The 222,321-nt window shown below is 64.6% G+C and carries 219 protein-coding genes, 4 tRNA genes and 2 riboswitches (1 of these 225 only partly in view); of the genes, 106 read left to right on the top strand and 117 right to left on the bottom strand.

Annotated features, from left to right (window positions below):
• The 4 genes from OE747_RS10280 to pedF all read right to left on the bottom strand — a co-directional run.
• Window positions 1-415 (bottom strand): (2Fe-2S)-binding protein (locus OE747_RS10280; protein ID WP_263828514.1); only part of this gene is annotated, 415 nt, incomplete at its 3' end.
• A gap of 32 nt (window positions 416-447) precedes the next feature.
• On the bottom strand, window positions 448-975 hold the full coding sequence (locus tag OE747_RS10285) for a CoxG family protein (protein ID WP_263828515.1): 528 nt from the start codon (window positions 973-975) through the stop codon (window positions 448-450).
• An 85-nt stretch (window positions 976-1,060) separates the two neighbouring features.
• Window positions 1,061-1,960 (bottom strand): transporter substrate-binding domain-containing protein, encoded by a 900-nt coding sequence (locus tag OE747_RS10290; RefSeq protein WP_263828516.1) that lies wholly within the window; start codon window positions 1,958-1,960, stop codon window positions 1,061-1,063.
• A 17-nt stretch (window positions 1,961-1,977) separates the two neighbouring features.
• On the bottom strand, window positions 1,978-2,652 hold the full coding sequence (pedF, locus tag OE747_RS10295) for a cytochrome c-550 PedF (protein ID WP_263828517.1): 675 nt from the start codon (window positions 2,650-2,652) through the stop codon (window positions 1,978-1,980).
• A 159-nt stretch (window positions 2,653-2,811) separates the two neighbouring features.
• Here pedF and OE747_RS10300 point away from each other — a divergent pair, with 159 nt between their 5' ends.
• From OE747_RS10300 to pqqE, 15 genes are all read left to right on the top strand, one after another.
• Window positions 2,812-3,984: an ABC transporter substrate-binding protein gene (locus OE747_RS10300; RefSeq protein WP_404818309.1), complete on the top strand. Its 1,173-nt coding sequence runs from the start codon at window positions 2,812-2,814 to the stop codon at window positions 3,982-3,984.
• Window positions 3,985-3,987: 3 nt separating this feature from the next.
• Entirely contained in the window at window positions 3,988-4,944 is a 957-nt protein-coding gene (locus tag OE747_RS10305) for a YVTN family beta-propeller repeat protein (RefSeq protein WP_263828518.1), read from the top strand.
• Window positions 4,945-4,958: 14 nt separating this feature from the next.
• Window positions 4,959-5,399, top strand: a complete 441-nt coding sequence (locus OE747_RS10310) for a cupredoxin domain-containing protein (protein WP_263828519.1) — start codon at window positions 4,959-4,961, stop codon at window positions 5,397-5,399.
• On the top strand, window positions 5,396-6,115 hold the full coding sequence (locus OE747_RS10315; RefSeq protein WP_263828520.1) for an ABC transporter ATP-binding protein: 720 nt from the start codon (window positions 5,396-5,398) through the stop codon (window positions 6,113-6,115). Before OE747_RS10310 ends, OE747_RS10315 begins: the two co-directional genes overlap by 4 nt.
• Window positions 6,112-6,903 carry an ABC transporter permease gene (locus tag OE747_RS10320; RefSeq protein ID WP_263828521.1) on the top strand — a complete coding sequence of 264 codons (792 nt, stop codon included), beginning with the start codon at window positions 6,112-6,114 and terminating at the stop codon, window positions 6,901-6,903. The genes OE747_RS10315 and OE747_RS10320 overlap by 4 nt, the downstream gene beginning before the upstream one ends.
• A gap of 113 nt (window positions 6,904-7,016) precedes the next feature.
• Window positions 7,017-7,424, top strand: a complete 408-nt coding sequence (locus OE747_RS10325; RefSeq protein WP_263828522.1) for a c-type cytochrome — start codon at window positions 7,017-7,019, stop codon at window positions 7,422-7,424.
• Between the two features lie 290 nt (window positions 7,425-7,714).
• Window positions 7,715-9,493 (top strand): PQQ-dependent methanol/ethanol family dehydrogenase, encoded by a 1,779-nt coding sequence (locus OE747_RS10330; RefSeq protein WP_263828523.1) that lies wholly within the window; start codon window positions 7,715-7,717, stop codon window positions 9,491-9,493.
• 150 nt (window positions 9,494-9,643) lie between these two features.
• Window positions 9,644-10,333 (top strand): response regulator, encoded by a 690-nt coding sequence (locus tag OE747_RS10335; RefSeq protein WP_263828524.1) that lies wholly within the window; start codon window positions 9,644-9,646, stop codon window positions 10,331-10,333.
• A gap of 45 nt (window positions 10,334-10,378) precedes the next feature.
• The gene (locus OE747_RS10340; RefSeq protein WP_263828525.1) at window positions 10,379-11,548 is read left to right on the top strand and encodes an FIST N-terminal domain-containing protein; all 1,170 of its coding nucleotides are present in this window, start codon (window positions 10,379-10,381) and stop codon (window positions 11,546-11,548) included.
• 6 nt (window positions 11,549-11,554) lie between these two features.
• Window positions 11,555-13,768 (top strand): PAS-domain containing protein, encoded by a 2,214-nt coding sequence (locus OE747_RS10345; RefSeq protein ID WP_263828526.1) that lies wholly within the window; start codon window positions 11,555-11,557, stop codon window positions 13,766-13,768.
• A gap of 86 nt (window positions 13,769-13,854) precedes the next feature.
• Complete coding sequence (pqqA, locus tag OE747_RS10350) at window positions 13,855-13,962, top strand: pyrroloquinoline quinone precursor peptide PqqA (protein WP_263828527.1); 108 nt, start codon at window positions 13,855-13,857, stop codon at window positions 13,960-13,962.
• A gap of 27 nt (window positions 13,963-13,989) precedes the next feature.
• Entirely contained in the window at window positions 13,990-14,877 is an 888-nt protein-coding gene (pqqB, locus tag OE747_RS10355) for a pyrroloquinoline quinone biosynthesis protein PqqB (RefSeq protein WP_263828528.1), read from the top strand.
• Window positions 14,874-15,599 carry a pyrroloquinoline-quinone synthase PqqC gene (gene pqqC / locus OE747_RS10360; RefSeq protein WP_263828529.1) on the top strand — a complete coding sequence of 242 codons (726 nt, stop codon included), beginning with the start codon at window positions 14,874-14,876 and terminating at the stop codon, window positions 15,597-15,599. Before pqqB ends, pqqC begins: the two co-directional genes overlap by 4 nt.
• Window positions 15,596-15,883, top strand: coding sequence for a pyrroloquinoline quinone biosynthesis peptide chaperone PqqD (gene pqqD / locus OE747_RS10365; protein WP_263828530.1), 288 nt, complete (start codon window positions 15,596-15,598; stop codon window positions 15,881-15,883). The genes pqqC and pqqD overlap by 4 nt, the downstream gene beginning before the upstream one ends.
• A complete protein-coding gene (gene pqqE, locus OE747_RS10370; RefSeq protein ID WP_263828531.1) occupies window positions 15,880-16,968 on the top strand; it encodes a pyrroloquinoline quinone biosynthesis protein PqqE in 1,089 nt (362 codons plus the stop codon). Before pqqD ends, pqqE begins: the two co-directional genes overlap by 4 nt.
• On the opposite strand, the gene OE747_RS10375 is transcribed toward pqqE, so the two are convergent.
• Together OE747_RS10375 and OE747_RS10380 are read right to left on the bottom strand one after the other, a co-directional pair.
• Window positions 16,947-18,245 (bottom strand): NAD(P)H-dependent oxidoreductase, encoded by a 1,299-nt coding sequence (locus tag OE747_RS10375; protein ID WP_263828532.1) that lies wholly within the window; start codon window positions 18,243-18,245, stop codon window positions 16,947-16,949. The two genes, pqqE and OE747_RS10375, sit on opposite strands and share 22 nt — an antisense overlap.
• A gap of 23 nt (window positions 18,246-18,268) precedes the next feature.
• Window positions 18,269-19,162, bottom strand: coding sequence for an alpha/beta fold hydrolase (locus tag OE747_RS10380; RefSeq protein ID WP_263828533.1), 894 nt, complete (start codon window positions 19,160-19,162; stop codon window positions 18,269-18,271).
• 240 nt (window positions 19,163-19,402) lie between these two features.
• On the opposite strand from OE747_RS10380, the gene OE747_RS10385 reads away from it, so the two are divergent.
• Window positions 19,403-20,911: a fumarate hydratase gene (locus tag OE747_RS10385; RefSeq protein WP_263828534.1), complete on the top strand. Its 1,509-nt coding sequence runs from the start codon at window positions 19,403-19,405 to the stop codon at window positions 20,909-20,911.
• Window positions 20,912-20,950: 39 nt separating this feature from the next.
• On the opposite strand, the gene OE747_RS10390 is transcribed toward OE747_RS10385, so the two are convergent.
• From OE747_RS10390 to OE747_RS10415, 6 genes are all read right to left on the bottom strand, one after another.
• A complete protein-coding gene (locus tag OE747_RS10390) occupies window positions 20,951-22,201 on the bottom strand; it encodes an efflux RND transporter periplasmic adaptor subunit (protein WP_263828535.1) in 1,251 nt (416 codons plus the stop codon).
• Window positions 22,201-24,558, bottom strand: coding sequence for an ABC transporter permease (locus tag OE747_RS10395; protein WP_263828536.1), 2,358 nt, complete (start codon window positions 24,556-24,558; stop codon window positions 22,201-22,203). The genes OE747_RS10390 and OE747_RS10395 overlap by 1 nt, the downstream gene beginning before the upstream one ends.
• 7 nt (window positions 24,559-24,565) lie before the next feature.
• On the bottom strand, window positions 24,566-25,303 hold the full coding sequence (locus tag OE747_RS10400; protein ID WP_263828537.1) for an ABC transporter ATP-binding protein: 738 nt from the start codon (window positions 25,301-25,303) through the stop codon (window positions 24,566-24,568).
• 274 nt (window positions 25,304-25,577) lie between these two features.
• The gene (leuD, locus tag OE747_RS10405) at window positions 25,578-26,189 is read right to left on the bottom strand and encodes a 3-isopropylmalate dehydratase small subunit (RefSeq protein WP_263828538.1); all 612 of its coding nucleotides are present in this window, start codon (window positions 26,187-26,189) and stop codon (window positions 25,578-25,580) included.
• Window positions 26,189-27,595: a 3-isopropylmalate dehydratase large subunit gene (leuC, locus tag OE747_RS10410; RefSeq protein WP_263828539.1), complete on the bottom strand. Its 1,407-nt coding sequence runs from the start codon at window positions 27,593-27,595 to the stop codon at window positions 26,189-26,191. The genes leuD and leuC overlap by 1 nt, the downstream gene beginning before the upstream one ends.
• Window positions 27,592-28,410, bottom strand: a complete 819-nt coding sequence (locus OE747_RS10415; RefSeq protein ID WP_263828540.1) for a GntR family transcriptional regulator — start codon at window positions 28,408-28,410, stop codon at window positions 27,592-27,594. Before OE747_RS10415 ends, leuC begins: the two co-directional genes overlap by 4 nt.
• Window positions 28,411-28,503: 93 nt before the next feature.
• Here OE747_RS10415 and OE747_RS10420 point away from each other — a divergent pair, with 93 nt between their 5' ends.
• The 7 genes from OE747_RS10420 to OE747_RS10450 are packed head-to-tail and all read left to right on the top strand — an operon-like array spanning window position 28,504 to window position 36,812.
• Window positions 28,504-29,070 (top strand): 4-oxalocrotonate tautomerase family protein, encoded by a 567-nt coding sequence (locus OE747_RS10420; RefSeq protein ID WP_263828541.1) that lies wholly within the window; start codon window positions 28,504-28,506, stop codon window positions 29,068-29,070.
• Complete coding sequence (locus tag OE747_RS10425) at window positions 29,067-30,761, top strand: hydantoinase B/oxoprolinase family protein (protein ID WP_263828542.1); 1,695 nt, start codon at window positions 29,067-29,069, stop codon at window positions 30,759-30,761. Before OE747_RS10420 ends, OE747_RS10425 begins: the two co-directional genes overlap by 4 nt.
• Complete coding sequence (locus OE747_RS10430) at window positions 30,758-32,824, top strand: hydantoinase/oxoprolinase family protein (RefSeq protein WP_263828543.1); 2,067 nt, start codon at window positions 30,758-30,760, stop codon at window positions 32,822-32,824. The genes OE747_RS10425 and OE747_RS10430 overlap by 4 nt, the downstream gene beginning before the upstream one ends.
• Window positions 32,821-33,441 carry a cysteine hydrolase family protein gene (locus tag OE747_RS10435; RefSeq protein ID WP_263828544.1) on the top strand — a complete coding sequence of 207 codons (621 nt, stop codon included), beginning with the start codon at window positions 32,821-32,823 and terminating at the stop codon, window positions 33,439-33,441. The genes OE747_RS10430 and OE747_RS10435 overlap by 4 nt, the downstream gene beginning before the upstream one ends.
• Entirely contained in the window at window positions 33,438-34,301 is an 864-nt protein-coding gene (locus OE747_RS10440) for an isocitrate lyase/PEP mutase family protein (protein ID WP_263828545.1), read from the top strand. The genes OE747_RS10435 and OE747_RS10440 overlap by 4 nt, the downstream gene beginning before the upstream one ends.
• Window positions 34,285-35,673 (top strand): FAD-dependent oxidoreductase, encoded by a 1,389-nt coding sequence (locus OE747_RS10445; protein ID WP_263828546.1) that lies wholly within the window; start codon window positions 34,285-34,287, stop codon window positions 35,671-35,673. Before OE747_RS10440 ends, OE747_RS10445 begins: the two co-directional genes overlap by 17 nt.
• Before the next feature lie 23 nt (window positions 35,674-35,696).
• The gene (locus OE747_RS10450) at window positions 35,697-36,812 is read left to right on the top strand and encodes a pyridoxal phosphate-dependent aminotransferase (RefSeq protein WP_263828547.1); all 1,116 of its coding nucleotides are present in this window, start codon (window positions 35,697-35,699) and stop codon (window positions 36,810-36,812) included.
• 86 nt (window positions 36,813-36,898) lie between these two features.
• On the opposite strand, the gene OE747_RS10455 is transcribed toward OE747_RS10450, so the two are convergent.
• A complete protein-coding gene (locus OE747_RS10455) occupies window positions 36,899-37,882 on the bottom strand; it encodes a 3-hydroxybutyryl-CoA dehydrogenase (RefSeq protein WP_263828548.1) in 984 nt (327 codons plus the stop codon).
• A 1-nt stretch (window position 37,883) separates the two neighbouring features.
• Window positions 37,884-38,963 carry an NAD/NADP-dependent octopine/nopaline dehydrogenase family protein gene (locus OE747_RS10460; RefSeq protein ID WP_263828549.1) on the bottom strand — a complete coding sequence of 360 codons (1,080 nt, stop codon included), beginning with the start codon at window positions 38,961-38,963 and terminating at the stop codon, window positions 37,884-37,886.
• Window positions 38,964-39,169: 206 nt separating this feature from the next.
• Between OE747_RS10460 and dctP the strand changes: the two genes are divergently transcribed.
• From dctP to OE747_RS10480, 4 genes are all read left to right on the top strand, one after another.
• Window positions 39,170-40,198, top strand: a complete 1,029-nt coding sequence (dctP, locus tag OE747_RS10465; RefSeq protein WP_263828550.1) for a TRAP transporter substrate-binding protein DctP — start codon at window positions 39,170-39,172, stop codon at window positions 40,196-40,198.
• A 66-nt stretch (window positions 40,199-40,264) separates the two neighbouring features.
• Entirely contained in the window at window positions 40,265-40,765 is a 501-nt protein-coding gene (locus tag OE747_RS10470; protein ID WP_263828551.1) for a TRAP transporter small permease, read from the top strand.
• A gap of 27 nt (window positions 40,766-40,792) precedes the next feature.
• Window positions 40,793-42,130: a TRAP transporter large permease gene (locus OE747_RS10475; protein WP_263828552.1), complete on the top strand. Its 1,338-nt coding sequence runs from the start codon at window positions 40,793-40,795 to the stop codon at window positions 42,128-42,130.
• A 328-nt stretch (window positions 42,131-42,458) separates the two neighbouring features.
• A complete protein-coding gene (locus OE747_RS10480; protein WP_263828553.1) occupies window positions 42,459-42,845 on the top strand; it encodes a hypothetical protein in 387 nt (128 codons plus the stop codon).
• A gap of 170 nt (window positions 42,846-43,015) precedes the next feature.
• Here the strand turns inward: OE747_RS10480 and OE747_RS10485 are convergent, their stop codons facing one another.
• The 4 genes from OE747_RS10485 to OE747_RS10500 form a co-directional block, all read right to left on the bottom strand.
• On the bottom strand, window positions 43,016-43,789 hold the full coding sequence (locus OE747_RS10485; RefSeq protein ID WP_263828554.1) for an aspartate/glutamate racemase family protein: 774 nt from the start codon (window positions 43,787-43,789) through the stop codon (window positions 43,016-43,018).
• 100 nt (window positions 43,790-43,889) lie between these two features.
• Window positions 43,890-45,434, bottom strand: a complete 1,545-nt coding sequence (locus OE747_RS10490) for an indolepyruvate oxidoreductase subunit beta family protein (protein WP_263828555.1) — start codon at window positions 45,432-45,434, stop codon at window positions 43,890-43,892.
• Window positions 45,431-47,578, bottom strand: a complete 2,148-nt coding sequence (locus tag OE747_RS10495; RefSeq protein ID WP_263828556.1) for an indolepyruvate ferredoxin oxidoreductase subunit alpha — start codon at window positions 47,576-47,578, stop codon at window positions 45,431-45,433. Before OE747_RS10495 ends, OE747_RS10490 begins: the two co-directional genes overlap by 4 nt.
• A gap of 6 nt (window positions 47,579-47,584) precedes the next feature.
• Entirely contained in the window at window positions 47,585-48,064 is a 480-nt protein-coding gene (locus OE747_RS10500; protein ID WP_263828557.1) for a MarR family winged helix-turn-helix transcriptional regulator, read from the bottom strand.
• 178 nt (window positions 48,065-48,242) lie between these two features.
• On the opposite strand from OE747_RS10500, the gene OE747_RS10505 reads away from it, so the two are divergent.
• On the top strand, window positions 48,243-48,674 hold the full coding sequence (locus tag OE747_RS10505; protein WP_263828558.1) for an acyl-CoA thioesterase: 432 nt from the start codon (window positions 48,243-48,245) through the stop codon (window positions 48,672-48,674).
• 3 nt (window positions 48,675-48,677) lie between these two features.
• Here the strand turns inward: OE747_RS10505 and OE747_RS10510 are convergent, their stop codons facing one another.
• The 4 genes from OE747_RS10510 to OE747_RS10525 form a co-directional block, all read right to left on the bottom strand.
• Window positions 48,678-49,991: a TRAP transporter large permease gene (locus tag OE747_RS10510; protein ID WP_263828559.1), complete on the bottom strand. Its 1,314-nt coding sequence runs from the start codon at window positions 49,989-49,991 to the stop codon at window positions 48,678-48,680.
• Window positions 49,988-50,479 (bottom strand): TRAP transporter small permease, encoded by a 492-nt coding sequence (locus OE747_RS10515; RefSeq protein WP_318527305.1) that lies wholly within the window; start codon window positions 50,477-50,479, stop codon window positions 49,988-49,990. Before OE747_RS10515 ends, OE747_RS10510 begins: the two co-directional genes overlap by 4 nt.
• Before the next feature lie 56 nt (window positions 50,480-50,535).
• Window positions 50,536-51,552 carry a TRAP transporter substrate-binding protein gene (locus OE747_RS10520; protein ID WP_263828561.1) on the bottom strand — a complete coding sequence of 339 codons (1,017 nt, stop codon included), beginning with the start codon at window positions 51,550-51,552 and terminating at the stop codon, window positions 50,536-50,538.
• A gap of 115 nt (window positions 51,553-51,667) precedes the next feature.
• Entirely contained in the window at window positions 51,668-52,123 is a 456-nt protein-coding gene (locus OE747_RS10525) for a MarR family winged helix-turn-helix transcriptional regulator (RefSeq protein ID WP_263828562.1), read from the bottom strand.
• Window positions 52,124-52,188: 65 nt separating this feature from the next.
• Between OE747_RS10525 and OE747_RS10530 the strand changes: the two genes are divergently transcribed.
• Genes OE747_RS10530 through OE747_RS10565 form a run of 8 tightly spaced genes read left to right on the top strand, consistent with a single transcriptional unit; the run spans window position 52,189 to window position 60,476 of the window.
• Window positions 52,189-53,115 carry a PDR/VanB family oxidoreductase gene (locus tag OE747_RS10530; protein ID WP_263828563.1) on the top strand — a complete coding sequence of 309 codons (927 nt, stop codon included), beginning with the start codon at window positions 52,189-52,191 and terminating at the stop codon, window positions 53,113-53,115.
• Window positions 53,116-53,126: 11 nt separating this feature from the next.
• Entirely contained in the window at window positions 53,127-54,452 is a 1,326-nt protein-coding gene (locus OE747_RS10535; protein WP_263828564.1) for a Rieske 2Fe-2S domain-containing protein, read from the top strand.
• 17 nt (window positions 54,453-54,469) lie between these two features.
• Complete coding sequence (locus OE747_RS10540; RefSeq protein ID WP_263828565.1) at window positions 54,470-54,946, top strand: aromatic-ring-hydroxylating dioxygenase subunit beta; 477 nt, start codon at window positions 54,470-54,472, stop codon at window positions 54,944-54,946.
• Window positions 54,943-56,556 (top strand): AMP-binding protein, encoded by a 1,614-nt coding sequence (locus OE747_RS10545; protein WP_263828566.1) that lies wholly within the window; start codon window positions 54,943-54,945, stop codon window positions 56,554-56,556. Before OE747_RS10540 ends, OE747_RS10545 begins: the two co-directional genes overlap by 4 nt.
• A complete protein-coding gene (locus tag OE747_RS10550; RefSeq protein WP_263828567.1) occupies window positions 56,556-57,731 on the top strand; it encodes a thiolase family protein in 1,176 nt (391 codons plus the stop codon). The genes OE747_RS10545 and OE747_RS10550 overlap by 1 nt, the downstream gene beginning before the upstream one ends.
• Window positions 57,728-58,984 carry an SDR family oxidoreductase gene (locus OE747_RS10555; RefSeq protein ID WP_263828568.1) on the top strand — a complete coding sequence of 419 codons (1,257 nt, stop codon included), beginning with the start codon at window positions 57,728-57,730 and terminating at the stop codon, window positions 58,982-58,984. Before OE747_RS10550 ends, OE747_RS10555 begins: the two co-directional genes overlap by 4 nt.
• Window positions 58,981-59,757 (top strand): cyclase family protein, encoded by a 777-nt coding sequence (locus OE747_RS10560; protein WP_263828569.1) that lies wholly within the window; start codon window positions 58,981-58,983, stop codon window positions 59,755-59,757. The genes OE747_RS10555 and OE747_RS10560 overlap by 4 nt, the downstream gene beginning before the upstream one ends.
• Window positions 59,754-60,476 (top strand): SDR family NAD(P)-dependent oxidoreductase, encoded by a 723-nt coding sequence (locus OE747_RS10565; protein ID WP_263828570.1) that lies wholly within the window; start codon window positions 59,754-59,756, stop codon window positions 60,474-60,476. Before OE747_RS10560 ends, OE747_RS10565 begins: the two co-directional genes overlap by 4 nt.
• A 17-nt stretch (window positions 60,477-60,493) precedes the next feature.
• On the opposite strand, the gene OE747_RS10570 is transcribed toward OE747_RS10565, so the two are convergent.
• From OE747_RS10570 to OE747_RS10590, 5 genes are all read right to left on the bottom strand, one after another.
• Window positions 60,494-63,952, bottom strand: coding sequence for an indolepyruvate ferredoxin oxidoreductase family protein (locus OE747_RS10570; RefSeq protein WP_263828571.1), 3,459 nt, complete (start codon window positions 63,950-63,952; stop codon window positions 60,494-60,496).
• Between the two features lie 184 nt (window positions 63,953-64,136).
• Window positions 64,137-64,781 (bottom strand): 3-oxo-tetronate 4-phosphate decarboxylase, encoded by a 645-nt coding sequence (gene otnC, locus OE747_RS10575; protein ID WP_263828572.1) that lies wholly within the window; start codon window positions 64,779-64,781, stop codon window positions 64,137-64,139.
• Window positions 64,778-66,007 carry a 3-oxo-tetronate kinase gene (gene otnK / locus OE747_RS10580; RefSeq protein ID WP_263828573.1) on the bottom strand — a complete coding sequence of 410 codons (1,230 nt, stop codon included), beginning with the start codon at window positions 66,005-66,007 and terminating at the stop codon, window positions 64,778-64,780. The genes otnC and otnK overlap by 4 nt, the downstream gene beginning before the upstream one ends.
• Window positions 66,004-66,801, bottom strand: coding sequence for an N-acyl homoserine lactonase family protein (locus OE747_RS10585; RefSeq protein WP_263828574.1), 798 nt, complete (start codon window positions 66,799-66,801; stop codon window positions 66,004-66,006). The genes otnK and OE747_RS10585 overlap by 4 nt, the downstream gene beginning before the upstream one ends.
• Window positions 66,798-67,136: a putative quinol monooxygenase gene (locus tag OE747_RS10590; protein WP_318527306.1), complete on the bottom strand. Its 339-nt coding sequence runs from the start codon at window positions 67,134-67,136 to the stop codon at window positions 66,798-66,800. The genes OE747_RS10585 and OE747_RS10590 overlap by 4 nt, the downstream gene beginning before the upstream one ends.
• A 102-nt stretch (window positions 67,137-67,238) precedes the next feature.
• Between OE747_RS10590 and OE747_RS10595 the strand changes: the two genes are divergently transcribed.
• From OE747_RS10595 to OE747_RS10605, 3 genes are read left to right on the top strand one after another with little or no spacing between them, the layout of a single operon-like run.
• Window positions 67,239-68,330, top strand: coding sequence for an isocitrate/isopropylmalate dehydrogenase family protein (locus tag OE747_RS10595; RefSeq protein WP_263828576.1), 1,092 nt, complete (start codon window positions 67,239-67,241; stop codon window positions 68,328-68,330).
• A complete protein-coding gene (locus OE747_RS10600) occupies window positions 68,327-69,349 on the top strand; it encodes a Gfo/Idh/MocA family protein (protein ID WP_263828577.1) in 1,023 nt (340 codons plus the stop codon). Before OE747_RS10595 ends, OE747_RS10600 begins: the two co-directional genes overlap by 4 nt.
• Window positions 69,346-70,023: a GntR family transcriptional regulator gene (locus tag OE747_RS10605; RefSeq protein WP_263828578.1), complete on the top strand. Its 678-nt coding sequence runs from the start codon at window positions 69,346-69,348 to the stop codon at window positions 70,021-70,023. Before OE747_RS10600 ends, OE747_RS10605 begins: the two co-directional genes overlap by 4 nt.
• A gap of 48 nt (window positions 70,024-70,071) precedes the next feature.
• On the opposite strand, the gene OE747_RS10610 is transcribed toward OE747_RS10605, so the two are convergent.
• From OE747_RS10610 to gstA, 23 genes are all read right to left on the bottom strand, one after another.
• Window positions 70,072-72,657 (bottom strand): ATP-binding protein, encoded by a 2,586-nt coding sequence (locus OE747_RS10610; RefSeq protein ID WP_263828579.1) that lies wholly within the window; start codon window positions 72,655-72,657, stop codon window positions 70,072-70,074.
• Window positions 72,658-72,744: 87 nt separating this feature from the next.
• A complete protein-coding gene (locus tag OE747_RS10615; protein ID WP_263828580.1) occupies window positions 72,745-73,263 on the bottom strand; it encodes a molybdopterin-dependent oxidoreductase in 519 nt (172 codons plus the stop codon).
• 180 nt (window positions 73,264-73,443) lie between these two features.
• Window positions 73,444-74,055 carry a response regulator transcription factor gene (locus OE747_RS10620; RefSeq protein ID WP_263828581.1) on the bottom strand — a complete coding sequence of 204 codons (612 nt, stop codon included), beginning with the start codon at window positions 74,053-74,055 and terminating at the stop codon, window positions 73,444-73,446.
• Window positions 74,056-74,192: 137 nt separating this feature from the next.
• Window positions 74,193-75,878, bottom strand: coding sequence for a chloride channel protein (locus OE747_RS10625; protein WP_263828582.1), 1,686 nt, complete (start codon window positions 75,876-75,878; stop codon window positions 74,193-74,195).
• A 104-nt stretch (window positions 75,879-75,982) separates the two neighbouring features.
• Window positions 75,983-77,632, bottom strand: coding sequence for a DNA repair protein RecN (gene recN / locus OE747_RS10630; protein ID WP_263828583.1), 1,650 nt, complete (start codon window positions 77,630-77,632; stop codon window positions 75,983-75,985).
• Window positions 77,633-77,671: 39 nt separating this feature from the next.
• A complete protein-coding gene (locus OE747_RS10635) occupies window positions 77,672-78,526 on the bottom strand; it encodes an outer membrane protein assembly factor BamD (RefSeq protein ID WP_263828584.1) in 855 nt (284 codons plus the stop codon).
• A 159-nt stretch (window positions 78,527-78,685) separates the two neighbouring features.
• On the bottom strand, window positions 78,686-79,606 hold the full coding sequence (gene lpxC, locus OE747_RS10640; RefSeq protein ID WP_263828585.1) for a UDP-3-O-acyl-N-acetylglucosamine deacetylase: 921 nt from the start codon (window positions 79,604-79,606) through the stop codon (window positions 78,686-78,688).
• Between the two features lie 212 nt (window positions 79,607-79,818).
• The gene (gene ftsZ / locus OE747_RS10645; RefSeq protein WP_263828586.1) at window positions 79,819-81,450 is read right to left on the bottom strand and encodes a cell division protein FtsZ; all 1,632 of its coding nucleotides are present in this window, start codon (window positions 81,448-81,450) and stop codon (window positions 79,819-79,821) included.
• A 367-nt stretch (window positions 81,451-81,817) separates the two neighbouring features.
• Entirely contained in the window at window positions 81,818-83,152 is a 1,335-nt protein-coding gene (ftsA, locus tag OE747_RS10650; RefSeq protein ID WP_263828587.1) for a cell division protein FtsA, read from the bottom strand.
• An 8-nt stretch (window positions 83,153-83,160) separates the two neighbouring features.
• Window positions 83,161-84,165, bottom strand: coding sequence for a cell division protein FtsQ/DivIB (locus tag OE747_RS10655; RefSeq protein WP_263828588.1), 1,005 nt, complete (start codon window positions 84,163-84,165; stop codon window positions 83,161-83,163).
• A complete protein-coding gene (locus tag OE747_RS10660; protein WP_263828589.1) occupies window positions 84,153-85,073 on the bottom strand; it encodes a D-alanine--D-alanine ligase in 921 nt (306 codons plus the stop codon). The genes OE747_RS10655 and OE747_RS10660 overlap by 13 nt, the downstream gene beginning before the upstream one ends.
• A 105-nt stretch (window positions 85,074-85,178) precedes the next feature.
• Complete coding sequence (murB, locus tag OE747_RS10665) at window positions 85,179-86,105, bottom strand: UDP-N-acetylmuramate dehydrogenase (RefSeq protein WP_263828590.1); 927 nt, start codon at window positions 86,103-86,105, stop codon at window positions 85,179-85,181.
• 68 nt (window positions 86,106-86,173) lie between these two features.
• Window positions 86,174-86,452 (bottom strand): hypothetical protein, encoded by a 279-nt coding sequence (locus OE747_RS10670; protein WP_263828591.1) that lies wholly within the window; start codon window positions 86,450-86,452, stop codon window positions 86,174-86,176.
• On the bottom strand, window positions 86,445-86,711 hold the full coding sequence (locus OE747_RS10675; protein WP_263828592.1) for a hypothetical protein: 267 nt from the start codon (window positions 86,709-86,711) through the stop codon (window positions 86,445-86,447). The genes OE747_RS10670 and OE747_RS10675 overlap by 8 nt, the downstream gene beginning before the upstream one ends.
• A gap of 3 nt (window positions 86,712-86,714) precedes the next feature.
• Window positions 86,715-86,960 carry a DUF2484 family protein gene (locus OE747_RS10680; protein ID WP_263828593.1) on the bottom strand — a complete coding sequence of 82 codons (246 nt, stop codon included), beginning with the start codon at window positions 86,958-86,960 and terminating at the stop codon, window positions 86,715-86,717.
• Entirely contained in the window at window positions 86,957-87,211 is a 255-nt protein-coding gene (locus OE747_RS10685) for a DUF2484 family protein (RefSeq protein ID WP_263828594.1), read from the bottom strand. The genes OE747_RS10680 and OE747_RS10685 overlap by 4 nt, the downstream gene beginning before the upstream one ends.
• Window positions 87,208-88,398 (bottom strand): APC family permease, encoded by a 1,191-nt coding sequence (locus tag OE747_RS10690; protein ID WP_263828595.1) that lies wholly within the window; start codon window positions 88,396-88,398, stop codon window positions 87,208-87,210. Before OE747_RS10690 ends, OE747_RS10685 begins: the two co-directional genes overlap by 4 nt.
• A gap of 5 nt (window positions 88,399-88,403) precedes the next feature.
• Window positions 88,404-89,801 (bottom strand): UDP-N-acetylmuramate--L-alanine ligase, encoded by a 1,398-nt coding sequence (murC, locus tag OE747_RS10695; RefSeq protein WP_263828596.1) that lies wholly within the window; start codon window positions 89,799-89,801, stop codon window positions 88,404-88,406.
• The gene (murG, locus tag OE747_RS10700) at window positions 89,801-90,895 is read right to left on the bottom strand and encodes an undecaprenyldiphospho-muramoylpentapeptide beta-N-acetylglucosaminyltransferase (RefSeq protein WP_263828597.1); all 1,095 of its coding nucleotides are present in this window, start codon (window positions 90,893-90,895) and stop codon (window positions 89,801-89,803) included. The genes murC and murG overlap by 1 nt, the downstream gene beginning before the upstream one ends.
• A 13-nt stretch (window positions 90,896-90,908) precedes the next feature.
• Window positions 90,909-92,072, bottom strand: coding sequence for a putative lipid II flippase FtsW (ftsW, locus tag OE747_RS10705; protein ID WP_263828598.1), 1,164 nt, complete (start codon window positions 92,070-92,072; stop codon window positions 90,909-90,911).
• Between the two features lie 166 nt (window positions 92,073-92,238).
• Complete coding sequence (locus OE747_RS10710; RefSeq protein WP_263828599.1) at window positions 92,239-92,445, bottom strand: tautomerase family protein; 207 nt, start codon at window positions 92,443-92,445, stop codon at window positions 92,239-92,241.
• Window positions 92,446-92,510: 65 nt separating this feature from the next.
• Window positions 92,511-92,900 (bottom strand): nuclear transport factor 2 family protein, encoded by a 390-nt coding sequence (locus OE747_RS10715; protein ID WP_263828600.1) that lies wholly within the window; start codon window positions 92,898-92,900, stop codon window positions 92,511-92,513.
• Window positions 92,897-93,511, bottom strand: a complete 615-nt coding sequence (gene gstA / locus OE747_RS10720; protein ID WP_263828601.1) for a glutathione transferase GstA — start codon at window positions 93,509-93,511, stop codon at window positions 92,897-92,899. The genes OE747_RS10715 and gstA overlap by 4 nt, the downstream gene beginning before the upstream one ends.
• 124 nt (window positions 93,512-93,635) lie before the next feature.
• Between gstA and OE747_RS10725 the strand changes: the two genes are divergently transcribed.
• The 3 genes from OE747_RS10725 to OE747_RS10735 all read left to right on the top strand — a co-directional run bounded on the left by OE747_RS10725 (window position 93,636) and on the right by OE747_RS10735 (window position 96,214).
• Window positions 93,636-93,992: a winged helix-turn-helix transcriptional regulator gene (locus tag OE747_RS10725; protein ID WP_263828602.1), complete on the top strand. Its 357-nt coding sequence runs from the start codon at window positions 93,636-93,638 to the stop codon at window positions 93,990-93,992.
• A 99-nt stretch (window positions 93,993-94,091) separates the two neighbouring features.
• Window positions 94,092-94,976, top strand: a complete 885-nt coding sequence (locus OE747_RS10730; protein ID WP_263828603.1) for a DMT family transporter — start codon at window positions 94,092-94,094, stop codon at window positions 94,974-94,976.
• A gap of 53 nt (window positions 94,977-95,029) precedes the next feature.
• Window positions 95,030-96,214 carry a BaiN/RdsA family NAD(P)/FAD-dependent oxidoreductase gene (locus OE747_RS10735; RefSeq protein WP_263828604.1) on the top strand — a complete coding sequence of 395 codons (1,185 nt, stop codon included), beginning with the start codon at window positions 95,030-95,032 and terminating at the stop codon, window positions 96,212-96,214.
• Between the two features lie 133 nt (window positions 96,215-96,347).
• Here the strand turns inward: OE747_RS10735 and murD are convergent, their stop codons facing one another.
• The gene (gene murD / locus OE747_RS10740) at window positions 96,348-97,748 is read right to left on the bottom strand and encodes a UDP-N-acetylmuramoyl-L-alanine--D-glutamate ligase (RefSeq protein ID WP_263828605.1); all 1,401 of its coding nucleotides are present in this window, start codon (window positions 97,746-97,748) and stop codon (window positions 96,348-96,350) included.
• 322 nt (window positions 97,749-98,070) lie between these two features.
• Between murD and OE747_RS10745 the strand changes: the two genes are divergently transcribed.
• A complete protein-coding gene (locus OE747_RS10745; protein WP_263828606.1) occupies window positions 98,071-98,688 on the top strand; it encodes a hypothetical protein in 618 nt (205 codons plus the stop codon).
• Window positions 98,689-99,099: 411 nt separating this feature from the next.
• Here the strand turns inward: OE747_RS10745 and mraY are convergent, their stop codons facing one another.
• Genes mraY through mraZ form a run of 7 tightly spaced genes read right to left on the bottom strand, consistent with a single transcriptional unit; the run spans window position 99,100 to window position 106,740 of the window.
• A complete protein-coding gene (gene mraY / locus OE747_RS10750; protein ID WP_263828607.1) occupies window positions 99,100-100,182 on the bottom strand; it encodes a phospho-N-acetylmuramoyl-pentapeptide-transferase in 1,083 nt (360 codons plus the stop codon).
• A 15-nt stretch (window positions 100,183-100,197) separates the two neighbouring features.
• Entirely contained in the window at window positions 100,198-101,592 is a 1,395-nt protein-coding gene (locus tag OE747_RS10755; protein ID WP_263828608.1) for a UDP-N-acetylmuramoyl-tripeptide--D-alanyl-D-alanine ligase, read from the bottom strand.
• Window positions 101,589-103,070: a UDP-N-acetylmuramoyl-L-alanyl-D-glutamate--2,6-diaminopimelate ligase gene (locus OE747_RS10760; RefSeq protein WP_263828609.1), complete on the bottom strand. Its 1,482-nt coding sequence runs from the start codon at window positions 103,068-103,070 to the stop codon at window positions 101,589-101,591. The genes OE747_RS10755 and OE747_RS10760 overlap by 4 nt, the downstream gene beginning before the upstream one ends.
• A gap of 17 nt (window positions 103,071-103,087) precedes the next feature.
• Window positions 103,088-104,875 (bottom strand): peptidoglycan D,D-transpeptidase FtsI family protein, encoded by a 1,788-nt coding sequence (locus tag OE747_RS10765; protein WP_263828610.1) that lies wholly within the window; start codon window positions 104,873-104,875, stop codon window positions 103,088-103,090.
• A complete protein-coding gene (gene ftsL, locus OE747_RS10770; RefSeq protein WP_263828611.1) occupies window positions 104,872-105,240 on the bottom strand; it encodes a cell division protein FtsL in 369 nt (122 codons plus the stop codon). The genes OE747_RS10765 and ftsL overlap by 4 nt, the downstream gene beginning before the upstream one ends.
• A complete protein-coding gene (gene rsmH, locus OE747_RS10775; RefSeq protein ID WP_263828612.1) occupies window positions 105,237-106,232 on the bottom strand; it encodes a 16S rRNA (cytosine(1402)-N(4))-methyltransferase RsmH in 996 nt (331 codons plus the stop codon). The genes ftsL and rsmH overlap by 4 nt, the downstream gene beginning before the upstream one ends.
• A 4-nt stretch (window positions 106,233-106,236) precedes the next feature.
• Window positions 106,237-106,740, bottom strand: a complete 504-nt coding sequence (gene mraZ / locus OE747_RS10780) for a division/cell wall cluster transcriptional repressor MraZ (protein WP_263828613.1) — start codon at window positions 106,738-106,740, stop codon at window positions 106,237-106,239.
• A 981-nt stretch (window positions 106,741-107,721) separates the two neighbouring features.
• Here mraZ and OE747_RS10785 point away from each other — a divergent pair.
• Both OE747_RS10785 and OE747_RS10790 read left to right on the top strand, forming a co-directional pair.
• Window positions 107,722-107,946, top strand: coding sequence for a DUF1127 domain-containing protein (locus OE747_RS10785; RefSeq protein WP_263828614.1), 225 nt, complete (start codon window positions 107,722-107,724; stop codon window positions 107,944-107,946).
• Window positions 107,947-108,311: 365 nt separating this feature from the next.
• On the top strand, window positions 108,312-108,602 hold the full coding sequence (locus OE747_RS10790; RefSeq protein ID WP_263828615.1) for a DUF1330 domain-containing protein: 291 nt from the start codon (window positions 108,312-108,314) through the stop codon (window positions 108,600-108,602).
• Here OE747_RS10790 and OE747_RS10795 read toward each other — a convergent pair.
• Window positions 108,599-110,995: an ATP-dependent helicase gene (locus OE747_RS10795; RefSeq protein WP_263828616.1), complete on the bottom strand. Its 2,397-nt coding sequence runs from the start codon at window positions 110,993-110,995 to the stop codon at window positions 108,599-108,601. The two genes, OE747_RS10790 and OE747_RS10795, sit on opposite strands and share 4 nt — an antisense overlap.
• 162 nt (window positions 110,996-111,157) lie before the next feature.
• On the opposite strand from OE747_RS10795, the gene OE747_RS10800 reads away from it, so the two are divergent.
• The 4 genes from OE747_RS10800 to OE747_RS10815 all read left to right on the top strand — a co-directional run bounded on the left by OE747_RS10800 (window position 111,158) and on the right by OE747_RS10815 (window position 116,245).
• Entirely contained in the window at window positions 111,158-112,321 is a 1,164-nt protein-coding gene (locus OE747_RS10800; protein ID WP_263828743.1) for an alpha-hydroxy acid oxidase, read from the top strand.
• A gap of 129 nt (window positions 112,322-112,450) precedes the next feature.
• Complete coding sequence (locus tag OE747_RS10805; RefSeq protein ID WP_263828617.1) at window positions 112,451-115,888, top strand: pyruvate carboxylase; 3,438 nt, start codon at window positions 112,451-112,453, stop codon at window positions 115,886-115,888.
• A 174-nt stretch (window positions 115,889-116,062) separates the two neighbouring features.
• Window positions 116,063-116,137, top strand: a tRNA-Gly gene (locus OE747_RS10810).
• 33 nt (window positions 116,138-116,170) lie between these two features.
• Window positions 116,171-116,245: transfer RNA gene (locus OE747_RS10815), tRNA-Gly, on the top strand.
• Between the two features lie 60 nt (window positions 116,246-116,305).
• Here the strand turns inward: OE747_RS10815 and OE747_RS10820 are convergent.
• Complete coding sequence (locus OE747_RS10820; protein ID WP_263828618.1) at window positions 116,306-116,794, bottom strand: hypothetical protein; 489 nt, start codon at window positions 116,792-116,794, stop codon at window positions 116,306-116,308.
• A gap of 164 nt (window positions 116,795-116,958) precedes the next feature.
• Here OE747_RS10820 and OE747_RS10825 point away from each other — a divergent pair.
• The 3 genes from OE747_RS10825 (at window position 116,959) to OE747_RS10835 (ending at window position 119,376) form a co-directional block, all read left to right on the top strand.
• Window positions 116,959-117,033: transfer RNA gene (locus OE747_RS10825), tRNA-Gly, on the top strand.
• Between the two features lie 162 nt (window positions 117,034-117,195).
• On the top strand, window positions 117,196-118,548 hold the full coding sequence (locus OE747_RS10830; protein WP_263828619.1) for an aminotransferase: 1,353 nt from the start codon (window positions 117,196-117,198) through the stop codon (window positions 118,546-118,548).
• A 54-nt stretch (window positions 118,549-118,602) separates the two neighbouring features.
• Window positions 118,603-119,376, top strand: coding sequence for a vWA domain-containing protein (locus OE747_RS10835; protein WP_263828620.1), 774 nt, complete (start codon window positions 118,603-118,605; stop codon window positions 119,374-119,376).
• Here OE747_RS10835 and OE747_RS10840 read toward each other — a convergent pair.
• Entirely contained in the window at window positions 119,363-119,602 is a 240-nt protein-coding gene (locus OE747_RS10840) for an Lrp/AsnC ligand binding domain-containing protein (protein WP_044029069.1), read from the bottom strand. The two genes, OE747_RS10835 and OE747_RS10840, sit on opposite strands and share 14 nt — an antisense overlap.
• Window positions 119,603-119,762: 160 nt before the next feature.
• On the opposite strand from OE747_RS10840, the gene hisB reads away from it, so the two are divergent.
• Window positions 119,763-120,350, top strand: a complete 588-nt coding sequence (hisB, locus tag OE747_RS10845) for an imidazoleglycerol-phosphate dehydratase HisB (protein WP_263828621.1) — start codon at window positions 119,763-119,765, stop codon at window positions 120,348-120,350.
• A 10-nt stretch (window positions 120,351-120,360) separates the two neighbouring features.
• Here hisB and OE747_RS10850 read toward each other — a convergent pair whose 3' ends face one another.
• Window positions 120,361-120,996, bottom strand: coding sequence for a DUF2306 domain-containing protein (locus OE747_RS10850; RefSeq protein ID WP_263828622.1), 636 nt, complete (start codon window positions 120,994-120,996; stop codon window positions 120,361-120,363).
• A 79-nt stretch (window positions 120,997-121,075) separates the two neighbouring features.
• Here OE747_RS10850 and OE747_RS10855 point away from each other — a divergent pair, with 79 nt between their 5' ends.
• Complete coding sequence (locus OE747_RS10855) at window positions 121,076-121,690, top strand: TetR/AcrR family transcriptional regulator (protein ID WP_263828623.1); 615 nt, start codon at window positions 121,076-121,078, stop codon at window positions 121,688-121,690.
• A 56-nt stretch (window positions 121,691-121,746) separates the two neighbouring features.
• Complete coding sequence (gene hisH / locus OE747_RS10860) at window positions 121,747-122,385, top strand: imidazole glycerol phosphate synthase subunit HisH (RefSeq protein WP_263828624.1); 639 nt, start codon at window positions 121,747-121,749, stop codon at window positions 122,383-122,385.
• Window positions 122,386-122,411: 26 nt separating this feature from the next.
• Here the strand turns inward: hisH and OE747_RS10865 are convergent, their stop codons facing one another.
• Window positions 122,412-123,128 carry a helix-turn-helix transcriptional regulator gene (locus OE747_RS10865; RefSeq protein ID WP_263828625.1) on the bottom strand — a complete coding sequence of 239 codons (717 nt, stop codon included), beginning with the start codon at window positions 123,126-123,128 and terminating at the stop codon, window positions 122,412-122,414.
• Between the two features lie 93 nt (window positions 123,129-123,221).
• Here OE747_RS10865 and OE747_RS10870 point away from each other — a divergent pair, with 93 nt between their 5' ends.
• Window positions 123,222-123,761 carry a peroxiredoxin-like family protein gene (locus OE747_RS10870; protein WP_263828626.1) on the top strand — a complete coding sequence of 180 codons (540 nt, stop codon included), beginning with the start codon at window positions 123,222-123,224 and terminating at the stop codon, window positions 123,759-123,761.
• A 43-nt stretch (window positions 123,762-123,804) separates the two neighbouring features.
• Here the strand turns inward: OE747_RS10870 and OE747_RS10875 are convergent, their stop codons facing one another.
• Window positions 123,805-124,203 (bottom strand): DUF2147 domain-containing protein, encoded by a 399-nt coding sequence (locus OE747_RS10875; protein WP_263828627.1) that lies wholly within the window; start codon window positions 124,201-124,203, stop codon window positions 123,805-123,807.
• Between the two features lie 133 nt (window positions 124,204-124,336).
• Between OE747_RS10875 and hisA the strand changes: the two genes are divergently transcribed.
• The 5 genes from hisA to OE747_RS10900 all read left to right on the top strand — a co-directional run bounded on the left by hisA (window position 124,337) and on the right by OE747_RS10900 (window position 127,361).
• On the top strand, window positions 124,337-125,059 hold the full coding sequence (gene hisA / locus OE747_RS10880; protein ID WP_263828628.1) for a 1-(5-phosphoribosyl)-5-[(5-phosphoribosylamino)methylideneamino]imidazole-4-carboxamide isomerase: 723 nt from the start codon (window positions 124,337-124,339) through the stop codon (window positions 125,057-125,059).
• 76 nt (window positions 125,060-125,135) lie between these two features.
• On the top strand, window positions 125,136-125,630 hold the full coding sequence (locus OE747_RS10885; RefSeq protein WP_263828629.1) for a DUF2867 domain-containing protein: 495 nt from the start codon (window positions 125,136-125,138) through the stop codon (window positions 125,628-125,630).
• Window positions 125,631-125,663: 33 nt separating this feature from the next.
• The gene (gene hisF / locus OE747_RS10890) at window positions 125,664-126,425 is read left to right on the top strand and encodes an imidazole glycerol phosphate synthase subunit HisF (protein WP_011046902.1); all 762 of its coding nucleotides are present in this window, start codon (window positions 125,664-125,666) and stop codon (window positions 126,423-126,425) included.
• Window positions 126,422-126,739 (top strand): phosphoribosyl-ATP diphosphatase, encoded by a 318-nt coding sequence (locus OE747_RS10895; RefSeq protein WP_263828630.1) that lies wholly within the window; start codon window positions 126,422-126,424, stop codon window positions 126,737-126,739. The genes hisF and OE747_RS10895 overlap by 4 nt, the downstream gene beginning before the upstream one ends.
• A gap of 61 nt (window positions 126,740-126,800) precedes the next feature.
• Window positions 126,801-127,361, top strand: a complete 561-nt coding sequence (locus OE747_RS10900) for a hypothetical protein (protein WP_263828631.1) — start codon at window positions 126,801-126,803, stop codon at window positions 127,359-127,361.
• Window positions 127,362-127,364: 3 nt separating this feature from the next.
• On the opposite strand, the gene OE747_RS10905 is transcribed toward OE747_RS10900, so the two are convergent.
• From OE747_RS10905 to rlmB, 4 genes are all read right to left on the bottom strand, one after another.
• Entirely contained in the window at window positions 127,365-127,835 is a 471-nt protein-coding gene (locus OE747_RS10905) for a CoA-binding protein (protein ID WP_263828632.1), read from the bottom strand.
• A gap of 248 nt (window positions 127,836-128,083) precedes the next feature.
• Window positions 128,084-128,455: a YHS domain-containing (seleno)protein gene (locus tag OE747_RS10910; RefSeq protein WP_263828633.1), complete on the bottom strand. Its 372-nt coding sequence runs from the start codon at window positions 128,453-128,455 to the stop codon at window positions 128,084-128,086.
• Window positions 128,456-128,651: 196 nt separating this feature from the next.
• Window positions 128,652-128,894 (bottom strand): hypothetical protein, encoded by a 243-nt coding sequence (locus OE747_RS10915; protein ID WP_263828634.1) that lies wholly within the window; start codon window positions 128,892-128,894, stop codon window positions 128,652-128,654.
• A gap of 60 nt (window positions 128,895-128,954) precedes the next feature.
• Window positions 128,955-129,728 carry a 23S rRNA (guanosine(2251)-2'-O)-methyltransferase RlmB gene (gene rlmB, locus OE747_RS10920; RefSeq protein ID WP_263828635.1) on the bottom strand — a complete coding sequence of 258 codons (774 nt, stop codon included), beginning with the start codon at window positions 129,726-129,728 and terminating at the stop codon, window positions 128,955-128,957.
• A gap of 115 nt (window positions 129,729-129,843) precedes the next feature.
• Between rlmB and OE747_RS10925 the strand changes: the two genes are divergently transcribed.
• A tRNA-Tyr gene (locus OE747_RS10925) sits at window positions 129,844-129,927 on the top strand.
• Between the two features lie 141 nt (window positions 129,928-130,068).
• Here OE747_RS10925 and OE747_RS10930 read toward each other — a convergent pair.
• The 5 genes from OE747_RS10930 to OE747_RS10950 form a co-directional block, all read right to left on the bottom strand.
• Complete coding sequence (locus OE747_RS10930; RefSeq protein WP_263828636.1) at window positions 130,069-130,590, bottom strand: DUF2478 domain-containing protein; 522 nt, start codon at window positions 130,588-130,590, stop codon at window positions 130,069-130,071.
• Between the two features lie 63 nt (window positions 130,591-130,653).
• On the bottom strand, window positions 130,654-131,319 hold the full coding sequence (locus OE747_RS10935; protein WP_263828637.1) for an NnrU family protein: 666 nt from the start codon (window positions 131,317-131,319) through the stop codon (window positions 130,654-130,656).
• Window positions 131,320-131,406: 87 nt separating this feature from the next.
• Entirely contained in the window at window positions 131,407-133,473 is a 2,067-nt protein-coding gene (locus OE747_RS10940; RefSeq protein WP_263828638.1) for an ABC transporter permease, read from the bottom strand.
• Window positions 133,470-134,522: a quaternary amine ABC transporter ATP-binding protein gene (locus OE747_RS10945; protein WP_263828639.1), complete on the bottom strand. Its 1,053-nt coding sequence runs from the start codon at window positions 134,520-134,522 to the stop codon at window positions 133,470-133,472. Before OE747_RS10945 ends, OE747_RS10940 begins: the two co-directional genes overlap by 4 nt.
• A gap of 9 nt (window positions 134,523-134,531) precedes the next feature.
• Window positions 134,532-135,482 (bottom strand): ABC transporter substrate-binding protein, encoded by a 951-nt coding sequence (locus tag OE747_RS10950; protein WP_263828640.1) that lies wholly within the window; start codon window positions 135,480-135,482, stop codon window positions 134,532-134,534.
• Between the two features lie 255 nt (window positions 135,483-135,737).
• On the opposite strand from OE747_RS10950, the gene OE747_RS10955 reads away from it, so the two are divergent.
• Both OE747_RS10955 and OE747_RS10960 read left to right on the top strand, forming a co-directional pair.
• On the top strand, window positions 135,738-136,145 hold the full coding sequence (locus tag OE747_RS10955; RefSeq protein ID WP_263828641.1) for a PaaI family thioesterase: 408 nt from the start codon (window positions 135,738-135,740) through the stop codon (window positions 136,143-136,145).
• A gap of 52 nt (window positions 136,146-136,197) precedes the next feature.
• On the top strand, window positions 136,198-136,860 hold the full coding sequence (locus OE747_RS10960) for a DNA-3-methyladenine glycosylase I (RefSeq protein ID WP_263828642.1): 663 nt from the start codon (window positions 136,198-136,200) through the stop codon (window positions 136,858-136,860).
• Between the two features lie 56 nt (window positions 136,861-136,916).
• On the opposite strand, the gene OE747_RS10965 is transcribed toward OE747_RS10960, so the two are convergent.
• Window positions 136,917-138,569: an arylsulfatase gene (locus OE747_RS10965; RefSeq protein WP_263828643.1), complete on the bottom strand. Its 1,653-nt coding sequence runs from the start codon at window positions 138,567-138,569 to the stop codon at window positions 136,917-136,919.
• Window positions 138,570-138,745: 176 nt separating this feature from the next.
• Here OE747_RS10965 and OE747_RS10970 point away from each other — a divergent pair, with 176 nt between their 5' ends.
• Window positions 138,746-139,426 carry a hypothetical protein gene (locus tag OE747_RS10970; protein ID WP_263828744.1) on the top strand — a complete coding sequence of 227 codons (681 nt, stop codon included), beginning with the start codon at window positions 138,746-138,748 and terminating at the stop codon, window positions 139,424-139,426.
• Window positions 139,427-139,478: 52 nt separating this feature from the next.
• On the opposite strand, the gene OE747_RS10975 is transcribed toward OE747_RS10970, so the two are convergent.
• The 3 genes from OE747_RS10975 to OE747_RS10985 are packed head-to-tail and all read right to left on the bottom strand — an operon-like array spanning window position 139,479 to window position 140,705.
• Window positions 139,479-139,886 carry a cytochrome c gene (locus tag OE747_RS10975; RefSeq protein WP_263828644.1) on the bottom strand — a complete coding sequence of 136 codons (408 nt, stop codon included), beginning with the start codon at window positions 139,884-139,886 and terminating at the stop codon, window positions 139,479-139,481.
• 11 nt (window positions 139,887-139,897) lie between these two features.
• Window positions 139,898-140,293 (bottom strand): cytochrome c, encoded by a 396-nt coding sequence (locus tag OE747_RS10980; RefSeq protein ID WP_263828645.1) that lies wholly within the window; start codon window positions 140,291-140,293, stop codon window positions 139,898-139,900.
• Between the two features lie 25 nt (window positions 140,294-140,318).
• Complete coding sequence (locus tag OE747_RS10985) at window positions 140,319-140,705, bottom strand: c-type cytochrome (RefSeq protein ID WP_263828646.1); 387 nt, start codon at window positions 140,703-140,705, stop codon at window positions 140,319-140,321.
• A 99-nt stretch (window positions 140,706-140,804) separates the two neighbouring features.
• Here OE747_RS10985 and OE747_RS10990 point away from each other — a divergent pair, with 99 nt between their 5' ends.
• The gene (locus OE747_RS10990) at window positions 140,805-141,242 is read left to right on the top strand and encodes a DMT family transporter (RefSeq protein WP_263828647.1); all 438 of its coding nucleotides are present in this window, start codon (window positions 140,805-140,807) and stop codon (window positions 141,240-141,242) included.
• On the opposite strand, the gene OE747_RS10995 is transcribed toward OE747_RS10990, so the two are convergent.
• From OE747_RS10995 to OE747_RS11005, 3 genes are all read right to left on the bottom strand, one after another.
• Window positions 141,226-141,912 carry an ABC transporter ATP-binding protein gene (locus OE747_RS10995; protein ID WP_263828648.1) on the bottom strand — a complete coding sequence of 229 codons (687 nt, stop codon included), beginning with the start codon at window positions 141,910-141,912 and terminating at the stop codon, window positions 141,226-141,228. The two genes, OE747_RS10990 and OE747_RS10995, sit on opposite strands and share 17 nt — an antisense overlap.
• The gene (locus OE747_RS11000; protein WP_263828649.1) at window positions 141,905-143,191 is read right to left on the bottom strand and encodes a lipoprotein-releasing ABC transporter permease subunit; all 1,287 of its coding nucleotides are present in this window, start codon (window positions 143,189-143,191) and stop codon (window positions 141,905-141,907) included. Before OE747_RS11000 ends, OE747_RS10995 begins: the two co-directional genes overlap by 8 nt.
• A gap of 120 nt (window positions 143,192-143,311) precedes the next feature.
• On the bottom strand, window positions 143,312-143,707 hold the full coding sequence (locus tag OE747_RS11005; RefSeq protein WP_263828650.1) for a MerR family transcriptional regulator: 396 nt from the start codon (window positions 143,705-143,707) through the stop codon (window positions 143,312-143,314).
• A 79-nt stretch (window positions 143,708-143,786) separates the two neighbouring features.
• On the opposite strand from OE747_RS11005, the gene OE747_RS11010 reads away from it, so the two are divergent.
• Window positions 143,787-144,191: a hypothetical protein gene (locus OE747_RS11010; protein WP_263828651.1), complete on the top strand. Its 405-nt coding sequence runs from the start codon at window positions 143,787-143,789 to the stop codon at window positions 144,189-144,191.
• Between the two features lie 184 nt (window positions 144,192-144,375).
• Window positions 144,376-144,729, top strand: coding sequence for a hypothetical protein (locus OE747_RS11015; RefSeq protein WP_263828652.1), 354 nt, complete (start codon window positions 144,376-144,378; stop codon window positions 144,727-144,729).
• A 42-nt stretch (window positions 144,730-144,771) separates the two neighbouring features.
• Here the strand turns inward: OE747_RS11015 and proS are convergent, their stop codons facing one another.
• Together proS and OE747_RS11025 are read right to left on the bottom strand one after the other, a co-directional pair.
• On the bottom strand, window positions 144,772-146,166 hold the full coding sequence (proS, locus tag OE747_RS11020) for a proline--tRNA ligase (protein WP_263828653.1): 1,395 nt from the start codon (window positions 146,164-146,166) through the stop codon (window positions 144,772-144,774).
• A gap of 312 nt (window positions 146,167-146,478) precedes the next feature.
• On the bottom strand, window positions 146,479-147,291 hold the full coding sequence (locus OE747_RS11025) for a helix-turn-helix transcriptional regulator (RefSeq protein WP_263828654.1): 813 nt from the start codon (window positions 147,289-147,291) through the stop codon (window positions 146,479-146,481).
• 134 nt (window positions 147,292-147,425) lie between these two features.
• Between OE747_RS11025 and OE747_RS11030 the strand changes: the two genes are divergently transcribed.
• The 4 genes from OE747_RS11030 to OE747_RS11045 all read left to right on the top strand — a co-directional run bounded on the left by OE747_RS11030 (window position 147,426) and on the right by OE747_RS11045 (window position 151,654).
• A complete protein-coding gene (locus tag OE747_RS11030) occupies window positions 147,426-148,493 on the top strand; it encodes an AI-2E family transporter (RefSeq protein WP_263828655.1) in 1,068 nt (355 codons plus the stop codon).
• Complete coding sequence (locus OE747_RS11035; protein ID WP_263828656.1) at window positions 148,494-149,177, top strand: P-loop NTPase family protein; 684 nt, start codon at window positions 148,494-148,496, stop codon at window positions 149,175-149,177.
• Between the two features lie 49 nt (window positions 149,178-149,226).
• The gene (locus tag OE747_RS11040) at window positions 149,227-150,771 is read left to right on the top strand and encodes a Ppx/GppA family phosphatase (RefSeq protein ID WP_263828657.1); all 1,545 of its coding nucleotides are present in this window, start codon (window positions 149,227-149,229) and stop codon (window positions 150,769-150,771) included.
• A gap of 187 nt (window positions 150,772-150,958) precedes the next feature.
• On the top strand, window positions 150,959-151,654 hold the full coding sequence (locus tag OE747_RS11045) for a hypothetical protein (protein WP_263828658.1): 696 nt from the start codon (window positions 150,959-150,961) through the stop codon (window positions 151,652-151,654).
• Between the two features lie 451 nt (window positions 151,655-152,105).
• Here the strand turns inward: OE747_RS11045 and OE747_RS11050 are convergent, their stop codons facing one another.
• The 10 genes from OE747_RS11050 to OE747_RS11095 form a co-directional block, all read right to left on the bottom strand.
• Window positions 152,106-152,636, bottom strand: coding sequence for a hypothetical protein (locus OE747_RS11050; protein WP_263828659.1), 531 nt, complete (start codon window positions 152,634-152,636; stop codon window positions 152,106-152,108).
• 427 nt (window positions 152,637-153,063) lie between these two features.
• On the bottom strand, window positions 153,064-153,936 hold the full coding sequence (locus OE747_RS11055) for a homocysteine S-methyltransferase family protein (protein WP_263828660.1): 873 nt from the start codon (window positions 153,934-153,936) through the stop codon (window positions 153,064-153,066).
• A 237-nt stretch (window positions 153,937-154,173) separates the two neighbouring features.
• A complete protein-coding gene (locus tag OE747_RS11060) occupies window positions 154,174-154,563 on the bottom strand; it encodes a hypothetical protein (protein ID WP_263828661.1) in 390 nt (129 codons plus the stop codon).
• Between the two features lie 38 nt (window positions 154,564-154,601).
• The gene (locus tag OE747_RS11065) at window positions 154,602-155,615 is read right to left on the bottom strand and encodes an endonuclease/exonuclease/phosphatase family protein (RefSeq protein WP_263828662.1); all 1,014 of its coding nucleotides are present in this window, start codon (window positions 155,613-155,615) and stop codon (window positions 154,602-154,604) included.
• A gap of 4 nt (window positions 155,616-155,619) precedes the next feature.
• Window positions 155,620-156,300 (bottom strand): molecular chaperone DjiA, encoded by a 681-nt coding sequence (locus tag OE747_RS11070; RefSeq protein ID WP_263828663.1) that lies wholly within the window; start codon window positions 156,298-156,300, stop codon window positions 155,620-155,622.
• A 9-nt stretch (window positions 156,301-156,309) separates the two neighbouring features.
• Window positions 156,310-156,834 carry a GNAT family N-acetyltransferase gene (locus tag OE747_RS11075; RefSeq protein WP_263828664.1) on the bottom strand — a complete coding sequence of 175 codons (525 nt, stop codon included), beginning with the start codon at window positions 156,832-156,834 and terminating at the stop codon, window positions 156,310-156,312.
• Window positions 156,831-157,433, bottom strand: a complete 603-nt coding sequence (locus tag OE747_RS11080; protein WP_263828665.1) for a VOC family protein — start codon at window positions 157,431-157,433, stop codon at window positions 156,831-156,833. The genes OE747_RS11075 and OE747_RS11080 overlap by 4 nt, the downstream gene beginning before the upstream one ends.
• A 153-nt stretch (window positions 157,434-157,586) precedes the next feature.
• On the bottom strand, window positions 157,587-158,042 hold the full coding sequence (locus tag OE747_RS11085; RefSeq protein ID WP_263828666.1) for an MAPEG family protein: 456 nt from the start codon (window positions 158,040-158,042) through the stop codon (window positions 157,587-157,589).
• A gap of 720 nt (window positions 158,043-158,762) precedes the next feature.
• Window positions 158,763-160,880 (bottom strand): methylmalonyl-CoA mutase, encoded by a 2,118-nt coding sequence (scpA, locus tag OE747_RS11090; protein WP_263828667.1) that lies wholly within the window; start codon window positions 160,878-160,880, stop codon window positions 158,763-158,765.
• Window positions 160,846-161,841 (bottom strand): hypothetical protein, encoded by a 996-nt coding sequence (locus OE747_RS11095; RefSeq protein WP_263828668.1) that lies wholly within the window; start codon window positions 161,839-161,841, stop codon window positions 160,846-160,848. Before OE747_RS11095 ends, scpA begins: the two co-directional genes overlap by 35 nt.
• Before the next feature lie 108 nt (window positions 161,842-161,949).
• On the opposite strand from OE747_RS11095, the gene OE747_RS11100 reads away from it, so the two are divergent.
• A complete protein-coding gene (locus OE747_RS11100; protein ID WP_263828669.1) occupies window positions 161,950-162,396 on the top strand; it encodes a DUF4174 domain-containing protein in 447 nt (148 codons plus the stop codon).
• A 16-nt stretch (window positions 162,397-162,412) separates the two neighbouring features.
• Here OE747_RS11100 and OE747_RS11105 read toward each other — a convergent pair whose 3' ends face one another.
• From OE747_RS11105 to OE747_RS11115, 3 genes are all read right to left on the bottom strand, one after another.
• Window positions 162,413-162,934 carry a hypothetical protein gene (locus OE747_RS11105; RefSeq protein ID WP_263828670.1) on the bottom strand — a complete coding sequence of 174 codons (522 nt, stop codon included), beginning with the start codon at window positions 162,932-162,934 and terminating at the stop codon, window positions 162,413-162,415.
• 4 nt (window positions 162,935-162,938) lie between these two features.
• Window positions 162,939-164,984, bottom strand: a complete 2,046-nt coding sequence (locus OE747_RS11110; protein ID WP_263828671.1) for an acetyl-CoA carboxylase biotin carboxylase subunit — start codon at window positions 164,982-164,984, stop codon at window positions 162,939-162,941.
• A gap of 120 nt (window positions 164,985-165,104) precedes the next feature.
• Complete coding sequence (locus OE747_RS11115; RefSeq protein ID WP_263828672.1) at window positions 165,105-165,308, bottom strand: hypothetical protein; 204 nt, start codon at window positions 165,306-165,308, stop codon at window positions 165,105-165,107.
• 659 nt (window positions 165,309-165,967) lie between these two features.
• Here OE747_RS11115 and OE747_RS11120 point away from each other — a divergent pair.
• Window positions 165,968-167,107 carry a DcaP family trimeric outer membrane transporter gene (locus tag OE747_RS11120; RefSeq protein ID WP_263828673.1) on the top strand — a complete coding sequence of 380 codons (1,140 nt, stop codon included), beginning with the start codon at window positions 165,968-165,970 and terminating at the stop codon, window positions 167,105-167,107.
• A gap of 83 nt (window positions 167,108-167,190) precedes the next feature.
• On the opposite strand, the gene OE747_RS11125 is transcribed toward OE747_RS11120, so the two are convergent.
• The 6 genes from OE747_RS11125 to OE747_RS11150 all read right to left on the bottom strand — a co-directional run bounded on the left by OE747_RS11125 (window position 167,191) and on the right by OE747_RS11150 (window position 171,031).
• Window positions 167,191-167,544 carry a hypothetical protein gene (locus OE747_RS11125; protein ID WP_263828674.1) on the bottom strand — a complete coding sequence of 118 codons (354 nt, stop codon included), beginning with the start codon at window positions 167,542-167,544 and terminating at the stop codon, window positions 167,191-167,193.
• A 69-nt stretch (window positions 167,545-167,613) separates the two neighbouring features.
• A complete protein-coding gene (locus tag OE747_RS11130; protein WP_263828675.1) occupies window positions 167,614-167,751 on the bottom strand; it encodes a hypothetical protein in 138 nt (45 codons plus the stop codon).
• A gap of 214 nt (window positions 167,752-167,965) precedes the next feature.
• Window positions 167,966-168,448 carry a DUF6497 family protein gene (locus OE747_RS11135; RefSeq protein WP_263828676.1) on the bottom strand — a complete coding sequence of 161 codons (483 nt, stop codon included), beginning with the start codon at window positions 168,446-168,448 and terminating at the stop codon, window positions 167,966-167,968.
• A complete protein-coding gene (locus OE747_RS11140; RefSeq protein WP_263828677.1) occupies window positions 168,445-168,843 on the bottom strand; it encodes a cupin domain-containing protein in 399 nt (132 codons plus the stop codon). Before OE747_RS11140 ends, OE747_RS11135 begins: the two co-directional genes overlap by 4 nt.
• Entirely contained in the window at window positions 168,840-169,328 is a 489-nt protein-coding gene (locus tag OE747_RS11145) for a GFA family protein (protein ID WP_263828678.1), read from the bottom strand. The genes OE747_RS11140 and OE747_RS11145 overlap by 4 nt, the downstream gene beginning before the upstream one ends.
• A 170-nt stretch (window positions 169,329-169,498) precedes the next feature.
• Entirely contained in the window at window positions 169,499-171,031 is a 1,533-nt protein-coding gene (locus OE747_RS11150) for an acyl-CoA carboxylase subunit beta (RefSeq protein WP_263828679.1), read from the bottom strand.
• 183 nt (window positions 171,032-171,214) lie between these two features.
• Between OE747_RS11150 and OE747_RS11155 the strand changes: the two genes are divergently transcribed.
• Window positions 171,215-172,420 carry a multidrug effflux MFS transporter gene (locus OE747_RS11155; RefSeq protein ID WP_263828680.1) on the top strand — a complete coding sequence of 402 codons (1,206 nt, stop codon included), beginning with the start codon at window positions 171,215-171,217 and terminating at the stop codon, window positions 172,418-172,420.
• On the opposite strand, the gene OE747_RS11160 is transcribed toward OE747_RS11155, so the two are convergent.
• Window positions 172,364-173,266, bottom strand: coding sequence for a LysR family transcriptional regulator (locus OE747_RS11160; protein ID WP_263828681.1), 903 nt, complete (start codon window positions 173,264-173,266; stop codon window positions 172,364-172,366). The two genes, OE747_RS11155 and OE747_RS11160, sit on opposite strands and share 57 nt — an antisense overlap.
• A gap of 97 nt (window positions 173,267-173,363) precedes the next feature.
• Between OE747_RS11160 and OE747_RS11165 the strand changes: the two genes are divergently transcribed.
• Both OE747_RS11165 and OE747_RS11170 read left to right on the top strand, forming a co-directional pair.
• Window positions 173,364-173,651: a YciI family protein gene (locus OE747_RS11165; RefSeq protein ID WP_263828682.1), complete on the top strand. Its 288-nt coding sequence runs from the start codon at window positions 173,364-173,366 to the stop codon at window positions 173,649-173,651.
• Between the two features lie 66 nt (window positions 173,652-173,717).
• Window positions 173,718-175,115, top strand: coding sequence for a helix-turn-helix domain-containing protein (locus OE747_RS11170; RefSeq protein ID WP_263828683.1), 1,398 nt, complete (start codon window positions 173,718-173,720; stop codon window positions 175,113-175,115).
• A gap of 72 nt (window positions 175,116-175,187) precedes the next feature.
• Here OE747_RS11170 and OE747_RS11175 read toward each other — a convergent pair whose 3' ends face one another.
• From OE747_RS11175 to OE747_RS11185, 3 genes are all read right to left on the bottom strand, one after another.
• Window positions 175,188-175,427 carry a YdcH family protein gene (locus OE747_RS11175; protein ID WP_234137578.1) on the bottom strand — a complete coding sequence of 80 codons (240 nt, stop codon included), beginning with the start codon at window positions 175,425-175,427 and terminating at the stop codon, window positions 175,188-175,190.
• 121 nt (window positions 175,428-175,548) lie between these two features.
• Window positions 175,549-177,207: a choline dehydrogenase gene (gene betA / locus OE747_RS11180; RefSeq protein ID WP_263828684.1), complete on the bottom strand. Its 1,659-nt coding sequence runs from the start codon at window positions 177,205-177,207 to the stop codon at window positions 175,549-175,551.
• A gap of 82 nt (window positions 177,208-177,289) precedes the next feature.
• Window positions 177,290-178,486: a BCCT family transporter gene (locus OE747_RS11185; RefSeq protein ID WP_263828745.1), complete on the bottom strand. Its 1,197-nt coding sequence runs from the start codon at window positions 178,484-178,486 to the stop codon at window positions 177,290-177,292.
• Window positions 178,487-178,660: 174 nt separating this feature from the next.
• Between OE747_RS11185 and betI (OE747_RS11190) the strand changes: the two genes are divergently transcribed.
• Complete coding sequence (gene betI, locus OE747_RS11190) at window positions 178,661-179,260, top strand: choline-binding transcriptional repressor BetI (RefSeq protein ID WP_263828685.1); 600 nt, start codon at window positions 178,661-178,663, stop codon at window positions 179,258-179,260.
• Window positions 179,261-179,268: 8 nt separating this feature from the next.
• Here betI (OE747_RS11190) and OE747_RS11195 read toward each other — a convergent pair whose 3' ends face one another.
• Window positions 179,269-180,042, bottom strand: coding sequence for a methyltransferase domain-containing protein (locus OE747_RS11195; protein WP_263828686.1), 774 nt, complete (start codon window positions 180,040-180,042; stop codon window positions 179,269-179,271).
• Between the two features lie 244 nt (window positions 180,043-180,286).
• Between OE747_RS11195 and OE747_RS11200 the strand changes: the two genes are divergently transcribed.
• Complete coding sequence (locus OE747_RS11200) at window positions 180,287-181,093, top strand: isocitrate lyase/PEP mutase family protein (RefSeq protein ID WP_263828687.1); 807 nt, start codon at window positions 180,287-180,289, stop codon at window positions 181,091-181,093.
• Window positions 181,094-181,113: 20 nt separating this feature from the next.
• Here OE747_RS11200 and OE747_RS11205 read toward each other — a convergent pair whose 3' ends face one another.
• From OE747_RS11205 to OE747_RS11220, 4 genes are all read right to left on the bottom strand, one after another.
• Window positions 181,114-181,473 (bottom strand): nuclear transport factor 2 family protein, encoded by a 360-nt coding sequence (locus OE747_RS11205; protein ID WP_263828688.1) that lies wholly within the window; start codon window positions 181,471-181,473, stop codon window positions 181,114-181,116.
• 156 nt (window positions 181,474-181,629) lie between these two features.
• Entirely contained in the window at window positions 181,630-183,138 is a 1,509-nt protein-coding gene (betC, locus tag OE747_RS11210; RefSeq protein ID WP_263828689.1) for a choline-sulfatase, read from the bottom strand.
• Window positions 183,135-183,707 (bottom strand): transcriptional regulator BetI, encoded by a 573-nt coding sequence (gene betI / locus OE747_RS11215; RefSeq protein ID WP_263828690.1) that lies wholly within the window; start codon window positions 183,705-183,707, stop codon window positions 183,135-183,137. The genes betC and betI (OE747_RS11215) overlap by 4 nt, the downstream gene beginning before the upstream one ends.
• Window positions 183,708-183,842: 135 nt before the next feature.
• Window positions 183,843-184,808 (bottom strand): NAD(P)-dependent oxidoreductase, encoded by a 966-nt coding sequence (locus tag OE747_RS11220; RefSeq protein ID WP_263828691.1) that lies wholly within the window; start codon window positions 184,806-184,808, stop codon window positions 183,843-183,845.
• A 220-nt stretch (window positions 184,809-185,028) separates the two neighbouring features.
• Between OE747_RS11220 and OE747_RS11225 the strand changes: the two genes are divergently transcribed.
• From OE747_RS11225 to cobJ, 8 genes are all read left to right on the top strand, one after another.
• The gene (locus OE747_RS11225) at window positions 185,029-185,913 is read left to right on the top strand and encodes a LysR substrate-binding domain-containing protein (protein ID WP_263828692.1); all 885 of its coding nucleotides are present in this window, start codon (window positions 185,029-185,031) and stop codon (window positions 185,911-185,913) included.
• A gap of 72 nt (window positions 185,914-185,985) precedes the next feature.
• Window positions 185,986-186,201, top strand: a riboswitch (cobalamin riboswitch).
• 91 nt (window positions 186,202-186,292) lie between these two features.
• A complete protein-coding gene (locus OE747_RS11230) occupies window positions 186,293-186,667 on the top strand; it encodes a DUF1636 domain-containing protein (RefSeq protein ID WP_263828693.1) in 375 nt (124 codons plus the stop codon).
• Window positions 186,668-186,670: 3 nt separating this feature from the next.
• Window positions 186,671-187,726, top strand: a complete 1,056-nt coding sequence (gene cobW, locus OE747_RS11235; protein WP_263828694.1) for a cobalamin biosynthesis protein CobW — start codon at window positions 186,671-186,673, stop codon at window positions 187,724-187,726.
• A 9-nt stretch (window positions 187,727-187,735) separates the two neighbouring features.
• Complete coding sequence (gene cobN / locus OE747_RS11240; protein WP_263828695.1) at window positions 187,736-191,029, top strand: cobaltochelatase subunit CobN; 3,294 nt, start codon at window positions 187,736-187,738, stop codon at window positions 191,027-191,029.
• A complete protein-coding gene (locus OE747_RS11245) occupies window positions 191,026-192,153 on the top strand; it encodes a cobalamin biosynthesis protein CobG (protein ID WP_263828696.1) in 1,128 nt (375 codons plus the stop codon). Before cobN ends, OE747_RS11245 begins: the two co-directional genes overlap by 4 nt.
• Entirely contained in the window at window positions 192,153-192,782 is a 630-nt protein-coding gene (locus OE747_RS11250; protein WP_263828697.1) for a precorrin-8X methylmutase, read from the top strand. Before OE747_RS11245 ends, OE747_RS11250 begins: the two co-directional genes overlap by 1 nt.
• On the top strand, window positions 192,779-193,507 hold the full coding sequence (locus OE747_RS11255; protein ID WP_263828698.1) for a precorrin-2 C(20)-methyltransferase: 729 nt from the start codon (window positions 192,779-192,781) through the stop codon (window positions 193,505-193,507). The genes OE747_RS11250 and OE747_RS11255 overlap by 4 nt, the downstream gene beginning before the upstream one ends.
• Window positions 193,504-194,256 carry a precorrin-3B C(17)-methyltransferase gene (gene cobJ, locus OE747_RS11260; protein WP_263828699.1) on the top strand — a complete coding sequence of 251 codons (753 nt, stop codon included), beginning with the start codon at window positions 193,504-193,506 and terminating at the stop codon, window positions 194,254-194,256. Before OE747_RS11255 ends, cobJ begins: the two co-directional genes overlap by 4 nt.
• Here cobJ and OE747_RS11265 read toward each other — a convergent pair.
• Window positions 194,229-194,981, bottom strand: a complete 753-nt coding sequence (locus OE747_RS11265; protein ID WP_263828700.1) for a cobalt-precorrin-6A reductase — start codon at window positions 194,979-194,981, stop codon at window positions 194,229-194,231. The genes cobJ and OE747_RS11265 overlap by 28 nt on opposite strands.
• Here OE747_RS11265 and cbiE point away from each other — a divergent pair.
• The 9 genes from cbiE to OE747_RS11310 all read left to right on the top strand — a co-directional run bounded on the left by cbiE (window position 194,980) and on the right by OE747_RS11310 (window position 201,835).
• A complete protein-coding gene (gene cbiE, locus OE747_RS11270; RefSeq protein WP_263828701.1) occupies window positions 194,980-196,179 on the top strand; it encodes a precorrin-6y C5,15-methyltransferase (decarboxylating) subunit CbiE in 1,200 nt (399 codons plus the stop codon). The two genes, OE747_RS11265 and cbiE, sit on opposite strands and share 2 nt — an antisense overlap.
• Complete coding sequence (locus tag OE747_RS11275; RefSeq protein WP_263828746.1) at window positions 196,176-196,544, top strand: cobalamin biosynthesis protein; 369 nt, start codon at window positions 196,176-196,178, stop codon at window positions 196,542-196,544. The genes cbiE and OE747_RS11275 overlap by 4 nt, the downstream gene beginning before the upstream one ends.
• Window positions 196,541-197,335, top strand: coding sequence for a precorrin-4 C(11)-methyltransferase (gene cobM, locus OE747_RS11280; RefSeq protein WP_263828702.1), 795 nt, complete (start codon window positions 196,541-196,543; stop codon window positions 197,333-197,335). The genes OE747_RS11275 and cobM overlap by 4 nt, the downstream gene beginning before the upstream one ends.
• Window positions 197,328-198,647 carry a cobyrinate a,c-diamide synthase gene (locus tag OE747_RS11285; protein ID WP_263828703.1) on the top strand — a complete coding sequence of 440 codons (1,320 nt, stop codon included), beginning with the start codon at window positions 197,328-197,330 and terminating at the stop codon, window positions 198,645-198,647. Before cobM ends, OE747_RS11285 begins: the two co-directional genes overlap by 8 nt.
• Window positions 198,644-199,372 (top strand): uroporphyrinogen-III C-methyltransferase, encoded by a 729-nt coding sequence (cobA, locus tag OE747_RS11290; RefSeq protein WP_263828704.1) that lies wholly within the window; start codon window positions 198,644-198,646, stop codon window positions 199,370-199,372. The genes OE747_RS11285 and cobA overlap by 4 nt, the downstream gene beginning before the upstream one ends.
• A complete protein-coding gene (cobF, locus tag OE747_RS11295; protein ID WP_263828705.1) occupies window positions 199,365-200,108 on the top strand; it encodes a precorrin-6A synthase (deacetylating) in 744 nt (247 codons plus the stop codon). The genes cobA and cobF overlap by 8 nt, the downstream gene beginning before the upstream one ends.
• A 43-nt stretch (window positions 200,109-200,151) precedes the next feature.
• Window positions 200,152-200,361, top strand: a riboswitch (cobalamin riboswitch).
• A gap of 35 nt (window positions 200,362-200,396) precedes the next feature.
• The gene (locus OE747_RS11300; RefSeq protein WP_263828706.1) at window positions 200,397-200,567 is read left to right on the top strand and encodes a CbtB domain-containing protein; all 171 of its coding nucleotides are present in this window, start codon (window positions 200,397-200,399) and stop codon (window positions 200,565-200,567) included.
• A 4-nt stretch (window positions 200,568-200,571) separates the two neighbouring features.
• Window positions 200,572-201,270: a CbtA family protein gene (locus OE747_RS11305; protein WP_263828707.1), complete on the top strand. Its 699-nt coding sequence runs from the start codon at window positions 200,572-200,574 to the stop codon at window positions 201,268-201,270.
• 70 nt (window positions 201,271-201,340) lie between these two features.
• Complete coding sequence (locus tag OE747_RS11310) at window positions 201,341-201,835, top strand: hypothetical protein (RefSeq protein WP_263828708.1); 495 nt, start codon at window positions 201,341-201,343, stop codon at window positions 201,833-201,835.
• A 23-nt stretch (window positions 201,836-201,858) separates the two neighbouring features.
• On the opposite strand, the gene OE747_RS11315 is transcribed toward OE747_RS11310, so the two are convergent.
• The 3 genes from OE747_RS11315 to OE747_RS11325 are packed head-to-tail and all read right to left on the bottom strand — an operon-like array spanning window position 201,859 to window position 204,038.
• Complete coding sequence (locus tag OE747_RS11315) at window positions 201,859-202,209, bottom strand: DUF1636 domain-containing protein (RefSeq protein WP_263828709.1); 351 nt, start codon at window positions 202,207-202,209, stop codon at window positions 201,859-201,861.
• Window positions 202,210-202,265: 56 nt separating this feature from the next.
• A complete protein-coding gene (locus tag OE747_RS11320; RefSeq protein ID WP_263828710.1) occupies window positions 202,266-203,216 on the bottom strand; it encodes a LysR family transcriptional regulator in 951 nt (316 codons plus the stop codon).
• A gap of 39 nt (window positions 203,217-203,255) precedes the next feature.
• On the bottom strand, window positions 203,256-204,038 hold the full coding sequence (locus OE747_RS11325) for an aspartate dehydrogenase (protein ID WP_263828711.1): 783 nt from the start codon (window positions 204,036-204,038) through the stop codon (window positions 203,256-203,258).
• Between the two features lie 187 nt (window positions 204,039-204,225).
• On the opposite strand from OE747_RS11325, the gene OE747_RS11330 reads away from it, so the two are divergent.
• On the top strand, window positions 204,226-206,292 hold the full coding sequence (locus OE747_RS11330) for a xanthine dehydrogenase family protein molybdopterin-binding subunit (RefSeq protein ID WP_263828712.1): 2,067 nt from the start codon (window positions 204,226-204,228) through the stop codon (window positions 206,290-206,292).
• Window positions 206,289-207,242, top strand: coding sequence for a dihydrodipicolinate synthase family protein (locus tag OE747_RS11335; protein ID WP_263828713.1), 954 nt, complete (start codon window positions 206,289-206,291; stop codon window positions 207,240-207,242). The genes OE747_RS11330 and OE747_RS11335 overlap by 4 nt, the downstream gene beginning before the upstream one ends.
• A gap of 75 nt (window positions 207,243-207,317) precedes the next feature.
• Here OE747_RS11335 and OE747_RS11340 read toward each other — a convergent pair whose 3' ends face one another.
• Window positions 207,318-208,868, bottom strand: coding sequence for an acetolactate synthase large subunit (locus tag OE747_RS11340; RefSeq protein WP_263828714.1), 1,551 nt, complete (start codon window positions 208,866-208,868; stop codon window positions 207,318-207,320).
• A 127-nt stretch (window positions 208,869-208,995) separates the two neighbouring features.
• Here OE747_RS11340 and OE747_RS11345 point away from each other — a divergent pair, with 127 nt between their 5' ends.
• The 7 genes from OE747_RS11345 to mdoH all read left to right on the top strand — a co-directional run bounded on the left by OE747_RS11345 (window position 208,996) and on the right by mdoH (window position 218,500).
• Window positions 208,996-209,469 carry a DUF302 domain-containing protein gene (locus OE747_RS11345; protein ID WP_263828715.1) on the top strand — a complete coding sequence of 158 codons (474 nt, stop codon included), beginning with the start codon at window positions 208,996-208,998 and terminating at the stop codon, window positions 209,467-209,469.
• A 73-nt stretch (window positions 209,470-209,542) separates the two neighbouring features.
• Window positions 209,543-211,162 (top strand): thiamine pyrophosphate-binding protein, encoded by a 1,620-nt coding sequence (locus OE747_RS11350; protein WP_263828716.1) that lies wholly within the window; start codon window positions 209,543-209,545, stop codon window positions 211,160-211,162.
• Complete coding sequence (locus tag OE747_RS11355) at window positions 211,149-212,342, top strand: CaiB/BaiF CoA transferase family protein (protein WP_263828717.1); 1,194 nt, start codon at window positions 211,149-211,151, stop codon at window positions 212,340-212,342. The genes OE747_RS11350 and OE747_RS11355 overlap by 14 nt, the downstream gene beginning before the upstream one ends.
• A 177-nt stretch (window positions 212,343-212,519) precedes the next feature.
• The gene (locus OE747_RS11360; protein ID WP_263828718.1) at window positions 212,520-213,890 is read left to right on the top strand and encodes a tetratricopeptide repeat protein; all 1,371 of its coding nucleotides are present in this window, start codon (window positions 212,520-212,522) and stop codon (window positions 213,888-213,890) included.
• A 25-nt stretch (window positions 213,891-213,915) separates the two neighbouring features.
• Entirely contained in the window at window positions 213,916-215,133 is a 1,218-nt protein-coding gene (locus OE747_RS11365; protein ID WP_263828719.1) for an OpgC family protein, read from the top strand.
• The gene (locus OE747_RS11370) at window positions 215,130-216,629 is read left to right on the top strand and encodes a glucan biosynthesis protein (RefSeq protein ID WP_263828720.1); all 1,500 of its coding nucleotides are present in this window, start codon (window positions 215,130-215,132) and stop codon (window positions 216,627-216,629) included. The genes OE747_RS11365 and OE747_RS11370 overlap by 4 nt, the downstream gene beginning before the upstream one ends.
• Complete coding sequence (gene mdoH, locus OE747_RS11375) at window positions 216,629-218,500, top strand: glucans biosynthesis glucosyltransferase MdoH (RefSeq protein ID WP_263828721.1); 1,872 nt, start codon at window positions 216,629-216,631, stop codon at window positions 218,498-218,500. The genes OE747_RS11370 and mdoH overlap by 1 nt, the downstream gene beginning before the upstream one ends.
• Before the next feature lie 16 nt (window positions 218,501-218,516).
• Here the strand turns inward: mdoH and OE747_RS11380 are convergent, their stop codons facing one another.
• Window positions 218,517-219,341: an alpha/beta hydrolase family esterase gene (locus OE747_RS11380; RefSeq protein ID WP_263828722.1), complete on the bottom strand. Its 825-nt coding sequence runs from the start codon at window positions 219,339-219,341 to the stop codon at window positions 218,517-218,519.
• A complete protein-coding gene (locus OE747_RS11385) occupies window positions 219,341-219,802 on the bottom strand; it encodes a rhodanese-like domain-containing protein (RefSeq protein WP_263828723.1) in 462 nt (153 codons plus the stop codon). Before OE747_RS11385 ends, OE747_RS11380 begins: the two co-directional genes overlap by 1 nt.
• A gap of 239 nt (window positions 219,803-220,041) precedes the next feature.
• Between OE747_RS11385 and OE747_RS11390 the strand changes: the two genes are divergently transcribed.
• A protein-coding gene (locus OE747_RS11390) for a monovalent cation/H+ antiporter subunit A (RefSeq protein ID WP_263828724.1) crosses the window boundary here: on the top strand, window positions 220,042-222,321 show its 5' portion. It continues 609 nt past the right edge of the window; only the first 2,280 of its 2,889 coding nucleotides appear in the window; it begins with the start codon at window positions 220,042-220,044; the stop codon falls past the right edge of the window.

Raw genomic sequence — 222,321 nt, forward strand, 5'->3', positions numbered from 1 at the left:
CGGTGCAGCGGCACAGGTTCCCCTCAAGATGCGCCCTCACCTCGGCCTCGCTGGGCGTCGGGTTCTCCTTGAGCAGCACCGCCGCAGACATCACCATCCCCGGCGTGCAGAACCCGCACTGAAGCCCGTGATGATCCTGAAACGCCTGCTGCAACGCGTTCAGCGTCCCGTCCGGCGCCGCCTGACCCTCGATCGTCGCGACCGAACAGCCATCCGCCTCCGCCGCCAGCATGTTGCACGACTTCACCGCAACACCATCCACATGCACAACACAGGCCCCGCACTGACCCGTGTCACACCCAACATGCGTCCCCGTCAACGACAGATGATCCCGCAAAAAACCACTCAACAACTCACGACCCTCAACCGTACCTACTACAGCACGACCGTTCACAGTCATTGAAATTGAAGCCATTCCTTCCTCCCTTCGAGATGCCTTTGCCCGGCTCAACCGCCAATCACGCGTTTGAACCAGCCTTTCTTCTTTTCACCATCCGGCGCCGTGTCCGGCACATCGCCCTCGGGCGCGCCCGGCCCCTCAACCACCTCCTGAAAGCGGGTGAAGAATTGATCCGCCATCTTGCGGGCGAAGCCGTCGATGATGCGGCTGCCCAGCTGCGCCAGCTTGCCGCCGACCTTGGCCTCGACCACATAATGCAGCGTGGTGCTGCCATCGGCGTTTTCATCCAGCCGCACATTTGCGGCGCCCTTGGCAAATCCGGCGGCGCCGCCCTTGCCCTCGCCCGAGAGCGTCAGGCTTTCGGGTTCCACCATATCCGACAGGACAACCGCGCCCTTGAAGGTCGCCTTTACCGGACCGACCTTTTGCATCACGGTGGCCTCGAACCCGTCCGCGGCATTGCCGGACATCTCTTGGCAGCCCGGCACGCAGTCCTTCAGCACTTCGGGGGACAGCAATGCGGCCCAAACCGTGGCACGATCGGCCGCGATCACCTTGGAGTCGCTCAGTTCCATGTCGTTCCGTCTCCGTCTGTTATGGCCTACGCTATGCGGCGCGGCCTGATTGTTCCATTCGACCTTGGGTGTAGATGCGCCTGATCTAGCGCAGCTCGGGGGCCGAGAAAGTCAGCCCGTGGGCCTGAAAGATCTGGGCGATCCGCCCGTCCTGAATTCCGGTCAGGATCGCGTCGTCCACCGCATAGGCCAGCGGGCGATAGGCGAAATGCACGGCGACCCCGACCGTCCAGCTGCCGACGCCAAAGCCGGGCAGTGGCGGCGTGTGCACCCCGATCCCCTGGGCGGTGCCGAATTCGAGCTGGGCCAGCGGACCCATGGCGGCCTTGGTCTCTCCCGCTGCCAGTCCCGTCATCGCCGCCGCCATGTCGGGATAGCGGTGGATGTTGCCGCCCAGCTGCCCACCAGGAAAGGAGGTCAGGTAGAAATCGGAGATCGAGTCGTTTTCGACCGCCACCGTGTCAAAGCGGAAATAGGCCGGAACCGGCTTTTCCTCGGGATAGGCATCGGTCCGATAGGCAATTGCCACCCTTTCGACATGGTACTGGCCGGTGAACACGACCTGTTCGACCCGGCAGGCATAGGCGCTGTCATAAGGGACATGCAGCATCACGTTTGCCACCCGACCGCCGACAACCGGCCCCTTCCAGACCCAGTTGCGAAGATCGGCATCGAGGTTCTCTCCGGCAGCGACCAGGTTGAAGCGCGCTTCGACCCCAAGGCTTTCGGCGATCAGGCGGCCGATCTCGATATCGACACCCCGGGGCTTGCCGTTTTCATCCCAACTCCAGGGCGGGAAATCCTCGTAGACCGCGAACTCGATCCAGCCGCGCTCCTGAATCTGGTCGAGGTCGGCGCCGACGATATCCCGGGCGGTGTTCTGTGGCCGGGCCTGCGGTACCACGTCCGAACAGCGCGTTTCAGCCAGGGCCGGGCCCGCAAGCCCGATCAGCAGCAAACTCAGAAAGACGCGCCGTCCGATCATCCGCAACCGCCCGCCCGTCAATGCGCGGCCGACAGGCCGATGGTCAGCGCCTCGGCCGCGCCGGTGAAATCCGGGCTGGCGCCCGAGATCAGTTCCGCCGCGCGCGAGGCCGCGCTGTCAGCGACCGGGGCGCCTGAGGCGGTCTCGACCTTGCCAGCGATCTGCCACAGCTCTTCGGAGAGGGTCGCCGTATCGCCGCCCCCGTCGGCAAGGATGTCACGGATTTCCTTGAGACGCGGCGTGTATTCGTCGAGCGCGCCGTCATCGGGCCGGGTCTCGATATAGGTACGGATCGCCCAGGCCGCCTTTTGCCCGAGAAGCTCGCCAAAGGCGGGCATCTTGGTGATGCCGTTCTGGGTATAGCCGTCACGGAACCGTTCCACGAACCATTCATCGCCATATTCGGCAGCCTCGAGATAGCGCAGGTCCGGCGCCAAACCGCCGGAGACGACGCCCAGCCCATGGCAGCGCGCGCAGTTCTGGTTGTAGCCCGAGTCTCCGATTGTGATCGCAGCCCGCCAGACCTCTTCTCCTGCGGTCTCTGCCCGATAAGGGTTTTCGATCAGCCACTCCTCGCCCACATCCGGCAGGGCGTCTGTGTTGACGGGCTGCGGCGCGACGTCGCCATGCGCCCAGGCCATCCCCGCCCCCAGCACCATCGCGATCGTGCTGACCTTGATTGCGTCAAGCATCTTGGTTCCTCCAGTATCCTCACTCGGGGCCGGTGATAGCGCCTGAATTCCAATGCCGGTATTCGACCTTGGTTTGATCCGTCGGGGAATTGGGACTTTGGTCGAATAGGCGCGGGGCGCGCCGGGGGAATAGCTTTCCTTCGGGAGAGGACAGGACCGATGAAACAGCTTGCGAGATGCGCCGCCGGTTTGGTGTTTAGCCTGATGTCCGGTGCGGCTCAGGCCGAGATGACTTTGTCTGTCGGTTATCTGAAACAGGGGATCGAGGAGCCTGCGGTCCTGTCGAACCTCGATCCGGTGCCGGAGACACAAGGCGTGGACGGTGCGCAACTGGGCCTGTCCGACAACCAGAGCAGCGGCCGGTTTCTGGGTCATGCCTATGCGTTGGAGGTTGCCGAGATCGCCCCCGGCGGCGACCTGCTGGCAGCGGCGCGGGACATGCTGGCCGCGTCCCCGTTCCTGCTGCTTGATGCCCCCGCCGACGATATCCTGCGGGTGGCCGATCTGCCCGAGGCGGCGGGCGCGATGATCTTCAACGTCTCCGCGCCGGACACGCGGTTGCGGGATGCCAATTGCCGGGCGAACCTGTTCCATACCCTGCCCTCCGAGGCGATGCGGGCGGATGCGCTGATGCAGGTGCTTCTTCGCAAGCGTTTTGCCAGGCTTGCGCTGGTCACGGGCGAACATGCGGTGGACCACGCCTTTGCCGATGCCCTGCGACGCTCGGCACAGAAATTCGGGCTGAAGCTGGTGGGGGAACGCGAGTGGCGTTTTGATGCCGACATGCGGCGCAATGCCAGCCAGGAGGTGCCGCTGTTCACTCAGGACCTGCCCGAGCATGACGTGCTGCTGGTGGCCGATGAGACCGGGGATTTCGGCCGCTACATCGCCTATAACACCTGGCTGCCGCGCCCCGTCGCCGGGTCCGAGGGGCTGGTGCCCGTAGCCTGGTCGCGGGTGGTTGAACAATGGGGCGCGGCGCAGTTGCAATCGCGGTTCCAAAAACTCACCCGGCGCGACATGCGGGACCGCGACTATGCCGCCTGGGCCGCCATGCGGGTGTTGGGCGAGGCGGTGACCCGCACCAACAGCGCCGATCCCGCAACCTTGCGCGCCTATATCCTGTCCGATGCCTTTGAACTCGCCGGGTTCAAGGGCCGCCCGATGAGCTTTCGCACCTGGAATGGCCAGTTGCGCCAGCCCATCCCGCTGGTCACCAACCGCGCGATGGTGATGCAGGCGCCGGTCGAAGGCTTCCTGCACCAGCGCAACGAACTCGACACATTGGGCCTCGATGCGCCCGAATCCCGCTGCACGGCCTTTCAGGAGTGAACCATGAGGCTTGCCCCCTTGCTCTTGCCGCTGTCCCTTGCCGCCCCCCTGGGCGCCGAAGAAATCTGGGTGACCAATGAAAAGGACGACACGATCAGCGTGATCGATGTCGCCACCCTGGAGGTGACGCGCACCATTCCCACCGGAGAGCGGCCGCGCGGGATCACCTTTTCCCGCGATTTCAGCCGGGTCTACATCTGTGCGTCCGACAGTGACACGGTGCAGGTGATGGACCCCGAGACCGGGCAGATCCTGTTTGACCTGCCTTCGGGCGAGGACCCGGAACAGTTCGTGCTGCACCCCGACGACCGCCATCTGTGGATCGCCAACGAGGATGACGCGGTGACAACCGTGGTCGATACCCAGAGCCGCACGGTTGTGGCCCAAATCGACGTCGGCATCGAGCCCGAGGGCATGGCGGTCAGCCCGGACGGGCGGATCGTGATCACCACATCCGAGACCACCAATATGGCGCATTGGATCGACACCGAGACCCATGCGCTGTTCGCCAATACGCTGGTCGATGCCCGCCCGCGCCATGCCGAGTTCCTGCATGACGGGGCCGAGTTGTGGGTCAGCTCGGAAATCGGTGGCACGGTGACCGTGTTCGACGTCGCCAGCCAGACCGAGAAGGTCAAGATCGCCTTTGACATCCGTGGCGTACACCCGGACCGGGTGCAACCGGTCGGATTCGAGGTAACGGCGGACGAGAATACCGCCTTTGTCGCGCTGGGGCCGTCGAACCATGTCGCGGTGGTGGATACCGCCACCTATGAGGTCGAAGAATACATTCTTGTGGGCCGCCGGGTCTGGCATATGGCGTTCAACAGCGACAAGTCGCTGTTGTTCACCACCAATGGCGTCTCGGGGGATGTGACCGTGATTGATGTCGCCCGGCGTACGCCCGTCAAGACGATCAAGGTCGGGCGGTTCCCCTGGGGCGCCGCTTTGCGCCCATGAAGAAAGGACAGCCGATGATCAGAAGCTTGCTTTGCAGTCTTGCCTGCACCCTTGCCGTTCCGGCCATAGCGGATGGTGAAGACCGCGGCTATGGTCTGGCCGGTATACTGTCGGCCTCGAACAAGGAGGACCTGCCGCCGATCATTCTCTCGGCTGGGGAGCCATTGGCCCAGGCGCAATGGGAGTTGCGCTCGGGCACATATTACGAGTTCGAGATCCAGGGTGACGGCAGTCAGGAACTGGCGCTGGTCGGGCCCGAGTTCTTTCGCGCCATCTGGATCGACGAGATCGTGGTTGAGGGGTTGGAAATCCGCCCGCTTGGGCTCGATTCCATCGAGTTTGACGAGGCGGGTGTGATGGAGATCGGGTTTGTCGCGATCAAGCCGGGACAATACCATCTGAAAGTGCCGGGCAGCACCGGCGACACCCAGAGGCTGGAGATCACCATCAAGTGACAGGATTGACGGTCCGCGACCTGAGTTACAGCTACGGGCCCCGGCGGGCGCTGGACGAGGTGAGTTTCGACGTCCCGAAAGGCCGGTTCGCGGCGCTCCTGGGGCCGAACGGGGCTGGCAAATCGACCTTGTTTTCCCTTCTGACGCGGCTTTTCACGGCGCGCGACGGAGGCATCGAGATTGCCGGTCACGACCTTGCGCGCGCGCCGCGCGCGGCGCTGGCCCGGATCGGCGTCGTGTTTCAACAGCCGACGCTGGACCTCGACCTGACGGTGCGGCGCAATCTGAGCTATTTCGCCGCCCTGCATGGGTTATCCGGGCGCGAAGCGGGCAGCCGCATCGACGCGGCGCTGGAACGGTTGGGCATGGCCGAGCGCGCGCAGGAGCGCGCACGCGACCTGAACGGTGGCCACAGGCGCCGAACCGAGATCGCGCGCTGCCTGATCCACGCGCCCTCGGTTTTATTGCTGGACGAGCCGACGGTGGGACTGGATGCGGCCAGCCGCAAGGCGATCACCGATCATGTACACGACCTGTCGCGCGATAGCGGCCTGACCGTGCTCTGGGCCACGCATCTGACCGACGAGATCGAAGACAGCGACCACCTGCTGATCCTGCATCACGGACGGCTGTTGCAGGAGGGTTTGGCCGGTGAACTGCGCGGCTCGCAGGGGTTGCGGGATCATTTCCTGAAACAGACGGCAGGCCCGCCATGAGGCATGCTTTTGTCGCACTCAACGCCATCGTCCTGCGCGAGGCGCAGCGGTTCGTCCGGCAGCGCGGTAGGTTCGTGGCGGCGCTGGTGCGGCCGCTGATCTGGCTTCTGGTTTTTGCTGCGGGGTTCCGGGCGGCCCTGGGCCTGTCGATCGCGCCGCCCTATCAGACCTATATCACCTACGAGGTTTACATCTTACCGGGCCTCTGTGGCATGATCCTGCTGTTCAACGGCATGCAATCCAGCCTGAGCCTGGTCTATGACCGCGAGATGGGCTCGATGCGGCTGTTGCTGACCGCACCGCTGCCGCGTTGGTGGCTGCTGTTCTGCCGGTTGGTGGCGTCGACGGCAATCTCGATCCTGCAAGTCTATACGTTTCTGGCCGTGGCGGCGGCGTTTGGCATCCGCATGCCCCTGATCGGGTATCTGGCGGTGCTGCCCGCGCTGGCAGTGGCGGGCATCATGCTGGGCGCGCTGGGGCTGGCGCTGTCCTCGCTGATCAAGCAGTTGGAGAATTTCGCCGGGGTGATGAACTTTGTGATCTTCCCAATGTTCTTTCTGTCCACCGCGCTCTACCCGCTGTGGAAGATGGCCGAAAGCTCGATGGTGTTGCGGGATATCTGCGCCGTGAACCCGTTTACCCACGCGGTCGAGTTCATCCGGTTCGCGCTCTATGGCCAGTTCAACGGCCCGGCGCTTGGCTGGACCGTTCTGGCCGGGGCGATCTTCTTTGTCCTGGCGGTCTGGGGCTATGACCCGGCGCGTGGCCTGCTGCGGCGCAAGGGCTGAGTGCCGGGCTACGACCAAAGATCAAAGGAAAGTTCCGGCCCCTGTTGCTATGGGTCGGGACGGAAACGCGCGACACGGACCGCCTTGGCGGAGACTTCATTCAGGAGAGTCAGATGAAATCCGTTCCTTTCGCGCTTGCCGCCTTGCTGCTGGCAACTCCCGGCTTTGCCGATACCAAGTTCGACCAGATCAAGATCGGCGCCGGTGCCGCCCTGTTCGATGCCGAATGCCGCCGCTGCCATGCCTCGGACATCACTCATGACAGCTATGGCCCGCCGCTGGAAAACGTAGTCGGGCGCGGTGCGGGCACCTATCCCGACTACGACTATTCCATTGCGCTCGAAGCTTCGGGCATCGTCTGGACTCCGGCCGCGCTGCGCGCCTGGATGGAAGACAAAACCGGCTTTATGCCCGGCACCAAGATGCGCCACGTCGAGATCGAAGACCGCACGGTGCAGGATTTTATCCTGGCCTATCTGGGCAGTATCTCGCAACGCGATCCAAAGAAGATCTCGGACTGACATGCACGAAACGGCCGGCGCCAAAAGGCGCCGGCGCAATTTATTTATCATCTTTATATCAAATCACTAAAAGTCATACTTTACTCGCCACTTGAACTTTCGAGAGCGCACCCGACGACCGAAACACGCACATCGGCCGTGCCTTTTCACCCGCCGAGTAACCGCCCCAAGTTGACCCTACGACCTTTGTTCAATTTCCCGCGAGCCCGTTCGTTCCAATAATGCCGGACAGCCAAACGCCCGGTCTCTCGGGGTGATCCGGCTAGGAGAGGATACAAGGGAGGATAATGATGAATCGTTTTGTCATGGCCGCAGCCTCAGGGCTGATCGCGGCCGCTGGCTGGCAGTCCGGCGCGATGGCCGCCGGTGTCACCGAAGAGGACCTGGCCAACGACCAGGCAAACACCGCCAGCGTGCTGACCAACGGGATGGGGCGCAACCTGCAACGCTACAGCCCGCTCGACACGCTCAACAAGAGCAACGTCAAGAACCTGATGCCCGCCTGGGCCTTCAGCCTGGGCGGCGAGAAACAGCGCGGGCAGGAAACCCAGCCGCTGATCCATGACGGGGTGATGTATATCACCGGCTCGTACAGCCGGATGTATGCCATCGACGTCAACACCGGCGAAGAGCTCTGGCAGTATGACGCCCGCCTGCCCGAGGGAATCCTGCCCTGCTGCGACGTGATCAACCGGGGCGGCGCCATCTATGGCGACAAGATCTATTTCGGCACGCTCGACGCCCGCATCGTGGCGCTGGATCTGAAAACCGGCGACGTAGTCTGGAACAAGAAGATCGCCGATTACAAGGCGGGCTACTCCTATACCGCCGCGCCGCTGATCGTGAAGGGGCTGGTGATCACCGGCAATTCGGGTGGTGAGTTCGGCATCGTGGGCGAAGTGCAGGCGCGCGACGCCGAGACCGGCGAGATTGTCTGGACCCGTCCGGTGATCGAGGGCCATATGGGCACCTTCAAGGGCCAGGAAAGCACCATGACGGGCACGCTGAACGCCAGCTGGCCGGGCGACATGTGGAAGACCGGCGGCGGCGCCACCTGGCTGGGCGGTTCTTATGACGCCGAGACCGATACGCTGGTCTTTGGCGCGGGCAACCCCGCCCCCTGGAACAGCTGGCTGCGCAATGCGGGTCAGAACAACGATGGTTCGGGCGACAACCTCTATGCCGCCAGCCGCATCGGCATCAATCCCGACAATGGCGAGATCAAGTGGCACTTCCAGACCACCCCGCGCGAAGGCTGGGACTATGACGGTGTGAACGAGGTCGTGGCCTATACCGACCGCGACGGCAACAAGCGCTGGGCCACCGCCGACCGCAACGGGTTCTTCTATGTGCTCAACCGCGAGGATGGCAAATTCGTGCGCGGCGTGCCCTTTGTGAAGGATATCACCTGGGCCTCGGGGCTGGATGAGAACGGCCGCCCGATCTTCAACGAGGACAACCGTCCGGGCGACCCGGCGGCAGCGGCCGATGGCGCCAAGGGCGAAGTGATCTTTGCCTCGCCCTCGTTCCTGGGCGGCAAGAACTGGATGCCGATGGCCTTCAGCCAGAAGACCGGCAATTTCTACGTGCCCTCGAACGAATGGGGCATGGATATCTGGAACGAGCCGATCACCTACAAGAAGGGTGCGGCCTATCTGGGTGCGGGCTTTACCATCAAGCCGAACTATGAGGACCATATCGGCAGCCTCAAGGCGATCGACCCCGATACCGGCGAGCTGAAGTGGGAGTTCAAGAACGACGCCCCGCTCTGGGCCGGCGTGATGACCACCGCCGGAGGGCTGGTGTTCACCGGTACACCCGAGGGCAAGTTCATCGCCTTTGACGACGAGACAGGCGAGATCCTGTGGTCGTTCCAGACCGGCTCGGGCATTGTCGGCCAGCCGGTCACCTGGGAGATGGACGGCGAGCAATATGTCTCGGTCATTTCCGGCTGGGGCGGCGCGGTGCCGCTCTGGGGGGGCGAGGTCGCCAAGAAGGTGAACTATCTCAACCAGGGCGGCACGCTCTGGACCTTCAAGCTGCCCAAGCAGCTGGCCGCCGCAAACTGAGCACGACAGCAGACAAGCACAGGAACGCGCGCCGACCGAGGCGCGCGTTTCCTTTTGTCCACAGGCGATCCGAACATTCGACCTTTGGCCAATGGTCATTCCGGTTCGCCTTGGTACACTTGGGTCATGAACAGAGCGATGGCCCGTCACATGCAGATCCCAGCTTCGGCCGCAACGGCGCAAACATTCACCTCGGCACTGATCGTCGACGATCATCCGCTGTTCTGCGATGCGCTGTCGATGACGCTGCAAGCGGTCTCGGGCATTCGCAAAGTGGATACGGAATCGCGGCTTGAAGACGCGCTGGAGTTTCTGGTCAGCAAGGGCAAGCCGGATCTCATCATTCTCGACCTCAACCTGCCGGACGTGGACGGGTTGGAGGGCGTGGTGAGGATGCGCACTGCGGCAAAGGCGCCGGTGATCGTGGTGTCGTCGCTGACCGACAGCCGGGTGATATCCGGGGTTGTCAGTGCGGGCGCCTCTGGTTTTGTTCCCAAACATTCCCAGCGCGATGTGTTCCGCATCGCCGTCGAAACGGTGGCAAAGGGCGAGGTCTTTGTCCCCGATGGATATCAGAAAGTTACCCGAGAGGATGCCGAAGCCCCCGCCGTCGAGGACGCGATCGAGCGGCTTTCGGCGCTGACCAATCAGCAGGCGCGGATCTTGCAGCTTGTATGTGAGGGCAAGTTGAACAAGCAGATCGCCTATGACCTGTCGATTGCCGAGACGACGGTCAAGGCGCATGTGACCGCGATCATGCGCAAACTGGGCGTTCAAAGCCGCACGCAGGCGGTGCTTATCGCGAAGAAAACCAGTTTTTCGAGTTTCTTGTCAGAGTGAAGGAAACACGAGTAACCTGAAGGACAGGTTACCAGGGAGGAGCCATTGGACCTAACGCAGGGTCCTGAACCGGGGGCACGGGCCGGGCGGGTGGTGTTGCGCACCGCTTCGGTTCGGCATGACGTGACCAATCCGGTTCATGTACTGGCCGACAGGATGGGTAAGGATGGCCTGGAACTGGTCATCCTGTTTGTCAGCCCCGAGGCCGATGCCGGTCGGGTGCTGAAGGATGCGTCCGACGCCCTGCCCGGAACACGGGTCGTCGGTTGCACAACCGCGGGCGAAATTTCGGCCCAAGGCTATACCGAGGGCGAAATCGTCGCCATCGGCTTTCCCCAGGAGAACTTTCGGATCGAAACCGGGCTGGTTCCCAACCTGTCCGATTATGACGTCCAGTCGACGGTCGACCGGATGATCCGGACACGCAACGATCTGGCGGTCGCGCGCCCGGACTGGCGGTACGAATTCAACTTTCTTCTGGTCGATGGTCTGTCGACCCTCGAAGACAAGCTGGCTTCCGATCTTGCCATAGGCCTGGGTCCGGTCCAGATGTTCGGTGGCTCCGCCGGGGACGGCGAGACCTTTCGGAGGACACTGGTGTTCTACGACTGTCAGGCGCACAGCAATGCGGCAGTGCTGATGCAGGTGCGCACCCGCTGCCCGATCCAGGTGTTCAAGACCGATCACCTGATCCCGTCCGAGCAGCGCATGGTGGTGACCGGCGCCGACCCGGTGCGCCGCACCGTGCACGAGATCAACGCTGAACCCGCCGCGCGTGAATACGCGCGCATTCTGGGCAAGGACCCCGAGCAACTGACCACCTTTACCTTCGCGGCGCATCCCGTTGTGGTGCGCATCGGTGGCCAGCATCACGTCCGGTCGATCCAGAGAGTGGCCGAGGACGGCGATCTGGTGTTCTTTTCGGCAATCGACGAAGGGCTGGTGCTAACGCTGGCCGATGCCCGCGACATGCCCGGGCATCTGCGCGAGGAAATGGCCCGATTGTCGAGGGATGGCGCCCCCGCCGTTATTCTGGGCTGCGACTGTCTGTTGCGTCGGCTGGAGGCCCAGGAGAACCAGGTGATCAACAAGCTTTCGGAAATCCTGCGCGAAAACAAGGTCATCGGCTTTTCGACCTATGGCGAACAGTTCAATTCCATGCATGTCAACCAGACGCTGACCGGAGTTGCGATCTATCCGCCCGAAGAGGTTTGAACCGGTATGACCGCGTCCCTGATCAATCCCAACGACACGCCGGAACGGCAGATCGAGAAACTGGCCAAGATCAATGCCGCGCTGATGCGACGGGTCGAACAGGCGGTGGACGACTCCGGCGCCGCCTATGCGCAGTTCGAACGCGCCGCGCTGCTGGAGGAAGAGGTCCGCAACCGGACCCGGGACCTGGAGCGGGCGCTGGACCTGCTCAACGATTCAAACGCCCGTCTTGCCGAGGCAAACCGCGCCACCGAAGAGGCCCGCTCGAACCTGGCCAACGCGATCGAGACGGTGCAGGAGGGGTTTGCGCTGTTCGATCCGGACGAGCGGCTGGTGATGTGCAACTCGCGCTTTGGCCTGCACATGCCCGATATCCGCGACGGGTTTCGCCCGGGCATCTCGTTCCGCCAGTATGTCGATCTTGTCAGTGGCTCTCGCTACCTGTCGCTGCCCGAGAACATGACCTCGGCACAATGGGCCGACGGCCGGATGCGCCGCCACCAGGACGACCACGTCATTTTCAACGTGCGGATGGTGGGCAGCCGCTGGGTTCAGGTCAGCGAGCACCGGACCCCCGACGGCGGAACCGTGATCCTGCAAACCGACGTCAGCGACATCATGCGGCTGGAGCGGCTGGAACGCGAACGGATGCTGGACGACCAAGCGCGGCTGATCCGCGCCACGCTGGAGCATCTCGATCAGGGTGTCTGCATCTTCAACAACCAGGCGCGCCTGGCCGGCTGGAATCAACGCGTGGGCGAGATGCTGTCGATCCCGGCGCGCAAGTTCTCGATGGGGATGGGGTTCTTTTCACTGTTCGAGGGGTTCGCAGAGATGTCGTCTTATTCCAGCGGCATCACCCATGACGACATCCGCGACTGGGTGACATCGATCGAGACGCGCCCCGCGATCAGTTTCGAGATCCGGCAGGGGCAGAACAAGACCCTCTCGGTTCATGCTCAGGAAATGCCGGACAAAGGGTTCGTGATCTCCTTCAGCGATGTGTCGGCGGAACGGGCGGCTGTGCGCGCGATCCAGCAGGCCAACGAGATGCTTGAAGCCCGCGTCGCGGAGCGCACCCTTGAACTCGCCGATGCCCTGTCCGAGGCGGAACGAGCGAATGCATCGAAATCGCGGTTCGTTGCGGCGGCCAGCCATGACCTGTTGCAGCCGCTTTCAGCGGCCAAGCTCTATATCGCGTCCATCGAGCCGGGCCAGAACCCGGACCAGCCCCATCTGATCGCCGAAAAAGCCCGCCGTTCGCTGGACAGCGTCGAAACGATACTCGAGGCGCTGCTGGATATCTCGACGCTGGATTCGGGCAAGGCCGCGGTCAGCCGCGCGCCGGTCTCGCTGGGCCATATCCTTGCCCAGCTGGCAGAGGAGCTGGGGCCGATCGCCCGGGCCAAGGGGCTGGATCTGCGGGTGGTGCCGACAGAGGCGATAGTTCTGTCGGATTTCACCTATCTGCGGCGCATCGCCCAGAACCTGCTTGTCAACGCGATCCGCTATACCGCGCGCGGCAAGATCCTGGTCGGCGTACGGCACCGGGCGCATTCGGTGCGGCTGGAAATCTGGGACACCGGCCCCGGCATCGCCCCCGAGCAGCGCGACATCATTTTTCGCGAGTTTCAGCGTCTGGATTCCGCCGCCTCGGCCGCCGAGGGCATGGGGCTGGGACTGGCGATCGTCGAGCGGGCCTGCGCCCTGCTCGGCCACCCGCTGGATCTTGTTTCCACCGTCGATCGCGGGTCGGGGTTTCTGGTTGAGCTTGCGACCTCACACGCGCCAGATTTCAGCGGCCTAGTGTCGAACCGCAACGGAAGAGGGAACGAAACCGGCCTGGGTGGGCTGATCGTGCTGCTGATCGAAAACGACGGCGAGCTGCGCAATGCCATGACGGTCGCGATGGAAGCCTGGGACGTGTGTGTCCTCCCCGTTGCGGACGGAGACCAGGCGATGGACCTGATCGGGACCGAAGGCATCCTGCCGGATGCGATCATCGCGGACTGGCAACTCGACAACGGTGCCTTGGGAACCGATGTCCTGGCCCGGATAGAGGAGCAAATCGGCCCGGTCCCGTCCTGTGTCATCACGGCGTCGCGCACACCCGTGATCATCGAGACCTGCGCAAGGCATGACTGGCTGCTGTTTCACAAACCGGTGGCGGTCGAAGCCTTGCGATCCTTCCTGTCATCGGTATCACCGGCCATCCGCTGAACCCCTCCCTAAGACCAAAGGAGAATATGCCCGAGCGGCAGGCTGGGTTAGTCTGAGATCAGACAACCAGCCAGTGGAGGTGGAAAATGGCCTGGACAACGCCCAAGATTCGCGAAGTGAACTGCGGCATGGAAATCAACATGTACGCCCCGGCAGAGGACGAAGGCGGCCGCGGCGCCGACCCGCTGTTCTGATCATTCCAACCGCGGAGGCCCGGGCAGATGCATATCATCGTACTGGGTGCCGCGGCCGGAGGTGGCCTGCCGCAATGGAATTGCGGCTGTGCCAATTGCAACGATGCACGCGCCGGACGGCTCAGGCCGTCCGGCCAATCGTCTTTGGCGGTCTCCGCCGACGGTGAACACTGGTCTATTCTGAACGCCTCGCCCGATATCCGACAACAGATGCTTGCGACCCCTGCCCTGCATCCAAAGGGCCTCAGAGGGTCTCCGGTGTTCTCGGTTCTGCTCACCAATGGCGACATCGACCATATCGCGGGCCTGCTGTCCTTGCGCGAACAGACGCCGTTTAGCCTGTTCGCCACCGGCGAGATCCACGCGATCCTGGACGAGAACCGCATCTTTGACGCGGTCTCGCATGACAAGGTTACGCGCCAGACCGTGTCCCTCAATACGTCGTTTTCCCTTCATAAGGGGCTGGAGGCGACGCTGTTCGCGGTCCCGGGCAAGGTTCCGCTGTTCCTGGAGGGCGAGAGCGTCGATACCGACCTGATCGGCGAACAGACGGTCGGGCTGCGCCTGTCCGACGAGCGATCCGTCGCCTATTACATCCCCGGCTGCGCCTATGTACCTGACGACCTGCTGACCCGGCTGGCGGATGCGGATCATCTGCTGTTCGACGGCACGCTCTGGCACGATGACGAGATGATCCGCAGCGGCACCGGGATCAAGACCGGGCGCCGGATGGGCCATATCTCGATCTCCGGCGCCGAAGGCTCGATTGCCCGGCTGGCACCGCTCTCGGCGCGCAAGATCTTTGTGCATATCAACAACACCAACCCAGTCTGGCGCCCCGGCAGCGACGAACGGGCCCATGTCGAACGTCACGGCTGGCAGGTTGCACAGGACGGAATGGAGATTCTGACATGAGCCGCGAAAGCCTTGAAACCCGCCTGCGCGCCATCGGCGCCGAACGCTACCACGACAGGCATCCGTTTCATCACCGGTTGCATGGCGGCCAATGTACACCTGACCAAGTACGCGCCTGGGTGATCAACCGCTGGGCCTATCAGGCGGCGATCCCGATGAAGGATGCGGCCTTCATGTCGCGCTGCACCGATCCCGATATTCGCCGCGAATGGCGCTCGCGGATCGAGGATCACGATGGCGGTATCACCGAGGGCGGCGGCCTCAGGCGCTGGTTGAAACTGGCCGAGGCGGTCGGGCTCGACCCGGACTATGTGGCCTCGGGTGCGGGCATCCTGCCCGCGACCCGTTTCGCGGTCGAGGCCTATGTCCATTATGTGCGCGAACAGCCCTTGCTTCAGGCGGTCGCCTCCTCGCTGACCGAGCTTTTTGCTCCAAAGATCCACGAGAACCGGATCGAGGGCCTGTTGAAACACTATGACTTCGCCAACGACAGCAGCCTCAGCTACTTCCGCAAGCGCCTGACCGAGGCACCAAAGGATGTGGCCTATGGGCTGAAATGGGTGCTGGACCATGCCGACACGCCCGAGAAGGAGGACATGGCCTGTGCCGCGCTGGTGTTCAAGACCGATGTGCTCTGGGCGCAGCTCGATGCGCTCTGGGGCGCCTATGTCGACGGTCATGTGCCCCCGGGGGCCTGGCGCCCCGGCGAGGGCATGGCATGACACTGACGCTTGCTCCAGGTGACCGGCCGTACCTGCCGCGCGGCGTCCGGATGCGGGCCGATCACCTGCGCGGCGATCAGGTGCTGCTGGCCCCGGAAAAGGCGGTGGCGCTCGACCCCATCGGCGCGGCGATCCTGAGCCGGGTAAACGGCCAGGCAAGTTTTGCCGAGATCGTCGATGACCTGGCCGCGACATACAGCGCGCCGCGCGCGCAGATCGAGGGCGACGTGCAGACCTTTCTGCAAGGGCTGCGCGCCCGCGTGTTCCTGATGGTGCGGCCATGACAGCGCCGCCCCCCATCGCGATGCTGGCCGAGCTGACGCATCGCTGCCCGCTGTCGTGCCCCTATTGCTCGAACCCGGTCGAGATGGTCGGGCGCCAGTCGGAACTGGCCACCGATGTCTGGGCCGACGCCTTCCGCCAGGCGGCGGAATTGGGCGTGTTGCAATTGCACCTTTCAGGCGGCGAGCCGGCCTCGCGCCCCGATCTGCCCGAGTTGACCCGCGCGGCGCATGAGGCGGGGCTCTACACCAACCTGATCACCAGCGGTATCGGCCTGACACCCAACCGGCTCGACGCGTTGGAGGCGGCGGGGCTGGACCATATCCAGCTGTCGCTGCAAGGGACGCGGGCCGATCTGGCCGACCGGATCGGCGGCTACAAGGGTGGGTTTGCCCGCAAGATGGCCGTTGCGCAGGAGATCAAGGCGCGGGGCATTCCCCTGACGCTCAACGCGGTGATGCACCGGCACAACCTCGACGATCTCGACCGCACCATCGAGATGGCGGTCGAACTGGGGGCGCGGCGGCTTGAGGTCGCCTGTGTCCAGTTTCACGGCTGGGCGACCCGGAACCGTGCCGCCCTGCTTCCCACTCGCGAACAGACGGAGGCGACCAAGCGCAAGGTGGCCGAGGCCGAGGCGCGGTTGCGCGGCACGCTGGCGTTTGATTTCGTGCCGCCCGACTATTACTCGGACTTCCCCAAGTCCTGCATGGGCGGCTGGGGATCGGCGGGGCTGAACATCGCGCCGGACGGCAAGGTCCTGCCCTGCCACGCCGCCGAGACCATTCCGCACCTCCGGTTCGACCGCATCACCGAGCGGAGCCTGCGCGACATCTGGTATGACAGCGATGCGTTCAATGCCTATCGCGGCACGGACTTCCTGCCTGAGACCTGCCGCAGTTGCGAGCGCGTGAGCGTCGATTTCGGCGGATGCCGGTGCCAGGCGCTGGCCATCGCCGGGGATGCGGCAGCCACCGATCCGGTCTGCCGCAAATCGCCGGATCACCACCGGGTCACCGCGCTGCTGGAGGATGCCATGCGCGCTGCCGAAGGGGCAGAGTTTACCTATCGCGTCGCCCCGCGCTGACAGCTTCGGTAGAGATCGAGTACCGGGTCACCGTCGAGCTCCACATCCGCAAGGGTCAGCACCTCGCCTGCCGCAACATCGCGGCGCAATCGCAGTCCGTGGGCCAGCCCGATAGGCAAGGCATCTGCCGCCTTGGCAATCGGTTGCGCCTTGCCCCAGACGGTATAGCCGCCTTCGCCATCCAGCATTTCGCCCGCTTTCAGCCCCCGCTTGGCGACGCTGGCAACCGTTCCCCGCATCTCGCGCGCCATGCCGGTGGGTTCGCGCCGCAGCGCCGCCGAGAGAACCGAGACCGACAGCTCCAGCCCGATCAGGTGAAAAGGCTTGTACATCGCCGCAAAACGCCCCGTGCTGTCCGTGGGCAACCCGTATTGTCGGAAACAGGCGGCAGCATAGTCGTTCGGCGCCTCAAGCACCACATAGACGCCCCAGCGCAGATCGCGGTAGACCGGGCGCCCGTCCCGTTCGAGCGAGGAGATCGTCTCGACCATGCCCGACCGATCCAGCTGCCCGCCCACCGCGCGCGGACGCAACACATGCGCCAGGTCGTCGACCCCGCAGGGGGGAAAGGACAGCCCCTGATCCGGCACATCCAAACCGCAGGCATTGGCGATGGCGACCATCTCGATGGCGCTTTTGGTACCATCTAGGAAAGAGTTGAACATCTTGGGGTTCATGCCCGCCCGCGCCGCCTCCTCGGCGGTCAGGCCATAGTGGTCCCAGACCTCATCCGGAGTGACAGTATGATAGGCGGGCAGGTATTTTGTGCCCTTGCCCGCCGCAGCGACGCGAAACCCTGTCGCCCGCGCCCAATCGACCATTTCCGCGACCAGAGCGGGCTGGTCGCCATAAGCCATGGAATAGACCGTACCGGCCTCTCGCGCGGCGCGCGCCAGTGCGGGCCCCGCCAGGACATCCGCCTCGACATTGACCATCACGACATGCTTGCCCCCGGCAATGGCGGCCTGTGCATGGGCGATGCCCGCGCGCGGATCACCGGTGGCCTCGATGATCACCTCGACATCGTCCCGTGCCGCAAGGGCGCGACCGTCCTCGACAAAGGCAGTGGCGGCGATGCGTTCCTCGCTCCAGCCCACGGCGCGGCAGGCCGCGCGGGCGCGCTCCGGGTCCAGGTCGGCGATAGCGCTCACCCGGAGTCCTGCGATTGTCGGCACCTGGCTCAGAAACATCGAGCCGAACTTGCCCGCGCCGATCAGGGCGGCGGTCACGGGGTGTCCGGTTTCGGCGCGCTCAGCGGCCAGTCTTGCAAGATTCATGCGCTCTCCTCCCTGTTGACGCGCTAAGCCTGCGCCATGGCGCGGGCGTCAAGCACCGCTTGCGCCCATTCGATGGGCCTTTCCTGTGGCAGGTTGTGGCCTGCGTCGCGGAAAACGCGGTAATCGAACGGGCCGGTGAACCGGCTGCGATGCCCGGCGGTTCCCGCATTCACCCCATCACTGTCGCCGTCAATGGCCACGGTCGGCAGGGCAATCGGCGGCTGCGCCACCAATTGCGTCTCGATATGGGCATAGGCGGGGTCGCCGGGCACCAGCCCAAACCGGTGGCGGTAGGAATGGATCACCACCTCGACAAAATCGGGATTGTCAAAGGCGGGCGCGCTGCGGCCGAAGACAGCGTCGCCGAACGCCCATTTCGGCGACCACATCCGCCAGAGCGTGCGCGCGATGGCGCGCCGGTCCCGCTGCAATCCGCGATGGCCCCGCTCGGAATGAAAATAGTACTGGTACCAATAGGTCGCCTCGATCTCGGGCGCTTCCGGCTCACCCGAACGGGGAATGTTCTGGATGTTGTAGGAATTGCCGGTGACCAGAGCCACCACCCGCTCCGGCCAGAGAGCGGACAGGATGCAGGACGCCCGGCCGCCCCAGTCATACCCGCCCAGAACCGCGCGCCCGATCCCCAGCGCATCCATCAGCGCCAGCAGATCCGCGGCCAGCGCCGCCTGTTCGCCCGAGCGCGGCGTGTCCGGCGACAGGAACCGCGTCGGACCATAGCCGCGCAGGTAGGGCAGGATCACCCGCGCTCCGGATTCGGCCAGCAGCGGGGCGGTCTCGGCATAGGTTTCCACGTCATAGGGAAAGCCATGGCTCAGGATACAGGGCCAGCCATCTGCCGGACCGGTTTCCAGATAGGCAATCTCCAGAACTCCTGCCCTGACCGATTTTCGTTGCAATTCTCCAACCTCCAGATGTCGTCCTGTTCAGGCAGACTGCGAAACATCCGCGCCTCTGGCAAGCCCGGCCTAGGGCGCGAAGCCGCACCGCGTTAAACGGTATGGCAGTGCATACCGGAATCGCGCTAAACCCCGCGGGAACCCCCTGTTCCGCACCATTCCGCATCCGCGCAACAGGAGAAACAGGCAATCCGGGCAGCGCCGAGGCAGGCAGATCCCGGCAGACCCAGGAGGATCGTCATGGGCGTTATCCGCGAAAGCGACCTGATCGAGAGCATCGCCGAGGCGCTGCAATACATCTCGTACTATCATCCGACCGATTTCATCAGCGCCATGACCAGCGCCTGGGAGCGCGAGGAGAACCCCGGCGCCAAGGCCGCGATGGCGCAGATCCTGGTGAACTCGCGCATGTGCGCCATGGGTCGCCGCCCGATCTGTCAGGACACCGGCGCGGCGAATATCCATGTCAAGATCGGGGTGCAGGCCAAGACCGACTTCACCCGCTCGCTGCAAGATATCTGCGACGAGGGCACCCGGCAGGGATACCAGCGCGACACCAACCCGCTGCGCGCCTCGGTGGTGGTCGATCCTTTCGGCAGCCGCAAGAATTCGGGCGACAACACGCCCTGCATGCTGACGGTCGAGATGGTGGCGGGCGACAAGATCGACGTCGAGGTCGCGGCCAAGGGCGGCGGATCCGAGAACAAGTCGAAGTTCACCACGCTGAACCCCTCGGGCAATGTGGCCGATTGGGTGGTGCAGACGGTCGAGACGCTGGGCGCCGGATGGTGCCCGCCAGGCGTGCTGGGCATCGGTGTCGGCGGCAATGCCGACAAGGCGATGGCGCTGGCCAAACAGGCGCTGAACGAGCCGCTGGACATGGCCGATCTGCTGCGTCGTGGCCCCTCGGACAAGACCGAGGAACTGCGGCTGGAAATCTATGACCGCGTGAACGCGCTGGGCATCGGCGCCCAGGGGTTGGGTGGGGTGACCACCGTGCTTGACGTCAAGATCAAGAGCTTCCCGACCCACGCGGCCTCGCTGCCCGTGGGCCTGATCCCCAATTGCGCGGCCACAAGGCATGTGCATTTCACGCTCGACGGGTCGGGCGCCGCCGAATTCACCCCGCCGCCGATGGATCTCTACCCCGAGATCCTGCTGGAGAAGGCAGGCGCACAGGCGACCAAGCTGAACCTCGACGATCTGACGGACGAGGTTCTGGCCACGCTGGAACCCGGCCAGACGCTGCTGCTGTCAGGCACGCTTTATACCGGGCGCGACGCGGCGCATAAGCGGATGATCGAGATGCTGGACCGGGGCGAGCCGCTGCCGGTCGATCTGAAGGGCAAGGCGATCTATTACGTGGGTCCGGTGGACGCCGTGGGCGACGAGGCCATTGGCCCGGCAGGCCCGACCACCTCGACCCGGATGGACAAGTTCACCGACCGTATCCTCGCCGATACGGGCCTCAAGGTGATGATCGGCAAGGCCGAACGCGGTCCGGTGGCGCTGGAGGCGATTGCCAGGCACAAGGCGGCCTATCTGATCGCCGTTGGCGGCGCGGCCTATCTGGTGTCCAAGGCGATCAAGGCGGCGAAGCCGGTGGCGTTCCAGGATCTCGGGATGGAAGCCATCTATGAGCTGAAGGTCGAGGACATGCCGGTGACCGTTGCCGTCGACACCCAAGGAAACTCGATCCATATCACCGGCCCCGCCAAATGGCGGCGTAACCCGGTTGCCGCGGGCTAAGAGACAAGGAGCCGCCCGGACACGATACGGGCGGCTTTTTCAATCGAACTGGCGCTGCGCCACCCGGGCGTTGTCCTTGAGTTCCGCAGACGGGAACAGGATCAGGCGATCATCTTCGCCAATGCCCGACAGGATTTCGGCCTCGCGCCCGTTGTTCTGCCCCACCTCGACCATGGTCAGAACCGCCCGGCCATCGCGCACGGCAAAGACGGCCCATTCCCCGCCATGCCGGAACAGCGCAGCCGAAGGCACCACCAGCGCATCTTCGCTGTTCCAGACAACGATGCGCACTTCGACCCGATAGCCATGCCCCAGCGAAAGCCTCTCGGTCGCCGAAGTTCCGATCTCGACCGTCACCTCCACGCGCTGTTCCTCGACGCCCAGGGCCGAGAATTTCGTGTACCCATAGGGATCGATCCGGCGAACCGTGCCATTCAGGTCGGTGTCACCGCCCCAGTTGGTGATGATCACCGGGTCGCCCACCGTCACCCGTACCGCATCCGAGGACAGCAGTTCGGCCATCACCTCCAGATCACCCTGAATGTCGCCGATCTCGAGGATCGGCTCGCCCGCAGGCAGGGTGGTTTCGCTCTTCTTGAAGACCTTCAGGATGGTGCCGTCGATCGGCGCCCGCAGCGGAATGCCATAATCCGCCGGAACGCTGTCGGCCAGCGCGGTGGCCAGCGCGACATCGTCAAAACCGATCAGTTGCGCGCGGGCATTGGCCAGTTCCGCCTCGCGCATGGCAATGGCGGCCCGCACCGTGTCCAGGTTGGCGCGAGCGACCCGGGCGGCCTGTTCGGCGCGTTCCATCGTCACCGCGCTGGCAACCCCCCGCTCGACGAGAGTTCTTGCCCGCTCCAGATCGCTTTCGGCAAAATCGAACTTTGCCTGCGCCGCGTTCAGGTCGGCATGCGCCAGTCTGAGCGCGGCCTCGGCCGCGGTCACCGCCGCATGGGCTTGCTCACGCGTGCGCACATCCAGAACCGAGGGTTTGGCCGGGCGCATCTGGGCGACTATGGTCTCACCAGCCACGACCCGTTCGCCGGGCAGCACGGTTACCCGTTGCAACTCTCCGGCGACGGGCGAGGAGACCACATAGGGTTCCTTGACCCTAGTCCGCCCCTCTTCGTCGATGGTCACCATCATCGGCCCGCGCGCCACCTCGGCCATGTCGACCAGAACCGGCCGGGGCCAGAACGCCAGAGCCAGGAAACCGCCCACCAGAACAATGGCACCTGCGGTTAGGACGGAACGGGATCTTCTGCTGTTTTGCCGGGGCACGGTCATCACTCTCTGTTCTTCAACGCCAGAACCAGATCGGTTCGATCGATATCACGTTTCACCACCCAACCCGATACCAGCGCCGCCACGACAACGATGGCGGTGGCCTGACCAAAGCTTTCGAGGCCAAACCGCGCCGGTATCTGGTAGAGATCGGTACTGAACCCCGCCGAAATCGCAAAGCTGAGTCCATAGCCGCCCAGCGCCCCGACGGGAAGGGCCAGAAGGGTCACAACCGCCAGTTCCCCAAGCAGGACAAAGGCGACCTCGACCCGGGTGAAACCCAGAACCCTGAGCCCCGCCAGATCCCGTTCACGTTCGGCCTGCGCCACCCGGGCCGCATTGTAGATGACGCCAAAGGTGATGACGCCCGCGATCACCGCCATCACGTAGCGCATCGCACCCGCGCCCTGGTCCATCATCCTGCGCATGGCGGAGCGGGTTTCATCCTTGATCGCAACACCGGCGACCTGTGGCATGTCCTTGAGGCGGTGATAGACCTCGCCTGCCTTGTCCTTGTCGACGCGCAGATAGGCCACCGAGATCCGCCCGGGTTCCGCCAACAGCCGGTTCAGCGCTTCATACTGCATGAAAGCCGGAGATCCGATCAGGGATTCCGCGATGGCGGCCACCTGAACCTCGACCTTTGGGCGGCGGCCTTCGCGCACATCGAGCGTCACGTGTTGCCCGGGAACGACCCCAAGCTTGTCCGCCAGTCCCTGCGACAGGATCAGCCCATGGTCAGGGATGGCAATCGAACTGGCCTCGGCATCTACGGCGCGGTACAGGCGCGGCGCGGGCACCAGCCCGCTGACCGCGCCACGATGGCTGTAGCGGTCATTGCGGAACACGGTATCGACCACGCGGACCGGCTCCACCTCGATCACCCCGGGCAGCGCTGCGAGATCGAAGCGCACCTGCCCGGCCACCGGATGGGTGAACGACACCATCAGATCGCTGCGGTCTATGTCGCTGAACGACACTTCGACCATGTCGTCGAAACTGGCCAGCAGCGACGCCATCGCAGCAGCCAACGCGGTCGCGGCGCCCACCCCGGCGACCGCGCCTGCCATGCGAAGCGGCTCGCGCGCCAGGCGGCGCAGGACCATGCGCGTGGGTTGGTCGAGCCAGCGCGCCAACACCCCATGAAACGGGCGTGCGCGGTGAAAGTCGGCGGGAGCCGCCGCGCGCATCGCAACCGCCGGTGTCAGGGCAAAGACCCGGCGCAGGACCAGCAGCCCACCAGCAGACGCCGCCGCCACGCTGGCACCAAATCCAATGGCGAAACTGGACGGATCCAGGCGAAAGACCAGAAAGGGAAACTTGTAGTAGATCAGGTAAGCATCTATCAGAGCCCGCCCCGCCAGTATCCCCAGCACACTGCCCAGCGCGGCGCCGCCGAGGCTGATCACCAGAACCAGCTTGAGGTAATGCGCCCCGACTTCCCAGTCGGTATAGCCGAACGCCTTCATCAACCCTATCTCGCGCCGCTCGGACTCCACAAGGCGCGAAATGACGATGTAGAGCAGGAACGCCGCCACCGCCATGAATACCGGTGGAACCACTGCGGAAACCTGACGCAACCCGTTGATTTCCTGCGAAATAAAGGTGTCCGAAGGCAGATCTTCAAGCGCATAGGCGCCAGCGCCACCATAGCTGTCGAGCATCCGGTCCGCCTCGGATATCACGCCGGCCACATCCACGCCGCGCTCCAGCGACATCAGGGCCTCGTTGAAGGCGCCATCCATGTCGAACATCGAGGCAATCGCGCTCGGCGCCATCCAGATCACGGCAAAGCGGGCATCGTCGGGTACCATCTCGCCCGGGGCGGTGCTGTACAGAAACTCGGGCGACATCGCGAGACCGGCGATCGAGAATCTGTGCCGCGCGCCGTTCATCGTGGCGCTGATCCGGTCGCCCGGCCCCAGCCCGTGTGCCTTTGCGAAACTGTCCAGCAGCAGAACCTGGTCCGTTCTGTCTGCGGCAAGGGGTTGGCCTTCGGTCAGAAGCACCGCGTTCAACCGGGGTTCGCGTTGCAGCGACAGCGCGCGCGCCCGCACCGGAACCTCCAGCCCCGGCAGGTCGATGAGCGCGGCACCCGAGACCCGAACTTCGGCGGCGGCCACACCTGGTATCCGCTGCACGTCCTGAAACAGACGTTCCGGAGCGCGGGTCACCGGCGCATAGACCTCGGCCAGCCGGTACCGGTCATAATAGGCACCCCGCGTCTCCTCGAGGCTGACGACAAGGCCGCTTTGCATCACCTGAAGCAGCACGCCAACGGCGATCACCATGGCGATCGCAATCGCCTGTCCCCGGATCCGCCACAGGTCCCGGCCCAGTTTGCGCGTCAGCGGTGACATGTTCCCCTTACCATTCGATTTCCTCGGGGGTGAGCTTGGTCTCGTTCTCCCTGACCTCGATCACCTGCCCGTCGCTGAAGCGGATCACCCGGTCGGCCATCGCCGCCTGCGACGCGGCATGGGTCACGATCAGAACCGTCGCGCCTAGCGTTTCATTGACATCGCGCAGCACCTTCAGAACCGCCCGCCCGGTCGTGCTGTCAAGCGCGCCGGTCGGCTCGTCGCAGAACAGGACATCGGGCTGTTTTGCGACTGCCCGGGCGATCGCCACCCGCTGCTGCTCTCCGCCTGAAAGCTGGGCGGGGAAATGATCGGCCCGCTCGGACAGTCCCACCAGCGCCAGCGCCTTGTCCGGGTCCATCGGGTTCCGCGAAATTTCGGTCACCAGTTCGACATTCTCGCGCGCGGTCAGGCTGGGCATCAGGTTGTAGAACTGAAAGACAAAGCCGACGTGGTCGCGCCTGTACCGCGTCAGCTCGCTGTCCGACATGGTGGTCAGTTCATGGTCCCGGAACAGGGCAGAGCCTTCGCTGGCCCGGTCTAGTCCCCCGATGATGTTGAGCAGCGTCGACTTTCCGCTGCCCGACGCGCCCAGCAGAACCACCAGCTCGCCCGCGGGAATATCAAGATCGACACCGCGCAGGGCATGCACGGCCGTTTCCCCGTGCCCGTAGATCTTCTTGAGGTTTCGAATGGTATACGTGTTCCCGGTCAAGACCGCACCTTTCGACTGTTCCCAGGCCATTCCCTTGCCTGCGACAGGTCGGGGCCCGGGATCAATCTAGGTCCGCATGACGCGTGTCATCAAGGATGGCGGGGCCGCGCCCGTGCGGATGGCGGCGATACACCGCACATCCGGGCTGGTCTCCCGAGACCGGGATCGCAACCGAACGAGGACCCAAGCGGCGCTCCCGATTGTGGCAAAAGGGTCAACACATCGTCATTGCACGGTGCGACAGGAACCCCGTCCGCAGGACGGGCCCGCGCCGTCTCGGGGATTATTCGCCGGTCCTGATCCTTCAGCCTGCCCCGCCAAACGGAAAGCGACCGGGTTCCGAGACAAGACGCGCACGGTAAGCCGCGATGTCGGCAGCGTGCTGGCGGGTGAGGTCGATATCGTCCCAGCCATTCAGCAGCTTGGTCCGCCAGACCTCATCCAGCTGGAAAGGCAACGATACGCCCGCGATGTGCAACAGCCCGGAGGTCAGATCGGCATGGCCTGGCGCGGCACCCGAAGAAAGCGTCCTGACCAAGAGTTCTGCATCCGCCTCGCTCACCCGGGCGGGCAGCAGCCCGTTATTGACCGCATTGCCGGCAAAGATATCGCCAAAACTTGGGGCCACGACCACTCGCACCCCGGCATCGACAAGGGCATAGACCGCCGCCTCGCGCGACGAACCGCTGCCGAAATTGCGACCCGCAACCAGAATGCAGGCGTCCGGATGAGCATTGAGCGGGAACGCCGGGTCCAGCGCGCCTTCGGACGTGCGCCGCACATCGTGCAGCAGGAACCGGCCATAGCCCTCGGCGCGCGGCGTCGACATGAACCGCGCCGGGATCAACTGATCGGTGTCGATATTGGCCATTGGCAGCAGCACCGCCTTGCCCCGCTGTTCGCGCCACCCCGCCATCAGAGCACCCTCCCCTGCAACAACGGTCGAACGTCGCACAGCGTGCCGGTAACCGCCGCCGCCGCCACCATGGCCGGTGACATCAGATGCGTGCGCGCGCCCTTGCCCTGACGACCGCGAAAGTTGCGGTTGGTGGAAGAGGCGCAGCGCTTGCCCGCCGCGACCAGATCGCCGTTCATGCCCACGCACATGGAACAACCCGACGCGACCCAATCGAGCCCCGCCTCGGTGAACACGCGGTCCAGCCCCTCCTCTTCGGCCTGCGCCTTGACCTGGGCCGAACCGGGCGAGACCAGCCCCGGCACGCGCGCCTTGCGCCCGGCGAGAACCGCGGCAGCGGCGCGCAGATCCTCGATCCGGCCATTGGTGCAGGAGCCGATGAACACCTGATCAACCGGCGTGCCCGCCAGCGGACGGCCCGGCGCCAACCCCATGTAGTCGAGCGCGGCGCGCGCCGCCTGCACCTTTGTGGGCGGCAGGGTTTCGGGGTCCGGAACGGACGCGTCGATGGGCAGGGCCTGTTCCGGGCTTGTGCCCCAGGTCACGATGGGCGCGATCTGCTCGGCCGAGAGGGCGACATCGCGGTCGAACCGGGCATCTGCATCGCTGGCCAGGGCGTGCCAGTTGTGCAGCGCCTTTTGCCAGTCATCGCCGCGGGGCGCATAAGGACGGTCGCGCAGATAGGCAAAACTCACCTCGTCCGGGGCCACCATGCCCATGCGCCCGCCACCTTCGATAGTCAGGTTGCACAGGGTCATCCGCCCCTCCATCGACAGGCTACGGATGGCGCTGCCGGCATATTCCACCGCATGGCCCTGTGCCCCGTCGGCGCCAAGCCGCGCGATCCAGTTGAGCGCGATATCCTTGGCCGACACACCCGCTGGCAATGCGCCGTCAACGGTGATCCGCATCGCCTGCGGCTTGCGCTGCCAGATGGTCTGGGTTGCCAGCACATGCGCCACCTCGGTCGCGCCGATGCCGAAGGCGAGAGCGCCGAACGCCCCATGGGTCGAGGTATGGCTATCGCCGCAGGTGATCAGCAGGCCGGGCAGCGTCAGCCCCTGTTCCGGCCCGACCACATGCACGATGCCCTGATCGGGATCGTTCAGATCAAAAAGCCGCAGCCCATGACGGGCGGCGTTGCCACGCAGGGTGTCGATCATCCGGGCAATCGCCGGGTCGGCAATCGGACCCGCCCGGCGCGTCGGCGCATAGTGATCGACCACCGCGAATGTCAGGCCGGGTTCGACCACCGGCAAGCCACGTTCGGCCAGCCGGGCAAAGGCGTGGTGCGATCCCTCGTGCACCAGGTGCCGGTCGACCCAAAGCAGCGATGCGCCATCCGCGCCGCGATGCACCTCGTGTATCGACCAGAGCCGGTCCAGAAGGGTCAGCGGCGCGTTCATCGGGGTGTTTCCTCCAGCGGGGTGATGGCCGGCTCCCAGTAGCGGCCGCTTGCATGGTCCACGCGCGTCAGGCTCATGTCGAGCCGGAACATGTCGGGGCGGTAGAGGCCGGAAAGGAATTCGACCCCCCGCCCCTCGGCATCGCGCACGACCCGGTCCAGCGACAGCAGCGCGGTCCCTTCGGGCAGGCCCAGCGCCGTGGCCACCTCGGGGCCTGCAAGAGTGGCCGACACCGACTGCCGCGCATCGGCGATTTTCACGCCATTGCGCTCCAGCAGCACATGCAGCGGCTCGCGCGAGAGATCCTCATCCGATATCCCCGCCGCGATACGCGAAGGCACGAAGGTCGTCAGATGCGAATAGGCTGTCCCGCCGATGCTGCGGGTCCGCCGGGCGATCTGCACCGGCTCGCCCGGCGCTAGGCCCAATGCGCGCGCCACATGCTCGGGTGCCTGATCGATCCGGCTCGACAACAGCCGCACTTCGGTCCGGCGCCCGATCTCGACCAGTTGCGGCAGAAGAGTCGAGAAATCCATGGTCACGGGCTGCGGCGCGGCCGGACGGGGCCGGACCCGGGTGCCGCTGCCAGCGCGCCGCGACAACAGCCCGTTTTCGGCCAAGGCGTCCAGCGCCCGACGAACCGTGACACGGGATACGCCATAGTCTTCGGCCAGTTGCTCCTCGCCCGGCAGCTTCTGGCTCGGCCCCAACCGCCCGGCCGATATCTGTTCCAGGAGAGACAGGTACACGCGGCGCGATTTCGCGCCCGCGGGCAACCGCGCCCCGCCCCTTGTCTGCGCCTGCACCTCTGCCATTTTCGGCCCGACCCAAAGGAAAGAATTGCCTCTGACTATATCCCGGTTAAATGTATTATCAATGATACAGCTTTCATCCGGGGGAGGGATGCGATGCCGGTGGTCGAACTGCACCTGATCGAAGGGTACGGCGAAGAGGACAAGCGCCGCCTGGGCCATGCGCTGACGGATGCGGTGCGGTTCGTCGTGCCTGCCGCACCCGAAGGTGTCGTCGTGATGATCCACGAAATGGCGCCCGATGCTTATTTCCGGGGCCGCAACACGAAAACCCCCGCCCCCGCCCTGCCGGACCCGGCCGAAGTGGTGCGTTCCTATCTTGCGGCGATGGAGGCCCGCGATCTGGACACCGCCCGCGCGATGCAGGGCGACGGGTTCACCATGTTTTTCCCCGGCACCGGCCCGATGACCGATCTGTCCGAACTGATCGACTGGGCGCGCCCCCGCTACAGCTTTGTGACCAAGACCTATGAGGGGTTCGACGCCATGCCCGGTGCGGGGGATACCTCGGTCGTTTACTGCCGTGGCACGCTGTCGGGCGAATGGCTGGATGGCGCCGCCTTTTCCGGCATCCGCTTCATCGACCGGTTCGAGTTGCTCAGCGGAAAGATCACCCGGCAGGACGTCTGGAACGACATGGGCGAAGCGCGGGGGCGGGCATGAGCGATATCGACCCGATCACGCTTTCGGTTCTGGCCGGGCGCATGGAACAGATCGCCGACGAGATGGACGCGACCCTGTTCCGCGCCGCCTTCAACCCGATCATCGCCGAGGCGCATGATGCAAGCCACGGCCTCTATCACGCCGAAACCGGCGACACGCTGGTGCAGGGCAAATCGGGCCTGCCGATCTTTGTTGGCGTCATGTCCTTTGCCGTAAAGGCGGTGATCAAGAAGGTCGCCGCAGACGGCGACCTGGCCGATGGCGATATCTTCATCTTCAACGACGCCCATATCGGCGGCACGCATCTGAGCGACATGCGACTGGTGCGGCCCTATTTCCGGGAGGGCAAACTGTTCTGCTGGCTGGCCTCGGTCGGGCATTGGCACGATGTGGGCGGCGCGGTGCCGGGCAACTACAACCCCGCCGCAACCGAGGTGTTCCAGGAGGCGTTTGTGCTTCCTCCCGTGCGACTGGCGCGCGCGGGCGTGGTCAACCAGGACATCATCGACATCCTGTTGCGCAACACCCGCCTGCCGCAATCGGCACAGGGCGATCTGAACGGCCAGTTGGGCGCACTGGACCTCGGCGTGTGGCGGATGGACGAGCTCCTCGACGAATACGGGGCGGACACGGTCGATGCGGCGCTTGACGCTTTGGGACTGCGGGCGGAACGACTGATGCGTTCGGAACTGGAGGCTATTCCCGACGGGCGCTGGGAGGCCGAGGATTTCCTCGACAACGACGGCATTGCCGACACGCCGCTGCCGATCCGGGTGGCGCTGGAGATCAGAGGCGACCGGATGCATCTGGATTTCACCGGCTCGGCCCCGAAATGTGCAGGCCCGGTCAATATCGCGCTGCCCACCACCATCGCCACCGTCTACGTGGCCATCAAGCACATCTTCCCCATGCTGCCCGCCAATGCGGGTGTGATGCGGCCCATTGATGTCACGGTACCCGAGGGCTCGATCCTGTCGGCAGAGTTTCCCGCGCCCACCGGCGGCTATACCGAAACCATCCTGCGGATGATCGATGTGGTGTTCTGCGCCTTTGCCCAGGCGGTGCCGGACCGGGTGGTGGCCAATGCCTATGGCACGATCAACGCGCTCTCCATCGCCGGGCGGCGCAGCAATGGCAAGCCTTGGGTCATGTTCAGCTTCTACGGCGGCGGCCATGGCGGCTCGCCCGAAAGCGACGGGTTGAACCACGGCAATGCGCCGATTTCCACCGCGACCATCCCGCCGCTGGAGATCCTCGAGGCCGCCTATCCGGTGATGTTCCGGCAATGGTCGCTGAGGCGCGACAGCGCAGGTGCGGGGCGGCATCGCGGCGGGCTGGGCGCGGTCTATGAGATCGAAGTTCTGGAGGAAAACGGCGCCGAAGGGTTCCTGTTCGGCGAGCGCGGGCGCTTTGCGCCCAAGGGTGTATCCGGCGGGCAAGAGGGCGCGCTGAACGTGTTCTCCTACCAGCAGGGCGCAGACTGGCCGCACCCGCCGCTGGTATCCAAGATGCGGGGCATCCGCCTGAAACAGGGCGAGGCGGTGCGGCTGGAAACTCCCGGCGGCGGCGGCTATGGCCCCCCCGCCGAACGCGACCCCACCGCCGTGGCGCTGGACGTCGCGCGCGATTATCTGAGCGCGGCCGAGGCCGACCGCCTTTACGGTCCAACCTGGCGTGAGGGCATGCGATGAGCGGCAAGATGATCGGTGTCGATGTCGGCGGCACTTTCACGGATATCTTTGTTCTGGACGAAAGCGACGGCACGGCCCGCGTCGGCAAGGTGCCGACCTCGCGCCCTGACCAGTCCACGGGCTTCCTGCAAGGGATCACCGAGGCGGTCGCCGATATCGGCAGTGTCGGCGTGGTGGTGCATGGCACCACGGCGGGCACCAATGCTCTGCTGGAGCGCAAGGGCGCGCGGACGGGGGTGATCTGCACCCAAGGCTTGCGCGACGTGCTGGAGATGCGCCGTCGCGACCGGCCCCGCACCTGGGGGTTGCGCGGCGATTTCGAACCGGTCGTGGACCGGCGCAACCGGCTGGAGGTGCCCGAGCGCACCCTGGCCGATGGCACCATCCGCACGCCCGTCGACCTCGAGTCGGTGCGCACTGCCGCCCGGCAATTGCAGGATCAGGGTTGCGTCGCCGTCGCGGTTCTGTTCGCCAATGCCTATGCCAACCCGGCCAACGAGGCCGCCGCCGTGGCCGCCCTGCGCGAGATCTGGCCCAACGAACATGTCTCGGCCTCATCCGAAATCCTGCCGGAAATCCGCGAATACGAGCGGTTCTCGACCACCGCGCTCAACGCCTATCTGCAACCCGAGGTCTCGGGCTATCTGGGCCGACTGGGGGCGGCGCTGGACAAGGGCGGGTTTGGCGGCGAGTTCATGATCGTGCAGTCGAACGGCGGCGTGATGGATGTGGACACCGCTTGCCGCTTTCCGATCCGCACCGCCCTGTCGGGCCCTGCTGCGGGGGTGATCGCGGCGGGCTATATCGCCTGGTCTGCCGGGTTCGACAATGTGATCACCGGCGACATGGGTGGCACCAGCTTCGATGTCTCGCTGATCGCCGAAGGGCGCTCGATGCTGGCGCCGCAGACCTCGATCGACTTTGGCATGGTGGTGCGGACCCCGATGATCGAGATCACCACCATCGGCGCGGGCGGCGGCTCCATCGCCTGGGTGGACAAGGGAGGCCTGTTGAACATCGGCCCGGAAAGCGCCGGGTCGGACCCGGGGCCAGTGGCCTATGGGCTGGGCAATGATCGCCCCACCGTCACCGATGCCAACGTCGTGCTGGGCCGCATCGACCCCGAGAACCCCATTGGCGGCAAGCTTGCGCGCCTCGACGTCGACGCAGCGGCACGCGCCATCGACCTCCATGTCGGCCAGCCGCTGGGCCTCGATACTCTGGCCGCCGCCGAGGCGATCCTCCGGGTGGCCAACTCGCGCATGGCGGGCGCCTTGCGGCTGGTCAGCATCGAGCGCGGTTTCGACCCGAAGAAATTCGCCTTCATGCCCTTTGGTGGCGGCGGCGCGCTGCATGCGGGCGCGATGCTGGCCGAGGTCGGGATCGCGCGCGCCATCGTGCCACGCTATCCTGGCGTGACCTCGGCACTGGGTTGCGTCATCGCCGACATGCGGCAGGATTTCGTGCAGACCCTCAACGCGATGCTCGACGGGCTGGATACCGATATGCTGGGCACGGTGATGCAGGATCACCATGACCGCGGCATGGCAATGCTAAAGGCCGCCGGCACCCGGTTCGAGGCGCGCGAGGCGACATTCGCGCTCGACATGGCCTATATCGGCCAGACCCATACCGTTTCGGTGCCGATCCCGGTAAGCGTGACCGAGGGCAAGGTACAGCCGCCGACGCAAGCCCAGATCGCCGCCGCCTTTGACACCGTTTATCGCGACACGTTCGGGCGGCTTTTGCCTGGCGGGGTGCGGCGCATCCTGAACCTGCGCAGTGCTGTGACCGGCAAGCGGCCCAAGTTCGACCTGGCCACGCTTGCGCCCACGGTGACCGACCCGGCCCGGCCGAAATCCACCCGCAAGGTGCATTTCGGCACGGACTGGCACGAAACCGCGATCTACGACCGTCTGACATTGCCGATCGGAACCGTGATCACCGGGCCCGCGATCCTGGAACAGCCCGATACCACCGTGTTGATCGAACCGGGGCTTGTGGGGCGAGTCGACCCGCTGGGCAATGTCATCATCGAAACCGGACCGGAGGCAGGCGCATGAGCGATCCCAGTGGCTGGACCCTGGCGCAGACCGCGCTGCTGACCATCGACCTGCAAAACGACTTTCTGCATCCCGAGGGCGCCTATGGCCGGGCCGGACAGGGAGCCGCCGCCATAGCCGCGCTTCCCGCCCGCATAGCACCGCTGGCGCGGGCGCTGAGGTCAAAGGGCGGGTTTTACATCTCGGCCCAGTTCACGCTGGTGCCCGGACCGGGTGGCGAACCCCTGATCTCACCGCATCTCAAGGCGCTGCGCCCCTTCCTCACGCGAGGCGATTTCGCGCCCGGCAGTTTCGGCCACCAATTGGTCGATACGCTGCACCCTGCCGATTTCACGGTCGAGAAAGTGGCCTATTCCGCCTTCTACCAGACCCGGCTGGAATACATCCTGCGCGCGATGGGCATCCGCCAGTTGATAGTCGGCGGCATCGTCACCAATGGCGGCGTCGCTTCGACCCTGCGCGACGCGCATCTGCGCGACATCGGCACCGTGATGCTGAGCGACGGCTGCGCCGCCTTCAAGGGCGAGGTGCATGATGCCACCCTGCTGTCGCTGGGAACGGTCACGCATCAGATGACCTGCGCCGAGGCGTTGGCCTGGCTGGAGGGCACGCCATGACACTCAAGGCAAGACTGGCCGGGGATGGCATCCTTCTGGCGCCCGGCATCTATGACGGGCTGACCGCGCTGATCGCCGAACAGGCGGGGTTCGAGGCGCTTTACCTGAGCGGCGCGGCGGTTGCCTATACCCGCCTTGGCAGGCCTGACATCGGCCTCACCTCGGTCACGGAAATGGCCGAGACCATGAACCTGATCGCCGACCGCACCCGACTGCCGGTGATCATCGACGCCGATACCGGCTTCGGCAACGCGCTGAACGCGCAGCGCACCATGCGGCTTTATGAACGGGCAGGCGCGGCAGCCTTGCAGGTCGAGGACCAGACCTATCCCAAACGCTGCGGCCACCTGAAAGACAAGGCGCTGATCCCGGCTGCCGAGATGGCGGGCAAGATCGCCGCCATGGCCGACGCTCGCCGCTCGGACGAGACGCTGATCATCGCCCGCACCGATGCGATCGCGGTCGAAGGGTTTGGCGCCGCGCTGGAGCGGGCCGAGACCTATCTGGCCGCCGGGGCCGATGTGTTGTTCGTCGAGGCGCCGCAAACCGAGGCAGAGCTCTGGGCCATCGCGGACAGGTTCGCCAGCCGTGCACCGCTGCTCGCCAACATGGTCGAGGGGGGCGCGACGCCGATCCGCTCGGCCGAGGCGTTGCAGGCGCTGGGCTTCCGCATAGTGATCTTTCCCGGCGGCATCGTGCGGGCGCTCGCCCATACCGCGCGCGACTATTACACCAGCCTGCGCGCGCATGGCACCACCGCGCCGTTCCGGGATAGGATGTATGATTTTGCCGGGCTGAACAAGGTGATCGGGACCGGTGAGATGCTGGAGCGCGGCAAACGCTATGACCCCGGACAGTGACCCGCATATCGCGCCGCCGCCCGCGCGTTTCGACATCGCCTGCCAGACTCTGATCATCGGCGCGGGCGCTTGCGGGCTGGTGGCGGCGCTTGCGGCGCGCGAAGCGGGGCAAGAGGTGCTGGTGATCGAGGCCGACGCCCTGCCGCGCGGTTCGACCGCGCTGTCGGCGGGCCTGATCCCGGCGCCCGGCACCGCCATGCAGCGCGCGGCAGGGATCGAGGACAGTGCCACACTCTTCGCGCAGGACATCCAGGCCAAGGCCAAGGGGCAGAACGATCCTGATCTGGTCGAAACCCTGGCCGCAGGGGCCGGACCGGTCATCGACTGGCTGGCCGAGCGCCATGGCCTGCCCTTCTCGGTTGTCACCGACTTCGATTATCCCGGACACAGCCGACGCCGGATGCACGGCCTGCCCAGCCGCTCGGGCGAAGAGCTGATCGACGCGCTGCGCCAGGCCTGCGAGGCAGAGGGGATCGACATCGTCTGTTTCCGGCGGGCGCACATCCTGCATATGGAAGACGGCCGCGTGCGCGGTGTCACGGTCTTTGGCCCCGACGGCAGCAGCGAAACCATCGCCTGCGACCGGCTGATCCTGGCCTGCAACGGGTTCGGCGGCAACCGGCAACTGGTCACCGACCACATGCCCGAGATACGCGAAGCGCTCTGGTTCGGGCATGACGGCAATCGGGGCGAGGCGGTGCTGTGGGGCGAGGCGCTTGGGGCCGATCTGCGCCATCTCGGGGCCTATCAGGGGCACGGCAATGTGGCCCATCCGCATGGCATCCTGATCACCTGGGCGGTGATCACCTCGGGCGGCGTGCAAGTGAACCGCGATGGCCTGCGGTTCTGGGATGAAAGCCAAGGCTATTCCGAAGCCGCCCGCGCGGTGCTGGCGCAGCCGGGGGGCGAGGCATTTGCGGTCTTCGACGCGCGTATCGCGGGTATCGCGCGGCAGTTCGAGGATTTTCGCCGCGCCGAAGCCGCAGGCGCCATCAAGCAGGCAGAGACACCCGAGGCGCTGGCCCGATTGCTCGGCCTGCCGCCCGAGACCCTGGCGCATACGCTGCGGAACCTGCCGCAGAACGGGACAGATGCCTTCGGGCGCACATTCGCGACCCCGCCGCTTGCCCCGCCCTTTTGCGGCGTGCGGGTAACGGGGGCGCTGTTTCACACCCAGGGCGGTTTGTGCACCGATACCCGCGCGCGCGTGCTGCACCCCGATGGGACGCCGGTGCCGGGCCTATACGCAGGCGGCGGCGCGGCCTGTGGCGTCTCCGGCAGCGGTGACAGCGGATATCTCTCCGGCAACGGGTTGCTGAGCGCGGTTGTACTGGGGTGGATCGCGGGATCGTGTAGTGAGCCTCCGTCTTGAACCTGCCCGTAAATCACCATCTCATGTCTTGGAACAACGCCGAGGATACCATGCGCCCAACGCCCTATCTTGCCCCGATGCCCGTTCGTGGCCGCATCAGCAGGCCGCAGCCCAAGGGGTTGCCGGTCATCAACATGGGCTACAACGAACTGCCCTATCCCCCCCTGCCCGCGATCCGCGCCGCGATGGAGGCGGCCGTCACGCGGGCGCAATCCTATGGCAGCCCACATTGTGACGCGCTACGCGATGCACTGGGCGCGGCGCATGGGCTGGACCCTGAACAAATCGTCTGCGGTAACGGATCGGAGGAATTGCTCGACGTCATCGCCCGCTGTTTCGCCCGGCCCGGCGACGAGATCCTGATCTCGGAGTTCGGCTATATCCAGTTCGCCCTGACCGCCAACCGGGTGGGTGCGACATTGGTGAAGGCGCGCGAGCGCGACTACACCAGCGATGTCGACGCCCTGCTGGCGGCGGTGAGCGAGCGCACGCGGCTCCTGTTCCTGGCCAATCCGAACAACCCGACCGGCACAATGCTGGAAATGGACGAACTCTCCCGGCTGGCTCAAGACCTGCCTGCGCAGGTCGTGCTGGTGCTTGACCTCGCCTATGGCGAGTTCGCCGCACCCGACTATTGCGCGGCGGTGCACAGCTTGGCGGCACACCACGAGAACATCATTGTTACCCGGACCTTTTCCAAGGCCTATGGCCTCGCCGGGGCGCGGGTCGGCTGGTGCCACGCGCCCGCCTGGATGGTGCCCGTCCTCTATGCCGCGCGCGGCATGGGGACCGTCAACGCGATGGCGCAGGCCGGGGCGCTGGCGGGCCTTGGCGACCCTGAGGCGATCCAGGCGCGGGTCGATGAGATCGTGTCCGAACGCGCGCGTCTGGCCGGTGCACTGGGACAGTTGGGGCTGGTCGTTGTGCCCAGCCGCACCAATTTCCTGATGGCCCGTTTCCGGGACGGCGATGCGGCCCGGACCGAAACACTGGTCGAGCATCTGTTCGAGGATGCCGGGATCGTCGTCAACCGCACCCGCGAGGCGGGGCTGGAAGCGTTTTTCCGCTTCTCGCTATCGCTGCCCGCGCATAACGATCTGCTGCTGGACAGTGTGCGCAGGTTCATCGGGCAAAGCTAAATCGGGAATGGCGGCGCGGATGGCACCGCTGATTTTTTGAGTATTTTTGACCAGAAAGAAGCAGGAGGCGGGGTGCAAACTCCGATCTAGTCACCCTTGACCGGCATCTTGCCCAGGTGCTGCAGCATGGCGGCGAAAGCGCCGATACGCTCCCTTTGATAGGCGGCGACATCGAGCCCGTCATAGTCGAGGAAACCGCGCCCGTCGCGCAGGCCGCGCCGACCCTCGGTCATGTTGGCCTCGATGATGTCGGGGGCGGCAAACCTGTCCTGCCCGGTGGCGCGGGTCATGTAGCGGCTGGCGTGATAGAGAATATCACCGCCGCCCCAGTCGATGAATTCCAGAAGGCCCAGCACGGCGAAGCGGAAGCCGAAGCCGTATTTCGTGGCCTTGTCGATATCGGCGCTGCTGGCAACGCCTTCCTCGACCAGGCGCGCGGCCTCGTTCATCGCCAGCGCCTGGATGCGCGGCACGATATAGCCGGGGCTGGCGGCACAGGTGACGGGCACCTTGCCGATCCGCTCCAGCAGGTCGATCAGGCGGGCGGTTATCGCCGGATCGGTGGCATCGCCGGGCGAAACCTCGACCAGCGGCACCAGATAGGCGGGGTTGAGCCAGTGGGCATTGAGGAACCGTTCGGGCGGGATGACAAACCCCTGAAGGTCGTTTGACAGGATGGTCGAGGTGGTCGAGGCGATCACCGCATCCGCGTCGGCATGGCGCGACAGGAGATCGAAAACCTCGCGCTTGGCCTCCAGCGTCTCGGGTACGCCTTCGAAGATAAAGGGTACACCCGCCAGCGCCGCCGCCAGATCGTCGTGGCCCACAACTTCGACACGCGCCAGCATGGCGTCAGCTTCGCCCGCCTCCATCAGGCCCACATCGGCCATCAGCGCAAAGGTGGCGCGCAGTTCGGCCCGTATCTCGGCCCGGAGCCGGTCGAACTCTGCCATCGGTCGCGGCTTGGCGTCGATCAGGCGGACCGGGTGGCCGGAATAGGCGAAGGCGACGGCCATGCCCCGGCCCATGCGCCCGGCACCCACGGCAGCGATGGTTTCCCGCGCCGCCATCTCAGGCCCCGTCCCGCAGCATGGTTTGCAAAGCGGCGCGCTCCGTCCCCGCCAACCCGAGGTTCTCCAATGTCCGGCCGCTCTGGCGGAAATCGTCGTCGCAGATCGCCGAGCCCAGCGCCAGCAGCCCGGTTGCCGTGGGCGCGGGTACCCCGGCCCAATCGGCGACCGAGACCAGCAAGGCCAGTCCCACCGCCACATCCTCGCGCATGTAGCGATGCTCGGTCAGGACCAGGTGCTCGCGCCAGTCGCCACTGTCGACCAGCTTGTCATGGGCGAGGTTGCCGTACATCCAGTCCGAGGTCTCGTAGTGATCGGCCAGCGGGAAATGCGGCGCGCCATAGCCCAGTGCCTCGCGCAGCGCCATACGCTCGGCATCAAGCCGCGTGGTGACCCGGCGGATGGCGGGCTGGGTGCCCTCGTTGTGAATGTCCCAATGGTCGAAATGCTCGATCGGGCCCGCGTTCATCGTGATCAGCGGCGGATGGATGATGGGCCCGGCATTCATCAGCGCCCCCGACAGCGCATCACCCGCCGGTTCGACCGAGGGATAGGCACGCGCAAGGACCGAATGCGCATGTTCCGCGTTGCGCAGCGGATAGACCCCGGTCGGCAGACGGGTGGCGCGGGTGGTGATGGCGACGGTATCTGCCCCGTGCAGCCGCGTGAGATATGGCAGAGTGCCGGTTTCGGCCCAGCTGACATCGGCGTGGTTTCCCGCCGTGCGGACGATATCGGCCATCATCCAGCTGCCAAAGCTGCCCGGCGGCAGAAAGACCACCTGCCCGTCTGTCAGGTAAGGTGCCATGGCCGCCGCGATGTCGGATTGGGCCGTGGCCGGTGTCGGGCAGACGATCAGGTCTGCGCCCCGGATCGCTTCGCCGATGTCATCCGTGACCAATGAAATGCGAATCGGCCGCGCGCCCTCGAAATCCTTGAGCGTGATGACGTTGCCGCGCGCCCTCAGCTCTGCCTGCGCGCGCGCATTCCGTCGCCAGAACCGTACGTTGTGCCCCTGCATCGACAGATCAACCGCCGCGGCGGTCGAGCCGTTTCCGCCGCCTAGAACTGCAATTTCCATCGCCCTCTCCCGCACCGATAGTTGCTGGAGCAGATCACATACATGAAAAATCATATATCAAGGATATTTCTATTGCATTGCCCCCACCGGGCGGTCTTACATGAAAATGCATAGAAGTCGGGACAGACCGACCTAACTTCACCTGAGGGAATGACCGCCCGACAGAAGGCGGTTCATCCTCCGTCGGATCAACAGGGAGTTGTGACATGAAGATCTTCAGCGGGCTTTCCAAAAAAGCCACTTATCTGATGGCGGCGACAGCACTCGCCGTCATGGCTGCCCCGATGTCGGCCAAGGCCGAGGACCGGGTCAGCGCTGTACATGCGTTTCCCGAGTTCCTGGTTTACACCAAGACCTTCCTTGCGATGGTCGCGGACATCAACGAGCGCGGCAAGGGTGTCGTCCAGATCGAGGTGCGGGGTGGTCCCGAGGCGATCGGCATGTTCGAGCAACCCGCCGCCGTGCGTGATGGCGTGGTCGACATGGTACACACGCCGGGCAGTTTCTATGGCGCCAACGTGCCCGAGATCGACGCGATGGTCGCCTCGCGCGTGACCCCGATGGAGGCTCGGGCCAATGGCGGCGCGGCACTGATGGACAAGGCGCATCAGGAACGCTTCAACGTGCGTCACCTGGGCTGGATCGACGGCGGTATCAAGTTTCATATCTACATGAACAGCGAGCCCAAGTTCCGTGACGATGGCATTCTGGACCTGACCGGGGTCAAGCTGCGCGACAACCCGATCTATCATGCGTTCTTCGAGCAACTGAACGCGACCACCGCCTCGATGCCGGCGACCGAAGTCTACTCGGCGCTTGAAAAGGGCGTCGTCGACGCAGCGGCCTGGACCGAAATCGGCATTCCGCAGCTCAAATGGAACGAGTTCCTCAAGTATCGGGTGGACCCGACCTTCTACAACACCGATATCGGCGTGATCTTCAACCTCGACGCCTGGAACGCGCTTTCCCCGGAAAGCCAGAAGCTGATCGAAGAGGTGGTGATCGAGTGGGAAGGCAAATCCTATGCCGACCGTCAGGCGGAAGTTGCGGCCGACGCCAAGACCCTGGCCGATGGCGGCATGACCTTTGTTGCCCATTCCGCCGAAGCGGGCGAGGTCTATCGCACGATGGCCGACGATGCCGCCTGGGCGCGGATGTACGAGCGCATTGAAGGGGGCGGCGCCGGTGCCGAGACCTACAAGGCCCTGCGCAAGACCTATGCTCTGGACGAGTAACACAGCCTGAAGGCAGGCTGCGGCTCTGACGCCGTGGCCTGCCTCAGCAAACAAAGCCAAGAAATGATGCGCCTGATCGACCGTATTTGCGACCTGCTGGCCATACTGGCCGGTATCTATCTGGTGGGGATCATGTTCGGGATCGTGATCAGCGCGCTGGCCCGCACGCTGAACCTGTCCGGTTCGTGGTCCAGCCATATCTTCACCTTCACCGAATTCGGCCTGCTCTATATCGTGATGGCCGCCTCGCCCTGGCTGGTGCGCCATCGGGGCCATGTGTTCATCGAGCTTCTGAGCGCGGCCCTGCCACTCCGGATGCAACGGCCCTACAGCCGGGTGATCTCGGCGCTCTGTGTCGTGATATGCCTTGTGCTGGTCTGGTACACCTGGGGCGCCACGGCCCGGGCCTGGAAGTTCGGCGATGCCGAAATGCGCAGCCTCGACATGCCGAAATACCTGCTTCTGGGCGCGATGCCGATCGGCTTCGGCCTGATGGCGGCGCAGTTTCTCCGCTTCGTCTTTGGCCCCGAGACCATGCATACCGGCGAAGCGGGGGTGCACGAATGAAAATCAAGAATACAAGAGGCGCAGGCAATGGAATGGTATGAGGCGCTCGTCTTTCTGCTGGGCATGATCCTGTTCTTCATGGCGCTCGGCATTCCGGTGGCGCTGGCCTTTCTCGCGGCCAACATGATCGGCGCGGCCTATTTCATGGGCGGGCGCGGCGATATCGCCAGCCAGATGGCGCGCGGCATCGGGCAATTGGCCAATAACGCAATCCCGACCGTCACCTCGTTCAACCTGATGCCGGTGCCGATGTTCCTGCTGATGGGCGAGATCTTCTTCTTCACCGGCCTCGCCAACCGCATGTTCGGCGCGGTGGACCGGCTGATGGGCAAGCTGCCCGCGCGCCTGTCCTTTGTCACCGTCGCGGGCGGCACCGCCTTTGCCACCCTGTCGGGGTCCTCGATGGGCTCCACCGCGCTCCTCGGCTCGCTGATGGTGCCCGAGATGCAGAAACGCGGCTACAAGAAGCACATGGCCATCGGTCCGATCCTGGGCACCGGGGGCCTCGCGATGCTGATCCCGCCCTCGGCGCTGGCTGTGCTGCTGGCGACGCTGGCGGAACTCGACATCGGCGACCTGCTGATCGCAGGCATCATGCCCGGGCTGATGCTAGCGATCTTCTACGCAATCCTGATCCTCGGCATGGCGCTCTACGATCCCAGCGCTGCCCCCGCCTACGAGGTCGAAGGCTCGGACTGGGCCGAGAAACTGCGCCTGCTCTTCGTCGACATCCTGCCGATGGTGTCCATCGTGATCGGCGTGATCCTGGTGATCATGTTCGGCATCGCGACCCCTTCGGAAAGCGCCGCCTTCGGCTGCCTCGGCGTCGTCGTGCTGGCCGCCCTTTATCGCTCGCTGACCTGGGAGGGGATCGTGAAATCGGTGGCTGGCGCGCTCAAGGTCACCACAATGGCGCTGCTGATCATCTTTGGCTCGGCCACCTTCTCGGCGCTCCTGGCCTTCTCGGGCGCCTCCTCGGGGCTGATCCGCTGGGCCACGGGGTTCGACCTGGAACCCACCACGATGCTCCTGATCATGTTCGCCATCCTGCTGGTTCTGGGCATGTTCATGGACCAGCTCAGCATGATGCTGCTGACCGTGCCGATCTTCTTTCCGCTGGCGCAGACGCTGGGGTTCGACCTGATCTGGTTCGGGGTGATCGTGCTCTTGGCACTCGAGATCAGCTTCACCACCCCACCCTTTGGCCTGCTGCTCTTTGTGATGAAGGGAGTCTCGGCACCGGGCACCAGCATGCGCGACATCTACGTGTCGGCAATCCCGTTCATCGGCTGTTCGATGCTCTTGGTGGCGCTGCTGATCGTGTTCCCGGGCATCGCGCTATGGCTTCCGGGGTTAGGCCAGTAGCAACTGCGCGCGACGGCAAAAATCGGCGAAAACTGGAACCCGTTCGGCGCCGATTTATTGCACGAGTCCGGTCGCATTGAGCGGGAACCTGACATTCGCGGCAAGCGAAAGCCAAGGTCTTGGTTCGGACAAGGCGGACAACTGTCGTCGGAGGAGTACGATTGCTTCTGGACAATTGGTTTTGAGACGATCTCATCCGGGTGTATCTTGACCTCAAGAGCCAGACCCATCCGTTGGTTTCGGCGAAACCTGCCAATTAGATTTTGGGCTCAGAGACGAAAAAAACACAAGCCGGCCAGAACATGTGGCATTGGCTCTTTGTCTCGGCATGAGCCTTTTTGTCACTGCCTTTGCGTATTACCTTATTGGCGTTCCCGGGGCGCGTTACGGTCTCTTTTTCACCGATTTGTTGGTGAGCTACCTGTTTCCAATAAGCCCATACTTGGTCCCCTCGATTATTGCATATCGTGCGCTATCAAGAAAAAGAACCACTAGATTTCCGTTGTTTTGCAGCTTTGTGATGTACGTCATCGCGCTGTTCAATTATGGGAGTTTGCTCACCGTTTCGCACCTGGACTGGGGTATCATATTTGTTCCCATTACGACCGCTGCGCTTCAATGGCTATCGCTCATACCAACTGTTCTCGCCTACCTGATATGGCTCGACTACGGTGTGAAGTGGCTGGAAAGATGGAACAGCAGAAAAGCACGTTAGCCTTTGCTCCCGCAGAAAAACCAGACAGTCATTTTTCCGAACCATGCTTTGCAATAGTTCCTCCAATCGTGCCCAAACCTGCTCTTCGTCGCGTAAGGGATCAATGCCCGCAAATGGGTCGAGAAAATTTCGCACGATGAGGGGCTTACAGACAGTCGCCCCCCGCAGCCTCACAGCCCCTTGGGGTGGGTCATGAACTCTTCGATGATGTGATCGGGCGCCTTGGTGTAATCGCCCACCCGGCTGACGCCCTGACCGGTCAGCCGTTTCAGGCCCACCGCCATCTCGGCCATCTTCACCGCGATCGGAATGCCATTGACCACCGGTGCCCCGTCGATCTGATGGTCGTGGAACTGCGAGAACAGCAGCATCGGGATCCCGCCACCGGGGATCAGCACATCGGTGCCCGCCGCCACCAGCGGCCGGCCCTGTTCCTCGAACAGGCGCTTGACTTCGGCGGCCTTGCCCGCATTGCCATAGGCGCCCAGGATCTGCCCCGGCTCGAAGGTCATCGCATGTACGCCGGTCACCCGTTCACGCAGTCCGTATTTGCCGATCTGGTGATGAAACCACGGGATGAAACGCGGGTTGATAGTGACGATCCCCAGCCGCTGGCCCATCTGGCAGCACCACAGCATGGTCGCCTCGCCCAACCCGATCACCGGGATATCCACCACCGAACGCGCCTCATAGAGGCCCGCATCCTGGAAATGGCCGACGATGAAGGCGTCATAGCCCTCGCGCTCGGCCCGGATCGCGTTGCAGATCATCTCGCGCGCGCAGCGGAATTCCACCAGCGGATGGGCATAGCTGTCAAACGGCGTGATCCCGCGGATATCGACCTGTGTGTCCGGCGCCGACACCGCGTCCAGATGCGGCCCCAGCATGTCCCAGTACTCTGCCCCGTTCTCGTAATCCACATAGCTCTGATACCAGAGTTTCATTGCCTTCCTCCCTGTCCCTCGCGCGTGTGAGCCATGCGCATGCTCCTGCTTCTTTCTGGTTCAAAATACTCCGGAGCGCGAGGCGGAGCCTCGCAAGACATCACCCCGCAAAGGAGCGGACCGTCTGAAGCGCACCGTCCAGCACCTTGCCTTCCTCATCCTGCAACGCCGCCTCGCGCAGCCGCCGCACCCAGTCGGCGGCATCGGCGCGCCCGGCGACCAGATCAGCCCCTGCCATCACAAGATCGAACTTGGACAACCCCCGCGCATGGGTGTCGGAATAGCCCTTGATCAACCTGCGACAGCGCAAGATTTCCACCGCCAGATCATAATCGGCCTGCAGCGCCTCGGTCACACGCTTCAACCATGCCTCCAGATGCGCCTGTTCCTGCGCGTGCCGCAGGGTGCGACGACGATAGCCGCGCAGCCCGGCCAGCAGGTAAAGCTGCAAGAACCCGCTCACACGATCGCTGCGAATGCGGCGGCCCCGGTTGAACCAGCGATCCAGCCGCGCCATCCACGCCTCGGAGGCCTGCACCCTTGCCCCCAGACCCGCAGGCAGCAGAGAGGATATCTCCTCGGCGCGCGGGTGCAGGAACTCGGTTACCTGCATCTCCTGCACCGCCGACCGCCCCATCTCGGTGTCGATGCGCCCGCGCCGCGCGGCCCGCGTCTTGCGGTCGGCTACCCGGATCACATCGTCATAGGCCATCGCATTGGCGACATACTTGGCCGCCTCGTGGGTCAGCACATGGTCGTGCGCCGGGTGGTCCATGGCCGCGATCCGCTCCAGGTGATCCAGATAGGCCGCGCCATAGGTGCAATCCTGAAACGCCACCACCTTTTGCAACCCCGCGCGGGCCATGTCGCGGGCGGGTTCCGGCAACGCCTCCACCCGGTCCATGAGCGCGGCCCAATCGGCCAAGGCCGAAGCCGGACCGGTTATCTCGGGCTCGCGTTTTGGTGCTTCTGCCTGCGGAGGCTGCGTCGCCCCCCGGACCGCCTCGAACCCGGCGGCAAAGGCGGCAAGGCTGGCCTCCACCCCCTTGCCTGAATTGCGGATCGCCGCCTCGAACGCATCGCGCGGGAAGGGCAGCGCGCCCGAGCCTGCCAGCGCACCAAACAGGCTGGCCGAAATGACCGACCCCTTGGCCACTGCCAGCCGCTCCATATCCGCGGACAGGAACCGCTGTGCGGCGATACCGGCTGCGGCCTTCACCTCGTCGGCCTGTGCGATCCCGTTGCCCGGCACCATCTTTTCCGACACCGCCAGCGCCCGGTGTTCCGAGGCAATCAGCACGGTCCGGTCCGGGGTGACAAAGCCGCGCTGGATGGCCCGGCCCGCCTCCATCAGCTCCGCCGCGATCAGGATGTCGACATCTCCGGCGGCGGGCGCCAGCGAAAAGACCGGCGCCGCCACACCCTCCGGCGCGATTTCGATGTAATAGATGGTGGCGCCGGTGCGCTGGGCCACGCCCGCGACCGAGGTCGCCTGCACCGCGCGGCCCGCGGCGCGGGCCACCGCCTCGATCCAGCCGGTCAGCACGCCACCGCCCTGCCCGCCCACGGCCATGACCACCAGCTTGGTGATCGCGCGGGCGCTGTCGGCGCCCTGCGGTGTCATCACGCTGTCCATCCGGGTCATGACGCCTCTCCGAAATCAAGCACCCGCCGGGCGCGGCGCGCTTGCAGCCATGTGATGATGCGACTGCGCCAGCCTGCCAACAGCCGCTCCCACCGCCCCGGATTGTGCACCAGGTCGGCGCGATAGAACGAGGGGCAGAGCACGGCCGCATCCGCCACCTCGCCGCAATTACCGCAACCGACGCAGGTCTGGTCGATGCTGGCCACCGGATCGTCGCGCAGCGGGTCGTCCAGCACCTTGAGCGACAGCGAGGGACAGCCCGAGAGGCGAATACAGGCGTGATCGCCGGTGCAGATGTCGGCATCCACACCAAAGCGCGGCGCCTCGACCCGGCGCCCCTCGCGGATCGCCTGGGCGCGCAACGGTTTCTCGCGCCGCTGCCGGTTCAGCATGCATTCCGACGAGGCCACGATCAGTTTCGGCCCATCATAATCGGTGGTCAGCGCCTCGCGGATGGTGTCGCGCATATGGCCCACGTCATAGGTGCGGTCGATCTGGCGCACCCATTTCACCCCCACCCCTTCCAGCGCCTTGGAAATCGGGTTTCCCGTCGCTTTTGAAGGGTTCTTGGCGCGCGAGGACAGCACATCCTGCCCGCCGGTGGCCGCCGAATAATAGTTGTCCACCACGATGGCCACGCTGTCAGACCGGTTGAACACCATGTTGCCGATCGAGGAACTGAGCCCGTTATGCCAGAACCCGCCATCGCCGATGAACGAAACAGCGCGCCGCGCGCCGCCGCCGTCAAACGCCGCGTTCGAGGCCGGGCCAAGCCCGTATCCCATGGTCGAGCCGCCGATCTCGAAGGGCGGCAAGGCGGCAAAGAGGTGACAGCCGATATCGCCGGTGATCTGGTGCTTGCCCAGCTCCTGCTCGACCAGCTTCATCGCGGCAAAGATGGGCCGTTCCGGGCAGCCGGTGCAGAAGCCCGGCGGCCGGATCGGCACCGTCTGCGACAGGTCGGGCATCTCGGGCGGCGGCGCATTCGGGGCAATCACCTGCCCCGGCAACAGCTGCGGCGCGGTGTCCTTCAGGAAACCCGCAATCCCGTCGAGCATGATCTGGCCGGTATATTCGCCCGCCATGGGGAAAAGGCCCTTGCCATGCAGGCGCACCGGCGACCCGGCCCGGTGCAGCATCGCGGCCAGGCCCTGTTCGATGAACTCGGGCTGCCCCTCTTCAACCACCAGCAGCGCCTCCTTGCCCCTGGCAAACGCCAGAAACTCACCCTTCACCAGCGGATAGGTGACATTCAGCACATAGAGCGGGATGGCCGAACGCCCCTCGATATCGGCAAGACCCAGACGCTGGAGTGCCCGGATCACGCCGTTATACATGCCGCCCTGCACCACCAGCCCCACGGGGGCGCTTTCGGGACCAAACACCTCGTTCAGCCCCCGCTCGGTGATGAAGCGTTCGGCCGCGGGCCAACGGTTTTCCACCTTGTCGCGCTCATGCTGATAGGACATCGGCGGCAGCACCACGCGGGCGAAATCGCGGCGCGGCTCTGACAGCGCGTCGCGCACGCTGAGCGGCGGGCGCAGATTATCGGCGCACTGAAACTGGCCCGTCACATGGCAGGACCGAATCCGCACCATCAGCATCACCGGCGTGTTCGACGCCTCGGACAGCTCAAACCCCTGTTTTACCGCCTGCACGATGGACGGCAGGTTCGGGCGCGGGTCGAGCAGCCAGAATTGCGATTTCATCGCAAAGGCATGGCTGCGCTCCTGCATGATCGAGGAGCCCTCGCCATAATCCTCGCCCACGATCACCAGCGCCCCGCCGGTCACCCCCGACGAGGCCAGATTGGCCAGCGCGTCCGAGGCGACGTTGACCCCCACCGCGCCCTTGAAGGTGACCGCGCCCCGGATCGGGTAATGCACCGAAGCCGCCAGCATGGCCGCCGCCGCCGCCTCGGAGGCATTCGCCTCGTACCGCACCCCCAGTTCGCCCAGCAGGTCCTGCGCATCGGCCAGCACATCCATCAGGTGGCTGATCGGCGCCCCCTGATAGCCGCCGACATAGCCCACGCCCGATTCCAGCAAGGCCTTGGTGATCGCCAGAATACCCTCGCCGGTGAAGGTCTCGCCCGCCCCCAGCTTGAGGTCCTGCACCTCGCGTTTGAAGGATCTCTCGGCCATCTTGCGTCAAATCTCGTGCACGCGGATATTGGCGAGCATCTTATGCAGCGTCGCCAGAAACGCCTGCCGTTCGGCAGCAGGGATGCCGCGGAAAATCCGGTCATGGCTGGCGCGCATATGCGGCCAGAGGCGGTCATAGACCGCCCTCCCCTCGGCGGTAAGGAAGACACGGCTCGACCTTTGATCGTCGCTATCGACCTCGCGGCGCACCAGCCCGTCAGCCTGCAACCCGTCCAGAGCCCGCGACAGGGTGGATTGCTCGACCACCGCATAGATACCGAGCATCCCGATGGGCAGGCCATCCTTGGCCGACAGGATTGCCAGCGCCCGCATCTTGGCGGTACTCAACCCCAGCGCGGTCATCTCCTTGCGCAGGTTGGCGTTATACCGCCCCATGATCCGGTTCATCAGGTAAGGCGCATAGCCATCAAGGCCGATTTCGGCCAGTTCCCTGAGTTGTTCGTTCTGATCGGTCGATTCGGCCATCTGGGTCTTTCAGTCGTTGCTGCCCTTCAGAGTTCCCGAAATTATATGCAAATGCAAGTAAACTTGATCCCTCGACGGCGCAACCAGCCGGTTTTCCAGGTTCGGGCTTGCCAAATCCCCCCGACCCGGCAATCACGGAACCGACACAAATAGACCAGAGAGAGGCCAGACCCGCGACATGGATAAGATTTTCACCACCGAACGCGAGCTTCGTTTCGGCGACTGCGACATTTCCGGGACCGCCTATTTCCCTTCTTACCTCGATATCCTCAACAGCGTGAACGAAGAGTTCTGGGCTGTCATGGGCTTTCCCTGGCACCACATCATCTGGAACGAGCGCTGGGGCACGCCCACCGTGCACCTGAGTTGCGACTTCTCGAAACCCTCGTTCTTTGGCGAGACGCTCCGGTTCGAACTCGGGGTGGTCAAGGTCGGCCGTTCCTCGGTCACCGTGCGGCACCGGATCAGCTGCGGCGAGGAGATCCGCTGGTCCTCGACCCAGGTCCTGGCGGCCAGCGATCTGGACAAGCACATCTCGATTGCCTGGCCCGATGCGATGCGCAAGGCGCTGGAAGCGCGCCTTGCCACCCCGGACGAGCTTGGGTTCTAGATCCTACATCTGCGCCGGCAGATAGAGCGCCAGCGCCGGCACGGCGAGCAGCAATGCCAGCCGGACAATATCCACCACCCAGAACGGCGTGACCCCGCGAAAGATCGTGCCGGTGGTCACGTCGCCCACCACGCCCTTGAGAACAAAGACATTCAATCCCACGGGAGGGGTGATCAGGCTGATCTCGGTCACCACCACGACAATGATGCCGAACCAGATCGGATCATAGCCGAGCGAGGTGACCAGCGGAAAGAAGATCGGCACCGTCAGCAGCAGCATCGAGAGCGATTCGAACACGCAGCCCAGGGCGATATAGATCACCAGGATCACCGCCATCACCTGCCACGGCTTCAGATCATAGGCGGTGATCAGGTCGCTCAGCGCCGCGGGCAGCCCCGCCACATTGACGAAGTTCGAGAATATCCAGGCCCCGATCAGCACCGCAAAAAGGCTGGCCGCCGTGATAGAGGTTTCCAGCAGCACCTCCAACGTGTCCTTCAGGCTGAGCCGCCGCCGCGCCAGCGCGATCAGGAAGGCACCCATCGCGCCCATCCCCGCCGCCTCGGTCGGTGAAAAGTTCAGGTTCAGCGGCGGGATGTCGAAGAGACCATAGAGCCCGCCGATCACCAGGAAGAACAAGAGCACCACGGCCCAGACCTCGCGCAGGGCCGCAAGCCGTCCGCGCAGCGGCACGCGAGGACCGGCGGGGCCGGCCTCGGGCGTGCGCCAGACCGTCCAGCGCACCGCACAGAGATAGAGCAGGATGCCCAGCATCCCCGGCACGATGCCCGCGACAAACAGCTTGCCGATCGAGGTCTCGGTCAACAGGCCATAGATCACCAGGATCACCGAGGGCGGGATCAGGATGCCCAGCGTGCCGCCCGCCGCGATAGATGCGGTGGACAACTCGTCGGAATAGCCGAACCGGCGCATTTCGGGCATGGCCACCTTGGCCATGGTGGCTGCCGTGGCCAGCGACGAGCCGGAAATGGCGGCAAACCCGCCGCAGGCCACGATAGTGGCCATCGCCAGACCGCCGCGCAGGTGACCGAGAAAGGCGTTCGAAGCCGCGTAAAGCTCGCGGCTGATGCCGCCCTTGTTCACGAACAGCCCCATCAGGATGAAGAGCGGCACCACCGACAGGCCATAGTCCTGGCTGGTGTCGATGATCAGCCGCGCCACCATCGAGATCGAGGCGCGGAAATTGCTCTCGGCCATGAAACCCACCATGCCGACAAATCCCATGGCAAAGGCGATGGGCACGCGGACCAGGATCAGGATCAGAACCGCCGCAAATCCGACAAGCGATGCGGTCATGGCGCGCTCCCCGCTAGGCGCGGCGCCACGATCAGCAGCACGCCGCGCACCACCAGCACCACCGCTGTGATCAAAGTCATCACCGCGATGAACCAGCCGACCACGTGCAGCGGCAGACGCAGATATTCCATGACATCTCCATAGGAACGCGACCGCTCCGCCAGGTCGAACACCCGTTGCGCGGGCAGGAACAGGATCGCGCCACAAAACAGACAGACCGCCGCATCGCGCCAGCGCGACAGACGGAACCGGGCGAAGGGAGCATCCAGGAGATCCACACTTACATGAGCATTCCGGCCCGAAAGGACCGGCATGACTGAAAACACCATCACCGCCATCAACAGGCGCGTGAGATCAGCCGCCACCTCGATAGGTGCGTTAAAGACCGAGCGCAGCACCACATCGGCGAAGGTCATCACCATCAGGACGAACAGCGCGACCGAGGCCAGAAGACCGGGCAGCCAGACGGAAAGGGAGAAAAGACGCATCATATCGCAATCGCAAACGTGCCGCCCCGGGGATCGGAGCGGCACATGCTTGCATGTCAGTTCGCGGCCATTTCGGCCTTGACCATCTCATAGGCGGCCTGCGCGTCCACGCCCGCCCCTTCGAGCTCGCCCAGAACCTTGGCGGTCACCTCTGCCGCAATCGCGGCAAACTTGGCCTGATCCTCGGCCGAGGCGTCGACGATCTTGGTCCCCTCGGCCGACTTGGTGGCCTCGTAGCCGATCATGTCCGACTTGTCCCAGGCCGCGCCCGCCATCCGGCTGGCCGGCTCACCAAACACCTTTTCATCCAGCGCTGCCTGAACATCGGCGGGCAGGCTGTCAAAGGTCTCCTGGCTCATGATGATGGCAAACGATCCGCGATAGAAACCGCCCGGCATGTCGTAGAGGTTCTTGGCCACTTCGTTCAGCTTGAAGCCCACACGCTCGCCCACGTTCATCGCCACCGCGTCGGCGGCACCGGATTCCAGCGTCTCATAGACCTTGGGCGCGGGCACGTTGATCCCCACCAGACCCAGCGCCGCACCGACATCGCCCGCAACGCCGCCACCGATCCGGGTCTTCAGCCCGTTCAGGTCGGCAAGCGAGGCCACGTCCTTGCTGGTGTGGATCTGACCCGGACCATGGGTGTTCAGCGAGATCAGCTTGACGCCCCGATGTTCATCCAGCTTGGCCAGATGCGCTTCGTGCACGCGCCAATACGCGACCGAGGCGGCCTCGGCATTGCCTTCAAAGCCCGGCAGTTCGATCAGCTTGGTGCCGACAAAGCGGCCCGGCTGGTAGCCGTGAAAGATGATCGCGATATCGGCCGCACCGTCCTGAATCAGGTCCATCTGCGCTGGCGGCGGCGCCAGGCCAAAGACCAGCTCGCCGCTGACCTGCCCGCCGCTGGCCTCTTCGATCATGCCGATCAGGCCCGCGAAGATCTCGGTGTTGATGCCGTGGGTCGGCGGCAACCAGGTGGAAACGCGCAAGGTGGTGTCAGCCGCCCAGGCGGCCATGCTGGTGCTGGCGCAGACGACCGCTGCGGCGGCAAGGCGTGCAAAATGCTTCATTTAGTCCTCCCTCGTGATGCTGTGCCCGGCAGACCGGACCAAGTGATCCCGGCGCAAGCATCACACCGCGCCTCGGTCGTTGTCAAGAAATATGAAATTGCATGTATTCCGGCGATCAGGTCGCATCGGGCCGGTCCAGAACATCCAGCAACGTGCGCAAAACCCCCTTGATACGGGCGGCATCCGTATCGGCCAGCGCTGACAGCAACCGGGTTTCGTGCCGTCGCGCATCCTTGACCAGCGCTTCGGCCAGGTCCCTGCCCTCGGCGGTCAGACGCACCCGCACGCGTCGCTTGTCATTGGAATCGGCAACCCGCGTCACCAACCCGCGCGCATCCATCTGATCAACGATTCGCGTCATCCGCGACTGTTCCATCAGCGACAGCCGGGCCAGGCGGGTGATCATCATGCCGTCATTGTCCACCAGACAGGCCAATACCCGCCATTCCGGCACTCGCAGTCCGCGCGCGCGGACATGGTCATGAAACTGCGCGCTGGCCTGCTCGCTGGACGCCGCGAGAAGATACAGCAGATAGCCGGTCACAAAGGTGTCGTTCTGGGTTTCACTCATGAGGTCTGAATTTGTCTTGACTCGATTTATATGATTTTTCATATTTTCAGCAGGGAGGCGCCGAGATGCTCAAGCTGACAATTGCGCAGAAACTGGCCGTGACCAAGCGGATTTCGGCATTCACTCTGGTCGCGGCCGATGGCGAAGCCCTGCCCGGTTACACCGCCGGGGCACATATCGCCGTCGAAACCGCCGCCGGACCACGCAGCTATTCGCTGATCGACTGGCCCGGTGACACGCCCGGCGCCTATAGCATTGCGGTCCAGCGCGAAGACGCGGGCGACGGCGGCAGCAAGGCCATGCATGCCCTGTCCAAAGGCGACACCATCACCGCAGCAGAACCGAAAAACGACTTTGAGATTCGGACCGAAGACAAGCCCGCTGCCCTGCTGGCGGGCGGCATCGGTGTGACACCGCTGATCTCGATGGCCACCGCGCTCCGGGCGCAATCGCGCCCCTTCGTCTTTCATTATTGTGGCCGCAGCGCCGATGTCATGGCCTGGCTGGACCGGTTGCGCGACGAATTCGGGGGCAGTTTCCACGCCCATTTCGACGATACCGCGCCCTTGGACCTAAACACGCTGATGGCGGGTCTCACCGGTCACGCGCTCTATATCTGTGGCCCCAAGGGCATGATCGACGCCGCCCGCGCCGCCGCAGAGGCGGCGGGCATTTCCGACATCCATGTGGAGCTGTTCACCAATGCCGCGCCCGCCGCTGGCGACAGCGCCTTCGAGGTCGAGATCGCCTCGTCGGGCCAGGTCATCACCGTGGCGCCCGATCAGACCATCATCGAGGCGCTCGAGGCCGCGGGCCTCGACCCGCTTTACGATTGTCAACGCGGCGATTGCGGCATCTGCCAGACCGAGGTGATCGCGGGCACCCCCGATCACCGCGACGTGGTGCTCAGCCAGGCCGAACGCGACAGCGGCAAGGTCATGCAAATCTGTGTCAGCCGGGCGCTCAGCGCGCGCCTTGTGCTGGATCTGTAAGGGAGGACGGCATGAACGCGAACGATATCAGGGCGATGATCCAGCCCGCCCAGGTGCATCGCGATGTCTATATCAGCGATGCGGTCTACCAGTTGGAGATGCGCCACCTGTTCACCAATGCCTGGATCTTTGTCGGCCATGACAGCCAGACCCCGAACAAGGGCGATTACATCACCACGCAGGTCGGAGACCAGCCGGTGATCATGGTGCGTCACACCGATGGCGAGGTGAAGGTTCTCTATAACCGCTGCCCGCACAAGGGCACCAAAATCGCCATCGACCGGGCCGGCAACACCGGCAAGTTCTTTCGCTGCCCCTATCACGCCTGGAGCTTCAAGACCGACGGCTGCCTGCTCGCCATCCCGCTGAAGAAGGGATACGAGGGCACCGGCCTGTCCGACAGCCAGAACGGCAAGGGGATGCAGGCGGTGGGTGCGGTGCACAATTATCGCGGCTTTGTCTTTGCGCGGCTGGCCGAAGCGGGGATCGGGTTCGACGACTTCTTTGGTGGCTCTCTCAGTTCCATCGACAACATGGTCGACCGCGCGCCTGAAGGCCGCGTGGAAATTTCCGGCCCGCCGCTGCGCTACATGCACAAGTGCAACTGGAAAATGCTGGTCGAGAACCAGACCGACACCTGTCATCCGATGGTCGCGCATGAAAGCTCCGCCGGGACAGCGGTGAAGATCTACGAGCAGATGGGCAACCCCGAACCGCGCCCGCCCGCGATGCAGATCATCGCGCCCTTCATGAGCCCTTATGAGTTCTTCGAAGATATGGGCATCCGCACCTGGCCCAACGGCCACGGCCATACCGGCGTCAATATGTCGATCCATTCGAACTATGACGCCATCCCCGGCTATTTCGAGGCCATGGTCGAGAGTTACGGCGCGGAGCGCGCCAAGGCGATCCTGGACGAGAACCGGCACAACACCGTCTATTTCCCCAACATCATGATCAAGGCGCCGCTGACGCAGCTGCGCAACTTCATCCCGCTGGGGGCGGACCGGACGCTGGTGGAAAGCTATGTCTACCGGCTGGTCGGCGCGCCCGAGCAGCTGACTGCCATGTCGGCCATGTATAACCGGATGATCAACGCCCCCACCTCGATCGTGGGGCATGACGATCTGGAGATGTACGAGCGCGCGCAAGAGGGGCTGCATGCCGAGGGCATGCAATGGGTCGACATCCGGCGGCTGCATACAGGGCCTGAGGATTTCGAGACCGAAGCGGTCGAAAACGGCACCACCGAACGGCAGATGCGCAACCAGTTCCACGCCTGGGCCAAGTTCATGACCATGTCGATGGAGGACGCCGCTGGCGTCGCCGCCGAATGAGCGAGGGGAATGCAGCAATGATCACCCGCGACGACGTGATCGACTTCATCTATGCCGAAACCCGAATGCTGGACGAGGGCCGCTATACCGAATGGCTCGACCTGTGGCTGCCCGATGCGGTCTACTGGATGCCGCTCGACTACAAGCAGGCCGATCCGGTCAATGCGACCTCGTTCCTTTACGAGGACAATTTCATGCTGCGCCTCAGGGTCGAGCGGCTGAATGGCGAGCGGACCTTTTCGCAGAAACCCAAATCGCGCTGCAACCACGTGATCCAGCGGCCCTTTGTCGATGTCTTCGACCCCGAGGCGGGCAAGTTCCAGACCGTGACCAACATGCATTATGTCGAAACCCGGCTGGACGAACAGCAGCTCTTGGCCCTCACCGTGACCCATGACCTGGCACTGGTGGGCGGCGCATTCCGTATCGCGGGCAAGAAGGTGGAGCTGCTCAATTGCGACGCCGCCTTCGGCAATATCCAGCTGCTGCCGTGAGCGCCGAGACGGTTTATGCCGCCATCGCGGCCACGGCGGCACGCTGGCCGGATCGCCCGCTGCTTGACGTGCTGCCCGGCACGGCGGCGGCCTATGACATCGCGGCCGGACCGGTCAGCTATGGCACCTTCCTTGCGCGCGTGGATGCGCGGGCCGAGGCGCTGAAAAAGGTTGGCTATGGCGTGGGGATGCGGGTGGCGGCGCTCTTGGAAAACCGGCCCGTGTTTTTCGAGCTTTTTGCCGCGCTCAACCGCATCGGCGCCTCGATCGTGCCGATCAACCCCGACCTGCGCGCCGCCGAACTGGAATACCTGATCGGCCATGCACAACCGGCGCTGATCGTCGCCCTGCCCGCCCGTGCCGAAGAACTGCACGCGGCGGCCTTGGCGGCGGGCGTTACCGCCCCGGTCATCGGGGCCGGGGACGCCCCGCCCCCACCCCGCGCAAATGCCGCCGTGACCGAGCCGCGTGAGGGCGAGGCGCGCGAGGCGGCACTGCTTTATACCTCGGGCACCACCGGCAACCCAAAGGGCTGCGTGCTGCCCAATGCCTATTTCCTGCTGGCGGGGCGGTGGTATGCCGATCTGGGCGGGGTCGCCTCGCTGACCGAAACGGGCGAGCGGATGATCACGCCCCTGCCGATCTTTCACATGAACGCCATGGCCTATTCCTTCATGGCGATGGTCACCGTGGGCGGCTGCCTGATCGCGCTTGACCGGTTCCACCCGTCCAGCTGGTGGGCCGATGTGGCCAAGGCGCGCGCCACCTGCCTCCATTATCTGGGCGTCATGCCCTCGATCCTGATGTCCCTGCCCGAGGGACCACAGGACCGCGCCCATCAGGTGCGCTTTGGCTTTGGCGCGGGCATCGACCCCAAATTACAGGCGGGGTTCGAGGCGCGGTTCGGCTTTCCGCTGATCGAGGCCTGGGCGATGACCGAAACCGGCGCGGGCGCGGTGATCGCCGCCCATACGCATGACCGGTTGATCGGCCAATCCTGTCTGGGCCGGGCCGAAGGCTGGGTCGCGGCCCGCGTGGTCACCGATACCGGGCAGGACGCCGCCCCGGACGAGCCGGGCGAACTCTTGGTCCGCAATGCCGGTCCCGACCCGCGCTACGGCTTTTTCTCGCATTACGACAAGAACCCCGAGGCCACCGCCGAGGCCTGGGAGGGCGGCTGGTTCCACACCGGCGATATCGTGCGCCGCGATGCGCAGGGGCGGTTCTTCTTCGTCGACCGCAAGAAGAACGTGATCCGCCGTTCGGGCGAGAATATCGCCGCGGTCGAGGTGGAAAGCGTGCTGATGCGCCACCCGTCCATCCGCGCGGCGGGCGTGGCCGCGGTGCCCGACCCGATGCGCGGGGACGAGGTGTTTGCCTGCCTCACCGTCGATGCCCCCTCATCCGATCTTGCCCAGCAGATTGCAGAGTGGGCGCTGACCCAGATGGCCTATTACAAGGTGCCGGGCTATATTGCCTTTGTGGACAACCTGCCGATGACCCCCACCCAGAAGATCCAGCGCAAGGCGCTGAAGGAGATGGCCGAGGCTCTGCTGGCGGATCCGGCCACGGTGACGCTCACGCATCTCAAGAAACGGCAGGTGGCGTGATGGCGCGGCCTGCCAGCTATGAGGGCGTGGCGCTGGTGGCGCCCTTCTCGACGCCCTATCAGCGCTATTCCATCGACACTGCCCATCACTGGATCGCCACCGCCCTGCGCGGGTCACTGCGGGCGGCGGGGCTGAAGCCCGGCGATCTCGATGGGTTCCAGGTCGCGTCCTTCACGCTGTTTCCCGATACCGCCGTGGGGCTGACCCAGCATCTGGGCCTCTGTCCGCGCTGGCTGGACCATATCCCGATGGGCGGCGCCTCGGCCGGGGTGGCCCTGCGCCGGGCGGCGCGCGCTGTGCAGGCGGGTGACGCCGAAATCATCGCCTGCGTCGCAGGCGACACCAACCATATCGACAGTTTCCGGCAACTCCTGTCCAGCTTTTCGCGCTTTGCGATGGATGCCAGCTATCCCTATGGCTACGGCGGCCCGAATGCGAGCTTTGCCCTGCTGACCGACCGCTACATGACCGACTACGGCGCCACGCGCGAGGATTTCGGACGGCTCTGCGTGGCCCAGCGCGCCAATGCGCTGAAAAACCCGAACGCGGTGATGAAGAAACCGCTGACGATGGAGCAATACCTGGATGCCCGCCCCATCGCCGACCCCATTGCGCTCTTTGACTGCGTGATGCCCTGCGCCGGGGCCGAGGCGTTTCTGGTCATGTCCGAGGATCGGGCGCGGGCGCTGAACCTGCCCTATGCCCGGCTGGCTGCCGCGATCGAGCGGCACAATGCCCATGCCGACGACCCGATCCAGCTGCGCGGCGGCTGGACGATGGATGTGGATGTGCTCTGGGATCAGGCCGGGATGGCACCGCAGGAGATGGATCTGGTGCAGACCTATGACGACTATCCGGTGATTTCGATGATGCAGATCGAGGATCTGGGGTTCTGCGCCAAGGGCGAGGCCCCTGCGTTTCTGCGCGACAAGGATCTGACGGTGTCGGGCGACTTCCCGCACAACACCTCGGGCGGGCAGCTTTCCGGCGGTCAGGCCGGGGCAGCGGGCGGCTTCATCGGCATGGTCGAGGCAATCCGCCAGGTCACCGGACAGGCGGGCGGCACGCAGGTGCCGGGCGCGGAACACGCGCTGGTCTCGGGCTTTGGCATGATCAATTTCGACCGAGGCCTCTGTTCCAGCGCCGCAGTCCTCACGACCGGAGCGCGCGCATGACCCATCCCCTGTCCCCGCCGCCCAAGAAAGACCCGCAGAAACGCTCGGTCTCACCGACCCGTCCGCCCGAGGTGCGGTCGCGCGCCGCCCTCCACCTGAGCGCCGCCGCCGCCGAGGGACGGTTCGCCCTGCAACGCTGCGCCGACTGCGGCAAGGTGCAATACCCGCCGCGCGATGCCTGTTCTGCCTGCCTGAGCACAGACCTGCCATGGCAGGACATGGCGCCGGGCGGTACGCTGATCGCCGAGACCACGGTACGGACCTCGCCCCGGCTTTACTTCCGCGAGCGGATGCCGTGGCGCGCGGGCACCGTGCAGCTCGATGCCGGCCCCACCGTGCTGGCCCATATCCATGGCGATGTGGCCCGCCACGCCCGCGTGCGCGTCACCGCCCGGCTTGACCAGGCAGGCCAGGGCGTGCTGGTTGCCCTGCCTGAAACCGACACCCCGAACATGGAGGACGACCCGCTGATGCGTGCCCTCTCTGCCGATCCCAAACACCGCCGCGTGCTGATCACCGATGCCCGCAGTGCGCAAGCCCCCGCGCTGGCGCGCGCCCTTCAAAAGGCGGGTGCCGCGATCATCTTCGCCGGTGAGCCGGAAAGCTGGCGACCCTATCCGCAACGCGCCGAGTTGGAGGCGCTGGGGGTACAGATCCTGCCGATGGACGTGACCGACACCGCATCGGTGCAGAAACTGGCGGGTGAGATCGGCGGCAAGACCGATATCCTGATCAATACCGCCCGGTTCCTGCGTCCCGGCGGCGTGCTGGACCGGGGCGATACCGGCTTTGCCCGCGACGAGCTGGAGGTGAATTACCTTGGCCTGATGCGGCTGGCGCAGGCATTCGGTCCGGCCATGTGCGCGCGTGCCTCGGACGGCGTGAATGCCGCCGCCGCATGGGTCAACCTGCTCAGCGTCGGCGCGCTGAGCAATGCGCGCCCCTTCGGCGCCTATTCCGCCAGCCAGGCCGGGGCCTATTCGCTCAGCCAGTCGCTGCGCGCCGAATTCCGGCCCTCGGGCCTCAGGGTGATGAACGTGTTCTTTGGCCCCACCGAAGAGGATGACTGGTACCAGCCGCTGCCACCGCCGCGCGTGACAGCCGCCGCCTTGGCCCGCTCCGTCGTGGACGGGCTGCAACGGGGATTGGAAGACGTCTGGTGCGGCGACATCGCCCAGGACCTGCGCGACCGCTTCCGCCGCGACCCCAAGGTGCTGGAACGCGAAATGACGCTGGGAGGAGAAGGCGCATGAGCACTCTGACCAATCTCGCCACCCGCCTCGCCAGCGGAGAGATCCGGGTCGTCGACCTGACCCACACGCTCGACCCCGATTTCCCGGTGATCATCCTGCCGCCCGAATTCGGCCAATGCGCCCGCTTTCGCATGGAGGAAATCAGCGCCTATGACCATCGCGGCCCGGCGTGGAAATGGCACAATATCTCGATGTCCGAACACACCGGCACCCATTTCGACGCGCCCGCGCACTGGATCTCGGGCCGCGACCTGCCGCGCGCGGCGGTGGACGAGATCGACCCGGCCGATTTCATCGGCCCGGTCTGCGTGATCGACTGTTCGCAAGGCGCGGCAGAGGACGAGGATTTCGAACTGACCGTTCCCCTGATCGAAGGCTGGGAGGCCGCCCATGGCCGCATCCCCGCCGGGGCCTGGGTGCTGATGCGCACCGACTGGTCGAAACGGCGCGGTGCCGGATACCTCAACATGCGCGAGGACGGACCGCATTCGCCGGGGCCGACCCCCGAGGCCATCCGTTTCCTGATCGACCAGCGCGACATTCGCGGGTTCGGCGTCGAAACCGTGGGCACCGATGCCGGTCAGGGCAGCCACTATACTCCGCCCTATCCTGCGCATTACTACCTGCACGGCGCGGGGCGCTATGGGCTGCAATGCCTGTCGGATCTCGACCAACTGCCGCCCACCGGCGCGGTGCTGATCGCCGCCCCGCTCAAGATCAAGAACGGCACCGGCAGCCCGCTCAGGGTACTGGCGCTGGTGGAGGAGACATGACCCATACCGCCGTCATCACCGGGGGCAACAAGGGCATCGGCGCTGATCTGGCGCAGGCGCTCTTGGCGCGCGACTACACGGTCGTGTCGATCTCGCGCCACGCGCCCGAGGTCACCCACCCGCGCCTCAACTCGGTCGAGGCCGATCTGTTGGACGGCCAGGCGGTGGCCGAAGCCGCCGCTGAGGTCGCGGCAAAGCACGAAGTCACCCACCTGATCCACAATGCGGGCCTGATCTGGCCCAATCTGATCGAAGAGGCCGAGCCCTCGGACATCACCGGGCTGGCGCAATTGCATCTGGGGTCCGCCCTGACACTGCTCAAGGCGTTTCTGCCCGCGATGAAGGCGCGGCAATTCGGGCGGGTGATGTTCAACGGCTCACGCGCCGCCCTTGGCGCGCCCACCCGCACCGCCTATGGCGCCACCAAGGCCGGCATGATCGGCATGGCGCGCACCTGGGCTCTGGAACTGGCCCCCCATGGCATCACCGTCAACGTGGTGGCGCCCGGCCCCATTCTGACCGACAATTTCTGGGGCATCGTCGAAAAGGACAGCCCGCAGCAGGAGGCGCTGGCCAAGCGCATCCCGGTAGGCCGGATCGGACGGGTCGACGATGTCACCCGCGCGTTTCTGTTCTTCTGCGACCCGGAAAACAGCTTTGTCACCGGCCAGACCCTCTATGTCTGCGGTGGCGCCAGCGTCGGTTCGCTGCAAATCTGAAAAACAGAAAGCCGCAGCTAGGCGGCCTCTGTCTGTGCCGCCCCGATCGTGGCTCGCAGGGCCGCGCGCTTTTGCGCGACCGCTTTAGCGTGGCGTTCGCGCACAGGACCGTAGCCGCGTATGTGTTCGGGCAGGTCGAGCAGTTCGGTCAGCTTAGCAGCCGTGGCGTCGGACCAGTTGGCCAGCGCGAAAGCGATGTCCGCTTCGTAATCGGCGAGCAGCTTGCGGGCGAGTTTCGCCTCGGCATTGTTGCGGAACGGGTCCAGGATCGTGCCGCGCAGCCCCCGGAACCGGTTCATCAGCCCGAAGAAGCGCATCGCGGTCTTGCCCTTGACCGCGCCCTTGACGGGTTTGCCGGTCCTGGGATCGGTGCCGCCAAAGGGCCAGGCGCCGAAGTGGAAGGTGAGCTCCATCTCGCCCTCGAAGGCCTCTTCGAGCTGCGCGCGGAACTCGGGCTTGCTGTAAAGCCGCGCCACTTCCCACTCGTCCTTCACGGCCATCAGCTTGTAGTAACCCCTGGCGACGGCGCGCTCTGCGGCCTCGCTCAGACCGGCGGATTTCACACGCTCGATCATGTCGGTGTAGCGACGGGCAAAAGCGGCGTCCTTGTAGGCCGTCAGTTCCTTGACACGCGTCGCGATCACGTCCTCCAGCGAGGTCTCGCGGCGGGTTTCCAACAGGATCGGCGCATTGTCACCGGCGAGCCTTGCAGCGGCTTCCGGCTCGGCCAGCGCCAGACGACCCAGGGCAAACGCCCGCCGGTTCTTTTCGACCGCGACGCCGTTCAGCTCGATCGCACGGTGGATGGCGTCCAGCGACAGCGGGATGCCGCCCTGCTGCCAGGCCGCCCCCATCAGGAGCATGTTGGCAAAGACCCGGTCGCCCATCACCTTTTCCGCCAGGTGCTGGGCGTCCATGCTGCGCACCCCGCCCCCCAGGACGCGGGTCAGCCGTTCCAGCTGTTCGGCGCCGTTCAACTGCCAGTCGGGGTTTTTGGAAAACTCCGAGGTCGGCACCACCGTGATGTCGGTCACCGCGACCGACTTGCCCGGCGTCAGCTTGGACATCGCCTCGTCCCCGGCGGCGACGACAAGGTCGCAGCCAATGAGCGCATCCGCCTCGCCGGCGGCGATGCGGGTGGCGCGCATCTCGTCGGGCGACAGCGCGATCTTGATGTGGGAATGCACCGCGCCGTATTTCTGCGCCAGCCCGGTGATGTCGAGGTTCGAGGAGTAGTAGCCGTCGGCATGCGCCGCCACGGCCAGCGTCTGGCCCACGGTCACCACGCCCGCGCCGCCGATGCCCGAGACCAGGATCGACCAGGATCCGTCGATGGCGCGCGGGGTCGGGGCGGGCAGGTGGCTGACGTCGATCTCGGCATCGCTGGCCTTGGCCTTGCGCGGCTGGGCGCCGCTGATCGTCACGAAGGAAGGGCAGAAGCCCTCGACGCAGGAGAAGTCCTTGTTGCACGACGACTGGTTGATCACGCGCTTGCGGCCGAATTCGGTCTCCAGGGGTTCGATCGCCATGCAGCCCGACACGGTCGAGCAGTCGCCGCAGCCCTCGCAGACGGCGGGGTTGATGAACACCCGCTTGTCGGGGTCGACCCATTTGCCGCGCTTGCGCAGACGGCGGCGCTCGGTGGCGCAGGGCTGGTCATAGATCAGCACGGTGACGCCGGGCTTCTCGCGCAGTTCCTTTTGCACCAGCTCCAGTTCGGTGCGCGGATGCAGGGTGACGCCGCCGCCGAGGAAGGACTTGCCCTCGAACTTGTCGGTCTCGTCGGTCAGCAGCGCGATACGCTCGATGCCCTCGGCCCTGAGCTGCGCGACCATCATCTCGGGGCTGATCTCGCCATCATGCGGCTGCCCGCCGGTCATCGAGACAAAACCGTTGTGCAAGAGCTTGTAGGTCATCGTCGCCCTGGCGGCGACCGCCGCGCGAATGGCCATCAGGCCGGAATGGAAATAGGTGCCGTCGCCCATGTTGGCAAAGACGTGTTTCTCGTCGGTAAAGGGAAACTGGCCCAGCCACATGACCCCCTCGCCGCCCATATGGCTGACCGAGTTGGTCTTCATCGGGTCCCGCATCATCGCCATCGTATGGCACCCGATCCCCGCCAGTGCCCGGCTGCCGTCGATCACCTGGGTCGAGCGCCCATGCGGACAACCGGCGCAGAATGACGGCGCCCGGATCGCCCCGCCCGCCAGCGCCGGCGGGCGGTTGGGATGGTTCGGCATCGACAGGCCGCAGTCGGGGTCGGTTTCCTGCGCCACCCGTACCAGGACACGGGTGACCATGTTCGGGTCGATCTCGCCAAACCCGGGAAAGGCCGTATCGCCCGCCTGCGGGTCATAGGCGCGGCCCGAGAACGTCTTGCCCACGATCCGGGGCGCGCGCGCGGTGCCATATAGGCTGGCGCGGATCTGATCCTCCAGCATCCCGCGCTTTTCCTCGACCACGACGATTGCGTCGAGCCCTTCGGCGAACTCCCGGATCACCGTATCGTCGAGCGGCCAGATCATGCCGACCTTCAACAGCCGCACCGGCATTCCGCCCAGTTGCCCGTCACGATAGCCAAGCCCCGACAGCGCCTGGTTCAGGTCCTGCCAGGCCTTGCCCGCCGCCACCACGCCGATCCGCGCATCCGACGCGCCGCTGATCCGGTTCAGCCCATTGGCGCGGGCATAGTCCAGCGCCTTGCGCAGCTTGACATCCCACAGCACCCGCTCCTGCTCCAGCATCGGCACAAAGGGTTTTATGGTCGTGTCCGGGCCGCCGTCCTCGGGCAGCACGATGGCCGGGCTGTCCGGCGCCACATAGACCGAGCCGCCACCCTCGACCACATCGGTCACCAGCTTCATGCCGACGATGGTCGAGGAAAACCGGCTCATCGCGATCCCGTGCAACCCCATGTCCAGCACATCCTGCGCATTCGCGGGTGCCAGCAGCGGTACGCCAAGAGAGGCGAAGTTCATGTCGGAGCAACACGCAACGGTCGAGGATTTGGCCCCGTGGTCATCGCCCACCAGCATCAGCGAACCGCCCTTGGGATTGGTCCCCGACAGGTTCGCATGCCGCAGCGGATCCATAGACCGGTCCATGCCCGGCGCCTTGCCGTACCAGATCGAGAATACCCCATCCACACGCGCGCCCGGAAACAGCCCCACCATCTGCGACCCCCAGGTCGCGGTGGCGGCCAGATCCTCGTTCACCCCCGGCCGGAAATGGATGTTATGCGCCTTCAGCTCTTTCTCGGCCTGCCACAGCGCCATGTCATAGGTGCCCATGGGCGAGCCGCGATAGCCCGAGATATAGCCCCCCGTATTCAACCCCGCCGCCATGTCGCGCTTGCGCTGCTGGATCGGCAACCGCACCAGCGCCTGCATCCCCGTCATGTAGACCCAGCCCTCGTCCTGCTGCAGCCGGTCCTCCAACCTCATCTCAAGGCGTTTTGGGGGCGTCTGGTCGGTCATGCGGCATCTCCCTTTGTGCCCCGGAGAACCTCTGCCATGACCGCGCGACCGTAAGGGGTTGCGATCATCGTCAAGTCCTCCCTCTCCGCTAACGACTGTAAGGATTTTCGGCGCCTGGCCAATCCTTTCTAAAGCTCCGGAGCAGGCAGAAAACCCTTTGCTGCCACGTCACGGCTGGCGCACGTTACCAATCGACGTCAAAGGCGCGCACCACGTCGCGCACCTGCTCTTCGCTTAAGGCGCGCGGGTTCATCCCCCGGGTCAGCAGGGCCAGCCTGGCGGTTTCCTCCAGCTCCTCGATGGCATAGGCCGCGGCCCACAAATCCTTGCCCGCCACCACCGGCCCATGGTTGGCCAGCAGCACCGCCGAGCGTTTGCCCGCCAGCCCGCGCACCGCCGCGCCCATGCCCTCGTCGCCGGGCAGAAAGAACGGCAGCAATTGCACCTTGCCCAGTCGCATCAACGCATAAGGCGTCAAGGTCGGCAGTACGTTGTCGGGATCGACCTCGGGCAGCATCGACAGGGCGACAGAATGGGTCGAGTGCAGATGAACCACCCCGCCTGTACCGGCCCGCGTGTCGTAAAATGCGGAATGCAGCGGGATTTCCTTGGTCGGTGCATCGCCGCCCAGATGGCGGAAATCCTCGGACAGCAGGCTGATACGGGCCGGATCGAGAAAGCCCATCGAACTGCCCGTGGGCGTCACCAGCAGGCGCCCGTCGGACAGACGAACCGAGATATTGCCCGAGGCGCCACAGGTCAGCCCGCGATCGAACATCGACTTGGCGATGCGGCAGATATCCTCGCGGGCGCGCGCCTCTTCGCTCATCGCCGGCCCTCCATCAGCGCCAGCGCGGTTTCAAAGAAATCTTCGTCCCCGAAGTTCCCCGATTTCAACGCCAACGCCACATCTCGCCCCTCGATCCGCACCACCGGCACGCCTGGCGCGATCCGGGGGCCGATGTTCAGAACCCCGGCCCTGAGCCCCGAGACAACCGCGCCCGAGGTCTCGCCGCCCGCCACCACAATCCGGCTGTACCCGCGTTCCACCAGCGCGGCGGCCAGTTGCGAAAACAGCCCTTCGATGGCATGTGCCGCCGCCTCGCGCCCGTATCTCTCCTGCGCGGCTTGCACCACCTGCGGATCGGCCGAGGAATAGACCAGCGGCACACCCTCCTGCGCCACGACCCAATCGGCCAGCGTCTCTGCGGTGACCGCTCCGGCAACCGCCGCCTCGGCGGTCACCTCAAAAGCCGGGTGTGCGGCGGCAAATCGCGCCACCTGCGCCCGCGTCGCCCGCGAACAGGAACCCGACAGGACAACCCCCGGCCCCGTCACCACCTGCCAGCCCGGCTGCGCCGGTGCCGCGCCATGATTGGCGGGCAGGCCCAGCGCAATCCCAGACCCGCCACAGATCAGTACCTGCCCTCGCGCCGCCTGACCGATGGCAAAGAGATCCGCATCGCGGATCGCATCGACAATGACCATCGCGCGCGCCTCGGGCAGGGCCGCGACAATCGCCTTACCACCCTGCGCCACCACCTGCGCCGGAACATGTGCGACAGGCCAGGTGGTCTGCGCCCCCAGAACCCGGCGCAGATCGGCATCGATCATAGGTGTCAAAGGGTGATCCTGCATCCCGCTTTCGTTCAGGAGCCGGTCGCCGACAAACAGATGCCCCTGATAGACCGAGCGCCCGTTCTCGGGAAAGGCCGGGCAGACCAGCACATGCCGCGCACCCAGTCGCTGGGCCAGCGCCTCCAGCACCGGACCGATATTGCCCTTGGGGGTGCTGTCGAAGGTCGAACAGACCTTGGACACGATCTGCTGACAGCCTTGCGTCAACAGCCAGTCGCAGGCGGCAAGACTGTCGCGAACGGCCTCCTCCACCGGCGCCGTGCGCGATTTCAAAGCCACCACGCCCGCATCCAGCGACCCCTCCCCCGGGTCACCGGGCACGCCGATGAACTGCGCCACGCGAAACCCGGCCTCGGCCAGCGTCAGCGCGATGTCGGATGCGCCGGTGAAATCATCCGCGATGACGCCGATCTTCATATGCTGATCTCCCGAACCGGTCCCTTGTCCAGTCTGGTGATATGCGCTGCCACCCCGGATGGAAACACCTGACGCACCAGCGGATCATGGCCGGGCACGATCAACTCCCGGCGCGAGGCCAGTTTTTCCAGCCGGGTGAACCCCTCCAGCATGTTCTCCACATCGACCACGATGGGAAAGGGTTTTCTCAGCCAGAGGTTTTCGTAGAAATGCGCCGCGTCCGAGGCCAGCACCAGCCATCCGGCCGCGGTGCGCACCCGCACCGCCTGCAACCCGCGCGAATGACCGCCGATGCAATGCACCGTTACACCATCGGCAATCTCGGCATCGCCTTCGTGAAAACTCAGCTTGCCGCGATAGAGCCGCGTCACCGCCTCGCACACGTGACCGGCGGTAAAGGGCATGCGCAGCGTGTCGTGGCACATGCAGGGACCGGTGGCATAGGCCATCTCGGCCGCTTGCAGATGCAGATGCGCATTGGGAAACAGCGCCAGCCCGCCCGCATGGTCGTAATGCAGATGGGTCACGATGACCTCGTCCACCTCGTCGGGCGTGACCCCCAGCGGCGCCAGCGCCGCCCGGGGGTCGATCCTGATCGGTCGGCCCCGGTCGCGCGCCTCACCATCGTCATAACCGGTATCGACCAGGATCACCCGGTCACCGCGCCGCAGCAGCCACATGTAATAGTCCATCGCATGCGGCGCGTCGTGATTGTCGTCAAAGATGAAGCTGTCCGCGCGGGTCCGGTTGTCGCGGTCGGCGTATTTCACCGCGTGCACTTCCCAATCGCTCATCGGATCACCTCCTCGTAGAACCGCACCGTCTTTTCGACCACCATGTCAGCGACGGCGACATCGAAGGTCCTGTAATGCGCGCTGGCCAGATGCGCGTCAAAGGCGCGCCGGTCGTCATAGATTTCATAGAGGAATATCTCGCCGCCGTCGCGGCAGATGTCGAATTGGCGACATCCCGGCTCCAGGTCCCGCGATGCGCGCGCGTTCTCGATCATCAGGGGCAGAAAGGCAGCCATCCTCTCGGGATGAATCCTGAAGCTTACAGTGACCGCGAACATCCCGCCTCCCCGCTCCGGCCTGGCAGAGCTCTTATCTTGTCGATTGACGGTAGACATACCGCGTTTCTTTTCGTATGCGTTAACGTATACATTGTCAACATTTCAAAAAACCGACCCGCGCGCCCGTCGCGGACGCCGTCAGAAAGGGACCGAACCCAGATGCGAAATTCCTATCAGATCGCCGTCTTTCCGGGCGACGGTATCGGCCCCGAAATCACCGCCCCAACCGTGGAGATCCTGCAAACGCTTGCCGATGGCGCCGCGGACTACGCCCTCCATTTTGCCGAGGCGCCCGCCGGAGCAGGCCACTATCGCGACACCGGCACCGCCCTGCCCGCTTCATCGCTGGCGCTGGCCCGCGCCTCGGACGCAATCCTGCTGTCGGCGATGGGTCTGCCCGACGTGCGCTATCCCGACGGCACCGAGATCACCCCGCAGATCGACCTGAGAATGGAGCTGTCGCTCTTTGCCGGGGTGCGTCCGGTGACGCTGCGCCCGGGCCAGCCCGGGCCGCTGACCCTGCCGCCCGGCAAGACCATCGACTTTGTCCTGATCCGGGAAAGCACCGAGGGGCTGTTCTATACCAAGGGCCGGGGCGAGGTCAGCGACACCGAAGCCCGCGAAACCCTGCGCATCACCCGCGACACCTCCGAAAAACTGTTTCGCTTCGCCTTTGATCTGGCCGCCCGGCGCAAGGCAGCGGGGCGTGGCAAGGGCCGGGTCACCTGCGTCGACAAGGCCAACGTGTTCCGTGCCTTCGTCTTCTTCCGCAAGATTTTCGACGAAGAGGCCGCACGCCACCCGGACCTGACGGCAGATCACGCCTATGTCGATGCGATGGCGCTGTGGATGGTGCAAAGGCCCTGGGATTTCGACGTTCTGGTCACCGAAAACATGTTCGGCGATATCCTCTCCGACCTGGGCGCCGGGTTGATGGGCGGCCTGGGCATGGCGCCTTCGGCCGATATCGGGCTGGATCACGCGGTGTTCCAGCCCTGCCATGGCACCGCGCCCGATATCGCGGGCCAGGGTCTTGCCAACCCGTTCGCCATGCTGCTGTCGGCGGCGATGATGCTCGACTGGCTGGGGGACAAGCACGACAATGCCGGGCTGCGCCGCGACGGCGCACGCCTGCGCCACGCGGTCGAACATGTGATCGCGGAGGGGTCCGCCCTGACCCGCGACTTGGGCGGCACCGCCGGAACCCGGGCTGCGGCGGATGCGGTCGCACGGGCCTTGTCTCTGCCATGACCCGGCTGCGCGTCGCCTGTGCCGGTGCCGGATATTTCAGCCAGTACCACCTTGGCAGCTGGTCACGGATGGACAATGTCGACCTCGTCGGCACCTGCGACCGCGATATCGCGCGTGCATCCGCCACCGGCCTGCCCGGCTTTGATGACCTCGCCCGGATGCTTACCGAAACGCAACCGGATCTGCTCGACATCATCCTGCCGCCCGAGGCGCAGGCCGAAGCGATCCGCACCGCGCTCGCGCAGGGGATCAAGGCGATGATCTGCCAGAAACCCTTTTGCCGCGACCTTGCCGAGGCGCGACAGATCACGGCCGAGGCCGAGGCCGCCGGCGCCCTGCTCGTGATCCACGAGAACTTCCGGTTCCAGCCCTGGTACCGCGCCGCGAAACAGGCGATCGACGGCGGGCGGATCGGCGCTGTACAACAGGTCACGTTTCGCCTGCGCCCCGGCGACGGACAGGGGCCCGATGCCTATCTGGACCGGCAACCCTATTTCCGGACGATGGAACGCTTGCTGATCCACGAAACCGCAGTGCACTGGATCGACACCTTCCGCTATCTGCTTGGCGAGCCAACAGCCGTCTACGCCGACCTGCGCCGCATCAACCCGGTGATCGCGGGCGAGGATGCGGGCCTGATCCTCTTTGACCATCCCGGCGGGGTACGGGCACTGTTCGACGGCAACCGTTGCCTGGATCACGCCGCCGACAACCGCCGCCGCACCATGGGCGAGGCGCTGATCGAAGGTCTGGACGGCAGCCTGTCCCTGCGCGGCGACGGTTCCCTCTGGCATCGCCGCTTCGGCGCGCCGGATGCCACCTGTATCCTGCCCCCCGACAATTTTGACGGGTTCGGCGGCGACTGTGTGCACGCCCTGCAAACCCATGTCCTGTCCAGCCTTATGGCCCGAAAACCGCCTGAAAACCGCGCCCGCGACTATCTGCGCGTGCTCGAAATCGAGGCCGCCGTCTATGCCTCGGCCGCAACCGGCCGCAAGATCCCGTTGGAGACCCCATGACACAGCCCGGCGACAAGCCCCTGTCCAATACCCAGCGCGCGGTATGCGCATTGCGCCAGATGATCTTCGACGGCACCCTTGCCGCAGGGTCCGACCACCTGGAATCCGAATTGGCAGACCGGCTGGGCATGTCGCGCACCCCGGTGCGCGAAGCCGCCCTGATGCTCGAAGGCCAGGGCCTGCTGGAACTGCGCCCGCGCAAGGGAGTGCGCATCCTGCCCGTCTCTCCCGCCGATATGCGCGAGATCTACGACATCCTAACCGAGCTTGAAAGCCTCGCCGCCCGCCGTGCCGCCGAACGGCGACCAGACGATGCGGAACTGGCCCGGCTGGCGCAGGCGCTCTCGGATATGGACACCGCGCTTGACCGCAACGACCTCGAGGCCTGGGCCGAGGCGGACGACCGCTTTCACCTGGAACTGGTCCGCCTTGGCGGCAATGCCCGGCTCAGCGCGATGGTCATGCTGATGAGCGATCAGGTGCGCCGCGCGCGCGCGGTCACCCTGTTCATGCGGCCCAATCCGGTTCAGTCGAACGCGGATCACCGCCGCGTGTATCAGGCCATCCGCGCCGGCCACCCCTGTCTGGCCGGCGATATCCACCACCAGCATCGCCGGACGGCCGGCGACATGATGGTGGCGCTGCTCGAACGCTATCGCCTGAACCATATCTGACCGGTACCGGCGGCACGACCTCGCCCGGATCGGGCCCGCACCGTCGCGTCAGAACCGCAGCAACGGGCGGGCCTGCGACCACGCGCCTTCCAGCCTTGCCTTGCCGACATGGATTGCGGCGGCATTCGAGGACTTTGCCGCATCCTCCATCTCGGCCAACAGCGCCTGCATCTCGACAAGCCCGAACGCGCCCGCGCTGCCCGCCGCCTTGTGTATACGGTCTGAAAGCGCGGGCCAGCCGCCACAAGCCTGCAAATCATCGTCGATCGCGGCGAGAAGATCATCGAACTCGCCGGCAAGACGCTGCAACAGCCGACCGGTCCCATCGTCCCCCAACGCTTCGCGCATTTCCGAAATCCGGGTCCGTGTCAGCTCGGGCCCGTCCGGCTCCATCGCATCCGCGGCACCGTTTGCCCGCCGCGCACGCACCTTCGGCACATGTTCCAGCAACAGGCGGCGCAGGTCCTTGAGGAGAAGGGGCTTGCCAAGAAACCCGTTCATGCCCTCGGCAAGAAAACTCTGCTGGTCACCGGGCAGAACATTGGCCGAGAACGCGACAATGACGGTATCGCGCGACGCACCGGTGCCGCCGCGGATCAGGCGGGTCGCCTCCAGCCCATCCATGACCGGCATGCTGATATCCATCAGAATCAGGTCGAAAGGCCGTTCTGCGGCCTGCTCGACAGCCGCCTGTCCGTTCACCGCCGCGGCCACCCGGTGGCCCTGCTTTCGCAGCATGGTGCTGACGACCTGCAAGTTGATCTCGTTGTCCTCGACCACCAGGATATCGAGCGTCGCGGAGTCCGAGACCTTTCTGTCCTCATCCTTGTGCGCGTCCGGCGCCGTGGCGATTGTCACCGGGATGTGGAAATGAAAGACGCTGCCCTCGCCCACCATGCTTTCGACACCGATATCGCCGCCCAGGTTTCGCGTCAGCCGCCGGGCGATTCCCAACCCCAGCCCGGTGCCCCCCGCCGCCCGCCTGAACGACGCATCCGTTGTCCGGAAATCGTCAAAGATCAGATCGAGCTGTTCTTCGGGTATGCCTATGCCCGTGTCGACGACCCGGAACTCCAAGCCCGGCTGCGTCATCTTTGCGTTCGACGAAAGCGGGCTTTGCTCCACCTCGATGGCGATCTGGCCGTTTTCCGTGAACTTGATGGCATTGCCCAGCAGGTTCAGCAGGATCTGTTGCAAATGCCGCCTGTCCGTGATCACCCAAGGCGTCGGCTCACCGACCCAATACCATTCCAGGCTGTTGCCCCGGGCAGCGGCGCTGCCACGCTGGCTCTCGACACATTCCTGGAGAACCTCGTCGATATTCACCGCATTCAGCACAACCGCCATCTTGCCCGCCTCAAGGCTGGCGATATCGAGCACGGAATTGACATGCCCCATCAGCAGCTTTCCAGAGATCTCCATGCTGCGGGCAAAAGCGGATTGCTCCTCCGTCAGATCGGTCTCTTCCAACAGCGAAAGGTTACCGAGAATTCCGTTCAGCGGCGTGCGGATTTCATGGCTCATCATCGTCAGGAACTCGGCTTTCACCTTTTCCCCGGTCAGCGCCCGATCGCTCGCCTCGACAAGTTCCTTTTCATCCGCGACCTGGCGCGAAACGTCCCGGATGAAACCGACGATGATCTCCTCGGTTCCATCAAAGGCCGATTGCAGGGTCAGTTCCGCCGGAAACACGGTGCCGTCCTTGCGCTTGGCGCTGAACTGTTCAAGCCGCGGTCCGGCGGTCACAACCTGAGTCTTGCCGGCGCGCTGCCGGTCTCTCTGATGTAGCAGATCCCGCATGTTCAGCGGGATGACATTCTCCGATACCGGGCGTCCGATCACATCGCCCGCGCGAAAGCCGAACATTCGCTCGGCCACCGCATTGAACTCGGTCACTTTCCACGACATGTCGAGCACCACCACCGCATCCTGCGATGTGGCCAGAACGGTCTTGATCCGTTCACTGACCTGCTGAATCTGTATGCCCCGCCGGAGCGTCTTTCGATTGACGATCAACAGATAGGTACTGACCGTGACCAGCGCGATCGACAACACCGCAACCAGGACCATCAACCGTGTGATGGTGGCGACCAGCGCCTCTCGGCGGCTGTCCGACTGCTGGGCGATCAGCGCAAGACCCTGAACCGAGATCTCGCGGACATGGGGGCGCAACCCGTCGATATCCGCCTTCAACTCGGCAAGGGCCGCGATCAGGCGATCGTCCGGTCCGTCGATCAGCGGCAGGTTCGCGCGCAGAACAGACCGAATCTGGCGCAAGGGGTCGCTGAACTCGGGGCGCGAGTTGAGCGTCAGGAACAGCTTGCCCTCCTTCAGCATGACACTGCGGCTGAAGAACAGATCGAATGTCTTACGGATCTCCTCGACCTCGGCGGCGGTCAGTTCGCGCCCCTGAACGGCCAAGGCATCCTCAAGCGCCCCCAGCACGTGGAGGTGATCCACCTCGGTCTGCGACAGCGTCCACTGGACGTTGTCCGACATCGCGGATTTCAGGCTTTCCACATCCTGCAACGCCTGTCGCGTAAATAGCGCCACAAGCAGGACAAGCATCGCAAGTCCGCCGCCGACAATCGCCCCAAGGACGGTGCTGCCACGCTCTAGTTTGCGCTGGAACATCATTCTTCCGGTGTAAGTGGTCCTGCGGAAACGCGCAATCTGTCTCCCATGACCTCGGTATTCCGCGTACTGGCCGAAACCGTCGGACTATTGGGTGATTTCCATCCGCTCCAGCTGCCAGATGCTGCGGGTATAGACCGTTTCCGTCCTGAAACGATCGGACGCATCATAGGGATAGACGATCCACAAGGGTCCCTTGTCGCGGCGTGACATGGATTGCCCGTTCATTTCATACGCCACCACCGGCGCGTCGGGCTCGACCGAAGCGACGGGGATGTGAACGATGTAGTCGTTCAGGGCCTGCGCCCGGATCGTCCCGGACGATACCCCAAGCCGTTCCAGAATCTCCGCCAGCGGCACCCCAGTGAACCGAACGACCCCCTCTGTCCAGAGGGTCGTCGTTTCGAACGAGACCTGACGCATGTCTTGCAGCATCGCGAGATCGAACTGGGCGCCTTCCGCCGAATTCGTCTGCTCGATATCGCCCGAAACCACCAGCACCACGTCCTGAGACGGAGCGGAGAACTCCCCACCCGCAACGGAGGCGGCCCAAAACAGACCAATCGCCAGCGACAGGATCGCCCTCGCGCATTTCAAGATCTTCATCCTCTTTCCAACCGTATATCTCGGGAAAACTATGGATATATTCTGATGATCCTGAACCCGCCCTTTCAGGTATTTTCCCTATCCAGAAGGATAGTTCCGCCCCCGCCTCGCCGGTTCAAGCGCTTAAAAGTCATGTCCGGGTATCGCCCAGCCCCCGATCACGCCTCGCGCCGCGCCCCCTCAGAACAGCCCCGCATCTTTTGCGATCAGGGCCGCCTGGGTCCGGTTGCGGGCATTCAGCTTGCGGCACAAGGTCTTGACATGCAGTTTGATCGTCACCTCTTGAAGAAACAGCTCGCGGGCGATTTCCTTGTTGGCCAAGCCCCGGCAAAGCCGTTCCAGCACCTCCAGTTCGCGACCGCTGAGTTCTGAGGCGATCGGATGCGCGCGCTCGATCTCGGCCGCATTCATGAAATCGACAGGAACGTAGGTCTCGCCCGCCACGATGAAACGCACGGCATTGACCAGCGATTTTGCCCCCATCGTCTTGGGCAAAAAGCCCGCCGCCCCGGCGGCGAGCGCCTCCTGGGCGACCGCTTTGCTGGCGGTGCCGGACATGATCGCGACCGGGCGGCCATCACCCGCCTCTATCGCCTTGTCCAACCCTTCAAGACCATTCATCCCGGGCATGGAATAGTCCAGCAGAACCACGTCGAACAGTGTCTTGCGGGCGGCCTCGCAGGCCGAGGACAGATTCGGCACGGTGGTGACGACAATATCCTTCTCGCTTTCCAGGTACGCTTTCAAAGCGTCCCGAACCAGATCGTGATCATCTGCCAGCAAAACCTTCATTTCCCACCCAGAGCCTTCCGCGCCTGCAAAATTGTCCTGACATCATCGGACAATACGGCGTCGTGCGCAATCACTTGCTGCCAATACCGGGAACCTGCGGGTCGGCAACCTGACAAGATCGACGGGCCGCCGCAGTGTCAGGAATGCTCCTCGGCCGCCGTCGCCGCCAGCGCCCGGTTATAGGCCTTGAGCGCATCCACGTGATAGAGCGCACCGACCGGGGTTTCGCCGCCATCCTCGTCCGGAATCACCACGGGAATGCACCGCATCTCGTCCCGGTCGAACCAGGGCATCGCCGCCTCCAGCGTCGCGCTGGCCAGGATCGACACGCCCTCGGCCATCAGCGCCTCGCACTCCTCGCGCGAGATGCAGCGCGGATCGCCCAGCGGCCGCATCACCGCGCCTGCCCGCAGCAAGGCCAGAAGATAGGCCTGCGGACCGGCGGCCAGATGCACATCGCGCCGCTCCAGTTGCGTCAGGAAGAACGACCTGTCCACCAGCCGCGAGGCCAGCGCCGTCGACATGCTGACCGCAACCATCACCGCCAGCCCGATCTGCCAGTCCCCGGTCAACTCAAACACGATGAGCGTGGTCGAGATCGGCGCCCCCAGCACCGCCGCCGCCACCGCCCCCATCCCTGCAAACGCATAGAGCACATGGGTGCCCGACACATCCGGCAGCACGCTGGTGGCGATCAGGCCAAAGGCCAGCCCGGTCAGCGCCCCGATCATCAGCGCGGGCGAAAACACGCCGCCGCCCATCCGCCCCCCCATGGTGATCGCCAGCGCCGCCGTCTTCATCACCGCAAACAGGATCGCCGTGCCCAGCGCCAGCTCGCCGCTCAGCGCCAGGATGGTGGTCTCGTAGCCGACACCGATGATATGCGGGAACCAGATCGCCATCAGCCCCAAGAGCGCGCCCGACACAGCCGGGCGCAGCCAGCGGGGAAACCGCAGCCGGTTCTGAACCAGGGTGCCGAAACTGTCGGCAAAAAAGATCGCCCGCATCAGCGCCAGCGAAACCAGCCCACAGATCAGCCCCAACAACAGAAAGGCGGGCAGTTCCACATAGAACTGCAGCGAGCCCGGCGTCTCCAGCACGAACTCGGTCACATCGCCCCGTTCCAGCCGGTTGACCACCGTCCCCGCCACTGCCGCGATGGTGATCGGGGCAAAGGCATGCACCGCGAAATGGCGCAGCACCACCTCCAGCGCAAACAGCGCCCCCGCGATCGGCGCGTTGAAACTGGCCGACACCGCCGCCGCCACGGCGCAGCCCAACAGGTCGCGCCCGGTGATCCCGTCGGCGTCGATCCTGCGGCAGACCCAGGTCGAGATCACCCCCGCCATATGCACCACCGGCCCCTCGCGGCCAGTCGATCCGCCCGAACTCAGCGTGATTAGCGAGGCGATCATCGACCCGATCCCGGCGCGGACCTCGACCCTTCCATCGCTCAGCGCGGCGCCCTCGATCACATCCGCGACCGAGCGGACCCGCCCGTCGGGCGTGGTCCAGTGCAACACCACACCGACCACAAGCCCACCCAGGGTCGGGATCAACAGGATCCAGGACCAGTGCAGATGCTCGGCAAAACTGTGCAGGAAATGCACATCCTCGGTGCCGTAAAGCGCCGCCTGCAACCCGTTGATTCCCTTGCGAAAGGCAACCGCCGCCGCCCCAGCGGCGACACCGATGGCCAGGGCGATGAACCAGAACTGCACCTGGCTCGGGCCACGGTGGCGCAGCACTTTCCAGGCATCGGCCAGTTCCGCCTTTGCCTGCATCATCTGCTGCACCAGAACGGTACGGATGGACTGGATCATTCTGCGCCCGGGATGCCTTTTCCCCTTAGTAGGACAGCCAGCCCCGTCAGGAAAGACGCTTTGCCCCTCCGCTCACCTGCAAGTGCACAGGTGTTGCGCCCGGGTCAGGACGTGAGCAGCGCCCGGGCCGCCGCCCGGGCCGCCTCGGTGATCGTGTCTCCGGCCACCATCCGGGCGATCTCGTCAACGCGGTCGTCTGCGTCCAGCGGCACCACCGTTGACAGGGTCGCGCCTTCGGCAACATCCTTTTGCACCCGCCAGTGATGTCCACCACGCGCCGCCACCTGGGGCGAATGGGTCACCACCAGAACCTGCCCGCCCTCGGCCAGCGCCGCCAGCCGTCGGCCCACCGCATCCGCCGTGGCGCCGCCGACCCCCCGGTCGATCTCGTCGAATATCATGGTCACGCCCCGGTCATCGCCAAGCAGGCAGACCTTGAGCGCCAGCAGGAACCGGCTCAGCTCGCCGCCCGAGGCGATGCGGTTCAGCGGCCCCGACGGCGCACCGGGGTTGGTCGCCACCTCGAAGGTCACCGCGTCCCGCCCCTCCGGGCCCGGCTCCGCCGGTTCCATCCGGGTCCTGAACACCGCGCGCTCCATCTTCAGCGGCGCCAGTTCCGCCATCACCGCCGCATCCAGATCCCGGCCAGCGGCTAGCCGCGCCTGCGACAGCGCACCGGCAGCGGTGTCATACTCCGCCTCGGCCTGCGTCAGCGCCTTCTGCAAATCCGCCAGGTCGGCATCTCCGACATCCAATGCCGCCAGCTTGCCACGCAGCGTATCGGCATAGCCCGCCAGTTCGTCGGGCAGCACCTCGTGCTTGCGCGCCAGCGCCCGGATGGCAAACAGCCGCTCCTCGGCTTGTTCCAGCTCGACCGGGTTGAAATCCAACGCCTCAAGGCAATCCTCGACCCCGGACTGCGCCTCGCCCAGCTCGATCATCGCCCGGCCAAGGGCGGCAACCGCGCCCTCCAGCCGGCCACCCGCCTTGTCGCTCACCCCTTCGAGCCAGCGCAGCGCGTCGCCCATCGCACCCTCGGCCCCTTCCGTCCCCAGCAACTGGAAAGCGCGGGCAACATCGTCACGGATGCGCTCGGCCCCCTGCATCATCCGGCGCCGCGCATCCAGCGCCGCCTCTTCGCCCGGCTCAGGGTCCAGCTTGTCCAGCTCGGCCACCGCATGGCGCAGGAAGTCCTCCTCGGCCCGCACCGCCACCAGCTCGGCCTCTACGGTCTCGACCCGGCGCCGCGCCTGTGACCATGCGGTCCAGGCCCGGCGCACAGTCTCCATCAACTCGGTATGACCGGCATAGGCATCCAGCATCGCGCGATGACCACGCGGGTTCAAAAGCCCGCGATCATCGTGCTGGCCGTGCAGTTCCACCAGCGTCTCGGACAGCGCCCGCAGCACCTCGCCGGAACAGCGCCGGTCATTGACCCAGGCGGTCTTGCGGCCATCCGCCGTGTTCACCCGTCGCAGGATCAGCTCGTCGCCGCCCGGCAAACCGGCTTCGGCCAGGATCTCATGCGCCGGATGGCCGCCCGGCAAATGGAACTCTGCCGTCACCTCGCCCTGCGCCGCGCCCTGCCGCACCAGTTCCGCGCGACCGCGCCAGCCCAGCACGAACCCCAGACTGTCCAGCAGGATCGACTTGCCCGCCCCGGTCTCGCCGGTCAGCACGTTCAGACCCGGCTGGAAATCAAGCTCCAGCCGGTCGATGATAAGCATGTCCCTGATTTCAAGCGCCCGAAGCATCAGCGGCCCCGCAAGACGGGCCTGCGGCCCGCCATCCCCTTACAACCACTGTCCCTTGATCGACTGACGATAAATCTGGCTCAGCCAGTTGTTACCCGGATCGCGCATCTTCAGACCGCGCGCCGTGAGCAGCTTGTAGCTGGCCTCGTACCATTCGGACGACTGATAGTTGTAGCCCAAGATCGCGCCCGCGGTCTGCGCCTCGTTCACCAGCCCCAGCGACAAATAGGCTTCGACCAGACGGTGCAGTGCCTCGGCGGTATGGGTGGTGGTCTGGAAATCCTCGACCACGACGCGGAACCGGTTGATCGCGGCAGTGTAGTGCTGACGGCGCAGGTAATACCGGCCGATCTCCATCTCCTTGGCCGCCAGATGGTCAAAGGCCAGATCGAACTTCAGAATCGCCGAGGTCGCGTATTCGCTGTCCGGATAGACCTCGATCACCGTGCGCAACGCTTGCAGCGCCTGGAACGTCAGGCCCTGATCGCGCCCGACCTCGTCGATCTGGTCGTAGTAGCTCAGCGCCAGAAGATACTGCGCATAGGCCGCATCCTCGTCCGCCGGGTAAAAGTCGATATAGCGCTGCGCCGCCGCCCGGCTTTCGGGATAATCCTTGCCCGCATGGAACGAGAACGCCTGCATGATCAGCGCCCGCTTGGCCCAGTTGGAATAGGGATAAAGCCGCTCGACCTCCGAAAAATAGAACGCCGCATCGTCCGTGCGCTTCTGCGACAACTCGTATTCACCACGCTCGAAAATCTGTTCCGGCGTGTAGGTTTCAAGGTTCTGGGTCCGATCCGCCGCAGGGCGGAATCCACCACCGCTACATGCCGTCAGAACCGTCGCCAGAAGTAACGCGCCGAATATCCTGGCCCCTGCCCTGATGCCCATCATGCCGCTTGTCCTTGTCGTCTTGCGAGCGGAGTGTGTCCCCCGGTTGCGCCTCGGTCTAGCACATTAATTTCCGCTGCAAAACGCCCTAAACGCATCGCCCGGCCTGTTGGCCGGGCGATCGTGAATTTCGGTCGAACCATGCGCCGCATGGACAAGAACTCAGGCAACCTGGGGAATTTCAGCCCAAACCAGGCCCTGCCCCGGCAACAGCGCCGCCTGTTCCGGCGTGCACAGGATCGGGCGCACCGCGCCCGGCTCCTCGAACAGGGTCCGCAGCAAGGTGTTGGTCAGCGAATGCCCTGCCTTTTCACCCACATACCGACCCAGAATCGGACCGCCCGCCATATAGAGATCGCCCAGCGCATCCAGCATCTTGTGGCGCACCGCCTCGTCGGCATGGCGCAACCCGCCCGGCGTCAACACCTCGGCGCCATCGACCACCACCGCGTTGTCCAGCGTGCCGCCCAGGGCCAGCCCGTTGGCACGCATCGCCTCGACATCGGCGCGGCGGCAGAAGGTGCGGCTGTCGCTCAGCTCGCGCGCGAAACTGCCGTTGCGCATGTCCATCCGGCGGGTCTGGCGACCGATCGCGGCATCGGCAAAGTCGATGGTGAATTCGATTTCCAGCCGGTCCGAGGGCATCAGGGTCGCCCGAGCGCCATCCTTCTCGACCGTCACCGTCTTGAGCACCTGATAGGCCAGCACCGGCGCCGCCTGCCGACGGACACCGCGCGCCATGATCCCACGCACGAACTCCACCGCCGAACCATCCATGATCGGCACTTCCGGCCCGTCGATCTCGATCAACGCATTGTGAACGCCACATCCCGCCAGCGCCGCCATGATATGCTCGACCGTCGAGACCGAGACGCCGGCCTCGTTGACCAGGCGGGTGCAGAGCGGTGTGCGCTCCACCAGATCATAGATCGCGGGGATCATGGCATCGCCGATCTCGATGTCCGTCCGCTTGAACCAGATTCCATGGCCAGCGGCGGCGGGACGAAGGGTCAGTGTCGCGGGTGCCCCGCTATGCAGACCATTCCCCTGGAAGGTCACCGAGGTTTTCAGCGTATGTTGCAAGACAGGCCTCTGACGGTTGCCTACAGCCTCTCTGAGCTGTGTTGCATCTCAGGTAAGTGACCGCGCCCGAAGGCTCAATTCAATCTTTGTAACCGATTGAAACAAGTCTGTAACAGATCGGCAAAACTCCGCCCGTTACCTCGCAACCCACTGTTTTACAAAAGAAAAGGGCCGCCCAGAGGCGACCCCATACTGAAGTATTGTGACCGCTATCAGTTGGCCTGACGCCGCAGGAAGGCCGGAATTTCGATGCGCTCCTGATCGGGGTCGCTCTCTGCGCGCGCGGGTGCCGTGGCGTCAGTCTGCCGCATCATCGGCTGTTGCCGCGCCGGGGCAGCCGGGCGTTCGGCGGGAACGTCGGCGGCATGCCCGGTCATCCGGTCGATCAACCGATTGAACCCGAAACGCGGCTTTTCCGCTCCCACATGCGATGCCGCCTGCGGCGCCGGACGCTGGCCCTGTTGCGGAGCCTGCGGCGCCTTTTGGGCGGCGGCCTGAAGCCGGCGCAGCGCCTCGGGCGAGGGGGTACCCGGCGCCGGTGCGCGCGGCGCGACAAAGGTTTCGACCGGCGTCTCTTCTTCCTCGTAAGAGCGCGGCGCGAACTCGGGCACCTGCGGCTGATAGGCCGGCGGCGGCAGGCCGTCGTCATCCAGCAGTTCCGGCTCATCGGCCTCAAAGATGTCTTCGCCCAGATCGTGGGCCGCGACCTGCTCGACTTCCATTCCCTCGAACAGCGACGGTTCCTCTGCCGCTTCGGCAACCGGCGTCCTGGCGAGCTGTTCCAGCGTCAGCGGCGCCGGTTTCTCTTCGGCGGCAACCTTCTGCTTGAGCGGCGCGGTCATCGACCGGCGCGGTACCGGCATGTCGGCGTTCACGTCGACCGCGTCGATCCCGGTGGCAACCACCGAAACCCGCATCGCGCCGTCCATCGAGGTGTCGAGCGTCGAGCCGACGATGATGTTTGCGTCCGGGTCCACCTTCTCGCGGATGATATTGGCCGCCTCGTCCAGTTCGAACAGGGTCAGGTCGTGACCGCCGGTGATGTTGATCAGCACACCCTTGGCGCCGTTCAGGCTGATTTCGTCCAAGAGCGGGTTGGCAATGGCCTTTTCGGCCGCCTGCACCGCGCGATCCTCGCCCTCGGCCTCGCCGGTGCCCATCATCGCCTTGCCCATCTCGTCCATCACCGCGCGCACGTCGGCAAAGTCGAGGTTGATCAGGCCGGGCCGTACCATCAGGTCGGTCACGCCCTTGACGCCCTGGTACAGCACGTCGTCGGCCATGCTGAAGGCTTCGGTAAAGGTGGTCTTTTCATTGGCCAGGCGGAACAGGTTCTGGTTCGGAATGATGATCAGCGTATCGACCACCTTTTGCAGCGCCTCGACGCCATCCTCGGCCTGGCGCATCCGCTTGGCGCCTTCGAACTGGAATGGCTTGGTGACAACGCCCACGGTCAGCACGCCCAGTTCCCGCGCCGCCTGCGCGATGATCGGGGCCGCGCCGGTGCCGGTGCCACCGCCCATCCCGGCGGTGATGAAGCACATATGCGCGCCAGCCAGGTGATCGACGATCTGCTCGATGCTCTCTTCGGCGGCCGCCGCGCCGACCGAGGCCCGCGCCCCCGCGCCCAGCCCTTCGGTGACCTTGACGCCCAACTGGATCCGCAACGGCGCCTGGCTCTGTTGCAGCGCCTGTGCGTCGGTGTTGGCGACGACAAAATCGACGCCCTCCAGCTGTTTCTCGATCATGTTGTTGACAGCGTTGCCACCGGCTCCCCCGACCCCGAAAACGGTGATCCGCGGTTTCAAGTCGTCCTGTCCGGGCATCGAAAGGTTCAATGTCATGCTCTGTCCGCCTGTTCTGCGCCCCGCCTTTGCAGGGATTTTTCTTACCTATCCACAGGCAATCCTACCGGTCTCCACCGGCTTCGTCACCTGTAAAACGTAAAATCAACACAAAATATGGAAAGAATCTTCGCCCGGACGCGGTATTTCGCCGATCGTCACAGATATTGCGGAAAACTGTCATGCAGACACAACAAAGCCGATCCCCGCACGCCGGATGACGGCGGGAATCACAAGTTTGATATTTTCCGAGGGCCTGCTCGCCCCATATGGCGCCACGTCCCGGGCGCTTGGTCTCAGACTATCACGCACAGGACCGCTTGTCACCGACAAGCGATCCGTTTTTCGGCAAAATCGCTTGGAAAACTCACCAGTTGTCGCGGAACCATTTCACCGCGCGCCGCAGCGAGCGGGCCGGATAGCGATCCACCGGCACTTCGAAATCCCACCACTCATCCTGCGGATGGGCGGCAAACAAGCTCAGCCCCACCACCGAGGAGAACCCCGGCCCGGTCGCCGATTGCGGCAGCCCATGCACCCGCAGCGGTCGGCCAAGGCGCACCCGCTGGCCGAGGATCCGGCTCGCCAGCCCGTCCAGCCCCATGATCTGGCTGCCGCCCCCGGTCAGCACGATCTGCTGGCTGGGCAGGTGGTCGAACCCGGCCGCATCCAGCCGCACCCGCACCTGTTCCAGGATCTCCTCGACCCGGGGCCGCATGATGCCGATCAGCTCGGCCCGGCTGACCGAACGGCGGTCATGCTCCCAATCGCCGGTATCGCCGCCGATGTCGATCATCTCGCGGTCATCGGCACCGGTGGCATGTACCCCGCCGGAAAAGGTCTTGATCCGCTCGGCGGCCGCCATCGGCACGCCCAGCCCCATGGAAATGTCGCCGGTCACGTGATCGCCGCCCATGCGCACGCAATCGGCATAGATCATGTGCTTCTTGAGGAAGATCGACACGCTGGTGGTGCCGCCGCCCATGTCGATACAGGCCGCACCCAACTCCTGCTCGTCCTCGACCAGCGCCGAAACGCCCGACACATAGGCCGAGTTCGCAACCCCTGCCAGTTCCAGGTCACAGCGCTTGATGCAATGGGCCAGGTTACGGATCGCGGTGGAATCCACCGTCAGCATATGCATGTCCACCGACAGGGTCTGGCCCAGCTGGCCGCGCGGGTCGATCAGGCCCGACCGGTTGTCGAGCGAGAAATTCACCGGCTGCGCATGCAGCACCTCGCGCCCGGCGCCATATTCCGGCACCTCGCAGGCGTTCAGCACCCGGCCGATCTCGGCCTCGGTCACCACCTGGGTTTCCAGCTCGACCTTGGCATCCAGCCCGTAAGAGCGCGGGTTCGCCCCCGAGAAACAGGCAATCACGTGATCGACGCGGATATCCGCCATCTTCTGCGCCGCCTGAAGCGCGGTGCGAATGGCGCGCTCGGTCTCCTGCATGGCGGTGATCTCGCCAAACTGAACGCCGCGCGACCGGGTGGTGGCGGCACCGATCACCCGGAACCCGGTCTGCCCCGCCATCGAGCCCACCGAAGTGTCGTCGCTCAGCCGACCGGTGCCGTCAAATCGCAGGACAAGACAGGAGATCTTGGAGCTTCCGACATCCAGAATGGCCACCACACCCCGTTGAATGGCCTGCTGGCGCATCTGGCGCATCGCTCGCTGCGACTGATAAAGATCCGTCATCATCTGTCTTACTGCCCGTTTCCGCTCGTACTTCTCACCCGCCACCATTCTGTGGCGGCCGCCTCTGTCATCCTGATCGTGGGCCGCGCGCCCAGCCGCATGTCGATATCCGCGACACCGCGCTCCAGCAGGTCCTGCACCTCGTTGACCGCCAGCACCCGCTCCAGCGCCTGAACCGGCCGTTCCACCGGCAGCAGGATCCTCTGGCCGCGATCCAGCACAACATCCCAGCGGCGCTCGCCGATCCGAACCAAGCCGCGCATGCGCTCGCCCAGCGGACGCGCTGCCCGGATCAGCCGCAGCGCCTCGTCCACATGCGCGTCGGCGCCTTCCCCGGCAATCAGCGGCAGGTCGGGCCGCTCGGCCCGGCTCGCCAGATCGTCCACATGGGCGCCGGTTTCGTCCAGCATCTCCAGCCCGCCGCGCGTCCGCCAGGTGACCGCAGGCTGACGTTCGACCACATCCACCTGCAACACGCCGCCGGGCCGGATCCGGACCGTGGCGCTTTTTACCGGGTCGAGCCCGGTGATCACCTGCCGGATCTGTTCCACATCCAGGTCGAAGGAACTGACCGGAAAGTCGAGCGGCACCACCTCGCGGATATCCTCGGCCAGGTTGGTCCCCGCCCCGTCGATCGCCATCAGCTTGACCATGAATTCCGGCCGCTCCTGGATCGAGGCGCGCACATCGGCGACAAAGGCATTGAGCGCATCGCGGCGCTTTTCACTGGCCAGAAAGCCGCTGCCCAGGGCAAACACCAGGCAGAACGGTACCCCGATCCGCATGCCCAGCCGGATCCCCGGCGTCAGCATCCAGCGTTGCAACCGATAGCTCAGCCTTGACGGCGCCGGGTCGGATTTCTTCGGACCCTGCTTCAGCCGCGACAGCCCTTCCAACCGGATGCCCGCCCCGGCGGGCGGCACCTCGCCCGCCGCCTCGAACCCAGCATCGGACCCGGTGGGCAGTTGCGGCCGGAACCGCACCGGCAAAAGGCTGCGCTTCAGCGATTGCACGAGGCGTCCTCCACCAGCCAGGCGCAGAGCTGGCCGAATGTCATGCCCATCGCCGCCGCCTGTTCCGGCGCCAGCGAAGTGGGCGTCATCCCCGGCTGCGTGTTGGTCTCTAGCAGATAGAGCCCTTCGGCGCCACGCGCCTCGTCCCAGCGGAAATCGGTGCGGCTCACGCCCCGACACCCCAACGCCCGATGCGCCCGCAGCGCATAGTCGAGGCAGAGGTCAAAGATCTCCTGCGGGATCTCCGCGGGCACCACATGGCGCGACCCGCCGGGCGCGTATTTGGCGTGATAGTCATACCAGCCATCGGTGAGGATATCGGTCACCGTCAGCGCCCGGTCGCCCATCACCGTGGTCGTCATCTCGCGCCCCGGCACGTATTGCTCGACCATCACCTGCGCGGGCATCTCCTGCGAAAGTTGCGGCGGCCGGTTGGCGCTTTCCTGCACGATATAGATCCCGACCGAGGACCCTTCGTTGTTGGGCTTCACCACATAGGGCGGCGCCATCACATGCGCGGCCTCGACGGCGGCGCGTTCGGCAATCACGCTCTCGACCACAGGCAGACCGGCGGCGCGGTACACGTCCTTGGTCCGCTGCTTGTCCATCGCCAGCGACGAGGCCAGCACACCCGAATGCGTATAGGGAATGCGCAGCCATTCAAGCAAGCCCTGAACGCAACCGTCCTCGCCCCAGCGGCCATGCAATGCGTTGAACACGACGTCGGGCGCGACCTCGCGCAGCCGGTCGCACAGGTCCGGCCCCGCATCCAGTTCGATCACCTCGAACCCTTCTCCCCGCAGCGCAGCGGCACATTCACGCCCGCTGACAAGCGAAACCTCGCGCTCGGCCGAAGGTCCGCCCATCAATACCGCCACCTTGGGGTGTGTCCCGCTCGACTTACCCAACTCAGTGCCTCAGTGTTGTCCGGGTCTTATCGTGTGACCCGTTGCTGTCCTGATCCCCGTATTCCGCCCCTGTACTTGCCTGAAAGGGTTAACGGTTTCGGGGTCTTAATCTTGTAACGGATCACCGACCCGCATGATTTCCCACTCTAGCGTTATGCCACTGGTGTCGTAAACCTTTTTTCGCACCTCTTCGCCCAGACCTTCCAGATCTGCGGCTGTGGCGCCGCCGGTGTTGATCATGAAATTCGAGTGTTTCTCGCTCATCTGCGCCCCGCCCCGGCGCGCGCCACGCATCCCGGCGTCGTCGATCACCTTCCACGCCTTCAACTCATGCGTGTCATCCGCCCGCCCGGTCGAGGAAAACCCCGCCGGATTGCGAAAGGTCGATCCGGCGCTGCGCTCCTTGGTCGGCTGGGTCTCGTCGCGCTTTTGCAGCTGAGCCTGCATGCGGGCATGCAGCGCCTCTGGGTCGCCCCCCGGTCCGCGCAATACCGCTGAGACAAGAACCGCACCGTCGGGCATATCCGACTGGCGGTAGCGAAAGTTCAGATCCCCGGCGCCCAGTTCCGCAACCTCGCCGTCGCGCATCACCACGGTCGCGCTGTGGAACACATCCGCCACATAGCTGCCATAGCAGCCCGCGTTCATCCGCACCGCCCCACCGATCGAGCCGGGAATGGTGCGCAAAAAGGTCAGGTCAATGCCCGCATCCGCCGCCTTCTTCGCCACATGCGCGTCCAGCGCCGCCGCCCCGGCGGTGACCGTGTCGCCCGCCACCTCGATCCCGTTGAACCCGCGCCCAAGCCGGATCACCACGGCCCGAATGCCCCCATCCCGCACGATCAGGTTAGACCCGACCCCGATCGGGAACACCGCCACATCAGGCGGAAGCAGCCGCAGAAAGGCTTGCAGGTCCGCCATATCGGCGGGCTGAAACAGCCAGTCCGCCGGTCCGCCCACGCGCAGCCAGGTCAGCTCCGACAGCGCCCGGTTCGGGGTCAACCTGCCCCTGATTTTGCTGGTGTCGATCATCTCTGCCCGCCCGTCTTGTTCGCACCGGGCATGTAACCCGGATCGCGCTCCGCGAACAACGGCAAAGCTCAGCGCCGCGCCCTGAGCCAGCCCAGCGCGCCCCCGGCCAGCAGCCCGACCACCACCGGCCCCAGCCCCAGAACCGTCAGCGCCGCGGTCGCGATCCCGGCCCAGGGGTCGTCCATCCCTTCGGCGTAAAGCAGCAGCAACGCCAGCGCCGCGCTCGATATCAGGCCCAGCGTCAGCACCCGCCGCATCCGCCCCGTCCGGCCCAGCCAGTGGCCCAGCCAGGCCGCGCCGCCAAAGATCGTCAGCGGAACGATATAGAGCAGCAGATTGTCACCCACGCCTGCGCCTCCAGCAGCCAAAACCGGCGCCGCCCAGCAGCCCCAGCGCCAGCGGCAGGCAGAACAGGACCCCCACGATACCGGGGCCCATCCCCTCCCAGCCGAAAAGCTGCGAATGGAACAGCAGCAACCAGGCCATCGCCACCGCCGCCAGCGCGGCCAGCACCGCCCAGATCGCCGCCCCGATCCGCGCCAACAGAACGCCCGCCGCAAGGCCCAGCGCCAGCAATCCGACCGGTATCAGAAACTCCGGATCCACCGCTCAGGCCCGCGGACGCCGCAGCCAGCGGCCCAGATAGATCACCGGCCAGCGCAGCACCGACATGCCGCCCGCCAGCACCACCAGCCCGATCCACGGCCCGTTTTCGTAAGTGACATAGCCCAGGATCGGGATACCCACCGCGATCAGCATATAGGCATTGCGCCAGTGATGGTCGCGGCTGGGCAGCATCGCGATGACATTTGCTGCCACCGCCCAGACACAGGCCAGGATCAGCGACAGGCTCATTCCGCCGCTTCCTGGGTTCGCCCCGTGGCCTTGCGCCACAGATACCGCAGCGGATTGCGGAACATCGACACAAAGGCGCCCAGCGCCAGCAACCCCGGCAGCACCCCGTGCTCATACCCGATCAGACCAATAAGCACCGGCGCGACCAGCAACAGCGCCAGGCCCGGCACATATTGCCGCCGCATCGGCAGCATCGCGACCACGGTCGAAGCGAGCACCCAGAGAGCGCCCAGAATGATTGACCAGCTCATGTCATCCCTTTCACTGCAACCGCCAGCGCCGCCAGCGAAAGCACCAATCCCACCACCGGAACCGCCATCGGCACCCGGAACCGGGCCTCCGGCTCCCGCCTTTTCTGGACGATCAGCGCCGCGTTGACCAGCGCAAACACCGCCAAGAGGATCGACGAGGTGGTTCCCGCCAGCGTTTCAAGCCGCACATAAAGCGCGCAAAGGATCACCGCCGCCCCGACCAGAACCGTCGCCAGCACCGGCGTGCCAAAGCGCGGATGCGCATGATGAAACCGGCCCAGCGCCGGGTACCGCCCGCCCAGCCCGTAGAGAACCCGCGCCGCCATGACGATCTGCGCCAGTATCCCGTTCAGCGCGGCAAAGACCGCGATGGCCGACAGAAACGCCGCATCGCCGCCCCGCGCGGTCTGCCAGACCAGCGCCAGCGGGCTGCGCGACCCGCCCAACTGCTCCAGCGGCACCGCCCGCACCGCCGCCAGCGCCACTAGACCATAGAGCAGCGAGGTGATCACCAGCGAGATCAGGATCGCACGTGGCAGAGTACGCTCGGGGTCCTCGACCTCTTCGGCCATGTTGACGATATCCTCGAAGCCGATAAAGGCGAAGAACGCCAGGATGCCGCCCAGCCCGATGCCGCTCCAGACCGGCGCCATCGGCATCGCCCAGTCGGGCGAAGCCTCGGCCCCCAGCCCGGCCCAGATCACCAGCAAGAGCCCGCCAAGTTCGATCGCGGTGAACACGGCGGCCAGCGCCAGGCTCTCCAGCACGCCCGCCACCGCCACCAGCATCAGCGCCACGCCCAGGCCTACCATTGCCCAGACCGGATCGATCGCGACAATCCCGGTCAGGTACCCGACCCCGCCGCGCAGCACCGCCCCCGCCGATATCGTCCCCGCCGAGACCACCGCCAGCCCCACCAATAGGGCCAGCGCCCGGCTGTTCAGCCCGGTGCCGACATAGGCCGCCTCGCCCGCCGCCTCGGGCAGCCGGGTCGAGAACTCGGCATAGCTCAGCGCTGTCGGTGCCGCGATCAGCCCGGCCACGACAAAGGCCAGCGGCGCCCAGATCCCGGCATCCGCCGCCACCGCGCCCACCAGCACATAGATCCCGGCCCCCACCATCACGCCGACGCCATAGGCGGTCAGCAATCCCAGACCGATGCGGCGTTTCAGCGGGGGTTCGGTCATCGTGGCTATCCTTTCAGGCGCTCCGGCAGGTTATTGGCCCATGCGCTGATTGTACCAGCTCCGAGACAAACCACCATGTCGCCCGGACGCGCATGTTCGCGCACCAGCCGCTCCAGGTCATCCTCGCTCAGGAGCGCGCTGGCATGCTTGTGGCCCTGCCGGATCAGCCCGGCGACCAGCGCGTCGCGGTCGGCGCCCTCGATCGGGTCCTCACCGGCGGCATAGACCTCGGCAATCGCCACCACATCGGCCTCGCTGAAACAGGTACAGAACTCCTGAAACAGGTTGTGCAGCCGCGTATAGCGATGCGGCTGGTGCACCGCGATCACCCGGCCCGAACTGGCCTGCCGCGCCGCCTTCAGCACGGCGGCGATCTCGACCGGGTGATGGCCGTAATCGTCGATGATGGTCACGCCGCCGACCTCGCCCACCTTGGTAAAGCGGCGCCCGACACCGCCAAAACCCGCCAGCGCCGCGCGGATATCCTCGGCGCTCATCCCCAGATGACGGGCCACCGCCACCGCGCTCAGCGCGTTCGACACATTGTGATCCCCCGGCATCGGCAAGGTGCAGCCCTCGATCACCGCGCCCTCGTATCGCAGCGCCACATCGAAATGCGCCACCCCGCCTTTGTAGCGCAGGTTCACCGCGCCCACGTCGGCCTCTTCGTTGAACCCATAGGTGCGCACCCGCCGGTCGGTCACCCGGCCCACCAGCGCCCGCACCTCGGCATGATCGGTGCAGCACACCGCCAGCCCGTAGAACGGGATATGCGACACGAAATCGAAAAACCCCTGCCGCAGCGCCTCGATAGAGCCCCAATGCTCCATATGCTCGGGGTCGATATTGGTCACGATGGCAATGGTCACCGGCAGCCGGTTGAACGAGCCGTCGCTTTCATCGGCCTCGACCACCATCCATTCGCCCTGCCCCAGCCGCGCGTTCGAGCCATAGGCATGGATGATGCCGCCATTGACCACGGTCGGATCGAACCCGCCCGCCACCATCAGTTCGGCCATCATCGTCGTCGTCGTGGTCTTGCCATGGGTCCCGGCGATGGCGACGTTGGATTTCAGCCGCATCAGCTCGGCCAGCATCTCGGCGCGGCGCACCACCGGCAGGCCGCGCCTGCGCGCCTCGTCCAGTTCGGGGTTACCCGGCTTGATCGCCGAGGACACCACAACAACCTCCGCCTGGCCGAGGTTCTCGGCCCGCTGCCCGACAAAGATCCGGGCCCCCAGTTCGGCCAGACGGTCGGTGATCTTCGACGCCTTCAGATCCGAACCCTGCACTTGGTAGCCCAGCCGCAGCAGCACCTCGGCAATGCCAGACATGCCGATCCCGCCGATGCCTACGAAATGGATCGGACCGGTCTCGGGCGGCAGTTTGGTCGCTGCGCTCATCATGTCTCCTTCCCGGTCAGCTCTTCGACCAGCCGCACCAGTCTTTCGGTCGCGTCCGGCGCGCCCACCGACAGGGCCGCGTTGGCCATCTGCAAGGCGGCATCCGGGTTCGACAGCACCGCCGTGATCTGTGCGGCCAGCGCATCGGGCGTCAGCGCGCTTTCGGGGATCAGGATCGCGGCATTGGCGCCCGCCAGCCCGCGCGCATTGGCGGTCTGGTGATCGCCCGCCGCCGCCGCATAGGGGATCAGGATCGAGGGCCGCCCGATCACGCTGATATCGGCCACGCTCGACGCGCCCGCCCGGCTGATCACCAGCTGCGCCTCGGACATGCGCCGGGGAATATCCTTGAAGAAAGGCAGCACATCGGCGGCAATCCCGTGCGCGGCATAGAACTCGGTCACCCGCTGCCCGTCCTCGTCCCGCGCCTGATGCGACACCCGGATATACTGGCGCAACTCGTCGGGCAGCGAAGCGATGGCCTCGGGCACCACATCGCTCAGGATGCGCGCGCCCTGGCTGCCGCCCATCACCAGCACCGACATCGGATAGGGACCCGGCGCGATATAGCCCGCCCCGGCCCGCTCCAGCACCGCGCCCCGCACCGGGTTGCCCACATGGACGCCCTTGGCGCCCTCGGGCAGGTCCGTCGGCCAGACGCCGCAAGCCACCTGCGCCACCCGTTTGGCAAAGATCCGGTTCACCCGGCCCAGCACGCCGTTCTGTTCATGGATCATCCGGGGCACGCCCAGCAGCGTCGCCGCCGCCAGAGCCGGGATCGACGGATAGCCGCCAAAGCCCACCACCACGTCGGGCCGGTCGCGCCGCATCTGCATCGCCATCGACAGCACGCCGCCAACAATCCGGGGCGCGACCATCGCCTTGGCCAGCAGGCCGCCCCGCGCGAATGTCGCGCTCGACACCTGCACGATCTCGGTCGAATGCGGAAACCCGCCGGTATAGCGCGCGCCGCGCGCATCGGTCGACAGGCGCACCCGCCATCCCTTGCGCAGCATCGTCTCGGCCAGCGCCTGCGCCGGGAACATGTGCCCCCCGGTTCCGCCCGCCGCGATCATCAGGTATTTCCGCGTCATCTCACCCGCCCATCTATCCGCGCCCGCGCAACAGATCGCCAAGCTCTCCTTGCGGGCGGGTGCGGGTGAAACACAGAAGCATGCCCACCGCAATACCACCGGCGATCAGGGACGAGCCGCCATAGCTCACAAACGGCAACGTCATGCCCTTGGCCGGCAGCAGACGCACCGCCACGCCCATGTTGATCATCGCCTGCACCCCGAATGTGCAGGCCAGCCCGGTTCCGGCCAGACGAATGAACATGTCCCGCTCGCGCATCAGCCGCAACAGCGAGCGCACCACGATCAGGGCATAAAGCGCGATGATGATCAGCACCAGCACCAGCCCGTATTCCTCGGCCGCCACCGCGATGATGAAATCGGTATGCGCGTCCGGCAGCGACCACTTGACCTGCCCTTCACCGACGCCAACCCCGAACAGCCCGCCCTCACGGATCGCGTTGGTGGCATAGCCCAACTGCGTCGTGGGATCGACATCGGGGTTCAGGAACCCGTCGATGCGGCGGGCGAAATGCTCGGAACTGGAATAGGCCACCATGCCGCCCAGCACCACGACCCCCGCCATCAGCACCAGCAGCAGCATCGGCGCCCCGGCGACAAAATACATCACGCCCCAGCCGAACAGCACCAGACAGGCCTGACCGAAATCGGGCTGCATCACCAACATCAGCACAATCGCCATGCACAGCGAAAACGACCACAGCCGCCCCGGAGGGCCGTTGATCTCCTGCGCGGCGGCAAACAGCCAGGCCGCCACCACCATGAACCCGGGCTTGAGAAACTCCGACGGCTGCACCGAGGCAAAACCCAGGCTGTACCAGCGCACCGCACCCTTGCCGAAATCGGTGCCAAAGACCGGCAAGAAGGCCAGCGACACGAAAGCACCCAGAAACCCCAGCACCGCCAGCCGCCGCACCAGCGTGGGCGACATCATCGAGGTGAGCAGCATCGCCAAAATGGCCAGCCCGCCAAAGAACGCCTGCCGCTGCACGTAATGGAACGGGTCGAACCCGTTGCGCGCGGCCAGCGGCGGCGAGGCCGCAAGCCCCAGCAACAGCCCGATCCCGAACAGGATCAGCACACAGGACATCGACCATTTGTCGAGCGTCCGCCACCACTTGGGAAGAATCGGTTCGCCGCCCCGTTCCGGGACGGCCCCATACACCATGTCGGTCATGACACCACTGCCGTTTGCTGCCTCGTTCGCGCCCCTCTTCGGGGTCTTCGTGTCCGGTTCGTGCCGGATCTGACGGTAGCGTACTGCAAAGGCGCCAATCGTGCCAGCCTCTTTGTCGGCAGGCGGCATATCTCCGCCCCGGGGCAACCGGGGCGGAGACCGGGTGTCACACCGCCTTGCGGCGCCGGTATTCCTCGACCGGCAGCCCGCCGATCCCCCAATGCTCCATCTCCACCTCGTCGATGACGACAAAAGTGGTCTCGGGGTTCTTGTCCAGCACCTGCTTGAGCAGGTCGGTGACACCGGCGATCAGCTCGGCCTTTTGCGCGGGCGTGGCCCCTTCGCGGGTGATCTTGATATTGACGTAAGGCATGGAAACCCTCCTTTTGGTCCTGAGTAACGGCGCGCGCCAGGCGCGCCGCCCGCCTGTTCAGAGCGCTATGTCAGCGGCTCGGCATGAAACACCTTGGCCAGGATCTGCCAGCGCCCGCCCTGCCGCACAAAGGTCAGGAAATCGGTGAAATAGCTGTCGCCGATGGCACAGTTCACCACCGCGCGCGCCGTGTCCGGCCCGGCAAACTCGATCGACTGGATACGATCCCGCCGCGCCTCGCCCTTGCTGGCGGGCGACACCCGCTGATCGACCACCGCGAAATAGGTCTCCATGTCGCGATAGAGCCAGTCGCCGCCGCTGGCACAGGCATAGATCGCCTGCGGGTGAAACACCTGCCGCAGCCGGATGCTGTCGGCATGGTGCAGCCCGTCGAAATAGGTCCCGATCACCGCCTGCACGGCGGCAAAGGGCGCCTCTCCGGTGGTCATGCTCATCCCAACAGCCCCTCGGCCTGCATCGCGGCACGGGCCGCGGGGCGCTCGGCCACCCGGGCCACCAGCGCCTTGAGGTTGGGCACGCCGTCCAGCGACAGGCCCAGGAAATTGGCCCAGTTGGTGACCACGAACAGATAGGCATCGGCGACGCTGAACTGCGCCCCGTTCAGATAGGCGCGACCATCCGCCAGCATCGCCTCGACCAGCTGCATCCGGCCATTGACCCGCTCGACCGCCGCGTCGCGCGCCTCGCCCTCCAGCGGCTTGCCCGAGAAGAACGGCCCAAACGCCTTGTGCAGCTCGGACGCGATGAAGTTCAGCTGTTCCTGCACCCGGGTCCGACCCAGCCCACCAGCCGCCGGAACCAGCCCGGCATCGGGGTTGCGCTCGGCGATCAGTTGCAGGATGGCGGCCCCCTCGGTCACCGTCTCGCCCTCGTCCAGCACCAGTGCGGGCACATATCCCTTGGGGTTGATGGCGCGGAAATCACCGCCAGAGGCGGTCTTGCCCTCGGCCGTATCCACCTGTTCCAGCTCGAATTTCTCGCCCGCCTCGATCAGGGCGATATGGCTGGCCAGCGAACACGCGCCCGGTTTGTAGTAGAGTTTCATCCGTTCATACTCCTGTTTCGGAAAGCTCCGTGGGCAACAGGTAAGAACGCAGTTACCAAAGTAAACTTGATTTCCTCTTGTAACTCCATTATCGGGTTACCCCGTGGTTACCAGGTAAACTCCCATGGCGCTCAAGATCACCCGCAACAAGGCCGCCCCGCTGCCCGAAACCTGCCCGCTCAGCGAATGCATGGCCATTCTCGGCGGCGCCTGGACGCCCAATGTCATCTGGTATCTCAGCGGCGGCGCGCGCCGCTTCAACGAGCTCAAGACCGACATTCCCGGCATCTCGGCCAAGATGCTGACCACCCGCCTGCGCGAGCTGGAAGACAAGGGCGTGATCCGGCGCGAGGTGCGGCCCACCTCGCCGCCATCGGTGGAATACTCGCTCACCGAACTCGGCCAGGATCTGGTTCCCGCGATCCTGGCGATTGTCGATGTGGGCCACCGGCTCAAGAAACGGAACGGCGCAACCGCCTGACATACCGGCCTTTTGCGGCGCATCGCGTCGCGAACGGAACAGACGCCCCCCCGCCCCGCCGCCACCATCGCCCGGAAAATCGGGCAGAGGGCGCGGCGCATGAACTATTCGACAGGTGTCATTCTGGTGGCGACCGCCGCCGTGCTGTGGTCGCTCATGGGCCTCGCCATCCGCGAGATTCACGAGGCCGGGACCTGGGCGATCCTGTTCTGGCGCTCGGCGGCGATGGTGCCCATGCTTCTGGCCTTTTTCGCCTGGCGCAGGCGCAAGCCGATCCTGCCTGCCCTGCGCGCCACCGGGCGGGCCGGGCTGATGGCGGGCTTCGGCCTGGTGGTGGCCTTCGCGGGCGCGATCTTTGCCATCCAGTCCACCACCGTGGCCAATGCCGTCTTCCTGTTCGCCGCCTCCCCCTTTCTGGCTGCCGCGCTCAGCTGGGTGGTGCTGCGCGAAAGCGTGCGGCGCGCCACCTGGGCCGCCATCGCCATCGCCCTCGTCGGACTGGTGGTGATGGTGCGCGAAGGGCTGGCGCTGGGGGCGCTGGCGGGCAATCTTGCGGCGCTCGCCTCGGCCATGGGATTTGCGCTTTTCACCCTGTCGCTGCGCTGGGGACGGCTGGGCGACATGATGCCCGCCGTCGCCATCGGCGGCATGCTGTCGATGATGGTGGCGCTGGGAATGCTCGGGCTTACCGGCCAGCCGCTCCTGGTGCCCGCGCGCGACATCGCCTTCGCCATGGCGATGGGCGCGGGCCTGCTGGCCGTGGGCATGGCGCTCTATACGATGGGCAGCCAGGTGGTGCCCGCCGCCGAACTGACGCTGATCACCATGATCGAGTCCATGCTGGCGCCGGTCTGGGTCTGGCTGATCCTGGGCGAAGAGGCCAGCGCAGGCACCCTCTGGGGCGGCGCGATCATCCTTTGCGCCGTGGCGCTCAACGCGCTCAGCGGCATGCGGCGCAAGCCCGCGATTCCGCCAATCATCTGAGCCCCCTCGCCGGACCCCTTGCCAAATCGCGCGCGGTACGGCACCCCCGGCAGATGCAGTTGAACACGATCATCCTGGGCGCAGGTGCCGCCGGCATGATGTGCGCGGCCCATGCGGGACCGGGCACGCTGGTGCTCGACCATGCCCGCGCGCCGGGCGAAAAGATCCGCATCTCGGGCGGTGGCCGCTGCAACTTCACCAACATGTATTCAGGCCCCGAGAACTTCCTGTCGCAGAACCCGCATTTCTGCAAATCGGCGCTGGCCCGCTATACCCAGTGGGATTTCATCGACCTGGTGAACCGCCACGGCATCGCCTGGCATGAAAAGACCCTGGGCCAGCTTTTCTGCGACGGTTCGGCGAAACAGATCGTCGCCCTGCTGCTGTCGGAGATGGAACGCGCGGGCGCAACCCTCTGGCTGAACACCAGCCTCAGGGACCTGTCCCATGCAAACGGACGGTTCGCGCTGACGGTCGAACGCGAGGGCCGGACCGAGCGGCTGAGCGCCCGCAACCTGGTGCTGGCCACCGGCGGCAAGTCGATCCCCAAGATGGGCGCCACCGGCCTCGCCTATGACATCGCCCGGCAGTTCGACCTGCCGGTGACCGAGACCCGCGCGGGCCTTGTGCCTTTCACCTTCCCCGAGGGTCGATTTGCGCCCCTCGCCGGTGTCGCCCTGCCCGCCCGCCTGTCAAACGTGCGCGCCTCGTTTGACGAGGCGCTGCTCTTCACCCATCGCGGCCTCAGCGGCCCGGCGGTGCTGCAACTCTCCTCCTACTGGCATGCGGGAGAGGAGATCCGCATCGACCTCGCCCCCGACCGCGACCTCTACGCCGCGCTGCGCGACCAGCGGCAGACCTCGGGCCGCCGCGATCTGACCACCGAGCTGGCCCGCCTGCTGCCCGCAAGGCTGATTGAGGCGCTGGCGCCACAGCTAGGCCTCTCAGGCCGCCTCGCCGACCAGCCCGACAGCGCACTCCGCGCGCTTGCCGAGGCACTGCATGACTGGCGCCTGATACCCTCGGGCACCGAGGGTTATCGCACCGCCGAGGTCACGCTCGGCGGCATCGACACGGACGCGCTCGACGCCCGCACCATGGCGTCGAAATCCCTCCCCGGCCTCTACGCCATCGGCGAGGCGGTGGATGTCACCGGTTGGCTCGGCGGTTACAACTTCCAATGGGCCTGGTCCTCGGGCCACGCCGCCGGCACCGCGATCGCATCGGCGCGGCACTGACCGCAAGCGCCGATGCGAGGCGCTGCCTCGCGCTCCGGAGTATTTGAGGCGAAATGAAGGAGCAGGCCTGCGTTCTTTCCTCTTGCGTGAAATATCCCGGGGGAGTCACCGAAGGTGACGGGGGCAGCGCCCCCTAACCCCCGAGCCGCCCCCGCACCTCGGCCATGAAATCCTCGCCGCGACGTTCGAAATTGTCGTATTGGTCGAAACTGGCCGCCGCGGGCGCCAACAGCACCGTATCGCCCGGCTCCGCCTCTTCCATCGCCCGTTCGACCGCGCGCGCCATGGTGGTGCAGACCTCGGCCTCCACCTCCAGCTGCAACGCGAACTGCGCCGCCTCGCGCCCGATGACATAGGCCTTCAGCACCTCGCCCAACCCATCGTTCAGCGCCGCGATACCGCCCTCTTTCTGCAAGCCGCCACAGATCCAGCGGATCCGCTTGAACGCGCCCAGCGCCTTGAGTGCGGCATCCACATTGGTGGCCTTGCTGTCGTTGACATAAGTGACCCCGCCCGCCTCGGCCACGATCTGGCTGCGATGCGGCAGGCCGGGATAGCTGCGCATCCCCGCCTCGATCGCCTTGGGGCTCAGCCCAAGCGCCCGGCAAGCGGCATAGGCCGCACAGGCGTTCTGGTGGTTATGCGCCCCCGGCAGCCCGCGAATGTCGCGCAGGTCGATGGCCCCCGCCTGCCGCCCCTTGCGGTACTCGCTCAGATACCCCTTGCGCGCAAACACCTGCCAGCCCGGCCCGGTCAGCTTGCGGCTCACCGACACCCGGATCACCCGGTCATCGCCCGGCCCCTCGGACAACTGCCCGGCCAGGTACAGCCCCTCGGTCTCATCCACCCCGATCACCGCCCGGTCCGGCCCGCCCTCGGCAAAGAGCCGCCGTTTGGCCGCAAAATACCCGCCCATGCCTGCATGCCGGTCCAGATGGTCGGGCGAGAGATTGGTGAACACCGCCACATCCGGGGTCAGCGCCCGGGCCAGATCGGTCTGATAGCTGGAAAGCTCCAGCACCACGACCGAGCCCTCCTCTCCCGGCTCGATATCCAGCACCCCGCGCCCGATATTGCCCGCCAGTTGCGAGGGCCGCCCGGCCTCGGTCAGGATGTGGTGGATCAGTGCCGAGGTGGTCGACTTGCCGTTCGATCCGGTCACCGCCACCACGCGGGGCAGCGTGTCGAACCCGTCCCACTCGGGCCCCGCGAACGACCGGAAGAAGAGGCCAATATCATTGTCCACCGGCACCCCCGCCTCCAACGCGGCGGCCACCACCGGGTTCGGCGCGGGATAGAGATGTGGGATGCCCGGCGACACGACCAGACAGGCGGTATCGTCCCAGACGCCCTGCTTGCGCAGGTCACGGATGGTGAACCCTTCACCCTCCGCCGCCTCGCGCGCGGCTTGGTTGTCATCCCAGCACAGCGCCTCGGCGCCCCCCGCGCGCAAGGCCCGCGCCGTGGCCAGCCCCGAGCGGCCCAAGCCCAAAACCGCCACCCTGGCGCCCGCAAACCCTCTGACCGGGATCATGCCTGCTCTCCCCCAAACCCATCTGCCGCCACCCTGTACCGAGGCTTTGGCGGATTGCAAGCGGGGTCGGTCAACAGGAAGAGAAGAACAAAACCGAGGCCTCACACGCTAGTCGAAACGGATCAGCCTGCGAACCCGAAGGTCGCACGCACTACCTGTCGACGGCGTTTTCACGACGGGCGCGCGTCGGCCAGTCGACAATGTCAGCCCGAGACTGTCTGCCTCGAACCCACACGCAACGTTTTCTAACTGTTATCAAGTCGATCTGTCTATAAGATCGAAACTGAGTAACTAGGTCAGGGTGTGCCACAGGAAAGATTGGATGACGACAACTTCATGGCTAAGGGTTGAACCCCAAGACGAACATGCGATTTCATTGCTCGAGTTACGAAAATCTATGTTAACTGCCTCTTTTTTGGCATTCCCGTTTGGGTTCATTCTGAACTTGTCGGTGCTCATTCTGGCCGACACAGGCCAAGGCGCGATTGCTGTTTTCCTTGATTTTGGCCTTTGGCTGTTTTGGGCAATCGCTCTGTTTTTTGTCGGAAGCAATGCAGTGGAGAAGGGCCTAAGGGTTGGTCGATTTGGTCTTCCGTGGTGCCTCGCTCTCGCAATCACCATTGTGGGAACCGTTTCGTTCATCCTGCTGTTCTCAGTGACAGTGCTAATGGGCAGCAACAATTCTAACGGGATCGAGTTGTTGTTTTGGAACGTATTATGGCCGATGCATTTGGGGGTCTTGTACGGTGGGTTCGCTGGTCTCTTATTCTGGAGGCGGCTAACAAAAGAGTTTCCAGAACTTGCGAAGATTCCAACATTCGCAAAGCCCGTCAGCACTGAAGAGATTGGACAATATGGCACGGGCACTCTCACGGTACTGCTTGTACTAATAGCTTGGTCCTGCGTGATTGTGGGCATCTTACGGTCCCAAGTGCCATGACTAGGACTCTGGTACCTCCCGCTGCTCAGTTTTCAAAACGCAGTTCGTCAACGCTCTCGAACGTATCCAGGAAAATATCCATTGTTTCGAACGACGAGGACGTTCTTATGACACGGGGCGAGGTGTCGTTGAAGGGCTAAACTGGGCCTTTCAGTTCCATGCCAGCACGCGGCTCACGCTACTGCTTCGTCCGCATAGCTGCCGTCAAAACCACGGCTCCAACACGTCGCCATAATCAGCCACGTACGCCATCCTTTGCCCGCTTCACGTCACGGTCCAGCCACCTCGACAGAGTAGCCTATGAGTGGGCCATGACGGCCGGGAAACAGGGCATACCACCCCGTACAAAACGGTCAATCCCCCTCTCGGAGCGGGTACAAAACGGTCAATTCGGTGTACGAAAGGCCCGCCTCAGCGGACCTTGAGTGTGGCCAGCCCAATCATCGCCAGGATCAGCGAGATGATCCAGAACCGGATCACGATGGTGGGTTCGGCCCAGCCCTTTTTCTCGTAATGGTGATGGATCGGGGCCATCAGGAAGACCCGCTTGCCGGTGCGTTTGAAATAGAGCACCTGGATGATAACACTCAGAGCTTCCACAACAAAAAGCCCGCCGACGATGGCCAGCACCAGCTCGTGCTTGGTCGCGACCGCAATCGCGCCCAGCGCGCCGCCCAGCGCAAGGCTGCCTGTATCGCCCATGAACACGGCCGCGGGCGGCGCGTTATACCACAGAAAGCCCAGCCCGGCGCCAAAGAGAGCGGCGGTGAAGATCAGGATCTCTCCGGTCCCCGGTACATAATGTACATCGAGATATTCGGTGAAATCGACCCGCCCCACCGCATAGGCGATGACGCCCAGGGTCGAGGCCGCGATCATCGCCGGCATGATCGCCAGACCGTCCAGACCGTCGGTCAGGTTGACCGCGTTGGCGGCGCCGACGATCACGCAGATCGAGAAGGGGACGTAGAAATAACCCAGATTTATCAAGGTGTTCTTGAAGACCGGCAGGGCCAGCTGATTTTGCAGCGCCTCGGGGTGGTTATAGCTCGCCCAGACGGCGGCGATCACCGCGATGATGATGCCCAGCGCCAGCCGCATCTTGCTTGAGACGCCCTTGGTGTTCTGTTTCGAGACCTTGGCATAGTCGTCGGCAAAGCCGATGCAGGCGTAGGCGAGGGTGACGAATAGTACCAACCAGACAAACGGATTGTCCCAGCGCGCCCAGAGCAGGGTCGAAGTGAGCAAAGCCCCGACAATCAGCAACCCCCCCATGGTCGGCGTGCCCGCCTTGGAGAAATGCCCCTCGGGGCCGTCGTCGCGGATCGGCTGGCCCTTGCCCTGCTTGCGGCGCAGCACGTTGATCAGCGGACGTCCGAACAGGAACCCGAAGATCAGCGCCGTCATAAAGGCCCCGCCCGCGCGGAAGGTGATGTAGCGGAAGAGGTTCCAGACATCCCCCCCGTCCGACAGGGCGGTCAACCAGTAAAGCATGCGACGGCGTCCTTGTTACGTTTCCGACTGTTTCGATCCGGCCCCATGGCCCATTTCACGCAGCCCGTCAACAAGACGGGCCAATCCCATACTGAGCGAGCCCTTGACCAGCACCGCATCGCCCGGCGCGACCAGCGTGGGCAGATGGGCCAACATCTGCGCGCCGGTCTCGGTCCAGCGCCCGCGTTTTGCCGCGGGCAGAGCATCAAACAGGGCGCGCATCAGCGGCCCGATGCAATGGACTTCGTGGATCATCTCCATCGCCGGCAGCGCGGCCAGCCCCGCATGCAGCGGCAGCTCTTCGGGGCCAAGCTCCTTCATGTCGCCCAGAAAGGCGACCCGGCGGGTGCCCAGAGCAGCTGCCAGCACCTCAAGCGCAGCACCGACCGAGGTGGGGTTGGCGTTATAGCTGTCGTCGAACAGGGTCAGCGTCCCGCCGGGCAGGGTCACGATCTCGCGCGCGCCGCGCCCCTTGTAGGGGGTCCAGCGCTGCAACCCTTGCAGCGACGCCCCCGCATCGGCACCCAGCGCATCGCAGCAGGCCAGAGCCCCCAGAGCATTCATCGCGAAATGCGTTCCCGCCGATTGCAGGGTGAAACTGACAGGGCCGGACGGAGTGTCGGCACGGGCATGGGTCATCCCATCCGCCACCTCGACCCCGGTCAGGCGATAGTCTTGCGCGGCGCGCCCGAACGAGAGCTGCCGGGCGCCCCGAGCGGCGGCGCGCAGGATATCCGCCTCGGCGATATCGGCATTCAGCACCGCCACGCCGCCGGGCTCCAGCCCTTCCATGATCGCGGCCTTTTCGCGCGCGATACCGGCCACGTCGTCAAACGCCTCCAGATGCACCGCCGCGACGGTGGTGACCATCGCCACATGCGGGCGGGCCTGGCGGGCCAAGGGCGCGATCTCGCCGGGATGGTTCATTCCGATCTCGATCACCGCAAATTCGGTGTCCCGCGGCATCCGCGCCAGCGTCAGCGGTACACCCCAATGGTTGTTGTAGCTGGCGACGCTGGCATGGGTGCGGCCCTGCGCGCCCAGCATGGCGGCTAGCATTTCCTTGGTCGAGGTCTTGCCGACACTGCCGGTCACTGCAACCACCCGCGCCTGTGTGCGGGCACGACCGGCGCGGCCCAAAGCTTCAAGCGCGGTTTGCACGTCATCGACCAGCAAGAGCGGCGCGTCCTGGGATACACCCTCGGGGATGCGCGAGACCAGCGCGGCGCCCGCACCCTTCTCCAGCGCCTGCGCCACAAAGTCATGGCCGTCGCGGGCGGCGGTCAGTGCGACGAAGAGGTCACCCGGCGCAATTGTGCGGGTGTCGATCGAGATGCCACTGACCTGCCAGTCGCCCGTGGTGCGGCCCCCGGTGGCCTCGGCGGCTTCGGCTGCGGTCCAGAGGGTCATGCCAGCCGTCCTTCCAGTGCGGCCACGGCGATGCTGGCCTGTTCCACATCGTCAAAGGGCAGCACCTGATCGCCTACCACCTGCCCCGTCTCATGCCCCTTGCCACAGATCAGCAGCGCATCGCCCGGTTCCAGCGTATCGACACCCCGCAGGATCGCCTCTGCCCGGTCGCCCACTTCAGTCGCACCGGGGGCGCCCTGCATCACGGCGGCACGGATCAGCGCGGGGTCCTCGCTGCGCGGGTTGTCATCGGTGATGATGACGATATCGGCGTTTTCCACCGCCGCCTTGCCCATCAGCGGGCGTTTGGTCGCGTCACGGTCGCCACCGGCGCCGACAATGGCCACCAGCCGGCCCATCACATGTGGGCGCAGCGCCTTGAGCGCGGTCGCCACGGCATCGGGGGTATGGGCGTAATCGACAAAGACCGCAGCACCATTGGCGCGGGTCGCGGCCAGCTGCATCCGCCCCCGGACCGTGCCCAGATGCGGCAGGGTCTCGAACACACGTACCGGGTCCGCGCCGCAGGCGATGACCAGCCCGCAGGCCAAGAGGATGTTTTCCGCCTGGAAACCGCCGATCAGGTCAAGCCGCGCCTGATAAGGTTTACCCCGCCACGAAAACAGCAGGTCCTGCCCGGTGGCATCAAAGCGCTGGTTGGTCAGGCTCAGGTCACAGGGACCGCGCCCAACGGTCAACACATTCTGGCCGCGCGCGGCGGCAATGGCGCGCATCTCTGCGCCCTTGGGGTCGTCCATGTTAATGACCGCCACCCCATCAGGTGGCAGCACACGGCGAAAGAGTCCTGCCTTGGCCGCGAAATAGGCCTCGAAAGTGGCGTGGTAGTCCAGATGGTCCTGGGTGAAATTGGTGAACCCGGCGGCCTTGAGCACCACTCCGTCCAACCGCCGCTGTTCCAGCCCGTGGCTGGAGGCCTCCATCGCCGCATGGGTAACGCCGTTTGCCGCCGCCTCGGCCAGACAACGATGCAGGGTGATCGGTTCCGGCGTGGTATGAGCCAGCGGCGCGGTCCAGGCGCCTTCGACCCCGGTGGTGCCAAGGTTGACGGCATCATGGCCCAGCTCGGTCCAGATCTGGCGCACAAAGGTCGAGACCGAGGTCTTGCCGTTGGTGCCGGTGACCGCAACCATGGTGGTAGGCTGCGCGCCGAACCAGAGCGCTGCCGTCAGCGCCAGCGCCTGACGCGGATCCTCGACCACCACCAGCGCCGCCCGCGAGGCCGCCAGTTCATCGGCCGCGATGCGGGCGCCCTCGGCATCGGTCAGGATTGCGGCCGCACCCATCCGCAGCGCGTATTGGATGAATTCCCCGCCATGGATGCGGGTCCCGGGCAGCGCGGCAAAAAGATAGCCATCCTTGACCTGGCGGGTGTCCACCGCCAGCCCGGTGATCACCGGATCCCGGCCGCCGCGCGCGGTCAGGGCCAGTTGACCAAGTGTCTTTGCCGTTTCGCCCATGGCGCACCTACCCCTGTTCAGTTCGAGGTGAGCGTATAGCCAGCCCCTTGCCCGGGCTCAAGCTGTGGTCTGAGACCCAGCAGCGGCGCGACACGCCCAATCAGTTCGGCAGCGACGGGAACCGCTGTCCAACCGGCCGTACGGCGCTTTTCGCCATAGGCCACGATCCAGGGCTCGTCCAGCGTGACCACCAGAACGTATTTCGGGTCATTGGCCGGGAAGATGCTGGAAAAGGTCGCGATCACCTTGTCCTCATAGTATCCGCCCCGCGGCCTGGGTTTGTCTGCGGTGCCGGTCTTGCCGCCGACAACGTAGCCGGGCACCTCGCCAAAGCTGGCGGTGCCGCTGGTAACCACCTTGCGCAGCATCATGCGCGCCTGTTGCGCCGCGTTTTCCGACATCACGCGCGGGCCGTATTGCGGACCTTTCTGCTTCAGGATCGTGGGGCTGACATACTGTCCGCCATTGGCAATCGCCGCATAGCCTGCAGCCAGGTGCATCGGGCTGGTCGACAGGCCGTGACCATATGAGATGGTCACAGTGCTCAGCTCACCCCAGGTCTTGGGTTTGAGCGGTTGTCCGCCTGCCGCCTCAACGATTTCGAAAGGCGTCGGATCGAACATGCCCAGAGCGCCAAGGAACTGCTGCTGCCGCTCGGACCCGATCTGAAGCGCCAGCCGCCCGGTGCCGCGGTTCGAGCTGTGCACGATCACGTCCGCGACGCTGATCTTGCCATAGTTCTTGTTGTTGAACTCGCCGATAGGGAATTTGCCGATCCGCATCGGCCCCGAGGTGTCGATGATGGTTTCGGAATTGACAAGCCCAAGATCCACGGCCTGCGCCGCGGCAAAGATCTTGAACACCGAGCCCAGTTCATAGACCCCCTGCACATAGCGGTTGAACAGCGGGCTGTCCGAAGGGTCAAAGCCTGTGGTGGGTGGGCGAGGCCGGTCGTTCGGGTCGAAGGAAGGCAGCGAAGCGGCCGCAACCACCTCGCCCGTGTGAACATTCATCAGGACCGCCGAGGCGCCCTTTGCGTTCATGATCTTCATGCCGCCGTAAAGAACCTGCTCCATCGCCGCCTGAACCGTCAGGTCCAGCGACAGTTGCAACGGCTTGTCGCCATTTGCCGGGTCTCGAAGATAGCCGTCGAACTGCTTTTCGACACCCGCCACACCGATCACCTCGGCGGCCTCGACCCCCTCGCGACCAAACCCGGCCCCGCCCAGGATATGCGCGGCAAGCTGGCCATTGGGATAAAGCCGCATCTCGCGCGGGCCGAACAACAGGCCCGGATCACCGATATCGTGAACCGCCTGCTTCTGCTCTGGGCTGATGCGTTTCTTGATCCAGATGAATTTCCGCTTGCCGGTGAAATCGCGGATCAGCCGCTCCTTATCGAGATCCGGAAACACCCGCGCCAGCCCCTCGGCGGCGGCCACCGGATCGACCATCAGGGGGGGCTGGGCATAGAGCGAGTGTGTCTCGAAATTCGTCGCCAGAAGCCGTCCTTCGCGGTCGATGATGTCGGCGCGCTGGGTGGCGATAGACGCGCCGGTGGCGCTGGCCATCGGCTCCTGCGCCTCGGACGAGGCCAGCATCCCCATGCGGGCGCCAACGACGGAGAAGGCACAGAAGAAGAAGACACCGAGAACCAGTAACCGCCCCTCGGCGCGGGCGCGGGCACGGTCCTGCATCTCGTCATGCCTGCGGCGGATGTTCTCGCGTTCGATCAGATCGGGGTTCTCCCCCTTGGCGCGGGCATCCAGAATACGGGCGAGCGGGCGGAGTGGCGTGCGGATCATGGCTGTTGCTCCGGCGGCAGGGTTCCGAGATCGGAGAAGTTCGAGACATCGACACCGTCAACGATGGGCAATTCCGGATCGACGGCGTACATGATGTCGGCCACACGGCCGAACTGGTCCGGGCGCATCGGCAACAGGCCGAGGCTTTCGAAATTCAGATCCGCCAGTTCGCGCAGCCGGTCCGGGCGGTTGAGATAGGCCCATTCCGCCCGCAAGACACTAAGGCGCACCTGCGCCGCGCCAATCTCGCGCTGAAGCCGCTGGGTCTCGTTCAGCACTTCCTGCGTCCGGTAATTCTCCTGATAGGCCCAGAGCGCCAATCCCAGAACCGACAATGCGGTCAGCACATAGATCACGCTTTTCACCGCGTCCCCCCCTTGAGTTGCGGCATTCCGATCGCCCTTGCCTCTATTTCTCCAGCCGGGGCGTCCGTGCGCACCGCGACCCGCAGCTTGGCCGAGCGCGACCTTGGGTTTTCCGACAGTTCTTGATCGTCGGGACCAACCGCCTTGCGGGTCAGCAGATCGAACCGGGGGAGGTCTTCGATTGTTTCGGGTGCATATCGGTTAGCGCGTCCGGTGCGCCCGGCACGATCCTGGAGGAACCGCTTGACCATCCGGTCCTCGACCGAATGAAAGGTGACCACAGCCAGTTTGCCACCGGGTTTCAAGGCGCGTTCGGCGGCCATAAGGCCCTGGAACAGCTCTTCGTACTCGGCGTTCACCGCAATTCTGAGCGCCTGAAAGCTGCGCGTCGCCGGATGCGACTGGCCCGGCTTTGCGCGTGGCAGACAGGACTCGACAATTCCCGCCAGTTGCAACGTGGTCTCGATCGGCGCCGTACTCCGGGCCTTGACTATGGCACGCGCGATGCGGCGACTGGCGCGCTCTTCGCCATAGTGAAACAGGATGTCGGCCAGATCGCTTTCCGAGGCGGAATTGACCAGATCGGCGGCACTTGGCCCGTCCTGGCTCATCCGCATGTCGAGCGGGCCGTCCTTCATGAACGAAAACCCGCGTTCGGCCTGATCGAGCTGCATCGAGGAGACCCCGAGATCCAGCACGACCCCATCGAGGTCAGAGGCATATTCGTCCAGGCGCGAAAAGACGCCGGGCTGCATCACAAGTCGGTCACCATATTGGGCGGCCCAATCGGCGGCCATTTGAAAGGCCAGCGGATCACGGTCGACCGCGATCACCTTTTCCGCCCCGGCGGCAAGCAGGCCGCGCGTGTAACCGCCGGCGCCAAAAGTGCCGTCCAGCCAGACGCCGGACACCGGGGCCACCGCCGCCAGAAGGGGGCGCAGCAGAACCGGAATGTGGGGATCGTTGGATTGGGGGGCAGCGGCAGCGGACATGACCTCAGGTGCCCCCGGCCCCGTCGAGAAACTGCATCGGATCGAAGTCGTCGGGCAGTTCGTCGAGCCATTCCTCGGCCGCCGCCAGTTCTTCGGCATCATAGGTCGCGGGGTTCCAGATCTGGAACGTGTCACCGGCGGCGATAAAGAATGCCTCGTCGTTCAGCTGGATCTTCTGGCGCAGCTTGGCGGGCAGAACCAAGCGACCGGTTTCATCGACCGAGGTCGGAAAAGACTGACCATGGAACATGCGCTGGAGCATCTTGCGCTCCATCGAGCCGCGCGGCAGCGCGTCGATCTTGGCATCGACCTCGTCGATCGCCTCCATCGTATAACATTCAAGGAACTTACGGCGGTGATCGCCATAAACAATGACCAGCTCGGGGTTGCCACCGGATTGCCAGTTGGGATCGCCCGCCTCCAGGACACGACGAAACGAGGCGGGTATCGATACCCTCCCCTTAGCATCCACCTTGTGGTGGCTTTCGCCTCTGAACCTGCGCGCCAAGCTGACTGTCCCTTTCGCTTGCGCCCCCATTGTCTTTCCGTCCCCCAGAATGAAAACGGCGGGTTGATCTGCTGCCACTGATCAACCCGCCGACTTTGCCCGCCTTGCGGGGTGTCCGACTGCGCGCGCCACCTGGGGGGATGTCTGCTCGCTCGCGCGCCGGATCTCTTGGTTCGATGAAAGCAAGATGCCTGTATGAAACCTTGTTTTTGTTGGTTGGGGTCGTTTGGTGCCCCTGTCGCCTCGTCCTCATCGGATGAACAAGGGATGCCATGGGAAATCATGGAAATCAACTGCATTTTGAGGGCCTCATCCAAGCTTTGTGGTAATAAAAGCCACACAATATCATGTAACGAACGATTTGATCACCACAAATTGGCAACTTTTTTCCACCCGCAACTATATATAGTAGACGAGACATGCCCCCTCGATTTCCCAAAAAATCCCAGAAAAATTCTCCCAGCTCTGATTAAGCAATGAATGTTCGTTAATTGTTCTGAATTTGCGCTGCGAATCAGCGCTGTTAACTGAAAAACATCGACCCGACCCAGGGCGCGCCCCATCCCCGCCCACGATTTCCCATGGGAACGCTCGCCCTCTCGCAACACCCCGCGAGAATCCCGCGCCGTTGTCGATTCCCTGTAGCTCAGCAAACACGCCAGTTAGAGAGAGCCCTCCCGCGTCCGAGGCTGCCTCAATGCCTGACTTTTTTTGCGCCGCAAAATAAGTCACGTGGCGTAACTTTCAGGCGTCAAAGCTTGAATGTTCATTCAAGATTTCCCCACGCCCCATGCCCGCCTCACCAAAAGCTCAATAAAAAAAGGAAAATTATGCGATTCCATAGGGTTTCCAGGAAAGTATGCGCTTGCTGCATAGCAGCATTGACCCGAAAAACTATTGTGCACCTGCAGCATTCCCCTATCTTCAGTCTCAACAGGGCGCCACCCAAAGGCGCTGACCGAACAGAGACGGAAGACGACAATGGCGATGGCAAGCGAACATACCGCAGCAAAGGTCGAGCACGGGTTTGGCCTTTTGTCGGTGATCGAAGCAGCGGTGGCGCGTTTTGCCCGCTACCGCGTGTACCGTGAGACCGTAAACGAACTATCGAAGCTTTCCGGTCGCGAGTTGGCGGATCTCGGCCTGCATCGGTCGATGATCAAACGCGTCGCTTTACAGGCGGCGCAGGAATACACCGCGCGCTAAGCGCAAGGGTTTTACGGATCAGGCCTCTCTCCTCCTCCCTGGGGCCTGAAACAAGGCGGCGGCATCCTCCTCCTCCCTGATGCCGCCGCATCAATACCGGCAAAGAAAGCCGGATGCGGATACACCGGGCTCTCCTCCTCCCTGTCCGGTGTAGAAAGCGCGCGGCGGTGCTCTCCTCCTCCCTGCACCGCCGCGACCCTCATACCGGGCGTCGATCCCGGGTTCGGATACATCGGGGCCTCTCCTCCTCCCTGCTCCGGTGTTGCAAAGAACGGCGGTTCCCCTCCTCCTCCCTGGGAACCGCCGTTTTCTTTTGTTCGCGGAAAACCTAGACTGAAGTCACAATTTCCATGGGGGGATGCCGAATGCCTGCCTACTTCATTGCGCAAATAGAAATCCGAGATCCCACAGGATATCAGGAGTATCTCGCAGGCTTCATGCCGATTTTCGAACGCCACAATGGCCGCCTGCTTACGGTTTCGTCAAAACCGGTGGAATGCGTCGAGGGAACTTGGCCTGAAGGCGGTGTGGTGATTTTGGCGTTTCCAGACATGGAAACGGCCCGGGCCTGGAAGAATGACCCGGACTACCGGGAACTGGCGAAAATCCGACAGCGCACGGCGAAGACGAACATGGTTCTTGTCGAAGGTCTCTAGAACGGCACGTCGTCCTTTGCAGAGAGGAAACGGGCCACGACCTTTTTGAGACCGGCCTTGTCGAAATCGACTTCGACCTTGTCGCCTTCGATGCCGATCACCTGTCCATAGCCGAACTTCTGGTGAAAGACGCGCTCGCCCAAAGTGAAGCTTGCCACCGCGTTGAGGTCGATCACCGTGCTGCGGCTTTCGCGCGGTTGTGAAAGCCCATGTTGCCCCTGCCGCGCCTGCAATCGTTTCCAGCCGGGAGAGTTATAGCCATCCGCCGCCGCCGCGCGGCTTTCGATGCCGGGGGTGGACAGGCCACCGCCATAGAGGCCCGGAGGCGTCAGCACCTCGACATGATCCTCGGGCAATTCGTCGATGAACCGCGAGGGCAGCGCGTTCTGCCACTGGCCGAACACCCGCCGGTTGGCGGCAAATGAGATCGTACAGACCTCTTCGGCGCGGGTGATGCCGACATAAGCGAGCCGCCGCTCCTCTTCGAGCCCCTTGAGGCCGCTTTCATCCATCGAGCGTTGCGAGGGGAACAGCCCGTCCTCCCATCCCGGCAGGAAGACGGCGGGAAACTCCAGCCCCTTGGCCGCGTGCAGGGTCATGATCGAGACCTTGGCACCATCACTGTCCTGCTCGTTGTCCATGACAAGGCTGACATGTTCCAGAAACCCTTGCAGGTTTTCGAAATTGTCCAGTTGGTTGACCAGTTCCTTGAGGTTTTCCAGCCGCCCCGGCGCCTCGGGCGTCTTGTCGTTCTGCCACATGGCGGTATAGCCGGATTCGTCCAGGATGATCTGCGCCAGTTCGATATGAGAGACTTCGGGCGCAGCGAATTGCATCGGGGCGGCGCCATCGTCGATCACCGTATCGTCGTCAAATTCGATCCGGGGTCCGCGCGTCAGTGCGGCCCAGCGGGCCAGCCCGTCGATCAGTTCTTGTAGCGCCTTGCCGCCCTTGCCCTTGATCTGGCCATTTTCCACCGCGATCCGCGCGCCTTCGACCAACGACACCCCGTTTTCACGCGCAACCGCGCGAATGGCCTGCTGCGCCTTGTCGCCAAGGCCGCGCTTTGGCGTGTTCACGATCCGCTCAAAGGCCAGATCATCCTCGGGGCTGGTGACCAGCCGGAAATAGGCCATGGCATCGCGGATCTCCATCCGCTCGTAGAAACGAGGGCCGCCGATCACCCTGTAAGGCAGGCCGATGGTCAGAAAGCGGTCCTCGAACGCGCGCATCTGATGCGCCGCGCGCACCAGGATCGCCATCTCGTCCAGCGAGACAGGCCGCACGCCCCGTGTGCCGCCCTGCATCGCCTCGATCTCTTCGCCGATCCAGCGGGCCTCTTCCTCGCCGTCCCAGTGACCGATCAGGCGGACCTTTTCACCCTCTTGCGCATCGGTCCACAGCTCCTTGCCCAATCGTCCCTCGTTGCCGCGAATGACATTCGAGGCGGCAGCCAGAATATGCGGGGTCGAGCGATAGTTCTGTTCCAGCCGCACCACATGTGCGCCCGGAAAATCCTTTTCGAACCGCAGGATATTGCCCACTTCGGCGCCCCGCCAGCCATAGATCGACTGGTCATCATCGCCCACGCAGCAGATGTTGCGATGCCCGCCCGCCAGCAGCCGCAGCCACAGATACTGGGCGATATTGGTATCCTGGTACTCGTCCACCAGCACATAGCGGAACCAGCGCTGATATTGTTCCAGCACATCCGCATGAGTCTGAAAAATGGTGACCATATGCAAAAGCAGGTCGCCGAAATCGACCGCGTTCAGCTCGCGCAGGCGGGTCTGGTACTGGGCGTACAGTTCGGGCCCGCGATGGTTATAGGCGCCAGCCTCGGCGGAGGGCAGCTTGTCGGGCGTTAGCGCCTTGTTCTTCCAGCCGTCGATGATGTTCGCCAACAACCGCGCGGGCCAGCGCTTGTCGTCGATATCGGCGGCCTGAACCAGCTGCTTGAGCAGGCGCAATTGGTCGTCGGTGTCGAGAATGGTGAAGTTCGATTTCAGATCCACCAGTTCCGCATGCCGGCGCAGCAGCTTGACACAGATCGAGTGGAAGGTGCCCAGCCAGGGCATGCCCTCGGCCGGTTGGCCCAGCATGCGACCGACGCGGGTCTTCATCTCGCGCGCGGCCTTGTTGGTAAAGGTCACGGCCAGGATCTCGTTGGGCCGGGCGCGGCCGGTCATCAGCAGATGCACGATGCGCGCGGTCAGCGCCTTGGTCTTGCCGGTGCCGGCCCCCGCGAGCATCAGGACAGGACCATCCAGCCGCTCCACCGCCTCGCGCTGAGCCGGGTTCAGATCGTCCAGATAGGGGGTCGGCCGCGCCGCCATGGCCCGGGCCGACAATGATGCGCCTTCAAAGGCGTTCATTTCGTCGTAACTGCTCATGGCACCAAACTACGTCGGGCCCGGGCGAAATAAAAGGGGATGTTCACGACCTGTTCGCAAATTCCTGAAATTTCCCGCGAACACAGCACATTCGCTGCGTTGCAGAATTATTTTGTCAAGGATGCCCGGCAGGACTGGACAATTACGCAACGTCACAACTTAATGCGCCGCATGGATCTGCACAGCACTTATCCCGGCATCATGGATCTGAAGTGGCGCGCAAAGCGGCGCCTGCCCAAATTCGTTTGGGAATACCTGGATAGCGGTACCGGCGTCGAGGCCACGAAGGCCCGCAATCGCGCGGCGCTGGATCAGGTCGGGTTCCGGCCATCAATCCTGCACGGTCCGCTTGAATACGATCTGGCAACCGAATTCCTGGGAACGCGATACGACCTTCCATTCGGGGTTGCTCCCGTCGGCATGTCCGGGCTGATCTGGCCGGACGCCGAGGGACACCTGGCCCGCTCGGCTGCGGCAGCCAATATTCCCTATTGCCTGTCCACGGTCGCCAGCCAAAGCCCCGAGGATCTGGCCCCGCATATCGGACCGCAAGCCTGGTTCCAGCTATACCCGCCAAAAGATGAAGCTATTCGCAAGGACCTGCTGGATCGCGCGCGCGATGCAGGTTTCAAGACTTTGGTTCTGACCGTCGACGTTCCGGTCGCCTCGCGGCGCGAGCGGCAGATCCGGTCCGGTCTGACGCAGCCCCCGAAACTGACACCTCGCCTGCTGGCGCAGGTGGCGATGCGTCCCGCCTGGGCCCTGGGCATGGCGAAGGCTGGAATGCCGCATATGCGGACCCTCGACAAATATACCCACGGGATAGCCAACCTGCCGCCCACCGCCCATATCGGCTACATCCTGCGGACATCGCCGACGGCGGACTACGTGAAATGGCTGCGCGATCATTGGCAGGGTCCGTTCATCGTCAAGGGTGTGTCGCGGGCAGAAGACGCCGACAGGCTGGAGCAGTTGGGTGTCGATGCCATCTGGGTGTCGAATCACGCCGGTCGACAGTTTGACGGCGCACCGGCGGCGGTCGAAACCCTGCCCGAGATTCGCGACGCGACGCGCCTGCCGCTGGTTTTCGACAGCGGCGTCGAAGGCGGTCTCGATATCCTGCGGGCCCTGGCGCTTGGCGCCGATTTCGTCATGTTGGGGCGCGCCTTCCACTTTGGACTTGCCGCGTTGGGTGACGCCGGTCCGGACCACGTGATCGACATCCTGCGCAAGGACATGGAGGCGAACATGGGGCAACTGGGCGCTTCGACCCTTCACGAACTCCCTCCGGCTCGGCGGCTCATTCCAGCCATCGCCGGAACATGAAAGCCTGCCAGCTTCAAAAAGAGGCGGATGCGAGCGATAACATGCCGGTTCTACCCAGAACTACCAATTTGCATACCGCTATTGTCCGCCTAAAACCCACGGCCAATTGACCAGACACCGGGACCCGCCATGACTGAATTCAAGAAGATCCTCATCGCAAACCGAGGCGAAATCGCCATCCGGGTGATGCGAGCCGCCAACGAGATGGGCAAGAAGACGGTCGCCGTCTATGCCGAAGAGGACAAGCTGGGCCTGCACCGGTTCAAGGCCGACGAGGCCTATCGCATCGGCGAGGGGATGGGTCCTGTGCAGGCCTATCTGTCAATCCCCGAGATCATCCGGGTGGCCAAGGAAAGCGGCGCTGACGCGATCCATCCGGGCTATGGTCTGCTGAGCGAGAACCCCGATTTCGTCGATGCCTGCGTCAAGAACGGCATCACCTTCATCGGGCCGCGCGCCGAAACCATGCGGTCGCTGGGGGACAAGGCCAGCGCCCGCAAGGTGGCCATTGCCGCCGGTGTCCCCGTCATCCCCGCGACCGAGGTTCTGGGTGACGACATGGATGCGATCCGCACCGAGGCCGCCGAGATCGGCTATCCGCTGATGCTCAAGGCCTCATGGGGCGGCGGCGGGCGCGGCATGCGCCCGATCCAGAGCGAAAAGGAACTGGCCGAAAAGGTCATGGAGGGCCGCCGCGAGGCCGAGGCCGCATTCGGCAACGGCGAGGGCTATCTGGAAAAGATGATCATCCGCGCCCGCCATGTCGAGGTGCAGATCCTGGGCGACAAGCATGGCGAGATCTACCACCTGTGGGAACGCGACTGCTCGGTCCAGCGCCGCAACCAGAAGGTCGTCGAACGTGCCCCCGCCCCCTATTTGAGCCAGGCCCAGCGCGAAGAGCTCTGCGAGCTTGGCCGCCGCATCTGTGCCCATGTGAACTATGAATGCGCTGGTACCGTCGAATTCCTGATGGATATGGACAGCGGCAATTTCTACTTCATTGAGGTGAACCCCCGCGTGCAGGTCGAACACACGGTAACCGAAGAGGTGACCGGCATCGACATCGTGCAGGCCCAGATCCTGATTGCCGAAGGCAAGACCCTGGCCGAGGCCACCGGCAAGGCCAGCCAGGACGAGATCGCGCTGAACGGCCACGCGTTGCAGACCCGGATCACCACCGAGGATCCGCTCAATAACTTCATCCCCGATTACGGCCGCATCACCGCCTATCGCTCGGCCACCGGCATGGGCATCCGCCTCGATGGTGGTACGGCTTACGCGGGCGGCGTGATCACGCGCTATTACGACTCGCTCTTGACCAAGGTCACCGCCTGGGCGCCGACCCCGGAAAAGGCCATCGCCCGGATGGACCGTGCCCTGCGCGAGTTCCGCATCCGCGGGGTCAGCACCAATATCGCCTTTGTCGAGAACCTGCTGAAACACCCGACCTTCTTGTCGAACGAATACACCACCAAGTTCATCGACACGACGCCGGACCTGTTCCAGTTCAAGAAGCGCCGCGACCGGGGCACCAAGGTGCTGACCTATATCGCCGACATCACGGTGAACGGACATCCCGAGACCCGTGACCGCCCGATGCCCGCCGCCGAGGCGCGCGCGCCCAAACCGCCCGCAAGGCGGGGAGAGCCGCGCATGGGTACCCGCAACCTGCTGGAGCAAAAGGGCCCGCAGGCGGTGGCCGACTGGATGAAGGCGCAACGCCAGCTGCTGATCACCGACACCACCATGCGCGACGGGCACCAGTCGCTGCTGGCGACCCGGATGCGCTCGATCGACATGATCCGGGTAGCGCCCGCCTATGCCGCCAACCTGCCGCAGCTGTTCAGCGTCGAATGCTGGGGCGGCGCAACCTTTGACGTGGCCTACCGCTTCCTTCAGGAATGCCCCTGGCAGCGCCTGCGCGACCTGCGCGAGGCGATGCCCAACCTGATGACCCAGATGCTGCTGCGCGGCGCCAACGGGGTGGGCTATACCAACTATCCCGACAACGTGGTGCGCGAATTCGTGCGCCAGGCGGCGACCGGCATCGACGTGTTCCGCGTGTTCGACAGCCTGAACTGGGTCGAAAACATGCGCGTCGCCATGGATGCGGTGGTCGAGCAGAACAAGATCTGCGAAGGCACGATCTGTTACACCGGCGATATCCTGAACCCCGAGCGCGCCAAGTATGACCTCAAATACTATGTGGCGATGGGCAAGCAGTTGCGCGACGCGGGCGCCCATGTGCTGGGGCTCAAGGACATGGCGGGCCTGTTGAAACCCGCCGCCGCCAAGGTGCTGATTCGCGCGCTCAAGGAAGAGGTGGGCCTGCCCATCCATTTCCACACGCATGACACCGCCGGTATCGCTTGCGCCACCATCCTTGCCGCCTCGGAGGCCGGGGTGGACGCGGTCGATTGCGCGATGGACAGTTTCTCGGGCAATACCAGCCAGGCGACGCTGGGCACCGTGGTCGAGGCGCTGCGCCATACCGACCGGGACACCGGGCTGGACGTCAAGGCGATCCGCGAGATCAGCGACTATTTCGAGGCGGTGCGCGGGCAATACGCGGCCTTTGAAAGCGGGCTTCAGGCGCCTGCGTCCGAGGTCTATCTGCACGAGATGCCCGGCGGCCAGTTCACCAACCTCAAGGCGCAGGCGCGCTCGATGGGGCTGGAAGAGCGGTGGCACGAGGTGGCGCAGATGTATGCCGACGTGAACCAGATGTTCGGCGATATCGTCAAGGTGACCCCCAGTTCCAAGGTGGTGGGCGACATGGCCCTGATGATGGTCAGCCAGGGTTTGACCCGCGCCCAGGTCGAGGACCCCAAGACCGACGTCGCCTTCCCGGATTCGGTCGTGGACATGATGCGGGGCAATTTGGGCCAGCCGCCGGGCGGTTTCCCCACCGCGATCCTGACCAAGGTGCTCAAGGGCGAGGCACCCAATACCGAACGCCCCGGCGCCCATCTGCCGCCCGTCGATCTGGAAGCGGTCCGCGCCCAGGTGTCCAAGGAGCTGGAGGGCAAGGAGGTCGATGACGAGGACCTGAACGGATACCTCATGTATCCCAAGGTGTTCATGGACTACATGGGCCGCCACCGCCAATACGGCCCCGTCCGCACCCTGCCCACGCGCACCTTCTTTTATGGGATGGAGCCGGGCGAAGAGATCGCCGCCGAGATCGACCCCGGCAAGACGCTGGAAATCCGCTGCCAGGCCATCGGCGAGACCGACGAGAATGGTGAGGTCAAGGTGTTCTTCGAACTCAACGGCCAGCCCCGCGTGATCCGGGTGCCCAACCGTCTGGTGAAATCCACCACAATGCAGCGGCCCAAGGCCGAGCCGGGCAATGCCAACCACCTGGGTGCGCCGATGCCCGGCGTGGTGGCCACGGTCGCGGTGCAGGCCGGACAAAAGGTCAAGGCCGGTGATCTGCTGCTGACCATCGAGGCGATGAAGATGGAAACCGGCATCCATGCCGAGCGCGACGCCACCGTCAAGGCGGTGCATGTCCAGCCCGGTGGCCAGATCGACGCCAAGGACCTTCTGGTCGAGCTGGAATAAGCAAACTTCCACCATCGGAAACAGGCCGCGCCCCCGCCCGGGGCGCGGCTTTTTCGTGCCCGCCCCTGCCCGCGCCGCAGCCCGGAAAACGGGACAAAGAATTTTCCGCCCCGCCCGCATTTTCCCCTTGCAGGCCCCGGCAGTAGTTTATATCTCCCTCCTCACTCAAACGGGGCGGGCGTAGCTCAGGGGTAGAGCATTACCTTGCCAAGGTAAGGGTCGTGAGTTCGAATCTCATCGCCCGCTCCAGATTGAGACCTCAGGCCGGATGGCCAAACGGATGCGGGCGTAGCTCAGGGGTAGAGCATTACCTTGCCAAGGTAAGGGTCGTGAGTTCGAATCTCATCGCCCGCTCCAGATTTCTTCGGAACAGTTCATTTTTTCTTTGGATTTGGAGCGATCCGTCCCGGACGGAGATCAGCCCATTTCTTCCTGACAGTCGATCGCCGCCTCAAGCGCGGCCATGCTGCCGGTCAGGTCGATCGACATAACCTCACCGTTTTCGTTGTACAGCGTCATCGTGTACTTGGCCGCGATGTCATACAGGAAATCGGGATTGTCGAAGAGAATGTCCGCACCTGGCACGCCTTCGAGATACATCCCACGGGCCTCGGCCTCATATTCCTCACCGTCGAGCGCAAACAAGACCGGATACCACTCGCCTTCGACGATATCTCCCCAGGCTTCGTTGAAAGCGGTCACGTATCCCGCCCCCTGCGCCCGGTCGAACCCGATACGTACGGTCGAGCCGTCGGTGAATGTGGACTGGATCAGGCACCCGTTTCCTAATGTCGGATCGATCAGCACGTCCCAATAATCCGACGAGCCCCAGTGTTCCAGCGACTGAGCCAAAACAGGACCATAGGCCACCGACCCGAGCGCCAGTGCAATTGCGGCAAACTTCATGATTTGGACCTCCCCCTTTGTCCCCTCCAGCATGGTCCGCGTTGTGGTACTGCATCAATGTATTTCAACAACATGATCGGAAAAGAGGGCCAGTGGCGCTGCGGTTCAATGCATGTTTTCCCTTGCAGGGCGAAGAAGGCCCGACTATTGACCGCAAAACGGATGCGGGCGTAGCTCAGGGGTAGAGCATTACCTTGCCAAGGTAAGGGTCGTGAGTTCGAATCTCATCGCCCGCTCCAGACACTCGATCAGGCCGCCCTGTGGGCGGCCTTTCGCATTCCGCTCATCTTTCACCACCCCCTCTTTTTTTTGATCAAAAATTTTGACGCGGCCAGAAATCTGCGGCAAAGCTTGGCGCAACTGACTCGCCGCCCCATGCGGCAAACCGGAGGTATCTGGCCATGGCCCCTGTGATCTATCCCACCACCAACCTTACCGCCACCGAACAGCTGGTGCTGGATCGCGGCAAGGGCATCTATGTCTATGACACCGACGGCAACGAGTATATCGAAGGTCTGGCGGGCCTGTGGTGCACCTCGCTTGGCTATGACAATGCCGAGGTGATCGGTGCGATCACCGACCAGCTGAACCGCCTGCCCTTCACCCATTGCTTTGGCGGCAAGACCCATGAGCCGGTCATGAAACTTGCCGAAAAGCTCAAGGCGATGGTGCCGGTCGAGGATGCCTATTTCTTTTTCGGCAACTCTGGCTCGGACGCCAACGACACCCATTACAAGATGCTGCGCTATTACTTCAACGCCATCGGCAAGCCGGAAAAGCGCAAGATCATTACCCGCGAGCGCGGCTATCACGGCGTGACCGTGGCCGCCGGATCGATGACCTCGCTGCCCGCGAACCTGGCGCATTTCGATGCGCCGGTAGAGGCGCTGCACATCCTGCGCGCGGACGCGCCGCATTACTATTCCGGGCGGAAGGGCAACGAGACCGAGGCGCAGTTCGTCGACCGTATCCTCGACAATCTGGAACAGCAGATCCTGGCCGAGGGTGCCGATACCATCGCGGCGATGATCGTCGAGCCGATCACCGGCGCCTCGGGCGTGATCGTGCCACCCGAGGGCTACTACGAAAAGCTCCAGGCGCTGCTGCGCAAGCATGGCATTCTGGTCTGGGCGGACGAGGTGATCTGTGGCTTTGGCCGCACCGGCGCCGATTTCGGCTGCACCACCATGGGGATCAAGCCCGACCTGATGACCTTTGCCAAGCAGCTCAGCTCGGCCTATTTCCCTATCTCGGCCTCTGTCATCCCGGGCTGGATGTATGAAAAGATGGTCGCGCCCTCGGCAGCGGTCGGGATGTTCGGCCATGGCTATACCTATTCCGGGCATCCGGTGGCCTGTGCAGCGGCGCTCAAGACGCTGGAGATCTACGAGCGCGACAAGACCTTCGATCATGCGGCCGAGGTGGGCGCCTACATGCAGGCGCAACTGCGCGCGATCTTCACCGACCATCCGCTGGTGGGCGAGGTGCGCGGCAAGGGGCTGATCGCAGCGATTGAGCTGGTGTCCAACAAGACCACTGGTGCCACCATCGAAAAGGGCGCGGGCGGGGCCGCCGTGCAGCGGCTGGCCCAGCAAAACGGGTTGCTGCTTCGCGCGCTTGCGGGGAACTCGGTCGCGCTCTGTCCGCCGCTGATTATCACCAGGGAAGAGGTGGACGAGATGCTGCGCCGCCTCAAGAACGCCGTCGACGGCGCCTATGCCGAGTTGAAGGACAAAGGCCTGCTCGCCGCCTGAGCCTTCGACCTTTGGCGCATGGACATACCGCGCGCGCCCGGGCGATGCTGAGGCATGGAGCGCGACTCTGACATCCCGGCATCCGGTCGTACCGGACGCGCCGCCCATGTGGCGGCGCTTCTTGTTGCGGGCCTCGCTCCTGCGCCCGCAATCGGCGAGGCCGATTGCACCAGCGACGCGATGATCGTGTTCGACGCCTCCGGCTCGATGGCCGAGATGGGGTATAACGGTCTCGACAGGCCCCGTATCCTCGACGCGCGCGAGGCGATGCATGACACCCTGCCCCGCATCGCCGCGCTGCGCCGGTTGGGTCTGGTCACCTATGGTGCCGCCATGGACGGCGCAGCGGACGGTGATCTGTGCAAGAGGGTCTCGATGCCCTTAGCCCCCAGCCCCGATGCAGCGGGGCCGATCCTGAATCTCATCGACAAGATCGAACCCGATGGCAACACTGCGCTGACCGATGCCGTCAACCTTGCCGCGCAGGTGTTCGACCAGCCGCCCCGCCCCGGCGTCATTGTGCTGGTCACCGATGGTGAAGAGACCTGCGGCGGCGCGCCCTGTGCGCTGGCGGCCGATCTGGCGCGTACCGCGCCCGACCTGACCGTACATGTCATCGGATTTCGCGTGCGTTCGCAGTTCTTTGGCTGGGAGGGGGGCGACGGCAATCCCATCGTCCTCGAAACGATCAGCCCGACCGAATGCCTGGCCCAGGCCACCGGCGGCGAATATGTCTCGACCGAGACGGTTGAAGAGTTGATCCGCGCCCTGAACCAGACGCTGGGCTGCCCGCTCTACAGCGCGCTGGCGCCGCTCAGAACGCCTTGAACGTCATCGTGGTCAGCGAGCGTTCGATATTGGGGATCACCAGCAGGTGGTCATTGATATATTTGCCCACATCCGCGCCCGCCGGAATGTAGAGCTTCATCAACAGGTCGTATTCGCCGCTGGTGGAATAGAGCTCGGAATGAATCTCGCGCAGCGCGATATCCTCGGCCACCTTGTAGGTGCTGCCGGGCTTGCAGCGGATCTGGATGAATACGCAGGTGGTCATGCCGCCTCACTTATGCTGTTTCGGCCAAAGGCTGACACGCGCCGCCATCGGGTGCAATCCCCTGTTTTCGCGCAACAGATCGCGGGGCGCGTGTCGCGGCACTCTGGCTTTTGCGCGCGCCTCGTGCCAAAAGCCAGCCAAGATCAGAAGGAACCCGCCCATGCGCCGTGCCAGCATCAGCCGCCAGACCGCCGAGACCGAGATCTCGGTCGAACTCAATCTCGACGGGACCGGAGCCTATGACAACCAAACCGGTGTCGGCTTCTTCGACCACATGCTGGACCAGCTGGCGCGCCATTCGCTGATCGACATGACGATCCGCGCCAAGGGCGACTATCACATCGACGACCACCACACGGTCGAGGATACCGGCATCGCGCTGGGTCAGGCGCTGAGCGCGGCCCTTGGCGACAAGCGCGGCATCCGCCGCTATGGCGAATGCCACCTGCCGATGGACGACGCGCAGGTGCGTTGTGCGCTCGACCTGTCGGGGCGCCCTTTCCTTGTGTGGAACGTGGACCTGCCGACAGCCAAGATCGGCACATTCGACACCGAGCTGGTGCGCGAGTTCTTTCAGGCCCTCAGCACCCATGGCGGCATCACACTGCATGTGGACCAGTTGCACGGGCTGAACAGCCACCACATCGCCGAGGCCGCGTTCAAGGCGGTGGCCCGTGCCCTGCGTCAGGCGGTCGAGGCCGACCCGCGCAAGGGCGACGCCATCCCCTCGACCAAGGGCACGCTCTGAGCAGAAGCGCTCAGGCCGGTTGTGCCCAACGTCCGGCAGGGCGCCGGCGCAACAGCCATTCGGCGAACAGCAGATTAGGCACCCAGCACAGCCAGCAGATCAGCGGATAGCTGGCCTCGAACCCGACGGTGAAAAGCCCCACCGGCAGATAGAGGCGCAGCGTCACCCCCGCCAGCGTCAACGCCGCCGAGCGGAACATCCAGGCCCGGTGACGTGCGAAGTCGCGGTTCAGCGCAAACAGGATCGCCCGCGCGGTCGTGAAAAGCCAGGCCAGCGACAAGAGCGCCAGGCCGACCGCCGCGAATCGGCCCTCTTCGGTGGTCAGCGCCAGCACGAAACCCGCCAGGCCCGAGACCAGAATCACCAGCCCATATAGACGTCCCAACCAGCGATGCAGGCCGGGACGCGCCTGGCGCAGGTGTTTAGAGAATTGCAGTGGCAAGAGCAGCAAAGCGATAGGGGCCACCCCGATATGCAGATAGAGCGCCAGCGGCCTGTCTTGCAGGTGATGCAGCATCGGCTCCATCACCAGGGCTAGGTCGGCCACCAGAAACCGATAGGACCCGAGCGCGATCAACACCGAAAGCACCCACAGCACGGCAATGCCCCCACGTTGCCCGGTTCTGCCTTGTGCATTCCCTGCCATGACCTTCCTCCAACAAACTTGACAGTGTAAAGTTAGGCGTCAGTTTGACATTGTCAAGTTTCTCAATCACCTTCGGTAGATGACCTCAAAACCGGATCAGAAACATCATCACGGCAACCTGCGCGCGGCCCTGGTCGAAGCCGGGATCGCCCTGCTGGAGGAAGGCGGTGTCGAGGCCCTGACCCTGCGCAAATGCGCCGCCCGCGCGGGCGTGTCTCATGCCGCCCCCGCCCATCACTTCGACGGCCTCGCGGGCCTCAAGACCGCGATCGCCGAAGAAGGGTTTCGCCTGTTCTCGGCATTCATGCTGGCAGCACTCGACCGTGGGCCAAAGACCCCGCGCGGGCGTCTGAAATCGCTTTGCCGGGGATATCTGGAATTTGGCCTGGAACATGGCGGCATCCTGGCGGTCATCTTCGGCGAGCGCGGATTGGGCAGCCTGATCCCCGGAAGCAGCCGCGAACAGGCGCATGCCTATCTGCTGCTGCGCGAGGCCTGCGCGCCCTTTGTGCCCGCCGGTACAAATGCGCTGATCGTCGAGGTGCAGGTGTGGTCTCTGATCCATGGTTTCACTCTGCTGTGCCTCGCAGGCGAGTTCGGCGACGGTCGCGCGCCACTTGACGAGGGACTGTTCGACCAAGTGATCGCGCTGCTCGACCGCTTGCCGCAGGCAAGTCCGGTCGCCAACACTTGACCCTGCCCCGGTTTCCCTCCAGTTGAAGGCAGCACCGCACAGAGGAGCCGCACCCCATGCTGACCGCGATCATCGACTACGAGTCGGGCAATCTGCACTCGGCCGAAAAGGCGTTTCAGCGCATGGCGCGCGAGACCGGCGCGGGCGAGGTCGTGGTGACCTCGGACGCCGATGTGGTGGCCCGGGCCGACCGGCTGGTGCTGCCGGGCGACGGCGCCTTTCCCGCCTGCGCGGCGGAACTGCGCGGCCACAAGGGGCTTTATGACGCGATGGTCGAGGCGGTAGAGCAGAAAGGTCGCCCCTTTCTGGGAATCTGCGTCGGCATGCAGCTCATGGCCACGACAGGGCATGAATACGAAGAGACCCCCGGCCTGGGCTGGGTCGCGGGCGACGTGGTGCGCATCACGCCTGCGGATGTCGCGCTGAAAGTGCCGCATATGGGCTGGAACGATCTGGTGATCGAAACGGAACACCCGATCTTTGCCGGGATCACCAGTGGCGATCACGTCTATTTCGTGCATTCCTATCACTTCCGGGTCACCAATCCCGGCGAACGGCTGGCGCATGTGGATTATGGCGGGCCCGTCACAGCGGTGGTCGGACGCGACACCATGGTTGGCCTGCAATTCCACCCCGAGAAAAGTCAGGCCATCGGCCTGCGCATGATCGGTAACTTCCTGACATGGCGTCCCTGAGAAGGGGGCCGTTTGCCGGCTCCGCTTCATCCTGAGCGCAGCGACATCGGCGCCACCCCATGGGCGCGGCGAAAGGCGCGGGCAAAGGCCTCGGGCGAGCCATAGGCGTAGCGCCGCGCCACCCGTTCCACCCTATCGCCGCGACCAAGATCCTGCGCCGCGAGGATCAGCCGCCAGCGCCTGAGATAGCCCATCGGGGTCTCGCCCACCTGCGCGGCGAAAAGCTCGGCAAAACGTGACAGCGACAGACCGGCCTCGGCCGCCAGATCGAGATTGGTCCAGACCCGGCCCGGATGGTCATGTATTGCCACGATAGCCCGGCTGAGGCGCGGATCGGCGAGCCCGGCCAACAGACCCGGACGGGTCGCCCCCTGCGCGATCTGGTCCCGCAACAGCCGCACCATCAGCACCTCGCCCAACCGGTTGATCACCGATTGCGCTCCGCAACGCCGCGCGGCGACTTCGACCCGGATCAGTTCCACCACCGCGCGCGCCTCGGGATCGGCACTCAGATCGAAACGCACCACTTCGGGCAGCGCGGCCAGGAACGGGTTGCTCTCTCCCGACCAACTGACCCGCGCCGCAAAAATCGGATCACCCGCCTGCCCCGTGCCCGCAGGATAGAACAGCAATTCGCCCGGCGCCCCGTCACCCCCAGCCAAGGCCAGCAGATTGGCTTCCTCTGGCGCGGCAGCCTCGACCCGCAGCTGGAACCGCTCCATCAATGTTGTCAGCCTGTCCATGCCAATATCGGAGCCTTTGTTAGGTATTTCGGATTTCCCGAACACTAACCCCTGCGATAAGGCGGTGCAATTCACATCCCAAGGAGATCTCCGATGCTGATGCCCCGCCAGACCACCCCAACCCTGTCGCTGCCGCTGGTGGGCGGTGGCCGGTTCGACCTAAGTGCTGAAACCTCGAAACGTGGCACGCTGATCTGCTTCTATCGTGGCCTGCACTGCCCGATCTGCGCCACCTATCTGAAAGAGCTGGAGAAGCGGGTCGCGGATTTTGCCGAACGCGGCGTGGCCTGCGTGGCCGTCAGCTCGGACAGCGAAGAGCGAGCGCAGGCGATGGCGGAAAAAGTCGGGGGCGAGCGCTCTTTGCGCTTTGCCTATGGTCTGCCACTGGCAGAGGCGCGTGACTGGGGGCTCTATATCTCGACCTCGCGCGGCAAGACCTCTATCGGAATCGAGGAACCCGCGCTGTTTTCCGAACCTGGCCTGTTCCTCGTCACGCCCGAGCGGACGCTCTACTACGGGGCCGTTCAAACAATGCCCTTTGTCCGGCCGCATTTCTCGGAACTGGTGGCAGCGCTGGATTTCGCGATCCCCAACAACTATCCCGCGCGCGGTGAATATACCGGCGCTGTCTGAGCATGCGACAGGTGGCAGGGGCAGCTCCCCTGCCCCATCTGGCCTAGTCGACGCGTTTCCAGGTCTGGCCACGGCAGATCAGGCCGCCAGCCACACAGCCCTTGACCGTCAGCGCATTGCCCGAGAGCGACATTTTCGAGCCATAGGTCTTGCCCGAATCCGGTGCCCAGATCTGACCCCCGGAATAGGAGCCATCATCCCCCGGCTGCATGTCCCACAACATGCGCTTGCCCTTGTGTTCGTAGTCGGTCTGCTCTGCCCCGTCCTTGTCAAAAGCGGTCTTGATGGTCCCGCAGACATTCGACCCGCAAGGCGCGACCGCAACGTGAAGATAGCCGCCGGTATCCCCCGGTTCGGTTTTCCAGGTACCTGCCGCCGGGTCAGCCATGGCGGCACCGGCAACACCTAGGCCAAGCGCAGCAGCAAGAATCAGTCTGTTCATGTGTATTCCCTCCTGTTTGCGTCAGTTTGGCGCTCCCGGCGACGGTCGGGCAAGGCTGACTTTGGGTCGCGTTGCATCGCCTCGCTGTCTTGTGCCATATCGCGCCAGACACTCAGCAGAAAGCCGCTTGCCCATGATCCTCTACCCCGCAATCGACCTCAAGGATGGCCAGGCCGTGCGTCTCGTACATGGCGAGATGGACCACGCCACCGTGTTCAATGACAATCCCGCCGCGCAGGCGCAGGAATTCGTCGCGGCGGGCTGCGAATGGCTGCATCTGGTCGACCTGAACGGCGCCTTTGCCGGTGAGCCGGTCAACGCCGCCCCGGTCGAGGCGATCCTGGCGCAGTGCAAGGTGCCCGCGCAGCTGGGCGGCGGCATCCGCGACATGGCCACCATCGAACGCTGGCTGGACAAGGGGCTGGCCCGGGTCATCCTGGGCACCGTGGCGGTCGAGAACCCCGCTCTGGTGCGCGAGGCCGCGCGCGCCTTCCCCGGCAAGGTGGCCGTGGGTATCGACGCCCGCAACGGCCGCGTCGCCACCAAGGGCTGGGCGGAAGAGACCGATGTGATGGTTACCGATCTGGCCAAATCATTCGAGGATGCGGGCGTTGCCGCCATCATCTATACCGACATCCTGCGCGATGGCGCGATGAAGGGCCCGAATGTCGAAGCCACCGCCGATTTGGCCCGTGCCGTGTCGATCCCGGTCATCGCCTCGGGCGGGGTGTCCTCGCTGGAGGATCTGATTGCGCTGCGCGATTGTGGCGCCGCATTGAACGGCGCGATCTCGGGCCGGGCGCTCTATGACGGGGCGTTGGACCTCAAGCAAGCGCTGAGCGCGCTCAAGGGTTGAGCGCTGCGACACAGCGCCCGGTTTCGATGCCGGGCGCTTTGCTGTGTGATCCGGGCAGACCGCAAGGGGACCGCCCATGACCCGCACCTACCCTATTGTCGAAAAGACCCCGCTGCCCGCAACCGCGCAGCTTTGGCGGGCTGTAGAGCCCGGCGATTTCATCGACGGCTATGCGGTAGAGAGCCGGATATCGCCGCGCGCGGCCGCCGAGATTGGGCTGGCCCTGCCCGGCTGGGCAAATGCCCTCATGCGCCTGCGCAACTGGATCGTGCGGCCGCTGGGCCTCAAGACCGAGGTATCCGACAGCGGTGACAAGGCGATCTTTCCGGTCACCTACGAGGATGCGGAGGAGCTGATCCTGGGCGCCGATGACAGCCACCTGAACTTTCGCATCTCGCTGGTGCAACAGGCCGGGCGGCTGCACATGGCGACCTGGGTGCATCGCAACAACCTGCTGGGGCGGGTCTATCTGGCGGTGGTGATGCCGTTCCACATCCTGATCGTGCGCGGGGCCATGCGCCGCATCGCCCGGCACGGCGGCGCGATTGCATCCGCGCCGGGGGCACAGTAAAGACGGGCGACCCCGGCAACCCGCGAGCCTGCCATGCTGAAAACCCGCATCATCCCCTGTCTCGACGTCGCCGATGGCCGCGTGGTCAAGGGCGTGAATTTCGTTGGCCTGCGCGATGCGGGCGACCCGGTGGATGCAGCCCGCGCTTATGATGCGGCGGGCGCGGACGAGATCTGTTTCCTCGACATCCACGCCACCCATGAAAACCGCGGCACCATGTTCGACGTGGTCAGCCGCACCGCCGAGCAGTGTTTCGTGCCGCTCACAGTGGGCGGCGGCGTGCGCACCCATGCGGATGTGCGCGCGCTCTTGCTGGCGGGCGCCGACAAGGTCAGCTTCAATTCGGCCGCCGTGGCCAACCCCGATGTCATCGCCGAGGCCGCCGACCGGTTCGGCAGCCAGTGCATCGTCTGCGCCATCGACGCCAAGACCGTAGAGCCGGGCCGGTGGGAGATCTTTACCCATGGCGGGCGCAAGCCCACCGGGATCGACGCGGTGGAGTTTGCCCGCCTCGTCACTGCCAAGGGGGCCGGTGAGATCCTGCTGACCTCGATGGATCGGGACGGCACCAAATCGGGCTTCAACCTGCCCTTGACCCGCGCCATCGCCGATGCGGTCGACGTGCCGGTGATCGCCTCGGGCGGCGTCGGCACGCTGGATCACCTGGTCGAAGGTGTGACCGAGGGGCATGCCAGCGCCGTGCTCGCCGCCTCGATCTTTCACTTTGGCGAGTACACCATCCGCGAGGCCAAGGAACACATGGCCGCCGCCGGCATCCCGATGAGGCTGACATGAGCATCCTGCACGATCTTGCTGTCACTATCGAGGCCCGCAAGGGTGCCGACCCGGATAGCAGCTGGACCGCCAAGCTGCTGGCCAAAGGGCCCGAGAAATGCGCCGAGAAATTTGGTGAAGAGGCGATCGAGGCGATCATCGAAGCGGTGAAGGGCGACCGGGCCAAACTCACCTCGGAGGCGGCGGATGTGCTCTATCACTTCCTCGTCATGCTGGCCGCCCGCGATGTCGCGCTCGACGATGTGCTGGCTGAACTGGCCCGCAGACAGGGTCTGAGCGGCATCGCCGAGAAGGCCGCGCGCCCCAAAGGTTGACCCACCGGCGCTGAGCGGTACGATCCAACCAACTGAACCGACCACCGAACCGAGGCATCCCATGACAACTTTCCGGGCCCTAGTCGCCACCCTGGCGGTGCTGTTCATCGCGGCCTGCACGGATACGCAGGCTGTCAGCCAAAAGGACGTGAACGCTCTGGCGCAACAATTGCGCGCGCTCGGGCCGGAAGTGGACCCTGCCGAGGCGCAGCGCGCCGCCGAAATCTCCTATAGCTATGGCCGGCAACTGGCGCGCGAATATAACGTCACCAGCAGCCCTATTATCCATAACGCCAAGGTTCTGAACGGCTTTCGCGAACGCGGTCTGTGCGTGCACTACGCCCAGGACATGCAAAAGCGCCTGAATCAGGAGAATTTCCGCACTCTGGTCATTCACCGCGCCATTGCCACCCCTGACAACATCTGGCGCATCGACCACAGTACGGCCGTCATCAGCCGCCGGGGCGACAACATGTACGAGGGCGTCGTTCTGGACCCCTGGCGCAATGCGGGGGAGTTGTTCTGGTCCCCGACACGCGCTGACGAGGTCTACAACTGGCGCCCGCAGCGCGAGGTGCTGGAAGAGAAGGCCGCCGCAAAACTGGCCCGCCAGCCATCCTGAGCCTCAGAGCTTGGACGAGATGATACCGGTGGCAAAGCCGCCCATGCGCAACTCGCCGAACAGCCGCTGATACTCGATCTTGGGGCAGCGGTTCTGAATCACGTCCACCCCACGTGCCTCGGCCATTGCTGTGGCTTCGGCATTCTCGACCCCGATCTGCATCCAGACGGTTTTGAGATGCGGAAAAACGTCCAGCGCCTCTTTCACGATCGGTGGAACCGCCTCGGACCGGCGGAAGACGTCCAGCATGTCGACCGGTTCTTCGATCTCGCCCAGACTGCCCCGCACCGTTTCGCCAAACATGGTCGCCCCGGCATGCCCGGGATTGACCGGGATCACCCGGTATCCCTTGAGCCCCAGATATCGCGCCACGTAATAACTCGGGCGGACCGGGTTCAACGAGACACCCACGACCGCTATGACCTTGGTCCTGGTCAAGACCCGTTTCAGAAATTCGTCGGAATACTCATGCATGGCCGCAGATTAGTTTCCGGTGCGCGCACTGCAAGAGACATTCGCGGTCTCTCCTGGACAGGACGAACAAAAAAACGCCCAGGCAAAGGCCTGGGCGTTAGGTATGGAACGAGGGACAGTGAAATGACCCGCGGCAGTTCCGTTCCGCGGTCACTGTGACATTTAGGCATGCATGCGCGGAAAAAAAGAGGTAAGCTCCAACTTTGTGGTGACATGTCGATTTCCGGCAGAAATCCGCCATTCCGCAACTATGGGAACAGAACCCCCGGCCAGTTCCTTTCGGCCAGCGCAATGTTCCCCGGAATGTCCTCCTGCCACAGGCGCGCCACCTCGGGCGAGTGCACAAGATAGAGCTTGTCCTCGACGATTTGCCAGGTGTCAGGGTCCGTATCCGTGAGATACCCACGCGCCACAGCATAGGCGCAATAGCCGCCGAACTGAGGTGCAAAGGCGCGTGGGTTGGCTTCGAAAATTTCACGATTCTCGTGGCTTGAGAAATGCCAATAGGCCGCCTTCCACATCACTGCGATATCGGGTGAACCCCGTTTCGGTGCACCGTTCCGGAAGTACGCCACCGTATCGAACCCACGAATGGCGACCCCGTCCTGTGCAAAGAACACGGTCGGATCTGCACGAACAGCGGAACCCACAGCGACAGTTGCGAGGCCAGAGATGAAAAGGCGGCGGTTCAGCAATAGACTTGCTCCAATCCTCGGGAACCCGTTTCAGATCGGAACAGAATGCCCGTTCCAGCCGCTTTGGAAAAGATATCTGACGGATATGTGAATGAAACCTGCACCGCTCTGGCGCCTTTGATCAATCAAAGAAGTCCTCGATAGCGTCGGATAGGTCATCGAACAGGCGATGGGCCAAACCCTTTTTCTTCTTCTTTTTCTTCTGCTTCTTGTGAAACTCGGCGTCCGGTCGGAACACATCTTCGCGCATCGAAGGCGAAGCGGCGCGGGCAACCGGCGCCGCCGAAACCCGGACAGAGTGTTTGATCGGTGCCCCGCAGCCATCGCAGCGCAACCGTCCGGCTTCGCTCTGCCCCAACGCCATTCTGCTCCCGCAGTAGCAGCAGGTTACAATTTCAGCGTTCACGGATCTCTCCAGCGGCGTCTAGCGCTCTCTGGATGCATATAGGGCGATGGCGGCCGCATTCGAGACGTTGAGAGAACCAAACCCGCCCGCTGCGTCGATCTTGACCAGCTTGTCGACGGTTTCCTTGGTCTTTTGCCGCAGCCCCGGCCCCTCGGCCCCAAGGACAAGCGCAACGGCCCGATCGCGCCGCCCAACCAGCGCCGTCTCGATCGTTTCCTCGGCTTCGCCGTCGAGACCCAGCACGATGTACCCCATGCCCTGCAATTCGGTGATTGCCTCGGACAGGTTGCGCACGCGCAGATAAGGCTGACGCTCCAGCGCGCCGCTGGCTGTTTTGGCCAGCGCGCCGGTTTCAGGCGCCGAATGGTGCCTCGTCCCGATCACGGCACTGGCGCCCAGTACCTCGGCCGACCGCAGAATGGCACCAACATTGTGCGGATCGGTCACCCGGTCGAGCAGAATCACGCGGGGGCATTCATGCCCGACGCAAACGTCCTCCAGCCGCCCCCAGTCCAATGGTTTGACTTCCAATGCCGCCCCCTGGTGAACCGAGCCCGGATCAATCGGCGCGCTGAATTTCCGCGGGTCCACGATCTCCGGTTCGATCCCTGCGGTAGCGATTGCTTCGGCAAGCTTGTCCTTTGCGTTCAGCGTCACGATCAAGCGCAATTTCACCCGGTCAGGGTTCTCCAGAGCATCGCGAACAGCGTGCAACCCGAACAGCCAGACGGTTTCCGCCGCCGCTGCCTTGCGGGCCTGTTCCTTCTCGACAACCCATTTCGGTTTCTTCATTTGTGCGCCCTCCGGGGCCTGCGAAAGTTTCCTGCGCCAAAGCGGTTTTTTCCTGTTGACGCTCCTTTGGCGCGCTTGTAATCACGCCTCCACGTCAGGTGCAACGCCTGACAGTGGGCGACAGGCCGCAAGGTGTGGCAGGGGACTGTAACTCCCTCGCGGAGACGCACGCCTGGTTCGATTCCAGGGTCGCCCACCATCTCTTTCCAGACAATTGAACGGAACGGATGGTGGATGGCAACCATCGTTCGGCGCACGCGTGCGGCCCGCATGTGCAGGGATCGAAGTTGACACAACCAAGCCAGACGCGCCGGGACAGGGGTACCCGTCCCGGTATCACTCAGGCAGCCTGGCTTCTTTCCGCCAAGACCCGACGCATCCATTGGACGAGCCTGTCGATTTCGGGTTCAAGCTTTTCCGCAGCACCTTCGGTAAAGTCGAGAAACTTTTCCTCGTTCAGACCGTTGACCCCCAGCAGAACCGGAATGTCTTGCGCCAGTGCTTCGGCGATCAGGGGACGAAAACCCCGGCCATCGGCCTCGTGCTTGCCGAACTTGTTGACGATCAGCAGATCGGGTCCATTACCCAAGGCGCCCATGACCAGCCCCACCGCGCGCTCCAGCTCGCCCGGATTCAGACGGCATCCCCGCGCACCGGCGCCCAGCGATTGCGAGATCCGGATCACCTCGCCCGTCGGCATGACCCGCAGATCCATGTCGCAATGGGCATTGTCGGCGCATTCGGTATTGGTCTGCACCACACCGGCCAAACCTACGCCTTCGGCCTCCAACCGTTCGGCTACGGCGCTCAGCAGCCGGTCTGTAGCGCCGCGCGCCTGTGTCGTTACATAGGCCAGGTTCATTCCCAACCATCCTTTCTTCCATCATCAATCATCATCTAGCACGCCCTCCCCCTTTCGGCCACCTCAGGGCATCGGTGACACGCCGATGACCCCCGCGTGGCCAAGCAGAAGGGTGCCAAACAGCACACTGGCCAGCATCATATCGACCGGGCGCAACAGTTCGACGCCATGCCGCAGAGACAGAAGCCGCGTGTTCGCCGCAAGGCGGTGCCAGTCGCGGTCCATGTCCCGCTGCTTGCGACGGTCGATCAGCCGCATGCCCAGCACCGCGAAGCCCGCAAAAAGGCCGAACAGCACCACATGTGCCAGATCTCCATTTGCCAACAGATGGGCCAACGACCAGAGCGCCAGCGCCAAGGGCAGCGGGTGGCGCGAAAACGCCAGAACGCTCGGCGCGGCCGGGTCGAACGGCCCTCGCCCCATTCCGCCGAAAGATAGCGGATTGCAGGCACGCATGCCCGCAACGGCAATAAGGCAGACAACCGGCATAACGATCATCGGAACCCAGCGCAGGATGGGCAAGGGCGGGATCACCTCGACATAGGGCGCCTCGCCCGCGGCCACGATCAGCCAATACAACACGGCAAGCGACAGCAGGGAATAGGCCACCAGATAGCCACGTAACCCCAGTCGCGCGACCAACCAGGGCCGGACAGGCGGCCGGACCGGGATGGCGTGGCTGAGCAGGAACACGGCCAAAGCCGCCGCAAACGCACCCCATCCGCCCATCTCTTGCCTCCGTCACATTCCGGTTGACCCTAGATCGACCCTTGCGACCCGGCCTTGCGCAAAGTCAAGCCGGACCGCAAGACCGGATCAAAGGCCAAGCGCCTTGCGCCGCTCCTCGGCAAAGCCCTGCACCAGCCGGTCGGCAATCAGCGCCAGAATGGCCATCGCCGCCCCTGCCGAGATGCCCAACCCCACATCCGCCTGTCCCAGCGCCAGATAGATCGACTGGCCCAGACCGGTCGTCCCGATCAGCGCCGCGATCACCAGCATCGAGAAGGCATAGAGAATGGTCTGATTCAGCCCCAGCAGGATGGTCGGCGCGGCATAGGGGGCGCGCACATCGCGCAGGATCTGCCAGTCCGTCGCGCCGCTGGAGATGGCGGCCTCCATCATCTCTTCGGGCGTATCCACCAGACCGTGGCGGGTATAGCGGATCATCGGCACGATGGCATAGGCGCAGATCGCCAGAAAGGCCGAGAACTCTCCGATCTGGAACAGCATCAGCACCGGGATCAGAAAGACGAAGAGCGGAATGGTTTGCAGCATGTCGCAGATCGGCCGCACAATACGCCAGACCGGTGCCCATATGGCACTGGCCACGCCAATCGCCCCGCCCACAACCGCACAGGCAAATACCGAGGCGCCACAAAGGTAGAGCGACAACAGCGCGCGGTCCCACAGGCCCGACAGCAGGATCGTGCAGAGCAAGACCACCACCAGGATCGCCAGCCGCCGACCGCCCGCCACATATCCCAGCGCCGCCGCCCCGGTCAGGACAAAGGGCCAAGGCAAGTTGGTCACTCCGGTCTCGATCATGCCAAAGGCGATCAGGACAACGAAGCCGCCTGTCACGTTGCCGCGCCACGCCAGCAAGAGGCCCAGCGCACCACCCAGACCAAAGACCAGCGCGCTCATCGCCGGGGTCCACATGAACCCCCAGGTAAACGGCAGAACGGCCTGATCCAGCCCGATCCTGAGCGGCAGCAGCACGTAATAGAGAGTGTTGTTCTTCAACGCCTCCAGCGCCATCCCGTTGGACTGGGTAAAGCGGGTCAGCCCGCGGTCCAGACTGTTCGCCACCCCGTCCAGCATCGCCACCTCGGACGCGCCCGGCAGGCTGGACCAGAACAGTACGGTGAAGACCACCGCAAAGGCCAGAACCGCCCAGACAACACGCAGGTCGTAGCGTTTGCGTTCGGTCGCCAGCACCGCGCTCATCCGGTCGATCACCACGGCAAAGATCACGATCACCATACCGGCCAGCAGCGACGGGCCAAATTGCGCCTTGCGCATGGTCAACAGGACCTCCCAGCCGATATCGTTGAACCCGCCGATGACGGCGGCGATGATCACCATGCTGAGCGCGGCCATCAGGCATTGATTGAACCCGACCATGATCTGGCGCGAGGCCGAGGGGATTTCGACCTGAAACAGTTGCTGAAGCCGAGAGCCGCCGGACATGATCGCGGCTTCCTTGATCTCGGCCTCGACCCGCTCCAGCCCCAGCATCACGTTGCGCGCCATCGGCGGCGCGGCATAGATCGCCGAGGCGATCAGACCAACGACCGGGCCAAACCCGAAGAGCAGCAACAAAGGTGTGAGATAGGCGAATGTCGGCACCGTCTGCATGATGTCCAGTACCGCCTGCACCGCGCCTTTCACCCGCGGCACTTCGTTGGCAAGGATGCCGATACCGCCTCCGACAACCAGCGCCACAGGCACCGACACGGCGACCAGCGCCAGCGTGTTCATGCCCTCGTGCCAATACCCCGAGGCCAGCACCAGACCCAGGCCAAAGAATCCGAGAGCAGCCATCGACAGCCCGCCAAGGTACCAGCCCAGCGCGGTGACAAGCCCGATCACCATCGGCCAGGGCGTGGCGTTCAGGGCGGTGTTCGCCCAGCCCATCGGATAGACCATGATGTCCGAGAACAACCGGGCCACCGGCTTGATCCAGCCCAAGAGCCAGGCCAGCGCCGCACCCACCCAGTCGGTCATCGGCAGGACCCAGGTCTTGGGCCAGGCGCCAAGCCACGGCACGACCGGTTCCAGCGCCAGGCAGAGTGCGCCCACCAGCGCGGTGATCAGGGCGGCCTTTGCCCCCAATGTCAGTCGCGTTGCGTGCGGTGCCGCAACATCCGCAACCGCAGTCATGCTTCGTCCACCTGCAAGGCGGCGGCAAGAGCCGAAGGATTGACCGTTCCGACAATCGCGCCGCCCGCATCCCGCACCGGTACCGGCTGGTAAAGCTCCATGCAGCGCGCCAGCGCCGCGTCGAGCGTCATGTTGGTGGTCAGTCCGGGATCGTCAGGACCACGCTCCCCATCGCCTGCCTGCATGACCGAGGCCACCCTTGCATGGCGGCCCTTGGCCACATCCTTGGAAAACTCGCGCACATAGTCATCGACCGGCTGCAACACGATTTCGGTCGGCGTGCCGATCTGAACGATCTTGCCGTCCCGCATGATGGCGATCCGGTCAGCCAGTTTCAGCGCCTCGGCAATATCGTGGGTGATAAAGACGATGGATTTCCTGAGCGTCGCCTGAATGCGCAGGAACTCATCCTGCAACTGCCGCCGGATTAGCGGGTCGAGCGCGGAAAACGGCTCGTCCAGGAACCAGATGTCCGGGTTGACCGCCAGACTGCGGGCAATACCCACACGCTGACGCTGACCGCCTGACAGCTGGCGCGGGAAGCTGTCCTCGCGCCCGTCGAGCCCGACCAGCGAGATCACCTCCTGCGCGCGGGCGCGGCGTTCCTTGCGCCCCACCCCCTGCACCTTGAGCGGATAGGCCACGTTTTCGGCCACCGTCATATGCGGGAACAGGCCGAAATGCTGGAACACCATGCCCAGCTTTCGCCGCCGCAACTCGGTGAGCTTCTGCTTGCTCGCGCCGATGACGTTCTCGCCGTCGATGCGGATCTCGCCACCAGTGCCCGGCAACAGTTGCGAGATACAGCGGATCAGCGTGGACTTGCCCGAACCGGACAGGCCCATGATCACAAACAGCTCGCCCTCGCGTACCTCGAAACTGGCGTCCTGCACCGCAGGGATATACCCCCGTGCGCGCAGATCGTCGGCCGCTGCATCAGCATTGCCCCCTGACCGGGCCAACGCCTCGGTCAGGGCCTTGTCCGCGCTCGGGCCAAAAACCTGCCAGAGACTCTGGCAGGCAATGGCCGGCGTATCCGACGTACTCACGTCAGCGGCTCACTTGGTTGCCGCATCGACGACGGGGCGCCAGCTGCCCTCGTTCTCGGCCATCCATGCGGCGACCACATCCTCGACCGAGCCACCGTCGACGTCGATCTTGCCCATCATCGGCTGCTGCGCCTCGACGCTCAGTTGATAGTTGGACAGGATTTCATAGGCCGCCGGCCATTTTTCGGCAAAACCGGACCAAGACGCCTTGAAGATACGGCTGGGAGCAAAGTCGCAGTCGTTCACGGCATTCGGGTTCGGGCCCCAGGCCGGATCGTTGAAACATTCCTCGTTGCCCACCGGCAGATCGACAAATTTGACGTCATAGGCCGACATCGCCCAATGCGGTTGCCAGAAGGTGATGAGCAGCGGCGACTTGCGCTCGGTCGAAGCGCGCAGTTCGGCGATCAGCGCCCCTTCGGACCCTGCGGGAACCGCCTTGATCGGCAGGTCGAAGCCGGTCATCCGGTCAGCCCCCGGCGTGCCCCAGTCGGCCGGATAGTCGACCAACCGGCCCATCGGAATGGTCTCGGCAGTGGCGAACACCTGCGCGCAATCCTTCAGCGCCTCCCAAGCGGGCAGGCCCGGGCACAGATCGGCGACATGCGCCGGATAGGCGATGCCTTCGCGTGCGTTCAGACCCAGATCGCCGATTTCGACAACGGTGCCTTCGGATACCTTCTTGGCGTATTCGTCGGACACGTTCGACGACCAGATTTCCAGCGTCGCGTGAATGTCGCCATCCGCCAGCGCCTGGAACTGGTTCATCATGCCCGCAGTCACGTATTCAACCTTGTACCCCGCCGCCTTGAGCATCTCGCCCGCGACATGGGTGGTGACGTGCTGCCCGGTCCATTCATTGATCGCCAGCTTGATCGGCTCGTTCGCAGCGCCCATGTCGGCGGCCTGCACGGCACCGGCCAACGCGGTCAGTGCGATTCCCAGTCCGATGGTTTTCATCCTCTGTCTCCCTGTTTCTTTGGTTCCCTAAGTATCCGTCCTGCCGCGCCGGCTGTCACGCCAGATGTTGCAGTCGGTTATTGATTGACCAGTCAATAACATGGTTTCCGCCACTTTTGTCGAGGTTTTTTTGGGCATACCCGCCCTGAGGGCCTCGGAAACGCAGCTTGGCTTGGCAGTCATGGGCGCCTATCCTTTGTGGAAAGCCTCCCTTCAGGTGCAGGACATGACCCCAATCAAAGGAACGCCCAAGGTATGCTAACCGTCGACTCCGCCCAACAAATTCTCGACGAGAACTTTGCCGAATGGGTCCGTGCACTGGACCTGACCGTGATCTCCATCGACAAGACGCATGCGCTGATGCGGATGCCGCTTGCCGAACATCTGGCGCGGGTGGGCGGGATCGTGTCGGGCCAGGCTCTGGCGGCGCTGGCCGACACCACGATGGTGCTGGCAGCCGTCGCGCATGGAGATAGTTTCAAACTCTATGCAACGACAGATCTGCACACCCAGTTCCTGCGTCCGGGCGCGGGCACCGCCATCCTGTGCCGGGCCGAAGTTGTGCGGGCGGGCAAGGCGCTGGTCTTTGCCCGCGCCGACATGACAGAGGAATCCAGCGGCAAGCTGGTGGCCACGGCCACCGCCACCTTTTACGCCCCCTGAACGACGGCACGACCAGTGCTGCGGAGAGTTGCACCGAAACCGAGGTCAGAACATGCGCCATTTCAACGAAATCCACGATCTGGCTGCCGCGCGCCATGGCGGCGAGGCTGCGCTGGAGACAAAACTGCAAAAGCCAAAAAGCCCGGATGATCTGGCCGCAATGCCGGATGATCGCTGGCTTTCTGTCATTACCAAGTGCATCTTTCAGGCTGGCTTCAACTGGAAAGTGATCGAAGCCAAATGGGACGGGTTCGAGGCGGCCTTTGACGGATTCGAGGTCGGCCGCTGCGCATTCATGGATGACGAGAAGTTCGATGCGCTGCTCGTCGACTCCCGGATCGTGCGCAACGGAACAAAGATAGCCACCGTCCGCGACAACGCCGCCTTTCTCCTTGAGCTGCGACAGGAGGGCGGCGCGGGCAAGGTGTTGGGGACCTGGCCGTCGACGGACTATATCGGCCTGCTTGACATGCTCAAGACCCGCGGTGCGCGCCTGGGCGGAACCACGGCACAATACGCGATGCGCTTTGCGGGACGCGACAGTTTCATCCTGTCTCAGGACGTTACCGCCCGCCTGATCGCCGAAGGCGTGATCGACAAGCCGCCGAGTTCAAAGAAGGCGATGGCGCAGGTGCAAGCGGCCTTCAACACCTGGATGGAGCAATCCGGACGGTCGCTGACCGAGATCAGCCGCGTTCTGGCGATGAGCCTCTGAACCACAGGAAAGGGCGGCCACAGGTTGGCCGCCCTTCTGTCTGTTTCTATTGGCGTCTACTGCAACGCCTTGGACAAGAAATCCTCAACCACATTCGACATGTCAAAGGACGCCCCGCCCTGAACCGGGGGATACTCTGCCAGAGACTGCAGATGCTGCCCCAACAGCACGTTCATGGGCTGGAACAGCCACGAGACCTTTTGGATCAGGTGACCGTAGGAATCCGTGCTGTCATAGCTTTCGAACGGGTCCATACGCAGGTTGAACACGCGCGGCATCGAATGGGCGACGATGTCTCCATAATAATCCTCGCGGGTGATGAAGTGGAACTTCCACGGCCCCATCCGCACCGCAGCCAGCACCCCTTCGTAATAGTGGAAGATATGGTTGCGGGCCGAGGCCGCCGCTTCGCCTGTCCAGTACGGCAGGTTGTTCACCCCGTCGATGACCTGCTGCTTTTCTTCCATCACTTCGGCGGCCACATCTTCGATACCTGCGGCAGCCGCCAGAGACGTGAACATGTCCTGATGGCCCTGGATACCGTTCAGGACCTTGCCCGCTTCAAGGACGCCAGGCCAGCGCAACATCGAGATCACACGAACGCCGCCCTCCCATGTCGTCATTTTCTCGCCACGGAATGGTGTCGTCGCACCGTGCGGCCACGAAGAATGCTCGGGCCCGTTATCGGTCGAATACCAGACGATGGTATTCTCGGCGAGGCCCTGCTCTTCGAGCCAGTCGAGCACCAGCCCGATGTCATGGTCATGCTGAAGCATGCCCGATCCGTGATAGTCGGATTCCGACGTATACTCTTCGGCCGCATACCGCCATTTGTCGTCCAGCCGGGTATACAGGTGCATCCGGCTCGTGTTCAGCCAGACAAAAAACGGCTCGTCGGCCTCTTTCGCACTTGCCATGAAGTTCTGTGCGAGCGGGATGACTTCGGCAGAATCGAAGTTTTTCATCCGCTCCTGGGTCAATGGTCCGGTGTCTTCGATCGTCTGCATCCCGACGCGGCCAAATCGGGGCTGTTCAGTCGGATCGTCGGTTTCGCTGGCAAAGCTGTGGATCACGCCGCGCGTCCCGAATTGCGCCTCGTATTCTTCCAGGCTGCCGGAAAACTGCGCACCAAAACGCTGATAGTCGCGCTGCTCGGCTTCTTCCTGAGTGTTCAGGTGATAGAGGTTGCCAAAGAATTCGTCGAAACCGTGGACTGTCGGCAGGTGCTCGTTCCGGTCACCGAGGTGGTTCTTGCCGAAATGGCCGGTACGGTACCCAATCTGCTTCAGCTGTTCGGCCAAAGTCGGCGAGGCAGCTTGAAGCCCCAGCGGAGAGCCCGGCTGGCCAACCGTCGTCATGCCCGACCGAATTGGGTATTGGCCCGTGATGAATGCGGCACGGCCAGCCGTGCAGCTGGGTTGCGCATAATGGTCGGTAAACCGAACTCCCTCTGCGGCGATCCGGTCTATGTTGGGTGTAGTGTATCCCATCGTTCCCATCCCGTAGGCGGAAACGTTCTGCCATCCGATATCATCACCCCAGATGACGAGAATATTGGGTTTGGCACTGTTTTCCTGTGCCCACGCGGGAACCAGGTGGACCATCGAAATCAGGGTCAGTGTCGCGATACTTCGAAGCGGCTTTCTCATTGGCATAACTCTCAGTTTTTGGGCATTAAATCGATGATCAATCAGAAAACGATAGCGCACGCTTCATGAACTTCCATATGGAACGAGAAGAATTCTGCGTCTCCTTCCGGCAGGCCAACCAAACTGGACGGAGCATCCATTGTCCGGCGTATCCGGCTTCCGGCAATGCCTGCTTTTTGAGTTGAATGGAAAAACATCTTGCAGGGGCCGTGCCTGCGGCTAGGGTCTGATCCATGATGCTGCGCGCGCTTTTCCTGATCCTTGTGGTTGCGGCCTGTGGCCGCCCGCTGACCGAAACCGAACGCAGTTTTGCGTCGCGCCTGCATGGCGACGCGCTCGACCTGGACAGGGTCCGCCTTGTCGAAGGCGCGCCAGTTGGAGCGGTGACCTTTCACCGGAAACCACGCCCGCGCGTGACCTGCCGCGAACGTATCCTGCCTCCGACAAAAGAAGAGATCGTGACCGCCAAACCGGCGGCCGTGACCCTGTTCCAGAAGGTGTACTTTACCAAGGGCTGGTATCTGGACGACTATCTTCCTGACTTTCCCCAACGCATGAACCTGGTCGCCGCGATGCTGCTGGCCCACGAGCTGACCCACGTCTGGCAGTGGCAAAACAGGCAAGTGACGGGTTATCACCCCTTGAGGGCCGCCGCCGAACATGGCGCCAGCGACGATCCCTACCTGTTTGAACTGGAAACCTCGCCCGACTTTCTGGACTACGGGTACGAACAGCAGGGCGCCATCGTCGAAGAATATGTCTGCTGTCGTGCGCTGGCACCCGAGGCGGCCCGAACCAAGCGACTGCATGGCATGCTGTCAGCGGCCTTTCCGGTTTCGGATCTGCCACACTCCACGCGCGAAAGCGACGTGCTCTTGCCCTGGAAGGGCGCGGAAATCGCCGGTATCTGCGACTAGACCCGCTGAGCCAGTAACGGACCCAGTCAGATCACCGCGAAGGGCGACTGGATCAGCCTTCGTCCACCACCTGGATACTCTCCAGATAGGCCAGCAGCGCCGCCAGCGGTCTGGGCGTCGGCGTCGGCACCCCGTCGATATCGACCGGCACCAGTTCACCTTCGAGCAGGGATCCGAACTCTGGCATCACCGTCGCGGAAACCTTGCCATGCCCGTAGCCGTCGATCTTGGACAGAATCTCGGCACGCGGAAACTCGCCATCCCGCCGCGCTGCGATGCCGGTCAGATCGGGCGCGTTCTGCCCGCCAGAGAGCGTCGCCCCCTGCCCCCGGTAGTCGTGGCAGGCCACGCAATTGGCGGCGAATATCGCCTCGCCTTCCGCCGGGCCGGGCATCATATCCTGAGCCGTACAGGCCGCTGCCATTCCCGTCAGCATCAGCACTCCGACAATTCTGCGCATCTCTTCCCCTCTTAGCGGTCTTGTAACGTTTGGATATAGGCAAGCAGATCGACAATCGGCTGGCTGGTCAACATCGGCTGTCCGGTTTCGGTCTTTATCGCGACATCGCGGCCTTCGAAATAGGGACCATAGACAGGCATCGGGCTGCCATGGCTGACCAACGGATCGCGACCGTCGATACGGCGCACCACGCGCGCGACCGGAAACGCACCATCGCCCTGAAGCGCGGTCAGGTCGGCGGGCTGAATTACCAGTACCCCGGCCATCGGCCCCTGCCCGGTCGCTTCGATGCCGTGGCAGGTCGCACAGTGATGTCGATAGAGTTGTTCCCCCTCCGCTGCATCCTGCGCCTGGCCCGCCGTCGCCGATACCAGCACGGCCATCGCCGCAATCAAAGCTTGTTTCATTGGATCAGACACTCCCTTTTCGAGGTCACGGTTCCTGTAGTGTTTCAAGATATCGCACCAGTTCGACCAGGGACACCGGCGTTTCGATCTTCTCGCCATCCGGCGTCTCCCACAAGACAGTTGGCCCCGCCAGCGCCCTGGCAAACTCGGGCATGGTTCCCGCATGGGCTTTGCCCGGATAGCCATAAATCGAAGCCATCACCCGCTCTGTCGGAAAGATACCGTCATTGCCCGCCGCCAACCCGCGCAGGTTCGCCGGGGGCACCGGCAGCCCGGCACTCTTTGGCCCGTCCCCCGCCCCGGTCGCTCCGTGACAGGAGATGCAGTTTCGCGCAAACAGGCGCTCGCCACGGCCCTCGGGCGTGGTTGCGCAAGCCGCAAGCAAGACCGTCATCACAACAGCAATCCGCATCACAATACCGTTTCCGCCCGCACCCATGTTCAGCCTTGTGCATCCCTTCGGCCGGGGCAATGATCCAGATCAACACCTGCCTCAGACGCGGATCGCCTCATGCCTCACTACGCTGCCCTCATGCTGATCGCCGGGATCGGCATCCCGATTCTGGCCGCACTGAATGCCGCGCTGGGAAAGATCATCGGTTCGCCAACCGCGGCCGGGGTCGTATTGTTTGCGGTGGCCTTTGCAGCGTCGGCGGCGCTGATGCTGCTGGTTCCCGGGCCTCAGGCGCTGACCAAGCTCGGTGGCGCCCCGCGCCACCTCTTCCTGGCCGGGCTTCTGGTCGCTTTTTATGTGCTGTCGATCACCCATGTCGCGCCACATTTCGGGGTCGGCAACGCGGTGTTCTTTGTCTTGCTCGGACAGTTGATCTCGGCCGCCGCCATCGACCATTTTGGCCTGTTCGGCGCGCAAGTCAGCCCGCTGGGCCTGACCCGCGCGGGCGGTATCGCCCTGATGGCGGCCGGGGTTTGGCTTACCCAACAGGCGTAAGCCGCCCGTCCTCCAGCCGCAGCACCCGGTCCATCCGGGCCGCTAGGTCCATGTTATGCGTCGCGATCAGCGCCGCCAGACCGGTGCCCCGCACCAGTTCCAGGAGCGCATCGAACACCTGGTCCGAGGTCGCGGGATCCAGATTGCCGGTCGGCTCATCCGCCAGCAAGAGGCGAGGTGCGTTGGCCAGCGCCCTGCAGAAAGCCACCCGCTGTTGCTCGCCGCCAGACAGGGCCGCCGGGCGATGCGCGGCCCGTTCGGCCACGCCGACACGGGTCAGCAGATCGCTCGCGCGGGCCTGCGCGGTGCGTTCCGAGACCCCGTTTGCCAGTTGCGGCAGGGTCACGTTTTCCAGCGCCGTGAACTCAGGCAGCAGGTGGTGGAACTGATATACGAACCCGACATCCTGCCGTCGCACGATGGTGCGCGCCCTGTCGCCGCGCCCGGACATGTCCTGTCCTGCAATCTCGACCTGACCCGCATCCGGCACATCCAGCAGACCCGCGATGTGGAGAAGGGTTGATTTGCCCGCGCCGGAAGGCGCCACCAGGGCCACCATTTCGCCCGCGTGCAACTCCAGATCGGCACCGCGCAGCACGCGCACCGCGCCGGGGGTGCCGGGCAGATAGGTCTTCTCGATACCGCGCAGGCGCAGGGTCACGTCACTCATAGCGCAGCGCCTCCACCGGGTTCAGCCGGGCCGCGCGGCGGGCCGGGAAATAGGTCACGACAAAGGAAAGCCCCAGCGACAGGCCCGCCGCCTTGAGCACGTCCGCAAGCCGCAATTCGGCGGGCAAGGCATAGATGCCGCGAATGGCCGGGTCCCAGACGCCGCCGCCCATCACATAGTTTACAAAGGAAAAAATCGGGTCGATGTAGATCGCGAAGAGGCAGCCCAGCACCACGCCAAAAGCGGTGCCGATGATGCCGGTGAAGGCGCCGCAGATGAAAAACACCCGCAGGACCGAGCCCTCGCTCAGCCCGATGGTGCGCAGGATGCCGATGTCGCGGCCCTTGTTCTTGACCAGCATGATCAGGCCCGAGACAATGTTCATGGTGGCGATCAGCACGAGGATCGAAAGGATGATGAACATCACGTTATCCTCGACCTCGAGCGCGCGCAGAAAACCGCCCGAAGCATCCTGCCAGGTCCAGACCTGCGCACCCTCGCCTGCGGCGGTCAGGATCGGGATCAGCACCCGGTCGAGCGCCTCGGGCTCGGTCACCATGACCTCGATCTCATCGGCCACGCCCTCGCGGTTGAAGTAACTCTGTGCCTCGGCAAAGGGCATATAAATCCGTGTTCTATCAATATCATAGCGACCGGCGGAAAAGACATAGACAACCTCGTAGGCATTCACCCTGGGCGAGGTTCCCATCGGTGTCCGGGCGCCGTTGGGCGAGATCAGCTTGAGGCGGTCGCCCACCGTGATACCAAGCTCGCGGGCGATGCCGGAGCCGATTGCGATGCCGTCTTCGAAGCGGGAGAGGTCGCCGTAGGAGCGGTCGTTGCCGACAATGCCGGGCAGGCCGGCGAGGTCGGCGGCGGCGATGCCGAAGACCTCGACGCCTGCGTTGCGGGTCTGGGCCGAGGCCATCACCTGGCCCTTGACCAGCGGCGCGGCGCGGGTCACGCCCGGCACCTGGGCCACCCGCGCGGCCATTTCGGAATAGTCGGAGATGGTCCGGTCGACCTGACCGTTCTCCCGGATTATCCCGCTATTATATACAGTTACATGGGCATTCGCCCCCAGGATCGTGCCCACGAAATCGGATCGAAAGCCCGAGCGCACCGCCAGTGTCGCGATCAGCGCGAACACCGCCAGCGTGATGCCGATCAGGCTGATCCATGTCATAACGCTGACGCCGCCCTCGGCCCGGCGGGCGCGGAGGTAGCGCCAGGCGATTTTCCACTCGAAAGCGGCGAAGGGGGCCGGTTGTCTGGCCATGTCTGGCTCCTGCTCGTTTGCGGGCGATGTACGGCGTTTTGACCGTTTTGTACATGGTCTGAACCCGCAATGTGCCGTTTTGTACGTCGCGAATTCAGGGTTCACAAAGCCCCACGGCGGTCATCCGCGCAACGTGCGCCTGCGGCGGAGAACGGGCGCGCGCGGCCGGTCCAGCCCCAGAGGGCAGGCATCGGCAAGGCGGGCGGCCAGCAGCGCGCGCAGATCGGTGAGGGCCGAGATGCGCCCGTCGATCTCGGCCAGTTTGGCGGTCAGAACCTCGGCCACCTGGTCGCTGCTCAATCCACCGGAAAGTCCGCGCAACAGCCCGCCGATTTCCGCCAGCGAAAACCCCAGGCCTTGCGCCTGGCGGATCAGCCGCACCAGCACTTCGGCCTCGTCAGAGAAGTCGCGATAGCCGTTGGGCCAGCGGTCGGCCTGGATCAGCCCTTGCCGCTCGTAGAGCCGCAAGGCGTCACAGCTCACGCCGGTGCGTTCCGCCAATTCTCCGATCCGCATGAAACCCTCTTGACCCTGGACTTAGGTCCAAGGTTTAGAGACCGGCGCATTCAACGTCCATATGCAAAGGATCTGACGAATGCTGACCCCTTCCCGTTTCCACCACATCTATCGCCTGTCGGCCTGGTATGACCTGGCCGTCAGTTGGCCCTATGCAACGCCCCTGACCCTGTCGCTGTTCTGGAGCGTCTTGGACGGGGCGCATGGCCAGCTGGGGCTGGCCGCCCTGCCCGCCCTGTCCGTCTATGCGGTGCTGTTTGGGAACTTCTTTGGCAGCGTGGTGGTGGTCTGGTCGCTGGTACGGCTGGTCCATGACGACCCGCGATTGGCGCGGTACGATGCGGGCGCGCGCTGGATGTTCTCGGCCTGGATGCTGAACGCGCTCTGGGCGGAGGCAAGCCCGCTCTTGTGGCTGTTTCTCGTCATCGAAGTGAGTTTTGCGATCCTGCAATCGCTGCCGCTGCGGCGCGAGTTACCGGTGTAAGCTTTGGCCCCGGGGCGCGGCGGCCGTTTCCGGGTTGGAAACATTGTGGCCAACAAGTCGCAATTTGCCACCGAAATACCCCGGATTTTAACCAAAATTAACACGCCGGACAGGCAGGTTTTGAACCGGAAAGCCAACACTGCCAGCATAGCCAGACTTGGGGGGCATCGCGAGAGAGGTGCTCATGAACGCGATAAAGACCGTGCCAGTGGCGGCCCTGAACGGGCCCGCAATGATCGACTGCGAAACCGCGGCCCTGATCCGGGCGGTGATGTTGCCGCTGTTCGAGGCCGCGCAATCCTGGCCTGAACTGATCGACGCCATGCAGAAACGCGGCTATGGCCTGGCGTTTCGAGGGGGTGCGTTTTGCATTACGGAAACGGAAACCGGCGCCCGCCTGTGCGGGCTGCGGTTTCTGGGCCTGACCATCGAACATCTGATCGGCCGCCTGGGCCGGCCTTGTGTCAAGGCCGCCCCGGGTGGGTCGGCGGACGGGTACCTGATGCGTAACCCGCCCGTCCGCGCCGCGATGCACTGAGGATCCGGGCCGCTGGCGGCCCGCCCCCATCTCTTGAGCGTCTTACAGCCAGGTGTGGAAGGACCGGCCAGCCATCGGTTCTTCGCGGGCGAGATGCGGGTGGTGCGGCGCATAGATCTCCGCCACCTTCCTGACCGCCTCTTCCGGGCTCAGCTCGACGCTTTCGCCGGTCTTGCGACTGGTCAGTTCCACCACCCCGTTTTTCAGCCCGCGCGGCCCGACGGTGATGCGCCACGGCAGGCCGATCAGGTCCATGGTGGCGAACTTGCCCCCGGCCCGCTCGTTGGTGTCGTCATAGAGCGGCTCGAGCCCGATGGCGGTCAGCGCGGCATAGAGCTGATCACAGGCGGCGTCGGCCTCGGCATCGCCCTGTTTCAGGTTGACGATCCCGCAATGGAACGGCGTCACGCCCTCGGGCCAGATGATGCCCTTGTCGTCATGGCTGGCCTCGATGATGGCGCCGATCAGGCGGCTGACACCGATGCCATGGCTGCCCATGTGGACCGGAACCGGCTTGCCATCGGGGCCCTGCACGGTGGCGCCCATCGGGTCGGAATATTTGGTGCCGAAATAGAAGATCTGGCCCACTTCGATGCCACGCGCGCTGCGGCGGCGTTCTTCGGGGATCTGGTTGAACACCGCCTCGTCATGGGTTTCGTCGGTGCGGGCGTAGAGCGAGGTGAACTCCTCCATCACCGCGCGGCACTGCTCGACGCTGTCATAGTCGATCTCGCGTTCGCCCAGGCGGATGTCGGTCACCTTGCTGTCATAGAAGACCTCGGACTCGCCGGTCTCGGCAAGCACCAGGAATTCATGAGTGTCGTCGCCGCCGATCGGGCCAGAATCGGCGCGCATCGGGATCGCCTGAAGGCCCATCCGCTCGTAGGTGCGGATATAGCTGACCAGGTGGCGGTTGTAGGAATGCAGCGCGTCCTCTTTGGTGAGGTCGAAGTTGTAGCCGTCCTTCATCAGGAATTCGCGGCCGCGCATGACACCGAAGCGCGGGCGAATCTCGTCGCGGAATTTCCACTGGATGTGGTAAAGCGTCAGCGGCAGGTCCTTGTAGCTGCTGACATGGCCGCGGAAGATGTCGGTGATCAGTTCCTCGTTGGTGGGGCCAAAGAGCATGTCGCGGCCGTGGCGGTCGGTGATGCGCAGCATTTCCTCGCCATAATCGTCATAGCGGCCGCTTTCGCGCCAGAGATCGGCCGATTGCAGCGTGGGCATCAGCATCGGGATGTGGCCGGCGCGGATCTGCTCCTCGTGCACGATGTTTTCCAGCTTGCGCAGCACCTTGAAGCCCAAGGGCAGCCAGGAATAGATGCCCGCCTGGGCCTGTTTGATCATGCCAGCGCGCAGCATCAGGCGGTGGCTGACGATCTGGGCCTCGGCGGGGTTTTCCTTGAGAACGGGCAGAAAGTATCGCGACAGGCGCATCGGCAGGGTCTTTCGTGAAGGAACGTTGCAGAGCGGAATAAGACAAAGGTCCGCGACAGGCAATCGCCCTGCTGCGGTTTCGGGCGGGCGGTATGGCGGTTTTTGCCCGGTTCGGGGCGGAACAAGGCGCCGGTCCCTGGGGAAGGACCGGCGCGGTTGCCTCACCGGGGAAATGTCCCGGTTCTCAGGACCCGGAGGGGACGGCACCCGGAGACAGGCGATAATGTCCTGCCGGGCCCACGCGGGTCCTGCTCACTCACGAAGCCGTGACACCCTGCACCGGAGCAGCATCCGGGGCGAGTGCGGAAAACCTCATCGTGACGGGGCGGGGTCCGGAACCGGACCGGCAAACATCTGGTTCAGCAGCGCCGCCTTGGCCACCGCCTGGGCGGTGGTCTCGACCCTCAGCGTATCGCGCGCCTTGCGCAGGTGTTTCTCGACGGCGCTGAGCGACAGGCCGGTCAGGACCTGGATATCCTGCATGGTCTTGCCGTCGGCCACCCAGTCCAGCAGTTCGCGCTGGCGGCGGCTGAGCCGGCCGCACGGCACCGGCAGCGGCAGTTGCGAAATCTTGAGATGGGCGATGTTGCAGAGCGCCAGCACCGCGGCCGAAACCTCGGGCCAGCGGGCATCGAGCGCGGCCTGGGTTTCGCCCGCCGGGGCGGCGAGGCCCATGGCGCCCTTGCAGCGGCGGCCGCCCTCGGCGAAGCTGACCGAGATGCCGGCACGGCGGCGGCTGGTCGCCATCTCGTCCATCGCCGCGCATTCATCGGGCGAGAGCCGCCCGGCGGCGCGTTCGGCATGGACCCAGCCCCAGGATACCGCCCCCACGTTTTCCAGCACCCAGCGGTATTCGGCGGTGCGGCGGTAGAGGCCCGATGTGTGATGCGCGCGCACCCGGTCCAGCGCGTGGGTGCTGAGAAACAGCACGTCCTGCGGATCGCCGATGCTGGTACCGACGCGTCCCCGGGTGAGGCCATAATTCACCCGTTCGAATCCGAACCGCCGCAGCCCCGCGACCAGCAGTTCCCAGACGGCGCCGATGTCTGGCGCTATCGCGATCTGATTGACCCGGTCCAGAACCTCTGGCGCCTGTTCTGCCTGCCTGTCTGCCTGGCTGCTCATTCCCTTGCCTCAACCCATTACCCGTAACACGGCCCCAGGGGCGGTGCCCGGCATGGTTCCCGAAGGAAGGAAGGCTTGCAAGCCCCGCCCGCATCGGCGAAAACCGAAATCGGACCCATCGAACCGGAGTCGGCATGGCTTTGCCAGTCAAGGACCAACTGAGATACTGGGGCATCGCGACGGTGGTGATCGTCGTGGTGCTGTATCTGCTGGGCGACGTGCTGTTGCCCTTCGTGATCGGGGGCGCGATCGCCTATTTCGTCGATCCGGTCGCCGACCGGCTGGAGAAATGGGGCCTGTCGCGCAGCGCGGCCACGGCGGTGATCACCATCGCCTCGGTGCTGCTGTTCGTGCTGACCATGGTGATGATCGTGCCGGTGCTGGTGGCGCAGATGATCGACCTGGTGAACACGCTGCCGCAGCTGTTCCAGGATTTCCGCACCTTTGTGAGCACCCATTTCCCGTCGGTCCTGGACCGGGGGTCGAATGCGCATCAGATCATCGCCTCGGTCGGCGAGATGCTGAAATCGCGCACCGGCGAATTCCTGCAAACCATCGCCGGATCGGTCGGATCGGCGGTCAACGTCGTGCTTTTGCTGGTGATCGTGCCGGTGGTGTCGGTCTATCTGCTGCTGGACTGGGACCGGATGATCGCCCGCATCGACCAGCTGTTGCCGCTGGACCATGCGCCGGTGATCCGGCGTCTGGCCGGAGAGATCGACGCGGTGCTGGCCTCGTTCGTGCGTGGCATGGGAACGGTCTGTCTGATCCTGGGTACCTATTACGCGGTGGCGCTGATGCTGGTGGGGCTGCAATTCGGCCTAGTGGTGGGGCTGATCGCCGGTCTGGTGACCTTCATCCCCTATCTCGGCGCGCTGATCGGCGGCGCGCTGGCCATCGGTCTGGCGCTGTTCCAGTTCTGGGGTGACTGGTTTTCCATCGGGCTGGTGGCCGCGATTTTCGCCATTGGACAGGTGGTCGAGGGCAATCTGTTGACGCCCAAGCTGGTGGGCAGTTCGGTCGGGCTGCATCCGGTCTGGCTGTTGCTGGCGCTGTCGGTGTTTGGCGCGCTCTTTGGCTTTGTCGGCATGCTGGTCGCGGTGCCGGTGGCCGCCGCGCTAGGTGTTTTGGCGCGCTTTGCCACCGCGCAATATCTGGGGAGCCGCCTGTATCGCGGGCTGGCGGGACAGGACACGGAATAGATGGCCCGACAACTCAGCTTCGACCTCCCTGCGATGACCGCGCTGGGGCGGGAGGATTTTTTCGTCTCGCCCGCCAACGCCTTGGCGGTGGCGATGATCTCGGCCCAGGTCTGGCCCGGCGGAAAGCTGGTGCTGAGCGGCCCCATGGGCGCGGGCAAGACGCATCTGGCGCATGTCTGGGCAGCCGAAACCGGCGGCCGGATCGTGGCGGCGGCGGAGTTGACCGAAGAGATGATCCCGGCGCTGGCAGCAGGCCCGGTCGCGGTCGAGGACGTGCCAGCGATTGCCGGGGACGGCACGCGCGAGGCGCTGCTGTTTCACCTGCACAACCTGACGCTGGCGCAGGGGCATGCGCTGTTGATGACCGGGCAATCGGCGCCAGGGTTCTGGAACCTGACCCTGCCCGACCTGACAAGCCGGATCGAGGGTGCCCAGCATGTGGCGCTGGAGCCGCCCGACGATGCGCTTTTGGGCGCGGTGCTGGCCAAACTGTTCATCGACCGCCAGCTGTATCCCGGGCCCGAGGTGATCGCCTATCTGGTCAAGCACATGGACCGCAGTTTCGAGGCCGCCGCGCGCAATGTCGCGGCGCTGGACCGGCTGGCGCTGGCTGAACGGCGCGAGATCACCCGGGCGCTGGCGGTGCGGGTGCTGACCGCAGGTGCGGCGGGAGAGCGCAATTGACCGGGGCGGGCCGATCCCGCATCCTGCGGCAAGCAAGACCGAGGGCCAGATGAACCAGCCTACCGAAGTGACCCTCCCGGATTGGGGGCCTTTTGGCCGCCCGCTGTTCAACGACCCAAGCGCCCGCGCCCTGTCGCGAATCGGGGTGGTCGATGTGGGCTCCAACTCGGTCCGGATGGTGGTGTTCGATGGCGCCGCCCGGTCGCCCGCTTATTTCTACAACGAGAAGATCATGTGTGCGCTCGGCGCGGGCCTGTCTGAATCCGGCAGGCTGAACCCCGAGGGCCGGGTGCGGGCGCTGGCGGCTCTGCGCCGGTTCCAGCATCTGGCGGGCGATCTGGACCTGCCGCCGCTGGCCGCCGTGGCCACTGCCGCGGTACGCGAGGCCGAGGACGGGCGCGCGTTCTGCGACGAGGTGCTGCGCGAGACGGGACTGAAGATCCAGGTGATCGACGGCGACGAGGAGGCACGGCTGTCGGCGCAGGGGGTTCTGTTGGGCTGGCCCGGCGCCTATGGGCTGATCTGCGATATCGGCGGGTCATCGATGGAACTGGCCGAGATCGCCAACAACCAGGTGGGGCGGCGGGTGACCTCGCCGCTGGGACCGCTGAAGCTGCGCGACATCAAGGGCGGCCGCAAGGGGCGCAAGGCGCATATCAAGCAGGTCATGGGTGAGCTGAAGGCGCAGCTGGGGCCGCAGCGCGACCGGCTGTTCCTGGTCGGCGGCAGCTGGCGGGCGATCGCGCGGATCGACATGCTGCGGCGCAACTATCCGCTGAAGGTGCTGCACGAATATCGCATGACCGTGCGCGACGTGCATGAGACGGTGAAGTTCATCGAGAACTCGGACCTGGAGAAGCTGCGGAGCAAGACCGGGCTGTCCTCGTCCCGGATATCGCTGGTGCCCTATGCGATCGACGTGCTGACCCGCCTGATCCGCGATTTCAAGCCCAAGGATATCGCCATTTCCTCGTATGGTATCCGCGAGGGGCTGCTGTTCGAGCAGATGCCGCAGCGGCTGCGTGACCGCGATCCGCTGATCGAGGCGAGCTATTTCGCCGAGGCCAAGGATGCCCGCCTGCCCGGGTTCGGCAAGCAGCTGTTCGAGTTTGTGATGCCGCTGTTCAAATCCGCCCCGCCCGCGCAGGTGCGGCTGATCAAGGCGGCCTGCCTGCTGCATGACGTGAGCTGGCGGGCGCATCCCGATTACCGCGCCGAGATCTGTTTCGACAACGTCACCCGCGCCAATCTGGGCGGGTTGAAGCACTCGGAACGGGTGTTCATCGGGCTGGCGCTGCAACACCGCTACAAGAACAAGCGCGAAGGCAACCGGTTCGACCCGATCTATGCGCTCTTGGACGAGCGGAGCCAGACCCAGGCCGAGACCCTGGGCAAGGCGATGCGGTTCGGCGCGATGCTGTGGCTGAAACGCGACGCGCGGATGGGGCGGCTGACCTGGTTCCCCAAGAAACGCCGGCTGGAGCTGCACCTGCCGAAAGAGGCCGCAGCACTGTTTGGCGAAGTGGCCGAGGCGCGGTTCCAGTCGCTGGTCTCGGCGCTGGGGGCGACCTCGGAGGTGTTCATCGAGGAGTGAGGGCGGCGCGTCGCATGCACCCGAACGCCTGGCATTGTGAACCCACCGGCCAGATTGTGAAAAAGCGGACCTTGCACCACCATCCGGCAAACCGCTGCTTGGAACCCGAGCTTATACCTCTCCGGCGTATGAACGGTCGTGCTCCCTTGCGCGCATTTGGAAGATATTGTGACAATTGGAGTTCTGTGTGGTAACATCGGCGGCGACGACTGTTCTCTTAAGCACGAAGCTGCACACAAGATTGGTGGTCTACCCTTTGGAAAACAAAATCGCGGGTGCCCGTTGGCCCGAAACGCTGATCTGGTCGGCACCGGCCGTGATCGTTGGCGCATGCGTTTTCGTGATTGCCACCGTGATTGGTATCGTGGCCGGTTTGCGCGGCATTGAGCTGGAACTGCTTGTCCGGGACCCTGCCGCATCTTACAAATATCCACCGTATGTAGGCTTTTTCTCGCATATCGGCATAGTTGTCATGGTCTCTACCGCGTCGCTGACAGCCTTTGCCGCCTGGATGTCAATCACCCTGGGGCGCGGTAACACCAGAGTGCTTGCGCATGTATCGGTCTTGTCGGCGGTTCTGGCAATCGACGATATCTTCATGATCCACGAGCAAGCGTCCCGCCTGGGCGAAGTCGCGATATTCGCGGTCTACGGTCTGCTGGCGCTTGCGATCTGGAGGTACCTGCACCGCAGTTCCGACCGCTACGACCTGCGCGGGCTTGCTGCGGCCATCGCCTTGCTCGGCTTTTCGGTCTTTGTCGACGTGTTCAGGCTCCACGGCCCAATTGCCTATTGGCTTGAAGACTTTTCGAAACTGTCGGGCTTCGCCGCCTGGCTGACATTCTGGGCCGGTTACGCACAACACACGCTGAACGAGGCCTGACCGGCCGGTTCACCCGTGCCTGTTTGTTGCGCCGTCATGCGTCACATCAGATGACCGACGTGATAGGCCTTGGACCTATATCGCGGGTTTGCATAAGAACCGCTTCTGTAGGTGCGGAGGTAAGACCACGACGTCGGGGTTGTCTGCTGGATGGTCGTTGACATCAGGATGCGCCAGCGCCCGCTTTGACGATGCCACCTGAATTTCCGTCCTCCTGGGGTGTCGGTGCCTCGGGCGTGGGTGGTATAGTCGGATCAGAATGACGCCGTCTCTATGCCAAGGCGCCCAGGACAGTGAACTGCGTGGCCTGATTGCAATACAGCGGACCTTGCACCGACTTGCCGCGAAAGTCGGCTTCGCGCCCGAAGCGGTCCTCCAAATGCCGGTTCTGAAAAGATATTCTCCAACCCACAAGACGCCTGCACCAAAGTCTGCAAACTAGACGCGGAGGTCAAATAGAGTTCCAAGGCAAAGTGTGGAAGACAAAGCGCCATAGATAATAAACAACTGCTGATGAGACGAGGATAGTTGCTGAGATAATCAGAATCACCATCCCTAGCTTAGATTGATCTCGTCTTTTCCAAGGCATTGGCGCTTCAAAGACAGTTGCTGACCAAAACACCATTGCTATTGGGAAAAACAAGATCGCATATACGTGCAGAGTGATCCAAGGAAGCATTTCCATCCACATTCGGGGGACGTGTGCGAAAGACAGCGGGACTGCCGTCATGATCGAACAAGCCAAACCCCAGATCAGGGACGCAATGAGCTGTACGAAAGGCGTGTAACGAACAAGGATTTTGTTTATATTATTATATAAAATCAATGTTATAAGTAGTGATGGCATCATTGTGGCGATAATTGCGACCAACCAAAACCCATCAGGAAGGAAGTTGTTGCGAGCGGACCAGAAACCGACAATGAACTCCACGCTGAATCCGATCAGTCCACCAATCAGTCCAGAGATCAGTAGCTTCCCCATTTTCGGCCCCGCTTCTCCTTCATTCGCACACAAGTCGAAAACCTATCACGTCGCACCTGAGTCAATATTGATTGGTATCAAGTCAACAAATTCCCAAATTGTCTGCAACGTGCTCCTCAGCAAGCGCCAGGATCGTCCGCAGAACAGTGAATGAGGCCCGGATGTGCAAGCGCCCACTTTGGCGTTTACTGTTCTAGATATCCGTCATCCCCGGCGGGGTCGGCTCAAGAGGCTCAACGGGGTGCTCCGGCTGTGCCTCGGGCGTGGGTGGTATAGTCGGATCAGAATGACGCCGTCTCTATGCCAAGGCGCCCAGGACAGTGAACTGCGTGGCCGGATTGCAATACAGCGGACATTGCACCGGCTTGCCGCGAAAGTCGGCTTCGCGCCCAAACCTCTATTCTTCTACAGCGCGGCTAATGTCGCCTTAAGGTGTGCGGGAAGCAGCCACGATTTGCTTCATGTGGCGCATGTCGGTGCCACAACATCCCCCCAAAACCTTAATATGAGGGAACCTTCGTCTGATCTCTGACAACTGCACACCCAACTCGGTTGGATTGCCGTCGTCCAGTTCTTCGGCTTCGTCAAGTTCAGCATGGCTACAGCGTGAGGCATTGGCAATGATACCTCTTACGCGCTGCATCCAGGGTGCGTCTTCTAGGACTTCAGAGAAATGCTCAGGATGCGCGCAGTTGATCATGAAGTAGCCTGCATAGCTGTCAGTCGCAGCATCGACCTCCGATATCGCTTCCTCTAGTGACTCTCCGGTTGGCAACCGCCCGTCAGTTTCCACCGTGAAAGAGATGACCACCGGAAGCCCAAACCGGCGGGCCGCCCTGACCATGCCAATCGCTTCGGATGGATATGCCAAAGTGTATCCGCTGATCACATCCACATCTGTTTCTGCCAATGCCGAAATTTGCTCCGAGTGATAGCGTTCTGCCTCATCCGAGTGCATTTGCGCTTCCGGGGCGTAGGCATCTTCGCGTGGTCCAATATTTGCACTGATGACGGTCGGAGCATGGTCGCTTTCCGACCGTACAGTCGCCATCATGGCGATAGCATCTTGATTAAGCTTCTTGAGTTCGCTGGAAGCGTACCCAAGCGCAGCCCCGCGATCTCGGTTTGCAACCCATGTTGGGCTTTCTAGAATGACACCGACACCTGTTTCTTTGCCTAGAGCGATCAGGTCTTTCAGATATCCCTTGAGAAGCTCTCGACCCTCCGCGGTTTTCATAAGCGGGTATGAGGCAAAACCCGGCAAATCTACGCCGTGATTGAATATCAAGTCGGTTTCCATCCCAGTGTAGGCCAAGAACAGGTCGGCATTGTCGGGAGGAAAACAGTCTCGATAAATTGACATCGCCGTGGACCAAGCGCCTGAATTGTCCTCAGACCATAACAACAGATGCATAGTTTGTCACTGATGCACCTTGAACGAAGCAGTCATTGGCGCAGCCGCAGCGAAAGCACACTTCGTCCGCGGAACAGTGAATGAGGCCCGTATGTGCGAGCGTCTGCTTTGGCGTTTTCCGGGTCAAATATCCGTCATCCCCGGCGGGGTCGGCTCAAGAGGCTCAACGGGGTGCTCCGGCTGTGTCTCGGGCGGGGCTGGTTTGCGGCGGATGAGGATGTCGCCGTTGGGCAGCATCTCGGGCATCTCGTAGACGGACCAGTCCTCGACCCGGTCGGCGAGGTCGGCGATGGCCGGGCCCATCTGTTCGAGGAAACTCAGGACCGAGGGGCCGACGGTGCCGGCCATGTCGCGCAGGTCCCGTAGCGCCGGTTCCATTTCCTGTTGCAGTCCCTTGAGGAACAGTTCCGCGCCGCGTTCCATCAGCGAGCGGCCTTCGTCCGTCTCCTGCGCGGTGGCGGAGAGCGGGGCGGTCAGACCCAGGGTCAGGGCGAGGGCAAGGAGCGGTCTCATGGGCCCAAGATAGGCATTCGTGCCCGCGATTTCAAAGCTCAGATGTCGATATCCAGCGCCACCGGGAAATGGTCCGACGCGGTCAGCAGCGCATCGCGCAGTTCTTCCATCCGCCAGCATTCGGCATCCTCGAACGGGTGCCAGATGCGCCAGGCGGGGCGGTGGGGCATCAGCCCCTTGCTGATCATGATGTAATCGAGCAGCGCCGAAAGGTAGCGCCCGTTGCCGGGCAGCTGGAAGCGCGCGGTGCTGGGCAGCGCGCCGGGCCGCACCTGTCGCGCCTTGTCGGCGTTGGGGTCAAAGAGCCCGGCGTCGAGCAGGATCTCGACCGAGGAGCGACCGAAAAGATGTTCGAACTCGTCAAGCCCCGGCCCGTCGTTCAGATCCCCGAGCAGGATCACGTCCTCACCCTGGCCCAGATGCGCCTCGATGCGTTCGCGCAGCCAGATCGCCTGCGCCAATTGCTTGCGCCGGTTCAGGATCGAGATGCGGATCGCCTCGTCGCGGGTTTCGGCGCCATGCGGCGCCTTGGATTTCAGATGCGCCCCGATCAGGCGGAACCGGTTGCCAGCGGCGGTGGTGACGGCCAGTTCCAGCGGCGGCTTCGAGAAGCGCACCAGATCCTCGGTCGCGTCGATGTCGAGGTCGATCCGGTAGGTGCCGTCGAAGCGGGGCGGCGTGGCGCTGCCGCGCTTGCCGGTCTCTTCGCCCTGCGGATCGTGGACCGCACTCAGCCTGGCCGGATCATAGAGCAGCGCCAGTTCCTGGTGCGTCTCGTTGGCGAACCCCATCACGGCGGCGCTGGTGCGCAGGTCGAAGGCGCGGGCAAAGCCGGTCAGCGCCCGCACGCTGTTCTGGGTGCGCCCGGTATTGGGCGCCTCGACGATCAGCACCGCGTCGGCATCGAGCGCGGTGAGCACTTTGGCGATGGCCTCGATCTGCTGGGCGCGGGTCACGTCGTGGCGGCCCGACCATTCGTCGTCCAGCAGAAGCTTGTCGTTGCGATCGAACAGGTTGGCGAACCACTCGACATTCCAGGTGGCCAGCCGCATCGCCCTAGACCCTCGCGCCCTTGATCTCGTCCCAGGCGCGGTTGATGTCGATCATCTTCTTCTCGGCCAGGCGGATCGCCTCTTCGGGCACGCCGCGCGCCATCATCGCGTCGGGATGGGTGTCGCGTACCAGCTGCCGCCAGACCTTGCGGATCTCGTCCATCGGCATGTCGCGGGAGACGCCCAGCACGGTATAGGGGTCCTTGGGCGCGTCGGGCACAAAGCGCGCCCGGAGCGCGCTGAACTGCTGGTCGGTCTGGCCGAAGATATGGGCAACATCCTCGAGAAACTCGTTCTCGCCCGGGTGATAGAACCCGTCGGCCAGAGCGATGTGAAACAGCCCTTCCATCAGGTCGCAGAGCACGGTGCTGTCCTCGGCGAACATGCCTTTGATCTTGCGGGCGTAATCCTGGTACCCGGCGACATCGGTTCGGGCCATGTTGAAGACGCGGGCGGCGCCGGCCTCGTCATCGCGGGCGATCTGGAACACCTCGCGAAAGGCGGTGACCTCGTCGCGGGTGACCTGGCCGTCGGCCTTGGCCATCTTGGCGCCCAGCGCGATGACGGCGATGGCAAAGGCTACGGATTTCTCGGGCGGCGTGCGCAGCCGTTCGAAAACGGCGCTCAGGCTTTCGCCCTGGGTCAGCGCGCTCAGCGCCTCGGTGATGCGGGTCCAGAGTGACATGCGCTCAACCTACCCCGTGTGGCCGCCGGTGTCAGGGGGCGCGGTGTCGCTGGGGCGCAGAATTTTCTGCACCAGCACAAGATCGAGCCATTGCCCGGCCTTGCGGCCGACCTGCGGCATGCGCCCCACTTCGCGATACCCCATGGCCGCGTGAAAGGCCAAGCCTTCGGGATTGGCGCCCGAGACACCGCCCACCAGGACATGCACGCCCGCGTCGCGAGCTGTGCGCTCCAATGCCAGCATCAGCGCCCGGCCCAGCCCGCGCCCGCGCGCATCGGGGTCCAGCAGGATGGTATGCTCGCGGGTGTGGGCATAGCCGGGGCCGGTCCGGAACACACCATAGGTGGCAAAGCCGGTGACCCGACCCTCGGCCTCGGCTACCAGATAGGCAGGCGCGCGCGCGGCGATATCGGCGGCGACGCTTTCGGGCGCGCGCAAATCGGTGGTAAAGGTCACCAGCGTATCGCGCACATAGTGGTTGGCGATCGCGGCGATCGCCGGGGCGTCCGCCCCGGTCGCGGGACGGATGGTCATTCGAGAAGCCTCAACCCATGCGGCGTCCTGATCTCGGCCCTGAGACCCGAGGCCCCCGGCTCGAACACCACCCGTTGCAGCGACCCGCAGAGCGCCGCCAGGTCTGCGGCCTGCGGATGGGTCACGATCAGCCGTTCCAACGCACAGCCCGAGGGGGCCAGCATCGCCGCCGGATGCAGCGAACCCTGCCATTGGATCAGCGCCGGGAAGCGGTCGTCATAGGGCAGGATACCGGTTGCGGGCACCGCCATGCGCCAGCGGAGCGCGCCGCGCTCCAGATCCACCGGTGCGCCCGCCCCCGGCGGCACCCTGGCCAACGCCGCGTCGAGATCGGTCACCCGGCAGATCCAGTTGCTCAGCCGTGGCGCGCCCTGAAAGCGGTCGAGGTCGAACCAGCGAGGCCGGTCCGGCACGGGCGCCGCCGGGTCGATGGCGATCGCCTCCAGATAGAGACCGTCCGCCAGACCCAGGAGCCGGTTCCAGGTACCGAAGCGCGCGTGCTGTCCGCCCGGTTGCATCGCCACCCCCAACGCGTCTTCGACATGGGCGACAGCCGCCTCCAGCGTCGTCCCCGCCACCGCGAAATGATCCAGTTCCATGCGCTCCTCCCCCGGGGTTTCACGCCCCCCAGAAACGGCAATCGCGCGCTTGGTGCAAGCCGTCTGCCGGATTTTGCGCTTCTTTCTGGTCGGAAATACTCTCGGGGGTGAATTGCCCCGCAGGGGCAAGAGGGGGCAGACAGCCCCCTGCCCCTATACCAGCCAGGCCACCAGCGACCAGAGGCCAGCGAGCACGCTGGGATAGAAGGTACCCGCAAAGCCCACCCCCCGGAGCGGCGGCGACAGGTGGTAACCCAGCCAGAACAGGAGCCGCATCAGCGCAAAGCCGAGGCCCAGGGCAATAGCCACCGCGCCGCCCAGGGTCATCGCGGCAAAGGGCCAGATCGCCAGCGCCAGCACCAATTGTTCGACGGTGTTGACCAGCACCCGCTGGTCGATATCGGCCGCAGAACCGGGGGCAAAGGGCTGCCCGTCAATGATCGCATCGTCGAAAAACCGCCGCTGTGCCAGCCGCCCGATCATCAGGGCCAGAACCAGGCCCGGCGCAAGGAAAGCCCCGGGCAAGGCAAGTGTCGCGGGCAGATAGGGCAAGCCGGCCCATTGCGGACCGCCCACCAGGACAATCGCCCAGAGGAGGCCCGCGGCCATGCCGGCAAGGATTGTGGAACGTCTGGATCGCAGCATGGCGCAACTCAATCACCGCGCGCGCGCTTTGCCAAGACCGGTCGGGGATCATCCGGCGGGCATCGCCCGGGCTTTCCCCCGGCCACAGGCCCTCCCGCCCGGCGCCAACCATGCCAAATGCATGGCCGCGCCCGTTGGGCATGGCATCGCGCTGGCGCGCGATGCCGCAGCCGGCAGAGCCGGCTGCCCGGCCCAAGGCCGCAAGGGGAGCTGCCCGCAGGGCAGGCACCCGCGGGCGCGGGAGCGCGCCCTGCCCCGATAACCTGAGCGGTGCACCAGTTTCAGGATATCGCGCGCCGCCTTGGGGTCGTTGGTCCCGGGGCCAAAGGTGGCCTTGACGCCCTTGTCATAGAGGAAGTGGCAATCCTCCTTCAGGATCACGCCGCACAGATTAGGACAAAGCTTGTCGCTCCGGCTGCTTTGACCACCGCGCTGGCGCTTTGCCACGGCCCGTCCGACCACCTGCAATCATCCGGCGGGCATCGCCCGGGCTTTCCCCCGGCCATAGGCCCTCCCGCCCGGCGCCAACCATGCCAAAGGCATGGCCGCGCCCGTTGGGCATGGCATCGCGCTGGCGCGCGATGCCGCAGCCGGCAGAGCCGGCTGCCCGGCCCAAGGCCGCCAGGGGGGCTGCCCGCAGGGCAGGCACCCGCGGGCGCGGGAGCGCGCCCTGCCCCGATAGCCTCAGCTGCGCACCAGTTTCAGGATATCCCGCGCCGCCTCGGGAATATTGGTGCCGGGGCCGAAGATCGCCTTGACGCCCCTGTCATAAAGGAACTGGTAGTCCTGCTGCGGGATCACCCCGCCGCAGATCACGATGATATCCTCGGCACCCGCCTTCTTCAGCTCCTCGACCAGTTGCGGCGCCAGCGTCTTGTGGCCCGCCGCCTGGCTGGAGATGCCGACCACGTGGACGTCATTGTCGATGGCATCCTGCGCCGCCTCGGCTGGCGTCTGGAACAGCGGACCCACGTCGACGTCGAAACCGATATCAGCGAACGCGGTGGCGATCACCTTGGCACCCCGGTCGTGGCCGTCCTGGCCCATCTTGACCACCAGCATGCGCGGGCGGCGGCCTTCGGCCTCGGCGAAGGCCTCGACATCGCGCTGGATGGCGGCAAAGCCTTCATCGCCTTCGTAGGCGGCCCCGTATACGCCCGCGAGCGTTTTCACCTCGGCGCGGTGACGGCCGAATTCCTTTTCCATCGCCATGCTGATCTCTCCGACAGATGCCCGGGCGCGGGCCGCCTCGACGGCGGCCTCGAGCAGGTTACCGCCCTCTTTTGCGCGGCGGCTGATCTCTTCCAGTGCGGCAGCACAGGCCGCCTCGTCGCGGCTGCTGCGGATACGCTCCAGCCGGGCGATCTGGGCGTCGCGCACCGCCATGTTGTCGACGTCGAGAATGTCGATCGGGTCTTCGCGGTCCTTGCGGTACTTGTTGACACCGACGATCACCTCTTCGCCGCGGTCGATCATCGCCTGGCGGCGGGCGGCACTTTCCTCGATGCGGAGCTTGGGCATGCCACTGGCCACGGCCTTGGTCATGCCGCCCATCTCCTCGACCTCCTGGATCAGCGCCCAGGCTTTCTCGATCAGGTTGTTGGTCAGGCTTTCGACGTAGTACGAGCCCGCCAACGGATCGACCACCTTGGTCACGCCGGTCTCCTCCTGCAGCACCAGCTGGGTATTGCGGGCGATGCGGGCAGAAAAATCGGTGGGCAGCGCAATCGCCTCGTCGAGCGCGTTGGTGTGCAGCGACTGGGTGCCGCCCAGGACCGCGCTCATCGCCTCGTACGCCGTGCGGATCACGTTGTTATAGGGGTCCTGTTCCTGCAAGCTGACGCCCGAGGTCTGGCAATGGGTGCGCAGCATCTTGGAACGTTCGGATTTTGCGCCGAATTCGGTCATGATGCGGTGCCAGAGCGTGCGCGCGGCGCGCAGTTTGGCAATCTCCATGAAGAAGTTCATGCCGATGGCAAAGAAGAACGACAGGCGGCCTGCGAACTTGTCCACGTCCATGCCCGCCTCGATGGCGGCGCGCACATATTCGCGCCCGTCGGCCAGGGTATAGGCCAGTTCCTGCACCAGGTTCGCCCCGGCCTCCTGCATGTGATAGCCCGAGATCGAGATCGAGTTGAACTTGGGCATGTGATCGGAGGTATATCCGATGATGTCCGAGATGATCCGCATCGAGGGCTCGGGCGGATAGATATAGGTGTTGCGGACCATGAACTCTTTCAGGATGTCGTTCTGGATGGTCCCCGACAGCACCGACTTGTCATGGCCCTGCTCTTCGCCCGCGACGATGAAGCTGGCCAGGATCGGGATCACTGCGCCGTTCATCGTCATCGAAACCGAGACCTTGTCGAGCGGGATACCGTCGAACAGGATCTTCATGTCCTCGACGCTGTCGATGGCGACGCCGGCCTTGCCGACGTCGCCCACCACGCGGGGGTGGTCGCTGTCATAGCCGCGATGGGTGGCCAGGTCGAAGGCGACCGAGACGCCCTGCTGACCGGCGGCCAGGTTGCGGCGGTAGAAGGCGTTCGATTCCTCGGCGGTGGAGAAACCGGCATATTGCCGGATGGTCCAGGGGCGGCCTGCATACATGGTTGCCTTGACGCCGCGGGTGAACGGAGCAAAGCCCGGCAGCGAGGCCATGTGCGGCAGGTCCGCGGTGTCCTCGGCGGTATAGAGCGGCTTGACCCCGATGCCTTCGAGCGTATTCCAGGTCAGGTCGTCAACGGGGCGTCCGCGCAGCTCTTTCTCAGCCAGCGCCCGCCAATCGTCGGTCTTGGTCATTGCGTTTTCCTCTTGTCAAATCGGGGGTTGGCGGGGTTTGCCCCGCCGTTTTCTTGTTCAGATCGTCGACCAGCCAGGCCAGGCCATCGGCCCCGGCGGCCAGCCACATCAGGTCGTCGGCATAGGCCTCGCGCAGGGCGGCGGCCTGATCCGGGGCGAACGGGGTCCAGCGCCCCTCGCCCTTGGGCAGTTGCGCCGCCAGAGCGGGGGGCAGCAGGCCGCGCAGCGCGGCCAGGTCCGGCGTGGGGTTCAGGCGCTCGCGGCTGTGTTCGCGCGGCGCCGGGCGGCCGGTGACGGTGGCCAGCTGCGCCTCGGGACGGCCTGCAAAGATCTCGAACGGCAAGACCCAGATGCGTGCGCCCGGCAGGGCGCAGGCGACATCGGTGATCACGTCGCGCCAGCCGCGCGGATTGCGTGCGATCCAGTCCAGCGCCACCAGCGACGGCAGGCCGAAGCCGCGCGCCAGACCATAGCCCAGCGCCGAGGCCCACCAATGATCCTGTGACCGGATGTTGAGCAGCACGTCGGTGACCTGCCCGTCAAAGGCCTGGCCATAGCGCGCCAGCCGTTCGCCAGCCGAGGGGTAGAGCGCGGCCTGACGCAGGTTCTCGCGCATGGAACCCAGCATGTTCTCTTCGCTGACCAAGAGCCGCCGGGTGCCCGAGAGCGCGCTGCGGGACAGGTTCAGGCGCACGCGTCCCACGGCGCGGCGGCGCGGGTCGCGGCCGGTGGCGATGGACGGTCCGGGCAGGATGCCGCGAAACAGGCCCGTGCGGGTACGGTGCGGTCCCCAGAATCCGGTGCCGTCGCGGGCCAGACGCTCGGCGTTCTGGCGCATGTAGTGCTGAAAGGTGGTGGTGGCGCAGCGGTGCGCGCCGAGATGCAGGATAACGTCCATGGCTTCGCCTTTCTGGCCGGCCATGCGGGCCGGTCGCGGGTTGGGGAACGTGACGACAGTCATGCCGAACCCCTGACGAAGCGATTAACGTTAAACTTTTTGCGGCCCCTGCGCATCTGGACAGTCGCAATCGCCCCGTCCACGTTTATATTGAACGGGACAGGAGACCGCATGAAACGACTATTCGCCCTTGTTTTCCTTGCCTTACTTCCGGTGTCGGGTTGGGCCGCGGACGCCGCGCAGCCTGCCGAGCAGGACCTCATCCGGCCTGCCGGTGACAGCGATTTGAGCGAATTTTTATGGATAAAGCGGCCCATCGTCGTGTTTGCCGACACCGATGCGGATCCGCGGTTCCACCAGCAGATGGAAATGCTGCGCGACGGGCTGATGATGCTGGAGGAGCGCGATGTCGTGGTGCTGACCGATACCGACCCGTCAGCGCGTGCACCATTACGGCAAAAACTGCGCCCGCGCGGCTTTGCTCTGGTGGTGCTCGACAAGGACGGCGGCGTCAAGCTGCGCAAGCCCACGCCCTGGAGCGTGCGCGAGCTGACCCGTACCATCGACAAGATGCCGACCCGCGAACAGGAAGTGCGCGAGCGGCGCGGGCTGAACTGAGGCGCGCGGGCGGCCATCACACGTCCCCCCGGGCAAAGAAGACTTGCCGCCGGTCCCGGTCGAGGATCACCAGTGCGTTGTTTTCCGGCGCAAAAACCAGCAATGCGGCGGGCGATTGCAGGGCGCCCAGATAGGCCGATTTGGTGGCCTCGTCCATGCAGGCACGGGCGCTGAGGCCCGAGGAAAGGACACCCAGCCCCTTGGGCAGATCCGCCGACATCACCAACTGCGAGACCCGGTCGGGGGTCTCGCCCGCCAGCTCAAAGGCGACGACGATCTCTTTCGACAAAGCGGCCAGACCGTCATGCAGGGTCGATACGGTGCGCACCTTGCCTTGGAGAAAATCAGCCTGCGTGGCGAAGACCCCGGCGGTGCATTCCAGCTTGGAGTCGAAATAGAGCGTATCGCCCAGCGGCATCCAGCCGCCGAGTTGGGCACGCACCTCGGCCTCGCGGTCGAGCGCACAGGCCGCCAGCCCCAGAAGGGCCAGCGCGGCCAGTGGCCGGACACCGCGAGGATATGGGCGTGCCCCGAACATGGGGTTACTCGAACTCCATGATCACATCGTCAACAGCAAGGCTGTCGCCGGGGCCTGCGTTGATCTTGGCGACCACACCCTTTTTCTCGGCGCGCAGGATGTTTTCCATCTTCATCGCCTCGACGGTGCAGAGCGCCTGACCTTCCTGAACCTCCTGGCCCACTTCGACATCGACCTTCACGATCAGGCCGGGCATCGGGCAGAGCAGCAGTTTCGAGGTGTCGGGCGGCAGTTTCTCGGGCATGAGCTTGGCCAGCTCGGCCTGGCGCGGGGTGCGCACATGGACCTTGAGGTCGGCGCCCCGGGTGCGGATGCGGAAGCCGCCCGAGATCTTGCCCGCCTTGAGCACCAGAGGCGCGCCATCGACGCTGAGCTTGGCCAGTTGGTCGCCCGGGGTCCAGTCGCTGGTGACCCGCATTGCGCCGCCGCCCTGAAAGGTGACGGTGGAGCCGTCATGGTCGGCGTCGATATGCACGGGGAAATCGCTGCCTTGCAGGCTGACCACCCATTCGGTGCCGACGCGGCGCTCGTGATTGTCCATCCGACCCGAGACACGGGTGCGCCGGATCTCGGCCACGCGGTGCATCGCGGCGGCGGCAGCGGCCACGCGGCGCAGGTCGGTTTCAGGCAGCGTCACGCCTTCGAAGCCTTCGGGATATTCCTCGGCGATAAAGGCCGTGGTCATGTCGCCCGAGATGAATTTCGGGTGGTCCATCACCGCGCTGAGGAACGGCAGGTTGTGACCGATGCCTTCGACCTCGAAACTGTCGAGCGCGATGCGCATCGCCTCAATCGCGGCGGCACGGGTCGGTGCCCAGGTGCAGAGCTTGGCGATCATCGGGTCGTAGTACATCGAGATCTCGCCGCCTTCGTAGACGCCGGTATCGTTGCGCACCGCTGCCTCGCCCGTGGGCGCGTCCCCCTGCCATTTGCCATTGACCAGCATCGGACCGGCGGCGGTCTCCGCCGGGGGACGATAACGGGTCAGACGACCGATCGAGGGCAGGAAGCCGCGATAAGGATCCTCGGCGTAAAGCCGGTTCTCGATGGCCCAGCCGGTGAGTTTCACATCGTCCTGGGTGATGCTGAGCGGCTCGCCCGCCGCCACGCGGATCATCTGTTCCACCAGATCGACGCCGGTGATCAGCTCGGTCACCGGGTGTTCCACCTGAAGGCGGGTGTTCATCTCGAGGAAGTAGAAGTTCTTCTGCCCGTCGACGATGAATTCCACGGTGCCCGCGCTGGCATAGCCCACGGCCTTGGCCAATGCCACGGCCTGTTCGCCCATTGCGCGGCGGGTGGCCTCGTCGAGGAAGGGGCTGGGCGCCTCTTCGACGACCTTCTGGTTACGGCGCTGGATCGAGCATTCCCGCTCGCCCAGATAGATGCCGTTGCCATGGCTGTCGCACAGCACCTGAATCTCGATATGGCGCGGCTGGGTGACGAATTTCTCGATGAAGATCCGGTCATCCCCAAAGGAGTTCGCCGCCTCGTTCTTGGAGCTCTGGAAGCCTTCGCGCGCCTCCTGATCGTTCCACGCGATCCGCATGCCCTTGCCGCCGCCCCCGGCGGAGGCCTTGATCATCACCGGGTAGCCGATCTCGTTCGAGATCTTCACTGCCTCGTCGGCATCGGCGATCAGGCCCATGTAGCCCGGAACGGTGGACACGCCCGCCTCCTGGGCGATCTTCTTCGAGGTGATCTTGTCGCCCATCGCCTCGATGGCGCCCTTGGGGGGCCCGACAAAGATGACACCGGCGGCATCCAGCGCCTCGGCGAATTTCGAGTTCTCGGACAGGAAGCCATAGCCCGGATGCACCGCCTGGGCGCCGGTCGCCTTGATCGCCGCCATCACCTTGTCGATGACGATATAGGACTGGTTGGCGGGCGGCGGGCCGATATGCACCGCCTCGTCGGCCATCTGCACATGCAGCGCCTGCTTGTCGGCATCCGAATAGATGGCGACGGTGGAAATGCCCATCTTGCGCGCCGTCTTGATGACCCGGCAGGCAATTTCGCCCCGGTTGGCGATCAGGATCTTGTTGAACATGCGATGTCCTCTGTCTTGGGAAAGTCGGAACGCAAAACGCCGCCCCGGGCCATCAGGCCCGACACGGCGTTCCACGCGAATGCGGCCGGACCGTGTGCGGCCCGGGTGATGATTACGGCATCAGTTGCAGGTGTTTTGCACCTTGCAATAGAGAAGGTTGCCCGCGGCGCCGGCAGCGGCGCCCACGACCGGGTTGCCATCGAGGACAAGCGAGGTGAGCAAGCCCGCGCTACCGCCATAAAGCGCCTGTTCGGTCTGGGTTTCGCCACAAGCGGCAAGGCCCGCGCACAGCGCCAGGCCGACAATGAGTTTCGGTTTGTACATCCTGCCCATCCTTCGGTTTGGTCCGAGTTTTCGGACCGATCCTCTACCCGCAGGACAGGCGCGCGCAAGTCAAAGAACCGTGCCACGACAGGGTGCGCAACTTGTTGCTTATGCTGGGGGATTTCCGCCGATCCGGGCCGAAACGAAACCGGGAAAAAGGCGAGCGGTTCGATACTTGGGGGATCGGACCGCCCGCTTAGGGAAGGGGTACGGAATAGTAGGTGTGCGACCGGCGCAGGCAGTTCAGAGCCGGTCACATCCCGCAGGCTGGCGCAAACGCGACGCGCCGCCAAGCCCCGGCGTGCAGGGTGCTGGAATTGAGCCGGAATCTGCCGGGCTTGCGCGGGCGCGGGCGGGAAGATGCCGACCGGACGCCCCGTGCGCACCCGCGCCGCGCTTGTCACATGGCCGTTACAGAGGGCAGACCGACTGACCCGGTCGCTGCGGTGGTAAACGGCCCTCTCACGGTGGATGCACGAGAAAGTGCCCGGCAAACCTTTGGTCACATCGGAGACGTATTCACACGGGCAAATCGCAACTCTCGACCGATCACCATCGCGGCAATTTTCGTTCACAGCCAATCGCTTGCTTGTCATTTGCCCGGAGTGCGGACGCGTGAAACCCAGACCCTCGCCACACACAAGAGGAGATGGGTAGACATGGTGAGGAGACTTGATGCAATTTCGGCGCTGGCGCTGATGGTGGGCCTGGGGGCCGCCGGAACGGCGATGGCCGGGGATGCCGGCAGCCAGGCCGAGCTGGACGCGCTGCGCGCCCGGGTCGAGGCGCTGGAAGCGGGCCGTTCCGCTGCTGCAAGCGGCGACCTGCATGTCGGGCGCACCGCGATCGACATTTACGGCTATGCCAAGGCGGATTTCTTTTACGATTTCGACTTTGTTCAGGGCGACACCGCATTCGTGAACAATATCGGCGAACCGGCGAACGCCACCGACGGCACCTTTGGCGCCACGGTGCGGCAGTCGCGCCTGGGCATCCGCACCAAGACCGAGACCGATATCGGCACCCTGGGCGGGCAGCTGGAATTCGACCTCTTCGCCTCGGGCGGTCGGTCGGAACTGCGGCTGCGCCATGCCAATATCCGCATCGGCGATCACTGGCTGGTCGGCCAGACCTGGACCAACTTCATGCCGATCAACCATTACCCGACCAGCGTCGAGTTCAACGGCCCGGTCGGCGTGAGTTTTGCCCGGGTGCCGCAGGTGCGTTACACCCATGCCTTCGGCAAGGCGGTGTTCAGCGCCTCGATCGAGGAAAACCGCTCTCCGTCGGACGATCCGGTTATCACCGCCGCGCTGGAATACAATGACGATCTGTTCTCGGCCCGTATCGCAGGCCTGGTCGGCACCGTCATCTCGGGCGGAACCGATGTGGACCAGACCGGTCTGACCCTGTCGGGCAATGTGCGCCCCTGGCATGGCGGCCTGTTCCAGGCCACCTTCGCCACCGGCGAGGCGCTGGGTCCGCTGCTGATCGGCGGTGGTGCGGCGGCGGTTGGCGGTGTCGCCAACGATGTCGACGGCTACACGCTCGAATTCCGGCAGGACGTCGGCGAGAAGTGGAACTTCGGCATCGCCTACGGCAACGAGGAATACGACCTTCCCACAGTCACCGGCGCGCTCGATTTCGTCGAGCTCGAGACCATTCATGTCAACGCGTTCTACAAACCCACCGACAACCTGACGTTGGGGGCCGAATACATCTTCGGCGAACGGACCACCTCGACGGGCGCCAGCTTTGAAGGCGACCGGGTTCAGCTTGCGGTACAGCTGAACTTCTGAGTGCGGCGGCACGCTCTGTTCTCCCTCGGGCAGAGCGTGCCGGAACACCCCGGCGTGCGTCATATGTTCGCCGAACCGGACCATCAATAACCGTCCCTGAACGCATCGGGGAAGGACAGGCGCGCCGCGGCGACGTCGATTACCAGAAGCGCCTCGTAGCTTGTCGGATCGAAGGGCTCTTCGACCGCCAGCACCTCGCGCCCGAACAGCCAGCTGAGCCGCCCCGCATCAAGATTGCCGCGCTCGAAAGGCTGGTCGCCGAACTGCTCCCACAAGGCCTGCATGAACAGCTCGTCCGCGCGCCGGTCGACCGCCTTGCGATCGCGGTAGCGTTCGCGACGAATCAAGGGCGTCACGCCCTTGGGGTTGGCGCGGCGAATCGTGAACTGGAAATCGGAGCCGGGCATACGGCTGGGAAAACCGCGGTGTTTCAGCATGGCGCGCCCTCCCGGACCGGGCGAACCACGGGGTGCGGAACCGGCCCGTAAGCCGATCCCGCGGAAAGCTTACTTGTACTTGCCGGTAAAGGTCGGCTCGGTCGAGATGGGCTCGACGATGACGAACTCTTCTTTCGGCGAGTTGTCACACGCAGCCACGGCGCCGACAAAGGCGACCATAGCCACAAATTTGATGCATTTCGACATCTGTTTCTCCTACTGACGTTACTGAAACCTACAGGAGTCGTTGCTCCTGATTGCCTCACCCTTTCGGGGTTGGTTGCGCGTTGGCAACCGTGCCAGAGGATAGTTGAATTCGGGCCGGAAATACATCCGGAATAGGGTAAGTTCATGGCCTGTGACTCCAAAGTCGCAAAACTCCGCCGGTGTGAAGATTGACCCGCAACATGTTGTGGCATCGTCAAAACTCCTCCCAGATACAGCGAGAGTCCTGAAGGCGGTAGGCTTCAAAATATTGTGTGGCCCCTGGTTGCGAGGTGCCGAACTCGACCGGGCGGTCCGACATCGAGATCACCACCCGCGCGGGCGTGATGCCCCGGGTTTCGACATAGGGAACAGCCAGGATCTGGCACAGATGAGCCATGTCGATGGCGGCCACGTCATAGCCGATCTGGCCGGCCAGATCGCCGATCCTGGGGGCGAGGAAGCGGAACCGCACCCACAGTTCGCCCGGGTTGTCATCGAGCAGGACATCGGACAGTTCGACCGGCTGGCCCGAGGGTACCGGCAACAACGCCTGGGCGCGCACCGGCAGGGCAAAGGCGGCGAGTGCGGCCAGGACATATATGCAACCCCGACCCCACGCAAAGCGGGCTCCTCCGGTCGGGGTTGCTTGCGCGACGCGCTTGGCGTGCGCTGTTCCATGTCGGCTGGCGCGGATCATGGGGCTGATTCGTCCTTGGTGTCAAATTGAGCCGGAGAGATGATCTCGATCAGTTCCATGTCGTCGGAATGCCGGACCTCGCGGTGCCTGATCCCCGGCGGTTGCAATACGCAGGACCCGGCCCGCAGGATATGCTCGCCCTGGCCTTCGTATTCGAAGACGACCCAGCCCTTGGTGACATAGACCATCTGGAAGTCGAGGTCATGACTGTGCCAGGCGCCGGGGCTTTCCATACCCGGCACCGCGCGGATCACATGGGCGCCGAACTTGCCCTGGGTCGCGTCGTTTATGCCCAGGTCGCGGTATTCGAAGAAAGCGCGCAGCCCCTGCCCGACGAAGGCCGAATTGTCGGCATGGGAGACGGTGAAGGCCTGATTTTTCCAAAGCCGGGTCATGCGTGCACCAGATGATGATGGTCATAGACCGCCGGGTCCTTCGGCGTGCCTGCAAGATCGGTGGCGTGCTGGGCGTAGACCGGGAAACCGGCCTGCACCAGCGTCCCCTTCTGGGCGCATTCGGTGAAGATGTACTTGGCGTTCTCCGGCGTGCGGTCGAACCAGTCGGGATCGTCGAGCGTACCGGTCATGACAGCCGTGAAACCGGGGAACCGCTCCAGCTCCAGATAGGTGGTAGTGGAGCAGGTCGGGCAGGATTTCAGGTGGATCTCCTTGCCGCTGCCTTCGGAGACGTGGGTGTAGGTCCGCGGGGCGCCCGATACCAGCCGGAAGGCGCTGCCGGAAAACCCGGCAAGCGCATTCATCGGTGTCCCGGTCATCTTCTGGCAAAAGCGACAGGTGCACCATGTCAAACGCAGGGGCGGTTCGCTCACTTCGTAGCGAAGCGCGCCGCACAGGCATCCACCGGCGTGGGTCTTGTCCATGTTCAACCTCCTCCCAGAGTGAAAGCACGTCAGGCGTCTTCGGCAGGTTCCGTAGGGTGGGCAGTTTGCCCACCAGTGACGTTTCGCAGGCCATTCAGGCGCTGGTTCCGTAGGGTGGGCAATTTGCCCACCTTTCCGGTTGGGGTGGGCAAACTGCCCACCCTACGGGGTCAGAGCGGGATGTTGTCGTGCTTCTTCCACGGATTTTTCAGCGACTTGTTCCGCAGCGAGGCAAAGGCGCGGCTGACGCGTTTGCGGGTGCTGCGCGGCAGGATCACCTCGTCGATGAAGCCCTTTTCGGCGGCCACAAACGGGTTGGCGAAGCGGTTCTCATAGTCCTTGGTATGGGCCGCGATCTTTTCGGCATCGCCCAGGTCTGCGCGGTGGATGATCTCGGTCGCGCCCTTGGCGCCCATCACCGCGATCTCGGCGGTAGGCCAGGCATAGTTGAAATCGCCGCGCAGATGCTTGGAAGCCATCACGTCATAGGCGCCGCCATAGGCCTTGCGGGTGATCACGGTGACCTTTGGCACGGTGGCCTCGCCATAGGCGAACAGCAGCTTGGCGCCATGCTTGATGACGCCGCCGTATTCCTGGCTGGTGCCCGGCAGGAAACCCGGCACGTCAACCAGGGTCAGGATCGGGATTTCGAAACAGTCGCAGAAGCGGACAAAGCGCGCGGCCTTGCGGCTGCTGTCGATGTCGAGACAGCCGGCCAGCACCATCGGCTGATTTGCCACGACACCCACGGTCTGGCCCTCCAGCCGGATGAACCCGGTGATGATGTTCTTGGCGAAGTTTTCCTGGATCTCGTAGAAATCGCCCTCGTCCGCGATCTTGAGGATCAGTTCCTTCATGTCATAGGGCGAGTTGGCGTTTTCCGGCACCAGCGTGTCGAGGCTGGCCTCGATCCGGCCCGGCTCGTCGAAGAAGGGGCGCACGGGCGGCTTTTCGCGGTTGTTGAGCGGCAGGAAATCGACCAGGCGGCGGACCTCGGCCAGCGCCTCGACATCGTTTTCAAAAGCACCGTCGGCGACCGAGGATTTGCGGGTGTGGGTCGAGGCGCCGCCCAGTTCCTCGGCGGTCACCACCTCGTTGGTGACGGTCTTGACCACGTCGGGGCCGGTCACGAACATATAGGACGTGTCCTTGACCATGAAGATGAAGTCGGTCATCGCCGGGGAATAGACCGCGCCACCGGCGCAGGGGCCCATGATCACGCTGATCTGCGGCACCACACCGCTTGCCATGATGTTGCGCTGGAACACCTCGGCATAGCCCGCGAGGGAGGCCACGCCTTCCTGGATTCGCGCGCCGCCCGAGTCGTTCAACCCGATGACCGGCGCGCCGTTTTGCACCGCCATATCCATGATCTTGCAGATCTTCTGTGCGTGGGTTTCGCTGAGCGAGCCGCCAAACACGGTGAAATCCTGGGAAAAGACATAGACCATCCGGCCATTGATCGTGCCCCAGCCGGTGACCACGCCATCGCCCGCAGGCTTTTGTTTTTCCATGCCGAAATCGGTGCAGCGGTGACTGACGAACATGTCGAATTCTTCGAAGCTGTCGTCATCGAGCAGCAGTTCGATCCGTTCGCGCGCCGTCAGTTTGCCACGGGCGTGCTGGGCTTCGATCCGCTTTTGCCCGCCCCCCAGCCGCGCGGCGTCGCGGCGGGTTTCCAGCTCGGAAAGGATGTCTTTCATGGCGATTGTCCCTTGTGAAATTTGGAGGGACAATAGAGTGTCCGGACGTCGCCCCAAAGCACTATTCGGCAAATTTGCAAATTGTTGGCAAGCAGCGTTTTGCTAAATGCAAAATTGTTAATTAACACTTTAACTCTATCGGCTGACATGGACTCCACCAGAGGGCAGCCATAGATGTAAACCATGCGGTTCACTTCACCCACATCGCAGCGGACTCCGCCCAAGCTGGTCACGCTGATCCTGCTGTCGGGCCTGTCGGCGCTGGGGATGAACATCTTTCTGCCCAGCCTGCCGAACATGACCGCGTATTTCGACACCGATTATCGGCTGATGCAGCTCTCAGTGGCGCTGTACCTCGCTGTGAACGCGGCGATGCAGATCGTGATCGGCCCGATGGCGGACAAGGCCGGGCGGCGGCCGGTGATCCTGTGGGGGCTGGGCCTGTTCATGGCGGCGACGCTGGGCTGCATCGTGGCGCCGACGGCGGAGGTTTTCCTGTTCTTTCGCATGTGCCAGGCGGTGATCGCGGTCGGCATCGTGCTGAGCCGCGCCGCGGTGCGCGACATGTACGATCAGGATCAGGCGGCGTCGATGCTGGGCTGGGTGACGATGGGGATGGCGGTGGTGCCGATGATCGGCCCCGCCGTGGGCGGCCAGCTGGACCAGAACTTTGGCTGGCAGGCGAATTTCTGGCTGCTTCTTGCGCTGGGTGGCCTGGCGCTGGCGCTAACCTATTTCGACTTTGGCGAAACCGCGCTGAAAAGCGGCAAGACACTGGCACAGCAGTTCCGGGAGTATCCCGCCCTGCTGACCTCGCCCCGGTTCTGGGGCTATTCGATGGCCTGTGGCTTTTCCTCGGGGGCGTTCTTTGCCTATCTGGGCGGTGCGCCCTTTGTCAGCACCGAGGTGTTCGGGATGGAGCCGGGGCGCATGGGCCTGTTCTTTGGCGCGCCCGCGATCGGGTATTTTGCCGGGAACTTCCTGAGCGGCGCGTTCTCGACCCGGGTCGGGGTCAACCGGATGATCCTGTGGGGCAGCCTGATGAACACGCTGGGGGTGTTCCTGTCGCTGGCGATCATGATCGCGGGCATCGGCAACGAATACACGTTCTTTGGCTTCATGACCCTGGTGGGCGTTGGCAATGGCATGTCGATTCCCAATGCCACCGCCGGGGCCCTGTCGGTGCGCCCGCATCTGGCGGGCAGCGCCTCGGGGCTGAACGGGTCGATCATGCTGGGTCTGGGCGCGGCGCTGAGTGCGCTGGCGGGCGCCTTGCTGACGCCTGAAACCGGGGCGATGCCGCTTTTGTGGCTGATGTTTGCAACAGCCCTGCTAGGGGTGGCTGCCATTGTCGCGGTGATCTGGCGGGCGCGTCGGCTGGGCCTGTGAAGGCAGCGAGGCAAGGGTGCGCTCGACCCACTGCACGACCAGACGGATCCGCTCAAGCTCTCGCAGTTCGCGACGCACCATCAGCCAAAACTCACGCCTGGGCAGCGCACCATGTGTGAATGGCAGTTCGACCAGACGTGGCTCGGCATCGCCGACGATCCGGGGCAGCAGCGTCTTGCCATGGCCGCAGCAGACAAGCCGGAACAGGGTCTCGGCATCGTTGACCGAGATATGGGCCGCACCCTCGGCCCCTGCCGCGCGCGTGATCGCTGCCGCCTGAGGCAGGTAATGCATGCGTGGCTCATAGCCGATCCAGGGCAGATCCTGCACGGCACCGCGCGCGCCATAGGCGGCATAGTCAAGATCGCCCAGCTTGCGCGCCAGCACGCCCTGCCCGCCCTCTGTCGGGCGCGCGAGGCGCAGAGCAATATCGGCCTCGCCGCGCAATAGACTCAGATCCCGCGCCTCGGCAATCAGCTCCAGCCGCAATGTCGGAGCCGCCGCGCGCAGGCCGGAAAGCGCAGGCACAAGGATATGGTTGATCACCATGGGCACCGCGGTCAGACGCACGGTTCCAAGGGCACCGCCGGTGTCGGCCCCGGCCAGAGCCGCAACCGCCTGCATCTCGTCCCGCATGACCTCGGCAGGACGGTAGAGCCGACGTCCGAAATCGGTAAGTGTCAGGCCCTGCCCGCTCACCTCGACCACCTGTCGCCCCAGCGCCGCTTCCATCGCCCGCAGGCGCCGCGACACGGTGGTCTTGTCGACATCAAGGGAACGGGCCGCCGCCTTGAGGCTGCCGGTCTGCGCAACTGCCAGCAGGAACCGCATGTCATCCCAGTTCATGGCTGCAACTTTGCATTTTCTGAGTGCATATTTCCACCCTACGCTGTGGATGTGCAGCATGCGAGCTTTGTCCCGACCCATAGCGAAAGGACAGATCATGCTCTACCGTGTCACGTTTCAGGATAATCCCGGCCAGGAACATCTGCGCCAGAGGCATATGGCGGAACACCTTGCCTTTCTGGCAAGGCATGGCGCGGCCATTCAGGGCGCCGGGCCGCTGTTTGACGGGACCCAGGGGCGCGGCGGCATGTGGCTGGTCGAGGCCGCGACCCGCGCCGAGGTCCTGACCCTTGTCGAGGAGGATCCGTTCTGGCCCACGGGCCTGCGACAGAGCGTCGACGTGCTGGAATGGCGGCAGGTCTTTCGCGATGGCCGACCGGTCTGAGCTTGCGGGGCGCGCTTTGCAAACGTAACCTCTGCACAAGGTTAATTTGCAAAGAAGCGGCATCCGATGGCCACCCAGAAACTCTATGCCGGCGCCAAGCTGCGCGAGATCCGCAACCGCCTGTCGCTGACGCAAAAGGATTTCGCCGCCAAGCTGGGCGTGTCGCTGCCCTATCTGAACCAGATGGAGAACAACAACCGCCCGGTCTCGACCTCGGTGGTGCTGGCGCTGGCGCAGGAATTCGGGCTGGACGTGACCGAACTGAGCACCGGCGACAGCGAGCGGCTGGTCAGCGACATGCGCGAGGCGCTGGCGGACCCGATCTTTGCCGACGCGATGCCCCCTCTGGCCGATCTGCGCCTGACCGCGTCAAACGCACCGGCGCTGGCGCGCGCCTTTATCGAGCTGCACCGCACCTATCGCCAGACCCACGAACGGCTCGCCTCGCTGGACGAGGCGCTGGGGCGCGAGGATGCCCGCATCCAGGCCAGCCCCTGGGAGGAAGTGCGCGACTTCTTCCACTATTGCGACAACTATATCGACGCGGTCGATCACGCGGCAGAGCGGTTCGCGGCCCGGGCCCAGGCCGACGGGGTGCGTGGCGCGGCGCTGGCCGCACTGGCCGATCGCGGCATCACGGTCGAGCTGGCCGATATCGAGGCGCTGCGCCAATATGACCCCGCAACACGCCTGCTGCGGCTATCGACCCGCAGCGCGCCGCCGACCCAGGTGTTTCAACTGCTGTTGCAGGTGGCGCTGCTCAGCCAGAACTCGCTGCTGGAGGCAACGCTCGATTTCGCCCGTTTCCACAGCGAAGAGGCGCGCGCCATCGCCAAGATCGGGCTGGCCAATTACTTCGCCGGTGCGGCGCAGATGCCCTATGGCATCTTCCTGGAGGCCGCCCAACAGACCCGCCACGATCTGGAGCGGCTCAGCACCCGCTTCGGGGCCTCGATCGAGCAGGTGGCACACCGTCTCTCGACCCTGCAACGACCGGGCGCCAAGGGCATTCCGTTTTTCTTCGTCCGGGTCGATCAGGCAGGCACCATCACCAAGCGCCACTCGGCCACGCGGCTGCAATTCGCCCGCTTCGGCGGCGCCTGCCCGCTCTGGAACGTGCATCGCGCCTTTGAAACACCGGGGCATTTCCTGCGGCAACTGGCGGAAACGCCTGATGGAGTCCGCTATATATCGCTGGCGCGCGACGTCTCGAAAACGGGGGGGTCCTTCGGCGCGCCGGTGCGGCGCTACGCGATCGGGCTGGGCTGCGAGGTGCGCCATGCCGACCAACTGGTCTATGCCGATAATCTCGATGTCAGCAATGCCAGCGCCTACGAGCCGATCGGCATTTCCTGCCGCATCTGCGAGCGCAAGACCTGCCACCAACGCTCGGTGCCGCCGCTGGAGCGGCGCCTGAGCATCGACAGTGACCATCGCGGCACCCTTCCTTACGAGGTCAACTGATCTTCATTTCGCTGAAAATACTCCGGGGGAGTCGCTGCCAGGCGACGGGGGCAGCGCCCCCGCCCCTTTTGCTCAGGCCTTGGACAGGATGCCCCAGATCTCATCCTTCAGCGCCGCGCGCTTTTTGCGCAACTCGACCTCGGCCAGTTCCTCCATCGGTTCCACGTTGGTCTCGGCCCGGTGTACAGCCCGGTTGATCTCGTGATACTCGTCTGCCAGTTTGGAAAAATGCGCATCCGTCTGCTTGAGCTGGCTCATCAGATCGACCTTTTCGGGAAATTCCTCGGCCAGTTCATGCGGGGTATGGGACATCCGTTCGCTCCTTTTTCAATGTCAGCCCAGAAGCTAGACGCCCGCCACAAGGCCGACATTGACAGGGATCAAATCGGGTGCGGCAGGCGAGATTTTTCGACGAAAAATCTCTGCCCCTGCCTCACCGTTGCGAGGCCTCCCAACGTGGATTGATCCAGGGGATGTCATTGGCGCGCGGCAGCGGGTCACGGCCCAGAATATGGTCCGACATCTTCTCGCCCACCATGATCGAAGGCGCATTGAGATTGCCATTGGTGATCTGCGGAAAGATCGAGCTGTCGGCCACGCGCAGCCCCTCGACCCCAATCACCCGGCCCTGCCCGTCGACCACGGCGTTCGGATCATCCGCCCGACCCATGCGGCAGGTGCCGCAAGGGTGATAGGCGCTTTCGGCATGCTCGGCGATGAACGCGTTGAGTTCGTCGTCGCTCTGCACCGCAGCACCCGGCTGGATCTCCTTGCCGGCATAGGGTTTGAACGCGTCCTGCCCGAAGATCTCGCGCGTCAGCCGGATACAGGTGCGGAAATCGGCCCAGTCCTTTTCGTGGCTCATGTAGTTGAAGCGGATCACCGGTGCGTCCTCGGGCCGGTCCGAGCGCAGGGTGACCGCCCCGCGCGAGGGCGAGCGCATCGGCCCCACATGGGCCTGGAAGCCATGGCCCTCGGCCGCGGCCTGACCGTCATAGCGCACGGCGATGGGCAGGAAGTGATACTGGATATCCGGATAGGGCACGCCGGGTTGCGAACGGATGAAGGCCGCGCTTTCGAACTGGTTCGAGGCACCCAGCCCGGTCTTGGTGAACAGCCATTGCGCGCCGATCGCCGCCTTGCCCAACAGGTTCCAGTATTTGTAGAGCGTCACCGGCTGGATCGCGGCCTGCTGGATGTAAAGCTCCAGATGGTCCTGCAAGTTGGCCCCCACGCCGGGGCGGTCGGCCACGACCGCGATACCATGTTCGGCGAGGTGCGCCGCAGGGCCGATGCCCGACAGCATCAGCAGTTTGGGCGAGTTGATCGAGGAGGCCGCGATGATCACTTCGCGGCGGGCGCGGATCACCTCGGCCTTGCCGCCCCGGATGATCTCGACCCCGGTGGCGCGGCCCGCGTCCATCACCACGCGGGCGGCTAGGCCGCGCACCACGTCGCAGTTCTCGCGCTTGAGCGCCGGTTTCAGATAGGCATTGGCCGCAGACCAGCGCCGCCCCTTCCAGACGGTCTGCTCCATCGGGCCAAAGCCCTCCTGTTTCTCGCCGTTATAGTCGCCGGTGACCTCGTAACCGGCCTGACGCCCGGCCTCGACAAAGGCCTTGAACAGCGGGTTCGAGCGCGGCCCGCGGGTGACATGCAGCGGCCCGTCGGTACCGCGCCAGGCGGCATCGCCACCATGACCGCCATCGTGCCAGGTCTCCATCCGTTTGAAATAGGGCAGCACATCGGCATAGGCCCAGCCATCGGCGCCCATCTCGGACCAGGTGTCGAAATCCATCGCATGACCGCGCACATAGACCATGCCGTTGATCGAGGAGGACCCGCCGATCACCTTGCCGCGCGGGCAGACCAGGCGGCGGTTGTTCAGATGCGGCTCGGGCTCGGACAGGTAACCCCAGTCATAGCGCGACATGTTCATCGGATAGCTGAGCGCGGCGGGCATCTGGATGAACGGCCCGGCATCGGTGCCGCCATGTTCGATCACCAGAACCGAGGCCCCCGCCCCGCTGAGCCTGTAGGCCATGGCGCAGCCCGCGCTGCCGGCCCCCACGATGACAAAATCCGCTTCCATCCGTCTGTCTTTCCTTGCTGTCGGCGTCGCCTTGCACACGCCAAAGGGGGAACCCGGCCAACAGGGGCCGGGTCCGTTTGTGTCAGTGCACGCTCTCGACCTTGTGGAAGTCGAGCGCGCGATCTTCGGGGGATGTCCTGATTGCCATCACCGTGCTGCGGTGACGCAGCGCGATGTAGAGGACGCAGGCCAGGTACAGGCCGATCACGACCGAGCCGACCCACTGGATCTGGAGCCACTGGCTCTGGAACAGCAGAGTCAGTGCAAACAGCACGCCGACATTGCCCGCGATGTACAGCGGACGGCCCAGACGCTCGACCGTGATCGACAGGTTGTCGGTGTAAAGCCGGATCAGCGAGTCGAGCGAGTTGATGACAAAGGTGATGCCCACCGCGATCATCGCCACATTGGTCAGCCCGGCGGTGCTGATCCCGTTCTCGTGATAGAAGTAGAGGACCGAGAACCAGATCGCCAAGGGGATCGAGGGGAAGACCAGGAGCGCGATCAGCAATTGCCAGGTCTTCAGCCCGCCGACAAAGCGCGAGGTGAACTGGCCGATCATGATCGACCAGGCAAACCACCAGAACAGGTAGAAAGCGTGGTAATCGGTCAGCGGCAGCACAAATTCATGCAGGTTGCCGAAATAGGCGCCAAGCAGGCCAAGGTTCTGGCCGACACCGTCCAGGCCCATGCCCGCGCTGGCCCACATTCCCAGGATCAGCGCGATGAACAGAAAGGTCGAACCGACCGACAGAACGCGCACGTATTTCAGGTCGGTCGAGGAATAGGCCGCCGCCAGGATGGTCAGGAACACGATGAGATAGAAGGCGGGCACCACCGTCTCGCCATCGCCGATCTCGGGAACGTAGCCGGGCAGATAGATCAGGAACAGGCTGGCGGTAAAGGCGCAGGTGCCGATGATGACGATGTTGTTGATCAGCTTCACCAGCGGGATCTCGAAAAAGCCGACGCGCGGCTCGATCACGCAGAAATAGAAGGCGGTCAGGAAGTAGAAGGCCCAGATCAGAAAGCCCCAGAACCCGAACTCGATGGCCAGCGGGTTGGCAAAGGCATAGGCGGGCTCGTCTGCATAGCCGCCGAACTCGGCCAGCGGGAACATGATCAGCCCGACATCCAGGCCGGATGTGAACAGGATCGCGATGAAGGTGAACAGATGCACCGGCGTCGGGCCGATACAGGTCACGTCACGCCATTTGACGGTGCAGAAGGCCACCAGACCAAAGGTCAGGATCAGGCCGAAGCTCAGAATTCCGTTCAGTATCATTGCCCCTCCCTGGGAGTTGTTTCCGGCCTCCCTCCTCCGGGGTTGGCCGAATGAACATGGCAGATACCACTATTACCCGTTTAACAAAACAAAATCTTGTATGATCATTCAATTTTTTGCGTAACCCTTTAATCTTGCCTGCCCTCTCAGTTTGGCCAATATGGCCGCATGAGACGCAGACGCATTCGGGATATCCGCAATGACGAGTTGGTCGCCGCCGCGATCCGGTCGTTGCATCACAGGGGATTCGGGTCGGTCACCATGGCCGAGATCGCGGGCGAGGCCGGGGCATCGGCGGCGTCTATCAACTATTACTTCGGGTCCAAGGACCGGCTGATGGAAGAGACCATGCGCCGTCTGCTGTCCATCCTGCACACCGCGCTTCTGGCCCGGCTGGCCGAGGCACGGACCCCGCGCGACCGGCTGCTGGCGATTGTCGAGGCCAATTTCGACGACACGCTGTTCACCCCTGCGCAATGTTCGGTCTGGGTGCAGTTCTGGGCCAATGCGCCCTATACCAGCAGCCTGTCCCGCCTGCACCGGATCAACCGGGCGCGGGTGGCAAGCAACATCCGCCGGGAACTGCGGCAACTGGTGCCGGAACAGGGTCTGAACCGGGTGCAGACGACGATACAGGCCTATATGGATGGGGTCTGGATCGAAGCGGCGCAGGGGGGCACCGTGCCGGATGCAGCCGCGGCGCGGGCCGATGCCCGGGCGCTCGCGGAACTGTTGCTGGATCAGAGCCGTCAGTCTTTGGGGTCCTGACCCGCCCGTCAGACCGGCCGCGCGTCGAAGATGTAACGATTGAGAGAGAACATGTAGTCTCCGGCCTCTGCCACGGCTTTCTGATCGTCCTGCCAGCGTCGCCAGTCCTCGTCCGAGAAATCTGCTGCCGCCGCCGTGATCGATTCCATGAAACTTGCCGTGAGGTGGGCGTAATTGTCCGGTCCGGGCGTCCAGTTCAGCACAGTCAGGGTTTCGCGCGCCGTGACGGCGAAGCCAGCGGCTCTCAGGCGCCTAGACAGTGTTCGGGGCAGATAGGCGTCTGCATAGGGCCGGATATAGATGCGCATCGCCTTTGCCATCAGATCAGGATCCCGGGCGTTCCAGACTAGCGAACCCCAGTCAGTATCCAGAATGACAAGGCGGCCATCCGGGCGCAGCACCCGGCGCATTTCCCGCAACGCAGCCTCGGGATCGGGCAGGAAACAGAGGAGTTGCGCGGCGGTGACCGCATCAAAGCTGTCGTCATCGAACGGCAATTCACAGGCATCGCCCTGAACGAAACTGCCACCGGGGCACAGCGCGCGGGCCATCGCGATCATCGGTTCCGCCGCATCGAGACCGGTAACCGATCCCGAGTGTCCAACAATGCCGAGCATGTCCCGTACCATGATCCCATTGCCCGAGCCGATGTCGAGCACCGCCTCTCCGGGCTTGAGCGCGAGGTGGTCCAGTATGACCCGGCGCTGTGCCTTCATGTCAGGCGTGGCTGCGAGAGCCTCCTGTTTACGGCTCATTTCCGCGTCGTAGAAGCCCTGGGGCATGGCAATCTCCCGCAAATGGCTGGTCAGGGATGAACCCGAGAACACTATCACATCTGCCGAATTCTGGACAGGTTTGCCCGTGCTTGGCTGCTGGATCGAAGCCGGAGACGGAAGGGAAGACCACCTGTTGCATCAGGGATGATCACGACCCTCTGCAAAGGATTGCTTTTCCTTTCACTGCCGACTTTGGCTATGCTCGGCAAAGCTCCAGGCTGAGCCGAGAGATCATGGAAGGGGCCGTGTCATGCGCCGCGACGAACTGACTGAACGTTTCCGGGCCTTGCACGTTCCCGGTGATCCTCTGGTGATGCCGAACCCGTGGGATATCGGGTCGGCCAAGGTGATGGCCGGTTTGGGCGCGCGGGCTCTGGCGACGACCTCATCCGGGCACGGGTTTACCTTGGGTCTGGCGGATGGCGGTCAGATTTCGCGCGACATCGCCTTGCAGCACGCGGCCGACATCTGCGCCGCAGTCGATGTGCCGGTGAACGGCGATTTCGAGAACGGGTTCGGCGACAGTCCCGAAACCGTGGCCGAGACGGTGCGGCTGGCGGCGGAGGCGGGACTGGCCGGGGTTTCGATCGAGGATACCATGATGCCGTCCAAGGGGTCTTATTCCTTCGATCTGGCCCTGGCCCGGATCGAGGCGGCGGTGGCCGCCGCCCGCGCGGCGGGGATCGTGCTGACCGCACGCGCCGATGGCTGGCTGATGCGAAACTATGATCAGGCCGAGGCCTTGCGCCGGTGCGTGGCCTTTGCCCAAGCGGGTGCGGATGTGATCTATGCCCCGCTTGTCGATGCAGATACCACCCGGGCGCTAGTGGCCACCGGGACGCCGGTCAATCAGCTGGCAGCGGGGGAAATGCGGGACCTGACGACTGAACAGATGGGCGCGCTGGGGGTTGCCCGAATCTCGATCGGTGGCGGGTTGGCCCGGGTGACGCAGCAGATTCTGCTGGACGGCACCCGCGCCATGCTGGAGCGCGGCGATTTCACCCTGCTGAAAGGCGCGGCCAGTGTGGCAGAGGTCGAGGCGTTGCTGAACGGGTGAGGTCCGGCAATCCGGGCCATTCAGCGGATGCGATAGACCTTTGACACGATGCGCCAGCTGCCCTCGTGCAACAGCAGCGTGAGGAAATCGTCAAAGCGCATGCCGGCCCAGTCGTTTTCGACATGGACCACTGCGATATCCCCCTGCACCGAAACAGAACTGATTGCCCAGAACGGATCGGTTTCCGCGTCCGCCGCTTCCTCGCACATGGCGATGAACGCGTCGCGGGAGTTCCAGAGCAGCTCTCCTTCGTAATGGCCCACCTCGCTGGCCTTGTCGAAGAATATCCGCTCCAACGTAGGCCGGTCGCCCCGGGTCATCGCCATCACGTAGGTTTCGACAAGAGCGGTCAACGCCGCGATGTGTTCTGAAGTGGTCATGATCTCCCCCTATTGGCGGCAGAAGTCTAGCCGATCAGGACCGGAAATGCATGCCCGAAGAGCACCGCCTTGCCTAACGAAGGTCACTTGGCAGGGCATGTAAAGATCGGTGCCACAGCCACTTTGGCCGTGGCCCTATATTGTTGAGAGTTAAGGTTACTCTCCTCTGGGAAAGCGCTGGCTTTCCTCCAGATTGTCCAAGTTCATGTGGTTGCGCATGTAGCGTTCCGAGGCCTTTTGCAGCGGCTGGTAATCCCAGGGGTAATAGCCGCCCTGACGCAGCGCCTCGTAAACCACCCAGCGGCGGGCCTGGCTGGCGCGCACCTCGGCATCGAAGCGGTCGAGATCCCAACGGGCCTGGGATTTGGCGCGCAGGCTCTGCACCGTGCCCTGATGGTCCGGGTGATCCGCAAGGTTGGTCAACTCGTGCGGGTCGGCATCCAGATCGAAAAGCTGGTCGGGGTCGAGCGCGCAGCGGTTGTACTTCCATTTGCCATAGCGCATCGACACGAGCGGCGCATAAGAGGCCTCGGCGGCGTATTCCATCAGCACCGGCGCCGTGCGCTCGGTGCCGTTGGCCAGCGACACCAGGCTGGTGCCATCGGTCCAGGGCGCGATTTCGGCCATGTCGACACCGGCCAGTTCGCCCAGCGTGGGCGTCACGTCGATGGTCGAGACCGGCGTGTCGATGCGCCCCGGGGCCATGCCCGGCGCGGCCACCATCAGCGGCACTCTGGCGGAGCCTTCGTAGAAGTTCATCTTGAACCATAGCCCGCGCTCGCCCAGCATGTCGCCGTGATCCGAGACAAAGAGGATGATCGCCTCTTGCCGGGTGGTTTCCAGCACCTCGAGGATCTCTCCTACCTTGTCATCCAGATAGGAGATATTGGCGAAATAGGCGCGGCGTGACTTGCGGATGTCGTCCTCGGTGATGTCGAAATTGCGCCAGTCATTGGCGTCGAAGATGCGCTTGGCATGCGGGTCGTGGTTGTCGTAGCCCAGATCGCCCACCTCTGGCAGCAGGTGTTCGCAATCCTCGTAGAGGTCCCAATATTTGCGCCGCGCCACATAGGGGTCATGCGGATGGGTGAACGAGACGGTGACACACCAGGGACGGCCATCCTTGCCGCGCGCCAGATCGTAGAGCTTGGCCTTGGCGTGATGAGCGACCTCGTCGTCATATTCCATCTGGTTGGTGATCTCGGCCACGCCCGCGCCGGTGACCGAGCCCATGTTGTGATACCACCAGTCGATGCGCTCGCCCGGTTTGCGATAATCGGGCGTCCAGCCGAAATCGGCCGGGTAGATATCGGTGGTCAACCGCTCCTCGAACCCGTGTAGCTGGTCGGGGCCGACAAAATGCATCTTGCCCGACAGGCAGGTGTAATAGCCCGCGCGGCGCAGGTGATGGGCATAGGTCGGGATATCGCTGCGGAACTCGGCGGCGTTGTCATAGACCCCGGTGCGCGACGGCAACTGGCCGGACATGAAGCTGGCCCGCCCCGGCGCGCAGAGCGGCGAGGCGGTATAGGCATTGGCGAAACGGGTCGAGCGCGCCGCGAGCTGTTTCAGATTTGGCGCATGCAGCCAGTCGGCGGGACCGTCGGGAAAGAGGGTGCCGTTGAGCTGATCCACCATCAGGATCAGAATATTGGGTTGGGTCATTTACCGGCCTCTATCAGGGTGTCGAGCACGCGCAGCGCGTGGGTACAGGCGATCTCGGGCGCTTCGGGCGCATCCAGAGCAGCGTGAATATAGAGCCCGTCGATCAGCGCGCGCATGTCGCGGGCGACATCCAGAGGGTTGGCAACGACCGGGCGCAATGCATGGACAAGGTTCGAATAGAGCCTGGCCTGGTAGATGCGCCAGAGCCGCAGTGCATCGGCATTGGTCTGCGACAGCATGTAGAAGGTCATCCAGGCGGCGATCACGTCGGGCGTGAAACAGGAATGGGCAAAGCAGGCCCGCACGATGGCATGCGGGCGCCGGTCGGTCGGGCAGTTCCGCAACTCGTCACGCGCCTCGCCGCCGAATTCCGTCAGGATATGACGCATGGCGGCGAGAAAGATCTGGTCCTTGCCGCCGAAATAGTGATGCGCCAGGGCGCTGGATATCCCCGCCCGCTTGGCGATCTGGCTGACGGTCACGTCGAGGCTTTTCTGGACGCCAAGCTCGGCGATCGTCGCCTTGACGATGGCGTCGCGCCGGATCGGCTCCATTCCGGTTTTCGGCATGCGCCCTCCCTTGCCCCACGACCGCTATTGGGAGGAAGGCTAGGTTTATTATATTGATCCGTCAATCAATGAAGGGCCACGTTCCGCGCCGCCCGATCATGATGCGGACGGCGCGGCCTTGTCCGGGTGCCGCCGTTACTCGGCGGCGCGCAATTCGGCGCCTTGCGGCACGACCTCGTATCCGGGCTCTTCGGGCTCGTCATCGACCATCTCGGCCGGGAAGCCGGGGGCCAGGATCGACAGGCCGGTCGCCTCTTCGAGGCGGCGGATGATATCGTCGGACTGGGCGCGGTCGCCATAGCGGCGGATGCCGTCATTGAAGATCTCGATCATCAGCGGCGAAATTTCCAGCGGCACGCCGGCGCGGTCGGCGATGGTCTGGAACAGGCCGATATCCTTTTTCACCAGATCCATGGTGAAGTTGATGTCGCGGCTGCCGTTCAGGATCACCTGGCTTTCGGTTTCATGCACGAAGGAGGTGCCGGAACTGATCTTGATCGCCTCGTAAGTGGTGTTCATGTCCATCCCGGCGGCCTTCATCGTCACCAGCGCCTCGCAACAGGTCAGCAGGTTGGCGGTGGCGAGATAGTTGGTCATCACCTTGAGCACCGAGGCGGAGCCGAGCGGGCCGGTGTGCAGGATGCGGCGGCCCATGATGGTGAGGAACGGCAGGATGCGTTCAAAGGTGGCGCGGTCGCAGCCCGCAAAGATCGAGATATTGCCGGTATCGGCCCGGTGGCATCCCCCCGAAACCGGGCAGTCGACGGCGGCGCCGCCGCGCGCGATCACATGCGCACCGAGGCGCTTTACCTCGGCCTCGTCCGTGGTCGACATTTCGAGCCAGATCTTGCCCTCTTTTACCTCGGGCAGCATTTCGTTCATGACCGAGGCGCTGGCGGCGGGCGATGGCAGGCAGGTGATCACGGCGTCACAGTCGCGCATCATCTGTGCCGGGCCTGCGGCCGCCTTGGCACCGCGCGACACAAAACCTGCGACCAGATCGGGATTGAGGTCGTGCACCGTCAGATCGACACCATTGCGCAGGAGCGAGCCCGAGAGCTTGCCGCCCACATTGCCCAATCCGATGAACCCTACTTTCATATTATCCTCCCAGCGGGGAACACCCCGGATGATTTGTTTCGGGCGCAGTATCGGCTCGGGTATTCACAAAGAGAAACGAATAAAAATATCAAATATACCTATAATTTTTTTGTGATAAATGGCCTGAAGCCAGGCGCGTGCAAAATTCTGAACAGAATTTTGGTCCAGAAAATTTGTAATTTTCTGGGCGGCGCGCGAGGGGGCGCTGGAGGGACGAAAGATGGACAGGCTACCAAACCCGACCTGGTTGCGGACGTTCGAGGCCGCCGCCAGACATCTGAACTTCACCGAAGCCGCGCGAGAGCTTGGATTGACCCAGACCGCCGTTTCGCTGCATATCCGCTCGCTCGAAGCCGATCTGGGCGAGCGGCTGTTCACCCGCTCGGCCCGGCGTCTGGCGTTGACGGAACTGGGACGGTCCTATGCGCTGACGGTGCGCCGGGCACTGGCCGATATTGCCCTCTCGACAAACAGCCTGTTCGGACCAGCGACCCGCCAGACCCTGCGCATTCGCGCGCCGATCTCGACCGCGACCTACTGGATTGCCACGGAACTGCCCGCGTTTGCGGCGGCCTATCCGGATATCCCGGCGCGGCTGGTGTCGAACATCTGGGGCGACGGACCGGAAAACGAGGATGTCGACCTGGATATCCGCCTGGGTCACGGCGACTGGCCCGGCTTGTTGGCCGAAAAGCTGTGCGACGAGACCATCGTGCCGATTGGCCGTGCGGATGGTCCGCCGCTGTCGCCCGAGGCGCTGCGCGCCGCGCCGCAGATCCATATCCTGGGCTACGAGGACAACTGGGCGCGCTGGTTCGAGGCGCAGGGGCTGCCGCCCGCAGAGCGGACGGCGCTGTTTTCGGTTGATACCACCGTCTCGGCCATTCAACTGGTGCTGGCCGGGGCGGGCCATGCCACCATCCTGACCCGCTTTGCCCGCAATGCCATCGCGCAGGGCATGCCCTTGCGCCTGGCGGGCGAACCGATTCCTTTTTCCCAGTCGCATTACCTGATCCGGCCGCCAGGGGCGGCCGCCTCGCCAGCCCGGGCGCAGCTCTTTCTGTCTTGGTTGCGGAGGCGGGTCGGAGCGGATGCCGCTGGATGATCCCCAGCGGTCGCTTTTCTGCAAAGCCCCGTGTCCCCCGGTCCGGCGTGCTTGACAAGTCCCCCGCGCTTGCCGCATGTGCCTGCTGTTGGTGTCCGGGAAACCGGATGAAAAGGGAATGTGCCAGCGGACCGGCGAAAGGCCGGGCGTCAAGCGCAGCCGCCCCCGCGACCGTGACCGGAGAGGGTGCCCAAGCCACTGGCCGATTGGCCGGGAAGGCGGGACGCCCGACAGGGCAAGACCCTGACATCCGCAAGCCGGGAGACCTGCCAACACCCGAAGACAAGACCGGACGGGGTGTTCCGGTGTCGGGTCCATGTCCGAGAGCGTGGCCCGCGCAAGCCCCGTCCCCCGCACCAGACGAGGGGGGGTGAGAGACATGACCGAAGCTGCACCAGTCGAACTGCTGGTCTGCACCACATGCCGCCGCGGAGTGCAGGTCGAGGACGATGCCCAGCGCCCCGGTGCCCTGTTGCATCGCGCGCTGAGCGCCGCCGAACTGCCCGAAGGGGTCACCGTGAGGCCGGTAGAATGCCTGTCCAATTGCGATCAGGGTTGCTCGATCGTGTTGCGCGGCGGACCGACGCGCTGGACCTTTGTCTATGAGAACCTCGATGAGTCCAACGATGTTGCCACCATCGTCGAGGGTGTCACCAAATATCACGCCACCGCCGACGGGCTGGTCCCCTGGCGCGAGCGTCCCCCCCATTTCCGCAAGAACTGCGCCGCGCGCATCCCCCCGATCGGAGCCTGAGCCATGAGCACCCTTGAAAAACTTCCCGTTACCGTGATCACCGGCTTTCTCGGCGCGGGCAAGACCACGCTGATCCGCCACCTGATGCAGAACCCGCAAGGCAAGCGGCTGGCCGTGGTGGTCAACGAGTTTGGCGATGTGGGCGTCGATGGCGAGATCCTGAAAAGCTGCGCAATCCCGGAATGCCCGGCGGAAAACATCATGGAACTGGCCAACGGCTGCATCTGCTGCACCGTGGCCGATGATTTCATTCCCACCATCGAGGCGCTGATGGCGTTGGAGCCGCGACCCGATCACATCCTGATCGAGACCTCGGGCCTGGCGCTGCCGAAGCCGCTGCTCAAGGCGTTCGACTGGCCCGATATCCGCTCGAAAATCACCGTGGACGGTGTGATCGCACTGGCCGATGCCGAGGCGGTGGCGGCGGGCCGCTTCGCGCCCAATGTGGCGGCGGTGGATGCCCAGCGCCTGGCGGATGACTCGATCGACCATGAAACGCCTCTGTCCGAGGTGTTCGAGGATCAGATCAGCTGCGCTGACATCATCCTGCTGACCAAGCCGGATCTGGCAGGCCCCGAGGGCGTGGCCCGCGCGCGCGAGGTGATCGCCGCCGAGGCCCCCCGCCCGCTGCCGGTGGTCGAGGTGGCCGAGGGTGCCGTGGATGTTCGGGTGATCCTGGGCCTTGGCGCTGCCGCCGAGGACGACATGGACGCCCGCCCCAGCCATCACGACGGCCATGACGATCACGAGCATGACGATTTCGAAAGCATCGTGGTGGAACTGCCCGAGCAAACCGACCCGGCAGAGCTGGTTGCGCGGATAGAGCGGCTGGCCAACGAGTTGAACATCCTGCGCGTCAAGGGCTATGCCGCCGTAGCGGGCAAGCCCATGCGCCTGCTGGTACAAGCCGTGGGCGCACGGGTGCGCCACCAGTATGACCGCCCGTGGCAACCCGGAGAGGAGCGCCGCTCGCGCATGGTGGTGATCGCCGAACATCACGACATCGACGAGGCCGCGATCCGCTCGATACTGACCGGTATCGAAGAGCCTGCGGAGTAAGCACGCGCCATGCATGTCGTTTTCCGCGAAAGCCACGGGCTGGAAGAGACCGAGACCCCGACCGACCTGGGCCAGAGCCCGGCGGATCTGGTGGTGCTGTCGTTCTCGGACAGCGACCTGGGGGCTTTTGCGGCGGGCTGGCATCGCGGCGGCGGGACGGTGGGCAGAATGCCCAACCTACGCCTGGCCAACCTGACGGCGCTGAAACATCCGCTGTCCGTCGATACCTATGTGGAAAACACCCTGTCAGGGGCCAAGGGCATTCTGATCCGGCTGATCGGCGGAGTGCCCTATTGGGCCTATGGGCTGCAACAGGTGCTGGCGCTGGCGCAGGAAAAGGGGTTGGCGCTGGCGGTTCTGCCGGCGGACGGGCGCGAGGATACGCGCCTTGACGCCTATTCCACCCTGCCCGTGTCCACCCTGCGGCGGCTACAACATCTGTGCGACACCGGCGGCGAGGTGGCGGCGCAGGCAGCGCTGGCGCAGATGGCGCTGGCGACCGGGCTTTATGCCGGGCCGGTGGTCGGGTCAAAGATACTACCCGAATGCGGGTTCTGGTGCCCCGAGCGCGGCGTGATCGCCCCCGAGACCGTGTTCGAGGGCGACGCCCCGCGCATTCTGGTGACCTTTTACCGGGCCTACCTGTCTTCGGCCGACACCGCCTCGATCGCGGCGCTGATCCGCGCCTTTCGCGCGCGTGGGTTTCAGACAATGGGCATGTTCGCGCCCTCGCTGAAGGCGCCCGCCGCTGCCGACTGGATCGCCGGACAGATGCCGGGGCTGGCCCCGGCGGCCATCGTCAATGCCACCTCGTTTTCCGGCAAGGGCGCAAATGGCGCCTCTCCGCTCGACACTGCTGGCGTACCGGTGTTCCAGGTGGCGCTGGCCACCTCGCGCCGCAAGGCCTGGGCCGAGGCCGAGCGCGGCCTGTCGCCCGCCGATCTGGCCATGCATGTGGTGCTGCCCGAGGTCGACGGGCGCATCGACGCCGGCCTGATCTCGTTCAAGGAGCCGGGCAAACGCGACCCGGAGTTGGAATACTCCCGCTTCGCGCACCGGCCCGAACCTGACCGGATCGAGGCGGTGGTGAACCGGGTGGCGGGCTGGCTGCGGCTGGCCGCAAAACCCGCTGCCGAGCGGGTGCTGGCACTGGTACTGTCCACCTATCCCGGCAAGGATTGGCAGATGGCCCATGCGGTGGGCCTGGACGCGCTGGCCTCGGCCGAGGCGATCCTGAGCGATTTGCAGAATGAAGGGTACGGAATCTCATCTGGACAGCCGATTGCAGAAGACCTGCAAACTGTGTCCATTTCGTGGCCAATCACCGAATATCGCAAAGCTTTGGACAGCATTCCGCCACAATTGCGCCAGGATTTGCAAAGCAATTGGGGTGATCCGGAGTCCGACCCAGCATTTTCGCAAGGCGAATTGCAGTTTCGCGCCATCCGGCGTGGCAAGGCGCTGGTGGCCCTGCAACCGGAACGGGGCACGCCCGAGGCGCGCGATGATGATTATCACGACCTCTCGCGCACCCCGCGCCACGGCTATGTCGCCTTTTATCTCTGGCTGCGGCACACACTCGGCGCCGATGCCCTGATCCATATCGGTGCCCATGGCACGTTGGAATGGCTGCCCGGCAAGGCGGTGGCGCTGTCGGGGCAATGCTGGCCCGAGGTTCTGATCGGCGACCTTCCGGTGATCTATCCCTTCATCGTCAACGATCCGGGCGAGGCCGCACAGGCCAAGCGCCGCATCGGCGCGGTGACGCTGGGCCATATTCCTCCTGCCCTGCGCTCCAGCGGCACGCCGGACCGGATGCTGCGTCTCGAGGCGCTGCTTGACGAGTTTTCCAATGCCGACGGGCTGGACCCCAAGCGCCGCGACCGCTTGCAGGGCGATATCCGGGCCGAGGCGCAGGCGCTGGGGCTGGAGGACGATCTCGGCCTCGACCGCGCCACCTCGACCGCCGAGGCGATCACCCGCATCGACCGCTTTGTCTGCGACGTGAAGGAAAGCCAGTATGGCGACGGGCTGCATGTCTATGGTCGTGTGCCCGAGGTCAGCGGCCCGTTCGATCCCACCCCTTCGGCGCAGGGCGAGGCACGGGCGCTGATCGACGCGCTGGCGGGCAAGCGGATCGCGGCGGGGCCGTCCGGGTCGCCCTACCGTGGGCGGACCGACGTGCTGCCGACCGGGCGCAACCTTTATACCACCGATCCCCGCTCGGTCCCCACCCGCGCGGCCTATGCCCAAGGCGTGAAGCTGGCCGAGGAACTGGTGCGCCGGCATTTGCAAGAAGAAGGCGATTACCCCAAGGGGCTGATTGTCGATCTCTGGGGCTCGGCCACGATGCGCACGGCGGGCGAGGAATTCGCCATGGCGCTGCATCTGTTGGGCGTGAAACCGGTGTGGGATCAGGGCTCGGAACGGGTTTCTGGCATCGAGGTGCTGCCGATCACCGAGCTGGACCGGCCGCGCCTCGATGTGACCTTGCGCGTTTCGGGCCTGTTCCGCGACGTGTTCCCGACGCTTTCGGCGCTGTTCGGGCAAGCCGTGCGTGCGCTTTGCGCGCGTGACGAGGCGCCCGATTGGAACCCCTATGCCGGACACGCGCCCGCCGCGCGGGTCTATGGCCCGGCGCCGGGCAGCTACGGCCTTGGCATGGGGCACCTGCCCGAGACCTATACGGACGAGGCCCGCCAACAGGCGGGAGAGGCCTGGCTGGCGGCGAGTTCCTTTGCGCTCGAGGGCGAGAACATCGCCCGCGACGCTGAAGGCATCCGCGACCGCGTCGCCAAGGCCGACGGGTTTGTGCATTTGCAGGATCTGGCCGAAACCGATCTGCTGCTGGCCGCCGATTATGCCACGCATGAGGCAGGCTTTGCCGCCGCCAAACGGGTGACCGGGGGCACCGCGCAGCTTTATCACCTGGACAACACCAATCCCGAAACGCCGCGCGCCCGCACCCTGCCCGAGGAAATCGCTCGCGTGGTGCGCGCCCGCGCCGCCCATCCCGGCTGGATCGCGGGGATGATGCGGCACGGGTTCCGGGGCGCGGCCGAGATCGCGGCGACGCTTGACCACATGGCCTCGTTCGCGCATCTGGCCGACAGCGTGGCACCGCATCTCTTTGACCTCTACCACGATGCCACCTTGGGAGACGCAGAGGTCGCGGCCTTCCTGCAAGAGGCCAACCCGCAAGCCTATCAGGCCATGCTGGACCGGTTCCGCGCGCTCTACGAGGCGGGCCTGTGGCAGACCCGGCGCAACTCGATCCGGGCCGATCTGGAGGGGCTGTCATGACCGCACCCATCGTTCAGGGCTGGTGCCCCGGCGCGCATCGCCCGATGATGTCGGGCGACGGGCTGGTGGTGCGGGTGCGCCCGCGCCTGGCCCGTCTGCGGGTGACGCAGGCGCTGGGTCTTTGCGCGCTGGCCGAGCGGTTCGGCAATGGTACCATCGACCTGACCAATCGTGCCAACCTGCAACTGCGCGGGGTGGGTGAGGCGGATCACCAGCCGCTGTTGGCGGAACTGGCCGCGCTTGACCTTCTGGACGGCGAACCGGGGATCGAGGTGCGGCGCAACATCCTGTTCTCGCCGCTTTACCGCGACGGTGACATGACCGACCGGCTGGGATGCGAGTTGACGGCGCGATTGGGCGAACTCCCCGCGCTGCCGGCGAAATTCGGCTTTGCCATCGACACCGGGGCGGGTCGTCTGCTGAGCGCGGATTCGGCGGATATCCGGCTGGAAACCGGCGGAAATGGCCTGATCCTGCGCGCCGATGGCATGGCCACGGGGCGCGAAGTGACCGAGGGCGAGGCGATCGACCGCCTGATCGAACTGGCGCACTGGTTTGCCGACCGCTTCACCCCGGACACCCGCCGCATGGCGCGGCTGGTGCGTGCCGTGCCCCTGCCCCCAATCTGGCAGGGCACGGAACCGGTGCCAGTTGCTGAACCATTGGTGCCCGGCGACACCGCGCTTGGCCCGCTTTATGGCGCGGCTTTTGGCCAACTGCCCGCGCAGGCGCTGGCTAGGCTCTTGCGCGACAGCGGCGCCACCCGCTTGCGGGTCACCCCCTGGCGGCTGATCCTGCTGGAAGGCGCACAGGCCGTCCCCGCCGCCGATTTCGTCACCCGCGCGGGCGATCCGCTGTTGACCATAGATGCCTGCCCCGGTGCGCCCTATTGCCCGCAGGCCCAGGCCGAGACCCGCGATCTGGCCCGCGCTCTGGCCGGGCGCGTGCGCGGCAGCCTGCATGTCTCGGGCTGCGCCAAGGGCTGCGCCCGGATGGGGCCCGCCGATATCACGCTGGTCGGGAATGGCGGGCGTTTTGACCTTGTAAAGCAGGGCCGCGCGGGGGATGAGCCCTGCCAGCGTGGCCTGACACCCGAAACACTGAAGACGATGGACCTGACCTGATGCCCTATGAATACGAAACCGATGGCGCGGCGATCTACAAACAGTCCTTTGCCACCATCCGGGCCGAGGCCGATCTGGCCCGCTTTGACGCGGACGAGGAACAGGTCGCGGTGCGGATGATCCATGCCGCCGGCATGGTCGGGCTGGAGGCGTTCGTTCATTTCTCGCCCGGATTCGTCACCGCCGCGCGCAGCGCTCTGGAGGCGGGCGCGCCGATCCTGTGCGATGCGCGCATGGTCAGCGAGGGCGTGACGCGGTTCCGCCTGCCCGCCGATAACGAGGTGATCTGTACCCTGCATGACGAGCGCGTGCGCCCGCTGGCCGCCGAAATGGGCAATACCCGCTCGGCCGCCGCGCTGGAGCTGTGGCGACCGCATCTGGCGGGCGCCGTGGTGGCGATCGGCAATGCGCCCACCGCCCTGTTTCACCTGTTGAACATGCTCGAGGATCCCGACTGCCCACGCCCCGCCGCGATCGTCGGCTGCCCGGTGGGCTTTGTCGGCGCGGTCGAGTCGAAAGACGCTCTGTGGGAGGCACAGCCAGTGCCCTGCTGCATCGTCAAGGGCCGCCTGGGCGGCAGCGCCATCACCGTCGCGGCGATCAACGCCATCGCGAGCCGGGCGGAATGAGCATGGGAACCATATACGGTCTGGGCCTTGGCCCCGGCGACCCCGACCTGATGAGCGTCAAGGCCGACCGCCTGCTGCGAAACGCCCGCCACGTGGCCTATTTCCGCAAGCCCGGCCGCAGCGGACAGGCGCGCAAGATCGTCAACGGGATGATTCCCGAGGGCGCGATCGAGTTTCCGATGGAATACCCGGTGACGACCGAGATCCCGGTGAGCGATCCGCAATACAACGCTCTGCTGGCCGAATTCTATGAGGCCGCCGCCGCACATCTGCACGCGCTGTCTCAGGCGGGCGAGGATGTGGTGGTGCTGTGCGAGGGCGATCCGTTTTTCTACGGCTCGTTCATGCATCTCTATACCCGCCTGCGCGGGCTTGCCCCGGTCGAGGTGGTGCCCGCGATCACCGGCATGTCCGGGGCCTGGTCGGCCACCGGCGATCCGATCACCTGGGGCGACGATATCCTCACGGTTTTGACCGGCACCCTGCCCGAGGATGTGCTGGCGCGCCGCATGGCCGACACCGACGCGCTGGTGGTGATGAAGCTCGGGCGCAATTTCGACAAGGTGGTGCGGGCACTGAAAACGGCCGGCCTGTATGAGCGGGCCTGGATCGTCGAATATGCTCAGATGGCCAACCAGCGGGTGTCGAAGCTGAGCGAGAACCATTCCGACGTGACCCCCTATTTCTCGATCATTCTGGTACATGGACAGGGGCGCCGCCCATGAGCGGCTGGCTGCGGATCGTTGGCCTTGGCCCAGGCTCGGAGGCGCTGGTCACGCCCGAGGTGACAGAGGCGCTGGCCGAAGCGACCGACGTTGTGGGCTACATCCCTTACGTGGCGCGGGTGGCGGAACGACCCGGCCTGACGCTGCATGCCAGCGACAACCGGGTGGAGATCGACCGGTCGCGCCACGCGCTGGAGATGGCCACCGAAGGACGCCGGGTGGTGGTGGTCTCGTCGGGCGATCCCGGCGTGTTCGCCATGGCCTCGGCAGTGTTCGAAGCGGTGGAATCTGGGCCGCACGCATGGCGCGATCTGGACATTCAGGTGCTGCCGGGGATCACCGCCATGCTGGCCGCAGCCGCCCGCGCCGGAGCGCCACTGGGGCACGATTTCTGCTGCATCAACCTGAGCGACAACCTCAAGCCCTGGCCGCTGATCGAACGCCGGCTGCGGCTGGCCGCTCAGGCGGATTTCGCCATGGCTTTTTACAATCCGCGCTCGAAATCCCGGCCAGAAGGGTTTGAAAAGACGCTGCAAATTCTGCGCGAGGAATGTGAACCCAAGCGGTTGATCCTGTTCGCCCGTGCGGTATCGCGCCCGGACGAGGCGCTGCGCATCGCACATCTGGTCGAGGCGAGGCCCGATATGGCCGATATGCAGACCGTGGTGCTGGTCGGCTCGTCCCGCACCCGTGTCATCGAAAGAGACGGTACACCAATCGTTTACACGCCGAGGTTCACGCCGGAATGACGCAGCCAGCGCAGCACATCGGCGGGGGTGGCAAGCTCGGTCCGGGGCGGCAGAACGGGGCGGTCGATCATCAGCACCGGCAGGCCCAGATCGCGCGCCGCATCCAGCTTTGCCCGCGCCCCGGTTCCACCTGCATTCTTGCTGACCACAATCTGTGTTTTGTGTTGTTGCATAAGGGCCTTGTCCCCCTCTTTTGTGAAGGGACCCCGCGATACCACGACCTGCGCCTTGGGCAATGGCGGCGGATCGATGGGCGCATCGACAAGGCGCAAAAGATAGTCATGCTGCGGCTGAGCGGCAAAGTCGTCCAGATGCATCCGGCCCACCGCAAGGAAGACACGTTGCGACGCGCCTTCCAGCGCGGCCACAGCGGCGGTGATATCCGGAACGTGGCGCCAGTTGTCTCCATCGACTGGCTGCCAGGCGGGCCGCGTCAACGCGGCCAAGTGCGTGCCCGTCTGGGCACAGGCCGCGCAGGCATTGGCACTCATTTGAGCAGCAAAAGGATGTGTTGCATCAACAAGATGCGTGACGTTGTTGTTGTGTATAAACTCGACCAGACCGGTCACGCCACCAAAGCCTCCGACCCGCACAGGGATAGGCTGCTCGCGTGGCGCCTCGACCCGGCCGGCATAGGAATAGGTTGCGCGCGCGCCCGTCTCGGCCACGGCGCGCGCCAAGGCGTTGGCTTCGGTGGTACCGCCCAGGATCAGGAGGTGCGACATGTCTGATGCTCCGTGGCTGAGCGTGATCGGCATGGGCGAGGATGGACTGGATGGCCTGCCGCCCGCAAGCCGTCAAGCCCTGAACGCGGCCGATGTGATCATGGCGCCGCCCCGGCACCTGTCGCTGCTTCCCGAGGGGCCGCAGGAGCGCATCGCCTGGCCCGTGCCATATTCTGACGGGCTGGAGGTTCTGGCCGGGCTGCGCGGGCGCCGCGTGGCGGTGCTGGCCTCGGGCGATCCGTTCTGGTTCGGCGCGGGCGCCGTCATTGCCCGACATTTCGATCCGGGCGAATGGCGCGCGCTGCCGGGGGTCTCGACCTTTTCGTTGGCTGCGGCACGGCTGGGCTGGCCGCTGGAGAAGACCCTCACCCTGGGCCTGCATGCTGCCCCCCTGACCCGGCTGCGCCCGCATCTGGCAGCCGGCCTGCGCGCGCTGGTCCTGCTGCGCGACGGCGCGGCGGTCACCGAACTGGCGCGCTATCTTGACCGGATCGGCTTTGCCACCAGCCGCCTGCACGTGATGGAGGCGCTGGGGGGACCGCGCGAGCGCCTGCAAACCATGTCGCTGACCGAGGCGCAGGCGGGCGATTTTGCCCACCCGGTCTGTGTCGGCATCGAGGTGGCGGGCGACGGCCCCGCGATCCCAAAGGCCAGCGGCAGGCCCGATGCCATCTTTGAGACTGACGGGCAGATCACCAAGCGCCCGGTGCGCGCACTGACGCTTTCGGCACTGGCGCCGCAGCGGGGAGAGCATCTGTGGGACATCGGCGGCGGCAGCGGCTCGATCGGCATCGAATGGCTGATGAGCGATCCGACGCTGAGCGCCACCACCATTGAGCCCCGCGCCGACCGTGCCGCGCGGATCCGCGCCAATGCCGACGCCCTGGGGCAGGATCACCTGCGCGTGGTCGAAGGCAGCGCGCCCGAGGTGCTGGGCAGCCTCGACCAGCCCGATGCCGTGTTCATCGGCGGCGGTCTCAGCACGGCGCTGCTGCAATGGCTCTTTGCCGAACTGCCCCCCGGCACCCGGCTTGTCGCCAATGCGGTGACGCTGGAAAGCGAGGCTTTGCTGGCCCTTTGGCAGGCCGACAAGGGCGGTGAACTGCTGCGGATCGAACTGGCGCAGGCTGCCCCGCTCGGGCCGCGTCGGGGCTGGAAATCGGCCTATCCGGTGGTGCAGTGGAGCGTGACGCTATGATCGTGGCGGGGCTGGGTTTCACCACCACGGCAGAGGCGGCCAGCCTGCGCGCGGCCTATGACAAGGCCGCCGCCGGACAGGCGGTGGCCGCGCTCGCCACCGTTGCCGACAAAGCCGGGCACCCGGCGCTGGAGGCGCTGGCGGCAGAGCTGGCGCTGCCCCTGCACCTGATTCCGGCGAGCGAGCTTGCCGGGCAGCGTACCCTCACCTGCTCGCCGCAAAGCCGCGCCAGCTATGGCACCGGCAGCGTGGCCGAGGCCGCAGCACTGGTCGCCGCTGGGCCGGGCGCGCGGCTGATCACCCCCAGACAGATATCGGACGACCGGCGCGCCACCTGCGCCCTCGCCATCGGAGACAAGACATGACCGTACATTTCATCGGCGCCGGACCGGGTGCCGCCGACCTGCTGACCCTGCGGGGCCGCGATATCATCGCCTCTTGCCCGGTCTGCCTCTATGCCGGGTCGCTGGTGCCCGAGGAGATCCTGAGCCATTGCCCCGAGGGGGCCAGGATCGTCAACACCGCGCCCATGGATCTGGACCAGATCATGGCCGAGATCGAGGCTGCGCATCAGGCGGGCCAGGATGTGGCGCGGCTGCATTCGGGCGACCTGTCGGTCTGGTCGGCGATGGGCGAGCAGATCCGGCGGCTGAAACAGATGGGTATCCCGGTCAGCGTGACGCCCGGCGTGCCCTCGTTTGCCGCCGCCGCCGCCGCGCTGGGGACCGAGCTGACCCTGCCCGGGCTGGGCCAATCGGTGGTGCTGACCCGCACCCCCGGGCGCGCCTCGTCGATGCCCGAAGGCGAGAGCCTGGAGAATTTCGCCCGTACCGGCGCCACGCTGGCCATCCACCTCTCGATCGGCAATCTGGACAAGGTGATCGCCGATCTGGTGCCGCATTACGGGGCCGATTGCCCGGTGGCGGTGGTCTATCGCGCCAGCTGGCCGGACGAGCGGATCATCCGCGCCACGCTGGAGACGCTGAAAGCAGCGCTGGACGAAAGCATCTCGCGCACCGCGCTGATCCTGGTCGGGCCGGTGCTGAAAGGCGAAGGGTTCGACGAAAGCTGCCTCTATTCCCGCGAATACGACCGCCGCTATCGGCCGCAATCTGCCGACAGCCCGTGGTCGAGCTGGAGCCACGGCGATGACTAACCCCCCCGGCCTGATGATCTCGGCCCCCGCTTCGGGCACCGGCAAGACCACGGTCATGCTGGGGTTGTTGCGCGCGCTGGCCGAGGACGGGCTGACCGTCCAGCCGTTCAAGAGCGGGCCCGATTACATCGACCCCGCCTTTCACCTGGCGGCGGCGAGACGGGCCTCGTTCAACCTCGATACCTGGGCGATGGGCGAGGGTCTGCTGGACGCCGTGGCCGCGCAGGCGTCGGGCGCCGATATCGTGGTGGCCGAAGGGTCCATGGGCCTCTTCGACGGGGTGGCGAAACCGGGCGAGACCGGGCATGGGTCGAGCGCCGAAACCGCCCTGCGCATGGGCTGGCCGGTGGTGCTGGTCCTCGATGTGGGTGGACAGGCGCAATCGGCGGCGGCGACCGCGCTGGGGTTCCGGATGTACAATCCCGACTTGCCCTTTGCCGGGGTGATCCTGAACCGCTGTGCCAGCCCCCGGCACGAGCGGCTGACCCGGCTGGGGATGGAGCGTGCGGGCCTGCCGGTGCTGGGCGTGCTGCCCCGGCGCGGCGACCTGACCCTGCCCGAGCGGCATCTGGGCCTCATTCAGGCGGTGGAACACCCCGACCTGGAGGCCGCTATCTCGGGCTATGCCGCGTTCCTGCGCGAACATGTGGACCTTGAGACGATCAAGGGGACGGCGGCCTCCTCAGGCCCCAATGGGCCATCGTCGGCCGCGCTGCCGCCGCCCCCGGCCCAGCGCATCGCATTGGCGCGGGATGCGGCGTTTTCCTTTACCTATCCGCATCTGCTGGAAGGCTGGCGCGCCGGTGGCGCCGAGATCCTGCCGTTTTCGCCGCTGGCCGACGAGGCCCCCGCGCCCGATGCCGATCTGGTCTGGCTTCCCGGCGGCTATCCCGAACTGCATGCCGGGCGACTTGCGGCGGCAGAGAGTTTTCTGAGCGGATTGCGCAAACATGCCCAGACCCGGCCCGTCCACGGCGAATGCGGCGGCTACATGGCTTTGGGCGAGGCGCTGATCGACAAGGATGGCACCCGCCACCGGATGGCGGGTCTGTTGGGCCTCGTCACCTCGTATGAAAAGCGCAAGTTCAACCTTGGCTATCGCCGGGCCGAGCTGCTGGCGCCCCTGCCCGGTTATGGCACCGGCACCACCCTGCGCGGGCACGAGTTCCACTATTCCTCGATCCTGGAACAGCCCGACGCGCCGCTGGCGCGGGTGTTCGACGCCGAGGGCGTCGAGGGGCCGCAGACCGGGTCCGTGCGCGGCCATGTGACCGGCACCTTCTTTCACCTGATCGCGGAGGCGGGATCATGAGCGGCTTTGTCTCTTTTGTCGGCTCGGGGCCGGGCGACCCGGACCTGTTGACGCTGAAAGCGGTGGACAGGCTGGGCAAGGCCGATGCGGTCCTGTTCGACGATCTGTCGAGCGGTCCGATCCTGGCCCATGTGCGCCCCGATGCAGATCTGGTCGGCGTCGGCAAGCGGGCAGGCCGCCCCTCGCCCAAGCAGGACCATGTGAGCCGTCTTTTGGTCGACTACGCGCAATCGGGCGCCCGGGTGGTTCGGTTGAAGTCCGGCGATGGCGGCCTGTTCGGTCGGCTGGAAGAAGAACTGGTTGCGTTGCGCGCGGCCGGGATCGGCTACGAGATCATCCCCGGCATCCCCTCGGCAGTAGCGGCGGCAGCAGCGGCCGGCATCCCGCTGACCCGCAGGCTGACCGCGCGGCGGGTGCAATTTGTCACCGGCCATGACGTCAGCGGCAAATTACCCCCCGACCTCAACCTGCCCGCGCTGGCCGATCCGCAGGCCACCACGGTCGTATTCATGGGCAAGCGCACCTTTCCGCTGCTGCTGGAGGCGCTTGAGGCGCATGGCCTGCCACGTTCGACGCCCGCGCTGATGGCCGAAAGCGTCTCGACCCCCGAGCAGCGCCTGACCCGCGCCAGCATGGGTGAACTGGCCCTACGGCTGGCAGAGGAGGTCGGCACAGCGCCCGCCCTGATCCTTTATGGTCCGCTAGCGGAGTTCGGCGATGGTTGAGCTTCTCCTGATCGGGATCGGCACCGGTAATCCCGACCACATCACCCGCGAAGGCATCGCCGCCATTCGCGCCGCCGATCTGATCCTGATCCCGCGCAAGGGGGCGGGGAAATCCGATCTGGCCGGGCTGCGCGAGCGTATCATCACTGACGCCACCGACGCGCCGCCGCAGATCGCCTATTTCGACATCCCCGCGCGCCGGGCCGAGGATGGGTATCTGAAGGGTGTCGACGAGTGGCACGATGCCATCGCCCTGCGCTGGCAGGCGGCGATGGAGGACCACCCCGACACGGCGCGGGTGGCGCTGCTGATCTGGGGCGACCCGTCGCTTTATGACAGTTCGCTGCGAATCGCGGCGCGGCTCGACCCGCAACCCAAGGTGCGGGTGATCCCCGGCATCACCGCGCTTCAGGCCCTGACAGCGGCACATGGCATTCCGGTCAACGCATTGGGCGCACCGTTCCTGGTCACCACCGGGCGGCGTCTGCGTGACGAGGGCTGGCCGCCCGCCGTGGATACCGCGGCGGTGATGCTGGACGGCGAATGCTCGTTCCGGGCGCTGGATATGTCCGATTATCACATCTGGTGGGGCGCCTATGTGGGCATGGAGGAACAGATTCTGGTGGCCGGACCGCTGGCCGAGGTGGCAGATCAGATCGTCGAAACCCGCGCCCGCGCGCGGACCGATCATGGCTGGATCATGGATATCTATCTTTTGAAAAAGCGCGGAAACTGATCCGAAAGGTCGCAAATGACGATTGCGCCGGGCGCGCGTTCGCGGCTAAATGGAGGGGTCTGGTCCTGCCGGAGCAATCCGGATGCTAAGAGGGAATTTGGTGCGACCGCCCGTCGGTTCAGGCCAAAGCCGCCCCCGCGACTGTAAGCGGTGAGCCTCTGTTCAACCAGCCACTCCCGGGTTCGCTCGGGGGGAAGGCGAACAGAGGCACTGACCCGCAAGCCAGGAGACCTGCCAGACAGGCAATGAAACACCGGCCGTCGGGTGCGGCGGCAAGGAGGAAATGACATGACGACCAAAACTCTCAAGGCAACCGTATCCGGTTCGGCCATCCTGCCCGCGCTGTTCGCCGTGGTTCTGGGCCTGGGCATTGTGACCCTGGCGGGCCATGTGCAGGCATCCGCGCTGCATGATGCGGCACATGACGTGCGCCACGCCACCGGCTTCCCCTGCCACTGAGACCATGTTCAGTCGCATTCTGACCAGCGCGTTGTTCGCTGGTGCTGCAGCGGGGCTGATCGCAGCCCTGCTGCAGTTCGTATTCGTGCAGCCCGTGTTGCTGCATGCCGAACTGTATGAATCCGGAGAACTGGTGCATTTCGGGGCGGAAGCGGTCAGCGCCCAGCCCGAACTGCCCGGTCTTTTCGCTGACCCGATGCGGGACGGTCTGAGCGTCGTGTTCACCATGTTCACCTATACCGGCTATGCGCTGGTCATGGTGGCACTGATGTCCATGGCCGAGAGAATGGGGCACGCGGTGACTGCACGCGCTGGCCTGCTCTGGGGCCTGGCGGGTTTCATCTCGTTCCACTTCGCGCCCGGCCTGTCGCTGGCGCCTGAGGTGCCTGGTGTGGCGGCTGCCGATGTCGAGCTTCGTCAGATCTGGTGGACCGCGACAGTGGCCGCCACAGGGATCGCGATGTGGCTGATCGCCTTTGGCAGCAATGCGATGGCCTATGGTGCTGCCGCGCTGCTGCTGCTGGCGCCGCATCTGATCGGTGCTCCCGAGCCTGAAAGCTTCAGCGGCCCGGTGCCGACCGAGCTGGGTGCATTGTTCGCTGCTCGCGCCTTTGGCGTTGGAATGGCGGCCTGGGTGCTGCTGGGTGGTTTCGCCGGATACTTCTGGCAGGCCGAGAGCAAGCGCGCCGACGCGCACGCCTGAGCCGTTTGACGGCCCTTTCACCCCGCTGGCATGGCTGGCGGGGTTTTCCATTTCTCACGAGGAGACAGAAATGTCCCGATCTCTTGCCCTGTTCGCCATCGGGCTGGTGTTTGGCGGCGGTGCCGGTTTCGTCACGGCGGGCGCCTATGGCATCAGTTTCGACGGCCATGACCATGCTGATCCCGCCCAACATGGCGGCGCTCACTCCGAGGCCGCCGCACATTCGCACGGCAACGCGGTGAACCTGCCTGCGGGCGCCGATGCGCCCGGTCTGGCGGTTCAGATGTTCAAGGACCCGATGTCCGGATGGAACCTGCACGTGGCACCGACCAATTTCCGCTTTGCCCCGGAAAATGCCTCGGCTACCGATCAGCCCGGTGAGGGTCACGCCCATGTCTATGTCAATGGCGTGAAACTGGCCCGGCTCTATGGCGAATGGATGCATATCCCCGAACTGCCCAAGGGGCAGGTCGAGGTCACGGTGTCGCTGAACACCAACAGCCATGGCGAGCTCACAGTCGAGGGTATGCCGGTCGCGGCGAGCGTGATCGTCGAGGTCGAATAAGATGTGATGCCTTGCCCGTCCTTTCAGGAGGATAGGGCAGGTATTCGCGCCAGCAAGCACAGCCGAAGCCGCCCGCAGTCGCGGGCGTCTTGGATCCAGCCCGCCGGGCTGTCCAGATACAGTCGGCAGGTTGCGGCGATATCTGCGGCATCCCCCACCGGATCGAGATCGGAAAACACATAACTCGCCCGGCCCGCACCCTGTAACGCGATGGCGACCGGCGCCTCACAGGCTCCGAAACAGGGGTGTTCGGCCAAACCCACACGCGCCGACAGACCGGCTCGGTCAAGCGCCGCGCGCAGCGCGGCACGCTCGGCCTCGATGTCGCGCTCGCCTGCGCAGCTGGAACAAAGGGAAAGCAGGATGTCGGTCATGGCATGCTCAGGGTCATCGGCGCAGATGTGACCGATCCCCCCGGCGCTGGCAAGTCTCAGGCGGAGATTTCCGCCGCCTCGCGGCGCAGCGCCGCCAGAAACCCCGCGACCGAGGGCGACAGGCTGGCCGAGCGGCGCATGGAGACGCCGACCGGGCCGATCGGGATCGGCACCTGCCAGTTCACCCGCGCCAGCGCGCCGGTGCCGATATCGTGGCGCGGCACATGGGCGGGCATGACCGCCAACATGTCTGAACCCACAAGAAGACCCCGGTTGGCCAGGTACGAAACCGATTCCACCGCATAGGCCGGCGCGCCGCCGCCGAGATCGACAAAAACCTGGTCGAGCTGCCGTCTGAGGGTCGTTTCCGCCGGTGGCAGGATCCAGGGAAAGCGCATCAGATCCGCCAGGTCCGGAGCCTCGATGCCGGTCAGGGGATGACCGGCGCGGGCAACACAGATCACCTCTTCGTCGAACAGCCGTTCCTGTTCGATCTCGGCGCGGTGCCGATGCATCGGCAACCGCCCCACCACCAGATCCACATCGCCAGAGCGCAGCGCGGGCATCAGCACTTCGTTGGTGCCCTCAACCAGTTTCACGACCAAGCCGGGTTTTTCGACAACCAGCCGGTGCAGGACACGCGGCAGGAAATCGGCCGAGGCCGCCAGCAGGGTACCAACCACGACGCGTCCGCCATTGCCTTCGTTCAGGTCATCCAGCTCCTGGGCGGCATGGGAAATCTGCGCCAGGATCAGCTTACCGTGGCGGATCAGTGCCTGTCCAAAGACGGTGGGCACCATGCCGCGGTTGGTGCGGTCAAAGAGCTGTACGTCGAAGTCGAGCTCGAGATCCTTGATCAGCTTGGTCGCCGCGGGCTGCGACATGTTCAACGCCTGCGCCGCGTGCAGGATGGAATGCTGTTCGCCGACCGCCACCAGCAGCCGGAGCTGTTTGAGTTTCAGGCGTGTCAACACGCGTTCGACGATGCGGATCTGGGTGCGGCTCATGCTTTTTGCGATACCACGGCGGATTGATATCCGTCAAAGCTATATCCGGATGGTGGCCTGCCGCTGTCGCAGGGCCGCAAGCAGGCTGAGGGCGGTCAGGGCCGAGGACCTGGGATTGCCGGGCAGCGGCAGACCTTCGATCTGGAACCGAAAACGCCCGAATGAGCCTTCGGCGGCAATCTCGTGGATATTGGCGGTGACACCCGGATCGGCGATCAACTCGGCCCGCGTGGCGTCGAGTCCGGCCCCCGCCAACGCTACGGCGGCGGCGACATTGGCATTCTTGGGGTAGGCCTGCGCCGCTTCACGCGCGGTGCCGCTGAAATGGGTGACAGGCCCGGCGAGCGCCTCCAGATCCAGGACCTCTTCGGCGCGGCTGCCGCGCCAGCCCTGCGGCGGTTTGCGCCCGGTATAGGTGACCGCCAGCCCTTGCCCCGTTGCCGCCGCCGACAGCGCATCGAGCGCGCCAATGGCGCCGGAGGCAAGGCAAAGCCGGGTGCCACCCGCACGGGCGGCGGCCTCCAACTCGGCACAGAACCCGGCATCGGCCAGTGCGCCGACCGAAACGGACAGAACCTCGATCCCGGCAGCGAGCGCGGCCAGACCATGTGCACGAAGCCCCGCGTGACCGGCGCAATCGACCAGAAGATCGGGGCGCTCGGGCAGGTCCGCGACCGAAAGAGCCGGAACAACAGAAAGCGCTTCGTGCGCTGCGGCCTCGCGACCCGGCCTGCAAATCGCGCCGGTCAGCTGCGTGTTCGCAGGCAGGTTTGCCGCTACATATGCCGCAATCGCGCCATGCCCTATCAGTGCAATCTTCATGTCTTATCCCCCTGGCCGACTGACAAGGATATTTCACATACCCGACCGCAATTGATATCCTGTTTACAGATACCCGGATGCGTTTTCTCGATTTGCCCCGCGGCGGAAAGGCAGTTCAGGGTTGGCAAAACGCCAAGCTTTCACCGGACCCGCATTGACCGAGACACCGCCATATACCGGACGCCCCATGAACCGGCGCGAAGATCCGCGACTGTTGCGGGGTGAAGGGCAGTATGCTGGCGACATCGCCCTGCCCGACGCACTGCATCTGGCGTTTCTGCGCAGTCCGGTCGCTTGCGGGCAGATTACCCACCTCGAAACAGCCCAAGCAGAAGCGCTGCCCGGTGTTCACGCGGTGTTGACTGCCCAAACCCTTGGGCCAATGGGGGTCTTGGAGGTCAACCCGGCGCTGCCCCTTTGCGACTTGCCGAATTTCCCGATCCTGGCCGCGTCTGATATCGAAGCGGTGGGACAGCCGGTAGCCGCCGTGCTTGCCACAACGGTGAATCAGGCACTGGACGCGGTTGAGATGATCGAAGCCGATATCGAGGAGACCGTCGCCGCGCCGCCACGATTGGCGGCGATGCAACACTGGCAGACCGGCGATACCGCAGCAGCCTTTGCCACAGCGGCGCATGTGGTTCGGGTCCGCAATCAGCATCCGCGCCTCGCCCCCAGCCCGATGGAACCGCGCGCAATCGCCGTCCTGCCCGAAGGCGGCGGCTTGACAGTCTGGTTGTCCACCCAGACGCCGCACCGGGCGCGGGCCGATCTGGCCCGCATCCTGTCGCTCGACCCCGAGCACCTGCGGGTGATCGCCCGCGACGTGGGCGGCGCCTTTGGCATGAAGGCTTCGCTTTACCCCGAAGAGGTGCTGGCGGTCTGGGCCGCGCATCACCTGGGCCGCCCGGTGCGCTGGACCGCAACCCGCAGCGAAGAATTCCTGTCGGCCACCCATGGCCGGGGGCTGACAAGCGAGGGCCAGCTTGCCATCGACAGTGAGGGGCGATTTCTGGCGCTCAAGGCCCGCGTCGAGGCACCGCTGGGCCATTGGCTGCCCAATTCGGCGCTGATCCCGGCCTGGAACGCCGCCCGCATCCTGCCCGGCCCCTATGACATCCCTGCCACCGATCTGGGCACCAGCGCCCGGCGCGCCCATACCGCGCCCACCGGCATCTATCGCGGAGCCGGCCGCCCCGAGGCCTGCGCGCTGATGGAGCGTCTGGCCGATGCCGCCGCCCGCGCCACCGGTCTTGATCCCGCCGAGATCCGCCGCCGCAACCTGCACCGCGTGAACGGCCCACGCGACCTGCCCGCGGGTCAGGTCGAAGGCGCCGATTATGCCACGGCACTCGACCATTTGCTAAGGCTGGCCGATTACCCCGCCTGGTGCGCCCGGCGCGACGCAAGGCGCGCAAAGGGGGCATTGGCCGGGATCGGCCTCGGCTTTTACGTCGAACCTTCGGGCAAGGGTTGGGAAAGTGCGCGCGTGACCCTTGAGGCGGGTTGTGCCACGGTGGAATTTGGCGGCAGCAGCCAGGGCCATGGGCGCGAAACCGCGCTGGCCCAGATCGCCGCCGACGCGCTGGGGCTCACGCCCGCCGATATCACCGTGCTGCATGGCGACACCGCCACCTGCCCGGCGGGCATCGGCGCGCTGGCCAGCCGCAGCACCCCCATCGGCGCCAGCGCCGTGCTCGAGGCCTGCCGCGAGATCATCCGCCGCCGCGACGCGGGCGAGACCGGCCCGATCACAGCCGACACGGTCTATACCGCCCCGGGCGAGGCCTGGGGCCATGGCTGCTACCTCGCCGCGATCGAGGTCGACCGCGACACCGGCGCCCCGCATCTGACCCGCATGGCCTGCCTCGACGATGCCGGGCGGCTGATCAACCCGCTCCTGGCCAAGGGCCAGGTGATGGGTGGCTTTGCCCAGGGCCTGGGCGAGGCGATGATGGAGGCGTTGCATTTCGACGACGGCCAGCTTCTCACCGGCTCGTTCATGGATTACGCGATGCCGCGCGCGGCTGACCTGCCGCCACTCACCATCCACAAGACCGAAACCATCGCCACCACCAACGCGCTCGGCGCCAAGGGGATCGGCGAGGCCGGCACCATCGGCGCCCCGGCGGCGATCCTGAACGCCGCGTTGGATGCGCTGGCGCCTCTGGGTGTGACCGATCTGCAGATGCCGCTTACCAGCCTGTCGCTCTGGCAGGCGATCACCAATACAAGCAAGGGACATGAGACATGAGATACGCCAAGAGCGAGGCCAAGGACCATGCCCGCGAACATCTGCGCGGCATCTGGGCCGCGGCGCTGAACCCCTTTGCCGAGGATCTGACGTTTGACGAGGCGGGCTTTCGCCGCAATATCCGCCACTGGGTCGATGATCTGGGCATCGCGGGCCTCTTCATCTGCGGCAAACAGGGCGAGTTTTTCTCGATGTCGCTGGAGGAGCGCAAGCGCAACCTCGAGGTCGCGGTCGAGGCATGCGCCGGGCGCGCGGGCACCATGATGTCGGTCTCGGACCAGAATTTCGACACCGTGCTCGAACTGGCCCGCCATGCCCAGGATGTGGGTGCCGACTATATCGTGGTGCACGCGCCGGTGCTGCATTTCGTGCATGACCGCGACGCGCTGCTCTACGAATATTACAAGGTCATCAGCGAGGCGGTCGATATCGGTATCGCCATGTGGAGCCACCCCGACAGCGGTTACCTGATGAGCCCCGAGCTGTGCGCGCGCATTGCCGATCTGCCTAATGTGGTGGCTATCAAATACTCGGTCCCGCGCGAGATGTATGCCCGCCTGACCGAGCTGGCGGGCGACCGGATCCAGGTCTCCACCGCCTCCGAAGAGGAATGGTTCGACAATATCGTGGAACTGGGCTGGCGGCTCTATCTTTGCTCCTCACCGCCCTATCAGCTGCAAACCGCAAACGACCGGCGCATGCATGACTATACCCAACTGGCCTTTGCCGGCCGTATCGACGAGGCGCGCGCGATCCGCGACAGCCTCGACCCGGTGCGCCATGCGATCAAATCGACCAAACCGGGCAGCAAGCCGCAAGCACATGGCAAATACTGGCAAGAGCTGCTGGGACAGACCGGCGGGCGGGTGCGCTTTCCCATGCAGGAACTGACCGAGGCGGAAAAATCCGCCACGCGCGCCGCCTTTGAGGCCTGCGGCCTGCGCCTCTGACCCTTCATTTCGCCCAAAATACTCCGGGGGAGTCGCGCAAGGCGCGACGGGGGCAGCGCCCCCTCCCCACCCCCACTAAAGCAGAACCTCGATGAGGTTTGGTCCCGCCTCGGCAAATCCCCGCTCCAGCGCCTGCGCAAACTCCTCGGCCCGCTCGACCCGGACAGCAGGCACACCAAGGCTTTGCGCCTGCCCGACCCAGTCGATGGCAGGCCGCTCCAGGCTTAACATGTCGAGCGCGCGCGGGCCGGGGTTCATCACCCCCACCCCCGACAATTCACCCAGCAGGATGCGATAGCTGCGATTGGCCCAGATCACCACGGTGATATCCAGAGCTTCACGCGCCATGGTCCACAAGGCCTGTGGCATGTACATGGCCGAGCCATCGCCGGTCAGCGTCATCACCTTGCGGTCCGGGCAGGCGAAGGCGGCCCCGATGGCGGCGGCGAGGCTGTACCCGATGGAACCACCGCAATTGTTGATCCATGTATGCGGCGCGGCGCCCAGGGTGGCGCCGTGAAAGGCGCGGCCGGTGGTCACCGACTCGTCCAGCACGATGGCGCCTTCGGGGATGTATTGGCCCAGCACGGCGGCTACACTCTCGGGCGTGTTAGGGCCGCTGACCGATCCCGGCGCGACAGGCGGCGCGAGCACCGGATCGGTGCCAGAGCCGCCCACCGCCTGTTCCAGCCCGGCCAGCGCACCATCCAGATCGGCGGCCCAATCGGCCAGCGCGATGATCTCTGCCTCTGGATGGGTCAGCACGGCGGGTTTGCCCGGATAAGCGAAAAAGCCGATGGGGGGCCGCGCGCCCAGCAAAACGATGCGGCGGAAGCGCGACAGCGCCTCCAGCGCCATGTTGATCGGATAGGGCACGCGCGCCACCGGCACCCGGCCCGCGCCCCGTTCCATCCGCGCATTGGCCCATTCCGACAGCAACGCGCAGCCGGTTGCCGCCGCGATGCGGCCAGCACGTTCCAGATTTTCCTCGGTCAGCGCTTCGCCCCCGAGCAGCAACAGGCTGTCAGGCCCGCTCAGCGCAACTGCCGCCTGTTCCAACGTCTCGGCCTCAACCGGCGCCCGCGCAGGCACCGGCAAGGCGGGCGCGACCTGCCCGCCCGGGGTCCAGGCCGTGTCAGACGGCAGGATCAGCGTTGCCACCTGCCCCGGTGCGCTGCGTGCCGCCTGTACCGCACGGGCGGCATCGCGCCCCACATCCGCCGCCGACAACGAGGTCTCGACCCAATGCGACACCGGCCGCGCCAGCCCCTCGATATCCGCCGTCAGCGGCGCGTCCAGCTCCAGATGGCTGGCCGCGTGCTGGCCCACGATATTGACCACGGCCGATCCGGCCTTCTTGGCGTTGTGCAGGTTCGAGATACCGTTGGCCAGTCCCGGCCCCAGATGCAGCAGCGTCGCCGCCGGTTTGCGCGCCATCCGGTAGTATCCATCCGCCGCCCCGGTTGCGACCCCTTCGAACAGCGCCAGGATCGAGCGCAGGCCCGGCACCTGATCGAGCGCCGCCACAAAATGCATCTCGGAGGTGCCGGGATTGGTGAAACAAGTATCGACCCCGCTTTGCAGCAGGCTGCGCACCAGGCTTTCGGCGCCGTTCATTTCGCTCATCACCCTCACTCCTCGCAATTGGGGTGAGCCTAGGCGGCGCGCGGCGTCACGTAAACTGTGCACGATAACGTGAGCGCGCACAGCGCCCAAATCTGGCATCATGGGTCCAGCAAAGGAGAGACCCACAATGCGCCTTGCCGTCCTCGCCCTGATCGCCCACCTTGCCCTGCCCGCGCTCGCCGCCGATCTGACGCCGCGCCCGGGCTGGGCGGTGCACGCCACGACCAAGACCCATGCACAACTGGTCGAGGACACCCGCGCCGCGATCACCGCAAACGGGTTGGGCATCGTTACCCAGGCAGGCCCGACCGAGGCCGCCGCCCGGCGCGGCATCATCATTCCCGGCAACCGGGTCATTGGCGCCTTCAACAACGATTTCGCGGTGCGGGTGCTGGCGCTGTCCACCGCCGCGATGATCGAAGCGCCGATCCGCTTCTACGTCACCGAAAACGCCGACGGCTATGCCACGCTGGGCTACAAGCTGCCCTCGCAGGTCTTTGCCCCCTATCTGGACGAGGGCGGTGCCGAGCTGGCCGCCATTGCCGCCGAGCTGGACTCGCGGTTTGCGGCGGTGGCGGCGCAGGCAATTGCCTCACAGTGACGTGACCCCCCTTGCCTTCGGGCGCAGGCTCCGCAATCTCGGCCAGAACCGATCCCTGTAACGGAGCCCCACCATGTCAGACCCCCTTCCCCGCGCCGCCGACCTGCTGGCCCGGCGGCTGTACGAGGCGGGCTGCCGCCATGCCTTTGGCATGCCCGGCGGCGAGGTGCTGACGCTGGTCGATGCGTTGGACAAGGCGGGGATCGCCTTTCATCTGGCCAAGCATGAGAATGCCGCCGGTTTCATGGCCGAGGGGGTGCATCATCGCGATGGCGCGCCCGCGATCCTGCTGGCGACGCTGGGACCGGGGGCGATGAACGGGGTCAACGTGGTGGCCAATGCGTTGCAGGACCGGGTGCCGATGATCGTGCTCACCGGCTGTGTCGATGCCGACGAGGCGCTGACCTATACCCATCAGGTGATGGACCATGCCCAGGTGTTCCGCCCGATCACCAAGGGCAGTTTCCGCCTGACCGCCGAAGGCGCGGATATTATCGCCGACAAGGCGGTGTCGCTGGCGATGCAGCCCCGGCCCGGCCCGGTACATATCGACGTGCCGATCGGCGTGGCCGATACCCCGGTACGCGAGACAAGGCGGCGGCGGCTGACCTCGGCGGCCCCGGTGGCGCCCGGCGGCACCTGTCTGGAAACCGCCCGCCGCTGGGTCGCTGAGGCACGCCGCCCGCTGGCGGTGATCGGCCTCGACGTGCTGGCGGACAACTCGAAATGTGTCCTGCAAGCCTTTCTGGAACATTTCGAAATTCCCTTTGTCACCACCTACAAGGCCAAGGGTATCCTGCCCGAAGATCACCGCCTTTGCCTCGGCGGCGCGGGCCTGTCACCACTGGCAGACAGCCACCTGCTGCCGCTGGTCAAGGCCGCCGACCTGATCCTGTGCCTGGGCTATGACCCGATCGAGATGCGCCCCGGCTGGCGCGAGGTCTGGGACCCCGAAAACCAGCGGGTGATAGACATCTCGGCTGTGGTCAACGACCACTACATGCATCAGGCCGGGATCAATATCGTTGCCGATACCGGCGCCACGCTGGAGGCCATCGCGAAGGGCACGCCGGGGCATGCCACCTGGCCCGCGGGCGAGCCGCAGGCGGCGCGCGCCGCGCTCGCCCGCGCCTTTCCCGAAGACGAGGTCTGGGGCCCCGCCGCCATCATCGCCGAGGCCCGCGCCGCCCTGCCTGCTGGCACGCTCGCCACCGCCGACAGCGGCGCCCATCGCATCCTGCTGAGCCAGATGTGGCGCTGTGACGAGCCGCGCGGGCTGATCCAGTCCTCGGGACTGTGCACCATGGGCTGCGCCCTGCCGATGGCGATTGGTCTGAAACTGGCCGCGCCCGACCGCCCCGTGATCAGTTTCACGGGCGATGCCGGGTTCCTGATGGTCGCCGGAGAGCTGTCGACCGCCGCCGAGATGGGCGGCAACCCGATCTTTCTGGTCTTTGTCGATGCCAGCCTGTCGCTGATCGAGCTGAAACAGCGCGGCCGCCAGTTGCCCAATCGGGGCGTCGATTTCGGGCATCACGACTTTGCCGCCATCGGCCGCGCCTTTGGCGGGCATGGACACACCGTACGCTCGCGGGCAGAGTTGCGCGCGGCGCTGGAAGCGGCGCAGGCAGCGGACCGCTTCACGGTGATCGCCGCCGAAATTGCACGAGGGGATTACGATGGCCGGATCTGAACAACCCAAAGGGCCGCTCGACGGGGTGCGCGTGCTGGACCTCAGCCGCATTCTGGCGGGGCCGACCTGTACCCAGCTGTTGGGTGATCTGGGCGCCAATGTGATCAAGATCGAGAACCCCGGTTCGGGTGGCGATGACACGCGGCAATGGGGGCCTCCCTATGTGACCGACTCCGAGGGCAACCCCAGCGACCTGAGCGCCTATTTCATGGCCGCCAACCGCAACAAGAAATCGGTGGCGCTGGATATCTCGACACCCGAGGGGCAGGCACAAATCCGGCGTCTGGCGGCCCATGCCGATATCCTGATCGAGAATTTCAAACCCGGCGGGCTGGCAAAGTACGGGCTGGATTATGCGAGCCTCGGCCCCGAGTTTCCCGGCCTTGTCTATTGCTCGATCTCGGGATTTGGTCAGACCGGCCCCAATGCCTCGAAACCGGGTTATGATCTTATGGCCCAAGGGTTTGGTGGCATCATGTCGCTGACCGGTGAACCCGATGGCGCGCCGATGAAGGTGGGCGTGGGTATCGCCGACGTGATGTGCGGCATGTATGCGACCGTGGGAATCCTCGCGGCGCTGCATCACCGCCAGCGCACCGGCGAGGGCCAACATATCGACCTGGCGCTAGTCGATGCGCAGGTGGCCTGGATGATCAACGAGGGTGTGAACTATCTGACCAGCGGCGTCCTACCCCAGCGGCGCGGCAATGCCCATCCCAACATCATGCCCTATGACGTCTATGCCACCTCGGACGGGCATGTGGTGCTGGCGGTGGGCAATGACAGCCAGTTCCGCCGTTTCTGCGGATTTCTCGACCTGGGCGCGCTGGCCGACAACCCGCGCTTTGCCACCAACTCGGCGCGGTTGCAAAACCGCGCCGAGTTGGATGCGCTGCTGCGCCCGGCGCTGGCGGCGCGCAGCATGGCCGACGTGATCGCGGGGCTCGAGGCGCTCAAGGTCACGGTGGGGCCGGTCCAGACCATCGACCAGGTCTTTGCCAGCGATCAGGTCGCGGCCCGCCAGATGCAGATCGACATGAAGGCCGAGCCCGGCCCGGTACACCTGATCGGCAACCCGCTGAAACTGTCGCGCACCCCTGTCACCTATCGCAAGGCGCCGCCGCGTTGCGGGCAGGACACCGAATCCGTGCTCTCCTCGGACGATCCGTTCACGGACTGAAACATCGCCTGTCCCTAGGCGGCAAATTGCTGAAACAACAGGGGCATTCGGCGGCTTTTCCCCCATTTTCCGCACACGCGCTTTCACCAATTCGCGAGCGACGTCGATCCTGATACGGGGCTCCAATAGACTTGGCAAAGGCGCGAACAGCCACCCTTTGCAAGGAACGGACCCGGTATGAGAGACGATGTTTTTGGACAGACCAACAGCCTGACCCGCGCGGACAGCGCCGAGGCGTGGGACGGAGTTCTGCTGGGCTTCATGGCCCATGCGGCAGTAACCCCGCAGCATCTGGCGCGGGTGTTGGAACTGGAACCGGATTTTGCCCTGGGCCATGCCATAAAGGGCCTGTTCATGCTGCTTCTGGGTCGGCGCGAGATGACCCCGGTCGCGGTTGAAGCGATGGCCGCAGCCGAGCGCGCGGCCGATGCGCACCCGGTAACGCCCCGCGAGGCGCATTACCTGGCGGCGCTGCGCCATTGGCTGGCGGGCAATCCCAGCCGGTCGGTGCAGGAATTCGAGGCGATCCTGCGCGCGCATCCCGACGATACGCTGGCGATGAAGCTGAGCCACGCCACCCGGTTTGTGCTGGGTGATCCGGCCGGAATGCGCCGCTCGATCGAGCGGGTGATGCCCGCCTATGCCCCCGATCACGCCGGGCGCGGCTATCTGCTGGGCTGCCATGCCTTCGCGCTCGAGGAAACGGGCGCCTACGACAAGGCCGAGATTGCCGGGCGGCAAGCGCTGTGGATGGTCTCGGACGATGCCTGGGGCCTGCACGCGGTGGCGCATGTGCATGAAATGAAAGGGCAATCCGAACAGGGGCTGGAATGGCTTGCCGGGCGCGAGGCGGCCTGGTCCCATTGCAACAACTTTCGGTATCATGTCTGGTGGCACAAGGCGCTGATGCATCTGGACCAGGGCCAGATTGATCATGTATTCGATCTCTACGATTCAGTGATTCGCAAGGATAAGACAGACGATTATCGGGACATATCTAACGCCACCTCGCTGCTGTCGCGGCTCGAGCTTGAAGGCGTAAATGTCGGAGACCGCTGGGAAGAACTGGCCGATCTAAGTGCTGCGCGCACCGAAGATGGAAGCCTGATCTTCGCAGACCTGCATTACCTGCTGGCCCTGACGGGGGATACCCGCGAAGAGGCCATCTCGCGAATGCTGCAGCGGATTAAACGCGATGCAGACAAGGCCAATTGCGATGTGACCCGTCGCATGGCCGATCCCGGAATGAATGCCGCGCTGGGGCTTGAGGCCTTTGGCGATGGAGATCATGGACGGGCCTTCGATCACTTGCTTGCCGCGCGCGGCAACATGCAATTGGCCGGAGGCAGCCATGCCCAGCGCGACGTATTCGAACGGATCACAATCGACGCCGGGCTGCGAGCCGGTCGCCTGGATGCGGTGGAACGCATCCTGGACGACCGCCGAAGCAAGCGATGTGGACATGAAGACAACTATGCCCTTGCCCGCCGTGCCCTGATCGAGGCCGGCAAAGGGGGGCGCGGCATGCATAGCGTGCCTGCCGAATAACGTGACTGAGAAGGACCCAACACGCATGGCGACGATTTCGCCCGTATCGGATTTTGCACCGGCCACGACCCGCGTCGTGGCTCCCGCCTCTACGCGCGATCTGCGGCTGGATTTCTATCGCGGGATCGCGATGTTCATCATTCTGGTCGCTCATATCAGCGACAACCCCTGGGCAAACTGGATTCCCGCCCGGTTTGGCTTCTCCGACGCGACCGAAATCTTCGTGTTCTGCTCGGGCATGGCCTCGGCCATCGCATTCGGCGGCGCTTTTCTGAAAAAGGGCTGGGTGATGGGCAGCGCCCGCATCGTGTTCCGCATCTGGCAGGTCTATTGGGCACATATCGGTCTGTTCTTTTTCACCGCGATGTGTATGGCCGCACTGGACCTGTCGGCCCTGTTCGACCGCAGCTATGTCGATGCGCTGAATCTCCAGCATTTCTTTGGCGACCCGGCACCGCAGATCGTGGGCTTGTTTACGCTCACCTACGTTCCTAATTACTTCGACGTCCTGCCGATGTATCTGGTTGTTCTGGCGATGATGCCGTTGATGATGGGGCTGCAAAAGCTCGGGTTCTGGGCAATGGCGCTGGCCTCGGTGCTGATTTGGGCCGTGGCACAGACGGGTGCGCTTGCACTGCCGGCCGAACCTTGGTCCGAGCGGCAATGGTTCTTCAGCCCGTTCGGCTGGCAATTGCTGTTCTTCACTGGTTTCGCCTTCATGCGCGGCTGGATTCCCGCGCCGCCCGTCAGCAAGACGTTGATCTGGGTGGCGGTCCTGTTCGTTGTCCTGTCCGCGCCGTTCGGATCATGGAAAGTCTTTCTCTGGGTCGAGGCCTGGAATCCGGCGGTGGCCGATGACATCCGCGCGACCTGGCCGCTGACCGCAGAATACCGCGACAAGACCGATTTTGGCCTGCTGCGCTACATGCATTTCCTGTCTCTGGCCTATCTCGGCTGGGTCGTGGCCGGCGACAAGGGCGTGCGTCTGCTGCCGACCGGAGACGGCGCCCTGGCGCAGCTTTGGCAGCAGGTCTTGAACGTGATCGTCAAAGTCGGTCAGCAATCGCTGGCGGTCTTTGTCTTCTCGATGGCTGTCGCGCGCCTGCTGGGTGTGCTTCTCGATCTCTGGGGCCGCGACCCGTTCCCGGTTCTGTTCGTCAATCTCATTGGCTTCATCTTGATCACTGGCGTCGCCTATGGCGCTGCCTGGTTCAAATCTCATCCCTGGAAATCACGGAAATGACCCTTACCCGCCGTTCCTTTCTGGCCTCGGTCTCGCTGCTTACTCTGGCGCCGAGGGCCTTTGCGGCAACCCCTGCCGAACCCTTTGACCACACGTTGGTCAAGTCCATGGCCCGCGATCTGGCCAGCCGCCCCTATCAGATGCGCGCGGATGTGCCCGACGCATGGAAGGCGCTGACCTATGAGGAATACCGGTCGATCCGGTTCCGCATCGACCACGGGCTCTGGGCCGGAACCGAGACCCCGTTCAGCGTGGATTTCTTCGCCCCCGGGCTCTATTTCCCGCGCGCGGTGCAGATCCATTTGGTCGAGAAAGGGATGGCGCGTCTGGTAGGCTTTGACCTGTCGATGTTCGACAAGGGACCCGAGGTCCCTGCCCTGCCCGCCGACGAGAACCTGGGGTTCTCGGGCCTGCGGCTGCGCACGGAAATGCATCGCCCCGGCGAGACCGACGAATTCTGCGTGTTTCAGGGCGCAAGCTACTTCCGCGCCATCGGATTGAACGAGAATTATGGTCTCTCGGCGCGCGGCCTCGCACTGAAGACTGGCGATCCGGATGGCGAGGAATTCCCCGAATTCATCCGCTTCTGGCTGGAACGCCCCGTACCGGGGCAGCGCAACATGATCGTGCATGCCTTGATGGACAGCCCCTCGGTTGCAGGGGCCTATCGGTTCGACATCACCCCCGGCGAGGATTGCGTGATGGAGGTCGAGGCGACGCTGTTCCCGCGCGAGGACCTGACCCATGCGGGTCTGGGCGCGCTGACCTCGATGTTCCTGTTTGACGCCAGCAACCATATCCGGTTTGACGATTTCCGCCCTGCTGTGCATGACAGCAACGGGCTCTTGATCCGGAACGGTGCCGGAGAGGTGATCTGGCGCCCGCTGGCCAATCCCCGCGCGCTTCAGGTGTCGTCCTTTGTGGACGAGAACCCGCGTGGCTTTGGCCTGATGCAGAGGGCGCGGGAGTTTTCCGATTTTGCCGATCTGGAAGCCAATTACCATCGCCGACCGGGCCTGTGGGTCAAGCCGATGGGCGACTGGGGCAAGGGGGCAGTCACCCTGGTGGAGATTCCCGCCGATCAGGAGATCTATGACAACATCGTCGCCTATTGGCGTCCGGCCGAACCCTATGCGGCTGGCAGCGAGGTTACCCTCGAATACCGTCTAACCTGGGGCGAAGAGCCGCATCGGACCGCGCTGCCGCGCGTGATCCGGACCGCGATGGGCGAGAAGACCTTTGGCGAGGGCCGACTGGTGGTCGTCGATTTCGAGGCCAGCCCGCTGTTTGACGATCTGGAGGCGCTGGAACCGGTGGTTCAGTCCCCCCATGCCGAGATCGCGGCGCCGATCCTGCAACGCAACCCCGATACCGGGGGCGCGCGGCTGGCGTTTTCCTTTGTCCCCGGCGAAACGGAACTGGTTGAGTTGCGCGCGCAGCTGCGCCGCGACAGTGAACCCGCCTCCGAAGTCTGGCTTTACAGGTGGACCGCGTGATGAAACACGAATTGCGGATCATGCCCTCACCGGCGCCCCTTCCGATGCAGGCGCAGGATTTCAACACCGGGTTTCGTGACGCTCAGGCCCCGCAGGAAGTGGCGGCACAAGGTGTCGCGCTTTGGCGGGTACTGGCGTTCTCACCGGCGATGGCCGCGACCCTGGGGTTGCTCTGGGTGATGGGAGACTGGTTTTCGGACGCCGGGATCTCGCTGATCGAAGGTATCCTGCTGGCCCTGATCGCCTTCAACTTCTTCTGGATCGCCTTTGCTGTCAGCACGGTTCTGCTGGGCGTGTTCTCCCTATCCCGGCAGGGACCCCGGGTTCGCGCCGACAAGGTGCAGCGCCTGCGCGTGGCCCTGCTGATGCCGGTCTACAACGAGGTTCCTTGGTATGTGCTGGGCAACGCGCGCACCATGCTTGAAGAGCTGAAATCGCGTGGTGGCCAGCATGAATACGCCATGTTCATACTGTCGGACACCCGCGACGACGCCATTGCCGCACAGGAACAGGCCAGCGTCGAGGCGCTGCGCACAACGCTGGCCCCTGACCTCGCGCTATACTACCGCCGCCGCGAACAGAACACTGACCGCAAGGTCGGCAACATCGCCGATTGGGTCAGCACCTGGGGCGGGGCCTGGGATGCGATGCTGGTGCTGGACGCCGACAGCCTGATGACCGGCCGCGCGATCGCGCGCCTGACCGACGCGCTGGCCCGTGACCCCGCCGCCGGGCTGATTCAAAGCTTTCCGCAACTGATCGGTGCACAATCGGTGTTTGCCCGGATGCAGCAGTTCGCCAATGGCGTCTATGGCGCCGCCTTTGCCGAGGGCATGGCCCGCTGGTGCGGACAAGAGGGCAACTATTGGGGCCATAACGCGATCATCCGCACCGCCGCTTTCGCCAATTGCGCGGGCCTGCCCAAGCTGCGCTCGCTGTCGGGGCGTGAAAAGCTGATCATGAGCCATGATTTCGTCGAGGCGGGATTGTTGCGCCGGGCCGGCTGGGCCGTGCGCTTTCTGCCGCGCATCCGTGGATCATACGAGGAAACCCCGCCGACCCTGATCGACCATGTGCTGCGCGACCGCCGCTGGTGCCAGGGCAACCTGCAACACCTGAACCTGCTGACCGCGCGCGGCTTCCGCTCGATCTCGCGGTTCCACATGTTCCATGGCGCCATCGGCTACCTGATGTCACCGATCTGGTTCGCGCTCCTGGTGATGTGGGCGCTGATCGGTCACGGCGAGGACGGCTCGGTGCTGCAATATTTCAGCCCCGAAAACCCCCTGTTCCCACAATGGCCGGACATGTCCGAAGGCCGTCATGTGGTGATCATCGTTGTCATGTACGCCATGCTGTTGCTGCCCAAGCTGCTGGGGATCGCAGCGCTGCCGCTGAGTGGCGCCCGTTACTCCGATTTCGGCGGGGCGGGCCGGTTCCTGCTGTCGTTCCTGTCCGAAGTGATCCTGTCGATCCTTTACGCCCCCATCCTGATGGTCCAGCAGATGATCGCGGTGTTCCGCACCATGCTGGGCATCCAGAAGGGATGGTCTCCACAGGCGCGCGACGGCGGCACCTATGGCCTGACGACGCTGATCACCTGTCATGCGCTCGAAACCGTCAGCGGGCTGGCGCTCTGCGCCGGTATCGCTCTGGGGCTGGTCTCGGTCTGGCTGGCCCCGATTGCGTTCAGCCTCGCCCTTGCGGTGCCGCTATCGGCCCTGTCGGGTGTATCGGCGGGCACGGCACGGCGCCTGATCGGGATGCGCGAGGAATACCGCGAACCGGCGATCACGCGGGCCGCGCGGTCTTACCGGACCGAACTGAAGTCGCTTCTGGAGCACGGTACCAGCGCGCATCCGGCAGAATGATCCCGGCGCTGGGCGGTCACTGACCGCCCAGCGCCTCGTACCAGTCGACCATCATATCGGCCCAGCCTTCGGGGACCATATGCCCCCCGGGGAACAGAGCGAACTCTATTACCCCGCCCGGATCACAACTGGCCCAGACACGACGCTGAAACGGGCCGGTGACCGAGTAACTGTCCGGCTTGTGATCGAGGCAGCCGTTGACGCTGCGCCAGAGTTCCAGACCGGCAAAGATGTCACCCTGCTGAAACCGGCCAGCGCCCAGGATGCGCCCTTCGAGCGGCACCACAGGATCGCTCCAGCCATGTGTATGCAGCAGCCGTACCGGACCCTTGCAGGTCTCGGGCTGCGGGCGCCAGAACCCGCCCGAGACCGGCACATAGGCGGAGTAGGCATCGGGCGTGGCGCAGGCCAGGTAGTTGACCATGAAGGCGCCTGCCGAAAATCCCCCCAGTACCACGCGATTTGGGTCCAGCCCGAACCGGGCAACCGCATCCGCGGTGACGCTTTTCAGAAAGGCGGCCTCGTCCCGCCCCTCCCAGCCCGGGAAGAAATTCCAGCTGCGCTTGCCGGTTCCCGCGGGCCGGATTGCCCCGTCCGGGGCGACCACCGCCCATCCCCGGGCCAGCAGCGGTGCGACGAGCCGTTCATTGCTGATCGGACCCGCGCCCTCTCCGCCATGCCCGTGCAGGAACACCAGTACCGGGGGGCTTTGGGCCTCGGGCAAGACAACATGATAGGTGCCGCCTGCAATTTCACAGGGCTCCGGTTTGTCCGCGCATCCGGCGGAAACCGTCGTTGCAGACACCGCCAGTCCCAGAACCGCACATATCCCACGGATCATTATCCGCGCTCCTCATAAACCGTCACCGGAAGGTCAGACCGAACCCACCCTGGCCCCGCGCGCGATCCAAGCATCCCCTCGGGAACGTCGATGATATTGCCGAATCCCGCCGCGCTCAACCGGTTGGCAAGCCGCGCCGAGCGTACCCCGCGGGCGCAGATCAGGGCAATCGCCTGGTTTCGGTCGCCCCCGGCCAGGTCTGCAAGCGCCTCGGCAAAATCCTCGCGCCGCATGTCGAGCGGGTGGGCTCCCTCGCCGATGCCCGTCGCGCGCCATTCGTCCGGACGCCGGATGTCGATCAGCAAAACCTTGCCTTCGGTCGCCTGCACATGCGCCTCGGCGACCGTGAGCGCCCCGCCCGCAAAATCCTCGGGCGTCAAGAGATACTGGCGCAGGCTAAAGCCGAGGACAATCGCGACTACGAGGCCAAGCCAAATCCAACGAGGCGTTTTCCGAGACATGCGCCCTCCTACAAATGTGCTTATCGCCATTATGTCAGGAACAGGTTCTATCACTTCAGGCCCGGCTTCGCCTGATCCCAACAGGTCGGGTACGATCAACAATTCGTCAGCCGAAGATGCATGTTACACTCTGTCGCAACAAATCTCTGAACTTTGCAACCTTGCAATACCGGGCAAGGACATAAATTATCGCTGCAAAGCAACATAAACAAAAAAGACCAGCAGCGGAGAAATAGACGGTGTCCCTTTTCCTGATCGCCGCCCTGCCCTTTCTCGGGGCGATCTTTCCGGGTCTGCTGATCCGGGCGGGCCGAAATGCCTCCGCCTCGGCAGCGGGTCTGGCCAGCTTCCTCGCCTTTACCGGGTTGATGATCCACGCGCCCGCCGTGTTACGCGGAGAAGTAGTGACCGCGCGGTTCGACTGGCTGCCCGGGTTGGGGCTGAACGCCAATTTCATGCTGGACGGGCTGGGCTTTCTGTTTGCGACGCTGATCCTGGGGATCGGCATGCTGATCATCCTCTATGCCCGTTTCTATCTGTCCCGGCATGATCCGATGGGGCAGTTCTATACCTATCTCCTGTTGTTCCAGGGCGCGATGGTGGGCATCGTCCTGTCCGACAACATCCTGCTTTTGCTGGTTTTCTGGGAACTGACCTCGCTCAGTTCGTTCCTGCTGATCGGCTATTGGAAGCACCTGCCCGCAGGCCGCCAGGGCGCGCGCATGGCGCTGGCGGTTACCGGATCGGGCGGGCTGGCGATGATCGCGGGCATGCTGATCCTGGGCCATATCGTTGGGTCTTATGACCTGAGCGTGATCTTGCAGAACAAGGAGGCGATCCAGGCCTCTCCTTGGTACCTGCCCGCGCTGCTGCTGATCCTCTTGGGCTGTTTCACCAAATCGGCGCAGTTTCCGTTTCATTTCTGGTTGCCGCACGCGATGGCCGCACCAACACCGGTATCGGCCTATCTGCATTCGGCAACCATGGTGAAGGCGGGTATTTTCCTGATGGCGCGGATGTGGCCGGTGCTGGCTGGCACGCCCGAGTGGTTCTATATCGTCGCAACCACCGGGCTGGTGACCATGGTCGTGGGCGCGGTCATTGCACTGTTCAAGGACGATCTCAAAGCGCTGCTGGCCTTTTCGACCGTCAGCCATCTGGGGCTGATTACCATGCTCCTTGGCTTTGGCACCAAGGTTGCAGCGGTGGCGGCAATGTTCCACATCGTCAACCACGCGACATTCAAGGCGGCCCTGTTCATGAGCGCGGGCATCGTGGATCACGAAACCGGCACGCGCGACATCAAGCGCCTGGGCGGGCTCAGGCACCTGATGCCGGTCACCTTTGGCATCGCGACGATTGCGGCCCTGTCGATGGCGGGGATACCGCCGCTGAACGGGTTTCTCAGCAAGGAAATGATGCTCGAAGAGGCGTTCCATACTACATGGCTCGACAGCCATATCGTGATACCGGGACTGGCGGTGTTTGCCGCGCTTTTTTCGGCGGCCTATTCGTTCCGCTACATCTCGCATGTGTTCCTGGGTCCGAAACGGCAGGACTATCCGCATCCGCCACACGATCCCGGCCCAGGCCTGTGGCTGTCGCCCGCGATCCTGGTATTCCTGGTCGTGATCATCGGCCTCAACTCGGCCACCGTTGCCGGTCCAGTGGTCAGCGCCTCGGCGCAGGCGGTGATTGGTGGTGAGTTGCCCTATTTCAAGCTCAAGCTCTGGCACGGCTTTACCCCGGCACTTTACATGTCGATTATCGCGGTGTTGGGAGGCCTGCTGTTGCTGGGCCTGCACCGGCATCTGGAACGGGTGTGGAACACCCTGCCCCGCCCCGAAGCCAAGGCGATCTTTGACGCGGTGATTGACGTACTGACCCGACTGTCGCGGGCGGTCACCGACGGGCTGCACAACGGGGTCATCAGCCGCTATGCCGCGATCATGATCGCGTTCACCGTCGGCATCGGCTATTACGCTTACGCGACCGGTACCACCGGGTTGCCAACCCGGGTGCCGCTGGAGGCACCGATCATTCCGATCATCGGCTGGATCTGCCTAGTGGGCGCAACGCTGGCGATCATGTGGTTTCATCGCAACCGATTGCTGTCGCTGGTGCTGATCGGGGTGGTCGGCCTGATCGTCTCGATGGCCTTCAACTATCTGTCGGCCCCCGATCTGGCGCTGACCCAGATCTCGGTCGAGGTGGTGACGATGATCCTGCTGCTGCTGTCGCTGAACTTCATGCCGACCAAGACACCGGTGGACAGCACCACGGGGCGCAAGCTCCGGGATGCGGCGATCTCGATTGTCGCGGGTCTTGGTGCTGGTGGGCTGATCTATGCGCTGATGGTGCGGGATTTCGCATTTCCCACCATCTCGGGCTATCATCTGGCCAATTCCTACAAGGGCGGTGGCGGCACCAACGTGGTCAACGTGATCCTGGTGGACTTCCGCGGTTTCGATACCTTCGGCGAGATCATCGTGCTGGGTATTGCCGCGCTGGTGATCTTT

Origin of the sequence: Ruegeria aquimaris, assembly GCF_025751555.1 — a bacterium.
Classification (GTDB): Bacteria; Pseudomonadota; Alphaproteobacteria; order Rhodobacterales; family Rhodobacteraceae; genus Ruegeria_B; species Ruegeria_B aquimaris.

What these genes read in the sequence shown, in the direction of transcription:
- OE747_RS10285 (WP_263828515.1), bottom strand. Translation starts at nt 975, where the DNA reads ATGGAACTGAGCGACTCCAAGGTGATCGCGGCCGATCGTGCCACGGTT.
- OE747_RS10290 (WP_263828516.1), bottom strand. Translation starts at nt 1,960, where the DNA reads ATGATCGGACGGCGCGTCTTTCTGAGTTTGCTGCTGATCGGGCTTGCG.
- pedF (WP_263828517.1), bottom strand. Translation starts at nt 2,652, where the DNA reads ATGCTTGACGCAATCAAGGTCAGCACGATCGCGATGGTGCTGGGGGCG.
- OE747_RS10300 (WP_404818309.1), top strand. Translation starts at nt 2,812, where the DNA reads ATGAAACAGCTTGCGAGATGCGCCGCCGGTTTGGTGTTTAGCCTGATG.
- OE747_RS10305 (WP_263828518.1), top strand. Translation starts at nt 3,988, where the DNA reads ATGAGGCTTGCCCCCTTGCTCTTGCCGCTGTCCCTTGCCGCCCCCCTG.
- OE747_RS10310 (WP_263828519.1), top strand. Translation starts at nt 4,959, where the DNA reads ATGATCAGAAGCTTGCTTTGCAGTCTTGCCTGCACCCTTGCCGTTCCG.
- OE747_RS10320 (WP_263828521.1), top strand. Translation starts at nt 6,112, where the DNA reads ATGAGGCATGCTTTTGTCGCACTCAACGCCATCGTCCTGCGCGAGGCG.
- OE747_RS10325 (WP_263828522.1), top strand. Translation starts at nt 7,017, where the DNA reads ATGAAATCCGTTCCTTTCGCGCTTGCCGCCTTGCTGCTGGCAACTCCC.
- OE747_RS10330 (WP_263828523.1), top strand. Translation starts at nt 7,715, where the DNA reads ATGAATCGTTTTGTCATGGCCGCAGCCTCAGGGCTGATCGCGGCCGCT.
- OE747_RS10335 (WP_263828524.1), top strand. Translation starts at nt 9,644, where the DNA reads ATGCAGATCCCAGCTTCGGCCGCAACGGCGCAAACATTCACCTCGGCA.
- OE747_RS10345 (WP_263828526.1), top strand. Translation starts at nt 11,555, where the DNA reads ATGACCGCGTCCCTGATCAATCCCAACGACACGCCGGAACGGCAGATC.
- pqqA (WP_263828527.1), top strand. Translation starts at nt 13,855, where the DNA reads ATGGCCTGGACAACGCCCAAGATTCGCGAAGTGAACTGCGGCATGGAA.
- pqqB (WP_263828528.1), top strand. Translation starts at nt 13,990, where the DNA reads ATGCATATCATCGTACTGGGTGCCGCGGCCGGAGGTGGCCTGCCGCAA.
- pqqC (WP_263828529.1), top strand. Translation starts at nt 14,874, where the DNA reads ATGAGCCGCGAAAGCCTTGAAACCCGCCTGCGCGCCATCGGCGCCGAA.
- pqqD (WP_263828530.1), top strand. Translation starts at nt 15,596, where the DNA reads ATGACACTGACGCTTGCTCCAGGTGACCGGCCGTACCTGCCGCGCGGC.
- pqqE (WP_263828531.1), top strand. Translation starts at nt 15,880, where the DNA reads ATGACAGCGCCGCCCCCCATCGCGATGCTGGCCGAGCTGACGCATCGC.
- OE747_RS10375 (WP_263828532.1), bottom strand. Translation starts at nt 18,245, where the DNA reads ATGAATCTTGCAAGACTGGCCGCTGAGCGCGCCGAAACCGGACACCCC.
- OE747_RS10385 (WP_263828534.1), top strand. Translation starts at nt 19,403, where the DNA reads ATGGGCGTTATCCGCGAAAGCGACCTGATCGAGAGCATCGCCGAGGCG.
- OE747_RS10390 (WP_263828535.1), bottom strand. Translation starts at nt 22,201, where the DNA reads ATGACCGTGCCCCGGCAAAACAGCAGAAGATCCCGTTCCGTCCTAACC.
- OE747_RS10395 (WP_263828536.1), bottom strand. Translation starts at nt 24,558, where the DNA reads ATGTCACCGCTGACGCGCAAACTGGGCCGGGACCTGTGGCGGATCCGG.
- OE747_RS10400 (WP_263828537.1), bottom strand. Translation starts at nt 25,303, where the DNA reads ATGGCCTGGGAACAGTCGAAAGGTGCGGTCTTGACCGGGAACACGTAT.
- leuD (WP_263828538.1), bottom strand. Translation starts at nt 26,189, where the DNA reads ATGGCGGGGTGGCGCGAACAGCGGGGCAAGGCGGTGCTGCTGCCAATG.
- leuC (WP_263828539.1), bottom strand. Translation starts at nt 27,595, where the DNA reads ATGAACGCGCCGCTGACCCTTCTGGACCGGCTCTGGTCGATACACGAG.
- OE747_RS10415 (WP_263828540.1), bottom strand. Translation starts at nt 28,410, where the DNA reads ATGGCAGAGGTGCAGGCGCAGACAAGGGGCGGGGCGCGGTTGCCCGCG.
- OE747_RS10420 (WP_263828541.1), top strand. Translation starts at nt 28,504, where the DNA reads ATGCCGGTGGTCGAACTGCACCTGATCGAAGGGTACGGCGAAGAGGAC.
- OE747_RS10425 (WP_263828542.1), top strand. Translation starts at nt 29,067, where the DNA reads ATGAGCGATATCGACCCGATCACGCTTTCGGTTCTGGCCGGGCGCATG.
- OE747_RS10430 (WP_263828543.1), top strand. Translation starts at nt 30,758, where the DNA reads ATGAGCGGCAAGATGATCGGTGTCGATGTCGGCGGCACTTTCACGGAT.
- OE747_RS10435 (WP_263828544.1), top strand. Translation starts at nt 32,821, where the DNA reads ATGAGCGATCCCAGTGGCTGGACCCTGGCGCAGACCGCGCTGCTGACC.
- OE747_RS10440 (WP_263828545.1), top strand. Translation starts at nt 33,438, where the DNA reads ATGACACTCAAGGCAAGACTGGCCGGGGATGGCATCCTTCTGGCGCCC.
- OE747_RS10445 (WP_263828546.1), top strand. Translation starts at nt 34,285, where the DNA reads ATGACCCCGGACAGTGACCCGCATATCGCGCCGCCGCCCGCGCGTTTC.
- OE747_RS10450 (WP_263828547.1), top strand. Translation starts at nt 35,697, where the DNA reads ATGTCTTGGAACAACGCCGAGGATACCATGCGCCCAACGCCCTATCTT.
- OE747_RS10455 (WP_263828548.1), bottom strand. Translation starts at nt 37,882, where the DNA reads ATGGCGGCGCGGGAAACCATCGCTGCCGTGGGTGCCGGGCGCATGGGC.
- OE747_RS10460 (WP_263828549.1), bottom strand. Translation starts at nt 38,963, where the DNA reads ATGGAAATTGCAGTTCTAGGCGGCGGAAACGGCTCGACCGCCGCGGCG.
- dctP (WP_263828550.1), top strand. Translation starts at nt 39,170, where the DNA reads ATGAAGATCTTCAGCGGGCTTTCCAAAAAAGCCACTTATCTGATGGCG.
- OE747_RS10470 (WP_263828551.1), top strand. Translation starts at nt 40,265, where the DNA reads ATGCGCCTGATCGACCGTATTTGCGACCTGCTGGCCATACTGGCCGGT.
- OE747_RS10475 (WP_263828552.1), top strand. Translation starts at nt 40,793, where the DNA reads ATGGAATGGTATGAGGCGCTCGTCTTTCTGCTGGGCATGATCCTGTTC.
- OE747_RS10480 (WP_263828553.1), top strand. Translation starts at nt 42,459, where the DNA reads ATGAGCCTTTTTGTCACTGCCTTTGCGTATTACCTTATTGGCGTTCCC.
- OE747_RS10485 (WP_263828554.1), bottom strand. Translation starts at nt 43,789, where the DNA reads ATGAAACTCTGGTATCAGAGCTATGTGGATTACGAGAACGGGGCAGAG.
- OE747_RS10490 (WP_263828555.1), bottom strand. Translation starts at nt 45,434, where the DNA reads ATGACCCGGATGGACAGCGTGATGACACCGCAGGGCGCCGACAGCGCC.
- OE747_RS10495 (WP_263828556.1), bottom strand. Translation starts at nt 47,578, where the DNA reads ATGGCCGAGAGATCCTTCAAACGCGAGGTGCAGGACCTCAAGCTGGGG.
- OE747_RS10500 (WP_263828557.1), bottom strand. Translation starts at nt 48,064, where the DNA reads ATGGCCGAATCGACCGATCAGAACGAACAACTCAGGGAACTGGCCGAA.
- OE747_RS10505 (WP_263828558.1), top strand. Translation starts at nt 48,243, where the DNA reads ATGGATAAGATTTTCACCACCGAACGCGAGCTTCGTTTCGGCGACTGC.
- OE747_RS10510 (WP_263828559.1), bottom strand. Translation starts at nt 49,991, where the DNA reads ATGACCGCATCGCTTGTCGGATTTGCGGCGGTTCTGATCCTGATCCTG.
- OE747_RS10515 (WP_318527305.1), bottom strand. Translation starts at nt 50,479, where the DNA reads ATGCGTCTTTTCTCCCTTTCCGTCTGGCTGCCCGGTCTTCTGGCCTCG.
- OE747_RS10520 (WP_263828561.1), bottom strand. Translation starts at nt 51,552, where the DNA reads ATGAAGCATTTTGCACGCCTTGCCGCCGCAGCGGTCGTCTGCGCCAGC.
- OE747_RS10525 (WP_263828562.1), bottom strand. Translation starts at nt 52,123, where the DNA reads ATGAGTGAAACCCAGAACGACACCTTTGTGACCGGCTATCTGCTGTAT.
- OE747_RS10530 (WP_263828563.1), top strand. Translation starts at nt 52,189, where the DNA reads ATGCTCAAGCTGACAATTGCGCAGAAACTGGCCGTGACCAAGCGGATT.
- OE747_RS10535 (WP_263828564.1), top strand. Translation starts at nt 53,127, where the DNA reads ATGAACGCGAACGATATCAGGGCGATGATCCAGCCCGCCCAGGTGCAT.
- OE747_RS10540 (WP_263828565.1), top strand. Translation starts at nt 54,470, where the DNA reads ATGATCACCCGCGACGACGTGATCGACTTCATCTATGCCGAAACCCGA.
- OE747_RS10550 (WP_263828567.1), top strand. Translation starts at nt 56,556, where the DNA reads ATGGCGCGGCCTGCCAGCTATGAGGGCGTGGCGCTGGTGGCGCCCTTC.
- OE747_RS10555 (WP_263828568.1), top strand. Translation starts at nt 57,728, where the DNA reads ATGACCCATCCCCTGTCCCCGCCGCCCAAGAAAGACCCGCAGAAACGC.
- OE747_RS10560 (WP_263828569.1), top strand. Translation starts at nt 58,981, where the DNA reads ATGAGCACTCTGACCAATCTCGCCACCCGCCTCGCCAGCGGAGAGATC.
- OE747_RS10565 (WP_263828570.1), top strand. Translation starts at nt 59,754, where the DNA reads ATGACCCATACCGCCGTCATCACCGGGGGCAACAAGGGCATCGGCGCT.
- OE747_RS10570 (WP_263828571.1), bottom strand. Translation starts at nt 63,952, where the DNA reads ATGACCGACCAGACGCCCCCAAAACGCCTTGAGATGAGGTTGGAGGAC.
- otnC (WP_263828572.1), bottom strand. Translation starts at nt 64,781, where the DNA reads ATGAGCGAAGAGGCGCGCGCCCGCGAGGATATCTGCCGCATCGCCAAG.
- otnK (WP_263828573.1), bottom strand. Translation starts at nt 66,007, where the DNA reads ATGAAGATCGGCGTCATCGCGGATGATTTCACCGGCGCATCCGACATC.
- OE747_RS10585 (WP_263828574.1), bottom strand. Translation starts at nt 66,801, where the DNA reads ATGAGCGATTGGGAAGTGCACGCGGTGAAATACGCCGACCGCGACAAC.
- OE747_RS10590 (WP_318527306.1), bottom strand. Translation starts at nt 67,136, where the DNA reads ATGTCTACCGTCAATCGACAAGATAAGAGCTCTGCCAGGCCGGAGCGG.
- OE747_RS10595 (WP_263828576.1), top strand. Translation starts at nt 67,239, where the DNA reads ATGCGAAATTCCTATCAGATCGCCGTCTTTCCGGGCGACGGTATCGGC.
- OE747_RS10600 (WP_263828577.1), top strand. Translation starts at nt 68,327, where the DNA reads ATGACCCGGCTGCGCGTCGCCTGTGCCGGTGCCGGATATTTCAGCCAG.
- OE747_RS10605 (WP_263828578.1), top strand. Translation starts at nt 69,346, where the DNA reads ATGACACAGCCCGGCGACAAGCCCCTGTCCAATACCCAGCGCGCGGTA.
- OE747_RS10610 (WP_263828579.1), bottom strand. Translation starts at nt 72,657, where the DNA reads ATGTTCCAGCGCAAACTAGAGCGTGGCAGCACCGTCCTTGGGGCGATT.
- OE747_RS10615 (WP_263828580.1), bottom strand. Translation starts at nt 73,263, where the DNA reads ATGAAGATCTTGAAATGCGCGAGGGCGATCCTGTCGCTGGCGATTGGT.
- OE747_RS10620 (WP_263828581.1), bottom strand. Translation starts at nt 74,055, where the DNA reads ATGAAGGTTTTGCTGGCAGATGATCACGATCTGGTTCGGGACGCTTTG.
- OE747_RS10625 (WP_263828582.1), bottom strand. Translation starts at nt 75,878, where the DNA reads ATGATCCAGTCCATCCGTACCGTTCTGGTGCAGCAGATGATGCAGGCA.
- recN (WP_263828583.1), bottom strand. Translation starts at nt 77,632, where the DNA reads ATGCTTCGGGCGCTTGAAATCAGGGACATGCTTATCATCGACCGGCTG.
- OE747_RS10635 (WP_263828584.1), bottom strand. Translation starts at nt 78,526, where the DNA reads ATGATGGGCATCAGGGCAGGGGCCAGGATATTCGGCGCGTTACTTCTG.
- ftsZ (WP_263828586.1), bottom strand. Translation starts at nt 81,450, where the DNA reads ATGACATTGAACCTTTCGATGCCCGGACAGGACGACTTGAAACCGCGG.
- ftsA (WP_263828587.1), bottom strand. Translation starts at nt 83,152, where the DNA reads ATGACGGATCTTTATCAGTCGCAGCGAGCGATGCGCCAGATGCGCCAG.
- murB (WP_263828590.1), bottom strand. Translation starts at nt 86,105, where the DNA reads ATGATCGACACCAGCAAAATCAGGGGCAGGTTGACCCCGAACCGGGCG.
- OE747_RS10680 (WP_263828593.1), bottom strand. Translation starts at nt 86,960, where the DNA reads ATGAGCCTGTCGCTGATCCTGGCCTGTGTCTGGGCGGTGGCAGCAAAT.
- OE747_RS10685 (WP_263828594.1), bottom strand. Translation starts at nt 87,211, where the DNA reads ATGAGCTGGTCAATCATTCTGGGCGCTCTCTGGGTGCTCGCTTCGACC.
- OE747_RS10690 (WP_263828595.1), bottom strand. Translation starts at nt 88,398, where the DNA reads ATGACCGAACCCCCGCTGAAACGCCGCATCGGTCTGGGATTGCTGACC.
- murC (WP_263828596.1), bottom strand. Translation starts at nt 89,801, where the DNA reads ATGAGCGCAGCGACCAAACTGCCGCCCGAGACCGGTCCGATCCATTTC.
- murG (WP_263828597.1), bottom strand. Translation starts at nt 90,895, where the DNA reads ATGACGCGGAAATACCTGATGATCGCGGCGGGCGGAACCGGGGGGCAC.
- ftsW (WP_263828598.1), bottom strand. Translation starts at nt 92,072, where the DNA reads ATGACCGACATGGTGTATGGGGCCGTCCCGGAACGGGGCGGCGAACCG.
- OE747_RS10710 (WP_263828599.1), bottom strand. Translation starts at nt 92,445, where the DNA reads ATGCCTTACGTCAATATCAAGATCACCCGCGAAGGGGCCACGCCCGCG.
- OE747_RS10715 (WP_263828600.1), bottom strand. Translation starts at nt 92,900, where the DNA reads ATGAGCATGACCACCGGAGAGGCGCCCTTTGCCGCCGTGCAGGCGGTG.
- gstA (WP_263828601.1), bottom strand. Translation starts at nt 93,511, where the DNA reads ATGAAACTCTACTACAAACCGGGCGCGTGTTCGCTGGCCAGCCATATC.
- OE747_RS10725 (WP_263828602.1), top strand. Translation starts at nt 93,636, where the DNA reads ATGGCGCTCAAGATCACCCGCAACAAGGCCGCCCCGCTGCCCGAAACC.
- OE747_RS10730 (WP_263828603.1), top strand. Translation starts at nt 94,092, where the DNA reads ATGAACTATTCGACAGGTGTCATTCTGGTGGCGACCGCCGCCGTGCTG.
- OE747_RS10735 (WP_263828604.1), top strand. Translation starts at nt 95,030, where the DNA reads ATGCAGTTGAACACGATCATCCTGGGCGCAGGTGCCGCCGGCATGATG.
- murD (WP_263828605.1), bottom strand. Translation starts at nt 97,748, where the DNA reads ATGATCCCGGTCAGAGGGTTTGCGGGCGCCAGGGTGGCGGTTTTGGGC.
- OE747_RS10745 (WP_263828606.1), top strand. Translation starts at nt 98,071, where the DNA reads ATGACGACAACTTCATGGCTAAGGGTTGAACCCCAAGACGAACATGCG.
- mraY (WP_263828607.1), bottom strand. Translation starts at nt 100,182, where the DNA reads ATGCTTTACTGGTTGACCGCCCTGTCGGACGGGGGGGATGTCTGGAAC.
- OE747_RS10755 (WP_263828608.1), bottom strand. Translation starts at nt 101,592, where the DNA reads ATGACCCTCTGGACCGCAGCCGAAGCCGCCGAGGCCACCGGGGGCCGC.
- OE747_RS10760 (WP_263828609.1), bottom strand. Translation starts at nt 103,070, where the DNA reads ATGGGCGAAACGGCAAAGACACTTGGTCAACTGGCCCTGACCGCGCGC.
- OE747_RS10765 (WP_263828610.1), bottom strand. Translation starts at nt 104,875, where the DNA reads ATGATCCGCACGCCACTCCGCCCGCTCGCCCGTATTCTGGATGCCCGC.
- rsmH (WP_263828612.1), bottom strand. Translation starts at nt 106,232, where the DNA reads ATGTCCGCTGCCGCTGCCCCCCAATCCAACGATCCCCACATTCCGGTT.
- OE747_RS10785 (WP_263828614.1), top strand. Translation starts at nt 107,722, where the DNA reads ATGGCGATGGCAAGCGAACATACCGCAGCAAAGGTCGAGCACGGGTTT.
- OE747_RS10790 (WP_263828615.1), top strand. Translation starts at nt 108,312, where the DNA reads ATGCCTGCCTACTTCATTGCGCAAATAGAAATCCGAGATCCCACAGGA.
- OE747_RS10795 (WP_263828616.1), bottom strand. Translation starts at nt 110,995, where the DNA reads ATGAGCAGTTACGACGAAATGAACGCCTTTGAAGGCGCATCATTGTCG.
- OE747_RS10800 (WP_263828743.1), top strand. Translation starts at nt 111,158, where the DNA reads ATGCGCCGCATGGATCTGCACAGCACTTATCCCGGCATCATGGATCTG.
- OE747_RS10805 (WP_263828617.1), top strand. Translation starts at nt 112,451, where the DNA reads ATGACTGAATTCAAGAAGATCCTCATCGCAAACCGAGGCGAAATCGCC.
- OE747_RS10820 (WP_263828618.1), bottom strand. Translation starts at nt 116,794, where the DNA reads ATGAAGTTTGCCGCAATTGCACTGGCGCTCGGGTCGGTGGCCTATGGT.
- OE747_RS10830 (WP_263828619.1), top strand. Translation starts at nt 117,196, where the DNA reads ATGGCCCCTGTGATCTATCCCACCACCAACCTTACCGCCACCGAACAG.
- OE747_RS10835 (WP_263828620.1), top strand. Translation starts at nt 118,603, where the DNA reads ATGGAGCGCGACTCTGACATCCCGGCATCCGGTCGTACCGGACGCGCC.
- OE747_RS10840 (WP_044029069.1), bottom strand. Translation starts at nt 119,602, where the DNA reads ATGACCACCTGCGTATTCATCCAGATCCGCTGCAAGCCCGGCAGCACC.
- hisB (WP_263828621.1), top strand. Translation starts at nt 119,763, where the DNA reads ATGCGCCGTGCCAGCATCAGCCGCCAGACCGCCGAGACCGAGATCTCG.
- OE747_RS10850 (WP_263828622.1), bottom strand. Translation starts at nt 120,996, where the DNA reads ATGGCAGGGAATGCACAAGGCAGAACCGGGCAACGTGGGGGCATTGCC.
- OE747_RS10855 (WP_263828623.1), top strand. Translation starts at nt 121,076, where the DNA reads ATGACCTCAAAACCGGATCAGAAACATCATCACGGCAACCTGCGCGCG.
- hisH (WP_263828624.1), top strand. Translation starts at nt 121,747, where the DNA reads ATGCTGACCGCGATCATCGACTACGAGTCGGGCAATCTGCACTCGGCC.
- OE747_RS10865 (WP_263828625.1), bottom strand. Translation starts at nt 123,128, where the DNA reads ATGGACAGGCTGACAACATTGATGGAGCGGTTCCAGCTGCGGGTCGAG.
- OE747_RS10870 (WP_263828626.1), top strand. Translation starts at nt 123,222, where the DNA reads ATGCTGATGCCCCGCCAGACCACCCCAACCCTGTCGCTGCCGCTGGTG.
- OE747_RS10875 (WP_263828627.1), bottom strand. Translation starts at nt 124,203, where the DNA reads ATGAACAGACTGATTCTTGCTGCTGCGCTTGGCCTAGGTGTTGCCGGT.
- hisA (WP_263828628.1), top strand. Translation starts at nt 124,337, where the DNA reads ATGATCCTCTACCCCGCAATCGACCTCAAGGATGGCCAGGCCGTGCGT.
- OE747_RS10885 (WP_263828629.1), top strand. Translation starts at nt 125,136, where the DNA reads ATGACCCGCACCTACCCTATTGTCGAAAAGACCCCGCTGCCCGCAACC.
- hisF (WP_011046902.1), top strand. Translation starts at nt 125,664, where the DNA reads ATGCTGAAAACCCGCATCATCCCCTGTCTCGACGTCGCCGATGGCCGC.
- OE747_RS10895 (WP_263828630.1), top strand. Translation starts at nt 126,422, where the DNA reads ATGAGCATCCTGCACGATCTTGCTGTCACTATCGAGGCCCGCAAGGGT.
- OE747_RS10900 (WP_263828631.1), top strand. Translation starts at nt 126,801, where the DNA reads ATGACAACTTTCCGGGCCCTAGTCGCCACCCTGGCGGTGCTGTTCATC.
- OE747_RS10905 (WP_263828632.1), bottom strand. Translation starts at nt 127,835, where the DNA reads ATGCATGAGTATTCCGACGAATTTCTGAAACGGGTCTTGACCAGGACC.
- OE747_RS10915 (WP_263828634.1), bottom strand. Translation starts at nt 128,894, where the DNA reads ATGGCGTTGGGGCAGAGCGAAGCCGGACGGTTGCGCTGCGATGGCTGC.
- rlmB (WP_263828635.1), bottom strand. Translation starts at nt 129,728, where the DNA reads ATGAAGAAACCGAAATGGGTTGTCGAGAAGGAACAGGCCCGCAAGGCA.
- OE747_RS10930 (WP_263828636.1), bottom strand. Translation starts at nt 130,590, where the DNA reads ATGAACCTGGCCTATGTAACGACACAGGCGCGCGGCGCTACAGACCGG.
- OE747_RS10935 (WP_263828637.1), bottom strand. Translation starts at nt 131,319, where the DNA reads ATGGGCGGATGGGGTGCGTTTGCGGCGGCTTTGGCCGTGTTCCTGCTC.
- OE747_RS10940 (WP_263828638.1), bottom strand. Translation starts at nt 133,473, where the DNA reads ATGACTGCGGTTGCGGATGTTGCGGCACCGCACGCAACGCGACTGACA.
- OE747_RS10950 (WP_263828640.1), bottom strand. Translation starts at nt 135,482, where the DNA reads ATGAAAACCATCGGACTGGGAATCGCACTGACCGCGTTGGCCGGTGCC.
- OE747_RS10955 (WP_263828641.1), top strand. Translation starts at nt 135,738, where the DNA reads ATGCTAACCGTCGACTCCGCCCAACAAATTCTCGACGAGAACTTTGCC.
- OE747_RS10960 (WP_263828642.1), top strand. Translation starts at nt 136,198, where the DNA reads ATGCGCCATTTCAACGAAATCCACGATCTGGCTGCCGCGCGCCATGGC.
- OE747_RS10970 (WP_263828744.1), top strand. Translation starts at nt 138,746, where the DNA reads ATGCTGCGCGCGCTTTTCCTGATCCTTGTGGTTGCGGCCTGTGGCCGC.
- OE747_RS10975 (WP_263828644.1), bottom strand. Translation starts at nt 139,886, where the DNA reads ATGCGCAGAATTGTCGGAGTGCTGATGCTGACGGGAATGGCAGCGGCC.
- OE747_RS10980 (WP_263828645.1), bottom strand. Translation starts at nt 140,293, where the DNA reads ATGAAACAAGCTTTGATTGCGGCGATGGCCGTGCTGGTATCGGCGACG.
- OE747_RS10985 (WP_263828646.1), bottom strand. Translation starts at nt 140,705, where the DNA reads ATGCGGATTGCTGTTGTGATGACGGTCTTGCTTGCGGCTTGCGCAACC.
- OE747_RS10990 (WP_263828647.1), top strand. Translation starts at nt 140,805, where the DNA reads ATGCCTCACTACGCTGCCCTCATGCTGATCGCCGGGATCGGCATCCCG.
- OE747_RS10995 (WP_263828648.1), bottom strand. Translation starts at nt 141,912, where the DNA reads ATGAGTGACGTGACCCTGCGCCTGCGCGGTATCGAGAAGACCTATCTG.
- OE747_RS11000 (WP_263828649.1), bottom strand. Translation starts at nt 143,191, where the DNA reads ATGGCCAGACAACCGGCCCCCTTCGCCGCTTTCGAGTGGAAAATCGCC.
- OE747_RS11005 (WP_263828650.1), bottom strand. Translation starts at nt 143,707, where the DNA reads ATGCGGATCGGAGAATTGGCGGAACGCACCGGCGTGAGCTGTGACGCC.
- OE747_RS11010 (WP_263828651.1), top strand. Translation starts at nt 143,787, where the DNA reads ATGCTGACCCCTTCCCGTTTCCACCACATCTATCGCCTGTCGGCCTGG.
- OE747_RS11015 (WP_263828652.1), top strand. Translation starts at nt 144,376, where the DNA reads ATGAACGCGATAAAGACCGTGCCAGTGGCGGCCCTGAACGGGCCCGCA.
- proS (WP_263828653.1), bottom strand. Translation starts at nt 146,166, where the DNA reads ATGCGCCTGTCGCGATACTTTCTGCCCGTTCTCAAGGAAAACCCCGCC.
- OE747_RS11025 (WP_263828654.1), bottom strand. Translation starts at nt 147,291, where the DNA reads ATGAGCAGCCAGGCAGACAGGCAGGCAGAACAGGCGCCAGAGGTTCTG.
- OE747_RS11030 (WP_263828655.1), top strand. Translation starts at nt 147,426, where the DNA reads ATGGCTTTGCCAGTCAAGGACCAACTGAGATACTGGGGCATCGCGACG.
- OE747_RS11035 (WP_263828656.1), top strand. Translation starts at nt 148,494, where the DNA reads ATGGCCCGACAACTCAGCTTCGACCTCCCTGCGATGACCGCGCTGGGG.
- OE747_RS11040 (WP_263828657.1), top strand. Translation starts at nt 149,227, where the DNA reads ATGAACCAGCCTACCGAAGTGACCCTCCCGGATTGGGGGCCTTTTGGC.
- OE747_RS11050 (WP_263828659.1), bottom strand. Translation starts at nt 152,636, where the DNA reads ATGGGGAAGCTACTGATCTCTGGACTGATTGGTGGACTGATCGGATTC.
- OE747_RS11055 (WP_263828660.1), bottom strand. Translation starts at nt 153,936, where the DNA reads ATGGAAACCGACTTGATATTCAATCACGGCGTAGATTTGCCGGGTTTT.
- OE747_RS11060 (WP_263828661.1), bottom strand. Translation starts at nt 154,563, where the DNA reads ATGAGACCGCTCCTTGCCCTCGCCCTGACCCTGGGTCTGACCGCCCCG.
- OE747_RS11065 (WP_263828662.1), bottom strand. Translation starts at nt 155,615, where the DNA reads ATGCGGCTGGCCACCTGGAATGTCGAGTGGTTCGCCAACCTGTTCGAT.
- OE747_RS11070 (WP_263828663.1), bottom strand. Translation starts at nt 156,300, where the DNA reads ATGTCACTCTGGACCCGCATCACCGAGGCGCTGAGCGCGCTGACCCAG.
- OE747_RS11075 (WP_263828664.1), bottom strand. Translation starts at nt 156,834, where the DNA reads ATGACCATCCGTCCCGCGACCGGGGCGGACGCCCCGGCGATCGCCGCG.
- OE747_RS11080 (WP_263828665.1), bottom strand. Translation starts at nt 157,433, where the DNA reads ATGGAACTGGATCATTTCGCGGTGGCGGGGACGACGCTGGAGGCGGCT.
- OE747_RS11085 (WP_263828666.1), bottom strand. Translation starts at nt 158,042, where the DNA reads ATGGCCGCGGGCCTCCTCTGGGCGATTGTCCTGGTGGGCGGTCCGCAA.
- scpA (WP_263828667.1), bottom strand. Translation starts at nt 160,880, where the DNA reads ATGACCAAGACCGACGATTGGCGGGCGCTGGCTGAGAAAGAGCTGCGC.
- OE747_RS11095 (WP_263828668.1), bottom strand. Translation starts at nt 161,841, where the DNA reads ATGACTGTCGTCACGTTCCCCAACCCGCGACCGGCCCGCATGGCCGGC.
- OE747_RS11100 (WP_263828669.1), top strand. Translation starts at nt 161,950, where the DNA reads ATGAAACGACTATTCGCCCTTGTTTTCCTTGCCTTACTTCCGGTGTCG.
- OE747_RS11105 (WP_263828670.1), bottom strand. Translation starts at nt 162,934, where the DNA reads ATGTTCGGGGCACGCCCATATCCTCGCGGTGTCCGGCCACTGGCCGCG.
- OE747_RS11110 (WP_263828671.1), bottom strand. Translation starts at nt 164,984, where the DNA reads ATGTTCAACAAGATCCTGATCGCCAACCGGGGCGAAATTGCCTGCCGG.
- OE747_RS11115 (WP_263828672.1), bottom strand. Translation starts at nt 165,308, where the DNA reads ATGTACAAACCGAAACTCATTGTCGGCCTGGCGCTGTGCGCGGGCCTT.
- OE747_RS11120 (WP_263828673.1), top strand. Translation starts at nt 165,968, where the DNA reads ATGGTGAGGAGACTTGATGCAATTTCGGCGCTGGCGCTGATGGTGGGC.
- OE747_RS11125 (WP_263828674.1), bottom strand. Translation starts at nt 167,544, where the DNA reads ATGCTGAAACACCGCGGTTTTCCCAGCCGTATGCCCGGCTCCGATTTC.
- OE747_RS11130 (WP_263828675.1), bottom strand. Translation starts at nt 167,751, where the DNA reads ATGTCGAAATGCATCAAATTTGTGGCTATGGTCGCCTTTGTCGGCGCC.
- OE747_RS11135 (WP_263828676.1), bottom strand. Translation starts at nt 168,448, where the DNA reads ATGATCCGCGCCAGCCGACATGGAACAGCGCACGCCAAGCGCGTCGCG.
- OE747_RS11140 (WP_263828677.1), bottom strand. Translation starts at nt 168,843, where the DNA reads ATGACCCGGCTTTGGAAAAATCAGGCCTTCACCGTCTCCCATGCCGAC.
- OE747_RS11145 (WP_263828678.1), bottom strand. Translation starts at nt 169,328, where the DNA reads ATGGACAAGACCCACGCCGGTGGATGCCTGTGCGGCGCGCTTCGCTAC.
- OE747_RS11150 (WP_263828679.1), bottom strand. Translation starts at nt 171,031, where the DNA reads ATGAAAGACATCCTTTCCGAGCTGGAAACCCGCCGCGACGCCGCGCGG.
- OE747_RS11155 (WP_263828680.1), top strand. Translation starts at nt 171,215, where the DNA reads ATGCGGTTCACTTCACCCACATCGCAGCGGACTCCGCCCAAGCTGGTC.
- OE747_RS11160 (WP_263828681.1), bottom strand. Translation starts at nt 173,266, where the DNA reads ATGAACTGGGATGACATGCGGTTCCTGCTGGCAGTTGCGCAGACCGGC.
- OE747_RS11165 (WP_263828682.1), top strand. Translation starts at nt 173,364, where the DNA reads ATGCTCTACCGTGTCACGTTTCAGGATAATCCCGGCCAGGAACATCTG.
- OE747_RS11170 (WP_263828683.1), top strand. Translation starts at nt 173,718, where the DNA reads ATGGCCACCCAGAAACTCTATGCCGGCGCCAAGCTGCGCGAGATCCGC.
- OE747_RS11175 (WP_234137578.1), bottom strand. Translation starts at nt 175,427, where the DNA reads ATGTCCCATACCCCGCATGAACTGGCCGAGGAATTTCCCGAAAAGGTC.
- betA (WP_263828684.1), bottom strand. Translation starts at nt 177,207, where the DNA reads ATGGAAGCGGATTTTGTCATCGTGGGGGCCGGCAGCGCGGGCTGCGCC.
- betI (WP_263828685.1), top strand. Translation starts at nt 178,661, where the DNA reads ATGAGACGCAGACGCATTCGGGATATCCGCAATGACGAGTTGGTCGCC.
- OE747_RS11195 (WP_263828686.1), bottom strand. Translation starts at nt 180,042, where the DNA reads ATGCCCCAGGGCTTCTACGACGCGGAAATGAGCCGTAAACAGGAGGCT.
- OE747_RS11200 (WP_263828687.1), top strand. Translation starts at nt 180,287, where the DNA reads ATGCGCCGCGACGAACTGACTGAACGTTTCCGGGCCTTGCACGTTCCC.
- OE747_RS11205 (WP_263828688.1), bottom strand. Translation starts at nt 181,473, where the DNA reads ATGACCACTTCAGAACACATCGCGGCGTTGACCGCTCTTGTCGAAACC.
- betC (WP_263828689.1), bottom strand. Translation starts at nt 183,138, where the DNA reads ATGACCCAACCCAATATTCTGATCCTGATGGTGGATCAGCTCAACGGC.
- betI (WP_263828690.1), bottom strand. Translation starts at nt 183,707, where the DNA reads ATGCCGAAAACCGGAATGGAGCCGATCCGGCGCGACGCCATCGTCAAG.
- OE747_RS11220 (WP_263828691.1), bottom strand. Translation starts at nt 184,808, where the DNA reads ATGAAAGTAGGGTTCATCGGATTGGGCAATGTGGGCGGCAAGCTCTCG.
- OE747_RS11225 (WP_263828692.1), top strand. Translation starts at nt 185,029, where the DNA reads ATGGACAGGCTACCAAACCCGACCTGGTTGCGGACGTTCGAGGCCGCC.
- OE747_RS11230 (WP_263828693.1), top strand. Translation starts at nt 186,293, where the DNA reads ATGACCGAAGCTGCACCAGTCGAACTGCTGGTCTGCACCACATGCCGC.
- cobW (WP_263828694.1), top strand. Translation starts at nt 186,671, where the DNA reads ATGAGCACCCTTGAAAAACTTCCCGTTACCGTGATCACCGGCTTTCTC.
- cobN (WP_263828695.1), top strand. Translation starts at nt 187,736, where the DNA reads ATGCATGTCGTTTTCCGCGAAAGCCACGGGCTGGAAGAGACCGAGACC.
- OE747_RS11245 (WP_263828696.1), top strand. Translation starts at nt 191,026, where the DNA reads ATGACCGCACCCATCGTTCAGGGCTGGTGCCCCGGCGCGCATCGCCCG.
- OE747_RS11250 (WP_263828697.1), top strand. Translation starts at nt 192,153, where the DNA reads ATGCCCTATGAATACGAAACCGATGGCGCGGCGATCTACAAACAGTCC.
- OE747_RS11255 (WP_263828698.1), top strand. Translation starts at nt 192,779, where the DNA reads ATGAGCATGGGAACCATATACGGTCTGGGCCTTGGCCCCGGCGACCCC.
- cobJ (WP_263828699.1), top strand. Translation starts at nt 193,504, where the DNA reads ATGAGCGGCTGGCTGCGGATCGTTGGCCTTGGCCCAGGCTCGGAGGCG.
- cbiE (WP_263828701.1), top strand. Translation starts at nt 194,980, where the DNA reads ATGTCTGATGCTCCGTGGCTGAGCGTGATCGGCATGGGCGAGGATGGA.
- OE747_RS11265 (WP_263828700.1), bottom strand. Translation starts at nt 194,981, where the DNA reads ATGTCGCACCTCCTGATCCTGGGCGGTACCACCGAAGCCAACGCCTTG.
- OE747_RS11275 (WP_263828746.1), top strand. Translation starts at nt 196,176, where the DNA reads ATGATCGTGGCGGGGCTGGGTTTCACCACCACGGCAGAGGCGGCCAGC.
- cobM (WP_263828702.1), top strand. Translation starts at nt 196,541, where the DNA reads ATGACCGTACATTTCATCGGCGCCGGACCGGGTGCCGCCGACCTGCTG.
- OE747_RS11285 (WP_263828703.1), top strand. Translation starts at nt 197,328, where the DNA reads ATGACTAACCCCCCCGGCCTGATGATCTCGGCCCCCGCTTCGGGCACC.
- cobA (WP_263828704.1), top strand. Translation starts at nt 198,644, where the DNA reads ATGAGCGGCTTTGTCTCTTTTGTCGGCTCGGGGCCGGGCGACCCGGAC.
- cobF (WP_263828705.1), top strand. Translation starts at nt 199,365, where the DNA reads ATGGTTGAGCTTCTCCTGATCGGGATCGGCACCGGTAATCCCGACCAC.
- OE747_RS11300 (WP_263828706.1), top strand. Translation starts at nt 200,397, where the DNA reads ATGACGACCAAAACTCTCAAGGCAACCGTATCCGGTTCGGCCATCCTG.
- OE747_RS11305 (WP_263828707.1), top strand. Translation starts at nt 200,572, where the DNA reads ATGTTCAGTCGCATTCTGACCAGCGCGTTGTTCGCTGGTGCTGCAGCG.
- OE747_RS11310 (WP_263828708.1), top strand. Translation starts at nt 201,341, where the DNA reads ATGTCCCGATCTCTTGCCCTGTTCGCCATCGGGCTGGTGTTTGGCGGC.
- OE747_RS11315 (WP_263828709.1), bottom strand. Translation starts at nt 202,209, where the DNA reads ATGACCGACATCCTGCTTTCCCTTTGTTCCAGCTGCGCAGGCGAGCGC.
- OE747_RS11320 (WP_263828710.1), bottom strand. Translation starts at nt 203,216, where the DNA reads ATGAGCCGCACCCAGATCCGCATCGTCGAACGCGTGTTGACACGCCTG.
- OE747_RS11325 (WP_263828711.1), bottom strand. Translation starts at nt 204,038, where the DNA reads ATGAAGATTGCACTGATAGGGCATGGCGCGATTGCGGCATATGTAGCG.
- OE747_RS11330 (WP_263828712.1), top strand. Translation starts at nt 204,226, where the DNA reads ATGAACCGGCGCGAAGATCCGCGACTGTTGCGGGGTGAAGGGCAGTAT.
- OE747_RS11335 (WP_263828713.1), top strand. Translation starts at nt 206,289, where the DNA reads ATGAGATACGCCAAGAGCGAGGCCAAGGACCATGCCCGCGAACATCTG.
- OE747_RS11340 (WP_263828714.1), bottom strand. Translation starts at nt 208,868, where the DNA reads ATGAGCGAAATGAACGGCGCCGAAAGCCTGGTGCGCAGCCTGCTGCAA.
- OE747_RS11345 (WP_263828715.1), top strand. Translation starts at nt 208,996, where the DNA reads ATGCGCCTTGCCGTCCTCGCCCTGATCGCCCACCTTGCCCTGCCCGCG.
- OE747_RS11350 (WP_263828716.1), top strand. Translation starts at nt 209,543, where the DNA reads ATGTCAGACCCCCTTCCCCGCGCCGCCGACCTGCTGGCCCGGCGGCTG.
- OE747_RS11355 (WP_263828717.1), top strand. Translation starts at nt 211,149, where the DNA reads ATGGCCGGATCTGAACAACCCAAAGGGCCGCTCGACGGGGTGCGCGTG.
- OE747_RS11360 (WP_263828718.1), top strand. Translation starts at nt 212,520, where the DNA reads ATGAGAGACGATGTTTTTGGACAGACCAACAGCCTGACCCGCGCGGAC.
- OE747_RS11365 (WP_263828719.1), top strand. Translation starts at nt 213,916, where the DNA reads ATGGCGACGATTTCGCCCGTATCGGATTTTGCACCGGCCACGACCCGC.
- OE747_RS11370 (WP_263828720.1), top strand. Translation starts at nt 215,130, where the DNA reads ATGACCCTTACCCGCCGTTCCTTTCTGGCCTCGGTCTCGCTGCTTACT.
- mdoH (WP_263828721.1), top strand. Translation starts at nt 216,629, where the DNA reads ATGAAACACGAATTGCGGATCATGCCCTCACCGGCGCCCCTTCCGATG.
- OE747_RS11380 (WP_263828722.1), bottom strand. Translation starts at nt 219,341, where the DNA reads ATGATCCGTGGGATATGTGCGGTTCTGGGACTGGCGGTGTCTGCAACG.
- OE747_RS11385 (WP_263828723.1), bottom strand. Translation starts at nt 219,802, where the DNA reads ATGTCTCGGAAAACGCCTCGTTGGATTTGGCTTGGCCTCGTAGTCGCG.